This window comes from Bacillus sp. PAMC28748 (genome assembly GCF_014250415.1).
GTDB classification, from domain to species: Bacteria; Bacillota; Bacilli; order Bacillales; family Bacillaceae; genus Bacillus; species Bacillus licheniformis.
The window spans coordinates 401470-632155 of the sequence record NZ_CP060192.1 but is presented as its reverse complement, the minus strand read 5'-3'; the positions used below and the strand labels follow the sequence as shown (position 1 = coordinate 632155).

Sequence of the window (230686 nt, the reverse complement as noted above, 5' to 3'; positions counted from 1 at the left end):
GCATATTCACCACAGGCTGATGGCCTTCGGCCTGTCCCATCGGAAAGCCGTTATCGTCATTTATTTAATCGGCGTCGTCTTCAGCCTGAGCGCCATTCTTTTAAAAACCGCAACCCTATGGGTGTCCATCTTCATCATCTTCGGCTTAATACTGTTCATGCAGATCATCGCAGAGGTGACAGGCCTTGTAAATGAGCAGTACAAGCCTTTTACGAAGTTTTACAGGCGGATGGTGAAGAGGAATTAATGAACGCAAAAAACCCCTGGTTTCCAGGGGTTTTATTTTTACCGCATTTCCGGAAGTATCATAAGCGGGTTTTTAATAATGGCTGAATAACTAAAACTTTATGAAAAGGAGGGTTATTTATGGATGATCATTACCTTGGACAAATCGAACAAATAGTGAAAGCATTGTATAAATCCTGGTCTTCAGATTCAAGTTCAAAATGGAGTAAGGATAACCCTGCCAAGGGACAATGCGGCGTAACCGCGCTAGTCGTAAATGATATATTAGGTGGAGAAATAAAGAAAACAAAGCTGCCTGAAGGGTGGCATTTTTATAATTTTGTCAATGGTAAAAGATATGATTTAACGGTTTCTCAATTCAAAGAAGACATCCTGTATATGGATATTCCCTCAAATAGAGACGAGGCATTCTCAGATACCAGCGAAAAACAGTATAATTATTTAAAGCATAGTATGATCAATCATTTGCCTTGTTCAAATAGTAAGTTACGCTAGCTTAAAAAGAAAGGGGAACCCTAAATATATAAAGAGTTCCCCTTCAATTTATTCATTTATGAATTTAACATTCAACAGAGCCGATCAATAAGAAGCAGCAGACGATTCAGCTGAGCTGTCCGCACCGTCAGCGGTTGCGGAAGATTCAGACGATGTTCCGCTCGAATCGGCAGCTGAGTCCGGGTACAAATGATGGGTCAATTCATTTTGCACGTTTTCCAGGTTTTGCTGGTCAGGCTCAAAGTAGTAAACATTTGCAATCGTAAGATCCTGTCCTGTGATGTTTAATGTTTTGATATCATCGCCGGCAAAGCCGCTGTAAATTTGTTGAAGCGCCAGCGCCTGCGTGATTCTAAAATTCGTCTGAATGTTTTTGCTTGCTTTTTGGGCAATTGTATCAATTTTAGCGAGGTTTTGCGGTTTTGAGATTTGATCAAGAGCGGCTTTTAAAATTTGCTTCTGTCTGTCGTTTCTCCCGAAGTCTCCACGCTTATCCTGTTTTCTCATCCTTGCGTAGGCAAGAGCTTCCTCACCATTTAGATGCATATTTCCTTTTTTAAAATAGATTCTCTTCGATTTGGAGACATCGCTTTTTTCGCTAAAGTCAAACGGCACATCGACATCGATTCCGCCGATTTCATCGATGACATCTTTAAACCCGTCAAAATCGACCGTTGCATAGTAGTCGATCGGGATGCCGAGGAAATCCTCAACCGTCTCAATTGTTTCATCCTTGCCGCCTTTTGCATAGGCCGCATTAATTTTTGTTTTTGTGCCGGTTGTGTCGCTGGCCAAATGAACCCTTGTGTCCCGCGGAATGCTCAGCATTTTCATCGACTTCTTTTTAGGATCGAGCGTCACGACAATCAGGGAATCCGTCCGGCCGTGCTCGCCGTTTGTCGAATAATCTTCAACCCCCATAAAAAGAATCGAGAACGGCTTTTTTTGAATATCAACAACATCGTCCCTGAGCTTCGACTTCTCTCCGCGTTCAAGCTCATCATAAGTGCCGTCAGCCGCGGAAATCGTGTTTATAATTTTATATATGCCCACTCCGCCGACTGCGAGAAGTGCGAGCAGCATAAGGACTATAAACCGTTTAATCAGCCTTCTCTTTTTATTCTTTTTTTTCCGCACTTTCACTTTAATACGCTCAGCCATAAGATGATTCTCCTTTAATTATTAAAAGCTTCTTCCAAATAGACTTGAATGCCTTCTCTATTCTCACTCTTGCCATTTGTTAATTCGGTTATCCATTCCGTAAATGCCTGTTTTTCGCTTTCCTTGACATACGTTTCAAATTCGACATCGTCTGCATAGTGAACGTCTTTTATTTGATAAGGGGACTCGCGAAGCTCGTTTTCAAGCTTGCCGATCCATGTATAGTTCACAGTGGTGTGCATGACCCGCATCAGCTTTCGTTCGACAACGCCGACATGGTTCAGCCCCTCTGACACGGATTTTCCGTAAGCCCTTATCAATCCTCCTGCGCCGAGTTTAATGCCGCCGAAATATCTCGTCACAACGGCGCATGTATCTTTAAGGTTGCGTTTCTTCAAAACTTCAAGCATCGGTACGCCCGCTGTCCCGCTCGGTTCTCCGTCGTCATTCGCTTTTTGAATTTGATCATTTTCTCCTATGACGTAAGCCGAGCAATTATGCGTCGCATTCCAATGCTGCTTTTTTATGTGGTTGATAAAGTTCTGTGCTTCTTCTTCAGTACTGACGCGGCTCAAGTGGCATATAAACCGGGATTTTTCAATCACGATTTCATGGGTCCCTTCACCTGCAACAGTCAGATAGCTTTGCAGCATGCCTGCTTACCTCCTGACAAGCCTGCGGCTGTTCTCCTAAAAATCGAACAGACTTAGAATTTTGGCGCGTATTTTGTTATGATTAAATAGAAATGGATCGGTAACCATAAAAAAACCAGAATACGCATTCTTTCATTATAATTCGACACGAATTTCAGTTCAATGAAATTTATGATAAAACTAAATGACAATGCTGTTACGGAGGGAAAATGGGTGAGCGTTTCCAAAATGGACTCCAAAGTTTTAGATTCAATCATTATGAAGATGTTAAAAACGGTTGACGGGAGCAAGGATGAAGTCTTTCAAATCGGAGAGCAGTCCCGCCAGCAATACGAAGGCTTGGTAGAAGAGCTGAAACAGATTAAACAGCAGGTCAACGAAGTCATCGATCTTGGAGACAGGCTGGAAGTGCATGCCCGCCATGCGCGGAACCGCTTGTCAGAGGTCAGCAGAAACTTTCATAAATTCAGTGAAGAAGAGATTCGCGAAGCTTATGAAAAAGCCCACAAACTGCAGGTTGAACTGACAATGATCCAGCAGCGGGAAAAGCAGCTGAGAGAGAAGCGTGATGATCTGGAACGGCGCCTTTTGGGGCTTCAGGAAATCATCGAGCGTTCAGAAGGGCTTGTCAGTCAGATTACCGTCGTCTTAAACTACTTAAATCAGGATCTGCGCCAGGTCGGCGTTCTCCTTGAAGATGCGCAGGCCAAGCAGGATTTCGGACTGCGGATTATCGAAGCCCAGGAGGAAGAAAGAAAAAGGGTCTCAAGGGAAATTCACGACGGTCCTGCGCAAATGCTGGCCAACGTTATGATGAGATCTGAACTGATCGAACGCATCTTCAGAGACAAAGGAACAGAAGAAGGCTTTCAGGAAATTAAAAACCTCCGGCAAAACGTCAGAAATGCTCTTTATGAAGTCAGAAGAATCATTTATGATTTAAGGCCGATGGCTTTAGACGATTTGGGATTGATACCGACGCTCAGAAAATACTTGAACACGATCGAAGATTATCATGGAAAAGCAAAGATTCATTTCCAATGCATCGGAGAATCCGAAGAAAGAAGAATAGCACCGCGGTTTGAGGTTGCACTATTCCGGCTTGCACAGGAAGCGGTGACAAACGCCTTAAAACACTCCGAATCAACTGAAATTCATGTTAAAGTAGAAGTGACAAAAGATTTTGTGACGCTGATTATCAAAGACAATGGAAACGGCTTTGACTTAAAAGAAGTAAAAGGCAAGAAGAACAAATCTTTCGGTCTGCTAGGTATGAAAGAAAGAGTCGATTTGCTCGAAGGCTCAATGACAATCGATTCGAAAATAGGTCTTGGGACATTTATATTGATTAAAGTTCCACTGTCTTTGTAAAGATAATTGTAAAATAGAGACAAAAGACATATTGACCATAAAAGCGGTGTGTTTAACAATGAGAATGGGGAGGCGTAGCTTGTGACTAAAGTAAATATTGTAATTATTGACGATCATCAGTTATTCCGTGAAGGTGTCAAACGGATTTTGGATTTCGAACCTACCTTTGAGGTAGTGGCCGAAGGAGACGACGGAGATGAAGCGGCTCGCATTGTCGAGCACTACCATCCTGATGTTGTTATCATGGATATTAATATGCCGAATGTGAACGGAGTAGAAGCGACAAAACAACTGGTCGACTTGTATCCGGAATCAAAGGTTATTATTTTATCCATCCATGATGACGAAAACTATGTTACACATGCATTAAAAACAGGAGCCCGGGGCTATCTGCTGAAAGAAATGGATGCCGATACGCTGATCGAAGCCGTGAAAGTAGTAGCTGAAGGCGGATCTTATCTGCATCCTAAGGTTACACACAATCTTGTGAATGAATTCCGCCGTCTTGCAACAAGCGGTGTATCATCTCACGCTCAGCATGAGGTGTATCCGGAAATCCGGAGACCTCTTCACATTCTCACAAGAAGGGAATGCGAGGTACTGCAGATGCTGGCGGATGGAAAAAGCAACCGCGGAATCGGCGAATCATTATTTATCAGTGAAAAAACGGTTAAAAACCATGTCAGCAACATCCTTCAAAAAATGAATGTAAACGACAGAACGCAGGCTGTTGTTGTAGCCATTAAAAACGGCTGGGTAGAAATGAGATAAAGATGGACTTGCCATAAGGCAGGTCTTTTCTTTTGGCAGAAAATTAAACTTTATAATGAAAAAAGCTGCTTTTTCTTTTAGAATAGAAAAGAGTATCTTTCATAAGGAAGGTTTATTTCATGAAAACAGCAGTAGTAACAGACAGTACGGCATATATACCTAAAGACCTGCGTGACCGCTACAATATTCATATGATACCTCTCAATGTGATCTTTGGAGAGACTTCATACAGGGAAGAGATCGATATGAGCTGGAAGGACTATTACAAAGAAGTAAAAGCCCACGAAAATCTCCCGACGACTTCCCAGCCCGCCTACGGCGAGTTGATTTCTCTCTATGAAAAACTCGGTGAAACATATGACGCGGTCATCAGCATCCACCTTTCCAGCGGCATCAGCGGAACATTCAACAGCGCTGTATCAGCAAGCGGTATGCTTGAAGGAATTAAAGTGTATCCGTTTGATTCGGAAATCAGCTGCATGGCTCAGGGTTTTTATGCGATCGAGGCGGCTGAGATGGCGGAAAAAGGAGCGGCTCCTGAGGAAATCATCCGCCACTTGGATCATATGAAAACCTCGATGAGGGCTTATTTTATGGTTGACGACCTTTCACATTTGCAAAGGGGAGGACGTCTGAGCGGCGCCCAGGCTTTTGTCGGAAGCCTTTTAAAAGTAAAGCCGATCTTGCATTTTGAGAACAAGCTGATCGTTCCCTACGAGAAAATCCGGACGAGAAAAAAAGCGATGAACCGTTTATTTGAGCTTTTTGGCGAAGATGCCGAGAAAGGAAAGCCGCTGAGAGCGGTTGTGATTCATGCCAACCGTGAAGAAGAAGCCGATCAAATAATCGAAGAATTGTCGAAGCAATATGCACATGTCGAATTTTATAAAAGCTATTTCGGGCCTGTGATCGGCACTCACCTTGGTGAAGGAGCGATGGGTATCGCCTGGTATACAGTATAAAAGCCAATCTCCGTTTTGCAAAACGGAGATTTTTTTTTCAACTGTTTTGAAGGGAGATTTTTAGATTTTGACTGTTTTACAAGAAACCATGGATGATAGATACTAAATGGCAGATTGGAGGTGATTCACATCGAACAACCGGCATTCTATACCCGTGAATTGCGGTCATGTTTGGAGCAGCGCCACCTTCTGAAAAGCGAACTTCCTTTTCGTGAATCCGTCGTTGATTGGCATATCCAAGAAGGCTTGATAAAAACGGAGGAAGGTATTAAAAAAACGAAGAAAGGCTTTATTTGTTTGAGGTGCGGCCAGCACGAACGCTCATTTTTCGCCCGGTATCCTTGCTATCGGTGCAGTAAATGCTGCGTGTACTGCCGATCCTGCGTCATGATGGGCAGGGTGAGCGATTGTACGCCTCTGTTGACTTGGCACATGCATGTCAGCCATAAATGGGCGCCTGTTCATACGGAGTGGAAAGGCGCGCTTTCAGCAGGTCAGGAGAAAGCGGCCAAATCCATTATCAATGCTATACGAAGAAAAGAAGAACTGTTGGTCTGGGCGGTTTGCGGGTCGGGGAAAACAGAACTTCTCTTTCAAGGGATCGAATTCGCGCTGAACAACGGCTTGACAGTATGTATCGCTACTCCGAGAACCGATGTCGTACTCGAGCTTGCTCCGCGGTTTCGCCAAGCCTTTCCAGGGGTGGAAATTGCCGCTTTGTACGGAGGAAGCTCAGACGTTGGGAATCTCTCGCCGCTTATCATTTCAACTACCCACCAGCTGCTCCGCTATAAAGAAGCATTTGACGTGATCATCATAGATGAGGTGGATGCTTTTCCGTATTCTATTGATAACACGCTGCAATACGCTGTTAAAAAATCGGCAAAACGGCAAAGCGCTCACATCTATTTAACTGCCACGCCTTCAGCAGATATGAAAAAAAGGGCTGAGAGCGGAAAGCTGGACACCGTCCGTATTCCCGCGAGATTCCACCGCAGCCCCTTGCCTGAACCTACATTGATTTGGTGCGGAAATTGGAAAAAGAGTTTGAAACGAAGAAAAGTTCCTTTTCGCCTCAAAAAATGGCTTTTTAAGCACCAAGAACTGCAGCAACCGGTTTTTTTATTCGTTCCCTCTGTCCCTGTTCTTAAATCTGTGGTCAGTGTGCTGAAAAAGGAAACATTTCGCGCTGAAGGAGTTTATGCCGATGACCCTGACAGAAATGAAAAAGTGAACCGGTTTAGGGAAAGTAAGCTTGAGGTGCTCGTGACAACAACGATTTTGGAAAGAGGAGTGACCGTCAAAAAAGCGCAGGTTGGAGTATTGGGGGCAGAGTCGGCGGTTTTTACCGAAAGCGCCCTCGTCCAAATGGCGGGAAGAGCCGGCAGGCATCCCGAGCACACAGATGGAGACGTCTGTTTCTTTCATTACGGCAGGACAAAGTCGATGAATGCGGCACGACGTCATATTCAAAACATGAATAAAATGTCTAAAAAGGAAATGTTGATTGACTAGTCTGATATTCATGGTAAAGTATACCTATGAATATAAAATGAGGAGCGGTGCCGGATGCTAGTCAACGCCAAAGAAGCTGTTTTGGAAGAGTTGTTTGATCAGTATATCGATCAGCTGCACATGAGCTGTACGTGCAGCAGGTGCAGGGAGGATGTGCTCGCCTTGGCTTTAAATGCAGTAAAACCGCAATATGTAACAGATCAGTCGAAGCTGGCTTACATAAAAGCAGAGCTCGTTGACAAACAAAAGAATACATCAATGCTTGTCACCTTGGCTGAAGCTGCCAGAAAGGTGAATGAAAACCCGCTTTGCGCAAGCAATCGAAGAGGGAGGGAATAAACTGAATTGTTTAATTTGTGCAGCGCCTCTTTTACATTCTCTCTCATGGCATTCTTTTTTCTTTTTACGATCAGAAGAGAAAATATGCAGGGAATGTAAAGAGAACTTTATCGAGATCAAAGGAACCGTATGCCCTAAGTGCGGACGGCCACAGGGGAGCGAAGAGCTGTGCGGTGACTGCGCAAAATGGGAGGCCAATCCGTTAACCCGCTCTCTTTTGAGGCAAAACCGCTCTGTTTATCTCTACAATACTTTCATGAAAGAAGTCCTTGCCCGTTTTAAGTTCAGAGGTGATGCTGAACTGGTCTTCGCTTTTGCCCCTTCATTTATCAGCGCTTTTCAACAATACTTCCGCCGCAGCCCGTCTGTTTTAGTTCCGATACCTCTCAGTGAAGAACGTAAAGCGGAGAGGGGATTTAATCAGGCGGAGCGTCTTGCTTCCTTATTACAAATACCCGTTATTCATCCCTTGATCAGAATCGAAAATGAAAAACAATCCAAAAAAAGCAGGAAAGAGCGAATTAAGCCAAAAACCGTTTTTAGAACCGAAAAGGGGTCAGTAAAGAATCTGGATGTCATATTGATTGACGACTTGTATACGACAGGAGCGACCCTTCATCATGCCGCTGATTGCCTGATGACATCCGGAGAAGCAAAATCTGTATCATCATATACATTAATTAGAAGCTAAATCATTTTTCTTCCCTGCCGATATAAAAAATAGAATTTAAGGATAGGGGTCAAAGTTTATGAGTCAATTGGCGAATTGTCCAAGATGTAACGCATTGTTTATGAAAAGCAGTTTTCAAACCGTTTGCGCTTCATGCTTGAAAGAAGAAGAGCGCGCGTATGAAATTGTTTATAAATTTCTGAAAAAACAGGAAAACCGGCAGTCCACGATGTTTCAGATCGTAGAAAAAACAGGTGTCGAAGAAGAGTTAATATTGAAGTTTATTAGACAGAAACGCATTCAAATCTCTAATTTCCCGAATCTCGGCTATCCGTGCGAAAGGTGCGGCACGCTTATTCGGGAAGGACGTTATTGCATGTCATGCGAGCAGGATTTGGCATCGCAAATGAGTCAATTAGACCAGCTGGAGCAGCTTGAAAGAGAGAGAAATAATAGTTCTAAAGGCACGTACTATACCTTTAAGCCCAAAAATGACTGATTCCCTAAACTAACTTGAAGCTCAGACGATAAAATGAGTATGATCATAGATAACTATGGCGGAAAGTGAGAGGAATCCCATGAAGATCAACCAATATGGAACACAACCTGTTAATCCTTATCATAAATCATTTGAAAAACAAACAGCTTCTTCACAGGGAGCAGCCCAGCCGGAAGACAAAGTTGAGATTTCCGCGAAAGCAAAGGAGCTGCAAAAAGGCCCTGATTTAATGAAGGAGCGTCAGGAGAAAATTGCCCAGCTGAAAGCAGCCGTGGAGAATGGAACGTACAAAGTTGACGGCAAAGGCATAGCTGAAAAAATGGTCAATTTTTATAAACAGCAATAAAAGGAGGAAGTCAGTTCAGTGAAACGGGTGATTGAAGAGCTGGAGCGCTTATGCGTGCTGCATGAACATCTGCTGTCTCTGTCGGAACAAAAAACGGAGGCGCTGAAGACGAACGAAATAAAGGCACTTTCAGAAATCGTGACGAAAGAACAAAAGTATGTGCAGGCCATTGAACAAACGGAGCAGTCCCGCATTGAAGCAACTAAAAGCTGTATCGGCAGCTCGGACGCGACGATCAGCGCATGTATCAGCAAAGCTGCGGGCGGCGAGAAAAAGGTGCTGGAACAGCTGTATGCCAAGCTCTCACAGCTCGTCACCCGTTTGAAGGATGTGAACGATTTGAACAAGCAGCTGACTTTTCAGTCGCTTCAATTTATCTCGCTTACATTTGATATGCTCCTTCCGAATGAAGGCGGTTCGAATTACGGAAAAGAGCAGCAGCCAAACCAGACAGGCGGGGTGAAACGGCTTTCTTTATTCGATTCAAAAGCTTAGAACGGAGTGAAAAAGATGACAAATCCAACTTTTTTAGGGCTGGAAATCGCAAAAAGAGGCTTGTCCGCGCAGCAATCAGCTCTGAGCGTGACAGCAAACAATATATCCAACGCCAATACCGAAGGGTATTCAAGACAGCGTGTTACATTTAAAGCATCAACCCCTTATCCGTCCGTATCAAGAGACTCTGTCGGACTTGCAGGCCAGATGGGTACAGGCGTTGAAATCGGTTCGGTTGAAAGGGTTAGGGACAGCTTTCTGGACTATCAATACAGGACGCAGAATACAAAGGCCGGCTATTACAATGCAAAAGTGGACGCTTTTAACCAAATGGAAGGGATTATGAATGAACTGAACGACACCGGACTAAACAAAGTTCTGAATTCATTCTGGAATTCCATTCAGGAATTGACGAACAACGCCCACGAACCGAGCGCTGCTTCTGTTGTTGCGCAAAAAGGGCAGGCGGTCGCCGATACATTTAACACTCTGTATGAATCGCTGACAACCGTTCAATCAAATTTAGGCGACCAGATTGATCAAAATGTGATGACGATTAACTCGCTTTTGTCCCAGCTGAACAGCTTGAACGAGCAAATCGCCAAAGTCGAGCCGAACGGCTATCTCCCGAACGATTTGTACGATAAGCGTGATCAGCTCCTTGATGAACTGTCTTCAATGGTTAATATCAAAGTCAGCTATGCGAAAACCGGCGGCAATCCACTCGCAACCGCTGAAGGCATTGTGTCAATAGAAGTCCTTGACGTAAACGGCCAGTCTCTGGGCAAGGTTCTTGACGGGCCAAACTTCACGACTGAAACTGTCAAAGTGAATTACGACAACGATACAGGCCTTGTGACGGGCGTTTCCCTCGGCGGGACGGATATCGGCATCGATTCGTTTACTAGCAAAGGGTCCCTGCTCGGTTTAATCGAATCTTACGGATATATGTCAAACGGTGAAGAAAAAGGTTTGTATCCCGAAATGCTCGCAGATCTGGATACGATGGCGCTTGCTTTTGCGAAAGAGTTTAATGCAGTCCATCAAAGCGGGTTTACTTCATCGGGAGAACCGGGAGGCATTTTCTTTGAATTTACCGGAGGAGAGGCTGAGCCTGCAAAGGGAGCCGCCGGCAAAATCAAAGTAGCCGATGAGATCATGAATTCAAAAGGCGATAAAGTCGCCGCATCGCTGAATGGTGAAGCGAGCGACAACGCCAACGCGACAAATCTCGCTAATGTCTTCACCAAGAAAATTCAAATCGGTGACAAAACGACGACCGTTTTAGACTATTACGCAGGCATCATCGGTGAAATGGGCGTAAAAGCTCAGGAAACAAACAGACTGGCCAAAAATACAGAAACGCTTGTAAACACTGCTGAATTGAACAGACAGTCTGTTAGCGCCGTATCATTAGACGAAGAAATGTCGAACATGATCCAATTCCAGCATGCTTATAACGCGGCTGCGAGAATGATTACGCTGCAGGACGAAGTCCTCGATAAGATTATTAACGGCATGGGTGTCGTGGGAAGGTAGGTAGAGATTCATGCGGGTAACCCAAGGGATGATTGCAAAAAATTCTTTGCGCTACATCAATTCAAGCTATGGAAAACTGGATAAGCTTCAATCCCAGATTTCTTCGGGAAAAAAGATCACAAAGGCATCCGACGATCCCGTCGTCGCGATGAAAAGCCTGAAGTACAATACACAGCTGTCCCAGGTTAAACAATATCAAAGCAATGCCTCGCAAGCTTTTACATGGCTTGAAAACACGGAAACGAACATTACAGAAGGCATTGATATCATGGCGAAAATCAGGGAGCTGACCGTTAAGGCTCAAAACAGTACAAACGGCAAGGATGAATTAAATGCGATCGGGGTCGAAATCGGCCAACTGAAAGACCAGCTGATTCAGATCGCCAATACGCAGGTCAACGGCCGCTACCTTTTTAACGGAACGAACTCTGACGTCGCTCCGATCACAAAAAACGCCGATGGTACTTACACATACAATTTTGAAAACTATACAAGCAGCTCTGACGTTCTCATCAATGTTTCGCCAAACGCAACCTTAAATGTAAACTCAAATCCGATTTCGGCTTTCGGCGGACAATCAAGCAGCGGACAAAACGTCTTTGAAATGATTGAGTCTCTCGAAAATGCCTTAAAAGCGGGAACAATGGAAGGAATGGAAAACGCCCTTTCAGACATTGACCAGTTCTCCAATCAGATGAGCAATGAGCGGTCTGATATCGGAGCGCGCTACAACCGGCTCGAATTGATCAATGCGCGGCTGAGCGAACAGGAAGAGACGGCGACAAAGGTATTGTCAGACAACGAAGATGTTGAGCTTGAGGAGATCATTACTGAATTTATTACACAGCAATCGGTTCACAGAGCTGCACTTGCCGTAAATGCGAAAATCGTTCAGCCGACACTGGTTGACTTTTTAAGATAAAAGCAACTCTATCCGAGTTGCTTTTTTTCAGCAAAAGGAGGATATCATAATGGAGATGCCTAGGCTGATCATGCAAAATATCCCCGGCCGCATCGGTTTAACAACGACGCCGCCAGATTTGAAAATGGAACAGCCGCGCGCTGACTTGAAAATCGAGCAGCCGCCGGCCGAACTGAAGATTACAACCACCCCTTCAAAGCTCACGATTGACCAGACAAAAGCTTGGGAAGACTTAGAAAGAAAGCATATATTTAAAAGGATTGAAGAAGGGGCGCAGCAGGGCTATCAGGATTGGCTCGCCGGAATGGCACGGACCGCTGAAGAAGGAGACGAAATGATGCGGATCGAAATCGAAGGCAATCCGCTTGCAGACCAGGCGAGGCGGAACAGCGAGCCTGAACCGATTCAAATCGGCGTTCATTTTACGCCGTCATTTGACAGGGTGAAAATCGCATACGAACCGGCTAAAGTGATCATTGAAGCGACGCCGCGCAAGCCTATCATCGAAGCAACGCCGAATAAACCGGTTGTTAACTATACGCCGGGCAGTGTGAAGGTTGACATGCTCCAATATCCGGAGGTAAAAATAGATGTGGAATACCCAAAACAAAAGTAATTCAGCAAAGGATCGTGAATGATGATCATTAAAACAAAGTATCACGGAGAAACGCAAATTCAAGAAGACCAGACAATCGTGTTTAAAAACGGCCTGCCTGGATTTACAGGGGAAAAGAAGTTCGTCATCCTGCCGCTTTCCGAGGATTCGCCGTTCGTCGTCCTTCAGTCGGTGCAGTCGGAAGAGCTGGCATTCATTGTCGCCAGTCCGTTCGTCTTTTTCAAAGATTATGGCTTTGATCTTGATGAAACGACGGTTGAACTTCTTGAAATCGAATCTGCCGAAGACGTTGAAGTAATGGCGATTTTAACGATCGAAGAGCCATTCGAGAAATCAACGGCCAATTTGATGGCGCCGATAGTGGTGAACCGCAGAAAGATGCTTGCCAAGCAAGTGATTTTGCATGACTCTTCTTATCTGACAAAGCAGCCGATAGGAGGGGAAGCATGCTAGTCTTATCCCGCAAGCTCAATGAAGCGATTCAAATCGGAGACGATATCGAAGTGAAAATCATATCCGTTGACGGAGATCAGGTGAAAATCGGCATCGACGCGCCGAAGCATATCGAAATTCACCGCAAGGAAATCTATTTGGCGATCCAGGAAGAAAACAGCCGGGCCGCTTCCATCTCAAACGATTTGCTTGCGAAATTATCCTCACAAAAAAAGTGAGGATTTTTTTATTTTTGCTATAAACAATTTCAAGGCACCTCCGATATAAAGTATGTAGCAGGAGGGACAGCCTGAATGCTTCAAACATGCACATGGACGTGCAATCAAACACATTTCAAGGAGGAAATACACAATGAGAATCAACCACAACATTGCAGCGCTTAACACGCTGAACCGTCTGTCTTCAAACAACAGCGCAAGCCAAAAGAACATGGAGAAGCTTTCTTCTGGTCTTCGCATCAACCGTGCCGGAGATGACGCAGCAGGTCTTGCAATCTCTGAAAAAATGAGAGGACAAATCCGCGGTCTTGAAATGGCTTCTAAGAACGCTCAAGACGGCATCTCTCTTATCCAAACAGCTGAAGGTGCATTGACTGAAACTCATGCAATCCTTCAACGTATGCGTGAACTTACTGTTCAAGCAGGTAACACTGGAACACAACAACCTGAAGATTTAACTGCAATTAAAGATGAAATGAGTGCGTTAGAAGAAGAAATTAATGGCATCTCTCAACGTACTGAATTTAACGGAAAAAAACTCTTAAATGGTAGTGTGACAGCTGGATTCACATTCCAAATCGGCGCCAATGCTAACCAAAGTATTAACGTTCAAATTGGAAGCATGGATGCAACAACATTAGGGGTAAATGGTATCGATGTTTCAGATGCTGCTTTTGACTTTAACACTGAGATCGCTAAAATTGATACTGCAATTACAACTGTTTCAAGCCAACGTTCTAAACTTGGTGCGGTACAAAACCGTCTAGAGCACACAATCAACAACCTTGGTGCTTCTTCTGAGAACTTAACTGCTGCTGAGTCTCGTATCCGTGACGTAGACATGGCTAAAGAAATGAGCGAGTTCACTAAGAACAACATTCTTTCTCAAGCTTCTCAAGCGATGCTTGCTCAAGCGAACCAACAGCCGCAAAACGTACTTCAATTGCTTCGTTAATTTTAAAAAGATCTTGGCCTTTGCCAAGGTCTTTTTTTACATTTGTCCAAGAATCCTTTGCAGGGATTCCTTTTTTATTTAAACCTCTATGTCTTTTCTCATAATTTTTTTCCATAAAGATATTTAATCTCATTCGCCCTTAGCCGATATAAGTTTTAGATCATAGCATAGGGGATGGTAAAAATTGTCGATCAATAGATTGTCATCTTTAGAACCCATTATTGATGCTTACAAAACACATATGTTGAATAAACAGTACGAAGCTGTTGAACGCCCGCAGCAGACGGACGCTGCAGAATTTACATTTGCTCAGCTTGAAAAAACCGTACAAGGCGCAAACAACCTTTTGGAGCCGTCGCAGGTGCACCTACAGTTTGTGCTTCACGAAAAATTGGGAGAGTATTATGTGAAAGTCGTGGACAATCGGACAGAGGAAGTCGTCCGCGAGATCCCGCCAAAGGAGTGGCTCGATTTTTATGCGGCGATGGCGGAATTTATGGGGTTAATTGTCGATAAAACTACATAGAACAGGAGTGTTAAAGATATGGCGATCAGAATATCAGGATTAGCTTCAGGTATGGATATAGATGAAATTGTCAGCAAATTAATGAAGACGGAGCGTGTCCCGCTTGATAAGCTTACTCAAAAGAAACAGACTTTGGAGTGGCAGCGCGACAGCTATCGTGAAATCAATACGAAAATTAAAGATTTGCAGGAATCCATCAACCTTATGCTCCGTCCCAGCACGTACGGCGCGAAAAAGGTGACAAGCTCTGACGAGTCGGCGGTTACGGCAACAGGCACCACGAATGCGGCGTCAGGCACGATCCAAGTCAACAAGCTGGCGACTGCGGCCACCTATAAATCTTCCAGCCTTTCAGGGTATACCGGGAGCGATCAAACGCTAACTTTCCAAGTGACAGCACCTGGAGAAACGACTGCGAAAAAAGTTGAAATCAGCGTCAGCAGCACGGATACGCTGGATGACATCGTTTCCAAAGTCAACAAATCAAATTTGGGCGTAACCGCTATGAAAGAAAAGATTTATAACGGTTCTGAATATGTAGAAACGATCGCTTTCACATCAAAAGCAACCGGCGCAGGGGGCAGCATACAGGCAGCTGATGATGCGACGGCGAGCTTTATGTCCAATCAGCTCGGATTTGCGCTTGATGCCGACAACAAGCTGACAGCCAGCCAAGCCGGCCAAAACGCCGAAGTTGTCATCAACGGATTGCAGATTGAGAAGACAACGAACAACTTTACCGTTAATAATGTGACATATCAGTTGAAGAATACGACAAACAGCCCCGTTTCGCTTGATGTAGCGACTGATGTTGACGGGATTTATGAAAAGATTAAAGACTTTGTCACACAGTACAACGAACTGATCGATATGGTCAACGGCAAGCTCACGGAAAAGAAATACCGCGACTATACGCCGCTGACAGAAGAACAGAAAAAAGATATGACGGAAAAGCAAATTGAGCTGTGGGAAGAAAAAGCGAAAAGCGGATTGTTAAGGGGCGACACGATTTTAAGCGGCGCCACCAATCAAATGAGGACAGATTTTTATTCGAATGTCTCTGTGAACGGCGAATCGCTGCAGCTCACTCAGTTTGGAATTACGACATCAAGCGTATACAGTCAGCGCGGTCATTTAGAGATCAACGAAGAAAAGCTGAAAGCGAAAATTAAAGAAGACCCTGACAGTGTGGCAAACCTCTTTATGGCGGGAACGAGCAGCACGGAAAATTACAATGAAAAAGGCATCATGAGACGCCTTCAGACGGTTTTGACCGATACGAAGAAGCAGATTGAAGATAAAGCCGGAAATTCAGCAATGGCAAACAATCAATTTACAATCGGGAAAAACTTGAATACAGTTGAATCTGATATTTCGTCCATGAATAACCGCCTGACACAAATCGAAAATCGCTATTATACAAAGTTCACGGCGATGGAAAAAGCGATTCAAAAAATGAATGAACAATCGACATACTTGGCGCAATTGCTTGGACAATAATTGTAATTTGGAGGATCAACAATGGCTTTAAACAATCCGTATGCAGCTTATCAGCAAAATTCAATCAACATGGCGACTCCTGGAGAATTGACGCTTATGCTATTTGACGGCTGCCTTAAATTTATGAAGCTGGCGAAACAGGCGATTGAACAAGAGGATATGGAAACGAAAAATACGAACCTTGTCAAAGCTCAAAACATTATACAGGAGCTCAATATCACCCTTGATCGGAAAGTCGAATTGGCCGCTTCGATGGGGGCGATGTACGAGTATATCCACCGCCGCCTGATTGAAGCAAACATTAACAATGACAAAGATATCGTGGCGGAAGTCGAAGGGTATGTCAAAGATTTACGCGATGCCTGGAAGCAGGCGCTTCAAATTGAACGGCAGGGCCGGTTCGGATCGGGCGGACTGGCATAATGGAAAAGATTGAGCTGCTCTACAGCGAAACAAAACATATGCTCGCTCAAATAAAAGGCGCCCCGGAAAGCGACGAGCTGGTTCAGGCAATTGAAGATTTTCTTAAAAAACGCGATGGCTTGATCCGCGAGATCAAGCCGCCTCTTTCTGAGACGGAAAAGCGGCAGCTGCAGCAGGTGACGGATATGGAGCCATTGATCATGGCCGAACTGAAAAGGCTGCAGCAGGCTGTCAAGCAGGAGCTGCTTCAGGCGAAGCAGAAGCGTGCCATGCATCATTCCTATATCAATCCGTACGCCAACATGACGATTGACGGCACATATTATGACAAGCGCAAATAGGTGATCGCTTTGACAAGCACCGACGATTACATGCTCTTAACGACTTATTATCAGCTTTTGTTTACGATTGAAGAGGGGTTTTGCTATTTAATAGAAGCGAATCAAGATTTGGCGAAGACAGAAGGAGAGCGGATTTTTAACGATTTAATCTATGCTTTTTTTCAGTTGGATTCGTCGCACGCTGTTTTGCTGTCGATTTTGGAGACAAGCTGTGCCAAATCTTCGATTCGTTTTTTTGACAGAGTCTTCCGTGAGTTTGACAGCTTGATCTACTACAATTATCCGTCTGCTGAATTTCAGCATGACTTGATCCATCACTTTTTACCGCTTTATCGGGAATGGATGAAAACGATCCACCAATGCATGAAACCTTATGTCATCCATTAATGGCATACATCTGTCAGGATTCTGCAGGTGTATGCCGTTATTTTTTGTTCTTATTTTATCCGCATGTGAATATATTTAAGATTTAATAAAGGGGCTCAGATGGCAGGAGACAAACTTCGTCAAAATTCACGGATTTTTCACATAATTTTTACGTTTATGCAGGAATTCAGCAGGGAAAAGACGAAATATATTTACATATCCTTAATATAAAGGAGGCGTTCTTTTGATGGAGTTCAACGTCAGAGGAGAAAATATTGAGGTAACACCAGCGTTAAGAGAACACGTCGAGAAGAAGATTGGAAAGCTTGAGCGTTATTTTGAAAATAACGTTGATGCGATTGTTCACGTCAACTTAAAATTCTACAATGATCAGGAATCAAAGGTGGAAGTGACAATTCCAATGACAGACCTCTCTCTCCGTGCGGAAGTTCACCACGAAGATATGTACAATGCAATCGATCTCGCAACGAACAAACTGGAACGTCAAATACGCAAGCATAAAACAAAAGTTAACCGGAAATTCCGCGAAAAAGGTTCTTCGAAGCATGTTTTTGCAGAAGGAAACGGCATCGGAACGGCCGTGCAGGAAGACATTGAGGATGAACAGCCGCAGGTTGTCCGTCAAAAGCGCTTTAATTTAAAGCCGATGGATAATGAAGAAGCGATTTTACAAATGAATATGCTTGGACACAGCTTCTTTGTATTCACGAACGCCGAAACCAATCTGACCAATGTGGTCTACCGAAGAAACGATGGAAAATACGGTTTGATCGAGCCGAACGAATAAATATATCGAGTCCCCTCCCGGATCTTCCGCAGAGGGGATTTTTTCCGTTCCCCCGCGGTAAATTGTTTGGAAATGACAAAAGGTATGATATGATATTGCATATATAAAAATTACTGTTTACTCATGCTTAAACAAGGAAATTAAAGAGGAGCGTTATTCTATGCTTGGAATTTTAAATAAAGTGTTTGATCCGACAAAACGCACGCTCAGCCGTTATGAAAAGAAAGCGAACGAGATTGATGCGCTCAAGGCAGATATAGAGAAGCTTTCAGACGAAGCTTTGAAGCAAAAGACGATCGAGTTCAAAGAGCGCCTTGAAAAAGGCGAAACGGTTGACGATCTTTTGGTTGAAGCGTTTGCCGTTGTCAGGGAAGCTTCCCGGCGCGTGACAGGCATGTTTCCGTTTAAGGTTCAGCTGATGGGGGGCGTCGCCCTTCATGAAGGGAATATCGCCGAAATGAAAACGGGGGAAGGTAAAACGCTGACTTCCACAATGCCCGTTTACTTGAACGCTCTGTCAGGGAAAGGCGTTCACGTCGTGACGGTCAACGAATACCTGGCGAGCCGCGACGCTGAAGAGATGGGGAAAATCTTTGAGTTTCTCGGGCTGACGGTCGGCCTAAACCTGAACAGCCTGTCAAAAGACGAGAAGCGTGAAGCCTATGCAGCAGATATTACGTATTCTACGAATAATGAGCTTGGCTTTGACTACTTGCGCGACAACATGGTGCTTTATAAAGAGCAGATGGTTCAGCGCCCGCTTCATTTTGCGGTCATCGATGAAGTCGACTCCATTTTGATCGATGAAGCAAGAACGCCGCTCATCATTTCTGGACAAGCGGCCAAATCCACCAAGCTTTATGTTCAGGCCAATGCGTTTGTCCGCACGCTAAAAGCGGATCAGGACTACACATACGATGTGAAAACAAAAGGCGTTCAGCTGACTGAAGAGGGGATGACAAAAGCTGAAAAGGCATTTGGCATCGAAAACTTGTTTGACGTCCGCCATGTCGCCTTAAACCATCATATTGCCCAGGCGCTGAAAGCCCATGCGGCGATGCATAAAGACGTCGACTACGTCGTCGAAGACGGTCAGGTCGTTATCGTCGACTCTTTTACAGGCCGTTTGATGAAAGGCCGCCGCTACAGCGACGGACTTCACCAGGCCATTGAAGCGAAGGAAGGCCTTGAGATCCAAAATGAGAGCATGACGCTCGCGACGATCACCTTCCAGAACTATTTCCGAATGTATGAAAAATTGGCTGGAATGACGGGTACCGCAAAAACGGAAGAAGAAGAATTCCGCAACATCTACAACATGCAGGTTGTTACGATTCCGACCAACAAGCCGATTGCCCGCGATGACCGACCGGATTTAATTTACCGGACCATGGAAGGAAAATTTAAAGCTGTTGCAGAGGATGTCGCCCAGCGCTATATGGTCGGACAGCCGGTACTTGTCGGTACGGTTGCGGTTGAAACATCTGAATTGATATCAAGGCTCCTTAAAAATAAAGGAATCCCGCATCAAGTGTTGAACGCGAAAAACCATGAGCGGGAAGCTCAGATTATCGAAGATGCCGGGCAAAAAGGCGCGGTCACCATCGCGACCAACATGGCGGGCCGCGGAACGGACATCAAGCTTGGCGAAGGTGTAAAAGAGCTTGGCGGACTGGCCGTCATCGGTACGGAACGCCATGAATCAAGGCGGATTGACAACCAGCTGCGCGGACGTTCAGGCCGTCAGGGGGACCCTGGTATCACCCAATTTTATCTGTCCATGGAAGATGAATTAATGAAACGCTTCGGCGCAGAGCGGACGATGGCGATGCTTGACCGCTTCGGAATGGACGATTCGACGCCGATACAGAGCAAGATGGTTTCAAGAGCGGTCGAATCTTCACAGAAGCGTGTGGAAGGCAACAACTTTGATGCCCGTAAGCAGCTTCTGCAATACGATGACGTGCTCCGCCAGCAGCGCGAAGTCATCTATAAACAGCGCTTTGAGGTCATCGATTCCGATAACCTCCGCTCCATCGTCGAAAATATGATTAAAGCTTCACTCGAGCGGGCTGTTGCTTCATATACGCCGAAGGAAGATCTGCCTGAAGAGTGGAATCTTGACGGCCTTGTGGAGCTTGTAAATGCGAATTTCCTTGATGAAGGTGGAGTGGAGAAAAGCGACATTTTCGGAAAAGAGCCCGAGGAGATTACAGAGCTCATTTACGACCGCATCAAAACGAAATACGATGAGAAAGAAGAGCGGTACGGCTCTGAACAAATGCGCGAATTTGAGAAAGTCATCGTTCTCCGCGAAGTGGATACGAAATGGATGGATCACATCGATGCGATGGATCAGCTGCGGCAAGGAATTCATCTGCGCGCTTATGCTCAGACAAACCCGCTCCGCGAGTATCAGATGGAAGGCTTTGCAATGTTTGAAAACATGATCGCGGCGATTGAAGATGATGTAGCCAAATTCGTCATGAAGGCTGAAATCGAAAACAACCTTGAGCGCGAAGAGGTCATTCAAGGACAGACGACAGCCCATCAGCCGAAAGAAGGCGATGAGGAAAAACAAGCGAAGAAAAAACCGGTCCGCAAAGCGGTGGATATCGGACGCAATGATCCTTGCTACTGCGGAAGCGGAAAAAAATATAAAAACTGCTGCGGAAGAACAGAATAAAAAGAGGTGCACGCCTCTTTTTATTTTGAACCGGCTGAAATATATGATGAGGTGAAAGAATAATGGAATTGGCAGAAATCAGACAGGAACTTGAAAATATGGCTACTCGGTTAGCGGACTTCAGGGGGTCTCTTTGACCTCGAAACAAAGGAAGCAAGAATCAGCGAATTAGACGAGCAGATGGCTGACCCCGACTTTTGGGGAGATCAGCAGAAAGCGCAGACGATCATTAATGAAGCGAATGCGTTAAAAGACTATGTCAACACGTACAAAAGTTTAAGCGAGTCTCATGAAGAACTGCAAATGACACATGATCTTTTAAAAGAAGATCCTGACCAGGACCTGCAAAATGAACTGGTCAACGAGCTGAAAAGCTTAACAAAGCAGTTTAATGAATTTGAGCTCCAGCTATTGTTAAGCGAGCCTTATGATAAAAACAATGCGATCCTTGAGCTTCACCCGGGAGCCGGCGGCACCGAATCACAGGATTGGGGTTCAATGCTTCTCAGAATGTACACCAGGTGGGCAGAGCGCCGCGGATTCAAGGTGGAAACCCTTGATTACCTTCCAGGAGATGAGGCGGGAATCAAGTCTGTCACTCTCCTGATTAAAGGCCACAATGCCTACGGTTATTTAAAAGCCGAAAAAGGCGTGCACAGGCTCGTCAGAATTTCTCCGTTTGACTCTTCAGGGCGCAGGCACACGTCGTTTGTGTCTTGTGATGTCATGCCTGAATTCAACGAAGAAATCGACATTGAGATCCGTACGGAAGATATTAAAGTCGATACGTACAGGGCAAGCGGCGCCGGCGGCCAGCACGTCAATACGACAGACTCCGCCGTCAGGATCACCCACTTGCCGACAGGCGTCATCGTCACTTGTCAGACAGAGCGATCACAAATTAAAAACCGCGAACGTGCCATGAAAATGCTGAAATCGAAGCTGTATCAGCGCAGAATCGAGGAGCAGCAGGCACAGCTGGACGAAATTCGCGGCGAACAAAAAGAAATCGGCTGGGGAAGCCAGATCCGCTCATACGTTTTCCACCCGTATTCTCTAGTGAAGGATCATCGAACCAACACGGAAATGGGGAACGTGCAGGCGGTTATGGACGGAGACATTGACTCTTTCATTGACGCATATTTGCGTTCCAAGCTTTCCTAAATTGAAGAAAGGCGCATCCACATTGTGAGGATGTGCCTTTTTTGCGGGGAAAATTGCCTGAATCTGGGCAGCTTAAGCCGTAAGAAGCTTTGTCCCTCTGCCGCTTTATTCAATTAATACGTTATTTGGCTGTTATTTACTTACAGTATGCTAAATGCTATACTCTCGATTGGTAATGAATCGTGCGGAGGATGACAGACATGAATATGGACAAAACGAGATATCAATTGTTTACGGTGCTGCGTGACTACGGCTATATCCTGTTTGGATCAGCCGTCGTCGCTGTGACATTTAATATGTTTTTGCTTCCCAACCGGATTGCAGCCGGCGGAGTCAGCGGCATCAGCACCATTTTGCAATCGTTCGGCTTTGAAGCCGCCTATGTGCAATGGGCATTTAATATTCCTTTATTTATTGCCGGGGTTCTGGTACTCGGAGGAAAATTCGGCATCAAGACGCTTGTCGGGTCTGTTTTTCTCCCGTTTGTCGTATACGTGACGCGGGACATTGCTCCGGCGACAGAGAATCCGCTCTTGGCCGCCATTTTCGGCGGTGTCGGCATCGGAGTCGGGATCGGGATGGTCTTTCTCGGAAGGGGCTCGACAGGCGGCACTGCGCTGGCCGCGCAAATCATTCATAAGTACACCGGGCTGTCGCAAGGCAAATGTTTGGCGCTGATTGACGGAACGATCGTCCTGTCCGCGATGTTTGTTTTTAACATCGAACAGGGACTTTATGCTATGCTTGGCGTTTATATATCAAGCAAAACCATCGATGTCATCCAGGTCGGATTGAACCGTTCCAAAATGGCGATGATCATTACGAACCGGGAAGAGGAAGTTCGACATGCGGTACTGAATAAAATCGACAGGGGGATTACGAAAATATCAGCGGTCGGAGGCTATACAGATGATGAGCGGCCTATTTTGATGTGCGTGGTCGGCCAGACCGAGTTCACAAAGCTGAAACAACTCGTAAAACACATTGATGAGTCTGCATTTGTCATTGCGATGGATGCTTCAGAGGTGCTTGGCGAGGGTTTTAAACGCGCATAATCGAGGTTATAATAAAGGTTGACTTGTTAAAGGAGCTGACTTGAAAAAATGAAAATGAAGCTGTTTACTCTGTTTATGGCTGTTTCTTTTGTGCTGGCTGCCTGCGGCGGCAATAACAACGAAAGCAAAGAGAAAAATACAGGCGGGCAAGCAACTGCAACCGACGGGGAAGAGATTTACCAGCAAAACTGCACAGGCTGCCATGGTAAGGATTTGGCCGGCGGTTCCGCTCCGAGTTTGAAGGAAGTTGGCGGCAAGTATAAGGAAAGCGAAATTAAGGACATTGTAGTCAACGGCCGCGGCGGAATGCCTGGCAATCTTGTAGACGAAAAAGAAGCTGAAGCGGTCGCGAAGTGGCTTTCAGAGAAAAAGTAAGCATGCCTTGCCAGTCAGGAGGCGAAAAGAACCTTCTTCACGTTCAGGTGAAAAAGGTTCTTTTTTTGTTGAAAAGGTCTTTTTGCCTATTGGGAAAACGGAATTAACGGGTTCTTTTGTCTTAAATAAGGCCCAAAGTACAAATTTTTTGGCTGATTTTGCGTTTTTCCTATAACTTAGGTCGGCATTGAAACAAAACTGTAATATCATTTTGTCTAATCTTGACGTATAATGGGTGTTGTTGAAAAAGGGCTTGAATTAATACCATTTATCGTGAAATTGGCAGGGGACACAAAACGACAGGCCCTTTCGAAGAGTATGACCGTATAAACATAAAAGATTAGGTGATTACATGATCGAAATAAAAGATGTATATAAGACTTATTCCAACGGGGTCTCGGCGCTGAACGGAATAAGCATCTCTATATATCCCGGGGAATTTGTTTATGTTGTAGGACCGAGCGGAGCAGGAAAATCAACCTTCATTAAAATGATTTACCGCGAAGAAAAGCCTTCCAAAGGGAAGATTGTCATAAACAATAAAAATTTGGCGCAGCTCAAAGAAAAAGAGATTCCTTTTATCAGAAGGAAAATCGGCGTTGTATTCCAAGACTTTAAACTGCTGCCGAAGCTGACGGTGTTTGAAAATGTTGCATTTGCTTTAGAGGTCATCGGGGAGCGCCCAGAGGTGATCAGAAAAAAAGTGCTTGAAGTGCTTGATCTTGTCCAGCTGAAGCACAAAGCAAGGCAATTTCCTGATCAGCTGTCCGGAGGAGAACAGCAACGGGTTTCAATTGCGCGGTCAATCGTCAACGACCCTGATGTCGTGATCGCTGACGAGCCGACGGGAAACCTTGACCCTGAGACGTCTTGGGAAATCATGAAGACGCTCGAAGAGATCAACAACCGCGGAACAACAGTCGTTATGGCGACTCATAACAAAGAAATCGTAAACACCATGAAGAAACGGGTCATCGCAATCGAAGACGGGGTCATTGTGCGTGATGAAGCTAGAGGGGAGTATGGTTCTTATGATTAGAACTCTCGGACGGCATTTGCGCGAGAGCTTAAAATCTCTCGGGAGAAACGCGTGGATGACTTTCGCATCCATCAGTGCTGTAACAGTTACACTTATCTTGGTCGGCGTGTTCATGGTCATCATGCTGAACGTATACAATATGACATTAAAAGCCGAACAAGAAGTCGAAGTCAAAGTGCTGGTTGACTTAACGGCCAACCAGGATCAAAAAAATACATTGGAAAAAGAAATAAAGAAAATACCGGAAATCAGCAGTGTCAAATACTCATCTAAAGATGAAGAACTCAAAAACCTGAAAGACAGCTTTGGGGAAGACGGGAAATTCTTTGCGATGTTCGAGCAGGAAAACCCGCTGAACGATGCATTTGTCGTAAAAACAAAAGACCCTCAAGACACACCGAAAGCTGCCAAGAAGCTTGAGAAGCTGACCAATGTCTATAAGGTGACATACGGACAGGAGCAGGTAGACCGCTTGTTTAAAATCAGCAATGTCGCCAAAGTCATCGGGATTGCATTGGTCATCGGCCTGCTGTTTACGGCGATGTTTTTAATTTCTAATACGATCAAAATTACGATTTTTGCGAGACGCAAAGAAATCGAGATTATGAAACTTGTAGGTGCGACAAACTGGTTCATTCGCTGGCCATTTTTCATTGAAGGTTTGCTCTTGGGTGTATGCGGTTCTATCATTCCGATCGCTATTTTGCTCGGAACGTATCATCATGCCGTTCAGTGGATCGCTCCGAAAGTTCAAGGCACTTTCATACAGCTCTTGCCGTACAATCCGTTCGTCTTCCAGATTTCAGCGATCCTGGTGCTGATCGGAGCCGTTATCGGTGTATGGGGAAGCTTGATGTCGATTCGCAAATTCTTAAAAGTTTAAACCGGCGCTTTCGCCGGTTGTATCATGTTTAAAGCTGGGATGCCTGCAAAGCGCCGGGCTCCCTTGATTCTGAAGGCAAGGAGGAACCAAGGTTGAAAAGAAAGCTTATGACGCTGGGGCTGACCGCTGTGCTCGGATCGTCGGCAGTGCTGATCCCCTTAAAAAGCAACCATGCTTTAGCTTATGAAGACTTGGAGAAAAAAAAGAGCGACGTTCAAAGCAAAAAATCTGAAAACGAGTCAAAACTCGAAAAAACGAAACAGGAGCTTTCAGAGCTTGAATCAAAGGAAGCAAGCCTGAGAAGCGAGATCGAGAAAATCGACCGTAAGATGACGGACACGAATGAAAAGCTGGAAAAGAAAAATGAAGAAATCGATAAAACAAAGAAAAGCATCGAAGAGCTGAAAAAGCAAATAAAAAAGCTTAAAGAAAAGATTGAGAAACGCAATAAAATATTGAAAGACCGTGTTCGCTCAATGCAGGAAAACGGCGGTTCTGTTCAATACATAGATGTGCTTCTCGGCTCGAAAAGCTTCGGGGATTTCATCAGCCGCGCGGGTGCGGTTTCGACAATTGTAGAAGCTGATAAAGACCTGATGGAAGAGCAAAAACGCGATCTTCAGCTTGTCGAGGAAAAGGAAACTAAGCTGAGCAAGGACCTTGAAAGCCTTGAAAAAGCGCTCAAAGACCTGGAAGATTTAAAAAAGACGCTCGACAAACAGCAAAAAGAGAAAGCAAATGTCATGAAAAAAGTGAAGCAAGATAAAGATCATGCACATGAAGAACTTGGTTCACTCGAAAATGAAGCAGAAATTTTAAAGCGCCAGGATGAAGCGATCAAAGCCGAAGAGGCGCATCGCAAAAAGCAGGAAGCTGAAGCGAGCCGCCAGGCTTCAAGCGGCCAATCGGAAGCTTCCTCATCTAAACCGTCGGCACCAAGCAGCTCAGGCTTTATCCGCCCTGCTTCCGGCACATTTACTTCCGGGTTCGGAAAGCGTTCGCTCGGAAATCACTTCGGCGTAGACATCGCCAAGCGCGGTTCAGGCGTTCCGATTTATGCGGCCGCCGCCGGAACGGTCTATAACGCCCATTACTCGTCCAGCTACGGCAATGTTGTGTTTATTACCCATAACATCAACGGGCAAACATATCAGACGGTCTACGCTCACATGTCTTCAATTAAAGTGCAGACAGGCCAGCGTGTTGAACAGGGACAAGTGATCGGAACGATGGGAAATACAGGCCAATCCTACGGGCAGCATCTTCACTTTGAAATTCATAAAGGCCTTTGGAACAACGCGAAATCCAATGCTGTTGATCCGGCCAATTATATACCGCTTTAAAATGAAAGCCGATTCGTCCGGAGATGGACTGAATCGGCTTTTTGTTATTCAAACTGGGTTTTTCTCAAAATTTATTCTTGTCAGAAAATAACACAAGGTATAGAATGAAAGTGACAACTGTCGACAGTCGACAATTTGAAATAGGGGATGATCCAATGAAAGTATTCAACATTGCCAGCATACCCGGTGACGGGGTAGGGAAAGAAGTCGTACCTGCTGCACAACGAGTTTTGAAAGCGGTTTCGGATGTTCACGGGGGACTCTCATTTCGGTTTACGGAGTTTCCATACAGCTGTGAGTATTATTTGGAACACGGGGAAATGATGCCTGATGACGGCTTGGAGCAGCTGAAAGAGTTCGACAGCATCTTTCTTGGGGCTGTAGGAAACAGCAAGCTTGTCCCCGACCATATTTCCCTGTGGGGGCTGCTCATTAAAATCCGCCGCGAATTTGAACAGGTCATCAACATTAGACCTGCGAAATATTTGCAAGGAATCAAGTCTCCGCTGGCCAACCCAAAAGATTTCGATCTGCTTGTCGTCAGGGAAAACAGTGAAGGGGAATACAGCTCGATCGGAGGCAGAATCTTCAGGGATGAAGATGAAATCGCCATTCAAAATGCCGTTTTTTCAAGAAAAGGGGCGGAGAGGGCGATGCGCTTTGCTTTTGAGTTGGCGGCTAAGCGGAAAAAGCATGTCACAAGCGCAACAAAGTCGAACGGAATCGTTTATTCAATGCCTTTTTGGGATGAAGTCTTTGAGAACACGGCAAAAGACTACCCCGATATTACCGCAGATTCGCAGCACATTGACGCGCTGTCGGCCTTTTTTGTAACGAGGCCAGAGAAGCTTGACGTCATTGTTGCCAGCAATTTATTCGGCGATATTTTGACCGATATCGGGGCGGCGATTATGGGAAGCATAGGTGTGGCGCCGGCCGCCAACATTAATGTAAACGGCAAATATCCATCTATGTTTGAGCCTGTGCACGGCTCTGCTCCGGACATCATCGGAAAAGGAATCGCCAATCCGATCGGCCAAATTTGGACGGCAAAAATGATGCTCGATCATTTCGGGGAAGAAGAACTCGGTGCAAGATTGCTTGACGTGATTGAAGACGTTCTAAAGAGCGGCTACTTAACGCCTGATATCGGCGGTTCAAGTACGACGGATGATGTGACAGAAGAAATCATCAAGCGCGTGAGGACCATATAAGCGAAAGCTGCCAGCACTCCGGCAGCTTTTTTTGCTGTGGAATGGAAAATCGATTACATGATACGGGCGGTTTTGGCGCATACTACATCAAGCAACAAAACATAGTGCAGGCAGAAGAGGAGGTATAGGATGAATCAGAAGATTGTGCGGCTCATCATTGCGCTCAGCCTGTTATGCGGCTTGGTAACAGGCGCCGGCCCGATTCCGTTACATGATGTCGTTTCAAAAGCATCAGCGGCTGAAGAAGCTGCAGCCAAAAGCACCGCTAGAAACGAATTGGAGAAAATTGAGAAAGCATATGACCTGATTTCAAATGAATATGTGGAGCAGGTCGACAGGGAAAAACTGTTGGAAGGAGCCATACAGGGCATGCTTTCAACATTGAATGACCCATACTCGGTCTATATGGATAAACAGACGGCAAAGCGGTTTTCAGATTCCCTTGATTCCTCTTTTGAAGGAATCGGTGCAGAAATCGGAATGGAAGACAGAAAAATCATTATCGTTTCTCCTTTTAAACAGTCTCCGGCAGAGAAAGCCGGATTAAAGCCGAACGATGAAATCATCAGCATCGACGGCGATTCCATGAGCGGAATGGATTTGAATGACGCCGTATTAAAGATCAGAGGCAAAAAGGGATCGACGGTTACACTGAAAGTTCACCGACCCGGAATGAAAGACCAGCTGACATTTACGATTAAGCGCGATGAAATCCCGCTGGAAACGGTGTTTGCTTCCATAAAGAAAGTACAGGATAAACCTGTCGGCTATATCGCAATATCTTCCTTTTCCGAACATACGGCAAAAGATTTTACTGCTGAACTGAAAAAGCTTGAGAAAAAGGGAATAAAAGGGCTCGTTTTGGATGTAAGAGGAAATCCGGGCGGGTACTTGCAAAGCGTGGAAGACATTTTAAAACATTTTGTGACAAAAGATCATCCGTATATACAAATCGCCGAAAGAAACGGAAATAAAAAACAATACTTCTCAAAATTAAAAGAGAAAAAACCATACCCTGTGAGCGTGATCACGGACAAGGGCAGCGCTTCGGCTTCGGAAATTCTTGCAGGCGCATTAAAAGAAGCCGAGGGCTACGACGTGGTTGGCGATCCTTCCTTTGGAAAGGGAACCGTCCAGCAGGCGGTGCCGATGGGAGACGGTAGCAATATTAAGCTGACGCTGTACAAATGGCTGACACCTAAAGGAAATTGGATCCATAAGCAGGGCATTCAGCCGACCGTTCCAGTCACGCAGCCTGCATATTTCTCGGCGGGGCCTTTACAGCTGAAAGAACCCCTCAAGCCGGATATGAACAACAATGAAATTAAGCGGGCGCAGTTCCTGCTGAAAGGACTCGGGTTTGTCCCCGGCCGGGAAGACGGCTATTACAATGAAAGCACAAAAAAAGCCGTCATGGCGTTTCAGGCAGCAAACAAGCTGAAGCAAACAGGGATCATTGACCAAAAAACGGCAAATACAATGAACCTGCGGATTGAGGAGAAAAAGATGGATGAAAAGAACGATCTTCAGCTGCAAGCCGCATTAAAAGTGCTGTTTAACAAAAAGTGAGGGCACGGGATGTCCTCACTTTTTTTATTCTCAGAAAGTAAATTCTCAATCTTTTTACCTAAAATTTTTGCTTTTTCATAAAAAAAACATTCATAATGAATAGAATTGACCCGATAACATAAGTATATGGGAGACTTTATAAGGATGTAAAGATGCAGTAAAAATGTAACTTTTGCAAGTTGTATAACATAGGAAAACTTTTTAAAATAGAACCAAAGCTTTTTCAAGAATTATAATGTGTGTGCATTTTTTTTGCGGAGAATGTTAGCGCTGTTTGCGTTCTTCGTCTCTGTTGGTGGAGTCGTCTGACGCTTGCGCTTTTCTTATATATAAATAATAAATGGGGGTACACGATTGAAAAGGGCAAGTATTGTGAGAGAGAAAAAATACTATGAATTAGTGGAGCAGTTAAAAGTTCGATCACAAGACGTTACGTTTTCCGCTACAAAGGCAGTAGGATTGCTTATGCTGTTCAGCAGATACCTCGTGAACTACACTTCGGTCGAAAGTGTGGAAGATATTAATGAGGATTGCGCGGAACTTTATTTCAACTACTTGATGGACAACCACAAGCGGCTCGGCATCAATCTGACCGACATCAAGCGGTCAATGCAGCTGATAGGAGATATTCTTGATGTCGAGGTCAATCATTACCTGAAAGATTTTTCTTTGTCGAATGTGACGCTTTGGATGAGCCAGGAGAAATAAACCTCACGTTTACCATACCCAAGCATTTTATTATTTGTTAGAATAATAATAAAATGCACCAGCTTGCCTAAAGGTGCCAGCATTTGTCGTCACGAATGCGCATGAAAAGCACCGGCGTTTAAGCATCATGACGAAAGTTTCTGCGGCTGACGGCTCAGGCATCCCGCCTGAACGGCCGCCCGTCATTTCCTCGTGCCGACGCTTTAGACAAGCTGGGTTTCCTTAAAATATCCAACGTTAAAAAGCTGCCGTGTTGAAGGCGGCCTGAAATGCTTGGCTGAGGCGGTGAACGTTCCCTTGTCAGTTGAAGAAAGCTTAATTGAACTTTTAAAAGGAGCAGGATTGTTCTTTTTGCACCCGCTCTTCTATTTTATGATGATTATGAGTCTTGCTTACGGCTATGCCCGGATCAAACGTGAAAGAAAGACGTTCCATACGCGTATTGAAGATATTTATGACGAGTTCAAATTTACATATTCCAAGGGACTTCTGGCAGGACTTGTACTGTCCATTGTTTCGTTCGGCTTGGGGCTGTATCTCCCGATGGGCATGCTGGTTTTAATAGCGGCGGTCAGCGTTGCCGCAGCTTTAACTTTCAGACAGAGTCTGCTGTCAGCGGCATATACGCTTGGCGTGAGCATCGTCGTTGGTTTATGTATTGAATACACCGGTTTCGGAGCGCTTGACGCGTTTCTGCCGCAGCTGTCCCTCGCGAATTGGTCGGCTGCTGCCGTCTTGCTCGGACTTCTGTTGGTGGCGGAAGGAGTGCTTGTCTATAAAACGGCACATATCAAAACGTCCCCTGCGATTGTCATGAGCACAAGGGGTCTCCCGATCGGACAGCAGATTGCGGGCAGAACCTGGCTTCTGCCGTTGTTTATTCTTATTCCGGGACATGCGATCGAATCATCTGTTCCGTGGTGGCCTGTTTTGTCATTTAACGGCGGCTTTGAGCTCTTGTGGATTCCGTATTTCATCGGCTTCGGCCAAAGGGTTCAAGGATCGCTTCCGATTGAAAGCATTAAAATTACAGCGAAGCGCATCAGCGTGCTTGGCATCATCATTCTGCTGATCGCGGCCGGAAGCATATGGTGGACTCCGCTTGCCGCCCTTGCCGCCGGAGCAGCGATCGCAGGAAGGGCCTTTTTATCCTGGAAGCAGCGGATGAACGACAATTCCGCCCCTTTCCATTTTTCAAAGAGAGACCAGGGCTTGATGGTGCTCGGGATTATTCCGAACACGCCGGCAGCCGATCTCGGTCTCAAGATCGGCGAAATCATCACGAAGGTCAACGGGATTGAAGTGAAAAATGCGGCGGACTTCTACGAAGCGCTCCAAAAGAACAGGGCTTTCTTCAAGCTTGAAGTCGTCGGTTTAAACAATGAGATTCGTTTTGAACAAAGAGCTTCTTATGAAGGGGAGCATCATGAGCTCGGCATCATCTTTGTAAAAGAAGAGGATGCGGTGATGAAGCATGCCGAGGCAGCAGCCTCAGCAGAAACAGAATAACCGATGTTAAAAAAGCGCCGCTTTCAGGCGCTTTTGCTTTTGCCTTGTTTCGAAACTTTTTGGTTGTCTTTTACAAAACGTTCCGCTAGGATGATGGATAGAACTCATTGAAGGAGAATGATTGATGAAAAGGGCTTTTCTCGCAGGTGCTTTCGTTTGTTTAATAGCTGTATTGGTTTCGGCTGCGGCCGGGGATTGGACGCTGATTTTCAAAGTTTCGGGAGCAGCCGGCCTAGGCGCGATTCTGTTGTCTGCTTTATGTTCGGGCGTATTTGTCAGCGGTGACCGGTTCAGGGGAAATCACGATGCAGAAACGAAAGAGCACGGGGAGTGGAACAGCAAGCTGGCAAACGCTCTCGCCATTTTCGCCATGCCAAACCTCCTGGCCGCCGGAATATCGTTCTTTTTCGCCTTTTAACGTCCGATTCCGAATAACGCGGCAAGATGATGGACAAAATGAATGAGTGTCCATGTTTGTCCGTTTCTTTGTTCTTTAATATAATCGAATAAGATCAAGAAACGTGAGGAGGGTTTTTGTGTTTACAAAAGCCGTTTTTGCACTGATATTTCCTTTTATTCTTGTCTTGTTTTTTACAAGGGTGACCTATAACCATTACGTCGGAATTGCGCTCACTGCAGCGCTGTTGTTCGCTTCATATTTAAAAGGTTATACGGAAACCTTTTTTATTGTAGGACTTGATATCGCCTCGCTCGTCGCCGGTTCGCTCTATGCGGCAAAAAAGGCGGGCGAAAAGAAGGAAGACTCATAGAAACCGTAAGATTGATTGCCGTGAAGCCCTGCTTTTGATGACAAAAAGGAGGGGTTTTTTGATAGATCAGAAATCGCCGGCTTTTGTGGGAAAACACAAAAACCGAACTTTAGTTCGTATTTTTGCTTCGGGTGTGTTAAAATAATAAACAGGAAGATTTCGTAAAGAAACGGAGGCTTTTATGTGAAAGACCGCTTTGAATTAGTCTCGAATTATCAGCCCCAGGGGGATCAGCCGAAAGCGATTGATCAGCTTGTCAAAGGAATCAATGAAGGCAGAAAGCATCAGACGCTTTTGGGGGCAACCGGTACTGGAAAGACGTTTACGATGTCGAACGTGATTAAAGAGGTCAACAAACCGACTCTCGTCATCGCCCACAACAAAACGTTAGCCGGGCAGCTTTACAGCGAGTTTAAAGAATTTTTCCCCAACAACGCAGTCGAATATTTTGTCAGCTATTATGACTATTACCAGCCTGAGGCCTACGTGCCCCAGACTGATACATTTATCGAAAAAGATGCCAGCATTAACGATGAGATTGATAAATTAAGGCACTCTGCCACGTCTGCTCTTTTTGAACGCAAAGATGTCATCATTGTGGCGAGTGTCTCTTGTATTTACGGCTTGGGTTCTCCTGAGGAATACAGGGAAATGGTGCTCTCGCTCAGAACGGAAATGGAAATCGAGCGGAATGAGCTGCTCAGAAAGCTCGTTGACATCCAATATGCGCGGAATGACATCGATTTTCAGCGCGGAACATTCAGGGTGCGCGGCGATGTCGTCGAGATCTTTCCGGCTTCAAGGGATGAGCACTGCGTCCGAGTTGAATTTTTCGGGGACGAAATCGAACGGATCAGGGAAGTGGATGCCCTGACTGGCGAAATTTTAGGGGAGAGGGAACACGTCGCGATCTTCCCGGCTTCCCACTTCGTCACCCGGGAAGAAAAGATGAAGAAAGCGATCATAAACATTGAAGAGGAGCTGGAAGAGCGCCTCAAAGCGCTTCGTGAAGAAGGCAAGCTCCTTGAAGCGCAGCGTCTGGAACAGCGGACGAGATACGATTTGGAAATGATGCGCGAAATGGGCTTTTGCTCGGGCATCGAAAACTATTCAAGACATTTGACGCTTCGTCCGGCAGGTTCGACTCCATATACGCTGCTCGATTACTTTCCGGATGATTTCCTGATGGTCATAGATGAGTCGCATGTCACCATACCGCAGATCAGAGGAATGTACAACGGAGACCAGGCGAGAAAACAGGTTCTCGTCGATCATGGATTCAGGCTGCCTTCCGCTTTGGATAACCGTCCGCTCAGGTTTGAAGAGTTTGAAAAGCACATTCACAACATCGTGTATGTGTCGGCTACGCCGGGGCCTTATGAACTTGAGCATACGCCTGAAATGGTAGAGCAGATCATCCGGCCGACAGGGCTGCTCGATCCGATTATTGAGGTAAGGCCGATTGAAGGGCAGATCGATGATCTGATCGGTGAAATCCAGCAGAGAATCGAGCGGAATGAACGCGTCCTCGTCACGACGCTGACGAAAAAAATGTCCGAGGATTTGACGGATTATCTGAAGGAAATCGGTATCAAGGTCACGTACCTGCATTCAGAGATTAAAACGCTGGAGCGGATCGAGATCATACGCGACCTTCGCCTCGGCAAGCATGACGTTCTCGTCGGCATCAACCTGCTGAGGGAAGGACTCGATATTCCTGAGGTTTCACTCGTCGCCATTCTTGACGCAGACAAAGAAGGCTTTTTGCGGTCCGAACGCTCGCTCATCCAAACGATCGGCCGCGCCGCCAGAAATGCCGAAGGCCGCGTAATCATGTATGCCGACAAAATCACCAACTCGATGGAAATCGCAATCAATGAAACGAAGCGCCGCCGCGAACAGCAGGAGGCTTATAATGAGAAACACGGCATTACGCCGAAAACGATCAACAAAAAGATCAGGGACGTCATCCGGGCAACTCATGCTGCTGAAGACCAGGAAGAATATCAAGTGAAAGAGGAGCCGAAGCTTTCGAAGATGACGAAGAAAGAGCGGGAAAAAGTGATCGCTCAAATGGAAAGCGACATGAAGGAAGCGGCAAAAGCGCTTGACTTTGAACGCGCCGCCGAGCTTCGCGACTTGCTCCTAGAGTTAAAATCGGAAGGATGAATAGAAAATGGCAACGAAACGAATTGAGGTGAAAGGTGCAAGGGCCCATAACCTGAAAAATATCGATGTCTCTATTCCGAGGGATCAGCTTGTCGTTTTGACAGGTCTTTCGGGATCAGGGAAATCATCCCTTGCGTTCGATACGATATATGCAGAGGGGCAGCGGCGCTATGTCGAGTCTCTCTCCGCATATGCCCGCCAGTTTTTAGGACAGATGGACAAACCCGACGTCGATGCGATTGAAGGCCTGTCGCCGGCGATCAGCATCGATCAGAAAACAACGAGCCGGAACCCCCGGTCGACAGTCGGAACGGTGACGGAAATCTACGATTATCTCCGGCTGCTGTTTGCCAGAATCGGAAAGCCGGTTTGCCCTGTTCACGGCATTGAAATTACCTCGCAAACGATCGAACAGATGACGGACAGAATTTTGGATTATCCCGAGCGGACGAAGATCCAGGTGCTTGCGCCGATCGTCTCGGGAAGAAAAGGATCGCACGTGAAAGTGCTCGAACAAATCAGAAAACAAGGCTATGTGAGAGTCCGGATCGACGGCGAAATGAACGACCTCTCAGAGGACATCGAGCTCGAAAAGAATAAAAAGCATTCGATCGAAGTCGTCGTCGACCGCATCGTCATAAAAGAAGGCGTAACCGCCCGTCTCACAGACTCGCTCGAAACGGCGCTCCGCCTCGGCGAAGGCCGTGTGATCATCGACGTGATCGGGCAGGAAGAGCTGCTGTTCAGCGAGCACCATGCCTGTCCGCACTGCGGTTTTTCAATTGGGGAACTGGAGCCGAGGATGTTTTCTTTCAACAGCCCGTTCGGCGCATGTCCGAGCTGCGACGGCCTCGGGTCCAAGCTGGAAGTCGATGTAGAGCTCGTCATTCCAAACGATGAGTTGTCTCTAAAGGAGAATGCGATTGCACCTTGGGAACCGCAGAGCTCCCAATATTATCCGAAGCTGCTTGAAGCGGTATGCAGCCACTATGGAATCGATATGGATATTCCGGTCAGAGACCTGCCGAAGCACCACCTTGAGAAAATCCTCTACGGCAGCGGAGGCGAGCAGATTTATTTCAGATATGAAAACGACTTCGGACAAGTCCGGGAAAACTACATTGAGTTCGAAGGCGTCATCCGCAATATCGAAAGGCGCTATAAAGAAACCAGCTCGGATTATGTTCGTGAACTGATGGAAAAATATATGGCTAATCAGCCGTGCCCTTCATGCAAAGGCTACCGTCTGAAAAAGGAATCCCTCGCCGTGCTGATTAACGGCCTTCACATCGGTAAGATAACCGAAATGTCGGTAGCTAACGCCCTTCAATTTTTCCGTGAACTTGATCTTTCGGAAAAAGACATGAAGATCGCCAACCTCATTTTGCGGGAGATTGAAGAAAGGCTCGGATTCTTGAACAATGTCGGGCTTGACTATTTGACGCTCAGCCGCGCAGCCGGCACTCTGTCGGGGGGAGAAGCGCAGCGGATCAGGCTTGCAACGCAAATCGGCTCAAGGCTGACCGGTGTCCTTTACATCCTTGATGAGCCGTCAATCGGTCTTCATCAACGCGATAACGACCGCCTGATTGAGACGCTCAAAAACATGAGGGATATCGGAAACACATTGATCGTCGTCGAGCATGACGAGGATACAATGCTTGCCGCCGATTATTTAATCGATATCGGGCCCGGCGCGGGTGTACACGGGGGAGAAGTAATCTCCGCCGGAACGCCGGAAGAAGTGATGAACGATGATCAATCTCTGACAGGGCAATATCTTTCAGGGAAAAAATTCATTCCTCTTCCTGCCGAGAGAAGAAAGCCTGACAACCGCTTTATCGAGGTAAAAGGGGCAAAGGAAAACAACTTGAAAAATGTTTCCGTGAAATTTCCGCTCGGCGTGTTCACAGCTGTTACCGGGGTATCGGGATCAGGGAAAAGCACGCTCGTTAATGAAATTCTCCACAAAACGCTGGCTCAGAAGCTGCATCGGGCTAAGACGAAACCGGGAGAATACAAAGAAATAAAAGGAATCGAGCACCTCGATAAAGTGATCGATATTGACCAGTCTCCGATCGGCCGGACGCCGAGGTCAAATCCGGCCACATATACCGGCGTGTTCGATGACATCCGCGACGTGTTTGCCCAGACGAATGAAGCGAAAGTCAGAGGATACAAGAAAGGGCGCTTCAGCTTTAACGTCAAAGGCGGACGCTGTGAGGCCTGCAAAGGCGACGGAATCATTAAAATCGAGATGCACTTCCTGCCCGATGTATACGTTCCTTGTGAGGTTTGCCACGGAAAGAGATACAACCGTGAAACGCTTCAGGTTACGTACAAAGGCAAAAATATCTCTGACGTGCTTGAGATGACGGTCGAGAATGCCGTTCAATTTTTTGAGAACATCCCGAAAATCAAGCGCAAGCTGCAGACCCTCTATGATGTCGGTCTTGGCTATATTACGCTCGGACAGCCGGCTACAACGCTTTCCGGGGGAGAAGCGCAGCGGGTCAAATTGGCATCTGAACTTCACCGCCGTTCAACGGGAAGATCCCTTTATATTTTGGACGAGCCGACGACAGGACTGCACGTCGATGATATCGCAAGGCTTTTGGCCGTTCTGCAGCGCCTGGTCGACAATGGAGATACAGTGCTTGTAATCGAACACAATCTAGATATTATAAAAGCGGCTGATTATTTGATCGACTTGGGTCCTGAAGGCGGAGACGGCGGGGGAATGATCGTGGCTGCCGGACCTCCCGAAGAAGTCGTGAAAGTCGAAGGGTCATATACCGGCCGTTATTTAAAACCGATCATTGAACGCGACAAAAACAGAATGAAGAAGCGGCTTCAAGAAAAAGAAGCTGTCAGACCGTAAAGAAAAAGCTGCCGATGTCACGTCGGCAGCTTTTTCAATGGCCGAATGATCCGCGGCAAGCTTTGTTCAAAAAGATTTTCATTGCTCTTTTATTCAATAGCTGTTATAACGTAAAAAAACAAACAATAAAGGGGGATGGGGTGATGAAGATCGATCGCATGGATCATTTGGTACTGACTGTAAAAGACATTGATGCGACATGTGATTTTTACAGCCGTGTGCCGGGGTTGAATGCGGTCACTTTTCGAGAAGGAAGAAAAGCGCGACATTCGGCAGGCAAAAAATAAACCTCCACGAAGCCGGAAAATAGTTTGAGCCGAAGGCACAGCACCCGATGCCCGGCTCCGCAGACCTGTGTTTCATACAAATGCCGGCATTGATGATGTGATTCGTCATCTGGAGGGGCTGTCCATTAAAATTGAAGAAGGCCCCGCAGAGCGAATGGGCGCTGAAGGGCCGGTCGTTTCGGTTTATATCAGAGATCCCGACGGAAATCTGGTTAAAATATCATGAAAACGGTTAACGTTCAGTCCGGCTGATGTGTTTGGTCGCTTCACTCATACTGTTTAAAATATGGGTGCTGCTGCTGTTCAGCAGAACCTTTAAATAGCGGATTTCGCTGGAAAGCGGAGGAGCGGAATTGATCGATTCCAATCGGTTCACGATCTCCTGATTCATCCTTTTTTGTTCCTGAATCAGACTAAGAAGCTGGGAGGCGGATGAGGCGTATACTTCCGATTTCTGTTTCATAACGCTCGCTCCTTTTCATTGGCTTTGCCACATATTTTAAAGGGTTATAAAAAAAGAATCTATTCATAAAATCTAAAAAAATCAATTTGCGAAGTTTGACGCACGCCGATCGAATGAAAATGAAACCTAAAGGCCATGATACACGTAAACTAAGTATAAGGTCACTGTACATTAGACTCACAAAGAACGGTTTACATCATAAGGAGTGTTATGTATGACGAGAAACAACGCGCTGATTTCTTCAATTTGTTATTTTAGTGTTTTTTTTGCCCCGCTTATTTTGCCAATCGCAGCGTATTTTATAACAGATGATCAAGAAACGAAAAAGCATGCGATGCGTTCGCTTATTTCGCATATTATTCCGTTTATAAGCGTAGTCATATTGGCAGCAGGCGCGATAAGCGGTACGCTTATCTTTGGTGACGGCGGTTATTTGGCGGTCATTTTCATGATCGGAGGTTTCGTTTTTTTCGGGATCATCAGTTTGATTATTGTGGTCTGGAACGTAGTTCAAGGGATTAAAATGCTGACTCAGGCCTAAAAGAAGGAGAACGGGGGAGCTTTTCATGAAGCATGAGAAAGAACGAATTTTAAAATTGGTCGAGGAAGGAAAGCTGTCTGCAAAAGAGGCGCTGATCCTGATCGAAAAACTTGAAGAAGACTACAAGGAAACCGAGAGCAAGGTGACAGCCCTGTCTGAGGATGTCATTGATTCGGAGGACTTCTACAGCGAAAAGAAAAAAGAACCGAAGCCTTCGATCGGTTCAAAACTGTTCGAATGGATTGATACCGCTGTAAAAAAAGTAAAAGAAGCAGACTTGGATTTGAATTTCGGGCACTCGTACGATGTCCAGCATATATTCCAGTTTAAAGACACTGATTTTTCGACTCTGGATATTCAGCTTGCCAACGGCAGCGTCAACCTTGTACCATGGAGCGATTCCGACATCAGAGTCGAATGCCAGGCAAAAGTGTACCGGGCTGAAAATCAGGATGAAGCAAGGCAGGCTTTTCTCCAGCATATCGACTGCGGTGTGGAAGGCGATAAGTTCATGATCCGTACCGAGAAAAAAACGATGAAGACCAACCTTACCGTCTATATACCGGACAAAGAGTACGGCAAAATCCGCTTTAAACTGTTTAACGGCCCGGTCAGAGGGGAACATTTAAACGTAAAAGAGCTGTCCGCCAAAACGACGAACGGCGTGCTGTCGTTCTCTGCTCTCACGGCAGGAAAAGCTTCATTGGAAACTGCAAATGGACAAATCAAACTAGCCGACCATACTTGCGGAGAGATTGAAGCGGAAACCATCAATGGATTGATCGACCTTAAAGGTTCATGCGAGGCGCTTGACCTGCAGAGCTTTAACGGCAATATCGCGGCAACAGTCAAAAATCCGCACTGCCGGACGGCATATGTGAAAACAACGACTGGAAGCGTAGAGTTGAATGTTCCCCGGGACTGCGCTGTTACAGCGGAGCTGAAAAGCAATCTCGGTTCTCTGTCTCATGATCTTTCAGATGCAGAAATTTTAAAGGAAAAAAACGAGACAATCCAGAAGGAAATGTACCTAAAAGCAAATCAAAATCATGATCATAGCATGACCGTGTTTTTGGAATCGAAGACAGGATCGATCCATTTAAACCATACACAGGAGTGATACAATGAAAAGGCTATTTCGATCCGAAACAGACAGAAAGATTGCCGGGGTCGTCGGAGGTCTTGCTGAATATTTAAATATGGATGCGTCATTGCTGAGAATCATTACGGTTCTATTATTTATATTTTCGACCGGAGTTCCCGTCCTGCTGATTTATATTGTCTGGGTATTCCTTGTGCCGAATGAAGGAGACGTCAACAGATGATGAGATGGATTATAAACGTTCTTGTCAATGCCTTATTATTAATTGTCATTGCCGGTTACTTTGATGCGGTTCACGTCAGAAGCATCGGAGCAGCCATTACGGCAAGCTTGATTTTATCCATCTTAAATATGTTTGTGAAGCCCGTGCTGGTGATTTTGACGCTGCCCGTCACAGTAATTACGCTAGGTTTATTTTTGTTTATCATCAATGCGATCACTCTTTATATGACCGCGTCCATTATGGGGGACAGTTTTGACCTGGACGGCTTTGGGACAGCCATTTTTGCGTCGATCGTCCTGTCGGTTTTTCACTTGCTCATTCAAAAAGCAATTATCGAACCGATGTCCAGAAAATAAGTTGAAGTCTGATGAATCATCAGGCTTCTTTTTTTTGCCCGGATGTCTCTTTCATAAAAATGATCTGTAAAGGCAAAATACGAAAGGGAGGTAGACGATGAAAAAGTACAGAAATCGCCAAACCCTTTTATTGTTGGCCGCAGTTTTACTTTTTGCCTTGCAGATCCCGATTTCGTCCGCATCGGGTGAAGAGCATATTCAGCCTGGTTCACCGGTTATCAGGCATACTCCTGTTGAACAAGTTCAAAAAGGAGATGACATATATTTTTCCGCGCAGGCGGCCGCCGACACGGTCATTTTATATTACAAGCAGCATGACGAATTGCCGTATCGGGCGATTCCGATGGAAGTTGAGCCGGGCAGACAGAACGCCTATATTGCCAAATTGGAAAGCGAATCCATAGCATCCGGCAAAGTCCAGTACTACATTGAAGCTCAAGTCGGCGACTCCTCTGTGAAGACGGATGTGTATACTGTCGCCCTGAAAGGCATGCGTACAGATACACAAAAGCTTCCGGAGCTGTTGATCACGGAAATGGTAGTCGACACGTCAAACACCGGTGGAAAGGACGGCTATGAATTTATTGAAGTTTATAACAATACCAATAAAGCTGTTCATCTGAACAGCTACAAAATCAAGTACAGACATCCTGAAAAGGGCAAGGAATCAGACGTCATCTGGCCTTTTGAGCACGATGATGTGGCGATTCCTTCCGGTCAAACACACGTGTTTTGGGTGAAAAACCGCTCAAACGGTCATCTGACGGAAAGTGATTTCAATCGGTATTACGGTGTTCACCTTCGTGAAGGCAAAACGCTTACTGCTCTCAAAGGGGGCGGCATGGAGAATACGGCGCCGAGAGAGGTGATCATCTGCACAAACAGCGGAGAAGAGGTCGCATCCGCCCGTTATCAAAGCGAGCCGGATAAAACCGATGTCGCCAAAAATAAAGCGCTTCTGTATCGATATCCGCTGGACGGAACGAAGCATATGAAAATCATATCGGCCGGGGAAGAAAAACCGTCGCCTGGTTCGCTTCTGAAGACGCAGGCACCTTCACAGACGGTGACGGTTATGCCGGACAGAGAAAAGCCGGAGATCCATGATATGACGGATCATCAAGCTGTAAAACCGGGTGAAACGATCCAGCTCTTAGCTGATATGAAAGACAATCGGCAAGTGAAGCAGGCGCAGTTTTTCTACCGCATGAATGATGATGAGCCGTTTACCGAAGTCCGTGTTGAAAAAAGCCGCAATGACGGCCTGTACCGCCACAATATCTATTTTGCCGAACTCATTGGCAAAGAAAAAGTGGAGTACTATATGCGGGCCGGTGATGGATCAAATGTTTCGTCGACTGAAAAGAAAACGATACCGCTCGAACAGCGCATTTTGAAGGGACTCAGGCTGAATGTAAGCGAAGGCGGAACCGTTTCCGGAAAAATGCTGTTGAAAGCCACATCAGAAAAGCCGCCTTCTGAAACGACAATTCGTATTGACGGGATTGAACAAAAAGAAGGTGAACCGGCGCTTGAAAAAAAAGCCTACTTTGCTTTCGATGTCAATCAAACGAATCTGTATTTTAAAAATGCTGTAACGATCGGCAGGAGAGTTCAAAAAGTTTTTGACGATTCGCGCCGCCGGTATGCGACAATTACGGTCCCGGTTTCTCCGGATGAATTTAAAAAAGGAAAGCCGTTTTCGATTAAAGTTCGTTCAGGTACGAAATCAACACCATTTGAACAAACTGCAGAAGAAAACAGGGATGATTTTGTCCTCAAGAACCCCCGCCTCATACTCGCGGATGGGACCATCATCCGCGATGAGCGATACGACGATCCGAAAGCCGAGCTTCCGGCCGGTGACGGCCCTGGGGCGCATGAATGGTATGAATTCCGTTTTACGATTCCGGAAGCCAAGTTTGCATCGCTTGCGAGTCAATGGCATACACGCGCCTGGAACGAAGGGCAGCACATCGTTGAAGCGGAGAATGGCGAAGAAAGGCTCATCCGCAGGGTAACGGTCGATAACACAGGTCCTGAGATCAAAACGTCATTAAAAGACGGCAGGACGTATAAAGGGTCGTTTGAGATCAATGCGGCCGCACACGATAAATGGAGCGGGATGAAAAGCATAAAAGCCTTTCTTGACGGCAAAAAGATTGCGCTTCCCTATCTCGTATCTTCTGCCCGCCTGGATGCGGGAAAGCACGAGTTGAAAATAAAAGCGGAGGACAGCGCCGGCAACCTGTCAATCGTAAAAAAGGCATTTTACATTAAAGAGGAAAAGCCGGACAAGCCCGCTCGGGTCAAAAATACACCCGGCAGCACACATGCTAAGCTCGCCGTCCGCGTCAAGGACCCGACAAAAGATAAGATGAAAGTGTCATTCCATCAGGGATTTCAGTACACAGTAAAAGACGAAGAGCATGTTGATGTGTCAGCGAACGAAAGCGGGACGGAACCTCCGCAAAGCTTTGCGGTCAGGGGGGAAAAGGCGCTGACAAAAGAAGAGCGCAGCGGCATGTCCGCACTTGACGGAAAAGGTTTTGAAACCTCATCAACAACAAAGTTTCCGTACCATCGCTTTGATGTAAAAGTGGATGAAAATACGGGGCCGAACGACAAGGTGGAAGTGCTGTGGCGCGGGAGTTCGCTTCCCGGCAGAAAAGTCTCCATGTTCGCCTGGAACTGGGCCAGCAAGAGGTGGGAGACGCTTGCATTCCATGTTGCAAAGGATGGCAAACCTTTTACCCTCAAAGGAAGCATAAAAGCCGCCGATTATATCCGCCAATCCAAGGCGAGCATCATCATTCAGGATCAAATTCAGCTTTCGCAAAATGACTATACATTTGTGTGGATGTCTGATACGCAATATTATTCGGAAAGCTATCCGCACATTTTTGAACGTCAGGTCAAGTGGATCGCGGAACAAAAGGACAAGCTGAACATTCAGTACGTCTTTCATACGGGGGATCTTGTGGATGAAGCGGATCAGCCGCTGCAATGGAAGCGCGCCGACCAGTTCATGAAAGTTCTCGACGACAATCAAGTTCCATACGGCGTGCTGGCGGGCAATCACGATGTCAGCCATAAAGACCGGTCATATTTGAAATTCGGCAGGTACTTCGGGGAGAGGCGTTTTAAACAAAAACCGCATTACGGCGGGTCTTATCAGAATAACAAAGGGCATTACGACCTCATTTCCAGCGGGGGCAACGACTATATCATGGTGTCGATGGGGTGGGGAATCGGAAAAAAAGAACTGCAGTGGATAGATGATGTTCTGAAACGCCATCCCGATCGAAAAGCGATTTTGGCATTTCACGAGTTTTTGCTTGTCAGCGGAAGCAGAAGTCCAATCGGGGAGAAAATATTTGAACAGATCATCAAGCGGAATCCGAATGTGATTGCCGTATTGAGCGGTCACTATCACAGCTCCAACTTAAAAGTCGACAAGCTTGATGATAACGGGGACGGCAAGCCGGATCGCAAGGTTTATCAAATGCTTGCCGACTATCAGGGCGGTCCTGAAGGAGGCCAAGGTTATTTAAGAATTCTCCATGTGGATCCGAAGCATGACACGATCCATGTCAAAACGTATTCGCCATATCTTGATGACTATAACTTTTATGATCCGCACCAATTTGGCCCGAAGGACGAGTTCAACATTAAAACGGATCTGAAACCGAGGAAGAAAAAGGTTAAAACTGATTATTTTGAGCTGAATGTCTTTTCGAACAAGGAAATTGGGAAAGCAAAAACGGTGAAAAGCGGAAAGACGGCTTCCGTGACGTGGAAAGATTTGCAGCCGAATACAACCTATTTCTGGTACGCCGCAGCTTCAGATCAATACGGCGGCAACAGCAGGTCTCAAATGTGGAGATTGACGACAAAAGACGATGGCATAAAATCCTTTTTAATAGATCAAACAGCCGGGGCGGGCTCGGCCCTGAGGCAATTGTCGGGGAGCCCCCCGCCGGCCGGGATGATTTTAAAGAAAGGGACAAACCTCCCAATTGCTGAAATCAGCTTGTGGCTGGCGGCGGTTTTCCTTTGCGAACGCAAAAAGCATTTGTTTTCCTAAGAGGGAGCAAATGCTTTTTAGTTTGTCACGTCTTTTTTTAGACGGCTTGCCGTGTCGGTTTGTTTTTTCCTATAAAGCGATAAAACGCTGACAGAAGCAATGACTGCAAGTGAAAGGACGGCGGCTGTGAAGTAGAGGTTAAAAAACCCCGCTCCCACACTTTCATGGATCGCTTCGCTTATGATGTCTTTTACTTTTGGGTCGGGAATTTGGCTGAGGGATTCGCTCAGCCGCGATACGTCCGTCTCACCGCCTGCAAACCCCTTCAGAGTGATCCCTGCATCATTCAGCTTATGTTTGATATGTGTGCCGATATTTTCGTAGCCGGCCGTTATATATCCTGCATACAGCGCGGGCGCCAAGGTCATCCCCATCTGCCTGACGAGCGATAATGTACCGAGCGCTGTCCCGTAATCCTGTTTTGCCGCCTCGGATACAAGCATATTTAACGGCGCGCCTAACAGAAAGCCAAAACCGACCCCTGCGATGATGCTTGCCAAAACAAATTCCCACTTCTCTGTCACCCAGGAGGACAAGAGCAAAAACCCGGCGAACGAAATGACGCCAGAGAGCCGGGCCGCCTTTACCGGTCCTTTTCGATCGGCGAGCATTCCGCCGAGCCCGGCTCCTATCCCTGAAGCCAGCGCAAGAGGCGTCATCCAATACCCCGCTTTTTCAGGAGCGACGTGCAAATATTGTTCCGCATATGCAGGAATAAAAATAACGGCTGCCAAGAGTCCGCCGGATAAAAATCCGATAAAAAGCGTCCATTGAAACACCTTGTTTTTTAATAAACTGTAGGCAAGGATCGGGTCGCCTCCCTTCAGCTCTACGCGCTTTTCGTAAAAAATGAGTCCCGCAAACAGCGCGCAGCCGATCAGGAGAAAAAAGTAAACCTTTGGATCGGACAAGACGGCAGACAGGCGCTGTCCGTTTATATTCGTTATTCCGTACATCACAGCTAAAATCGCAAGAGACAATATCACAGTTCCGGCCAGATCTAGGGGTTTTCGTGTTCCGCCTTTTGTCTCCTTCATCAATGGAACGCTGAGGATGATCAGTGCTGCGGCAATCGGAAGGTTGATCAAAAACAGCCAGTGCCAGCTTCCGGTCATATCCAAAATAAAGCTGCCGATATTCGGACCGAGCACTGCCGCGATTCCGTTCATCGCACCTAAAAGCCCCAAGGCGGTTCCCTGTTTTTCTTTAGGCAGCGCAGTGAGAATATGCGAGCTCCCGATAATAAAGATTCCGCCTCCGCCAAGCGATTGAATCAGCCTCGCCAACAAGAACATCGGGAAGTTTTGGCTCAATGCAACGAGCAGCGAACCGGCGCCAAACAGCAAGACTTCGATGATAAACAGCTTTTTGCGTCCATACCGGTCAGACAGCTTTCCGACGATCGGAACGCTGACTGCCAAACCGAGCGTATAAAGCGTGATGCCCCATGCTCCCCATGAGGGGGATACTTGAAAAGAATCATTGATTGTCGTCAGTGCCGCTGAAATGATGCCGTTGTCTAAAGCAGCCATAAACACGCCGATCGTAAACAATAATACAGCCCACTTTTGGTTCACGCCACGTATCCTCCTTTTTCATTAACTTCGAATGAATAATTCACTTTGAATGAATTATTTTTATCATCCTTAAAAAAGCACGTTTTGTCAAAAGAAATTTTTCAACAAAAAAAGCTGCACCGGTTTCCGGGCAGCTTGTCTATTCATCATCGGCTTTTAACGCTTTTTCAAGAATTGTAAGGCCTTCATTCACTTTGTTTTTTTCCTGTTCATTCAGCTTCTGAAGCGCTCTTTTGAGCTTTTCATGCCCTTTTTTGTAAAGGCTCCGAAAAATCCCCTTCGCATCTTCGGTTAATTCAACCACAATCGTTCGCCGGTCTTGCTCGGAATGTGTTCTTTTGATAAAGTTCGCCTGTTCAAGGCGGCTGAGCAGTCCGGTCATATTCGAAAGGGAAGCTCCCATTTTTTCGGCGATTTCTGAGACTTTCAGTGTGCCGTGGTTGTTCAGAAGCATTAAAACCTTCATTTGCGGCATGCTGAGATCGAGCTTCATCCATTCGGAGACATCCCCCAAGCCGGCAGCAGTCAGTACTTTCATATAAAGAACCCATGTCTCTTTTTCTTCCGGTGTCAAAATGTCTTCGTTCAGCACGGTTGTATCATGAATATTGTATTTCAACGGTTCTTCACTTCCTTTTCGCGTTCCTCTTTACATACTACTGATTTTTCGCTTTGAAAGAAAGCACTTCATCGAAGTGTCAAGGGGGCCATTATCAAAAAATGTTTTAGGTTCATTTTGAAAGTGATAGAATAAAGCTGAATGTCTAGTTCTTCATCTGAGAAGAGGAGGGTGCATCAATCGTGCCGAAAGTTCGAACAAAAGATGTGATGGATAAATTTAAGCTTGAGCTCATCAGCGGAGAAGAAGGGATCAACCGCCCGATTACGATGAGCGATTTATCAAGACCGGGCCTTGAAATGGCTGGTTATTTTACATACTATCCAAAAGAGAGGGTTCAGCTGCTGGGGAAGACTGAGATTACCTTTTTTGAAAAGCTTCCAGAGGAGGAAAAAAAGCAGCGGATGCTGTCGTTATGCACGGAAATTACACCGGCTATCATCCTTTCCCGTGATTTGCCGATTCCGCCTGAACTCGTGGAGGCATCCGAAGAAAACGGCGTGCCTGTGCTTCGTTCCCCATTAAAGACGACGCGCCTGACGAGCCGTCTGACGAATTTTCTTGAAAGCCAGCTGGCTCCGACAACTGCGATTCACGGCGTCCTCGTCGACGTTTACGGCGTCGGGGTGCTCATTATCGGAAAGAGCGGCGTTGGAAAAAGCGAAACGGCTTTGGAGCTTGTCAAAAGAGGCCATCGCCTTGTGGCGGATGACTGCGTTGAGATCAGACAGGAAGACCAGGATACATTGATCGGAAGCGCGCCTGAATTAATTGAGCATCTCCTGGAAATCAGAGGTCTTGGCATTATCAATGTCATGACGTTATTTGGCGCGGGGGCGGTCAGAAGCTTTAAACGAATTACCCTTGTCATGAGCTTGGAGCTTTGGGAGCAAGGAAAGCAGTACGACCGCTTAGGGCTTGAAGAAGAAACAATGAAAATTATTGATACAGACGTTCCAAAGCTGACAATTCCGGTTCGTCCGGGAAGAAACCTTGCCGTCATCATCGAAGTGGCCGCAATGAACTTCAGACTGAAGAGAATGGGGCTGAATGCCGCGGAGCAATTTACCCATAAGCTTGCGGATGTAATTGAAGATGGTGAGCTTGAAGAATAGGAGCTGACAATATGAATGAAACGATTGAACCATTAAATCCGATTGCTTTTCAACTGGGGCCGATCGCTGTCCATTGGTACGGTATTATCATCGGCCTTGGCGCTTTGCTCGGTTTGTGGCTGGCAGTCAGGGAAGGCGAACGGAGGGGACTGCATAAAGACACCTTTGTCGATTTGGTGCTTTTTGCGATTCCGATTGCCATTTTATGTGCAAGAGCATATTATGTCATTTTTCAATGGGGTTATTACAGTGAACATCCTGACCAGATTATTCAAATATGGAACGGCGGCCTTGCGATTCATGGCGGACTGATCGGCGCCGTGCTGACGGGAATCATTTATGCGAAAGTCAAGGGGCTTTCGTTTTGGAAGCTGGCTGATATCGCTGCTCCAAGCATTCTGCTTGGTCAGGCGATCGGACGCTGGGGAAACTTTATGAACCAGGAAGCGCACGGTGAGGCGGTCTCAAGAGCGTTTTTAGAAAACCTCCACCTGCCTGATTTTATCATCAATCAAATGTATATTGACGGACAATACTACCAGCCTACCTTTTTGTATGAATCGCTGTGGAGCTTTACGGGAGTCGTTGTTCTGCTTCTTTTAAGAAAAGCGAATTTAAAGAGAGGCGAACTGTTCTTAATCTACGTTATTTGGTATTCGATGGGACGCTACTTTATCGAAGGCCTTAGAACGGACAGTCTGATGCTGACGGAGAATCTTCGCATCGCACAGGTTATTTCGATCGTACTGATCCTCTGTGCAGCTGCGCTGATAGCCTACAGACGTTTCAAAGGCAGAGAGATTAAACGGTATCAGGAGATGTAGCGACTTTACTAAGGGGAGGACAACAATGAAGGGAACTTTAAAAGCCGGCGCTGTGGCGGGGCTGAAAACAACGTGGACGCTTGGAAAAGTGATTTTTCCTGTCACGCTGATTGTCAGCCTTCTTCAGCATACACCGGTGATGGACTGGTTGATCAAACTGATCACGCCGGCGATGGGGATTTTCGGGTTGTCAGGGGAAGCGGCGATACCGCTTGTGCTCGGCAACATGCTGAACTTGTATGCCGGAATTGCGGGAATTTTAACGCTTGATTTGACCGTTAAAGAAGTGTTTATTTTAGCGGTTATGCTGTCGTTTTGCCACAACTTGATTATCGAGTCGACTGTTGCTTCAAGGGTCGGAATCAAAATATGGCTGATTTTGCTCGTGCGCATCGGTCTCGCTGTTTTTTCGGCCATTATCATCAACCTTGTCTGGCATGGCGGGCAGGATGCGGCCAAATACGGCTTAATCTCAGCGAAAAGCGCCGCTCCTTCCGGCTGGTTTGACATTGCGCTAGAAGCCGTGACCAAGGCGGGTCTTGGTGTCCTTCAGCTTGCAGCCATCGTAATACCGCTGATGATCATCATTCAATATATGAGAGACCTCGGCTGGCTGAATGCTTTTTCAAAGTGGTTTGCACCGATAACGAGAATGCTTGGAATGAAAGAGAACACCTCAATGACAATGGTTGCCGGGCTGACGATCGGCCTTGCATACGGGGCCGGCGTTATGATCAAAGCGGTCGAAGAAGACGGCGTCAGCAAAAGGGATGTCACGCTTGCTTTTATTTTTCTCGTCGCCTGCCACGCGGTTGTTGAAGATACATTGGTATTTATCCCGCTCGGCATTCCGGTCTGGCCTCTTTTGTTGATCAGGCTTGCGACCGCGGTTCTGCTGACGATCGCGATTTCGCGCTTCTGGAGAAAGCCGGGTTATTCCGTTCGCAGAAAGGAAGCTTTGTATGAAAGTTAATACGGTTTTATTTGATTTGGATGGAACGCTCATCAATACAAATGAGCTGATTATCGCCTCATTTTTGCATACGCTCGATCATTATGCACCGGGACGCTATAAACGGGAGGATGTTCTTGCTTTCATCGGACCTTCCCTTTATGAAACGTTCTCAAGCATTCAAAAGGATAAGGCTGAAGAAATGATCACCATGTACCGGACATTTAATCATCAGATGCATGATGAACTGGTAACCGAGTATGAGACGGTTTACGAGACGCTTGAACGCCTTGCGGAAGAAGGCTATAAGCTCGGCATCGTCACGACAAAGCTGCGGGACACCGTCATCATGGGGCTTAAACTGACTGGGCTTGATGCCTTTTTCGAGACGGTTGTGACGCTGGATGACGTCGAGCGGCCGAAGCCTGACCCCGAGCCTGTTTTGCTCGCCCTTTCCAAGCTTGGCAGCCGTCCGGAAGAAGCCATTATGATCGGTGATAATTACCACGATATTTTAGCCGGGAAGAATGCTGGAACGAAAACAGCAGGCGTTGCATGGACGATTAAGGGAGAAGAAAGCCTGGCCAAACACGAGCCTGATTTTATGCTTCAGCAAATGAGCGACCTCCTTCACATTCTTGGGGTGGAGAAAGTTTGAGAAAAACGAAGCGCTACCCGGTGTCCGGCGCCAATTCCTTATGGCACATCTATCAGACGGTTCCGTTTTTTAAAGTAGTCAAAAACTTTATTGTCATTCAGGCGGCGCGCTATACGCCGTTTCTTGGAATGAAAAACTGGATGTACCGGACGTTTTTGCGGATGAAAATCGGAGAGAAATGCTCGTTTGCTTTAATGGTCATGCCGGATATCATGTTTCCCGAAAAAATCTCAGTCGGGCGAAACACCGTAATCGGCTATAATACGACCATTTTGGCGCACGAGTATTTAATAAAAGAATATCGGCTCGGTGAGGTGATCATCGGCGATGAAGTCATGATCGGAGCCAATACGACGATCCTCCCGGGCGTCGAGATCGGAGACGGCGCCGTCATTTCCGCCGGTACGCTCGTTCATAAAGATGTGCCTCCGGGCGCTTTTGTCGGCGGCAATCCGATGCGGCTGATCTATACAAAAGAAGAAATGGAAAAAAGATTGGAGACCCCCGCTGAATAAAGAGCGGGGGCCTTTATTTGCAATCAGTGTTAAAATTCATGATTGTTTCTTTCCGTAACATGCTTCACACCGATCCATTTCTGACCGACTTTTGAGTATCTTGTATTTATCATTGTAACGGAACTTGTACTGCTGTCGGTTCGGAAGATCGCCTCTTTCATGTTTGTAATCGTACAGTTATCAATATTGACCACGGCTTTAAATGTCGAGCCTCCGAGCTGGCGAATGAATTTGCCTCCTTGATCGGCAGTAAAATTTTTCACGGTAAATGTGCTCGCTTTATTAATCTGAAAGATTTTGTCCGCGGCAAGCCGGGCCGATCCTCCGTTTATCGTGACACTTCCTTCGCTTTTGACAGTCAAGGCATCTTCGCCGACATCTTCCCAAACAACGTTGTTTATGGAAGCGTTTCCATATGTGTGAACACCATCAGCAGCAGGAGCGCCAAGCACGACATTTTTGAGCGTTGCACCATCCTCCACTTTGAAAATCGGTTTTTGATCCTCGCGTTGGCTGCCGTCCCCGAGCTCCGGACCTGCAATCAGCCGCTTGCCTTTTCCGTCATACGTTTGGCCTTTCTCGACTACGATCGTTTTGTGAACGACCTCGGCGGCCAAAGCTTTTTCAGGCAGAGCCTGTCCAAACCCGCATACGAGCAAACCTGACAAAATAACCGTACCTGCTAATCTCTTCATCATTTCCATCCTCCTCAAGAAATATTTTTGAAACAGGTGTGTGTCTCCCTTAAATGAAAGTGATTTCTGGTCATTATGTAATAAAATGAGACACCTATTTCGGTACTATCATATATGCGAGCTTGCTGAATGTAAACAAGTATTTTGAATATTATGAAAAAACAGTAAATTAAACATGTGCAGAAAGGTTGTTTTCTGTATTTTGGATTTATCAAAAGGGTAAAGCGGCTTAATTTAATAAGGGCTGAAAGAACTAAAAAAAGGCAGGGATTAATCTGCCTTTTTAGGCGGCGATCACGATCGCCTGACTGCCCATCTGTTTCCATGATTTTTCAAAATTTTCTCTGTCTGTTTTTCTGTTTTTATATCCGTACGGATCATTCACATAAACGTAATACTCATCATAGCCTGTCACGGCAACACTGTGAACGCTGTACGTCACATCGACTTTGCCTGACGGTGTATTCCATGTTTCCATATCGTTGACTGGGGTGAAATGTACAGTGGTGATGACCCAAACCGGTCTGCCCTGATTCAGCTGTTCATAAATTTTTCCCGGCTCACTTCCCGTCAGATCGACCGCTTTATTACCTGCGTATGAATGGGCCAAATCGTAAATCGGGCCATGGTAGACACTCAGTCCGGGTCCGTTTTCCATATCGCCGACAAAGCCGTCGTTAGGATTTCCCTTTAAGCCGTTTTCATATTGCAGAGGCACTCTTTTCACCTCATTGGCAAGTTCAGTTTTTGTGACACTATATCCGCTGTAGTTTAAGATCATCGCCAGGCTGGCGACTTCACAGCCGTTATAAAGCTTCGGCGGGTCCATTTGGTTGATCAGCGGAACGTCAAGCGGCTGACGCTCTCCTTTATTATTCGCATTGTCAGCAGCAGTTTTATGGCTGCTGTGCAACATTTCGGCTAACGGGCTTAACGCATCTTTAGAAAACAGTATAAGAACGGCGGTCATAAGAACTGCTACGAAAAAAATAAAAAAAAGAGTTTTGAAAAATTTCATTCTGAGTCTCCTGTCTTCCCGTTGCTGGTTTGGTTAAGGCAAAGATTTGCGATCGTATATATATTATAACATCAAGATGTTCATTACATAAAAGTTATCATTTCCCATACGGTGCAGGCGTCTATTTTATGAGCGGCTGTTGATTTTGATTCTTTTATCTGTTAGCATATTATCATATTAGCGAACTAAAGGATTCGGAATTTTCCTTCAAACGGTTATGGGGGTGCAAGTGTAAATGTTTATGTTTGAAAAACCGCATGGCATGCGGGATACGCTGCCTATGCTTTACGAAACAAAGAAAAAGGTGCGCTCTTCATTAACAGAGGTGATGGCTTTGTGGGGGTATCAGTTCATGGAGACGCCTGCCCTTGAATTTTATGATACGGTCGGTGTGCAGTCGGCCATATTGGATCAGCAGTTGTTTAAACTCCTTGATCAGGAGGGGCAGACGCTCGTGTTAAGGCCTGATATGACGGCTCCAATCGCCAGGGTGGCGGCCTCAAAGCTTCATAAAGACGATCATCCGCTCAGAGTAGGCTATGCTGCAAATGTGTTCCGGGCACAGGAGCGTGAAGGAGGACGCCCCGCCGAATTTGAGCAAGTCGGCGTTGAACTGATCGGCGATGGATCGACAAGCGCTGACGCAGAAGTGATTGCGCTCGTCATTTTTTCGCTTAAAAATGCCGGCCTGACTTCATTTAAAATCTCGATCGGCCATGTCGGTATTTTAGACGCCTTGTTTGTGGAAGTTTTAGGGAATGAAGAAAGGGCTCATGTCCTGCGGCGCTATTTATACGAAAAGAACTATGTCGGCTATCGGGAGCATGTAAAATCCCTCAATTTATCCTCAATTGATAAAAGCAGGCTGCTGGAGCTTTTGGAGCTGAGGGGCGGTATTGAAACGTGCAGCAGGGCGGCATCCATCGTCGATTCTGAAAAAGGAAAACGTGCGGTTTTAGAACTTGAAACGCTATGGGAGACGCTCGGCGATTATGGTTGCACAGACGACATTAAGCTCGATTTAGGCATGGTCAGCCATATGAGCTACTATACCGGTGTTTTGTTTGAAATCTATGCTGAAAACGTCGGCTTTCCGATCGGAAACGGCGGCAGATATGATCAGCTTCTCGGCCGCTTCGACTCACCCGCACCGGCAACCGGTTTCGGCATCAGGACTGACAGGCTGCTGGAAGCATTGAAGCCGGCGGAAGAACAAGAAAAGATCGATGTCGTCATCTTCAGCACAGAACAGAGAAAAGAGGCAATCAGATTTGCCGAAGAAGAACGAAGAAAAGGCAAAAAAGTCGTCATGCAGGACTTAGCGGGAATCGGAGATATTGATCAAATGACAAAGTCTTTTCAAAACGTGACCTATTTTATCGGAGCCAGAAAGGAAGAGAAGCATGGGTAAGGAATTGACGATTGCGATGCCGAAAGGGCGGATATTTGAGGAAGCGGCCGATATGCTTCGAAAAGCAGGGTATCAGCTCCCGGAAGAATTCGACGATTCGAGAAAGCTGATCATTCAAGTGCCTGAAGAAAACCTTCGCTTTATCCTCGCTAAGCCGATGGATGTCACAACATATGTCGAGCACGGGGTGGCCGATGTCGGAATCGCAGGCAAAGATGTCTTGCTAGAAGAAGAACGAGATGTCTATGAGGTTCTTGATTTAAACATCAGCAAATGCCGTCTTGCCGTAGCCGGCCTGCCCGAGACGGCGGCAGACACCGTTGCGCCCCGGGTTGCGACCAAGTACCCGAATGTAGCATCAAGCTACTTCAGAGAACAGGGAGAACAAGTGGAAATCATCAAGCTCAACGGGTCGATTGAACTCGCTCCGCTGATCGGGCTTGCCGGCCGAATCGTTGATATCGTATCAACAGGGCAGACTTTGCGTGAAAACGGGCTAGTTGAAACTGAAAAAATTTGCGACATCACATCCCGCTTAATCGTAAATCCTGTCAGCTATCGAATGAAAGACGCAGTCATCGATGAAATGGCTTCAAGACTTTCTCTTATTGTGGAAGGGGAAAAAGCAAAATGAAGATCAAATCCATCAGCGGAAATACGTCGGTTTCACTAAAACGCTCTATTGACGCCGGAACGGAGGAACAAAGAAAAGCAGTCCGCGGCATTATCGAAGAAGTGAAAAAGAACGGAAATGCAGCTGTTTCCGCATTCACAAGACAATTTGACGGAGCGGATGTGGCCGGCTTTCGCGTTTCCGAAGAGGAAATCAAGGAAGCATACAGCGCGCTCGAAGAACGTGATCTCGAGATTATTCAGGCGGCGATTTTCAACATTAAAGAATATCATGAGCGTCAGCTCGCAACATCTTGGTTTTACCACCGCAAGGACGGAACGATGCTCGGCCAAAAAATTACGCCGCTTGATTCAGCGGGGGTGTATGTGCCCGGCGGAACGGCTGCTTACCCATCATCCGTTCTGATGAATGTCATTCCGGCGCTTGTTGCAGGCGTCGACCGCATTGTCCTTGCCTCACCTCCGGGAAAAGACGGTAAATTGTCGGCGGGAGTGCTGGCTGCTGCTGCGGAGCTTGGCGTCACAGAGATTTACAAAATGGGCGGTGCCCAAGCGATTGCCGCATTGGCTTACGGAACGGAAACGATTACCCCCGTCGATAAAATTACGGGACCCGGAAATATTTACGTCGCCTTGGCTAAACGGGAAGTATTCGGCCAGGTTGATATCGATATGATCGCGGGTCCAAGTGAAATCGCCATACTCGCTGACAGTACGGCAAACTACCGGGAAATCGCCGCAGATCTACTTTCACAGGCTGAACACGATGCGATGGCATCGAGCATTCTTGTCACCGATTCAGAGACGCTTGCCGAATCCGTTTTAAAAGAGGTTTACAGACAGCTCGAACATCTTCCGAGAAAAGAGATTGCACGGCAGTCGATTGACAACTATGGCCTGATCTATGTTACAGAGACGATGAATGAAGCAGTTTCCGTCATCAATGAGCTCGCTCCTGAACATTTGGAAATTTTAACAGTTCAACCCGATGCGCTGCTGGGACAGATCAAACATGCGGGCGCCATTTTCCTGGGCCGCTACAGTTCAGAGCCGGTGGGCGATTATTTTGCAGGCCCTAATCATGTCCTGCCGACTAACGGTACAGCCAGATTTTCAAGCCCGCTAAATGTGACAGACTTCCAAAAGCGCTCCAGCATCATTTCCTACAGCAGGGAAGCTTTCCGCGCGAATGCTGAGAAAATTGCGGCCTTTGCCAGATTGGAAGGGCTTGAAGCACATGCAAGAGCAATTGAATCCAGAAACCGGGAGGAAGACTGATGAGAAAAGCCGAACGGGCAAGAAAAACCAATGAAACTGATATTAAATTATCCTTTCATATTGACGGAGAAGGAAAAGCGGATATTCAAACGGATGTCCCGTTTATGACACATATGCTTGATTTATTTACAAAACACGGGCAGTTTGACCTTTCAATTGAAGCGAAAGGCGATGTTGAAATAGACGACCACCATACGACGGAAGATATCGGAATTTGTCTCGGACAGGCGCTTTTGGAAGCGCTCGGAGATAAACAAGGAATCAAACGCTACGGTTCGAGCATGGTGCCGATGGATGAAGCGCTCGCCCAGGTTGCGATTGATCTGAGCAACAGGCCGCACCTCGAGTTCAGAGCTGAATTCCCAAGCAGGAAAATCGGAACATTTGATACAGAGCTTGTCCATGAATTTTTGTGGAAGTTTGCACTGGAAGCGCGAATGAATCTGCATGTCATCGTTCATTACGGTACGAACACACACCATATGATCGAGGCCATTTTTAAAGCGCTGGGACGTGCGCTTGATGAAGCGGCATTGATCGATCCGCGGGTCAAGGGAATTCCATCAACGAAAGGAATGCTGTAAATGATCGGTGTCATAGATTACGGAATGGGAAACCTGTACAGCGTTTCTAAAGCGCTTGAACGGATTGATGCCCCTTATTTTGTGTCCGAGCATCCGGATGAACTGAAGAGAGCGGACAGCTATATCCTTCCGGGAGTCGGCGCTTTTCGGGATGCAATGGAGATTTTAACCGAGACCGGCCTGAAAACATTTATTCAAGCTGCCGCAAACGAAGGAAAACCTCTTCTCGGCATATGCCTCGGCATGCAGCTTTTGTTTGAAGAAAGCGAAGAACACGGGGCGTCAGAAGGGCTCGGCCTGTTGAAAGGAAAAGTCGTTAAACTGAAAGACTGTGATCAAGCGGGAAATCGCTTAAAAGTGCCTCACATGGGCTGGAATCTTCTCAAAGTCCACCGCGACTCGCCGCTTTTGCCAAAAGCGAAAGAAGGATTCGCGTATTTCGTTCATTCGTATTATGTCAGCGGAATCGAAGAGGAAGCTTTGCTTGCAAGCGCCGAATACGGTGTGTGTGTACCCGCTGTCGTCGGTCTTGGCAATGTATACGGGGCCCAGTTCCATCCGGAAAAGAGCAGTACGGTCGGCATGTTGATCTTAGAGCGGTTCAAGCAGTTTACACAAGAACAGAAGGTGAAAAAATGAGCGAGTTTACTGTATATCCTGCCATTGACATAAGAAACGGCAAGTGCGTCAGGCTCATCCAGGGAGATTACGAAAAAGAAACGATTTACGGTCATTCCCCTCTGGAGATGGCCTCACGGTTTGCTGAAGAGGGGGCAAGCTGGATTCATCTTGTCGATTTGGACGGCGCAAGAGAAGGCAAAAAAGTGAACGGCGGCCACGTCATAAGCATTGCTGATAAGCTTGACGTTAAAGTGCAAGTCGGCGGCGGCATCAGGACCGAAAAAGACGTGTATGACTACTTGTCGCAAGGCGTTGAGAGGGTGGTCCTAGGCAGCTCTGCCGTATCAAATACCGAGTTTGTCAAAAAAATGCTGAAGGCCTACGGAGGGCACATCGCAATCGGTCTTGACGCAAGAGACGGATTTGTTTCGACTGAAGGGTGGCTTGAGACCTCTTCCGTTAGAGCGGAAGAGCTTGGCCGCGAGCTTGCAAATGAAGGTGCAGAAGTTTTTATCTTCACTGACATTGCGACTGACGGTATGCTGTCAGGACCTAATATCAACAGTACAGTGGAGCTTGCCAGGGCAACCGGCAAACAAGTCATTGCCTCCGGCGGCGTCAGTTCTCTCGCCGATCTTGAGGCGCTCGCTTCCCGCGCTTCGGAAGGCGTCTCTGGCGCTATTGTCGGAAAAGCTCTTTATACCAACCAATTTACCGTGGCTGAAGCGCTTGAAAGGGTGGCGGCAAAGTGATCACAAAACGAATCATCCCGTGTTTGGACGTAAAAGATGGACGCGTTGTCAAAGGTGTACAATTTGTTGAATTGAAAGATGCCGGCGACCCGGTTGAACTGGCTGAAGTATATGATCATGAAGGCGCAGATGAGCTTGTTTTTCTCGATATCTCGGCTTCCCACGAGGGGAGAAAAACGATGGTTGATGTCGTTGAAAGAGTGGCGGCCAAGCTGGCGATCCCGTTTACCGTCGGCGGCGGCATCAATCGTTTGGATGATATGAAAACGATACTGCGGGCCGGAGCCGACAAAGTTTCCGTCAATACGGCTGCCGTTCTCCGGCCGGAACTGATAACGGAAGGCGCCGACTTTTTCGGCTCTCAATGCATTGTCGTCGCGATTGATGCAAAATACGATCCAGAAGCTGATCTGTACTATGTTTATACACACGGCGGTCGGAAAAAAACGAACCTTGAGGCCGTTTCCTGGGCGAAGGAAGCCGTTCGGCGGGGAGCAGGTGAAATCCTGCTGACAAGCATGGATTCAGACGGAGAAAAGAACGGATTTGACTGCAGGCTGACAAAGCTTGTGTCAGAAGCCGTTTCAGTCCCGGTCATTGCATCCGGAGGCGCAGGGCGTGCGGACCACATGTATGATGCGTTTGCAGAAGGCCGGGCGGACGCGGCTCTTGCCGCATCTATCTTTCATTACAAAGAAACATCTGTAAAAGAAGTAAAAGCTTATTTAAAAGAGCGCGGGGTGAATGTAAGATGATCAAGGCAGACGAGTTGACATTTAATGAAGCCGGCTTGATCCCGGCGATTGTCCAGGATGCAGCGAGCAAAGAAGTGCTGACACTAGCTTATATGAATAAAGAATCGTTTGAAAAAACGCTGGAAACGAAGGAGACATGGTTTTTCAGCAGATCGCGCGGAGAGCTCTGGCATAAGGGAGCGACGTCGGGTAACATTCAGCGTGTGAAAGACATCAGGCTTGACTGTGATCAAGATGCGCTCATCGTGCTTGTTGAACCGGCGGGGCCGGCCTGTCATAAAGGAAGCTACAGCTGTTTCTCGCCCGGCGAACATATCAGACAGACTGATGGCGGCCGCTTTGACATCATCAATGAACTTGAAACCGTCATTGCCAAACGGCAGGCTGAAATGCCTGAAGGCGCATATACAACATATTTGTTCCGTGAAGGCGTTGATAAGATTTTGAAGAAAGTTGGCGAAGAAGCGGCGGAAGTCATCATCGCTGCAAAAAACCGTGATCCTGAAGAACTGAAATGGGAGGCGGCTGACCTTCTTTACCATCTGCTCGTTTTGCTGAGGGAGCAGTCCCTTCCGCTTGATGATGTGCTTGGCGTCTTGAAAGAGCGCCATGAAGGATCTGAATCATAAGCACACTGCATACAACCAAAAGGCGGTTGGCCTTTTGGTTGTTTTCCCGGTAGGGGAGCTATTTGATGTTCAATTTCATCACGATTTGCTCTCCGATCGGCCCTGTTTTTCTTTCCCCTGTGCCGGCAAACCCGGCTTTAACATACAGGTGCTGGGCCGCGGTGTTTTTCACGTTCACAACCAGCACGACTTCATGACAATGGGTGAACTCCTTGGAGACAAACTCTGGAAGTTTGAGCATTCCTTCTTTTGCAAAACCTTTTCCCTGGTGCTTTCTGTCGACGGATAGCGCCGTTAACAGCATGGCGTCCGGGTTGTCCGAATAGTCTTTTACCCTCTCGGTCGCATGGAGGATAAAAAATCCGACAGGCTCGCCTTCGCTTAAAATTACGATTGGAAACTGGCCGTCCGTCCGTTTTAAAGCCTCTTTCGGAAGAGCGGTAAATCGATGCTGTTCTTCAGGAAGCTCAAATTCGAGAAGCGCAGCTGAATGTTCTTCTGAGTAATGCGTCAATTCTATTGATCCGCCTTTTTTCACTTCGTGAACCCCCTTTCTATTATCATACAATGGGAACGTACATTCGTCATCATTAAGTGCTAAAAAAAGATTTTGCCCGGGTTAAGATGAAAAGCGTACTTCCGATATAAAAAGTATCTTCATCCTTCTGAAAGCCCTATCCGGCCTGGTGCTCCAAACGTCCGGAATAAAATGGTGAAAAAACCATATGTGGAAAATGAAGAGAATTTTCTCGAAACTTGTTTTTGGCCTGTTAAGCCTGCTGGAAACTATGTTATACTACTCACGGTATATAGTTTGAAATGGAGGGTATCTGTGGGAAAGTACACTTCTGAACATCATAAAGATTTGAGAATTGTCCAGCTGTTCCAAGATGGGCAATATTTTTATCATAAAGGGCTCAAAGCATACAGAGAGCGAAATTTATCCCGCGCGAGCAAGCTCATACAGAGAGCGATTTTTCTTGAACCTGAAAACACGGGAATGCTGTCCCAACTTGCGGTTATTTATACGGAAATGGGCTTTTATCAGCAATCAAACGAACTTTTGGACTTTATCCTGAAGAACATCAACGAAAAAATGACTGAATGCTACTATTTTAAAGCGAACAACTATGCGCACCTCGGTCTTTTTCAAGAGGCCTATAAAGCGGCGGAGACTTATTTAAAGGAAGATCCGGACGGCGAGTTCAGCGAGGAAAATGCGGAGCTGCTTGATTTATTGGATATGGGAGAGGAAGATCAGGGCTATTCGCAGTTCGATCAGGACGACCTGATTCTGAAACAGGATCGGGCCAAATCACTGCTGGAAAATGGACAGCTTCAGGAATCGATCGCGATGCTTGAAGAAATTATTTCCGATTACCCTGAGTTTTGGTCGGCTTATAACAATCTTGCACTCGCATACTTTTATGCCGGGGACGTTCAGAAAGCCAAAACGACGGTTTTTACGGTCTTGGAAAAAAGTCATGGAAACCTGCATGCGCTTTGCAATCTTCTTATTTTTTATCACTATGAACGACGGGACGATAAGGTCGAGGCGCTTTCCGAACAGCTTTCAAATATTTATCCGATGCTTTTTGAGCAAAGGTATAAGCTCGGTGCCACGCTAGCCCTTGTCGGCCGATACGATCTCGGGTTTAAATGGCTGAAATCACTCTACCGCATGGGATTTGAAGGGGATGAGACCTTTTATTACTGGCTCGCCTGCTCGGCTTATTACACGGGCCGCGTTCAATTTGCCCGGTCTGTATGGAAAAAGATGCAGGAAGAGTATCCGGATGACGCCCGCATGGAGCCGTGGAAAGAACGGAAGGAAAAGAGACCTGTCCAGCGACCGCTCGAGGAGCGCCTTGCCGCATATTATATCAGCGGAAGAAAAGGGGAAAAAGCCCAGCTGAAAGCGGTGCTTGATTCACAGATGGCAAAAACGCCGTTTGAAGATCAGTTTGTCAGACTTGTGCTTTACGGGGAAAGCGGTGCAGCCGTTGATTCAAAAGACGCGCTACTTGCTTACAGGACTGCAAAAGCGATTGAACAAGCGGATCAGTCGGCGATGGAGCAGGAGGCCATGTGCTTTTGGATTTTCCATGTCATTCAGCAGATCAGGGCTTACGGGCTTCAGCTGAAAAATGCCGGCGGGCTTGCGGCAGCGATCTATTACATTTGGAAGACGGAGCATCAGGAGCGTTTGACAAAAGCCGAAACCGCTAAAATTTTCCAAATATCGCCCAGAACGCTTTCAAAGTATGAACGTACATTAAAAGAGCATCTATAGAAACAGGTGTGAACTTCATTGTTCAGCCTGTTTTATTATGTGAGCAAAAAAATAGCGATTATTCATGATATTTTATAGGATATGGGTAAGGAAGTTATAAGAAGGGAATCTTATTTAACAGGAATGCACTGCTTGCAAGCATAAGATTCATGAAGGAGTGAACATTGTGTCAGAAGAAAAAATGTATGACGTCATTATTATAGGAGCAGGTCCTGCGGGAATGACGGCAGCCGTTTATACGTCAAGGGCGAACCTGTCGACTTTGATGGTTGAAAGAGGCGTTCCGGGCGGACAGATGGCCAATACGGAGGATGTTGAAAACTATCCGGGATTTGAAAGCATTCTGGGACCCGAGCTTTCAAATAAAATGTTTGAACATGCGAAAAAGTTCGGCGCTGAGTATGCGTACGGCGATATTAAAGAAGTCGTCGATGAAGGAGACTATAAGATCGTCAAAGCGGGATCAAAAGAATTTAAAGCGCGCGCGGTCATCATCACAGCAGGCGCCGAATATAAGAAGCTCGGCGTACCTGGCGAAAAAGAGCTTGGCGGCCGCGGCGTTTCTTATTGTGCGGTTTGTGACGGCGCCTTCTTTAAAAACAAAGAGCTGGTCGTTGTCGGAGGAGGAGACTCCGCTGTTGAAGAAGGCGTGTACTTAACCCGTTTCGCTTCGAAAGTAACAATCGTCCATCGCCGCGATAAGCTGAGAGCGCAAAGCATTCTTCAGGCGCGCGCGTTTGACAACGAAAAAGTCGACTTTCTCTGGAATAAGACGGTCAAGGAAATTCATGAACAAGACGGAAAAGTCGGCAAAGTGACACTGGTCGATACGGTCACAGGCGAAGAAGAAGAGTTCCGGACTGACGGCGTCTTTATCTACATCGGTATGCTCCCGCTTTCAGAGCCTTTCAAAAACCTCGGCATTACAAATGAAGAGGGCTACATCGTGACAAATGAACAGATGGAAACAAAAGTCGAAGGCATTTTTGCTGCGGGAGACATTCGCGAGAAAACCCTTCGCCAAATCGTAACGGCAACAGGGGACGGAAGCATTGCCGCACAGAGCGTTCAGCACTATATCGAAGAGCTGAAAGAGAAAGAAAAGGCTGTAAAATAACGCATTTTAATCGTCATCATGATTTAACCGGCCTGTAACACCAGTGAAACAATTATTCGTTATGATTGGTATAGTAATTGACCCCCTTTTATAATGAATTTTATTGGCACGGATGATCTTATCCGTGTCCTTTTTTTGTCTTATTTTCCTGCAAAGAGAATTTTTTACAAATTTCACAAGTTGTTCAAATTTCAATATTGAAACAGTCGTTTTTGCTGTAAAATAGAATAAAAGAACGGTTTTCGCAAGCGCTTCCATTTGCTGAAAAAGCCGTTTCATTAAGTTTTTACCCGGAAAAAGCCTAAAACAGCCCGGGAAAAGGCGATTTTCGCGGCGGAACTGCATGTTCATTGTGAGCGGGGACAGGAAACGGTATAATAGAAAAAAGAATTGAAGGAATAAAAGGATGGGTGACAGACTTTGCAAAGAGTGACGAATTGTGTGCTGACTTCAGGTGATAAAGTCCTGTTGCTGCAAAAGCCCAGACGAGGCTGGTGGGTGGCCCCCGGCGGCAAAATGGAAAGCGGGGAAACCGTCAGGGACGCCGTTATCAGGGAATACCGCGAAGAGACGGGCCTGTATGTGCTGAACCCGCAGCTGAAAGGAATATTCACCTTTATCATAAAGGAAAATGATCAGGTTGTATCTGAATGGATGATGTTCACATTCGTCGCCGATCATTATACAGGCAAGCATGTAGAAGAATCAGAAGAAGGCATCATCAGGTGGCATCAGGCGGGGGACGTCGGTAGCTTGCCGATGGCGCCGGGCGACGTCCATATTCTTGATTTTATGCTGAAAGGCAAAGGACTGCTTCACGGCACCTTTACGTATACGCCTGACTTTGAATTGCTGTCCTATCGCCTCGACCCGCAAGGCGAATAAACATAAGAGGGGGAGAGAAGCATGAACGCGAATGGAGGCCATGATATACAGCTTGTGATCATAACCGGAATGTCAGGGGCAGGAAAAACAGTGGCGATTCAAAGCTTTGAAGATCTCGGTTTTTTCTGTGTCGATAATCTGCCGCCATCTTTGCTGCCGAAATTTTTGGAGCTGATGAAGGAATCAAGTTCAAAAATGAGCAAAGTCGCCCTTGTTATGGATTTGCGCGGCCGCGAGTTTTTTGACAGCCTGATTGAAGCGCTTGATGAAATTGGGGAAACATCCTGGATTACCCCGCGAATTTTATTTTTAGATGCCAAGGATTCGGTTCTCGTTTCAAGATATAAAGAGACAAGAAGATCCCATCCCCTTGCGACAACGGGCCTGCCGCTTGAGGGCATCCAAACGGAGCGGGAGCTTCTCGAAGAGCTGAAAGGCCGTTCTCAAATCATCTATGATACATCCGATATGAAGCCGAAAGACCTGCGCGAAAAAATCGTCCAGCATTTTGCGGCAGATCACGGACATACCTTTACTGTGAATGTGATGTCATTCGGGTTTAAATACGGATTGCCGATCGACGCTGATCTAGTGTTCGACGTAAGGTTCCTTCCCAATCCGTACTATATCGACAGCATGAGGCCGCTGACGGGGAAAGACCAGGAAGTATCTTCATATGTGATGAAATGGAACGAAACGCAAAAGTTTCTTGAAAAATTGACCGAGCTGCTGAGCTTTATGCTTCCGTCATACAAGCGAGAAGGAAAAAGCCAGCTTGTCATCGCGATTGGCTGCACCGGCGGACAGCATCGTTCTGTGACGCTGGCTGAATACCTTGCCGATTATTTTAAAAAGGACTACTATACTCATGTTACTCACCGGGACATCGAGAAGAAAAGCAGAAAATAGCATGGCAGATCAGAAAAAAATCGCAATCTTTGGCGGAGGAACTGGCCTTTCGGTACTGCTCAGAGGATTGAAGCAGCAGCCGGTAGACATCACGGCGATTGTGACAGTCGCAGATGACGGCGGAAGCTCGGGGAGGCTGCGCGACGAGCTGAAAATTCCCCCGCCGGGGGACGTCAGAAATGTCCTCGCTGCACTGTCTGACGTCGAACCGCTTGTTGAAGACCTGTTCCAGCACCGCTTCTCTAAAGGCGGCGATTTAATCGGCCATTCATTGGGAAATTTGATTTTGGCGGCGATGACGAATATAACCGGTGATTTCTTTCACGCCGTCACTGAAATGAGCAAAGTCTTAAATGTGAGAGGAAGGGTTCTGCCCGCGGCCAATACCAGCGTTGTCCTTCATGCGGAAATGGATGACGGACAGATCATATCAGGGGAATCGACGATTCCGTCTTACGGGAAGCGGATTAAACGGGTGTTTTTAACCCCTGAAAAAATCGAACCCGTTCCGGAAACGATTGACGTGATCCGCGGCGCCGACCTGATTATTCTCGGCCCCGGAAGCCTGTATACGAGCATCTTGCCGAACCTTCTCGTTCCGAAGATAAGGGAAGAGATATTAAACGCCCCGGCAAAAAAAGTTTATATTTGCAATGTAATGACCCAGCCGGGAGAAACGCTGTACTACAGTGCGGCAGACCATGTAAAAGCGCTTAACCAGCATATGGGCGGTCCGTTTATCGATACGATCCTCGTCAACAATGAGGAAATCCCGGACGACATTCGGGAACGCTATGCGAAGGAGCAGGCACAGCCCGTCCAGTTTAATATTGATGATCTGTCTGCGATGGGGCTTGAGGTCATCAAAGATCAGATTGTGACATACGAGAATGGCGTGATCCGTCATGATACACATAAAGTCGCTTCGCTACTTGTTGATTTGTTAAAAGAATAGCAGGCCTTGGAATGGGGGTGTCTATAATATGTCATTTGCATCGGAAACGAAAAAAGAACTTACAAACCTTGAAGTAAAGGATTGCTGCGCGAAAGCAGAGCTCTCTGCCCTCATTCGGATGAACGGTTCATTGTCTTTCTCAAACCGAAAAGTGGTTCTCGACGTCCAGACCGAGAACGCGGCCATCGCCAGAAGAATTTACACATTGCTGAAGAAACAATACGATGTTTCCGTTGAACTGCTCGTTCGAAAGAAAATGAGACTGAAAAAAAACAATGTCTACATCGTACGCCTGATCGAAAATGCCAAGCCGATTCTCGAGGACTTGAAAATACTCGGAGACAACTTTGTCATTGCCAGAAACATCTCCGAAGACTTAGTCAAAAAACGATGCTGCAAACGGTCTTATATGAGAGGGGCATTTTTAGCCGGGGGTTCTGTCAACAATCCCGAGACATCTTCTTACCACCTCGAGATTTTTTCGCTGTACAAAGAGCATAATGATTCATTGTGCAGGCTCATGAATCAGTTCCATTTAAACAGCAAAACGCTTGAGCGGAAAAAGGGATACATCACGTATCTGAAGGAAGCCGAAAAAATCACCGAGTTTTTGAATGTGATCGGCGCGCATAATTCGCTGCTCCGCTTTGAAGACGTCCGGATCGTGCGCGATATGAGAAACTCGGTCAACCGGCTCGTCAATTGCGAGACCGCCAATTTAAACAAAACGATCGGCGCTTCTCTGCGGCAGGTGGAAAACATCAAGCTGATCGACGAAAGAATCGGGCTTGATGCGCTGCCGGAAAAGCTGAGGGAAATCGCTCAGCTCCGCATTGATTATCAGGAAGTAACATTAAAGGAACTCGGGGAAATGGTGTCGAGCGGAAAAATCAGCAAATCGGGCATCAACCACCGACTTAGGAAACTGGATGAAATAGCTGAGCAGCTGCGTTCAGGACAATCTGTCTCTTTAAAATAGGGAATGGGGGAGATCGTATGGTTCAACAAAAAGTGGAAGTTCTTTTAAAAACAGGGCTTCAAGCGCGCCCAGCGGCATTGTTTGTTCAAGAAGCCAACCGTTTTCAATCAGATATTTTTCTGGAAAAGGGAGATAAAAAAGTGAATGCCAAAAGCATCATGGGGCTGATGAGCCTTGCTGTCAGCTCCGGATCGGAAGTCACGCTGATCGCTGACGGATCCGATGAACAAGATGCCCTTGATGCACTGACTGCATATGTTCAAGAGAAAGAAGCTAAACCTTTATGAGGTTTGGCTTTTTCTCATTGATAAGCGGAAGGAGAATTACCGATGACGACGATGCTCGATTCGCTGTTTAAGAGGATTGGATACAAGCCAGGTCAGCAGGTGACATTTGCCGACTTGCCCGAGTTTTTATCGCTGCTGGCTTTGCAGTTTCCATTTGAAAATGGCGCGGTTTTAAGAAACGAACGGATTTCGATGACGAAAACAGAGCTGACGGAAGCCTTGCTGAACAATAAAAGGGGCGGTTTATGCTATGATTTGAACGCTTTTCTTTACTATGTGCTGACAGAGCTCGGCTTTTCCGTTCACATGGTCCGCGGAACGGTATTTAATGCAAAAGAGCAGGCGTGGGCGCTGACGGGAACGCATGTCGCCGTAATTCTGCGGGAAGGTGATGAAACCTATCTGCTGGACACTGGATTCGGCATCAACCTGCCGCTTGCACCCGTTCCGTTCTCAGGTGAACCTGTCCCCTCAAAAACAGGAGCTTACCGTATCAGGGAAACAAAGACGGATAAAGGGGATTACCTTCTTGAAATGGATAAGGGAGATGGGTGGCAGATCGGCTATGCATTTTCGCTGACGCCAATCGATGAAGCTGTGCTTACATGCGTGCGGGATGCAATTTTCGATGAGAAGGCGTCGCCTTTTAATAAAAACCCGCTCGCTTCCAAGCTGATAAAGGACGGAAAGTTAATTTTGACGAAGGATCACTTCACAAAGCAGACAGGGGGCGGTTTGACGAAAGAGGATGTGAATGCAGGAGATTTCCAAACCATTTTCGTTCATTCATTTTTTGACTGAAGAACCGATTTTCTGCATCAATTAATATAAGCGGACGCCTGTCTGAAGCGCCCGCTCGTTTTCTGTTTCATCCTTCTGTTTTCAGCTGAAAGCCGTCCAGTGTTTCTTCGGCTTCGCGAAAAAGCTGCAAATATGCCTCGGCTTGATCGCCCAAGTAAATCCGGCTTTTCTCGACATTCTTCCACTCTATCAGCAAAGGCATGCCGACCCAGCCGGTCAGACAATCCCACAGCGCATCAAGATTTTCGCCATAGTAGTCAGGAAGCTCCAGCTGTTCTTTTAATTCTTTGTGAAGATCTGATACACTTCTGATCTTTTCTCCTTTTAAAGTGACTTGTTTCATATGATCATCTCATTCTCGTAAACGTTTTATAGTGGTCAGTCGTTTTATAAACCAGTCTGTCGTTAGAATAGACGATCCGGTCTGACCCCCGGAATCCCGATGTATAGTTGATGTCGGCTTCTCTCCATACGCGTCCGGATGCATCTGGAAGCAGCTTTTCCCTGTTTTGAAAGATATCGCCGCCGATGCTTTTTCCAGGCGCTACTTCTGCCAGATTGCCTTTTTGCGGATCCCAGCCTAATTTTGACGCCTCGGCTTTTGTGATGAAGTTGTCAGGCAGCCTGCCGTATTTCACAATATAGTCGGCAACACCTTCAAATGTATTGATGACTTCATTTGACTGAACGGTGCCGCCTTTTTCTGCCTGCGGCCCTTCAGCTGAGCTTGTAAAAAGGTTCCCCGCCAGAAAGCCCAGCGCGAGAACAAACCCAAGCGCAAGAGTTGATAATATTTTTTTCACGGATAAAGTCCTCCCTGTCTTTAGACTTTATAACATAAACATGAAGAATGTGCCTTCATGGGGTTGAACAGCCGCATTTCTTCATTTCCATATTCCGTCTGCAATCATCTTGAATTGTACCTTAAAACATGCCCAAAAATCATTATATTATTGTAAATTTTCCATGAAAGCCGAGGACGTGAACGGCTTGCCGCAGGTTCCTAACCGCATGCTATTTGGTCTCCCGGAATGCCGGAAAACGATCGAGAACTATTTCTTCAGTTCTTTTCAATGGAAATATGAAATAGGCGGTAAAGTTCCTTTGCGCCGGCGGGCGTGACTGCAACGGCCCGTGTATGCGGGCGCCGCTCGATCCAGCCCATGCGGATGAAGGCATCGAGCAATGCGGAGCCTAAGGCGCCGGCAATGTGATGCCGTCTTTCACTCCAATCCAGGCATTTATGGCAAAAAGAGCGCCGTTTCTTTTTGACTTCCCTGACATCGATGCCAAGCTCTTTCAAAAATGCTTCCCCTTCTTCAGTCACTGTAAAAGCCGTCTCTTCTTCTTTCAATACGCCCATCTCCACGAGCCGATCCGCAAGTGTGACGCCGAGCGATCCAGCCAGGTGATCATAGCATGTGCGCGCTTTTCTGACCGCCCGATCTTCAGCTGACTGCCGGAAAGAGCGAATTTCCGCAGGGGGCGCTATGTTAAGCAGGGTCTCCAGCGATTGTGCAATCTTTCCGTTTTTGAGCCTGTAATAGCGGTGGCGTCCTTGCTTCCTGCATGTCAGCATCTCGGCGTCAAGCAGCTTGGAAAGGTGAAAGCTTGCTGTCTGCTGCTTGATTCCCGCATATCCGGCCAGCTCGGTAGCCGTATAATACCGGTCATCAAGCAATGCGGTTAAAATCGCCGCCCGCGACGGATCGGTGACAAGCTTGGCGACCTCGGCGATATTTGGATTCACGTTCATTACACTTCCTCCTAAAATGCAATCGATACTTCGATGTTAATTGAAATATTGAAGAATTACAATAAAAGCATAAAAGGAGGAGACGCATATGGAACAAAACAGCAAAATTATTCAGCCAAGCATTTTATATTACGGAACACCAGTCATTTTACTCAGCACAATGAACGAAGACGGTTCCACGAATCTCAGCCCGCTGTCATCTTCTTGGGCGCTCGGGGATTCGATCGTACTCGGTATTGGAACCGAAGGTAAAGCATTGGAAAATTTAGAGAGGCATGCTGGATGCGTTATCAATGTGCCGGATTCATCTTTATGGAGAAATGTAGAACGGCTGGCTTCCTATACCGGCAAACGATTCGTTCCGGAAGAAAAAAAGCGGCTCGGCTTTACTTACCTTAAGGAGAAATTTGAAGCCGGCGGATTTACGGCCGCGGATTCCTTGGCAGTGAAACCTGAAAGAGTCGCCGATTGCCCGCTTCAAATTGAAGCGGAAGCTGTCAACATTCGCATTCCGGAACATTCCCCGTATTTTGCCGTCATTGAAACAAAAGTGCTTCATGTGCACGCACATGAAGCGATTTTAAAAGGGGAACACCACATCGATCCTCAAAAATGGGAACCTTTGATTTATCTTTTCAGACACTATTTTGGCTTAGGAGGAGAGCTTGGCAAAACGTTCCGCGCCTGAAAGATGCGCGTTATCTCAGTTCTTTGACTATATCTTTTGGCCGTTTGCCCTGAAGACCGTCAATCAGGTTTTGAACGGCGCTTTTCAGCATGTTGACGTGTGTGACATGGGTGGATGATCCAATGTGGGGAACAAGGGTTACATTGGAAAGGCTTAGGAGCGGATTGTCTTTTTCAATCGGCTCTTTTTCAAATACATCAAGTCCGGCTCCTTTAATCCATCCTTCTTTCAGCGCTTGAATCAACGCTTGTTCGTCAACTGTTTTACCGCGGGAGATGTTGATGAAAATGGACGACGGTTTCATTTTTTTGAATTCTGCTTCGCCGATGAGGCGGTATGTCTCATCCGTGAGCGGTGTGACCAGAACAATGAAATCCGAGCGCTCCAACAGCTCATGAAAGCCCGTATAAACCGCGCCGGTTTTTTTCTCTGTATCGGGTTTGCGGCTGCGGCTGTAATAGAGCACTTCCATATCAAAACCCAAGGCCGCCCGTTTGGCGACTTGTTCGCCGATTCGTCCCATTCCGATGATGCCGAGCGTCCGGTGATGGACATCAGATCCGAACAAGCTTTCATCGTCCTCTGATTTGGTCCATTTTCCCTCGCGGACGTAGCGGTCGAGCTCGGCGATTCGCCGAGCTGAGGAAAGGATCAGACCGAAAGCAAGGTCTGCGACTGTGTCGTCAAGAATATATGGCGTATGGGTGCCGATGACCGATTTTTCTTTCATTGCTTCAATATCAAAGTTGTCATAGCCGACGGAATTGTTGCTGACGATTTTTAACTTCAGTGCATTGGATAATAATTCACGGTCAATTTTTGTTCCTGAGGTCAAAAGGCCGTCCGCTTCCTTGATTTTCTCGAGCAGGGTCGTTCTGGGAATACGCTCGCGCGAAGTCCAAATTTCATATTCGCAATGTTCAGCGAGCATCTCTTCGATTTCTTTTGGGACCGGTTTTGTGACATATACAAACGGTTTCATCTGCATTCTCCTTCCGCGTATCATCTGCTTCCATTATAGAGGAAAAACGGTTTCTGTAAAAATCAAAGATTGTTCCAGCTAGCGCAGGACTATCAGCTCAATTATCGTTATTTAGAAAATCATAGAATCTTATTTCAGTTTTTTAATTTATTTTAATGCATTTTTATAACTATAAATCCAAATATTTGATATTCCATTTTGCTTCCAGTTATTTTTTTATAGGTGAAGAACAGCGTACATTTTATTATTTTAGAAAGATATAAAATTAGATTTTTAAAAATATTCAGTACATTTTTAGTGAATTTTTTGATTCGAATCCAAAGCGGAAATCCATGTGCTATAATTCGGCTGTAACAATATCAAGGTCATATGACTATGAAAAGGAGTGAGAGAAAAATGGCGATTTTAACTTCCATTTTGAAGCACAATCAGTCTTTTGTAGAGGAAAAGGGGTACGAGTTTTACGAAACGACGAAATTTCCTGAGAAAAAACTTGTGATTTTGACATGCATGGACACGCGTTTATTAGAACTGCTCCATCATGCAATGGGTTTAAAAAATGGAGACGCAAAAATCATTAAGAATGCGGGAGCCGTTGTTTCTCACCCTTTTGGAAGCGTCATGCGCAGCATTCTTGTGGCTGTCTATGAGCTGCAGGCTGAAGAAGTCTGCGTGATCGGCCACCATGAGTGCGGAATGGCAAGCCTGAACGCTTCATCTATCCTTCAAAAGGCCAAACAGCGGGGTGTCGATGATGGCTGTCTCGAACTCCTGCAGCATTCGGGCATCGATTTGGACACATGGATGACGGGCTTTGACAGCGTTGAAGACAGCGTCAGCCACAGTGTGAACATGATCCGGAAACATCCGCTCTTGTCTTCAGACGTTCCAGTGCACGGATTGGTGATTGATCCAAAGACCGGCCGTTTGGATGTTGTTGAAGATGGTTATTCACGTGAAGACGTTTCGCTTTCGGAAGTGCGATGATCAAATGGGGGGATAGATTGAATGTTACGATTTTCAGGCAGATTTGAAGGATACAGCCTTAAGCGGTTTCAAAAAGATATTGTAGCAGGAATGGTCGTTGGAGTCGTCGCGATTCCGCTTGGCATGGCTTTTGCTATAGCCTCGGGGGTGAAACCGGAACACGGTCTTTACACAGTGATTGTCGCCGGTATTTTGATTTCGCTTCTCGGCGGGTCGAAATACCAGATTGGCGGACCGACAGGGGCCTTTGTCCCGATCCTGTTCGCTATTGTGCTCCAATACGGATTTGAGAATCTGCTGATTGCCGGTTTTATGGCCGGAGTGATTCTGGTCATATTAGGGCTGCTAAAACTCGGCAAGATCATCAAATTTATTCCGCGGCCGGTGATCATCGGATTTACGGCCGGAATCGCGGTGATTATTTTCACCGGAGAAATCGCCAAGTTTTTAGGCTTGAGAAATGTCGAGAAGCATGAGAGTTTTTATATGAATATGAGAGAGGTTGTCATCAACCTGAATACGCTCAGCTTTTACAGCATTTTGACGGCTGTCGTATCGCTCTTCTTTGTGCTGTTTACGCCAAAGGTTCTGCCGAAAGTGCCGGGAGCGCTCGCAGGCTTGCTTGTATCAACGGTCATGGCCACGATGCTGTTTCCCGAACAGGTGGTGACGATCGGATCAGCTTACGGCGAAATTCCGCGCAGCTTGCCGAGCTTTCAATTTCCTGAGTTGTCATTGGAAAAAATCATTTACCTGATGCCTCCCGCTCTTGCGATTGCAATGCTCGGAGGAATCGAATCGCTGCTTTCCGCGATGGTGGCAGACAATATGAAGGGGACAAGGCATGACAGCAATAAAGAACTTGTCGGCCAAGGAATTGCGAACATCGCCGCACCGCTGTTCGGCGGTATTCCGGCGACAGGTGCGATTGCCCGTACGGCGACCAATATTAAAACGGGCGCTGCTTCTCCGATTTCAGGTATCGTACACGGTGTGTTCGTTTTATTGGTTCTGCTTTTGTTTGCGCCATACGCTTCCCTTATCCCGCTTGCAAGCATGTCGCCGATTTTGATGGTGGTTGCTTGGAATATGAGTGAGCGGAAAGAGTTTATAAATATTTTGAAAATTAGAAATTCGGACTCTGCCGTGCTTGTCGTCACATTTCTTTTAACCGTTTGGCAGGATCTTGTGTTTGGGGTGGCGGCCGGGATCCTGCTGGCGATCATCACCTTTATCGCCAGAATGAGCAAGTCGTTCCGCATTAAAAAAGATGTGTCTGAATCGATCGTCCAGTCGGCAGCTGCAGCGGAAGAAAAGCATTTTCAACGCTCTGTCAGCATCTATTCGGTTGAAGGCCCGCTGTTTTTCGGCTCATCGAATTCATTGGAGGATTCAATTTTGGACAAAGGCCACCCGCCAAAACTCCTCATCCTGCTGATGAATAAAGTAGACTACATGGACTCTTCCGCAGAAGGCAGCCTGATGACGATCGTCAACCGTGTCCACCAGCAAAACGGGAAAGTGATGATCGTGGGTCTTCAGCAGCAGCCGCGTGAGCTTCTTCATAAAACAGGGCTGTTTCATAAGATCGGCAAAAAGCATTTTGTCGACAGGCCTGAACAAATATTTGACGTGACATAACCAAGAAAACCGCCTGTTTCGGCCGGACTGAAGCAGGCGGTTTCTTTTATTGGGCTGCTTTTACATATGCGCCTTTTTTCATGGCGGCTATTGCCGTTTCTTTCATCAGAAGGACGTCTTTGAAAGTGTGGAGGCGGGGATTTTTCTTCCGTTAACAGCGACTTTTGGATCGATCCATCTCACCTTTAATGTTTGATGAAAAGTAAAATCGCCTTCGTCGCCTTGTTTAACGCGCTTGCTCGCTGTGCTGAGCTTTACCAGCGTTTCCCGGAAGCGCGCTTTTTGCTTTAGCATCGCAAGCAGTTCCGTGTCGGTTTTGAAAAAATCGCGCCCCGCAATAACACGCATGTCAAGCGCCTCTTTCAGCATTTGGCTGAGGGTACAGAGCGCATATATATTGAGGGGATTCATAAAGAAGTCAATCACTTCTTGATAGTAAAGGCGGGCGAACCATTCGGCATGCTCTGCCGAAGTGCAGCAGATTTCGCCTTCAGCAACGGTCAATCCAGTTTCTAAAAATCGTCCAATCTCTACCGGATCGCCAAATCCATAGGCTAAAGAGTCGCGAAGCGTGTAATCGATGCGATCCGCACATAATGAAGGAGCCGGCTGCTCCAGCAGCGTCCATTTTTGCTCGTCATATAAGATGTCTTCATCATGGAATCCGTATGTATGCAGAATCCCGGAGATATCAGATTGCTTGACCCATTGCCGAAACATCTGTTCATGGTAATCTTCGTTTTCCATGTTAAATACATCATCAGCCGCATGGGAAAATGCCGTATGGGAAACATCGTGGAGCAAACCTGCAATTTGCTCTTCCAGGCTTCCGCCAAGCCTGCGGATCAAAAGCATAACTCCGATGCTGTGCTCACAGCGGCTGATGTTCCATGCGGGATTGACGAGAAAAGAGGCCCCGCCCTGATGAATCCCTTTCAGACGCTGAACGGCTTTTGAACGAATGAGGTCTGTCAGCACAGGCTCCAAATCTGCCTCCCCGTAAAGGCGGTCATTGATCTTCATGATGCTCTCCTGCAAATCGTTCCGTCAGTTTGCAGCGATGGGCATCCATCATGTCTTCCAATGAAACACCGTATATGCCGGCAAGCATGATCAAATTCCCCATTACATCGCCCATTTCTTCGATCAGTTCTTTTTTCAGTTCAGCAGCCGGCCGTTTTGCTTCGTCAGGACGGTCCCTTCCGATTTCGTATGCTCTAACCGCTCTCGCCAGTTCGCCAGCCTCTTCCATTAAAAATCCCATCCTGATGAAAGGTCCGTATTCGCTCCATCCTCTTTCCCTGTAAAATGCCTTTGTCCATTGCTCCGCGTCTGTGATTGTCATAAGTTATACACTCCCGTTTAGAAATTCAATTATATTGTCGCACACGGAACAAACAATATATAGTACAATGTTAATTGCTTTTATCAATATATGGAGTTGGAGTGAGCGAAAGTGAAAACGGTATGCGTATATTCAGGATCAAATATGGGGGCGGACCCGGAGTACAAGAAGAAAGCTGCAGAGCTTGGCGTTTATATTGCCGAGAAGGGGCTTCGCCTTGTTTACGGAGGATCGAGAATGGGATTGATGGGCGTGATTGCGGATACCGTATTGGAAAACGGCGGGGAAGTCGTCGGCGTTATGCCGAAAGGCCTTTTTACAGGGGAAATCGTTCATCAGCAGTTGACGGAGCTGATCGAAGTGAGCGGCATGCATGAGCGCAAAGCGAAAATGAGTGAATTAGCTGACGGCTTTATCGCGATGCCCGGAGGCTTCGGCACGTTTGAAGAGCTGTTTGAAGTGCTCTGCTGGGCGCAGATCGGCATCCATCAAAAGCCGATCGGACTTTACAATGTGAACGGCTATTTTGAACCCCTTCTTAAAATGCTCGAATACAGCGTTCAAGAAGGCTTTTCGAACAAATCGCACCTTGAGCTGATTCATGCTTCGGCAAGCCCTGCGGAGTTGATCGGGAACATGAATGATTATCGCTACCCTGTCCTCGAGAAAAAGTGGAAGGATTTATAGAAGCTTTACATATAGCGAATGGGACAACCCATTTGGAGTAAAAAAAAGCTGCCGGTGACTCCGGCAGCTTTTTGGCTGTTTACTTCTGTGCGTCGATATTGCGTGTAAGCACTTTATCAATCAGGCCGTATTCTTTTGCTTCTTCAGCCGTTTTGAAGTTGTCGCGGTCTGTATCGCGCTCGATTACTTCAAGCGGCTGCCCAGTGCGCTCTGCAAGGATTTTGTTCAGCTTGTCGCGCAATGAAAGAATGCGTTTCGCGGCAATTTCAATTTCAGTCGCCTGACCCTGCGCTCCGCCAAGCGGCTGGTGGATCATGACTTCACTGTTTGGAAGAGCGTAGCGCTTCCCTTTCTCGCCGGCTGCAAGAAGGAACGCACCCATGGATGCCGCCATTCCCGTACAAATCGTGGAGACTTGCGGTTTAATAAACTGCATGGTGTCATAAATCGCCATACCGGCTGTGATGGAGCCGCCAGGGCTGTTGATATAGATGCTGATATCTTTTTCTGGATCTTCGGCTTCAAGGAATAGAAGCTGAGATACGATGGAGTTCGCAACATTGTCATCGATTGCTGATCCCAGCATAATGATACGGTCTTTCAACAAGCGTGAGTAAATGTCATACGCTCTTTCCCCGCGGTTCGTCTGTTCAATGACTGTAGGTATTAAATTCATAATGCTCCTCCTTCACCTTAAAAGGTAAGTATGTAGTTTAATCATACATTTTTGGTCAATAAAGGTCAAACAAAAAGCCGCCTTCATCCAAAAGACATACTGGGTTTATTTTTCCCATTTTGAAGGAAACTCAAACAAAATATCAACTTTATAGAGAAAAGTATAGAAAATTTAGGTCCAATAGTCTAAGATTAGTCCATTGGTCTTCATTTTATTTTATAGGAAAGAAGGAAATCAATTATGGGTTATGTGAACTTGGACAAGAGTAACCTGACAGATCAGCAGAGGCTTGTCGTGGCTTCAGAGCTGCAAAATAAGAAGAAATCGAAGCTGATTGTATTTCTTTTATGGTGGTTTCTCGGAGGCGTTGCCGCTCACAGATTTTATCTGGACGAGAGAAAAGGCTACGCTGTAGCCATGTTGCTTCTCGGCTGGATTACATTATTCATTTGGCCTTTTATTGACGGCATTATCTGCCTTGTCAAAACAACGGACGAAGTAAATGAAGAAATCGAACAAAAGATTATAGCTTCCGTATTATCTAAACCTGCATCATGATGATGCGGGTTTTTTGTTTCGAGCAGGAGATTGTGATTGACTTTTTAAAGAACAGCCCTTATAATATGAATTGCTGACGTTAAAAAATCATATTGTGCGCTCGTAGCTCAGCTGGATAGAGCGGTGGTTTCCGGTACCACGTCTGCCGGGGGTTCGAATCCCTCCGAGCGCGTTTTCAAGACAAGGGTTTGGCATTTGCCGCCCTTGTTTTTTTGTGAACACTTTAGTCGTATTCGGAGAGTGAGCGTAATGATTCGCTTTCACAAAAAAAGGCGGCCGCTTGGCCGCCCGTGTTGTTTAATCGCGGATTGAACGCAAATGTTTGATCTTAAGATTTTCAAAGACGGCCGTTCCATTTTCGCTAAAGAGTGTGATGCCTGTATCATTCATGTCGGGAAATGCAAGGTTTGAATGCGTCGTTTCGCCGTCATCAATAAATGCTTCGACAGTGTTTTGATCTACGATAATTGTGAAATGGACCCGTTTTTTTTCCGGATCAAACGGTGCTTTGCTTTCCAAATAGGTGCGGGTGCTGTCAGGCTGTCCCGTAAATCCTCTGTTCACATAAGAATATCCGCCTTCAGCCGAAATTCCAACATCGATATGGCGTTTTCGGTCCGCGGATTCTCTGAGCCTGAAACCCGCATTTTTAAGGTCGTCCCAAGAGATATCTGCCTCAAGCTGATAGGTATTCCCCTTAATCTGCAGCGTTTTTGATCCGTTCACTTCGATGCGATCCAATTCATCGGCAGATTCGGTTAATTCATCCAATTGATCGATTGGATGAGAGGCGAGGCTGTATCGATCTCCGCCTTTATGTTTAAGCCGAATTTGCCGGACGATCGAATCGGTTCCGTTAAAACCGTCTTTCCATGTTGGCGTCCGGTTTGCATAATCCCAGTTATTCATCCACGCCAAAGCATAGCGTTTCTCGTACGGATCGTTCGTTTCGCCGTCCTCAAATGTCACGCCCGCATACCAGTCAAATCCGTAATCAAGCCACTGGGGTTCTGCTTCGTCTGCCGTAAATTCGTTGCCGTTGAAGCTGCCTGTCCAGTATGCATAAGTATTCGGCTTGCCGGTCCCTTTCCCGTTGGCGCTTGCTCCAAGAACCCATTTATATGTTCCGTCATCCGCCCGCATCTTATACAGATCCGGACATTCGATGATGCCGATATTTTCTGTTTGAAAACTACCTGTATAACGCCATTCCTTAAGGTTTTGCGATTCGTAAAAGCCGACTTTCGTTCCTTCAGCCAGCGCCATCACCCATTTATCATCCTGTTCATCCCAGATCACTTTCGGATCTCTGAAATCGACGGTGCCCGGATTAGGCAAGACCGGCTCTTCACCGTAAGGTTTAAATGTTTTTCCTCCATTTTGGCTGTACCATAAAAATTGCTCTTCCTTCCCGTCATTGGCCGACGGCTGCGTCATAACCGCCACGATCGTCCCTTTGCCGAAGCCGGCTGTGTTTTTTGAGTCGACAACGACAGAACCGGACCAGGGATCGCCATTTTTATTCGTATATTTCGGAATGGCAACCCCTTTATCCTGCCAGTGGACGAGATCATCTGATACTGCGTGGCGCCACTCTGTTCCATTGCCGTCCGGATAGTCTCGGTTATAGAGGTAGTAGTAATGATATTCTCCATTGAAATAGACGGGTTTTTGAGGGTCGTTTTTCCATTTGTCAGGGGTTGTCAAATGGAAAGCTGCACGATATTCCGGTGTATCCGGAGATTCTCCCTTTTTTTCTGTTTCCCGGACTGAAAGAAATATCATGATGAAGATTCCAAGACAAACAGTTAAAATGCTGATCCGCTTATATACTGCCTTCTTCAAGAAAATTCCCCGCTTTATTCTAAGATGACATACGAAAGAAAATGCCGATGTTCACCGGCATTTTCCTTCGTTCGTTTTATTTGTTTACCGTTAGTTGTCCCTGTTCAAGGATGCTGTTTTTGACAACGGATGTTTTTGATCCTTTGATCTTCAGCAAAAAGCTTGGTGCAAACGTGGCGTGATGCTCGTTCGAAATCCCTCTGTTTGTGATGTAGCTTGTAATGACGACTTCGTCGCCTTTTTTCTGCGGTACGGCAAAGTGTGAATAAGTAAACGTGATGTCATTGTAATCCTGGTCCATATGCAAAACAAGTCCGGATTTGTTTAAAGGCTTGAATGGTCCGGTTAATGAACCTGATACATAGCCGAGCATATAAATGTCTTTTGAACCGATGCCGTCAATTGTCATTTTTGATCCTCTTGAATCTGTGAACAGATACCATTTTCCATTCATTTTGAAGAGGTTGGCCCGTTCGATTTCATCTGTCACCGTATTGGAGGCGATCAAAGGCTTCATGACTTTTTTCAGTGTATAATCGTTATTTAATTCGATGATTCCGAGAGCGCCGTTAGCCAGCGAAGCGTTCTTTTTGTTCGCACCTTGCAGCAGCTTGCTGCTTTCTTCTTTAAAGAACTTCTTGCTGCCCCCGTAGTAGGCTCTGTTGAATAGGGAGTCTTCTCCTTGGTAGCCGGTTTTTGTTCCCGTATTGGCTTCAAATACGAGATATTTATGGCCGCGGTCTTCCACATAATGCGGGTCTCTCATCGTATGGTTGTCGCCGGAGCTGTAGTTTCCTTCGTCAATGAATTGCTGAACGTTTTGGTATACCGTGCCGTCGGCGCCGTCAAAGACCGATTTATGATCTTCTACACCGTCAATTTTGAGCGTGTCCGAATCCGGCTGAGAGAAATTGACCTGAGCTGTTGTCAGCGTCTGCTTGCCGTATTGCGTGCCGGAAAAAGCTGTGTAAAACAGTCGGACTTTTCCGTCTTTTGTCAGCGTGGCAGAACCTGACCATTCCTGTGTTTGATGTTTGAGGTACGGATCGTCTGGAACAAATTTGTCGCTGTCTTTAAACACTCTGCCGGCGTTTTTCCAGCTGTCGATAGAAGTTTCGCCTTTCTTTTGATAGAACAAATAGATGGATGTGTCATCGACGTCTTTCGGATCGCCCGCCAGCGCGAAAACAAGATTGTAGCCGTGGTATGTAGCAACCGTCCCGTCGGCATTTTGCAGCGGCCAGCTGTCCCATACGTCTAAATCGATCAGCTCTCCATTTTTGTTATACCCTTTTGCAGAAGGGATGTTTTTGATTGTTTTCGGATCGAATTGAGGAACTTTAAATTGTTCGCTCTTTTGCTGCTCGGGAATTTTCAGCATGTCATGTCTTGTGATATGAGAAAATCCGTAGCTTTTCTTGTAATCCTGCGTTTCTTTTGCAAAGGTTTGCGGCGCACCTCCGGCCAGCAGTGCCGCAGCAACGGTTAAGGCTGACGCTTTTTTAGCAATGTTTTTGATGTTCATCAATATTTCCTCCCTTTTTCAATATGTAATAGATTGCTTCTGACAACATGAACGTTCCCAATCATCCCTCCTAACTGCGGCATTGTCCTGAAGAACAGAAAAAAGACCTAAAATGTGCAAGTTCATATAGGCAAAAGATAGATTTCGCCCTTCACACATTTTAGGTCTTGCCTGCTTAGACAGTAACAATCCCGACGATATTGAATTACCATCATTCTAATATACTCATCTCTGGGACTCAACTGGTCTAAGTTCCTCTTTTCCTATACATTTTTATGCAAATGACACCGATTTTAAGCGGAAAGACACCTTTTTTATATGAATCTATAGTCTGTATAAGCGGGAATCGTCAATCGCTGAAATCAATATACATCGGTATACTTTCCCAAAAGGCATCTGGAATTGCGAGCTTCCGCTGATCATGTCTTGACAGGGTTGTTTGAATATCGTCCTCTTTTCCGGCTCGAACTTTTTGTAGCCACTCCGGATCCATCAGGAGACCCCGCCCGATTCCGATGAGATCGGCTCCTGTTTCCAGCGCTTGAAGGGCGTCTTCCGGTGTGTGTACTTGCCCGGCTCCGATCAGTGGGAGACGGTCTTGGACGGCTTCTTTGATCAGTTCCATCCTTGCGCGGGATCTGTCTGCACCCCTGCGCGGCAAGGACCGGAAATCAACCAGTGATACGTGCAGGTAATCCAATCCTTGCTCCCGCAGTACATTGACGAAAGACAACGTTTCATCCATTGTGATTCCAGGTGTTTCCGGCTCTTCGGGCGAAAACTTGTAGCCGATGATAAAGGACGGCTTATGGCAGCTATCCGCTACGCGTCTGATTTCTTCTATAATCTGAAGCGGAAATCTCATCCGTTTCTCTAAAGTGCCGCCCCAGCCGTCATTGCGCCGGTTGTAATAAGGAGAGAAGAACTGATGGATGAGAAACCCGTTTGCGCCGTGAATTTCGACTCCGTCAAACCCGGCTTCTATCGCTCTTCGCGCCGTCTGGCCGAAAGAATGGATAAGGTCTTGAATTTCTTGCTCAGACAGCGCCCTCGGCACCGGTGCATTCGGTTGATTCGGAGCGACGGCGCTGGCGCTGACCGTCCGCTCTATACCTTTGGCTCCAGGATGGAAGAGCTGGAGGATTGCTTTTGCTCCGTGTTTCTTTAAAGTGGCTGCAAGCCGGGTTAGTCCAGGGATTTGATCATCGTTCTCAGCTCCGGGGATGCCTGGAAATCCGGTTCCGGGCTGTACGGTTGTCGCAGATGTGATGACCATCCCGACTTCTGTCGCCCGCGCGGCATAATAGACCAGTTCGTCGTCAGAAATGAATCCTCCCGGCAATGAGGATGAATGCCCCATTGGCGGCATGATGATCCTATTTTTCAATTGGATTCCGTTTTTAAAAGTAAACGGGGTGAATAAAGACTCGTATTGTTTTTTCATGTTTTTCCTCCTTTTGATATAACCATAGCAACCGCCGGAAGGCTCCACAAGAACGCAATTTTTTTATACATGCTTTATAAAAATAAACCGTAAGATCGTTTTCTTGAATGCTCTGATGTCCATATGGTAGGATCAAGTCAAAATTGGCTATGAGGCAATGGAGGAATTGCTATGAATTCAGCTGTCGATCATAAAGAATGCTCTTCTTTAATTCAGGATGTATTGAAAATTTTCTCTGGTAAATGGTCATTTTTAGTTCTCGCCGAACTCATTCAGGGCAAGCGGCGATTCAACGAGCTCAGAAGGAACTTGGGAAACGTCAACACGAAAGGATTAACTGACACATTAAGACATCTTGAAGAAAGCGGCATGATTTCCCGGAAGGTGTTCCCAACGGTTCCTGTTACTGTAGAATATAAATTAACAGAAAAAGGTAAAGAGTTCCACAGCATTTTTAAAGAGATGGCCGCATGGGGGGGGAAATGGCTTCCGTAATGGAGCCTTTTTATTTTGCCTTCGTTTTGCGGTTCCAAATATTTCTGACTTTTGGTATAGTGATAATGTGTTTAAATTTGCAACAAAAGGTGATCGAATATGAAAGTGATGGCAATTGCTCCATATGAAGGACTGAAAGAGCTGATGGTTCAAGTGGCAGGCGGCGAGAATTTTGAATTCGAGGCGGCTTCCGGAGATTTAGAGAAGGGCGTGGAGCTGGCGAAACAAGCGGAAGCAAACGGGACTGATTTGATTATCAGCAGAGGTGGAACCGCTGAGCTGATCCAGCAAGAAGTTTCCATTCCGGTTGTGGATATCGAAGTGTCGGGATACGATATGCTGCGTGTGCTTACGCTTGCCAAGGGCTATCCCGGCAAGGCGGCAATTGTCGGATTTCCGATGATTGCCGACGGCGCATCGGCGGTGTGCGAAATTTTGGATATTCGGATCGACGCCTGCACCGTATCAGACGAACGCGATGTTGAACCGGTGCTTCTTCAGCTCAAAGAACAGGGCTATCAGATCATTATCGGCGATGTGATCACAATTGAGAAAGCAGAGCAGCTCGGTTTAAACGGACTGCTTTTGACATCCGGAAAAGAAAGCATTGCCAAAGCTTTTGCATACGCTAAAAAACTGTATTCCTTTTTAGAGAGCATCAAGCAGAAGTACGCTGTGCCGTATCACATTTTACAAAAGGCCGAGACCGGTTATGCAGTATACAACAAGACATTGCGGCCGGTTTTTCAAAACGGCGTATTTGCCGAACATATCGGCTTGCTGGATAATCTGGAAGAGCTGATCGGGGAAGCGGAAAAGAAGGGAGTCATCCATTTTAGACTCCGAAAGCATGGGCGGACATGGAATATCACGGGGCGCAGGTTTTTCGTATCAGACGAGGCATTGACCGTATTTACCGCGGAAAATGCAAAAGATGTTCGCGTTTCTTCTTTGCCCGGGGCAACGATTCTTTCTCCTTTGCGGATGAGTTATATGGAAACATCAAGGAACGAAACGATGCAGAAGGTGCTGAAAAAAGCAGAGTTGTTCTCGGCAAGGCGGGAACCCGTATGGATCAATGGAGCGCCCGGCTCAGGGAAAGAGAGCTTGGCCGGGCTGATCCATATGAAGGGGGAGGACAAGCATGAGCCGTTTCGAAAAATCGATGCCGGTTTGCTGTCTGAAGCAGAATGGGAACAGGCTTGTGAAAGCGAAGAATTCTTTTCAGGGAGAGGAACGCTATACATCAAACAAGTCGATCGCATGCCGCCGTCCTCGCAACGGCTTTTACTCAGGCGGATCAGCGAACCGTATGATGGGCCGAGGCTGATCGTTTCTTCTTCCCGCAGGCGCGCCGAGGAATTTTCAAGCGATTTATATGATGCGCTTTGTCATTTGGAACTGGACGTTCCCCCTCTTTCCGAAAGAAAAGAGGATATTTTGCATCTGGCTTATCTGTTTATTGCGGAAAGCAATGAGGCATTCGGCAAACAAATCGTCGGCTTTCGAAACGAAGCTGGTGTTCTGCTTGAAGAAGCGAAATGGCCGGGCAACCTCAGCCAATTGAGAAAAACGGTCCAAAACTGTGTCCTTGAAGCGCAGGGCGTATATATCGAGAAGACTGACGCCGAACGGGTCCTGAGCCGCTTGAACGAGGAAGAAAGAGAAGACATCGATTTATCCGGAACGCTTGAAGAGATCGAAAAAAGGATCATTCAAAAGATCTATGCCGAAGAAGGGAACAATCAAACAAGAACAGCGGAAAGGCTCGGCATCAACAGAACGACGCTTTGGAGAAAATTGAAATCGTCAGATTGATAAGACACCGGCTAAACCGGTGTCTTATTTTTTGTTTTAATATGCAACAACAAATAAAAATATTTAGATAAATACCGTTGATTATTGAAACATTTATGTATATAATCATTTTTGAAAACGCTTTATAGGAAGGGGAGGCAATAATGGGATTCGTACCAAAGGGGATTTATCCTGCTATGCTGACACCGCTCACAAAAGATCAAAGCATTGATGAATCGGCATTGAAACAGCTGACAAACCATTTGATCGATGCTCATGTACACGGGCTTTTTGCGTTGGGTACCAACGGGGAATTTCATATGTTCAACATCGAAGACAAGCTGAAAGTTGCAGAAATCATCATTCAAGAAACGGCCGAACGCGTTCCCGTCATGGTAGGGAGCGGAGGAAACAGCACAGAAGAAGCGATCTGGCTTTCTAAGGAAATAGAGAGGCTTGGAGCAGATGCGCTGTCGGTCATCACGCCATTCTTTATTCCACCGACACAGGAAGAAGCGGCGGTGCATTATAAAACAATCGCGGCATCCGTTTCACTTCCGATCCTTTTGTACAATATCCCTTCAAAAACAGGTTTCCATTTAGAACCAGAAACAGTGGCAGAGCTTGCAAAAGTGGACAATATCGTTGGAATTAAGGACAGCAGCGGAAACTTTGAAAACATACAACAGTATATCGAGCAGACGAAAAATGACGACTTTTCCGTTTTTGCAGGCACCGATTCGCTCATATTGAAAACGCTTCAAGCGGGAGGAGCGGGAGCAGTCGCAGCAACAGCAAATATGCTTCCGGATATCGTAACGTCTATTTACCACCATTGGGCAGAGGGTGAGACTGAAAAGGCGGAGGCTGCCCAGATGGAGCTTCAGCCGCTTCGCGATACGTTTCGTTTAGGTACGATCCCGGCGGCACTGAAAAAAGCGGTTGAGCTTTATTCGATCCCTGTAGGCCCGCCGAAAGCGCCCGTCAAAGAACTGACCGGTCCGGCGCTTTTGGAGGTCGAAAAAATGGTTGCTTCCTATCAATCAAAATAGGGAGGTTTCAAGAATGCCAGCGAATTATCAATTTCGGACAGCCGGTCATATCGTTGCAGGTGAACATTCCATCCGCCGGCTGAAAGATCATGTGCGAACGATTGTACCGAAGGCGGACAGGGCGCTGATTATTACCCAGCCGTCGATCGTCAAGCTCGGCGCGATCGGAGAGGTACAGGCTCAGCTTACAGAGATCGGCATTCAGTCAGATGTTTGCACAGCCATATTGCCGGAACCGACCGTACAAAATATTGAAGACGTATTTAGAGGCATCCGTGAGAAACGATACGACATTCTCATCGGAATCGGCGGAGGCAGCGTTTTGGACGGAACGAAAATATTGTCCGTGCTGCAAACGAATTCAAAAAAGGTCGAGGAGCTGCTCGGGACAGATTTGGTCGAAAAGCCGGGAATCCCGACCGTGCTGATTCCGAGTACTTCGGGGACGGGCGCAGAGGTGACGCCGAACGCGATCGTTACGCTTCCAGAAGAGGAATTGAAAGTCGGCATCGTCAGTCCGCTTCTTTTGCCGAAACTTGTCATTCTTGACCCGGTCATCACCCTTGGATTGCCAAAACCGATTACGGCGGCTACCGGAATGGATGCATTCACTCATTCGCTTGAATCGTTCATTTCGACGAAAGCAAACCCGATCAGCGATATGTTCGCTTTAGAATCCATCAGATTGATTTCGGCAAGTATTGTGGAAGCATATGAAAACGGTTCATCGATACAAGCGAGAGAAAACATGCTGCTCGGTTCGACGTATGGCGGAATGGCGCTGACGGCTGCCGGTACTGCTGCCGTTCACGCCCTCGCCTATCCGCTTGGGGGGAAATACCGAATTTCCCACGGTGTCGCCAATTCGATGCTCCTTCCGCATGTGATGGAGTTTAATATGGATGCCATTACAGAACGGCTGTCTCTTGCGGCAGAAACAATGGGAATCGTTGCATCTGATTTGACCGCCGAACAAGCGGCTGAGGCCGTTGTGCAGAAAATAAGAGAGTGGACGGAGCGGCTGAATATTCCTCAGGATTTAAAAGCGTTCGGCGTAACCGCAAGCGACGTGGACGATTTAGCCGACTCAGCTTCAAAAGTGACGCGCCTGCTTCATAACAATCCGAAACCGCTCAGTCTGGAAAATATAAAAGACATCTATCGAAAACTAATCAACTAAAGGATGAAGACATTTGAAAATTGCAATCATCGCGGATGATTTGACGGGAGCGAACGACTGCGGCGGTCAGCTTGTTCATTACGGGATGGATGTTTCCGTCAAACTCGACGCCGAATTCACCAGACGGGAAACGGAAGGCGTCGTTATTTTCAATACGGACAGCAGATCGCTGCCAGCCGCAGAGGCGAAGGCGACTGTGAAAAACATCAGTGAACACATCTCCCGGCAATCGTTTGATATCGTCTACAAAAAAATCGACAGCACGATGAGAGGAAATATCGGAGCCGAGCTTCAAGCGATGTACGAAGTGTTTCAGCCGGACTTTGTGCTGATCGCTCCCGGCTACCCTCAAAACGGACGCCAGGTTATCGGCGGCATCCATTATGTGAACGGCGTAAAGCTTGAAGAAACCGAAGCGGCAAACGATCCGAAAACGCCTGTAGCCGAGTCGAATATTCAAAGATTAATAGAAAAGCAGACTCGAAATAAGAGCGGGCATTTATCATATGAAGACATCCGCCGCGGACACGGGCATGTCCGCAACAAGCTGGAACGCTTTCGGGCGGAGGGGATTTCATATGTGACGGCCGATTCGGTTCACGAATCCGATCTGCAGGGGCTGGCGCTTATTCTGGAGAGTTTGCCGTATTCTATCATTTTGGCCGGTTCGGCAGGCTTGATGAGCTGTCTGCCCAAAGCGTTCAATCTGAAAGAAAGGGAGCTCGGTCAAACCGTTCCGTCTTCCGACCAGCCGATCATGTTTGTCGTCGGAAGCATGAGTCGGACGGGGAGGGAACAGCTTCACGAACTATTCGCCGGACGTGCGGCTGAAAAAATTGAAATGAGATCAGAGCGCGTGCTGTGCGGCGGAGCTGAGAAAAGAAACGAGTTCGAACGGCTGAAGGAAAGGGCGGCGGACGTCCAGCGCCGTTCGAAACACATCGTCCTCTGCACCTCAGACAATGCGGCAGAGACACAGAAGATTGGTGAAAGCCGCGGACTCACCCCAGTTCAAACGAGCAATGCGGTGTCCGGTGCACTTGGCGAATTTGCGGGCGAGCTGATTCAAGCTTTTCATGTGAAACGGCTGTTCTTAACCGGAGGTGACACGGCATATCAAGTGCTGCATCAGCTTCGGATTCATGAGATACGATTGCTGGACGAAGTAGAGCCCGGCATTCCGCTGGGAGCAGCCGGTGAAGAATTGTACATTGTGACAAAGGCCGGAAATTTTGGCTCGCGTTCGGTGATGGCAAGTGCGGCAATCAAGCTACAAGGAGGATAAACAATGAAGAAACCGGTTATCGGCATTACAATGGGCGACGCGGCAGGCGTCGGTCCGGAAATTATCGTAAAAGCCCTCACGTCCCGCGAAGTGTATGATATGTGCAGGCCGCTCGTCATCGGCGATATGAAAATGCTGAAAAAAGCCGCCTTCCAAATCGGATCAGAGGTTGTTATTAACAAGGTCGGGCATCCGGACGAGGGCGGTTTTGTACATGGAAAGATCGATTGTCTCGATATTGAACTGCTGCCTGAAAACCTGCCTGTCGGAAAGGTGTCGGCTGAAGCTGGAAACGCCGCTTTCCATTTCGTGAAAAAAGCGGTTGAGCTCGCTAAAAAAGGCTGTATTCAAGCGATTTGCACAGCGCCGTTAAATAAGGAGGCGCTGCATAAAGGCGGACACCGATACCCGGGGCATACGGAAATTCTCGCTCATTTAACGAATACAACAGACTACAGCATGATGCTGGCTTCGCCAAAGCTGAAGGTGATTCACCTGACAACGCATCAAGGGCTGATCGAGGCGATTCAGTCGATTACGCCGGAGCGGACCTATAAAGTCATCCGTCTCGCACATGATACATTGACAAGAGCCGGATTCGAACAGCCGAAAATTGCTGTTTGCGGAATCAACCCCCATGCAGGGGAAAACGGCCTGTTTGGAAGCGGCGAGGAAGAACGGCAATTGCTTCCGGGGATTGAGCAGGCGGCAGCTGAGGGAATCGATGCCGGCGGCCCATACCCCGCAGACACGCTGTTTTACAAAGCTGTCAGAGGAGATGTTGACCTTGTCGTAGCCTGCTACCACGACCAGGGGCATATACCGGTCAAAGTCCTCGGGTTGGAAGAGGGCGTCAACATTACAGTCGGATTAAACGGCGGGATCATACGCACCTCTGTCGACCACGGAACCGCATTTGACATTGCGGGGCAGAACAAAGCCGATGAAAGAAGCATGCTCGCTGCTTTGCGGTCAGCCGCTGAGCTGGCGCCCAAATCGTAGAAAAATGAAAGAAGGTTGGTGCATCTTATGAAAGTCGTATGTACATCACCGTCATTTGCGAAATACTCAGACGATCCCGTCTTGTTTTTGGAAAAAAAGGGCATGTCGCTGGAACGCCTTCCTGCAGATATAACCGAGGAGCAGTTTATTGAAGCAGCAGAAGGAGCGGATGCCGCGATCGTGGCGTTTAACCAGATTACGCCGTATGTCCTGGATCGTCTCCCTTCTTTAAAAATTGTCTGCAAACATGGCGTCGGTGTCGACAATATCGATCTGCACGCTGCGAAAGAGCGCAACGTCTGGGTGACGAATGCCCCCAACGCCAACAAGCATGCAGTCGCCGATTTTGTATTCGGTCTCATGCTGTCGGCTGCAAGACAGATTCCTGCAGCCGACAGGGAGACAAAGCTGGGAAAATGGCCGAGGATTTTTGGATCTGACGTTTACGGCAAAACACTCGGCATCGTCGGACTTGGCATGATCGGAAAAGAAGTCGCCAAACGGGCGCAAGGCTTCAATATGACTGTTTTAGCCTATGATGTGTTTCCTGATCGTGCATTCGCAGCCGATCATCACATCCATTTTACAGAGCTTGATCAGCTCTTGAAAGAATGCGACTTTATCACTCTTCATATGCCGCTCACAGCCGAAACGGAAAACATGATCGGTGAAAAAGAATTAGCCGCTATGAAAGAAACGGCTTATCTGATCAATGCTTCAAGGGGAGGCATCGTGTCCGAGTGTGCGTTATATGATGCCTTGGCGAGCGGGGGCATCGCTGGAGCTGCGCTTGACGTGTATCAAACCGAACCGCTGAAGCAGCACCCTCTCTTTGAGCTGGACCGTTTTATCGCCGTGCCGCATATCGCGGGGTATACCCGAGATGCCGTACAGAACCTTGGCATGATATGCGTCAAAAACATCGCTAGTGTACTGATCGACAAACAAAAACCGGAGTTTGTCGTCAACGGGTTGTGAATGTGTTTTCATTCATGCCCTGCATCATGATTTGAAAGCGTTTTCTACAAATGGGATGAGGTGGATAACATGTTGAATCACCCGATTCAAAAAAAGTCAAATGTACGCTGGGTTGTCGCGTTTATGATGTGGGCTGCGATTGCCATCAATTATATTGACCGGACAGTTCTTTCGGCTGCCGCTCCCTATATTACCGAGGAGTTCAACTTGACACCCGGCCAAATGGGAATCATCATGTCCGGTTTCTTCTGGTCGTACGCTTTGCTGCAGCTGCCTTCAGGCTGGGCGGCCGACAAGTACGGTCAGAAAAAAACGCTCGGTTTTGCGGTTGTTTGGTGGTCTGTTGCTACGGCGCTGACGGGTCTTGCGACAGGCTTCAAATCCCTGCTCGGGCTGCGGGTCGCACTGGGAGTCGGAGAGGCTGCTGCATATCCGAGCAATGCGGGGATTGCCGCCAAATGGTTTCCGAAAAAAGAAAGGGCGACAGTAGCCGGAATTTTTGACAGCGGGTCAAAGTTTGGCGGAGCTGTTGCAATGCCTTTGATCGCCTGGATGATAGCGGTCTTTGACTGGAAACTGACGTTTCTTTTGATCGGACTTGTCGGTGTCGCGTGGGGAATTGTCTGGATGATTTTCTTTAAGGAGAATCCCGCAGATCATAAGCGCGTCAATGAGGCGGAACTGGCCCATATTCGGGAAGGGCAGGCTCACATGGAAGAAACGGGCGGCGGCCAGCCGCTGAAGTGGTATCAGCTATTCAAATATCGCAACATATGGGCGATGTGCATTGGATTTTTCATGATCAATTATAATTCTTACTTCTTTATCACATGGCTGCCGACATACCTTGTTAAAGAAAGGGGCATGGATTTAATCGAGATGGGGATTATGGCGTCTCTCCCGCTTTTGACTGCAATGGTCGTCGAAGTCGGAGCCGGATGGATGTCCGACCGGATATATGCAAAGGGAAAACTGTCGCTGACAGCCGTCCGGAAACTGTTTTTAATTATCGGGCTTGTCATGGCTTCGTGCATCGGTTTTGCCGCTTTTGCAGATTCCGCTATCCTGGCTGTCATCCTTCTTTGTGTAGCGAAATCGGGAACGACTGTCGCCGCGTCCCAAGTCTGGGCGCTTCCGGGGGATGTGGCTCCGAAAAATATGACGTCGATGGTTGCCGGTATTCAAAATACAGTCTCTAATATGGGCGGAGTGGTCGGACCCATCATTACCGGCTTCATCGTTGGCGCAACGGGTTCTTTCGTGCCGGCGCTCCTTTTTTCGGCTGCTTTGATCATCATTGCCATTTTAAATTATCTATTCCTATTGGGAAAAGTGAAACAGATTCAAGTATAAGGAACAAGCCCGGCTCATAAGCCGGGCTTTTCTCATTTAAAATGACTTCAGCACATGCTCCCTGTATTGTGTCGCACCTTCAGCAAGCTCGCTTTTTCCGGCCGTGCCCGCTTGATAGAAGACGTAAGGCGGAAGGTATGTAGTACCGATGAAGTTGCTTGTCGCCTGAAAAGGGCGTAACAGTTCGCTGATCGCATAATGATTTGACCCGCCGGCCTGATAGGCTTCTTCGGGAGCGCCCGCCGATACAGCGACCATGAATTCTTTGCCGCGAAGCGCTGTGCCGTTTGTTCCGTATGCCCAGCCGTAGAGAAGAACGTGGTCCAGCCATTTTTTTAAGAGAGGCGGCGAGCTGTACCAATAAAGCGGAAACTGGAAGACGATCCGATCGTGTTCTTCACAAAGTTTTTGTTCTTTTTCCACATCAATGGCCTCGTCAGGATATTCCTGATAAAGGTCGCGCAATGTAATGCCCGGTGCGTCTTTCAATGTGTCTGCAAATGCTCTGTTCACAACTGACTGCTCCATATTCGGATGAAATGCGAGCACTAATACTTTCATGATTTCATCTCCTTCTTCCATTTTATTCATCTTAACGAACAGCCAGCGCGGATTCAACAAAAACGCTCCGTCCCCATTCAAGGAATCGGGCCGTGACAAAGGTCTTGATATAAGCCGCAAGACACAGACTTTGCATGCATTGGAGGATGATGCGAAAGGTCAAAATCCGAGTTTCTTCATTTATATATAAACATAAGCAAAAAGTCTCTTAAAGACTGCCATGAAAAAATAAGGCAAACAGGTGAAAACGGAGCTATAGACATGGATCATCATGATCGGGCGATATCTATTAATGCGATTATTCCGAATTTTCGGCAAGTTTAAATGGAAATGTGGATTTATATCCGGATGAATGGTTCAAGTCAAAAGCACCCGTTTTCTTCTAAAAAAAATATGAATGCAGGATAAATTAATGATTTTTTGTCCTCATCAAAAACGCTTCTACTTCTTTGACGGTCAGTCCCATTTCTTTGGCCTCCAGCATAAGGGCTCTCCATTCGTCGATATTCGCCCGGGTCAGCTCTCTGTTTCGATAAAGCGCCCGTTCTTTCTTTTTCTGCTTGAGGCGATGTGTGAATTGAAACAGTTCTTCCTGGTTCATCCCGGCCTGCACGGCCTGTACAAGATGGGTTCTCCACTCATCTTCCTGCTCAGTCCGGCGATAAAGGATCACTTCGGTATCAAACAATTCCTTTAATTCGACTTTCAGCGCCCGGGAGATTTTTTTCAGGAATTCGACTGACGGATTTCTGTGAACGCCGCGTTCAATTTTGCTTAAATATGATTTTGATACGCCTGCTATATCAGCAAGCTGGTTAATGGAGTAGCCTTTTCTCTTTCTGTACATTCGGATGACTCTTCCGATCATACTGAATCCTCCCCTTCCCCTTGCCATTCATATAAAACGCTTTCCTGTTCATTATAAGAAATAATTTGTTCTTTATAAAATTCAAAAATTTAAGATATCGACAGAAAATAAAAGAAAACGAACGAATTTGTTCTCTAAAAAGAACTATATAGCTAAATTCAGCATTTTTCAATTCAAATTTTTTCTTTTATAATCCAATCATTAACAAACGGCATTCCTGAGGAGGCAGTCAAGCATGAAAGAAAATATTGATTTTAGAGAACTGATTGCAATCTTGCGAAAAAGAACGGTTCTTATTCTCGTTTTGACAATAGGTGTAACATTGACGACCGGAATCATTCAGTTCTATGTGCTGACACCTGTCTATCAGGCATCGACGCAGATCTTGGTGCATCAAGTAGGGGAGAAAAAGGGGAGCGCCACATACAGCGATATTCAAATCAATCTTCAATACACACGGACATTCCAAGCGCTTTTGAAAAACCCGGTGATTTTGGAGCAAGTCAAGAGAGAGCTTGATTTACCTTACTCTGCGGGCCGGTTGGGTGAAAAAATTGCAACGAGCAGTGAAAGCGAATCTGAGATTATAAATATTTCGGTCCAAGATGAAAATCAGAAACGGGCGGCCGATATAGCGAACACTTTAACTGCGGTGCTCAAAAAAGAGATTAAGCAAATTATGAACACCGATCGGGTAACCGTCCTGTCAAAAGCCGAAATAGTCGATTCGCCGACACCTGTCAGACCGAATTACAAAATGAATATTTTGCTGGCATTCGGCGCCGCATTAATGACCGGAATCGCTTTGGCGTTCTTTTTGGACTTTATCGATGATACGGTTGCAAGACCGTCTCAAGTCGAAAAGGAAGCGGGATTCATTTATTTGGGAAGTATTGAGCAAATGAAGCATAAAAAAAGTCTGTTTCGCGGGGACCCCGATATGAATATCCGCGTAAAAGCAGGAAGGAGTGAGCCGCTTGGGTATTAGAAAAAAACGCTCTCGCAAATATCAATCGGCGCTTGTCGCATTGCATCAGCCGAACACGCCGATCGTCGAACAGTATCGGACGATCAGGACGAACATTGAGTTTTCATCATTTGAGAAGCCGTTCAAGTCATTGCTCATTACATCGGGCCTGCCGGGAGAAGGCAAATCATTCTCGGCTTCAAACTTGGCGATCGTATTTTCGCAACAGGAAAAAAAGGTCCTTTTGATCGACGCAGATTTAAGAAAGCCGACGATCCATAAAATTTTTGAGCTCGATAACCATTCAGGCGTCACAAATGTATTAATGAAAAAATCGACGCTGGAAAATGTCGTCCAGCAAAGCCAGGCGGAAAATCTCCATGTGCTGACAAGCGGTCCGATTCCTCCGAATCCGTCCGAGCTTTTGTCGTCGCAGGCGATGGAGGACCTGCTTGCGGAAGCGTACGACCAATACGATTTAGTCATCCTTGATTCGCCGCCGCTTTTGCCGGTCGCAGACGCGCAAATATTGGCGAATCAGGTGGATGGAAGCATTCTTGTCATCCTCAGCGGAAAAACAAAGCTTGATAACGCGATCAAGTCTCGGGACGCGCTGAATTCTTCCAAAAGCGAACTGCTCGGCGCCGTGCTGAACGGGCGGAAAGTGAAGAAAGCGCGCCAATATAATTACGCAACCATGTAATCTTATGAAGCGGCTGCAGCCGCTTTAGGTGATGTCTCCTTGCCTTTACCGATGGAGGCACTCGGCTCTACCGTGGGCAGACTACCTGTCTGCCTTAGACGCAAGTCGTCGATGGCGGGGCGTGAGGACGGGTTAAATGCCCATCTTTATTTAATTTACGTGCTCGGTTTAAATTTGAAAATCGCCCGTATCTTTTTAGCTCATGGGATTTTGCCCTGAAAGATCCTATCAGCTAGAAAGATACATTAGGAGGTAGGAAATTGACATATCGGAGAAGGCTTTCCATTATTACCGCACTCGATTCGTACTTGGTTTTGCTGTCCATCTTTATCGGATATCAGCTGATTTTGCCATCATATGATTTATACCCTTCGGAAATGCTGCTGATGACTTCACTGATACTGCTTGGCGCTCAGCATTTATTCGCCCATTGCTTCCACCTTTATAAAAAAGTATGGGAGTATGCAAGCATCGGTGAATTGTATGTGCTGCTTAAATCGATTACATTGTCCCATCTTGTGACGGCGGCCCTCGAGCTGTTTTTCTTTCAAAACGTTCCGGTTCGTCTTTTATGTTTAAGCTGGCTGTTCCAGCTCATTTTGATCGGCGGATCGCGGATGATGTGGCGCATCATCAGGGAACAGGTGAACAAAGAAAGCAAAGGATCTCTAAGGGCGCTTATCATCGGAGCGGGCTCTGCCGGCAGTTTGATTGCAAAACAGCTTGTGCAGAAGCCGGAATTGAACATTAAGCCCGTCGCCTTTATCGACGATGACAAAACGAAATACCGGCTTGAAATCATGGGTCTGCCCGTCTTAGGCGGGAAAGAGCAGATTATGCAGGCGGTCCGGCAATGGAATATCGACCGGATCATCATCGCCATTCCATCTTTGAGCGTCACTCAGATGCAGGAAATGTACAAGGCGTGTGCGCAAACAGGTGTCAAAACGCAAATCATGCCGAAAATAGACGAAATTTTGCTTGGCAGACATCCTGTCGGCCAGCTTCGCGATGTCAAAGCAGAAGATTTGCTTGGAAGGGAGCCTGTCCAGCTCGATACGAGCGAAATCTCCAATACGGTCAAGGACCGCGTCGTACTTGTGACTGGGGCCGGAGGTTCAATCGGCTCGGAAATCTGCCGGCAAATCAGCAAATTTAAACCGAAATCGATCATTTTAGTCGGGCACGGAGAAAACAGCATCCATTCGATCCTGCTTGAACTGAAGGAGAAATTCGGAAAGCATGTCGCCTATTATCCCGAAATCGCGGACATACAGGACAGAGAAAAAATGTTTTTGCTGATGGAACGCTACAAACCGAATGTCATTTATCATGCAGCTGCCCACAAGCATGTACCGCTGATGGAAAAATGCCCGAAAGAAGCTGTCAAAAACAATATCCTCGGCACGAAAAACGTCGCTGAGGCCGCCGACGAAACCGAAGTGGAGACATTTGTCCTGATATCGTCAGACAAAGCGGTCAACCCTGCCAATATCATGGGGGCAACGAAGCGGTTCGCGGAAATGCTGATCATGAATCTCGGCAAAACGAGCAAAACCAAATTTGTCGCCGTCCGCTTCGGAAATGTTCTCGGCAGCAGGGGAAGCGTCATTCCGATTTTCAAAAAACAAATCGCTAAAGGCGGCCCGGTCACTGTCACACACCAGGACATGACGAGGTACTTCATGACGATTCCGGAAGCTTCAAGGCTCGTTATTCAAGCGGGGGCGCTTGCCAAAGGAAGACAGATATTCGTGCTCGATATGGGCGAACCGGTCAAAATCGTCGACCTCGCCAAAAATCTTATCCAGCTTTCCGGCTATACGACAGAACAGATCAAAATCGAATTTACAGGCATCCGGCCGGGAGAAAAAATGTACGAAGAGCTGCTGAATCAAAATGAAGTGCTGGCAGAGCAGGTTTTTCCGAAGATTCATATCGGCAAGGCGGTCGACGTCGAATGGACGGTGCTGAAGTCATTTATGGATGAATTTATGTATTTGTCAGACCGCGAGCTGAGAGAACGCTTGTTCAAAGCGATCGGCCAGCACGAGAAAAAGCTGGTGACAGCGCACTAGGGGGAAGAACATGACAAGAACGGTTTTGTTTTGCGCTACTGTGGATTACCATTTCAAGGCCTTCCACCTCCCGTATTTAAAATGGTTTAAAGAGCAGGGGTGGAATGTTCATATCGCCGCAAAAGGAGATATGACACTGCCCTATACAGATAAAAAATTTGATATCGATATCAGGCGTTCTCCTTTGAATGCAAGCAATATCGCTGCCTATCGGGAGCTGGCGCGAATCATTGACGAACACCGGTACAGCATCATTCATTGCCACACGCCGATGGGAGGCGTGCTGGCAAGGCTTGCGGCCCGGAAACAGAGAAAAGAGGGGACGAAAGTGATCTATACCGCTCACGGTTTCCACTTTTGCCAAGGTGCTCCTTTAAAAAATTGGCTGCTGTATTATCCGATTGAAAAAGGGCTGTCCGCTTTGACCGATTGCCTGATTACGATCAATGAAGAAGATTTCGTCCTTGCAAAAGGCTTGCGAAAAGCGCTGCGCACGGAAAAAATCCACGGGATCGGCGTCGATACGGAGCGGTTTCATCCTGTCAGTGAAACAGAGAAAATGCTGCTCAGGAAAACATACGGTTTCAAAGAAGACGACTTTATCCTCATATATCCCGCGGAGCTGAACGCGAATAAAAACCAGGCCTTGCTCATCGAAACGGCGGCTGCTTTAAAAGACAGAGCCCCGAACTTAAAGGTCGTGTTTGCAGGAAAAGGGCAGATGGAGCAAAAATACCGAAATCACGCTGAACAAAAAGGCGTTTCTTCGCTCGTCATGTTTGCCGGTTTTCAAAAAAACATCCACGAATGGATTCAGCTTGCAGACGTGTCTGTCGCCTCAAGCATCAGGGAAGGGCTCGGCATGAACCTCCTAGAAGGAATGGCGTCAGGAAAGCCCGCCGTTGCAGCGGACAACCGCGGACACCGGGAAGTCATTCAAGAGGGCGTGAACGGATTTTTGGTTCCGCAGGGAGACGCCGGAACGTTCAGCGACCGGATATTGCAGCTGTACCGTCTGCCTTCTTTGCGAAAAAAGATGGGAGACGCGGGGAGACGAACAGCCGCCGCTTTTTCCCAGCAGCGCACCGTCAAAGAAATGGCGGGCATTTACTCTTCCTTTATGGATAACGAAACAGTTGAAAGGAGGCTGAAAGGATGATAGGGGGTCAAAAGCCGAAAGTTTCTGTCATTATGGGAGTCTACAATTGTGAGAACACGATCGCAGAGAGCATCGAGTCAATTTTAAATCAAACCTATAAAAATTGGGAACTGATTATATGCGACGATGCTTCGACAGACGGGACATATGCTGTTGCCAGGCGGTATGCCGATCATTACGCAGATAAGATTAAGCTGATCAAAAACGAGAAGAATCAGCGGCTGGCTGCCTCGTTAAACCACTGTCTCCAATACGCCGGCGGGAAATATATCGCGCGCCAGGACGGAGATGACATCTCTTTGCCGAGGCGGTTTGAAAAGCAGGTCGCGTTTTTGGAATCGCAATCTCATTATCATGTCGTCGGAAGCGGCATGATGGCCTTCGACGAAAACGGGATTAGAGGCGTCAGAATGCTTCCTTCCTCTCCAGAACCGAGAATCATGGCGAAAGGGACGCCGTTTTGCCATGCGACGATCATGATGAGAGCCGACGTCTACGAGGCGCTGGACGGCTATCGGGTCGGCCGGAGAACAAGAAGGATGGAAGATGTCGATTTGTGGCTTCGTTTTTTTGAGGCGGGCTTCACGGGCTACAACCTTCAGGAAGCCTTATACAAAGTAAGGGAAGACGAATCGGCGTTTAAAAGGAGAAAGCTCAGCTACTCGATTGATAATGCGTTTATCGTCTTTGCCGCCTGCAGACGGCTGAAGCTGCCGCTATCGGACTATATTTATACAATGAAACCCATCATCAGGGGGCTTATGCCTCCTTTTATCATGAACAGATATCATAAAAGAAGATTGATGAATGAAGGCGGAGGGGTCGTAAAACATGAATGACGGAAGCGTGAGACCAAAACGGGTGCTTCACATCGTAAGCGGAATGAACCGCGGCGGCGCGGAGACGATGATTATGAATATATACCGCCACACAGACAGGCGGCATATTCAATTTGATTTTATTTCCCACCGGGAAGAAACGTGCGATTACGACCCGGAGATCATCACGCGCGGCGGCCGGGTGTTTTATGTACCGAGCATCGGTCGGTCGGGTCCTGTCGCCTACATCAAAAACATCAGAAGGATTTTGGTTGAGAAAGGGCCTTATGCCGCCGTACACGCTCATACGGATTTTCAGACGGGCTTTGCCGCATTGGCGGCCAGGCTCGCCGGCGTTCCGGTCAGGGTCTGCCATTCCCACAACACGGCCTGGAAGCCTAACCCCCGGTTTTGGGATACATGGCAGCTTCTTGCATTCCGCCGCTTGATTTTCTCCAGTGCTACGGCTCTGTGCGCTTGCGGCAAAGATGCCGGGCGTTTTTTATTCGGCGCAAAGAAGATGGGTGAAAACGCGGTCCATCTTTTGCAAAACGGGATTGAACTTGACCGGTTCAAAGAAGCGAACGGCGTTTCAAAAACGAATGCGAAAAAGAGCTTCGGTATCAAAGAAGACGCCCTGGTGATCGGGCATGTCGGCCGTTTTTTTGAACAGAAAAACCACGCGTTTCTGCTCGGGCTTGCCGCTTATTGCAAGAAATCGGGCATACCTTTTCAAGCGGTGTTCGCAGGTGACGGTCCGCTGCGCAGACAGATGGAAGAAAAAGCCGCTGCTCTCGGTGTAAAAGACGACATTCTGTTTCTCGGCGTCGTCGAAGATATCCCGGCTCTCATGCAGGCATTTGATGTATTTGTCATGCCGTCTTTGTTTGAAGGGCTACCCCTCGTACTGGTCGAAGCGCAAGCGTCAGGGCTCCCCTGCATTGTATCAGACAACATTACGGAAGAAACCGATTTGGGACTTGGCCTGCTGCAACGTCTCAGCTTAAATGCCGGTTTTGAACGGTGGGCTGAGGATATCAGCCGTGCTGCTCAGCCGAAAAAGCCTGCATGGCCGGAAATAGAGAGAAGCCTTGCTGAGAGAGGCTATGATGCAAAAGCAAATTTGGCGAGACTGATGGACATCTATTCAATCTCCGCAGCAGAAGGACAGTGAGTGTATGGCTGTCTACATGTTGAATATGGGGATTGTTTTCGTCTGGTCATGGTTTGCGAAAATGTACGGCAGGGAAGATCACAGGCTGCCGACGGGCTACCTTCCGAATGCGATCCTCACCGTCGTTCCGCTCGCGTCTTTGATTATCGTTGCCGGCTTAAGATACAAGGTCGGAACGGATTACCACACATATATGCTGCTTTACGAATTAGCCGGAAAATACAACAGCATTTGGGAGATATTCGGTTTCGGAACAGGCAAGTCGTCGACGGACCCGGGATTTACCGCACTCTTATGGATTTTAAATCAGATTTCAGCCGATCCGGCGCTCATGTTTGCCGTCGTTGCCGCGATTACCTATATCTATATCGTCAAGACGCTTTATGTGTATGGAAGGCCGTTTGAATTGAGCATGTTTCTGTTTATCGGCATGTTTCACTATTATGCTTCGTTTAACGGCATTCGCCAATACATGGCGGCGGCCATTCTGTTTTGGGCGGTGCGGTATCTGATCGATGGGAAGCTGGTGCGCTATATGATCGTTGTACTGATCTGTTCGCTTTTTCATTCTTCGGCTTTGATCATGATTCCGGTTTATTTCATCGTCAGAAGAAAAGCGTGGTCGCCTGTCCTCTGGTGCCTGATGCTCGTCTTTTTGGCGGGGACTTTTCTGTATCAAAAATTTCTGTCCGTATTCCTTGTCGTGCTTGAAAACAGTCAATACGGACATTATGAAGAATGGCTGATGAAGAATACAAACGGCATGAACGTTATTAAAATCATCGTTCTTCTTCTCCCGCTCGCACTTGCCTTTTGCTTCAGGGAGCAGCTCAGAAAGCGCTGGCCCGAAGTCGATTATATCGTAAACCTTTGTCTGATCGGTTTCCTGTTCGGAATTTTGGCGACAAAGGATGTCATTTTTGCGAGGTTCAACATTTATTTCGGGCTCTATCAGCTGATTCTCGTTCCTTATTTTGTACGGATTTTTGAACCGAAATCAAACGCGCTTCTTTATGTTTTGATTTTGATCTGTTACTTCTTATACAGCTTTATGCTCATGCCGTTCGACTCGTCGGTATTGCCGTACAGAACGATTTTTGAACGTTGAATAGCGGAAAGACCGGACATTTTAGGTCTTGTAAAAATTTCGTCAAAGGAGTCATCACATTGGAAAATCCAGCAGTTAGTCTACTGGTCGCTGTTTATAATACAGAAGCTTTTTTGCCGAATTGTTTGCAGTCGCTGATCAGCCAGACCTTGAAAAATATTGAAATCATTATCGTCAATGACGGTTCAACAGACGGAAGCCAGAAGATCATTGATCATTACGCCCGAAAGGACGGGCGCATTAAAACGATTCAGCAGGACAATCAGGGCCTCGGCGCTGTCCGCAATAAAGGCATCGAAGCGGCGTCAGGCGAGTACTTGGCATTCATCGACTCCGACGACTGGATTGAGCCGGACTATTGCCAGTCTATGTATGAAAAAGCGAAGGATGAGGATGCCGATCTTGTCATCTGTGATTATGCCGTTGAAATTCAGGATACCGAAAAAACGGTCTGCCCGGACATCGGGAAGAACTATGAAGGAAAGCCGAAAGAGGCATTTATGAAGGATTTGTTAAAGGGTAAAGTAAGCGGCTTTTCCTGGAACAAGCTCTACAGGCGGAGTCTGATTGAGCGGCATAAGCTCGTTTTCCCGCTCCGCGACGAGCTGGAAAACATCGAAGATCAATATTTCAGCTTCAGATGCCTTCTATATGCGAATACCGCGGCGTTCGTGACTAAGCCGCTTTATCATTACAGGGTCCACCTGTCGTCCATCGTCCAAAAGTATCAGGCAGGGCTGTTTGAAGACGGTCTCGCTCTTTATGAAGCAAACCTGGACTGCCTGACAAAGCACGGAGAGCTCCCGGCTTTAAAGGAGGCGCTGCACGTCTTTATCGTCAACCACGGCTGCATCAGTATTTTAAATGAATGCAAGAGCCGAAACAAAAACCCTTCAATAGAAAAATATAAAAATATCCGCAGCATATGCGCCTGTCCGGAATTCAGGGGGAAAATCTCCGCAGTGGACATGTCGGCATTCGATTCTAAGAAGAAGCTTTTGCTTATGCTGATTCGCTTGCGGTTGATGCCGGCAGTGTATGGATTTGCGGCCATTTACCAGAAAATGATCGAGCACAGAATGAAGAAATAGGCGGTGAGGAAATGACCTTTCAGGAACTGAAGATCAATCTTGCAGAATGGCTTTTGCTCAAGGTGAAATATCCTTCTGAATATGTGATGGGAACGCCGGGTTTAAGGCGCTTTGAACAATATAAAGGCAAGAAAAAAATCATTCTGACTTTAATTCCGTCCCATGATAATTTGGGAGATCATGCGATTGCCCTGGCAAGCCGCACATTCATAGAAAACGAGTTTCCCGATTTTGAGTTAATTGAAATCGGCATTAACGATATTTACAAACATGCAAAAGCGCTCATGCGCATCCGCCACCCCGAGGATATGGTATTCATCATCGGCGGAGGAAACATGGGGGATTTGTACCGCAATGAGGAATGGACGAGGCGCTTCATTATCAAAACATTCAAGCATTATAAAATCGTCCAGCTCCCGGCAACTGCGCACTTTTCCGCGACGCTCCGCGGCAAAAAAGAGCTGAAAAGGGCGAAAAAAATCTACAACTCCCATCGCCGGCTGTTCATGATGGCGCGCGATGATACAACCTATCAATTTATGAAACAGCACTTCTCAAACCAAACGATTGTAAAGCAGCCTGATATGGTGCTTTATTTAAAGAAAGAACAGCAGTCTGAAAGAGAAGGTGTGTTGGTTTGTTTAAGGGAGGATAAAGAAAGCTTTCTCAGGCCGGAAGAGCGTAAAAAGCTGCTGAAGGCTGTCGGCGACGAGTATGGCGGTGCAAAAACTTTTACAACGACGATCGGCAGGAGGGTCAGCCGCGTGTCCCGCGAGAAGGAGCTGAATCGGCTTTGGGATCAGCTGAGAGGCGCGGAGGTCGTCGTGACAGACAGGCTGCACGGCATGATTTTTTGTGCGATAACAGGAACGCCGTGCGTCGTGATCCGCTCTTTTGATCATAAGGTGCTTGAAGGCTTTCGCTGGCTGAAAGACGTTCCTTCGATGAAGCTTGTGGAAAATCCCGATGCGGCAGAGGTTCTCGGCGCAATCGAAGAGCTGATCAAGACCGGTGACTCGCATCGTGAGACCCCGGCAAGGGATCATTATTTCGCAGATTTAAGACGGAAAATTATGGGTGATGTCCAATGAAGCCATTTATCAGTATCATTGTTCCGATGTACAATGTCGAAGATTATATAGAAGAATGCGTCGATTCGCTGCGCAGGCAGACGCTGAAAAATATTGAAATCATCCTTGTTGATGACGGCTCTCCCGACAGATCCGGGGAGATAGCCAGAACGTACTGCAGCCTGGATGCCAGAGTGAAAGTGATTCATAAAAAAAACGGCGGGCTGAGCTCGGCGAGAAATGCCGGTCTTCAAGCCGCGACAGGAGATTATGTCGGGTTTGTCGACGGTGATGATTTTGTATTGCCTGCCATGTTTGAAAACATGTACGCCGCTGCCAAAAAAGACGACCTCGATATCGTCATGTGCGGGTATCATAAACATTCCGATACGGAAGACGCCTACTTCCCGCCGCCGCTGCCGACCGATCGCCTCTTGTTGAGCTGGGATATTAAACGCGAGCTCAAAAAGGCGCACGAAACCCGCTTCATCTGGTATGTGTGGCGGAATTTGTACAGGCGCGACCTGCTGAAGAAAAACCAGCTGTACTTTTTTGAAGACATTCGTTTTGCAGAGGATTCGCCGTTTAATTTGTACGCCTTTTATGCAGCGAAACGAGTGAGAGCGATCGATGAAGGCTACTACATGTACAGGTGCAACCCGGACAGCCTGACAGAGGCGCCGTTTAAACCGTACATGGATGAAAGCCTGAAAAGGCAGTACCGGGCGAAAAGGAGATTCTATGAGACGTTTCAGCTTTTGGATGAATGTGCGGACGATTTGGAAACGTACACATGCAAACATCAAATTCCGATGCTTTTAGCCAATGCCTGTGCGGAACCGAAGCCTTCAAAGCAGGTGAGGCGGCACATTAAAGACATTTTGTCTTACCGGATGGTGCAGTCGTGCGTCAAAGCCACGTCTCTCCGCAACCGCAACCTGTTAATCGGCCAGCGGCTCGTTTTATTGCTATGCAAGCTGAATATTCCGATTCTGCTCGAATTGTTTTTTAAACGAAATCTGCCCAGTAAGGGATGAGCCTTTTGAATAAGACATTTGTTTTGAATCTCGGCGCCAATATGGCGTCTTTTTTATTATCGGTGCTGTTTTCGATGTGGCTGACGCCTTACGTCATCAAGACCCTCGGTGTTGAGGCGTTTGGATTTGTCCATCTTACACAGAATATGATCAATTACTTTTCGATAATTACGGTCGCCCTGAGCGCGGTCGTTGTCCGGTTTTTTTCTGTTTCCGCCCACAGGGGAGCGCTTGATGAAGCGAGAGGTTATATGAATACCTATATCGTTTCATCACTGGTGCTTTCAGTCATCTTGTTTTTTCCGCTCGGCGGCACGGTGTTTTTTATCGATCAGATCATTCGCGTTCCCGCCGGTCTTTTGGGGGATGTGCAGGTCGCGCTTTTGATCGGCAGCCTGCTGTTTTTATTGACCTTTGTGATGTCGGGGTTTGCCGCCGGTCCGTTTTTCGCCAATAAAATCTATATTACGAGCACGATCCAAGCCATCCAAATGCTGATTCGCGTTCTGAGCGTATTGTTGATTTTCGCGTGGTTTGCACCGAAGATCTGGCACATTCAGCTCGCCGCTCTCATCGCAACCGCTTCGGCGTGCATCCTGTCGATCTTTTTCTTTAAGAGATTGATTCCATGGTTTACGTTCCGGGTGAGGGATATGTCGTTTGCAAAGTGCAAAAAACTGCTTCAGGCGGGAGGATGGAGCTCCGTCAGCCAAGTCGGCATCCTGCTGTTTCTGCAAATCGATTTAATGGTGGCGAATGTGATGCTGGGGGTTTCCGAATCCGGCATGTACGCGGCGATCATTCAGTTTCCGCTGTTGTTGCGGACGCTTTCGGGAACGCTAGCGGCCGTATTTTCACCTACGATTACACTCTATTATTCAAAAGGCGACAAAGAAGGGCTCGTCCGTTATGCCAATCAGGCCGTCAGGTTTAACGGCATCCTGCTCGCTTTGCCGGCGGCGTTTCTGGGGGGGCTTGCCGGCCCGTTTCTGTCGCTTTGGCTCGGCCCTTCATTCGAACATTTGAAATGGCTCTTACTGATACATGCGGGCTATTTGGTTGTTTCATTAAGCCCGGCGCCGCTGTTTTACATCTTTACCGCCTATAACAAGCTGAGAACACCGGCGCTGACCACGGTTGCCTTCGGCGTTGTCAATTTGCTGCTTGCCATCGTGCTGAGCGGCCCGGCGGGACTCGGCCTTTACGGAATTGCGCTGGCCGGTGCGGCAGCTTTAACGCTGAAAAACGTCGTCTTCACTCCGATTTATGCATCAAAGATTACGGGTGAAAGAAAAAGGGTCTTTTATAAAGGCATATACGGGCCGGTTGCCGGCGCTTCATTTACTTTGGCTGTCTGTTACGCTCTTCAATACTTATTTTCGATCGTCAGCCTGCTGTCTTTGTTTGTCACGGCACTGGCTGCGACGTTGGCTTACGGCCTGTTTGCCTATTTCGTCATGTTGACGAAAGCGGAACGGCGCATTGTCACAACGAAGCTGCAAGCATACCGGTGTTCTCTATCCTTCCCGTTTCAAAAGGGATTTTTTAAATAAAAGAAAGGGGTGCGTTTTTCGTGCTAGCGAAACGGTTTTTCGATCTTGCATTGTCAGTTATTTTGCTGGTCGCGCTCAGTCCGGCCATGATTCTGACGGCTTGTCTCATCAGATGGAAAATCGGCTCGCCTGTTTTATTTCGCCAAACCCGTCCGGGGCTGAATGGCGAGCCTTTTACATTATATAAATTCAGAACGATGACTGATGAAAGAGATGCAGCAGGCAATCTGCTAAGCGATGAAAAGCGGCTGACAAAGACGGGGCGGCTGATCAGAAAAACGAGCCTTGACGAATTGCCGCAGCTGATCAACGTTATCAAAGGAGACCTCAGCCTCGTCGGGCCGCGCCCGCTTTTGATGGAGTATATCCCCCTTTATACGAAGCGGCAGTGGAGACGCCACGAAGTCAAGCCGGGCATCACGGGCTGGGCGCAGATCAACGGGAGAAATAAAGTGACATGGGAGGAAAAATTTGAACTCGATGTCTGGTATGTGGATCATCGTTCTTTTTTGCTTGATCTCAAAATCCTTTTGTTGACTGTCGTAAAGGTTTTGAAGTCGGAAGGCGTCAGCCAGGACCGGCATGTGACAGCAGAAAAATTTACAGGGAGAAGGAATGCCTGATGCAAAACGTGGTGATCATCGGAGCCGGCGGCCATGGGAAAGTCGTTCGGGAACTTGTAAAAGAGCGGCCGGATACGGAGCTTGCCGGTATTCTTGATGACCGGTATGCGGAGCTTCATGTTGAGAACGGTCTGTATCGAGGGCCTTCAGCTGCCGCAGAAGAACTTGCGCGGCTTCATCCGGACGCGAAGTTCGTCCTGGCTGTCGGCCAAAACAGCATCAGACAGCAGCTGTATGAACGCATTGGTCTTCCGCTTGACCGGTATGCGGTTTTGATTCATCCCTCTGCTGTTGTCAGCGGTTCGGCCCGGATTCAAAACGGCGCCGTTGTTATGGCATCGAGCGTCATCCAAGCGGATGCAGACGTCGGCATCCACGCGATTGTCAACACAGGTGCGATCGTCGAACACGACAATCGGATCGGCGATTACGTTCATCTTTCGCCCGGAACGGTGTTAACCGGCGGCGTGACAGTTATGGAAGGCGCTCATCTCGGCGCGGGAACGGCGGTCATTCCCGGAAAGACAGTCGGACGCTGGAGCGTGACGGGAGCGGGGGCAGCCGTGATTCACGACATTCCTGATAATTGCACCGCAGTCGGAGTCCCTGCAAGAATGATCAAATAACAGCAGTAAAAAGGGTGAAAAACATGAGTCAGAATAAGCGAATTTATTTATCACCGCCGCACATGAGCGGAGACGAGGAGCGCTATGTAGCCGAAGCGTTTCGGACAAACTGGATCGCGCCCCTCGGTCCTCTTGTCGACACATTTGAAGAAAAGCTTGCCGCCTATGCGGGGACGTCCGGAGCCGCGGCAGTCAGCTCAGGAACAGCTGCGATCCACCTGGCCTTGAAATTGCTCGGCGTCGGCAAAGGCGATACGGTCTTCTGCTCTTCTTTTACGTTTGTAGCGAGCGCCAATCCGATCATATATGAGCAGGCTGAACCGGTTTTCATTGATTCTGAACGGGATACATGGAACATGTCGCCCGAGGCGCTTGAACGGGCGCTTGACGAAGCGGAGCGGGCCAGGAATCTCCCGAAAGCCGTCATCGTCGTCAACTTGTACGGCCAAAGCGCGAAAATGGACGAGATTATGGCCATTTGCGATCGATTTGCCGTGCCTGTCATTGAAGATGCAGCCGAATCGCTCGGTTCTGTTTATAAAGGCAGAAAAAGCGGGACCTTCGGACGCTTCGGCATTTATTCGTTCAACGGTAACAAAATCATCACCACATCGGGCGGAGGAATGCTGGTCAGCGATGATGAAGACGCGTTGAAGAAGGCGCGCTTTTTAGCCACTCAGGCGCGCGAGCCAGCCATTCATTATCAGCACGAAAAAGCGGGCTACAATTACCGGATGAGCAATGTTCTGGCCGGAATCGGCATCGCACAGCTCGCCGTTCTGGATGACCGGGTACATGCCAGACGGGCGGTTTTCGAGCGCTATAAGGAGGCGCTTTCCGGTATCGAAGGTATAGAATTCATGCCTGAGGCCGGCATGTCAAACCGCTGGCTCACGACATTAACGTTAGACTCAGCAAAGATTCAAACAACACCGGCGGACATCATCGAACAGCTCGCAAATGAAAACATTGAGGCCCGCCCGTTATGGAAGCCTTTGCACAGACAGCCCCTTTTTAAAGGCGCGGCTTTTTATCCGCACGATGACCAGGGCTCTGTCTGCTGCGACTTATTTCAGCGCGGGCTCTGCCTGCCGTCAGGATCAAGTATGACGCGAAAAGAGCAGGACCGGGTAATTCAAATCGTTGCCGACCGGATTAAATATAAATGAGGTGCTAAACATGGCGATTACATATTCCATGGACAGCTTAAAGCATAAGCTGGCAGAAATTTTGGATGTCATTCCAAGGCATTCATCAGTCGTTTACTTGGACTACCCGCTATACGGAAACGTCGGGGATCTATTGATCATGAAAGGAACGGAAGCTTTTTTTGAAGCATACGGCATCAAGGTGCGCGAAAGATGGAATGCGGAGAATTTCATTCCGGGCCGCCGCATTCCAAAGGACGCCATCATTGTTTGTCAGGGGGGCGGCAATTTCGGCGACTTGTACCCTCACTTCCAGCAGTTCAGAGAACGGGTGGTCGAACATTACCCGGACAACCGGATCGTCATTCTGCCGCAGTCGATTTATTATGAGCATGAAGAAAATATAATAAAAACGCGCGGCATTTTGGCGGCTCACCCGGATCTGCACTTATTCACGCGGGAAAAGGCATCATTCGATTTTGCCGTCAAGCGTTTCGAAGAGGTGAAAAACATCAAAATGATGCCCGATATGGCTCACCAGCTCTGGCCGATCGCGGCACCTGCCGAAAAGCCGTCCGAGTCCGTTCTGCGGTTGATCAGGACCGACAAAGAAGCCAACAGCAGCCTGCAGAAAGCAGGGGAGCCGGACACGTACGATTGGAACGTCATCTTATCAGAAGGCGACAAACGCGGAATCAAACGCCTGCAGACGATCAATGTCCTCAACAAAAAAGCGGGCAATCCGCTGCCGATCGCTTCTTATTGGAAACGCTTTTCGGACAGCCTCGTCGACAAATCAATCCGTTTCTTCAGCCGCTATGAATCAGTCGTTACTTCAAGGCTGCACGGCCACATCTTATCGTGCCTGCTCGGAAAAGAAAACGTAGTGATTGACAACTCCTACGGAAAAAACGCGAATTACTACAATACATGGATGAAAGACATCCCGAATACGAAACTGATTCAAAACCATCAGACAGAAGCAGAAAAACCGCCTGTTCACGTATGACAGGCGGTTTTTTTGCTATGCTTCTTCACGCTTTACTTTGTTGTAGGCTTCATCCAAATGCTGAATCCGTTTTAAAACGACGGCGTTTTTTGTCAGCTGGTCTTGCACAAGCGTTGAAACGACTGAACGGTAGTAGCTGTTCATCGCGTGGATTTTATCCTCATTTGGATGCATTTCAATATGGGTTTTAAAATTTTCTATGAAATAGGGCACGGAGAAAAGCTCTGTCAATGGTAACACTCCTTTTTTAAGTCTATACGGTTCGGAACCGATCGTGTAAACTAATAGTGGGAGGGGAGATATGATGAACTTGCATGTACAGCAGCAGCAAACGGCAAAACTTCACTTGACGCAAGGGCTTGCCCAAGCCATTCATATGCTTCAGTATTCGTCGGCCGAGCTGAACAGCCGGATTGATGAACTCTCATTGGAAAACCCCCTGATCGAACGAAAAGACTCCGATATTCCCCGATCATTTTACCATAAAACGAATCGTCATTTGCAAAATGAAGGAATAAGCCGCTCTGAGACGGCCCATTCCCGTGAAGATGTTAAAAGCGCTTTGAAACGGCAGGCGCTCGATCTCCAGCTGTCAAGCCGCGAAAAGCGGGTTTTCAGCTATTTGGTCGAATCACTTGATCCAAACGGATATGTGACAGAAGACATCGCCTTTATCGCTTCCGAGCTGGCTGTCACCAGAGAAGAAGCTGAAGAAGTCTTGGGCAAGCTGCAGACTCTTGATCCGGCAGGCATCGGGGCGCGGTCGCTACAGGAATGCATCCTGATCCAATTAAAGCGTCTGCCCAAGGAGACGGCAAAAGCGGAAAAAGTCATTTCCTCATACTTTGACCTGTTTGCCAAAAAGGGATGGAAAGAGCTGTCAGAGAGAGCGGGGCTTTCGCTTTCAGAGCTTCAGGACATTCAAGACCTTGTCGCAGAACTGTCGCCGCGTCCCGGATTGATATATGGCACAGATGATGGCGAAGTCTATGTCGAGCCTGATTTAATCATTTCAGCAGAGGATGGAAAATTGGTGCTTGAGCTCAGCAGCCGTTCTTTTCCCGACATCCAGCTTAACGCGTTTTACGAGCCGTTTTTAGAGCGTCAGTCAAAAGACGAGGCGACCGCTTATATCTCTGATAAGTTCAAGCAGTGGAAATGGCTCGACAATGCCCTCAGGCAAAGACGGGAAACGATGCGGAGGGTGATGGCGGAAATCATGGTGCGGCAAAAAGATTATTTTTTAAAAGGGAAAGACGAACTGAAGCCGCTCACATTAAAAGAGATCGCTGATGCCCTCGGCGTTCACGAATCAACGGTAAGCCGCGCAGTCAAAGGGAAAATCGTGCAGACGCCTTTTGAGCTTTGCGAGCTTAAACGGTTTTTTTCGGCGAAGGTAAAGGACGCCGCTGACGGGCATGCGTCAAGTCACACAGTCAAAGCGCATCTGCGCCGGCTGATCGATGAAGAAGATAAAATGAAACCGCTTTCAGATCAGAAACTGGCCGACCTTTTAAACGAAAAGCACGGCGTTGTCATATCGAGGCGGACCGTCGCCAAATACCGTGATCAGCTCAATATACTGCCTTCGTCTGTAAGAAAGAGATATCAATAAAGAAGCCGTCCGGCACGAGCGCCGGCGGCTTTTTTACGGGATCATCCACGAAAACAGATGATGCTGCAGGAAAGTGATCATGCAAACGAGGAAAAGAAGAAACAGACTGTGTTTCAGTGTAAAGCGAAGCAAGTCGGATTCCTTTCCTGCCAGTCCGACGGCTGCGCAGGCGACCGCAATCGACTGCGGAGAGATCATTTTTCCTGTGACGCCGCCTGAAGAGTTGGCCGCCACAGACAGCACCGGCTCCATTCCGACTGACTGTGCCGTCATTTTTTGCAGGCTTCCGAACAGCAAATTGGCCGACGTATCTGAACCGGTTATAAACACACCGAGCCAGCCGAGAACGGGAGAAAAGAATGCGAACATTGAACCGGTCATCGCAAGGGACATGCCCAGTGTTGTGCTCATGCCCGAAGAATTGGTGACATAGGCAAAACCGACGACGGAAGCGATCGTTAATATCGGCTTGCCGAGTTCCTTCAGCGAATCTGTAAATACGGCGCCCCATTCTTTCCAAGGCATGCCTGTGACAAACTTTGTCAGTACGGCGGCAATCAGGATCGCCGTACCTGCCGATCCAGCGAGATCAAGTTTGTAAAGAGCCTCAAGCGGTTTTCCGGAACCATCGAGAATTTGATTGTGCAAAAAAGGCACGCCGGGTGCAAACGTCAGCCTGCCGCCGATATCATTTATGAACAGCAGCAATGGATTTGAACCTTCATAATGGCCCGTCAAGGCCTGTTTGACAGATGGAATTCCCCAGATGGAGACCATTGCCGTGAGCAGCAAAAACGGTGTCCATGCCTTGAAAATCTGCCCCGCCGAGTATGAGGCCTTTTGATGTTCAAGCTGCTGCGCCTCCGCTGCAGCGGCCATTTCCTTTTCTTGTGAGAATCTGAATGTCGTTTTCGGTTTCCAAAATTTTAAGAATACAGCGAGAGCGATAAGTGATACGATAGCTGACAAAATATCCGGGAGCTCAGGCCCCAGGAAGTTTGAGCTTACATACTGTGTAACGGCAAAAGAGACGCCCGACACGAGAATGGCCGGCAGCACTTCCAAAGCCCTTTTGAAACCGCTCATGATGATGATCAAATAAAACGGAATAAATACAGATAAAAACGGCAGCTGGCGTCCGACCATTTTTGAAATGTCCATCGCAGGAATCCCAGTCGGCCCTTCAACCGCGATAATCGGGATGCCGATCGCTCCGAAAGCGACAGGCGCCGTGTTGGCGATCAGGCATATGCCCGCCGCATACAACGGATTAAAGCCGAGGCCGACAAGCAATGCAGCCGATATCGCGACAGGGGCGCCGAAGCCTGCCGCACCTTCCAAAAATGCCCCGAATGAAAACGCTATCAAAAGTGCTTGCAAACGGCGGTCATCTGTGATCGACAATACCGAACTCCTGATGATTTCAAATTGGCCGGTTTTCACCGTAAGCTTGTACAAAAAAACTGAAGTCACGATAATCCAGCCGATCGGCAGCAGCCCGTAAACCGCGCCTTGCGAAGCCGACATCACAGCCTGCTGAGCGGGCATGCCGTATACGAAAACGGCCAGCACGAGTGCGATCAGCAAAGTCGTCAAGCCTGCTGTATGCCCTTTCATTCTTTTGATTGCCAGAGCCCAGAAAAAATACAAAATCGGTATAAGCGCTGCAAGCGAAGAGAGCAGCAAACTGTTCCCCAGCGGAGTATAATCTTGCGTCCATCCCATCTCCAATTCCCCCTTTGTTCGTCAAAAAAGCCTCATCTAGTCATCTGATGACATGATGATAAGACTGATCATTTAGCATTATATTTCTCAATGTCATAAATTACAATCTTTTTTTGCATGGAGCCGAAGTCTATATGTTCCAGACGGAAAGAACGGTATAATAAAAAATAGCGCATCATGCCCAGTCTGGTTACGAGGTGAAAAAAGTTGAAATACAAACAAATCAAGACGAAAAAAATATATGAAGAAGTCGCGGAAGCGCTTCTTGAATCGATTAAAAGCGGAGAGCTTGAGCCCGGCGACAAGCTTGACTCCGTCCAAGCGCTCGCCGACAGCTTTCAGGTCAGCCGTTCGGCCGTCAGGGAAGCGCTGTCCGCGTTAAAAGCGATGGGGATGGTCGAAATGAAGCAGGGGGAAGGGACGTATGTGAAAAGGTTTGAGCCTGAGCAAATTTCCATCCCCCTTTCGGCTGCACTTTTGATGAAAAAGAAAGATGTCGCTGAACTGCTCGAAGTCCGTAAAATACTTGAAATCGGGGCAGTTTCCAGTGCGGCTCAAAAACGCACGGAGGATGATCTCGGACGCATGCAGGAAGCACTTGAGGATATGAAGCTGGCGGACGGGAACGGCGAACTTGGCGAAAAAGCCGACCTCGCGTTTCACCTTGCGCTTGCCGGCGCTTCGCAGAACGATCTGCTGAAAGGCTTGATGAATCATGTGTCATCTCTCTTAATTGAGACGATGAGGGAGACGCGCAAAATTTGGCTGTTCTCGAAGAATACAACTGTTAAGCGCCTTTATGAGGAACACGAAGCCATCTATCAGGCTGTGAAGGAAAAAGACGGCCAAAAAGCGGAGCAAGCGATGCACAATCATCTGACAAATGTGGAAAATGTGCTGGCCTCATATTTTGAAGAAACGAAACAAGCCGACGAGCCGGCTATTTAAGCAGCAGTCAGCTGCACGGCCTGAGTGAAAACGAAAAAGAAACCCCTTTCAAAAAATTTTGCCAAGGTGTAAGATGGAGAAAGAGGGTTTTCTAACCAAGTCATCAGATGACCTGATTAATCGGGTTGGAGAGGGGATCAAGATGAAAGTATCACTGTTTATCACGTGTTTGGTTGACATGTTTCAGTCAAATGTCGGAAAAGCGACTGTTGAACTGCTGGAGCGGCTCGGATGTGAAGTGGATTTTCCCGAAGGGCAGATCTGCTGCGGCCAGCCTGCGTACAACAGCGGCTATGTCAAAGATTCCAAAAAAGCGATGAGACGGATGATTGAGACGTTTGAATCAGCTGAATACGTCGTCAGCCCTTCAGGATCGTGCGCTTTTATGTTCAAAGAGTACCCGCACCTTTTCCGGGATGAACCGGCCTGGGCGGAAAAAGCGCAGCGGCTGGCTGACAAAACGTATGAGCTGACCGATTTTATCGTCAACGTATTGAAGATTGAGGACGTCGGGGCGACACTCGAGAAAAAGGCGACTTATCATACGTCATGCCATATGACAAGGCTTTTGGGAGTCACGGACGCGCCGATGAAGCTGCTTCGGCATGTGAAGGGACTGGAGTTCACGCCGCTGCCGCGCAAACACGACTGCTGCGGATTCGGGGGCACTTTCTCGGTGAAGATGTCGCAAATATCCGAACAGATGGTCGATGAGAAAGTGGCGTGTGTCGAAGAAACAGCCGCCGACGTGTTAATCGGGGCGGACTGCGGCTGCTTGATGAATATCGGCGGGCGGATCGGGAGAAAGAACAAGCCGATTGAAGTCATGCATATCGCAGAAGTGCTGAACAGCAGATAAACAGACAATCCGGTCATTTCACAGATAGAGGGGGACATTCGTTATGGCAATGAAGATCGGAACGCAGAAATTTAAAGAGCGCGTGTCAGACGGGCTCGACAACGAGTTTATGAGGGGGGCCGTTTCAAGCGCGCAGGAGCGCTTGAGAGCGCGCCGTCTTGAGGCGGCAAAAGAGCTCGGGAACTGGGAAGAATGGCGGTCTCTGGCCGAAGAAATCAGGCAGCACGTGCTGGAAAATCTGGATTACTATCTAGAACAGCTTGCCGAAAATGTCGCCAAAAAAGGCGGGCACGTTTTCTTTGCGCAGACGGCTGAAGAAGCGACAGGCTACATCCGCGATGTCGTGAAAAAGAAAAACGGCAAAAAAATCGTCAAATCAAAATCAATGGTGACCGAAGAAATCAACATGAACGAGGCACTTGAAAGCGACGGCTGCGAAGTGGTCGAAACCGATTTGGGCGAATACATCCTCCAAATCGATGATCATGATCCGCCGTCACATATCGTCGCACCTGCTTTGCATAAAAACAAAGAGCAAATCCGCGACGTCTTCAAAGAGCGGATCGGCTACCGCAACACCGAAAAGCCGGAAGAGCTTGTCATGCACGCGCGCGCCGTGCTTAGAAAGAAATTTCTCGAAGCTGATATCGGCATTACGGGCTGCAATTTTGCAATTGCCGATACGGGATCTGTCAGCCTTGTCACAAACGAGGGAAACGGGCGTCTCGTCACGACTATTCCGAAGACGCAGATTACCGTGATGGGGATGGAGCGGATCGTCCCATCATTCGACGAGTTTGAAGTTCTCGTCGGCATGCTCACAAGAAGCGCGGTCGGACAGAGGCTGACGAGCTATATCACGGCGCTGACAGGGCCGAGGCTGCCCGGTGAAGCGGACGGCCCGGAGGAGTTTCACCTCGTCATCGTTGACAACGGGCGTTCCAACATTCTCGGAACGGAGTTTCAGTCCGTCCTTCAATGCATCCGCTGTGCGGCCTGCATCAATGTCTGCCCCGTTTACCGTCATGTCGGCGGGCATTCTTACGGTTCGATCTATTCAGGTCCGATCGGGGCTGTATTGTCGCCGCTGCTCGGCGGATATGACGATTATAAAGAACTGCCGTACGCATCTTCGTTATGTGCGGCTTGCTCTGAAGCATGTCCGGTGAAAATCCCGCTTCATGAGCTGCTTCTAAAGCACAGGCAGCGCATCGTTGAAAAAGAAGGGCGCGCGCCGATATCCGAAAAGCTGGCGATGAAAGCGTTCGGCTTGGGAACTTCTGCGCCATCCCTTTACAAAATGGGCTCCAAATGGGCGCCGGCAGCCATGAAGCCGTTTAAAGAAGACGGCAAGATTACGAAGGGACCGGGTCCGTTAAAACAGTGGACCCAGATACGCGACTTCCCCGCGCCGAACAAGTCAAGGTTCCGCGACTGGTTTGAGGACAGACGGAAAGAGAAGGGGGAAGACAAATGACAAACGGAACAATCCACAACAAAGACGGCTTTTTAAACCGGATTGCTGAAAGGCTCGGCCGCAACAGGCGTTCTGCAGGCGTCACCGTTCCCGATTATATCCACCAGCCGCAGCACAGGGTATATCAAGGCTATACACAGGATGAGCTTGTCGGCGTCTTAAAGGACCACTGCCGGAAAATTCACACGGAGCTGATTGAAACAGATGTCATCGGCTTGCATGATGCCTTGTATGAACAAGCAGCGCGATTTGGAGGCGGGCCTGTCATGATCCCGAAAGATGACCGTTTTAAAGAGTACGGACTGTCAGGCCTGTTAACGGACAAGTGGCCGAATGAAGGGACGAAAGTGTGGGAATGGGATGCAGCGGCCGGAGATGAGAACATCCAGCGAGCCGAACAGGCTAACATCGGCGTGACATTCAGCGAGATCACGCTTGCTGAATCCGGAACGGTCGTCCTCTTCAGCTCAAAAGACAAAGGACGTTCCGTCAGCTTGCTGCCGACGACATATATCGCGATCGTCCCGAAAAGCACCATCGTCCCGCGGATGACACAAGCAAGCGCAATCATCAAACAAAAGATTGCAGACGGCGACGTCATCCCGTCCTGCATCAACTATGTCACTGGACCGAGCAATTCAGCCGATATCGAAATGGACCTTGTAGTCGGCGTCCACGGCCCCGTAAAGGCGGCATATATAGTCGTGGAGGACCGGTAATTATCGATAGCAAAAAGATTAGCTTCATACTGAGCTAATCTTTTTTATTATGCGATATGACAATTCCGGCGCATACAGATTGAACGCATCGTTCTGCTTTTTTTGCCGATTATAAATAGTATATTAAAATGGTATTTTTATCGGATCGCCGGCTCTGCATACACATTTCTGCCGCAGGTCCAAGCCGCTTGCGAGATTTTTTATCTCATTTATAATCCACAGAAGCACCCCTGATAGAAAGAGTCTATTAAAATTTAAGGTAATGTTAAGGATAAGATTATTTCCCGATAATGTTCACTCACTATAATGGAGAATAGTGAAGGAGTGACTCATATGCGGGCAGTGTGTCTGAACGAATTTATCAGTCTTTTTAAAAGCATCAAGTCGATTATTGTCATTATTATTATGTTTTGGGTGAGCTATAAGACTGCGGGATTGATTGAACAGGCGCCTGCGGATGTCGTGCGGGAATTGGATTTAGGAAGCGATGCAGGCGCGATCGGAACGGCCGTTATCGTGTTTGCTCTCGGTTTCCTGTTTATCGCGGGGCTTTCCCATGACATGATCAACCGCGAAGTCCATACCCGGACGGTCAGATTTCTCGTGACGAAAACGTCGCGGATCAAGATCATTCTGGGAAAGTTTCTTGGCGTCTGGCTGTTTTGGTTTTTCTGCATGCTCGTTTCTTATGCCTTGGTGATGATCGCCTCAAAAGAGTTTTTATGGCTGAGTTATGCAGACAGCATGGCTTTTCTTACAGCTGCGATCTCTTTGAACCTTTTATTTTCGATCGTGATTTCAAGGCCCGCCGTGTCAATGTTTTTCGGAATCGTGTTTGCTCTCGTTTTTCCAGCGGTCAGTTTATGGGCTGTTTATTCAGAGAACGGCATGATCACCTGGTTTAAATATATAACGCCGTACTATTACTCCGTACTGGGCGGTTCTTTTATTTTCATCAACTTTGTCTACGCCGCCATCGTTCTTTGCGGTGCGATCGTTTTGTTTAAAAGGAGAGATTTATAATGAATGTGGTGATCGAGGCAAAAGGGCTGATGAAAAGCTACGGCGCCAAAACCGTCGTCAACCATGTCGACCTTCAAGTTGAAAAAGGAGAGATTTACGGATTCCTCGGCCGCAACGGTGCGGGGAAATCTACGTTTATGAATATGATCACAGGCATTATCCAGCCGACAGCCGGCAGTTTTCTGCTGTTAAATGAAGCTTCGATTGAAAGCGTCAAGCACCGCATCGGCGTTTTACCCGATTATTTGACCCTCTATGATTCAATGACAGCGGTCGGGCATTTGAAGTATTTTGCAAAGCTGAACGGACGGACCGTATCGACTGAGCGTTGCGAAGAAGTCTTAGAGAGGGTAGGGTTCACTGAGCATACTGAAAAAAAAGCGGGCGCGTATTCATTCGGTATGAAAAAAAAGCTCGGCATCGCCCAAGCGATCATCCATGATCCCGAGCTCATCTTTTTGGATGAACCGACATCAGGTGTTGATGCCGAATCGGCACTCCACATTCAAAAGCTGATTATGGATTTGCAAAAAGAAGGTAAGACGGTATTTATGACGTCACACAACCTGCATGAAATCGAGAAAATCTGTACACGAATCGCGATCATGAAAAACGGCCGCATTTTAATGGAAGGCACGCTCGATGAGTTAAGAAGGCATTTCATGTCGAACATAAGCGTTCACATCCGCCATTCGAATATTCCCGAGCAGCATTTCGGCCTGATCGACCGATTTCTTGAGTCAGCTGGTGAAAACGTTCAATTTAAGCACCATGAGATTTCGATCATCGTCAATTCAGAAGAAAAAATTCCTGCCATCGTCAGAGTATTAACGAACTGCAAGGTGGGAATCTACAGAATCCACGTCGATGAACCGTCGCTTGAAGACATCTTTATCGACAGCTCGGAGGAACGCGTTGTGTCTTGACACTATGGTGGGCTAATATTCCAGAAAGATTTTGACAGGCATGAGTTCGGCATTGTTCGGGCCTCATGTCTTTAATCTTGCTGACCCGTATGGCGCCACCGGATAGATCCATTAAATATACGACCAAAAAAAACGCCTTTGAATAAAGGCGTTTTCCATAAGGGGCGGCTCGGTTTCTAGTATTTCCACAAAATCGACATGTCGCCGGTTGTTGCTTCATCAATGACATTTCCGTCTTGATCCATTTTGACGAAGTACCTGCCTCCGTTTGTTACGTTTTTGTACTCGGTTTCTGATGTACCGTCATCGTTTTGCGTGAATTCAAATTGAACATCAGCAATGAGTGTGCCGCTGTTGAGGTCGACATAGTAAGAATGGAAGCTGACATGGCTCCAGTCATCTTTTTCGGCAGGAATGTCCGATATGACGCCGACCTTTTCAGCAGGATCATTGACGATCACACCGTAATCCTTCTGCAAATTGCCGGTTTCGACATCAGCCTCGTTTAAAATCTCTTTAATCTGGCTAAATTCAGCATCTGTAGGTGTTGTATACCTGTCTTCAGGAATGTCCTTCGCAAAGCTTACGGACGATGAACCAAAGACGAGCGTCAATACGGACAAGATCACCATAAACAAGAGTTTTTTCATGTTCTCTTCCTCCTTTAGCTGATGTTATGATTCGGTTCACACTCTATCATCGTTAAAATATTTTGTAAAGTTTGAATAATATTTCAATTTAACTATTTTTTTCGGGGGATATCTGCCGATTTTTACATTTTCCTTTTTTGGTTCATGCTCTATCATTATGAAAGTTGTGCATATCTCCCCTTGCATTTTCCAATAGAAAAGGCGATCTTCCTTGAAAAAAGAGAAAAATTTTAATTTTTATTTTTTGGCATCGGATTTGATGTTGACAAAGTGAAGATCGGCACGTATATTATATGAATATATTTCAGGCAGAAGAAAACACAATGAACGGGAGCAGTAAAAGATCGGCATTGGCAAAGAGAGCTGCGGGTAGGTGCGACGCAGACCAATGAACCTTTGAACTCGCCCGGGAGTGGACTGGCTAAAGGACGGACATCAATTCCTGAGGACTTTACGATTAACCTTCGTTAACAGGTTTGCACAGCATGGCTGTGCTTCGCAAAGCTGGATTCTTGGTATAGGGTCAAAAAGAGTGGTACCGCGGTAAGCTTCAAAGCTCATCGTCTCTTTATCTTCAAATTGAAGAGGGAGACGGTGAGCTTTTTTATTTTAATAGAGGAAGTGAACATAGATGGAGAAAGACATGCAGAAGCTCGAGCGCACGATGACATCGCGGCATATTATGATGATGGCATTGGGCGGAGCAATTGGGGCAGGATTATTTAAAGGAAGCAGCAAAGCGATCGATTTGGCGGGGCCTTCGGTCATGATCGCCTACTTGATCGGCGGCGTGATTTTGCTGTTTATTATGCAGGGGCTGGCCGAGATGGCTGTCCGAAACAGCGAAGCCAGAACATTCAGGGATCTAGTTCAATCGATATTAGGGCCGTATGCCGCTTATTTTTTGGACTGGATATACTGGAAAATGTGGGTTCTCAATATTGCGGCTGAGGCTGTTGTCGCCGCGATATTTTTGCAGTACTGGCTGCCGGGGCTGCCGATTTGGGTGCTGGCGCTGTTCGTTTCACTCGTCATTACGAGCGTGAATTTGCTTTCTGTCAAAAGCTTTGCCGAGACGGAATACTGGCTTGCTCTCATTAAAATCACAGTGATTGTCGTCTTTATTATATCCGGATTTATCTTGTTATTTTTCTCTTTTGGACAACATTCGGCTGTCGGCTTTACTCATTTGACAGACCATGGCGGCTTCTTCCCGAATGGCGCCGGAGGGCTGATTACAGCCATGCTTGTCGTGATCTATTCCTACGGCGGAACAGAAATTATCGGGGTGACCCTGGCGGAAACCAAAAATCCTGAGAAGGTTGTGCCTAAAGCCGTGCGGGGAACGTTAACGCGCATTATTGCTTTTTATCTTCTGCCGTTTTTCGTGATCGTCAGCTTGATTCCATGGAATCAAGTGAACGGGGTGTCGGAGAGTCCCTTTGTCATGGTCTTTAAGATGATCGGCGTTCCCGGAGCGGATCATTTGATGAATGCGGTCATTTTACTGGCGGTCATTTCTTCTATGAACTCAGGGCTTTACGGCGCCTCCCGTATTTTGTATACACAGGCGTCAGACGGAAGAATGCCGAAAATCTTTTCGAGGCTTTCTGCGAGAAAGGTGCCGGTTTATTCGATTCTATTATGCACTTCGTTTTTATACTTGGGCGTATTGTTTTCACTATTTGCCGGCAGCCAAACGTTTGAATATTTGATGGGGTCTCTCGGCTATACCGTCCTTGTGATCTGGATGCTGATTGCCGCCGCCCATTTAAAATCGAGGAAACGGAATCAAACAGCTGGAAACGGCTACTATGTCAAATGGTTCCCTTATACGACTTGGGTGGCAATCATTTCGCTGACAGCCATACTGATCGGTGTCATCCTGACCACGTCGATTGTCATTACATTGGTGACGGCGGGGATCTATTTGCTCATTAGCGCTGCTTATTTCTTTAAAGGAAGAAACCAGACAGCCGGCCAAACGGCCGCTTCTTAAAAAAGGGCTTGCCTCCCAGCGGAGGCAAGCTTTTTATACATTAGTTCGATTTTTTTCGAACTAATTTCTTTTATTCACCGGGACGATTATGTTATCGTCTAATTACATGACCACTACACTTCAGGAAGAAGGAAAGACAATGTCAGAACAGCATTTCAAAAATACGAAGTATTCCGTATTAAATCTGTCTCCTATCGTACAAGGCGGAAATGCGGAACAATCTTTTAAACAATCTATGGATTTGGCGCAGCATGCCGAAAAATGGGGGTACCACAGGTTCTGGCTGGCTGAGCACCATAATATCGAAGGTGTTGCAAGCTCGGCCACCTCTGTTTTGATCGGCTATATCGCCGGAGGTACTAAGAAAATGCGCATCGGCTCGGGAGGGATTATGCTGCCGAACCATTCCCCGCTCGTCATCGCCGAACAGTTCGGAACGCTTGAATCCCTTTATCCCGGCAGAATCGATTTAGGACTTGGACGCGCTCCGGGCACTGATCAATTAACAGCGCGCGCATTAAGAAGAAACATAAGCAGCGGGGAGGATTTTCCCGAGCAGCTTGAAGAACTGCGGCAATATTTTAAGCCGTCGGGCAATGTAAGAAATCATGTGCGCGCCATACCGGGAGAAGGGCTTGATGTGCCGATTTGGCTTCTCGGTTCAAGTGGATTCAGCGCCCGGCTTGCCGGGGAGCTCGGTTTGCCGTTTGCATTTGCGGCTCATTTTTCGCCCGCCAATACGCTGCCTGCCTTGGAACTGTATCGGAGTTCGTTTAAGCCCGGCGTCTTGAAGGAGCCTTATGCGATGGTCGGGGTTACCGTTATCGCAGCCGATACGGATGCGAAAGCGCAGCGCCTGGCAACGTCGCACTATCAGAAGTTTTTGGATCTTGTCCGCGGCGCTCCGACACAGCTTAAGCCGCCTGTAGATGATATGGAACAGATTTGGACGCCGCGCGAAAAAGCGATGGTGAACGAGCAGCTCAGCTCAACGATCATCGGCGGGCCGGACAGTGTGAAAGAAAAGCTTGAAGAGTTCATCCGGACGACTCAGGCGAACGAGATCATGATCAATTCAGAAACATTTGACCATGCTGACAGACTTCGCTCGTTCGAAATCATTGCAGATGTATGGAAAAACGGATAAACGCAAAAAAGCAACGGAACGGAAAAACCGCCCGTTGCTTTTTTGCTGGTAAGTACGTATTTTAGCAATATATTTATTTTTGAAATAGCTACAATATAATCTAGAAAAATGCCTGGAAGAAATCGAACAGCTTTGAATGAAATAAAAGAGCTAATTTTCATTGAGGCACGTTTTTATGAAATATGTATAATATAGAAATTATCAGGAACAATAATTAAAACAGAAGTGTGAACGTTCGCGCGAATGTTGTCGATGAATTGTTTCTTAACAGTTGAATAAACATTTTAACCCTGTTACAATAAGGAATGTAAGCAGGAGTAATTTTTTTTGGCTGAGGTGGGACGTTTTCAGTCACTGCGGGACATTATTCGTCCAGGATGAGATGAAAGGAACGTTTTGGCATGAATCAACTAATACAGGCTCAGAAAAAATTATTGCCGGATCTTCTCGATGTCATGCAGAAAAGGTACAAAATTTTGCAGTACATAAGGCTGACTGAACCGATCGGCAGAAGAAGCCTTGCTGCCAGCCTCGGCATCAGCGAGCGGATTTTAAGGGCGGAGGTTCAGTTTTTAAAAGAACAAAATCTACTAGAGATTAAAACAACCGGCATGATATTGACACCTGAAGGATCCGACCTGCTGAAAGTTCTCGAAGATACGATGAAGGACGTTTTAGGTTTAACTCATTTGGAAAATACATTAAAAGAGAGGTTGAACCTCGACGAAGTCATCATTGTATCGGGAGACAGCGACCAGTCCCCATGGGTCAAAAAAGAGATGGGGAGAGCGGCCGTCGCATGCATGAAAAATAGGTTTACGGGGGAAAATATCGTCGCCGTAACCGGAGGTACGACACTTGAGGCCGTGGCAGAAATGATGACGCCTGACTCGAAAAACCGCAAGCTGCTTTTTGTTCCGGCAAGAGGCGGACTGGGCGAAAACGTCAGGAATCAGGCCAATACGATTTGCGCCCATATGGCCGAGAAAGCTTCCGGTACATACAAACTGTTATTTGTGCCGGGGCAGCTGAGCAAAGAAGCATATTCTTCTATCATTGAGGAACCTTCTATTAAAGAAGTGCTTCAGACGATTCAATCATCCAGTATGGTGATTCATGGAATCGGGGATGCTAAAACAATGGCAGAACGAAGAAATACGCCAAAGGAAGATTTGAAGAAAATAGAAGAAAATGAGGCAGTTGCAGAAGCGTTCGGCTACTATTTCGACCGCCACGGGGAAGTCATTCACAAAGTGCACAGCGTAGGCATCCAGCTTGAGGATCTCGATTCGATCCCGAACATCATTGCGGTGGCGGGAGGCTCGTCAAAAGCTGACGCCATAGAGGCATACTTCAAAAAACCGCGCAATACGGTTTTGATCACTGATGAAGGAGCCGCAAAACAGTTATTAAGGGAAGCTTCTTCCCTCAATATAAATTAAATATCTCTTATTTACTTAAAGGAGGAAATCATCATGGCAGTAAAAGTCGGTATTAATGGTTTTGGTCGTATTGGACGCAATGTATTCCGCGCAGCATTAAATAATCCTGAAGTTGAGGTTGTGGCAGTTAACGATTTGACAGACGCTAACATGCTTGCTCACCTATTACAATATGATTCAGTACATGGAAAATTGGACGCAGAGGTTTCTGTTGACGGAAGCAACCTTGTTGTTAACGGTCAAACAATCCAAGTTACAGCAGAGCGCGATCCTTCTAAACTAAGCTGGGGAGAGCAAGGTGTTGAAATCGTTGTTGAATCAACTGGTTTCTTCACAAAACGCGCAGATGCGGCGAAACATTTGGAAGCCGGCGCGAAAAAAGTTATCATCTCAGCTCCTGCGAGTGAAGAAGATATTACAATCGTTATGGGTGTTAACGAAGATAAATACGATGCGGCTAACCACCATGTTATCTCTAACGCATCTTGCACAACAAACTGCCTTGCGCCGTTTGCAAAAGTTCTGAACGACAAATTCGGCATCAAACGCGGTATGATGACAACTGTTCACTCTTACACAAACGATCAGCAAATCCTGGATCTTCCGCACAAAGACTACCGTCGTGCGCGTGCGGCAGCTGAAAGCATCATTCCTACAACAACTGGTGCTGCGAAAGCCGTTTCCCTTGTACTTCCTGAACTGAAAGGAAAACTGAACGGCGGAGCAATGCGTGTTCCAACACCAAACGTATCACTTGTTGACCTGGTTGCTGAACTTGACAAAGAAGTAACAGCAGAAGAAGTAAACGCAGCGCTTAAAGAAGCAGCAGAAGGCGAACTTCAAGGCGTTCTTGGCTACAGCGAAGAGCCGCTTGTATCTAAAGACTACAACGGCAATACAAACTCTTCTACAATCGATGCTCTTTCTACAATGGTTATGGAAGGCAGCATGGTTAAAGTTATTTCTTGGTATGACAACGAAAGCGGATATTCTCACCGTGTTGTTGACCTTGCCGCTTACATCGCAAAACAAGGTCTTTAATCCGGAAACCAGAATCAGACTTGGTTCTTGATGAGAGAAGCGCTATAATGAAAGCGGACAAGGGAAGGGGACACACACTCCCTTTCCCTTTTTCCATATCGGCGCCTTTAAGCCGCCCGGGGATTTCCGTTTTCAGGCTTGTAAAACATTAAAAGGAGGATCTCCTAAAAGCCATGAACAAAAAATCAGTAAAAGACATTGATGTAAAAGGCCGCGTTGTTTTCTGCCGTGTTGACTTTAACGTTCCGATGAAGGACGGAAAAGTGACGGATGATACGAGAATCCGCGCCGCACTTCCGACGATTCAATACTTAACAGAGCAGGGAGCGAAAGTTCTTCTTGCAAGCCACTTGGGCCGTCCGAAAGGCCAGGTGTCAGAAGAGCTTCGCTTAACGCCGGTAGCCGCACGCCTCGGCGAACTGATCGGCAAAGAAGTGAAAAAAGCGGATGAAGCTTACGGCGACGCCGTCAAAGCGCAAATTTCCGAAATGAAAGACGGAGATATTCTCGTATTGGAAAATGTCCGCTTCTATCCGGGAGAAGAAAAGAATGATCCTGAGCTTTCTAAAGCGTTTGCCGACCTGGCTGACGTTTATGTCAATGATGCATTCGGAGCGGCTCACCGCGCCCATGCTTCAACAGCAGGCATCGCTGAACACCTTCCGGCTGTTGCAGGCTTCCTCATGGAAAAAGAGCTTGAAGTGCTGGGCAAAGCGCTGTCAAACCCTGAACGTCCGTTTACAGCGATCATCGGCGGCGCAAAAGTAAAAGACAAAATCGGCGTGATTGAAAGTCTTCTTGAGAAAGTAGACAACCTGATCATCGGCGGCGGTCTTGCTTACACGTTCGTCAAAGCGCTCGGCCATGAAGTGGGAAAATCCCTGCTGGAAGAAGATAAAATTGAATTGGCTAAATCTTTCATGGACCGCGCCAAAGAAAAAGGCGTGAACTTCTACATGCCTACAGACGTGCTTGTTGCTGACGATTTCTCAAACGACGCCAACACGAAAATCGTGCCGGTAAGCGAAATCCCTAGCGACTGGGAAGCGCTTGACATCGGCGAGGAAACAAGAAAAACATATGCCGACGTCATCAAAAACAGCAAGCTTGTCGTTTGGAACGGACCGATGGGCGTATTCGAAATCGACGCGTTCGCTAAAGGAACAAGAGCTGTCGCTGAAGCATTAGCAGAGGCAAATGATACATACTCTGTCATCGGCGGCGGAGACTCTGCAGCTGCTGTAGAAAAGTTCGGCTTGGCTGACAAAATGAGCCACATTTCAACAGGCGGCGGAGCTTCCCTTGAGTTTATGGAAGGAAAAGAACTTCCTGGCGTCAAAGCATTGAACGACAAGTAAGCAAAATATACAGCATAAGGAGTGGAGCACATGAGAAAACCAATTATAGCCGGTAACTGGAAGATGAATAAAGTGCTTTCAGAAGCTGTCAGCTTCGTTGAAGAAGTGAAATCTTCCATTCCCGCAGCAGATAAAGCAGAAGCTGTTGTCTGTGCGCCTGCACTGTTCCTTGAAAAGCTCACATCAGCTGTAAAAGGCACAGATCTGAAAGTCGGCGCGCAAAACATGCATTTTGAAGAAAGCGGAGCTTTCACGGGTGAAATCAGCCCTGCGGCTTTGAAAGACCTTGGAGTTGAATACTGCGTCATCGGCCACTCCGAGCGCCGCGAAATGTTTGCTGAAACGGATGAAACGGTCAACAAAAAAGCGCATGCTGCATTTAAATACGGCATCGTTCCGATCATCTGCGTAGGTGAAACGCTTGAAGAGCGCGAAGCAAACAAAACAAACGAGCTTGTTGCAGACCAAGTGAAAAAAGCACTTGCAGGTTTAACAACTGAACAGGTAGCTGCTTCCGTGATCGCTTATGAGCCGATCTGGGCGATTGGAACCGGCAAGTCTTCAACTGCACAAGATGCAAACGAAGTATGCGCGCACATCCGCAAAACCGTGGCATCAGAGTTCGGACAAACTGCAGCAGACAGCGTCCGCATTCAGTACGGCGGAAGCGTAAAACCTGCGAACATTAAAGAATATATGGCCGAATCCGATATCGACGGCGCTCTTGTTGGCGGAGCAAGCCTTGAGCCGCAGTCTTTCGTGCAATTATTGGAGGCAGGTCAATATGAGTAACAAGTTAGCCGCGCTCATCATTTTAGATGGGTTTGGACTAAGGGACGAAACCGTCGGAAACGCCGTAGCCCAAGCGAAAAAACCGAACTTTGACCGCTATTGGAACAAGTATCCGCACCAGACGCTGACAGCTTCAGGAGAAGCGGTAGGTCTTCCAGACGGCCAGATGGGCAACTCGGAAGTCGGCCATCTGAATATCGGCGCAGGCCGGATCGTTTACCAAAGTCTGACGCGCGTGAACGTTGCGATTCGCGAGGGAGAATTCGAACAGAACGAAACATTCCTTGCAGCGATGAAGCACGTGAAAGAAAAAGGCACAAACCTCCACTTGTTCGGACTGCTGTCTGACGGCGGAGTGCACAGCCACATTCACCATTTATATGCACTCTTGAAACTTGCCAAAAAAGAAGGCGTTGAAAACGTCTATATTCACGGCTTCCTTGACGGCCGCGATGTAGGCCCGCAAACAGCTGAGAAGTACATCAAAGAGCTTCAGGATCAAATCGAAGAAATCGGCGTCGGCGAGATCGCAACATTGTCAGGCCGCTACTATTCAATGGACCGAGACAAGCGCTGGGACCGCGTCGAAAAAGCGTACCGCGCCATGGCATACGGAGAGGGACCGAAATATCAAAATCCGCTCGATGTCGTGAAAGATTCTTATGAAAACGGAATTTACGATGAATTCGTGATTCCTTCCGTCATTACGAAAGAAAACGGCGAACCTGTTGCGACAATCAAGGACAACGATGCGGTCATTTTCTACAACTTCAGACCCGACCGTGCGATCCAGATTTCCAACACGTTCACCAATGACGACTTCCGCGACTTCGACCGCGGAGACAAGCATCCGAAAAACCTTCATTTCGTTTGCTTGACACATTTCAGTGAAACGGTTGACGGATACGTGGCATTCAAACCGGTCAATCTCGACAACACAGTCGGCGAAGTTTTATCCCAAAACGGGCTGAAGCAGCTTCGCATCGCTGAAACTGAAAAATATCCGCACGTCACATTCTTTATGAGCGGCGGACGCGAAGAAAAGTTCCCGGGCGAAGAGCGAATCTTAATCGACTCGCCTAAAGTCGCAACATATGACTTGAAACCTGAAATGAGCGCATATGAAGTAAAAGATGCGCTTGTCAAAGAAATTGAGGCTGAAAAGCATAACGCGATCATCCTCAACTTTGCCAACCCTGACATGGTTGGACATTCAGGAAAAGTCGAGCCGACGGTCAAAGCAATCGAAGCGGTTGACGAGTGCCTCGGCGAAGTCGTTGATGCGATTCTTGCAAAAGGCGGCTACGCGATTATTACGGCCGACCACGGTAACGCAGACGTGCTGATTACCGAAGAAGGCAAGCCGCACACCGCACATACGACAAACCCGGTTCCTGTCATCGTCACAAAAGAAGGCGTGACATTAAGAGAAGGCGGAATCCTCGGGGATCTGGCGCCAACTCTTTTAGACTTGCTGGGTGTTGAAAAACCGAAAGAAATGACAGGATCGTCATTAATTCAAAAATAAGCATTAAAGGAGAGAAACAAACATGCCATACATTGTTGATGTTTATGCACGTGAAGTATTAGACTCCCGCGGTAACCCGACGGTTGAAGTTGAAGTATACACTGAATCAGGAGCTTTTGGACGCGCGCTGGTTCCAAGCGGAGCTTCCACTGGCGAATACGAAGCTGTTGAGCTTCGCGACGGCGACAAAGACCGCTACCTTGGAAAAGGCGTTTTAACAGCCGTTAACAACGTGAACGAAATCATCGCACCCGAGCTTATCGGCTTTGATGTGACTGAGCAAGTATCAATCGACAAATTGCTGATCGAACTTGACGGAACTGAAAATAAAGGCAAGCTCGGCGCCAACGCCATCCTTGGTGTATCAATGGCCGTTGCCCGCGCAGCTGCGGATTTCTTGCAGATTCCTCTATACCAATACCTTGGAGGATTCAACTCTAAAACGCTTCCTGTACCGATGATGAACATCGTAAACGGCGGAGAGCATGCGGACAACAACGTTGACATTCAAGAATTCATGATCATGCCTGTCGGTGCGGAAAACTTCCGCGAAGCACTTCGCATGGGAGCACAAATTTTCCACAGCCTGAAATCAGTCTTGAAAGAAAAAGGCTTGAACACAGCTGTAGGTGATGAAGGCGGATTCGCTCCAAACCTTGGATCTAACGAAGAAGCGCTTCAAACAATCGTTGAAGCGATCGAAAAAGCAGGATTCAAACCTGGCGAAGAAGTGAAATTGGCAATGGATGCTGCATCTTCTGAGTTCTACAACAAAGAAGACGGCAAATACCATCTTGCAGGCGAAGGCGTTGTAAAAACGTCAGCTGAAATGGTTGACTGGTACGAGGAGCTGACTTCTAAGTACCCAATCATCTCAATCGAAGACGGCCTTGACGAAAACGACTGGGAAGGCCACAAACTTCTGACTGAGCGTCTTGGCTCAAAAGTTCAGCTTGTCGGTGACGACCTTTTCGTAACAAACACGAAAAAGCTTGCTGAAGGAATCAAAAACGGCGTCGGCAACTCTATCCTGATCAAAGTAAACCAAATCGGTACATTGACTGAAACTTTCGATGCGATCGAAATGGCGAAACGCGCAGGCTACACTGCCGTTATCTCTCACCGCTCCGGTGAAACTGAAGACAGCACAATCGCTGACATCGCTGTGGCAACAAACGCAGGACAAATCAAAACAGGTGCTCCGTCTCGTACGGACCGTGTTGCGAAATACAACCAGCTTCTTCGCATCGAAGATCAATTGGCTGAAACTGCGCAATACCACGGTATTCAATCTTTCTACAACTTGAATAAGTAAGCATAAAAAAGAGGTTGGCTGCAGATGCGGCCAACCTCTTTTAAATGTGAAAGCTGAATTTCCTTTACCCTGACAAAAGCTGTCAGGGTTTTTGATTATAATAGGCTGTATCAATTGCGATTGGAGTGTTACTGGATGCAGTCGAAAACAGTATATCTTTATGCATTCCATACAATGTCAGATTGGGAATATGGATATTTAATGGCCGAACTGAACTCGGGAAGATATTTCAAAAAAGATGCGGCACCTTTAAAAGTCATGACAATAGGAGTGAATAAAGAAATGGTGACGACGATGGGTGGACTGCGCATAAAACCGGATATCTCCCTTGATGAGTGGACGCCCGAGAGTGCGGATCTAATCATTTTACCCGGAGGGAATACTTGGGGAGAAAAGATTCATCAGCCGATCTTGAAAAAGGCCGGCGAAGCTTTAGAGCTTGGCGCGATGGTTGCCGCAATATGCGGTGCAACTGCGGGACTGGCGAATAGCGGATATCTGGATTCAAGAAAGCATACAAGCAATGACTTGGCCTATATGAAAATGGTCTGTCCTCATTATAAAGGAGAACCGTTTTATGAGATGGGACCCGCGGTATCAGATGGGAATCTGGTTACTGCATCAGGAGCGGCTCCTCTCGAATTCGCAAGGGAAGTGCTGAAAAAATTAGACGTGTTTGCACCGGATACATTGGATTCATGGTATCAACTCAATAAGACCGGTCAACGTGAATACTTCTTCAAGCTAATGAATTCAATCAATAAATGAGCTGAAAGACCAAGAATTTAGTCGATGTCGAAGCAATTCGGCGGAAAAGCTAGATTTCATGAGTGAAAAAGGTTTTTTCCCTAATTTTATGTTCTCCTTGATATGGTATAATCTACCTCGTATAAAAAGCTTTGCTCACTCAAGGGAAGTCTTGCTCATCCCCTTCTGAAAGGGGGTGATAAAAATGACAGCATATGAAACAATCTCTTTAATGATTGCTTTTGGCATGCTGATTGCCATGTTGTCAGAGAACAAAGAAAAATAGACCGCCCCTTGAGCCTAGAAAGTGATAGGGAGTGGTCTATTTTAGGTCAATCTGAGCAAGCCCCTTCGAAGGGCCGGCTTTTTGTACAAGCCGAAGTGTTGGAGCACTTCGGTCTTTTTAGTATATGCAACATGTTTACTTAGATATCTATATCATAAAGAATTTTCATTAATTTGTAAATGGCGAAAGCAAATGTTGTTTTTTAAAAAATCAATCGTCAGATTACGCATTGGCAAGTGATTTTCTCAGAGCACCATATTGTCCAGCGCCGTTTATAGAAACCACTGAGTTCGACCTTGGCTCCAACACCCCGTCAGCCTAAGAAAAACCCACCCGTTTATCGCAGATTTTTCGCAGGCTTCAGAAACCAGGCGGGAAGAAAACCGCTGATGCCAACGATCAAAAAACCAATGATCGACAACAGCGCAATCGCGATGGGAGAGAGGGCTTGCTGAAGGCTGTAAGCCGAACAGGAAAGCAGCACGCCTAATCCTAAGGTGATGAGGAAGACCTTTTGATTTGTAAAAAACAACGTTTCAGATCTAGTGAATTTGGCATAAATCAAAGGAAGACCTGTATAGCACCCGATGATAAACGTAAAAAGCACCGCTTCCGATAATTGAAAAACGGCTGAATTGCCGGCTCCAAATATTTCACCAAAAGAAATCGACCAATTGCTCAGCATGACAAGTCCGAAAAGGTAGAAACCACTCAATAAAAACTTAGTCAAATCACCCCTCCTTACTATGGTAAAAAAAACATATTCATACAAGATTATGTTAACCTAATGAATTCAAAGTGTCTAGAAGGAGGATCATCCCGGTTTTCGTAAGAAGACGATAGCTCATTGTACAGTGTCTGCCGAGCAGGGTTTTCTTTATCCGGATGCAGCTCAAAAGCGGTTTTTAGCACAATCCAAAACAGATATATAGGAATTTCATATTGACTTTAGGTTGATTCATTATATAATCTAATTGATAATGAAAATCACTTGAGAAAAGGGGATCCTACATATCATGAAACGTTTTAAATGGTTTGCACTGTTCGCTGCGCTTATCCTTTTATTAGCCGCCTGCGGAAATCAAGATAAAGATCAATCTGCGGAGAAGAACGGCAGCAAAGATTCCTATACTGTAAAGCACGCAATGGGAACAGCGACAATTGACGGCACTCCGAAAAAAGTCGTCGTACTCACGAATGAAGCGACAGAAGCAGTGCTCGCACTTGGCGTAAAACCTGTCGGCGCCGTTCAATCCTGGCTGGGAGATCCATGGTATGACCATATTAAAGATAAAATGAAAGGCGTAGAGAACGTCGGAACGGAGGCTGCGCCGAATATTGAAAAAATCGCGAGCCTGAAGCCTGACTTAATCATCGGCAACAAAATCCGCCAAGAAGAAGTATACGACAAGCTGAAAGCAATCGCGCCGACCGTATTTGCCGAGACATTGTCAGGGGAATGGAAAAACAACTTTAAGCTTACTGCCGAAGCGCTCAATAAAAAAGCTGAAGGCGAAAAAGTCATCGCTGACTTTGACAAGCGCGTTGAAGACATTCATGAAAAACTAGGCGATAAAGTGAAACAAAAAGTCTCTCTCGTCCGCTTTACAGATGCTGATACCCGCATCTATCACAAAGGATCATTTGCCGGAACGATTTTGGATCAGCTCGGTTTTGCAAGGCCTAAAGGCCAGGAAGCCAACGATCTCGGACAAATGGAAGTGACAAAGGAACAAATTCCTGATATGGACGGGGACGTGCTTTTTTATTACACGTATGAGACAGGCGATGACAAAGCAAGCGCCATTGAGAAAGACTATGTCAATGATCCGCTCTTTAAAAACTTAAACGTCTCCAAAAAAGGAAACGTCCATAAAGTGAGCGATGCCATCTGGAATACAGCAGGGGGCGTCCTTGCAGCAAACCTGATGCTTGATGATATTGAAAAATACTTTTTAAAATGATCAAAAAAGCCAAACGGATCAGCGCATTCGTTTGGCTTTTTTTGATGCGGCCTTAATATTAAATCCCTTCTTACGATAAATATAGTATAAAATGACTAATGGTGTTTTTGTTTGATGGGAGGAAAGTCATGGATTTTTGCAAGGAATGTGGAAGGGAACGAACAAAAAATGCGCTGTATTGCAAGCATTGCGGCGCGCGGGCGGACGAGGAACGAGCTTCCGACCCGGCGGCAAGGTATCAGCGTGCGATGACACGAAAAAGAATCATCATCATGGCGGCAATCGCGGCCTGCTTGATTTTATTGTTTGCCGGCTATAAAACCGGTGAAGCACTCACATCAAAGGAAAAACTGATTTCCGATTTTGAAGCCGCCCTCGATCAGAAAGATGCCAAGAAAGCAGCAAAACTGCTTCAATCATCAGACGTGGATCTGGCTGTCACGGAGAAAAACGTCAAGCCGCTCTTGGATTACTTGAAAGAACACCCGGATCAAGAAAAAGAATTGATCACATCCTTAAAAAGCGGTGCCGGCCATCCATTGATGACGATCGAAAAAAAGGGCAGGCGTTTTTGGATCTATGACCGCTATGTCTTGAACACGGAGCCTGTCTACTTAACGGTTAAGACAAACTATAAAGATACCGGCCTGTTTGTTAACGGCAAAAAGGTCATCACAACAGAAAAAGAAAACTTCGAGAAAAAAATCGGCCCGTTTGTCCCCGGTACTTACGAGGTGAAGGCAAAGCTGAAAAGCGGAATCGCCGATCTTGAAAAAAAGGTAAAGGTCACCGCCCTCCAAGGTGATGTGAAGGTTAATGCGGACCTTAACGGGCACATGGCAAAGCTTGTCTTTGAAGAAGGCTATGAAAACTTGAAAGGAACGCTCTGGATCAATGATCAGGAGATGAAGATCAATCCATTCAAAGGAACTGAATTCGGACCTGTGCTGACTGACGGTTCAATGTCTGCTCAGGTTGAGGCGCAATTTCCGTGGGGGAAGCTGAAAAGCGAAAAAACGCCGATTGAAGGTGAAGAAATCGAAGTCAATCTTGCATCAGACAAAGGGTTTATGGATGACATGATGACCGCTGTCGTCAACCATACAAAGGAAGCAGCAAAGGCCTTTGCAAGCGGCAATGTCAGCGGCATGACAATGGCCGCCCCGTCTTATCAAAACCGCCTGAAAGAGGTCACGGACGGGCTGAAAAGCAGCAGCACCTACTATAAAGGCACCTACTTATCTACTGTATTTGATCTTGATTCGTTCCGGCTATACAAAGAAGACGGGCAATGGAAAACAGAGCTCAAAGGGATTGAAAAGCACAAATCGGCCTATTATGACGACTACATTGCGCCTAAACTGGAAGAAAACGATAGCGGATATACGTACACATTGGTCTATTCCGAAGGCAAGAAAAAGTGGCTCATCGAAAAAAGCGATCCTGAAGCCGTTATCGATATCGAGCATCAAAAAGAAATCAAAAATGACAATCCGAAGGAATACACATCGGCATGGGCCTCAGCGAAAGGGGCCATGAACAATGCATCAGCAGGCGAAGAGCTCACCGACCAAAAGGTTGCTTTCGCCATTGAAGCGTATTTATACAGGCTACAAGACGCCATCAACACAAACGATTTCGGCCTCGTCCGCGACAGCTTGAAAGAAGGAAGTCCGCTGTACAACGATCAAAAGAAACTGGTCACTAAACTGTACAACAGCGGGACAGAGGAGGAAGTCGTCCAATTCAGCGTAAACAGCTGGAAGCAAAACGGGCGGGAGGCAACGATTAAGACAACGGAGAAAATTAATATTATCAAAGGCGGAAAAGAACAGTTAAAAACGTATCATTGGACATATCACGCCGCCATCGAGGACGGCAGATTGCTCTTAACGTCAATAGAATAAAAAAAAAGCCCTTTTCCTCAATGGAAAAAGGCTTTTCAATTCACTAAAACAGCCGCCCTAATATAGAGCCTCCGATCCTTCCGATATATTCAAGAAACAAATCTCCCATGATCCGCACCGACATAAATGTCAGCAAATAGACGATCAGCGTCGCGTAAATCGTATCAACAACGCCTTCCGCTTTTTCGTGATAGCTCGAGATGACAGCCGGCGGAATTAAAAAGGCGATGCCGCAAAGGGCAAAGAAAAGAACATATATAAACAAACCCGTTTGCATGAATGATAAAAGCAAAGCGGCGAGCAGAAGGGCGACGAAAGGAATAAGCACCGCTCCGAACCGCCCGAGCACTTCCTTAAATGCCGCTTGCACACCCCGAATGCGCACGCCTGCGTATGTAAAAACAAATAATAAGAAAATATAAATAGCAAAGGTAACAGCGGGCTTTACGACGATATCAAAAAATGTCGGCATTGCGTAGGAGCGGCCGAATACTCCGGAATAGTCCCCCATGGCGTCAAAGAAGCCTTTGAGGCCGAAATAAAACATCAGCGGCACCGAAAGCGCAAATATCACCATTGTGGTGATGCTGTTGAGGACGTGCTGTTCTCCGGCGTTTTTCATTTCGATAAACGGTCGTTTCAGCACTTAAACAATAGGAAAAATACATGGAAGACGCTTGTTTCGCCGCCTCCGCATATCTAGCTGCCTGCGGCGTTTCAGCTGCTCCTTTTCCGCCATCACTGCCGCCGGCCAAACTTGACCCGCACTGCTCGCAAAATTTTACCGCCATCTGTTTGATGGCCGCACTTTGAACATGTCATGAAAATAAAATCTCCTTTAAAATAGTTATTTTGGCCTATAAAGGTTCATTATAAATGAAAGTGCAGGAAGGTGTCATTGTTTTTTGAAAGTTTAAGCGGTCAGCGTCGGAGGTAAAAATGATTACCCGTATTTTTACACAGAGGAAGGAGTGGCTTTAACCGTGTTTGCTTTTATCATCCACGTTTTTGTATCATTGTTCGCCGTCACAAATCCGATCGGCAATGTTCCGATCTTTTTAGCGCTCACAGAAGGCTACGAAGCGAAAGAACGCACCGCATTGGCGAGAAAGGCCGCGGTTTTATCGTTTCTGATCCTGATCGCGTTTCTCATATTCGGAGAGTTTATCTTCAGGCTTTTTGACATCAACATCCATGCGCTGCGAATTGCCGGCGGCATATTTATATTCGGAATTGCCTACAACCTGCTGAATGCAAAGCAGTCCCATGTTCAGTCGCTGCATCATGCTGAGCATCGCGAGAGCAAGGAAAAGGAGGATATATCGGTGACGCCGCTCAGCATTCCGATCATTTCGGGGCCAGGAACGATTGCGACGGTGATGAGCCTTTCGGCCGGCAGCCGCAGTCTGGTGCATTTTGGCGGAATGATCATCGGCATCGCCGCCGTCCTCCTGCTGACGTTTGCGGCCTTTCATTATTCTACGCTGATCAGCAACAAATTGGGCCAGACGGAGATGAACGTGATCACCCGGCTGATGGGCCTGATTTTGGCTGTCGTGGCGGTCGGCATGATCGGAACGGGATTGAAAGGGATGTTTCCGGTGTTGGCGGGATAATTGAGGAAATGCAAAAAAGCTGCTTAGTCTTCGCAGCTTTTTTTGTTTATGAAGGTTTTGGCACATGCTTGAAGATCTCTTCGCTTTCCAAAAACGCGATCAGATTGTCAAGCCACTCGCAGTAATCGATCCATTGTTTTGTTTCAGCCAGCAGCTCGTTGATTTTAGCTTCGGTTTCAGGCGTAAGGCCTTCTTCCTCGAGCGCCTCCAACAGCTCTTTTCTGATTTTTTTCCCAATCATCCTGTTCTTTTTGGCGACTTTGCTCCAGTTGGCCGTAAACAATGAAATAAACGTTTGATAATAGTCTTGTTCGACATCGTACAGATCTTTGCGGACGCCTTTTTCAAAAACTTTTTCAGCTATATTTAAATCGATCATTTCGCGGACGACCTGGCTCATTCTCGTTTTGCTCATGCCCGTTTCTTCTGACAGTTCATTTAAGGTCATCGGCTTTCTGTTCATATAGATGATCCCGAGCACGCGGCCGACAGTTGATGATAGACCGTATGTATTCATATTTTCGGCGATTTTTTCTATGAAATGTTCTTCCGCTTGTTCAATCACTTTTAAAGCGTTTTCCTCCAAAGCTCATCATCCCTTCGGGCAGCCAATTTTATTGTCAATATATCATAATTTTGTTAGCGGTTGAAAACACTAAAACGACAGAAAAACAAAGAAATCAGCCGCAATTTTAAGAATAACCGGCAAATTGATGCCATGAATATATTTTTTTATGTCTTATATATATAATTTGAACACTTTGTAAACTTTTTATTTTACAAAGTGTATCTTATAATGAATGAGATGTTGAAATTTTTAAAAAACAGTTGGAGGTGTGCGTTTTGCTGAAGCTAGAGAATGTATCAAAGGTTTATAAAGGCGGAAAAAAAGCGGTCAAAAACATTAACCTTGATATAGCAAAAGGTGAATTTATCGTCTTTATCGGACCGAGCGGCTGCGGGAAAACAACGACGATGAAAATGATCAACCGCTTGATTGAACCGACTTCAGGAAGCATTTACATCGACGGAGAAAACATAATGGATCAGGACCCGGTGGAGCTGCGCCGGAAAATCGGCTATGTCATTCAGCAAATCGGACTCTTTCCCCATATGACGATTCAGCAGAATATCACGCTCGTTCCGAGGCTTTTGAAATGGCCGGAAGAAAAGCGAAAGAAGCGGGCGGAGGAACTGCTGCAGCTCGTTGATATGGGGCCGGAATATTTGAACCGCTACCCTCATGAACTAAGCGGCGGACAGCAGCAGAGAATCGGCGTGCTGCGGGCGCTTGCGGCAGAGCCGCCCCTCATTTTAATGGATGAACCGTTCGGAGCGCTGGACCCGATTACCCGTGATTCGCTTCAGGAAGAGTTCAAAAAGCTTCAGAAATCGCTGGACAAAACGATTGTCTTTGTAACCCACGATATGGATGAAGCGATTAAGCTTGCTGACAGAATCGTCATCCTTCGCGCCGGCGAGATCGTGCAAGTCGGATCGCCTGACGACATTTTGCGGAAACCGGCGGATGAATTCGTTGAGGAATTTATCGGAAAAGAGAGGCTTCTTCAGTCCCGTCCTGACATCGAGCATGTCGAACAAGTAATGAACCCGAATCCGGTCACGATTACGAGCGAAAAAAACCTGACTGAAGCAATTCAAGTGATGAGGGAACGCCGCGTCGATTCACTGCTCGTCGTGGACGAACACAATGTCTTAAAAGGATATATCGATGTTGAAATCATCGATCAGAACCGGAAAAAATCCGTCACAGTCGGGGAGGTTGTCAATGAGAATGTTTACTCCGTTCAAAAAGGAACGCTCATCAGGGATACCGTCCGGAAAATTTTGAAAAGGGGATTCAAATATGTTCCCGTTCTTGATGAAGAGGGCCGCCTTGTCGGGATTGTCACAAGGGCAAACCTTGTCGATATCGTGTACGACTCGATTTGGGGAGATGAAGAAACCCTTGTTCAACGTTAAATGCAGGGAGGTGCATCAATCATGAATCAGCTTGTCCAATTTCTTCAGCACAACGGCGGGGAAATGCTTTATAAAACATGGGAGCACTTATATATATCCATTTTCGCGGTTCTGCTCGGCATCATTTTCGCGGTTCCGCTCGGTGTCGTTTTAACGAGAATGAAAAAAGGAGCCGGCGTCGTGATCGGCGTTGTCAACATCATTCAGACGCTGCCGAGTTTGGCGATCCTGGCGTTTTTTATCCCGCTTCTCGGAGTGGGAAAGATTCCGGCGATTGTCGCGCTGTTTTTCTATTCAGTCCTACCGATTCTGAGAAACACTTACACGGGCGTAAAAGGCGTCAATCAAAATTTGCTTGAGTCAGGAAAGGGAATCGGTATGACTGCATGGGAACAAATCCGCCTGGTCGAGCTGCCGCTATCGGTGCCGGTGATCATGGCAGGCATCCGGACGTCCACCGTTTACTTAATCGGCTGGGCGACGCTTTCGGCTTTTATCGGCGGCGGCGGTCTCGGCGACTATATTTTTATCGGGCTCAACCTGTACCAGCCTGAGTACATTATCGCCGGAGCGGTGCCGGTTACGATACTGGCCATCGTGATCGACTATATTCTGTCGAAAACCGAAGACAAAGTCACGCCTCAAGGATTAAAAGGGATGAAGGAAGTATCATAAGGAGTTGGCTCTTATGCAAACAAAAAAACTGAGACGGCTCGGCGCCGTCATGCTGGTCCTCTCGCTTTTGATCAGCGGCTGTGCGCTGCCGGGCCTTGGCGGGGCTTCCGATAAAACGATCAAAATCGGAGCGCAAAACCTGACCGAATCCGAAATTCTTGCCAATATGATCTCGCTTTTGATCGAGCATGATACGGATCTCAATACGGTGCTGGTCAAAAACCTCGGCTCAAACTATGTGCAGCACCAGGCCATGCTCGGCGGAGACATCGACATTTCTGCGACGCGCTATTCGGGAACTGACCTGACAAGCACGCTTGGAAGGGAAGCGGAGAAAGACCCGAAAAAAGCGCTCCGCATCGTACAGCAGGACTTTCAAAAGAAATTCAACTACAAATGGTTCGATTCTTACGGATTTGACAATACGTACGCTTTTACAGTCACGAAAGAACTCGCTGAAAAAGGGAACTATGAAACCATATCCGATCTGAAAAAAGACGCGGATCAACTGAAGCTTGGCGTTGACAATGCATGGCTGAAACGAAAAGGCGACGGATATCCGGGATTTAAACAGGAATACGGGTTTTCATTTGGCTCGACCTTTCCAATGCAGATCGGACTCGTTTATGACGCCGTCAAAAACGGCAAAATGGATATCGTTCTTGCCTATTCAACAGACGGCAGGATCAAAGCCTATGATTTAAAGCTGTTAAAAGACGATAAACGCTTTTTCCCGCCGTATGACTGTTCGCCGGTCGTGCCGGAAAAAGTGCTGAAGGAGCATCCGGAGCTTGAAGAGACCATCAATAAACTGATTGGAAAAATCGACACCGAAACGATGCAGGAGCTCAATTACGAAGTCGATGGAAAGCTGAAAGAGCCTTCTGTCGTCGCGGCCGAGTTTTTAAAGAAGCACAATTATTTTGAGTAAAAGGAGGGGATGACAAATGGAAGTGCTGCAGCAGCTTTGGACGTATTACGCGCAAAACGGCGGCTATGTGCTGGGGGAATTTTACCGCCACTTTTTAATGTCGGCATACGGCGTATTGTTCGCCGCCGTCGTCGGCATCCCGGCCGGCATTTTCATCGCCAGATACCGTAAAATCAGCAAATGGGTCTTTTCCATCACTAATGTCATTCAAACGGTTCCGGCGCTGGCGATGCTCGCCGTCTTGATGCTTGTCATGGGGCTCGGCGCAAACACGGTGATTCTTTCATTGTTTTTGTATTCGCTGTTGCCGATCATTCGAAACACATATACGGGAATCGCCAGCATCGAGCATGCCTATCTTGAATCAGGGAAGGCGATGGGCATGACGAAATTTCAAGTGCTCCGGATGGTGGAGCTTCCCCTCGCCTTGTCGGTCATTATGGCGGGGCTCAGAACCGCGCTCGTCATCGCGATCGGCATTACGGCCATCGGCACGTTTGTCGGCGCAGGCGGCCTCGGGGATATCATTGTCAGGGGATCAAACGCGACCAACGGAACAGCGATCATTCTAGCAGGCGCGATCCCGACGGCGCTGATGGCGATCATCGCCGATCTGTTCATGGGATGGCTCGAGCGTGCGCTGAGCCCCGTTAAGCATCATAAAGGCAAGACGCCGAATCCGGATGCCGCTTAAGGCAGCCGAAAAAAGCCGAACTTCTCCTAAAAGGGAAATTCGGCTTTTTATGATTGGCGCTTCTTCGCTTCATTAACCAAAAAATGAAAATACTGTTCGAGGTTGAGCAGGTCTTCGCGGGACAAACAGTCCCATTTCTCGGGTTTAAACAGCCACAGGTCTTCGACGCCGTGCTTGGCCGCGATCTCCTGCATCGTGACATAGCCGCGCGGCTGTTCGCGAATCTCGTCAGCTCTCATATAACCGGCAATATCCATGAGCTGCTCGTACGGCATTTTCAGAGCCTCGGCCAATTTTCTGATCGTCGCGGGCTTGGGAACGCCGCGGTGGCCGTTTTCGATTCTGGAAATGGCTGCGGCGCTCACACCGGCATACATGGCAAGCTGATTAACCGACAGGCTTCTTTGTTCCCTCAGCTCTTTGAGCCGCTCGCCGAACCTTGTCATCGCCATCCCCCCCGCAAATTCATGATATGAACATTTTAATACAAATGTTGACTATAGGAAATACTTAGACAGGAAAAATATTGACAAAAGTTAACATAAGGGATAAAATAACAGCAGGATCGTAAACAGACGAAAATGATAGAGAGGAGAGTGTGCCGCGGAGAAGTATTCAGTTTTTGTTTCGGCTGCTTGCTTCCTGCACGAGAAAGTCGAAATATTTGTCCAGGTTTTCGATGTCTTTTTTTGAAAGCACCTTCCACTTTTCGCTGTCAAACAGAGAAAGGTCCTCTAAATCGTACTGTGACACGATGTCGTAAATGGAATCATAGCTGCTTCTTGCTTCCTGGACTGTAGACGCGCTGATATAGCCTGCAGATGCCATCAGTTCCTCATACGGGACTTTCAAAGCGTCCGCCAGTTTTCTGATCGTCTCCGGCTTCGGCACGCCGCGCTTTCCGTTTTCGATTCGCGAAATGCCTGCCGAACTGACGCCGGAATACATCGCCAGTTGATTGACGGTCAGTTTTTTCCGTTCCCTTAATTGTCGTAAATGGTGTCCAAAGTTCGTCATGGCCAAAACCTCGCAATCTCTTATTATAAAATATTTTAGTACGAATATTGCCTATAGGAAACATATGGATGGTAAAAGTATTGACAAAAGTTAACAAATCGTATATGTTCAATGTAGATAAAAAGAAACATAAGAGATTAGAAAGGGGAGTAATCATGGTAAAAAAGATTCATATCAAAAGAGATTTTGTTCTCCAGTACATGATTGAACACAATCTCTCCTTAAATCAGCTTGCCATTGAAATCGGCGTATCCCCGGCGACACTCAGCAGAGTTTTAAATGGCGAAAGGAGGCCCGGACAACTTGTGATCGGAAAGATGATTCAGTATTTCAACAAAAAATTTGAAGATCTCTTTTATTATAAAGATGTTGACAAAAGTCAATAAAGAAAGGAGAAAAGGAGGCTTTTCAAACGTGAAAAATACCGGGATTGTCCGGAGAATCGATGAGCTCGGCAGAGTCGTTCTCCCGGTCGAAATGCGCAGGGTGCTGAATATCAATGAAAAGGACCCGCTCGAAATATATACCGACGGCGAAAACATCATTTTGACAAAATACGCCGCAAACATGGCATGTTTGATGACCGGCGACATCACCACGAAAAATAAAACGTATGCGGGCGGCAAAATCGTACTCAGCCCGCGCGGAGCGGAAATGCTCCTGGAAGATATGATGGCGGCACTGTCAGAAAAGAAATAAATGTGATTACATATTCCGCAGGAAAGGGAGCAGAGCCGCTCTCTTTTTTTGTATACCTTATTCCGGCGCTGGGAAAAAATAAAAAAAGCTGTTCGAAACGCTCGTGACATGCGCTTGCTTTTCATGTAAAATAAAACTATTGTCAGCCAGTTTGTCTGGAGGTGTAGGTTATGGCCGCATTTTTAACGGTCTTATTAGTGATTGTAAGTATCGTATTAATCGTTGTCGTTTTACTGCAATCCGGCAAAAGCGCCGGATTATCAGGCGCGATTTCCGGCGGAGCCGAGCAGCTTTTCGGAAAGCAGAAAGCAAGAGGACTTGATTTGATTCTTCACCGGATGACGGTCGTTTTAACCGTGCTTTTCTTTTTCTTAACGATTGCGCTTGCTTACTTTGTATAAGACAATGAAGCATGAGGTCTGATGTTCAAGTCAGGCCTTTTTCCTATTTGCCGGTCTTTGTCTGAAGGGGCCGGCCGATTGATAAAGTTTGTTTCAAGACTAAACGTGGAAGAATACATATGAAAAGGAGACAGTGAATCATGAAAATTGTCAAACCACAACCTTTCACATTTAAAGGCGGAAAAAAAGCCGTCCTGCTGCTGCACGGATTTACGGGCAACACGGCGGACGTCAGAATGCTCGGAAGATATTTGAATGAAAAAGGCTACACATGCCATGCGCCCCAATATAAAGGCCACGGCGTGCCTCCGGAAGAACTTCTCTCCACAGGACCGGAAGACTGGTGGAAAGACGTCATGGACGGATATGAATATCTGAAATCGGAAGGATATGAACAAATCGCCGCTTGCGGACTGTCTCTCGGAGGGGTTTTTTCATTGAAATTGGGTTACACTGTACCCATAAAGGGAATTGTTCCAATGTGCGCGCCGATGTACATCAAAAGCGAAGAGACGATGTACGAGGGTGTGCTTGATTATGCCCGCAATTATAAGAAATTTGAAGGCAAGACAGCGGAGCAGATTGACGCTGAGATGGAAGAATTCAAAAAAACGCCGATGAACACGTTGAAAGCACTGCAGGATTTGATTGCCGATGTCAGAGAGCATGTGGACATGATCTATTCGCCTACATTTGTCGTGCAGGCGCGCCACGATCATATGATTAATACGGACAGCGCAAACATCATCTACAATGAAGTTGAAACGGATGATAAGCAGCTGAAATGGTATGAAGAATCAGGTCATGCCATCACATTGGATAAAGAACGCGAAACACTGCACAAGGATGTGTATCAATTTTTAGAAACGTTGGATTGGCAGACATAAGGAGGTCTGATTAGTGGAAAAAGAAGAATTTATGGATAAGCTTCTCTCCTTTATGAAAGAAGAAGCATATAAACCTCTTACAGTTCAGGAACTGGAAGAGATGCTGGAAATCACCGATTCGGACGAATACAAAGAGCTCGTCAAAGCTCTTGTAACCCTTGAAGAAAAAGGGCTTGTCGTCAGAACGAGAAGCAACCGCTACGGTTTGCCCGAAAAAATGAATCTGATCAAAGGGAAGGTGTCGGCGCACGCGAAAGGCTTCGCGTTTGTCCTTCCCGAAGACTCCTCGCTTGACGATGTCTTCATTCCGCCGTCTGAGCTGAACACAGCAATGAACGGAGATACCGTGCTCGTCCGCCTGAGCACAGAATCCGGCGGTACAAAAAAAGAAGGGGCCATCATCCGCATCATCGAGCGCAACATTCAGAAGATTGTCGGCACATACACAGAGACGAAAAACTTCGGCTTCGTCATTCCCGACGATAAAAAAATCACGAATGACATCTTTATTCCGAAGCACGCCAAAAACGGCGCCGTCGAGGGTCATAAAGTCGTCGTCCGCCTGACAAGCTATCCTGAAGGCCGGATGAGTGCAGAAGGAGAAGTCATCGAGATTCTCGGTCATAAAAACGATCCCGGCATCGACATTCTTTCGATTATTCATAAGCACGGCCTCCCGGGAGACTTTCCAGCTGAGGCGATGGAACAGGCCGGCAATACGCCTGATACAATCGATGAGAAAGATCTTGAAGGCAGACGGGATCTGCGCGATCAAACGATCGTCACGATCGACGGCGCAGATGCCAAAGACTTGGACGATGCCGTTACCGTCACAAAACTCAAAAACGGCCATTATAAACTCGGCGTCCACATTGCCGACGTCAGCCATTATGTAACGGAAGGATCTCCGATTGACCAGGAAGCGTATGAACGCGGCACGAGCGTCTACCTTGTCGACCGGGTGATTCCGATGATCCCGCACAGGCTGTCAAATGGAATCTGCTCCTTGAATCCGAAGGTCGACAGGCTGACAATGTCATGCGAAATGCTCATTAATCCTCAAGGGCAAGTCGTCGAGCACGAAATTTTTCAAAGCGTCATTAAAACGACCGAGCGGATGACTTATTCTGATGTGAACAAAATTTTAGTCGATGATGATGAAGAGCTGAAACAGAAGTATGAGGCCCTTGTCCCGATGTTTAAAGACATGGAAGACTTGGCTGCGATTCTGCGCGGCAAGCGGATGGAACGCGGAGCCGTCGACTTTGACTTTAAGGAAGCGAAGGTTCTCGTCGACGAAGAAGGAAAAGCGAAGGACGTCGTCTTGAGAGAACGGTCGACTGCTGAAAAGCTGATTGAGGAATTTATGCTTGTCGCCAATGAAACGGTCGCTGAGCACTTTCATTGGATGAATGTTCCGTTTATTTACCGGATTCACGAAGATCCAGATCAGGAAAAGCTGCAGAGATTTTTGGAGTTCGTTACGACATTCGGCTATGTCGTCAAAGGAACGGCGGGAAGTATCCATCCGAAAGCGCTGCAAAGCGTGCTTGAAGAAGTCAGGGATCGTCCTGAAGAAGCCGTAATTTCAACGGTTATGCTCAGGTCGATGAAACAGGCGAAATACGATCCGCAAAGCCTGGGGCACTTCGGCTTGTCGACTGAATTCTACACGCATTTCACGTCTCCGATTCGCCGCTATCCTGACTTAATCGTCCACAGACTGATCAGGACCTATTTGATTCAGGGCAAGACAGACGAAGCGACAAGGGAAAAATGGGCCGAGAAACTGCCTGAGATCGCCGAGCATACGTCAAATATGGAACGCAATGCCGTAGATGCGGAGCGGGAAACGGACGATCTGAAAAAAACCGAATTTATGCTGGATAAGATCGGTGAAGAATTTGACGGCGTCATCAGCTCCGTCACGAACTTCGGCATGTTCGTCGAGCTGCCGAACACGATCGAAGGGCTTGTCCACGTCAGCTTTATGACGGATGATTTCTACCGTTATGATGAACAGCACTACGCGATGATCGGCGAGCGCACGGGCAACGTGTACCGGATCGGCGATGAGATTACGGTCCGCGTCGTTGACGTCAATAAAGACGAGCGGAACATCGATTTTGAAATCGTCGGCATGAAAGGCTCCCGCCGCCGGCAGAAGCCGGAGCCAAAGCAGAAAAAGGCTTCAAAAAGAGAGGCTCCATCGGCTGACAAAGGGGAATGGTTCACCAAGCCGAAAAAGAAAAAAGTAAAGAAAAAACGCGGTTTTCAAAACGCGCCGAAACAAAAACGCAAGAAAAAGAAAAAATAGACGGCACACGTCAAAAAAAGGGCGGCGAAATTGTAACACGAACGTTCATTTGATAGAATAATACGTATTGGCCGCCCTTTAGTGAGATTGAAGGCGGGAGGAGGTTGCCGTATGCCAAAGGGAGAAGGGAAGGTTGTTTCCCAAAATAAAAAAGCAAATCACGATTATTTCATAGAAGAAACATACGAAACAGGCATCGTGCTTCAAGGAACGGAAATCAAGTCCATTCGCGCCGGTCGGGTGAATTTAAAGGACGCGTTTGCCAAAATTGAACGCGGAGAAGTGTTCCTCCACAATATGCACATCAGCCCGTATGAGCAGGGGAACCGCTACAACCATGATCCGTTGCGAACGAGAAAGCTTTTGATGCACCGCAAGCAGATCAACAAATTGATCGGTTTGACGAAAGAGCAGGGATATTCGCTCGTACCGCTCAAGATTTATTTGAAGAACGGCTTCGCAAAAGTGCTGCTCGGTCTCGGAAAAGGGAAGAAGAAGTTCGACAAACGCGAAGACTTGAAGCGCAAAGACGCCAAACGCGAAATCGAAAGAGCGTTCCGCGACAGGCAAAAAGGCTTGATCTAAAGCCAGAACTCATGTTATCTTATATGAACGTGATCACAGACATTACCATTTGGAATTGACGCGTGATCTTGTTATAATAGTGATGCAGCCAGTTATCCGGCTTCCTTTTCATCCAAGGGGACGTTACGGATTCGACAGGGACGGATCGAGCTTGAGCTGCGAGCCGAGAGGCGATCTCGTAAAAACGCACCTAAATATAACTGGCAAATCTAACCAGAACTTAGCACTAGCTGCCTAATTAGCGCAGCGAGCTCTTGCCCGCATCGCCTATGTGCCGGTTAAGAGCCCATAACGAAGTAGGCTACGCTTGCGCCCCCGTCTGAGGGCGCAGGAAGAGACTCATCAGACTAGCTCTCCGAGGGCCCGCCCGCAGGCACGAAGATGAGCGAAACTAAATATGCAGGGCTACGCTCGTAGACGCTGAAGCAATCGACGTTTCTGGACGTGGGTTCGACTCCCACCGTCTCCATACATATTAAAAAACCTCAGTGTTATCAAGGCATTGGAGGTTTTATTTTTGTTATTGGTAACACTATGGTAACATTTTAATCAAATTTGTCATTATCCATGATTGCTACAATTTCACTCTGTTGGGACGGATAAAGATGGCTGTATGTGTTTAATGTTTCAGCAACATCCTTATGTCCCAACCTTTGAGATATTATCAATGGGTTGCAATTTTTGTTTATAAGGTATGAAGCATGCGAATGGCGGAACTCGTGAAGAACGATTCTTTTTACCCCCGATGCTTTAATGTATTTTTCGTATCTTCTGTCTATAGTGCTTGTTGACAAACTGCTATAAAACGAACCGAAAACCCTATAATCTGGTTTTAATGGCGCTTTCTTTTCAGCGTCATTTTTGAGTTGTTTTAATAGTTCCATTACATGACCGGGCATCAGAATATACCGAATAGATGACTTGGATTTAGGCTTGGTGACTTCTCGGTTATATTCTGTTTTTGTAATGTGAATAGAATTCTTCTCAAAGTTAACATCACTCCATTGAAGTGCAAGGAGCTCCCCTTTTCTTGCACCCGAGAAATACAGAGTTGTAAAAAAAGCTTTATACATTTCGTCATCTACAACAGATATAAACTGTTTGAATTCTTTAAAGTCCCAATAATTAAGGCGTTTATTAGCTTCTACCTCAAAATTGCCAGCTATTCTTGCAGGATTATTTTTTATTCCGTAAAACTTGATTGAAAAGTTAAAAACGGCCGATAATGTTGTGTGAATCTTCATTAAGAAATCCGGAGAGTATTTGTTTATAATTTTGTTTTGATATTCCATTATGTTTTTTGGAGTTATCAAATTCATTTTCGTTATTCCAAATTCAGGGATTAGATGGTTATATAGAATGTTTTTAATCACTTGTATTGATGACTTTTTTCTTCTTGCTTTGTACCACTCAAAATAGCTGTCAGCTGCTTGTTTAAATGTTATATTAGAGCTTGTTTCCGTGTTGATAAGCGCCTTTGCTTCAGCTTCTTTTGCCTCTTTTTTGGTTTTAAATCCGCGTCTTTTAATCTGTTTTGTACTACCATCATTTTGCTTTACTCTGACTACAAAAAAATAAGTTTTTCTTTGTTCATCTTTGTATACCGGCATTGTTTGTTACCCCCCCTATGGAATATATGTTCGTATTGAAGGTAAAAAAATTTATGAGATGAAAGATGACAAATCCTTTAAATGGCATACTTCTATAGGAACGTTATTCATTTTTGCTGCATCATGCAATGTGATATCGGAGTTTTTATATTCTTTTAATTTTTCGTCTGGCAGCAATAATTCCACTGCATAAGTGTTAGCCTCAACTTCTAACTTATCAACAGAATAAAGGGTTTTTTCACGCATGAATGGGGTGTTTGCTCTTGGATGTTCCTGCGAGTGTCCCAGTTCGTGTGCACAAGTAAAAATTTGCTCAGGTTTTGCTAAATTTGAATTGATAACTATGAATTTATTTTTTCTTGAATATTTGTAGAAGCCTTTTACTTCTTTATGTAAATTCCAAAACAGCACGTTAACATTTAGTTTTGAAGCTAATTCAAACGGATTGTTTGTTTTATATTTTTTGATGACAGATTCCACATGTTTCTTAATCATTGAATTGCCCCCCTAAAGCCTTTAATCTTTCTCTCTATATTTTTTAGGAGTGAATTTTTTATTTATTATTTTTGTTTGTCTTTCTATATACTCCATAGCTTCAAGTAAGGATTCAATAGCTTCCGGGCTCATTGGTTCTCCAGAAAAGCTTAAACCGTCAGTGTTTGTCAAATCATTTCTTATTTGCTCCATTCGCTTGGCAATGTCTTTTTCATCTTTTTCAGACAGCTCACTTTTTACTTGGTTTCCAAGTAATTCATCGACACTAACATCATACAGTTCAGCCATTTTTTTTAATATTTCTGTGTCAGGATCTCGATAATCCCTCTCATAACCAGATAGGGTTCCGTTAGAAATCCCTAGTTTTTGAGCAGCTTCAATCTGTTTTAGACCTTTTTTCTTTCTTGCTTCTCTTAATTTAATACCTAATTTTTTCATATTTTTCGCACCTCGCATAAATAATTTAACATTTTTAAGCGTTACGTTAAATATTTTATGCGAAAAGCGCAAAAAAATACACAAAAATATTGACTTGAGCGTTTCGCTTAATTTATAATAGGTTTCAGTTAAGCGTAACGCTTATTGAAAGGGATGATGCAGGTGTCTTTATATCAAGAAATAGAAAAAATTCGAAAAGATAAAGGAATTACTAAAATTCATATCTCCAGATCATTTAATAAAACTCCTGCATGGTATTCTGCAATATCAAAGGGAAAGAGGCAGCTTAAAGCAGATGATCTTGAAAAAATGGCAGAAATACTTGGAGTAGCTCCAAAAGATTTTTTTAAATAAAAATTAAGCGTTACGCTTAAAAAATAAGGAGGGTGTGAATATGTATTCAACTTTATTTATTGCTCGAAAAGAAAAAAGGAAATCTCAAAGAGATATTGCAAAGGTGCTCAATATTCATGCTCAAAGCTATCACTTAAAAGAGTCAGGAAAGAGAGAGTTTACAGTGTCCGAAGCCATTAAGCTTGCTCAATATTTTAATACCTCACTTGATAATCTTTTTGGGAAAAGGGGAGTCCAATAAAAGTGGAAACCCTCACAAAAAAGGAGGAGCGATAATGTTTTTAGTCAGCTATGTATGGCTACATAACCAAATTCATGTCGTAATCAGCGAATCAACCCAAACACACAATCATGTATTGGAAAAGCTGATGCAACAGGGCGGCGCGATCATTGAAGATGAATGCAAAAGTAATGTTCTAGGCTCTGTGATCGTGAACGGAAAAAAATCTGTTTGGCCTCTGACCAAATCGGAAGGACTGAAAGCAAATGTCTGAGGTCAAGTGGATTAAGCTAAGTACGCAAATGTTTGAAGACGAGAAAATCAAACTGATCGAGCAGATGCCGGAGGCCGACACGATTTTAATTATATGGGTCAAGCTGCTGGCCCAGGCCGGTAAAACAAATGCGTCAGGTTACATCTACCTAAGTAAAAATATCCCGTATACAGACGAAATGCTGGCGACTGTTTTCAATCGGCCTTTACCGATCGTAAGAATGGCATTACAGACTTTTCAACGCTTCGGCATGGTGGAGATTGATGGAAATAGATTTATTTCAATCACAAATTGGGAAAAGCACCAAAACATTGATGCTATGGATAAAATCCGTGAGGATACACGAAAAAGAGTTGCTAAATATCGCGCAAAGCAGAAGGCTTTGAAACTGTCTGCCCCTAGTAACGTTACAGGTAACGATACAGTAACGGATGGTAACGAGATAGAAGAAGAAAAAGAAGAAGAAATAGAAAAAGAAAATAATATATTGTCGGGAAAGCCTGACGATGAGTCTTCTGAAAAAGGTGAAATTCCTTACAAACTGATCATTGACCTCTTAAACAAAGTCGCTGGAACAAAGTATCGTCATACTACAGCAAAAACCAGGTCTTTAATTAAGGCACGCTGGAATGAAGGCAATCGCTTTGATGACTTTAAGCATGTCATTTTAGTCAAATGGGAAGAATGGCGCGGCTCTGATATGGACAAGTATTTAAGACCTGAAACGCTGTTCGGTACTAAGTTTGAGAACTATCGTAATCAAAAACCAAAAGGGGGAAAACGTAGTGATCCAGCAACAGACGACCAATACGCGGGCCTCTTTTAAAACGATCAGCCCTAAGTTTAAGAGCCTGGCTCATTTAATTCCCGAGAAGATCGGCACGCGCATATGCCCTAATTGCGGGACCGAAGTTCCTATTTACCGCAAGGGGGAAAAAGAAATCAGCCATTGTTTGACCTGTGATAACAAAGGGCTGGAAAAAGAAATGAATGAATTCAAACGGCAATCCGAGGCAGAAGCTTTCTTCTGGAACAACAGCCTTATACCGCCGGACACAAGAGATAAAACATTCGAAAATTACCCTTTGAAAACTGCCACGGAATCACAAACTGATGCTTTTTCAAAAATCAAATGGTACGCGGAGAATTTTGGACAATGGGAGGGCTTTGATTCTCTCATGCTTCAAGGAGCTTACGGAGTCGGCAAAAGCCATTTAGCCCACAGTGCGGCTATGTATATAAAATCTCTCGGTAAGAAGGTGGCATTCATCAATACAAAAATGCTGCTGCGCCGGATAAGAAACGCTTACGGCGAACGATCAAAAGAAACAGAGGAAGGCATTTTGCAAAACATTGAAAAATCGGATTTTCTCGTCATTGATGATTTGGGTGCTGAGTATGTCAAAAAGGACAAAGGCGGTGAGGAATCCTGGGGTGCTGATCTGATGCTGTCCATTGTGGAATCACGGGAACACGCGCCGACGATCATCACAACCAACTACAACAGCCAGGATTTAAAAAATAAGTACGGGCAGCACGGCGGGCGAATTGTATCACGCTCTTTAACCGGCGCCAAAGTCATTAAAATTCAAGGATCAGATAATCGTTTGGAGGTGGCGACAAGTGGATGGTAAGGAATTAAAACCGATCATGCCGGGTGTGTGGGGGCATCTTGAAACCAATAAAACACCCGAGGAACTCAAACAAGGATTGAAGGAGCTTGAAACAAAGCTCGAAAACTTGCTGGCCTATTGGTCAAATGTACGGAGGGATAACGCATGAAACACGGAAAGCGGCCAACACGCTCGCAAAAGAAAATCATCAAAAAGAACGGTTTAAACCCTGAGAACTGGCTTATATCAAAGAATCTACAGCATGAACAAAGATTAGTAGTTGTTCATCGTCATACCGGGACCGTGCCGGAGTGTTGGGCATGAAAAAGACTGTCCGCGCTGATCGTTTAGAAATTGCCCTAGATAGCTTGAATTATGAATGGTCATTTGTTCAACTGTGTAAATTGATAGATTACTGGTATGATGGTAAATCACTTTATGACACTGCTGAACTTCTGAAAAGAAGCCCTGATGAAGTGCTGATTCTAATTGTGGATTTTGCGAAAAGAAGGATTCTGCCTCACAGGCCTTACGGTATAGCCGCGAATCCGAGAATATGGATCAGTCCACAAAGGATGATTACTAAAAAGAACGGAGTAAGGCAGCTATTCTGTGAAAACCCTGTTTATATTCCGTTCCTTGAAAATAATTTTATCTGGTATGACCAAGAGCTTTATAGGTTTAGAGATTTGTGGAATCGTGGTCAGTCCATTATCAAAATAGCAAAATCCTTCAAAAGAGAAATAGAAGAATTATTGTTCCTCGTCATTGATCAGGGGAACAAGGGAATGATTCAGCCGCGAAATGGGGGGCTTTTAGGTGAGGAAGCATCTGAACAAGAAAAAAGGCGGTTCAAGATTATCGTTTGAAAAAGCATCCTTACAGCAACTTTTAGTGATCATCAGGTTTGAACATTGTCCAAAGCGTTACAAAAATGCCGCTTTGAAAAATCTTTTAAAGAGGTGAAGTCTTTATGACAGAACAGGAGCGTATGGAAAAAATCGAATGGATCAATTTGATCGAAAGGTACGGAAAGGAATCGCTTAAACAGAAAAGCGATGAGGAAATTGAAAAGCTTTATAACCTGGCTATGCTCAGGCAGACGGATGAAATCTTTGCATAAAAAAACCAGAGCTATTAAAAGCCCCGGAAAATAAAAACTCGACACTTTTATTTTAACACGGGGGTGCGGCTGGTGAACAGTCCTAAAGAGATCAACGTCAATCAAGATTTATCAAGCAAAATTCAAGACGGGAAGGTCACTGTCATTGTTTTAGATGGCTTGAACGGAAAGGCTTATGAAGCACAGGCACCGGAACACGGCAGAACGATCATCGAAACATTTAAAGGTGACTTTTCCCGGATTAATCTTGAATCATCACACAAATTCAATTAATTTGCAGGGGCTTTCCCCTGCGGGGGAGGAACATAATGAACAAGGATATTCAATTTTTAAAAGAGCTGCAGGAAGAGTTAAAAACACAAGATACAGACTGCCAGGCTGCACCACGTTTTTGGGCTTTGATGGATTACAGATGGAGAGAAACCACAGAGGGAGAACATGAAAGGGTAAGCATTTATTCTTCTGATGCTGCTGAATGTTATGAGTTAAATGAATATGTTGAAAACATTCTGGAAGATGAATACAACATATACACAGAAGAAATGTTGGAAGAGCTTAGAGAAATCTATGAATTGGACGATGAAAGCGAAATGTTGGAATGGATAAATGAAAATGTTAATGACGACACTTACCCAATATTTGAAATAGAAGAACCATTCATTGTGCCTAATACTATGTTTCTGACAAAAAAAGAAGCAAAGGAGCATATCAAACAAAATTATTACCATTACACCAAAAAGGTACACACATACGCAATGACAGCTTGGAGAGCACCACAAGTTCAACGGCTGCTAACAATTCTTGAGACGTTTGATTGGGATTTTATTGAGAAAGAAGGTGCCGTAAAATGACACTTTTACAATCTTCTTTACTGCATACGATTAAGGCGGAGCCGGACAACATGATGACCATTGAAGAGCTGGCAGAGAAGTACGAACTTCATCCGGATTACGTGAAATCGATTATTGAACGTACGGACGGGCTGGCGATTAAGGGTAACGTCGCCTATGTTCCAAAACAATCTTATTTGTTGCCAATGCTGGGGGTTGCCTGGTTGTTCTTTGCAATTGTTATTCTGCCGCAACTTATTGGAGGATGACAAAATGAAAAGTATTGAATTATTCGCTGGTATAGGAGGGATTGCTCTGGCTGCTGAATGGGCTGGTATAGAAACAGTGGCGTTTTGCGAGCGAGAGGCATTCTGTCAGAAGGTATTACAAAAGAATTTCCCCGGTGTCCCTATCTTTGATGATGTGTGCACCTTAAATAGACAGCTTTTAGAGGAAAAAGGAGTGATCGAACCTGGTGGAACAGTTGACATTATTTCCGGAGGATTCCCTTGCCAGCCTTACAGTATTGCCGGGAAGCGAAAAGGCAAGGAAGATGACCGCGACCTCTGGCCGGAAATGTTTAGGATCATCAAGGAACTTAGACCCACTTGGATCGTTGGTGAAAACGTTGCTAACTTCGCCAATATGGAACTCGACCGCACGTTATTTGACTTGGAAAGTGCAGGCTACAAAGTCCAATCGTTTATTATACCGGCTTGTGCCGTCGATGCCAAACATCCGGAAAAGATTCAACAATCCAAACAGCAAGAGTTACAACGAAAAGAAAGCTGTGAATCCATCGTGTCAGAACCTTCACACAGCTGTAACGAAACTCTGGCCGACTCCGAGAGCAAACGATGCGGAGAAGAGGGGGAACATAAATCCACACGACAAGAGAAATGGACTTCCTGCAGCTGTACAACTTTTTCCGACCCCGACAGCACGGGATTGGAAGGGGAGAACCGGTCCGAATTGGAATCATCAAACCTTGCCGGATGCCGTTCTATGGCCTACACCGAGAACCAAGGGGATGTGCGGCGGTACTGGGTCATTTCAGACAATGATCGATCTTCAGGAACAAGGAGTTATCACCGAAGAGGAACGGAAACAGATGACGGCGGGCAACGGTGGCCAGCTGAACCCGACGTGGGTCGAGTGGCTCATGGGATTCCCAATCGGGTGGACAGAATTAAAGGTTTAGGAAACGCTGTGGTGCCTCAGCAGATTTTCCCGATCTTTAAAGCGATTATGGAACAGGAGGCGGCAAGATGCCAAGATCACCTTTAATCTGGTTCGGCGGCAAGGCCAAATATGCCGAACACATCATAAACAAAATGCCCGCCCATAAGGTTTATGTTGAGCCTTTTGGCGGCACGGCTCATGTTATAGCAAACAAGCCGAAAATTTCGCATGAAGTGTACAACGATATTGACGGAAATGTGGTCAATTTCCTAATGCAAGTCAGAAAGGATCCGAAGAAGATGCAGAAGGCTTGCGAGTCCATCCCGTACAGCAGAGCGCTCTATGAAAAGTGGAAATCTGAGAATTATCCAATAGACGATTTTGACCGGGCTGTCCGGTGGTTCTATATGAATCGCTCTGGGATCAGTAAGGGAAACGCGGATAACGTGCCGCAAACTGGATGGCGACACAGTACAAAAAGCGGGCAGAATCCGGCGGGCGGCTACATAAGTGCCTGTACAGCATTCCAATCATTTGCCAATCGTATGAAGGGTGTCATGATTGAATGTCAGGATTTCCGCAAGATTATTGAAAAATACGATAGCTCGGAAACTCTCTTTTACGTTGATCCTCCGTATGTTGGCCGAGAAAAGTTTTATGCCGGCGGATTTACGGAGCAGGATCACCGGGATCTGGCTCGGTTGCTGATTCAGGCGAAAGGAAAAGTGGTTCTCTCCTATTATGATGATCCTTTGATACTCGAACTCTATCCGAATTGGGAGAGAGAAATATTTTCAGCATACAAGCAGGTTGTCGGTGGATCCGGGAAAGGGAATTGGGCCGAAGAAATGCTGCTGTTTAATTATAAAATAACACAGCTCAGCCTTTTTGATTAAAAGGGGAGTCGGAAGGTGAGGAAATGAGCCAGTTAAATGATATTAAGAAAATATTTTCAGATCAGGTTTATAGCATGAATGGTACGGTTTGCCTTGATAGAGAACATGTTGATTGGCTTATCAAACAGGCTGAAAAAGGACTGACGGAGCGAGAGAAGAGCTCCCGCGATGACCGCCTTTTCTTTGAATGCGTGAAAGTCATGCAGGAAATCAAATTCATATGCCAAAGGGCAAAGCGTTACTATATGGATGAAAAGGACATAGACGACATTTTGAAATTGCTTGAAGGAAAAGTGTGAGCGGCAGGAGCCGGTAAGGGGGAAACGCTATGAAACAGGATTACAAGGCCGTTTTGCAGCAAGCCATCGATATTTTTGACCGAAAGTATGGGGAGAACGGCAGATTATACCTCATGTTCTTGCTGCAAGACAATTTGATGAAAACCGTCGGCGGACGGAAATAAAGAAAGGGGAATAAACCATGAAATACTTTGAAATCGATGAACCTTATTACGCGTTGATTGCGGCGGAGGATGAAGAGGCTGCTATTGAAATTTACGAAAATAATGTTGCTTATGGTGACGAAGGGACATTGAAGGACAACACAAAAGAGGTCGGCCGAAATTATGCCCTTGGACGTTATGGAAATTCTATTCGTCAAACTCTTCCTGGATATCGCGCATCGGAAATAAAAAAAGAATTTGAGGAAAGAAAAAATGATTGCTTATTGATTGATGGATGCTTGGCATGATCATAGCAGTCGGTAAGGAAAATAACTGAATATGTCCTAGATGGAATGCCTGCGGACACTGAACTTACAGCTTTTACGCTGTTTGTTTGGTGTCCGTTTTTTATTTATCCCGGCTGTAGTCTAGCGAAAGGAGAAATAGACATGAAACCCACTAAAAGAAAACACCGTGAAAAAGCGCAGGGGCGCTCTGAGCGCTTTTGGCGAGAGATCATGGGGCAAAACAAGCAAATTCTTAAAAGAGGCAAAGGCGGCGCTTATAAGCGTAAATAAAAGGGAGGAATTAATCAATGTTATTTCAATTACCCGAAATCGATAGAGAAGCAACCAAAAAGAAGGTTGAAGCCTTACTTGATAATTACAGGGTGGTTCTTCTGCAAGTCCCGGATGATCTGCTGCCAAAGGTCACGGCAGGATTTAACCTCGTCCCGCCGTCAAATACAAACGCGTTTCATTCATCTACCGAAGATACCGCCATTAAAAGGACCGAAATGGAAGAGAAACGAAATGCCTTTCTCGCAAAAGTACAAAAGGCCGTAAATCGCTTGCCGGCCAATGAACGGCAAATCATCATCATGCGATATATGTCCCAAGATCACCGTTTTGATTATGAGGTATACAACGAAATCGGATTAAGTTCGCGCACATACTTCCGGATAAAATCACGCGCTTTTTACAACCTGGCTTTTGCATTGAAAGAGGAAGTGTACGTGAAGGGAAGTGCTTCATAATGAATTTTGTGCAGCCTATCCGGGATATGGACCAGATTTATTATATAAAGAAATTCCTGAGAGAACGGAGTGAAAGAAACTATCTGCTATTCGTCACCGGCATAAACTCAGGCTTGCGTATTTCCGATTTACTTCGTTTAAGAGTCCGCGACGCCAAACGAATGTACATCGATTTACGCGAGAAGAAAACCGGCAAGCAGAAACGGATCAAAATAAATAAGGCACTAAAAAAGGCCTTGGTCGATTACATTAAAGACAAGGATGATCAGGAATTTTTGTTTAAGAGCCGTGAAGGGCTTAACAAACCAATCAGCAGAAGCACGGCATACAACATATTGAAAGAGGCGGCGGAATACGTCGGGCTTGATGGCATCGGCACCCACACCATGAGGAAAACGTTTGGTTACTGGCACTATAAAAAATTCAAAGACGTTGCCCTGCTGCAGGAGATATTCAACCATTCCAGCCCGGACGTCACGCTTCGATATATCGGGATTACTCAAGACACAATGGACCAAACAATGGACTCATTCAGCTTGTAAGCTCATCTGTCTTCAAAACGGATGAGTTTTTTTCTGCCTATTTTAACGAACTAACCATAATGAGAAAGTGTCCAACTCATTTTGACAAAATCTCTTGAAACTATGCAGGGCAAAGGGTTCAGCGGTTATGTGAATTGGACACAATATAAGATATGGCTAATTCGTGGATAATGTGGATAAATGTAGGCGTATAGTTCTAATTGTGGTACTATTTACTTAAAAAGGGTGATGACTGTGAAGGAAGAGAATAAACGTATTTCAGATCTGAACGACGAAATATCTGAAGAACTTGAGGCCGAGGAAATATCTGAATCTGAAGGGCCTGAGATTGATGAAGAAAAGGAAAAAGAAATAAGAGAGAAGGCAGATGCATTATGGGCCTCAATCCAAGCAGGCGAAATTAAAACACTCCCACAAAAAGTAGGAACAATATTGAATAGGTACGAAGAAACAAGGAGTTCAGATATAACTTTACTTATTCGTTATTGGAGAACCTATCATAACTTTACAGGAGATACATTAAGTATAGAAAATTTATACGAGTATGAAAGACTAACTTCTATTGCAAGGGCTCGGGCAAAAATTCAAAATGAGTATAAATTGTTTTTGCCCAATGAGAAAGTACGACAGTACAGAAGGAAATTAGAAGAGCAACATAAAGAGTTTGAGTTATTAAATAAGCCTCAGCTTCCTTTAATGCATATTTATGCTGATGAAACTGGCAAAACTGATGATTATTTAATTGTCGGTAGCTTATGGATATTGGATGATAAAAGGAACGGCGAAATTAAGAATAAATTGGTGCAATGGGTCAGTGAGAACGAAGGTAATTTTCCAATACCTAAAGAGTTTCATTTCAAAAAATTCCCTTCAAATGGAAATGAAATGGAGGCATATAAAGGATTTTTTGAAAAAGTAGTAGGTATGGGGGATTTCATTAGTTTTAAAGCCATCGGAGTTAACCAAAAGAAATTAAAAGGTGTATCCAAACAAGATATAATAAATACTCTTTATTACCAGCTTTTAAGATTAGGCAGCCAACATGAAATCAAGAGGGGAAGGATAGAGTTACCTAAACAAATCAACTACATAAAAGATAAGGATGGAGACGAAAATAGACTGTTAATAGAAGAGACTACTCAACAAATCCGTGATCGTCTTAAAAGTGTATATGGAGATAATTTGAAACTTAATTCTTACGTACCAATAGATTCTAAGATGGAGCGATTCGTACAAGTTGCAGATATTTTTTCTGGAAGCTTAAATAGGATATACAATTATCAACCTAAAAAGAAAGATAGAAATGCCAAAGATAAACTAGCAGAGTATGTTATGAAGGTTTTACAAACCCATGTACAGAAATACAGTGTAGATCAGTATAAAGAGCTTTTCGAAGAGAAAGAAAATAATGATATGTCAGTATTTTATTTGTTTGATTAAAAGTATGAACTAAATGGTTTGGCACAATTCTGGCACAACGTTGGCACACTATTTTAGATTTCATGAGGTAATATGATATTAGTGAATAATTGGATAAAAAGTTATGAACATTGCTTTCTGTTTTCGTCAAGAAAGGGGATTAAAATATGAGTCTGGTTTCAATAGTAGCAAGGGAAAACTTTATCACAGTGATGACAGATGGTAGGGTTACTAGTGATGGGAAAATAGTTCAAGAAGATTACAAGAAATTTATTCATTTAAATAAAGACATGTTTTTTGCTTTTGCAGGAGAAAAAGAACCTTGTGAATTTATAGCGCAATGGGCTAAAGAATATTGTAAGAATTACGGTTTAGAAAAAATGGCTTTATCGATTAACGATTTTGTTTTAAATAACAAGTTAGATAGATTCAAAGTATTAACTAGCTTTGGAGGAGTTGATTCAAATAGAATCAAGCTTTATACTTACTGCACTATTGAAAAAACAACTGAACAATATATTCCAGAGGGGGACAAATTAGAAAACACTCTTTACGCTTTTTTGTATAATTCAAGTGCTGAAGATAATGATTTCAAGCTTAAAGAAATTTTAGGACATAATCTAAATAAATACGGTTTCAATACTCCTAATAAATGTTTGAAAGCGCAGAAAGATTTAAATGATATTGTAGCTTCAAAATCATTTGGAGTGAATAAAGTTACATTTGACTTAACTATAAAAAAATAGGCCTTTCTATATAAACCTTTCTATATGAAAGGTTTTTTTGTTTAAGGAGGGAAACAATTTGTGTATTGAAAAACCAAGACTTTCGAAAGACGTAAAGTTATTTAAAGAAAAACCGCCATTATTGCGGATCGAACTTGAGGGCATTGATTCGATACCGAGTGGTTCCTACAAAGGTGAGAAGGCGTATGAATAGGGAACGTAAGCAGCGCTATAGATTCCTACGAGAGCAACGCAAAGAACGTGATTATGAGCTCGGCTTAGTACAACTTGCCAATCGTCCGTTCTGTAAGCCTAGGTTAATACGCCTGGGTCCAGCGTTAACCTTAACGCGATTCATGGCTGGTGCGAAACGATGAATAAACCTTTAAAGCCCTGCAATGAACCAGGCTGCCCGACTCTTACCCGGGAAGGTTACTGCAAACAGCACAAGAGGGACAAGCCAGTTTATGATCAATACCGTGAGTCAGCCGCCCGCCGGGGGTATGACAGCAAATGGCGGAAGGCAAGACAGGGTTATCTGTCCAAGCATCCTTTCTGTGTTTCCTGCATGAAGGAAGGCAGGCGGGTTCCCGCGACAGTCGTTGACCATATCACACCGCATAAAGGAGATAAAAAACTATTTTGGGACTCTTCCAACTGGCAGCCGCTGTGTGCGCCCTGCCACAGCAGGAAGACCGCAAAGGAGGATGGAGGCTTTGGCAACAGAACATCAAACCTGCGTATGTGATCACTGTGGAACCAAGTTTCATATCAAAGGATGTTTAAAGGTTAGGAAGCATGACAACGAGGTGCGGCAGCATTACATCAAGTGTCCGCGGTGTCAGACTGAATACACGTCCTACTATACAAACGAGACGATCAGGCGCATGCAACAGAAGGTAAAGAAGCTGACTGTACTACGTCTTAAAGCACAAGCTCAAAAGGGAATTGATGTATACAAGCAGAAATACACGCAAGCTCGAGAGGAATTAGAAACGGCCATGCTGCAGCTGCGGGAGGAAATGGAGACCCCCCGCCCTTAAATCTCTGGAAAGAATTCGCCGGAGACCGCGCTCCCCTCCACATTTTGAAAAATTCCCTAAATGAAATTTCGGAAGGAGGTGAGGGAATGGCAAGACCAAGGCAACCGGTTGACTTATTGCTTGTGAAAGGTAAGAAAAACCTGACAAAACAGGAGATTGAGGAACGAAGAAAGCAGGAGATCAAGGCGCCAAGCGACAAAGTAAAGGCGCCTTCTTATTTACCGAAAGACTTAAAAAGGGAGTTCAAAAAAATAGCGGACGAGCTGAAAAACATCGGAATTATGACGAATTTAGATGTTGATGCGCTCGCCCGTTTTTTATATTCGCGAAAGCTTTACCTTCAGGTAACGGACCAGCTGCTTGAGCAGGGGCCAATGAAAACAATAGTCGTCAGAGATGTGGACGAACAGGGAAATATCGTGGGGGAAAAAGAAAAAACGGTAGTCAATGAAGCGTATTCGGACTTGCTTATCAATCAAGATAAACTATTCAAACAATGCCGGCAGGCTTCCAGTGATTTGGGCTTAACCATTTCCTCGCGCTGCAAGCTCGTTATTCCTAAAAAGGATGACGATAAGCCGAAATCAAAAGAGGAAGAGCGGTTCGGGGGCCGGATGTAATGCAAGAGGTCACCGCTGAAATTCTGATAGAGCGTGTATGGGCCTATTGCGAGAAAATACTTTCCGGTGAGATAAAGGCTTGTCAAAAGCATAAATGGGCTGTGCAGCGATTTTTTAAAGATGTTGATGCGTTAGCGGACCCGAATTGCCCCTTTTACTATGACGCTGAAGCAGTGTTAGATTTTTACGAATGGGCGCGGCAGTTCAGACATGTTGAGGGGATACTTGCGGGGGAGCCGATTGAGCTGACGGACTTTCAGCTTTTTATTGCGGCCAATGTATACGGCTTTTTTAAAAAGGAAAACGGTGCCCGCCGGTTTCGAAAAGTTTATATCCAGTTGGCTCGTAAGAATGCGAAATCGCAATTTCTCGCCCTCATGGCTTCTTATGAAGTGTTCCCGACAACCGAAAAACATCGGGTGTTTATTGCTGGATGGTCCCGGGAGCAGTCAGACGAAGTGTACCAGGCGATTCTTGAACAGCTGCAGCATGCTCCGATCCTCGAAGGAAAATATTCCTCCGCAAACGGCCGGGTAAAAAAGTATAAAACGAACTCAATAATTCAGCCTCTTTCCCGGGAGGCGCGGAAGCTCGGTGACGGTAAAAACCCGTCATTGGGAATTGTGGATGAATACCATGCACATGAAACCAGCGAGATTTATGATGTGCTTGACAGTGGTATGGTGGCCCGGCGCAGCCCGTTAATGGCAATCATCACGACAGCCGGGTTTAACATGGAGCGGCCATGTTTTAAGGAATACCAATATACAAGCAAGATTCTCGATCCTGATGCCGACACAGAAAACGATGACTATTTTGTTATGATCTGCGAACTTGATCCAGATGACGACATAAAAGACGAATCAAATTGGATCAAAGCCAACCCTATTGTTGCAACGTATCCAGAAGGTATGGAGTCACTACGCTCTGCCTTAAAGGTTGCACTCGAAGTTCCAGAAAAAATGCGAAGCTTCCTTACCAAGAATATGAACCGATGGGTTGATCAAAAGGATAACGGCTATATGAAAATGTCAAAATGGCGCGTGTGCAGCGGTGAAATTCCTGATCTGGAAAACATGGCCGTATATCTTGGGCTGGATTTGTCCATGACTACCGACTTAACATCAGTCGGCTGGGTTGGTGTTTTTGATGGAATCTATTATGTCGGACAACATTCCTTCATGCCTGAAGGGCGCGCAAAAGAAAAAATGGCGACGGATAAAGTGCCTTATGACCTGTGGAAAGAGATGGGCTACATTACGTATACGCCTGGCGACGCTGTTGATTATCAAATAGTTGAAAAATGGATCATTGAGTTTATTTACAAGCATCGGTTCCGGCCACAGGAAACCGCATATGACAAATGGAATGCCTTGCATTTGGCTCAACGGCTTGAATCTAAAGGCCATACCATGGTGGAGATTCCGCAAAGAATCAATCATCTATCTTTGCCGACAAAAGACTTTCGTCAAAAAGTATATGACGGCAAAGTTGTTCACGGGGATGACCCGGTTTTAAATTGGGCAATCAATAACGCGATCATGAAAATTGATCCTCAGGAGAATATCATGCTGGATAAAGCAAAATCTCCGCAAAGAATCGACCCGGCTGCAGCTGTCATTAATGCATACGCCAGGGCGATGTATCACGAAACAAACCAAAAAGTAGACCTGAATGCACATTTCATGTCTGATAATTTCAGCTTTTAGGATGTGAGAGAATGAAAAAATTCCTGGCCTTTCTGCTTTTAATTTTAAATGATCTGCTGTTTGTGGTGGGGGCCGCCTTCATCCTTGCAGCTGCATATAGATTCAATACGAACATCGGTCTGATTCTGACGGGTGTATTTTTTATGTTTTATGCCTATCTCCTGACCAAGAAAGGGAGGTGAAATAATTGCTAATTGATCGGGTGTTTGAAAAACGATCAGATTCCTCTGAGGCCAGTGGCTTCAATGAATTGATAAATTTGTTCGGCGGCAGACAGACCGCAAGCGGCGAGAAAGTGAATGAAAGAAATTCGCTTGTGCAGCCGGATGTTTTTGCCTGTGTGAATGTATTATCTGATGACATCGCAAAGCTGCCTGTTCATACCTATCAAAAGTTAGACAACGGGATTGAACGTAGGCCCAAGCATCCTGTGGCGTATATGATCTATGCTCGCCCTAATCCCTATATGACCGCGTTTACCTGGAAAAAACTCATGATGACTCACGTTTTGACTTGGGGGAATGGCTACTCATACATTGAATTTGATTCCAGTGGGTTTCCAAAAGGATTATATCCATTGCGGCCAGACGCTACGAATGCTTATATCAATCCGAAAACGGGAATGCTTTGGTATCAAACAGTTCTCAATGACAAAGCGGTCGAGTTATATGATCACCAGGTGCTACATTTCAAAGGGCTTTCTACTGACGGCATACAGGGTAAGTCACCTGTCGGCGTTGTCCGCGAACACATTGGAGCCCAGGCAGCCGCAACAAAATATAATGCGAAGCTGTATAAAAATGATGCAACACCTCGGGGGATTTTAAAGGTTCCTGCTTTTTTAGATGAGAAGCCGAAAGAAAATGTTCGTAAAGAATGGAAACGTGTAAACCAAGGTGAAAACATTGCGATCATAGACAACGGGCTTGAATATCAATCCATCTCAATGCCGTTACAAGAGGCCCAATTCGTTGAATCAATGAAATTCAATAAGGCGCAAATAGCGATGATCTACAAGGTGCCTTTGCACAAACTGAATGAGCTGGACAAGGCCACATTCTCGAATATTGAACACCAATCCATTGAATATGTGAGAAACACTCTTCAGCCGTGGATTGTTAATTTTGAGCAAGAACTAAATGTTAAGCTCTTCACAGATCATGAAACAGCCGAAGGCCACTATGTGAAATTTAATATTGATAGTGAGCTACGTGGAGACAGCAAGACCCAGGCAGAATACCTGAAAATACTTCAAGAAATTGGGGCCTTAAATAGAAATGAGATTAGGTCATTAATAGAACGCAACCCGATTGAATACGGGGACAAGTTCATGTCCAGCTTAAACTATGTTTTCCTGGACTTTATGGAAGAATATCAGCGCCTTAAAGCCGGCGGCGCCCTGAAGGGAGGTGACAAAAAGGATGAAGGATAAAGAGATTCGGCAGTTAACCACACCTATTGAAGTTCGTTCAGAGGGTGAAGGCGAAAGCGAATTTGTGGAAGGATATGCACTGAAATTTGAAAAGTGGTCTGAACGGCTTGGGGGATGGTTTAAGGAAATTATTAGCCGGAACGCTTTGGATTCGGCTGATCTTTCAAATGTTATTGCATTATTTAATCATCGGCAAGATTACCCATTGGCCCGAAATACCGTCTCAGGGGACGTAGGGCGGCTCGAATTAGAAGCGGACAACATAGGTCTCAAATTCCGTTTTAAGCCGTCAGAAACGTCATACGCGCGTGATTTGATGGCGAATATAAGAAGCGGCGTCATAAATCAGTGTTCTTTTGCCTTTTCCTTAAATCACAATGAGACGGATGCTGATGAATGGCGGTTTAATGATGAGGAAGATATTTATGAAAGGCGGATTAATAAAATCCATCGTATATATGATATTTCGCTTGTCACCACCCCGGCATATAACGACACGGAGGCAGTCGTTGGTTCGCGGAGTTTGGAGAAGGTAGAGCAGTTGAAAGAGTCCCGGAAACTGCCGGATGACAATTTAAAAATGGAATTAGAACTTTTAGACCTTATTCTCCCGGAATAGAGGTCTTTTTTTGTGTCTAAAAACAAGGAGGAAATCATTTATGCCAATGCAAATGAGCAAAAAAGAAATTGAATTGAGACAACAATTTACGGAAAAGAAAAATGCGGCAGATCAAAAGCTGCAAGAGGGAAATACAGAAGAGGCACGTACGCTGCTTGACGAGGCCAAGACCTTGAAAAATCAAATTGAATTAATGGCGGAGGGGCGTTCTCTTGATGTGTCGGATGTAACGGAACGGAACAATTTTGTACCGACGCTGGACGACGGAGAGGGTCGCAGTTTAGGCGCCCAGAATGAAACAGAGTCCCGAACCATTCTAACAGCTACAAAAGAGTATCGGGAAGCGTGGTTCAAAGTGTTGACTGGCCGTGAAGCTGATTTGAATTCTGAAGAAAGAAATATGATGGAACGGGTTTTAAAAGAAAATCGTTCTCTTTCTAGCGGAAGTGATAAGGATGGTGGCTATACCGTACCGGATGATATCTCAAAAGAGATTTTGAAATCTATCCAGGAATTAAACTCTGTCCGTAATTTGGTCCGCGTTGTTCCTAAAACTGCCCCTTCTGGCAGTTATACAGTCCGAAAAGGAGTGGCCGGAAAACTCTACAACACGGCTGAAAAAGAACAGATTCAAGAACTTAAAAATATGGAGTTTGATCAAATCTGGTACAACGTCAAGAAGTTTGCTGGATTTATGCCGGCTCCAAGTGAGCTTTTAGACGATTCATTTGAGAATTTTGTAAGAGAAATTGTGGAATGGCTTTCTGAATCAGCTATCGTCACAGAAAATGATGAAATCCTTTATGGAGCAGGCGGAGAGAAAAACGTTGAAGGGATCATCTCAAGCGAAAAATTTAAGACCCTCAAAGCACCATCAGTAATTACAATTAAGTTTTTAAGGAAAGTGAAAAATCAGATTAAACGTGGTTATCGGAAAAACGCAAAATGGGTGATGAATACTGAAGCCTTTGAAACTCTGGCAAACATTGAAGATAAAAACGGCAGAGGGATATTGGCTGAAGACCCTAGAGATGAAGACAACTTCCTTCTGTTCGGGCGTCCGGTTGAAATCTATGACGAAATTGTTACTGATGAGAAGACGCAAAAAACACACATTCTTTTTGGCGATTTCAAACGTGGATATTTTATGTTTGACCGTCAGAAATTCGAAATTAAATCAACAGATGTTGGCGGCGATGCTTTCTTGACTGATCAGACTTACTTCCGCGGAATCGAGCGTTTTGACGGGAAAGTTGTTGATCCTGAAGCTGCTGTGATTGTGACTGATCTAGTTGTTGGTGAAAATGCTCAAGTAGAAACCCCAAGAGAAGAAAAATCCGTTGATGTTGGAAAATAAAAATAACAGAAAAGGATGATGAAAAATGGCAGATCAATTTTTAAACCAAAGTAATGGTGTTTACACTTCCGCAGAGGATGACGGGACAGGAAAGCCTGTAACAGCTGTTTATTTGAAAAATAACAGTGAAGACAACCCTTTGTATATTAAAGGAATGCAGGGGGAACCAGGGCCCCAGGGACCACAAGGACCAAAAGGGGAAAAAGGAGATACCGGCCCACAAGGTCCACAGGGAGAGCCAGGACCCAAAGGTGAGAAAGGTGATCCGGCTGTCATTGAAGACGGGAGCATCACCCACGAAATGCTTGGTGAAAATGTTGTCAGAAGCAAAAACATTGGTACCGGCAGCGTCATGCCGGATAACTTAAACAGCGAAGTAAAGGCCATGTTTGATAGTCTTCAATCTCAAATTGATGAGTTGAGAGAAAAAGTGGCAGGCTCTGACGATTCCGCGAACAATGAGCCACAAGAATAAGGCGGGTGAACCATCATGAATTTGGTGGATATGAAAAACTATCTCCGTCTGGACCATTCTGAAGATGATGAAATGTTATCGCAATTTATTGCGGCAGCGAAAAGCTATATTGTCAATGCTATTGGGCGGTTTGTTGATGGGAACCCACAGTTTGAAATTGTGGCCAAAATGCTTGTCCAGCATTGGTATGAAAACAGAGGAATGTATGAGTCAGGGACAAACGGCTCGTCCATCCCTTTTACTGTTGAAAATCTAATGACGCAGCTGCGTTATACGGATGATGAGGTGCAGGAAGATGAAGAGAAAGAGGACCAGCGATCTGCGGCACCGCCTGACCTTTCAAAAGAAAACCAAGATTCAAGATGAAGAACTGAATTGGATTGACGCTTATGTTGATGTATTCACTGTATGGGGAGCTGTGGAGGGGTTTAGCTCTCTCGGAAACAATGAATCTATGATTGCGGGGGCATGGGGCGTTAAATCGCCTAAAAAGATCACCATTCGGTTTCGGCAAGATATTCAACGCGATATGAAAATTGTTGAACAGATCGGCACAAATGAAAAGGGTGAACCGATTTTCCGAGCCTTTGACATCCTTGACTTTAACGATCCTGAAGATTCAAAAAAGTGGTTTGAAATTATGTGCCAGGAGGTGGGGCTCAATGGCTGAAATGAACTTTGAAGGGCTGGCCGACCTAGATCGATATTTTGAAAGAATCGGTGAAGACGTGGAAAAGGCGGAAGATGTGGCTTTGCAAGCCGGCGGGGAAATTATCGCGCAGCACCAGCGACAAAATGTTAATCGAAGCGATAAAAATCAGCCCCATATAGCTGATAACATTACGGTTTCAAAGGCCAGGGAATCAAAAGGCGCAGAAAAATTCGTGTCAATTGGGCCTAATAAAAAAGTCGCTTACCGGGCGAGATTCTTGGAGTATGGGACATCAAAAATGCCACCTTATCCTTTTATCGAAAAAGGCAGGGATGAAGGGGAGGCGTCAGCTGTGGAAGTAATGGCCCGCATTCTAACAGCGCCAATCAAATGAGTTTTGATGCAAAAGCAGAATTGAGCGCTGCCCTGGTCAACGATTTCTCATTAAAAGAACTGGTGACAGGCGGCTTTCATAATAGAGTCGCTTCAGACGTTAACGCATACCCAAGAATCATGTATACCGAATTGAAAAATGCTGATGATTCATATGCCGATAATCAGGCCCAATCTTCGGAGGTTCGCTTTCAGATCAGCATTTTTACCAATTCATATACAGTCAGTCAAGAAACCAAAATCGCAAAAGAAATTGACCGGCTCATGAAGTCAATCGGTTACGGCCGGTACGATTCTCAAGATTTATACGAAGAGACGGACAAGGTTTTTCACAAAGCTATGCGATATAAGAAAGCTTTTTTTAAGGAGGAAAAGTAATGGGACAAACAATTTATGGTTTAGATATGTTTCACTGTGCGGAAGTCATCCAAGACGATGAAGAGAGTTTGAAATTCGGTACACCTATAAAAATCCCGGGTGCTGTAAGCATAAAGGTTGACCCAAAATCAGAGCAAACAAAATTCTGGGCTGATAATGGTGTGTATGACATTTTTAATAGTATGGGTGACATTGATTTAGAAGCTGAAATGGCTGATCTCCCTTTAAAATTGCAGAATAAAATTTACGGCCACACAGAAGAGAATGGTGTTTCCTTTGCAAGTGCTGAAGACAAGGCAATTCATCTGGCTTTCGGCTTCAGAGCGAAGAAATCAACCGGCGGGTACCGGTATTATTGGTTTCTTAAAGGGCTGCCTGAATTAATGGCTATTGAATCGAAAACGACAGAAGACAAGGCTGACCCAGAAAGTGCAAAGTTTAAGGTTGGTTTTATGCCGTTGCAAAATCCAAAAGGAAAAAGACGCTGGAAAGCTCAAGCAGAAGACAGTGACACTTTTAACGGCGATGGTTGGTTTAATCAAGTTGTATATGATGGTTCTGCTTTTGCAACAGATACAAAAACCGAAGCAATTGGCTTAGGTAAATAAAGAATTTTGGAGCGCTTATAGGCGCTCTTTTTTATTGTCCAAAAACAGGGAGGAATCAAGATGGAACCTATTTCAATCAATCTCAGAATCAATGGTAAACACAAAAAGTTTGTCACACCAAATTTCATTTCAGGAAAGCTGTTCCGGGACGCGGCCGAGATCGCAGAAGATATTGAGTCAACTGACCCTGAACGCATCTACACAGAAAAGCAAATTGAATTTATCTGTGCTGCGTTTGGAAACAAATTCTCAGCTGACGAATTTGAAAATGGCATTGATGCGAGGCTGGTCACGAGAACAATTTACGGCACAGCAAACTACGTTTTAGGAAATATCGCAGAAGCCAGCCGAATTTTAAACCCTGATCCAAACGACGGTGAAGAGCCGGGGAAGTAAATTTATCTGACGCTGTCATTGACATGTACAACGCGTTAGAAGAAATCGGTTATACGCAAAACCAGATTGATGAAATGGACATTGTTTACCACCTGCGGCGCCTGGCCCGCCGAAAAGAAGCCGGCGGAAAGCTAGCAGCAGGGAAAGAAGAAAAGCGCCTTTATATTGACCAGGTGCTCGGGTAAGGGGGTGACCGATTGGCTAAGGACATAAAAGTCAGACTGTATTCAAACTCGAACCAATTCAGAACGGAAATGCGTGCAGTTGCTCTGCAAATGAAAAACGTCAAATCTGAATTTGAAAAGAACCGTACAGCTGTAGGCGTATGGGGCAACGAGTTAAGAACGTCTCAAGAAAAGGCGAAAACACTCAACCAGCAGCTGGATATTCATAAGCGGAAAGTAAAAGCTCTTGAACGGGCTTATGCTGATTCAGCTATAAAAAAGGGCAAAGATGCTCAAGAAACTCAGACACTGGCTCGACGGCTTAACTATGCCACAGCTGAAATGAATAAAACGCAAAATGCTTTGACGCAGACCACGCAGAGGATCAAAAAGCTGGAGGATGAATCTAGGCGCGCTTCTTCTACAATCCACAGAATGGGCCAAAGAATGAATGCAGTCGGCAGCACAATGAGGAATGTCGGTGCATCTGTCGCCATGACATCGGGTATTGCCTTTGGTGGTTTGGTCCTTCCTTTAAAAGATGCGGTTCAAGTCGGCATCGACTTTGAAAAGCAAATGAGTAAAGTGCAAGCCATTTCCGGCGGAACAGCGGGAGACCTTGCAAAATTAACGGCACAGGCGAAAGAACTTGGTGCCACTACAGTTTTTACTGCCAGCCAGGCCGCGGACGCTCAAAGCTTTCTTGCGATGGCCGGATTTAAAACCAATGAGATTTACGGGGCTATGCCTGGCATGTTAAGCCTTGCAGCGGCCGGACAGCTTGAACTTGGAACAGCTGCAGATATTACATCAAACATCATGTCTGCCTTTGCATTAAAGGCCGAAGAATCGGCGCATGCCGCCGATGTGATAGCCTATGCAGCATCCAACGCCAATACCAATGTTGAACAAATGGGCGAGGCAATGAAATTTCTTGCTCCAAATGCGAACTCACTCGGCTGGGGCATGGAGGAATCGGCTGCCGCTATCATGGCGTTTGGTGATGCCGGTTTACAGGGTACTATTGCAGGTCAGGCTTTCGGTACGTCCCTGATCCGTCTCGCAACTCCTGCCAGGAAGGCACAAAAAGAAATTGATCGACTTGGTTTTGAATTTTTTGATGCTGCCGGCAATATGAAAAGCATGCCTGAAGTCATCGCAGAAATGGAAAAGGGCATGAAAGGCATGACCAAAGAGCAGCAGGCGGCAACCCTGAAAACGATTGTTGGTGCTGAAGCATACAAGCATTGGGCGGTCCTTCTTCAAAAAGGCTCGAAAGCGCTCGGAGAAAACACGAAAAAGCTGAAAGAATCCGACGGCGCGGCCAAAAAAATGGCGGATACCATGCTTGATAATGCTCACGGAAGTATCATTCAATTCGAATCTGCCTTGGAAGGTGCAAAAATAGCGTTAACAGAGGGACTTCTTCCTTCAATCGGTGACCTTGCGGATAAAGGCTCCGCCCTTCTTACCATGTTTAACAACCTGGATAAAGGCACACAAGCAACCATTGGAAAAACTGCGGTTCTTACTGCGGGAGTATTAGGCGTGACGACGGCTGTCGCTACACTGACGGCAGGAGTCGGCGCTCTGTTAGCTTTTACTGGTCCTGTGGGCTTGGCTATTGTCGGAGGAACGGCTTTATTGGGCGCTTTAGGAGTTGCCATGTATGCCGTTTCCGAACAAACCGAAAACATGAAAAAGAAGCAGGAAGAGGCCAGGGAAAAGGCTTTGCTTTTTGGTGAAGGAGTTTCAAAGGCGACTCAGAAAGCAGCCGGCTCCTATGTGGATTTGAGAGAAAAAGCAGAGGTCCAACTTTTTGAACTCACCCGCGTTTCCGGGGAGCAGGCTGATAAGATGGCCGCGAAATTGGTTCAAACGTATTCTGAGATGCGGGATAAACTGATTCAACAACTTGAGACGCTTAGAAAAGACGCTTTGGTCGTTATTAACGGTTTAATGGAGGATACGGATAAGAACACTCAAAAGGCTGGGGAGAAGATCGTTGATAAGATGGTTGGTAATATCAATGAGGATATCCAGGAGGCCAGAGAAAAAGTAAAGGAACTGGAAAAACTCCAAAAAGAAACGGGCCTTGTCTCATCGAAAATGAATGATACTCAAAAACGAAGATTTAATGAGATCATTTCTTATTTTGAAGAATCTACCAGCAAATTTGCGGCCAATCAAAAAGAAGCTCTTGCCATGCAAAAAGCGGTGACAGAGCAGCAAGGAAAGCTCTCTTTCAAGCAAGCAAAAGAATACAACGACAAGATTAAAAAAGTCTACGATGATGGAAAAAAAGCCGCGAAAGAAGATTATGAATACCGGAACAAAGTCTTGAATCAGTTGTATGCACAGGGCTATATAGATGCTCAACAAAAGGAAGCTCTCTTGAAAAAAAGTACAGCAGACTTCCAAAAGACCCTTGCTAAAAATACAGCAAGTTACGAGGAAAATTCTCGTGCACTTTTCTCAAAAATGTCTAAGAATGGTGAGCTGCTTGATTTAGAGACTGGCAAGGCACTTGAAAAACAGAAGAAGTTCATTTCCAATTCTATGGGAATGGCACACATGTATGAAGAAAACCAAGCCGAATATGAAGAGCGCTGGGCCCAAAAGCAAATTGAATATTTGAATAAACTTGGTACAAGCAAAGAGGAAGCCATTAAAGCCACTAAACAGGCACTTGAGGATTTTTATATTGGTCTTGGCAATTCAGAACAGGAAGCCCAGGCAAAAGCAGACGAAGCGATCCAAAACGTCCTTGAAAAAATGAACGGCGGCAATGAAAAAGCTGAACAGGCTGGACGAGAAAAAGGATCGGCATTCACTCTTGGTTTGAGCAGTACATTAGGACAGGCCCAAGAAACTGGGAGTCTTATTGGTAAAGGAGCTAATCAGGGATTAAGCCAAGGAAAGACGCAGCCGAAGCAGTTTGGAATGGAAAAAGGAAATGCCTTTGCTCTCGGTTTAAGAAACACGCTCGGGATTAATAAACAATCCAGCAGCGTGCTCCGTCAATCTGTCAACAGCGAACTGTCTAAAAATAGCGGCCAAGCCCGTACAGCCGGTAAAGAAAAAGGTGATCAACACAATGCCGGTTTAAGTTCCACAAAGCCTAAAAACAATAATACTGCAGCAAGCCTTTCAAAAAACGTGTCCGGTCGTCTCGGTCAGACAACTGACGGCGGGGGCGGTAAGAAAGCCGGTATGGACTTGACCAAAGGATTGATGAGTCAGCAAACCGCGTCTTACAATGCCGGTTCGAAGGTATCAAACAAGGCGAAATCCGGGTTGAAAAGTGTGAAAACCAGCAGTGTGGGATCTGATTTTGTCTCTGGATTCGTCAGAGGAATTGAGGGCGGCATCGGCAGCAACTCGCTGTTTAGTGCAGCTTGGAAACTTGGTAAGTCTGCATTATCAGCATTGAAAAAGTCTATTGACTCCCATTCGCCAGCGAAAAAGAGCATGGCTGAAGGTAACAACTTTACAGATGGATTCGCGATAGGAATAAGCAAATCAGTCGCGCGCGCAAAACGAAGCGCCCAGGCGTTAGGGCAAGGAGCCAACCTGTCACTCAAACAGGAGATCAACAAAATGGCTTACAACATAAAAGGCGCGGCCGATGAGCTGCTTTCCTTGCGTTCGGAGTTAGTCGTCCGAAATGAAGTTGACACACCTTCTTTGAATCAGAAGCTGGATGCTCTCATTACGCTCCTTTCAAATGGATTATCGTTTGGAGGACAACCAGAGCCGGCGGCCGCGGGCGGGCCAATTAGAATTTATCCGGCGCCTGTTAATATTGATGGAAAACAAGTGGCGGAAATCGTTTTTGAACAAGGTGACGGCAGGATTTTGGATAGGAAGAGTTTAGACCGATATGATCAAAATGCTTATCAGAGTGGGGTGAGACGAACCTGATGAACCTTTATTTAGATTTTAATAATGGCCTGGGGGAACAGAGCTTATCAAGTTTGCTCCCCCATTTTAAGTTGCTGAGCTTTACGCCTGATTCACCGGCCATTGAACGGGAAACAGTGAAGATACCGAGGATCAACGGCCTTGTCTTGCCGCAGCATCCCCGCGATGTTGTTTTTAAAGAGCGATCTATCAAGGTAGAAATTCTATTAAACTCGATCATCGCAGAAAATTTTTATCAGTACAGGCGAGAACTTTATGCGCTTTTGGTGAAGCCGTTGCCTTATTATATTTCAACCGATCTATTGCCTAACCTCCGTTTTCTCGTTACGTGTGACGGTAATTTCAGCATACAGAAAGAGAAACAGAAAAACCAAACTTCTTTTACTGTGGAATTTAATAACGTCACCGGCCTGGCTGAATCAAAATTTACATCTTTGACAAAACAGAATTTTCACGGGGAATACTGGAGCCCAGGCATGAACATTCAAATGCGAGATGATCTGGAATACAGGTTCAAAAATCGAAAGAGGTTTCAGGTTTATAACACTGGGGACGCCTATATCAATCCTCTTGAACATGACTACAATGTGACCTTATGGGCGGCCGGAAAAAATGTGTCGATCATCAACCATACAAATGGTGAGAAACTGAAAATTGAACAGGAATTAAAAAAATCACAGCGCGTTTCTTTTATTAAGCAATACACGGTGATCAATAAAACACCTATCAAAACATCCGGCAGGCTCCCGGGACTCGATATAGGAATGAATGATTTTGAAATCCAGAATACCAATGATTTTGAAATCATATTCGATACCCGTTTCTACTACGCGTAAGGAGCATGCAAAATGGCAAACACAGATTTTATAAAGGAAATTGCACCAGACGCCCAAAGAGTCTATAAAAAGTATGATATTCTCGCGTCTCTCATTATTGCTCAAGCCTGTTTAGAGAGCGGATGGGGTACAAGTGAGCTGGCCCAAAAAGCGAAAAACCTATTCGGCATCAAGGGTACTTATAACGGTCAATATGTTCTCATGTGGACGACTGAATATGATAAGAGCGGAAATGCTACCCGTGTGCAAGCCAAGTTCCGTAAGTATCCGTCTTGGTATGAATCTATTCAGGATTTAGCCAAGCTGTACATAAACGGAACGAGCTGGGACCCGAACCATTATAAAGCGGTAGTCGGGGAAAAAGATTACCAGAAGGCGACAGCTGCGCTTGTAAAAGCCGGTTATGCGACTGATCCCAATTATGCCACCAAATTGAACAGTCTTATTTTCACTTATAAACTCACACAATATGATTCTGTGGATGAGATACCGGATGAACCTGAAGAACCCGAAACGCCGATACCGACCCCGGAGGTACCAAGCAAAGAATATGATGGAAAAGACGTTCCGCTTAATCAAAACTTGCCTTCGGATGTTGATTTTCCACAGCTGCATGTACTAGCGGGGGATGGAAAGAATGTGGTTGAAATAACGGGCGTCTCGCTCGATCTGACGGACGATACGACGGGGAAGAAGAGCTTTACATTTACCATCACCAAAACGCAGGAAAACGCTATTGAATTTGATCTGTTGGTGATTGATAACATTCTTTTTCTGGATGAACGGAAATTTAATCATCAAAAGTATTACATTACAAACGTTGAAGTACGGCAGGAAAATAATGTGTTGAGAAAAACTGTTTCGGCCAGCCATATTTTTTCGGTCCTGCTGATCAACAATTATGTGACTGAAACGGCGTCTAAAAAAATGACGATCAAAGAGGCTTTTGATATCGCATTAAAAGAGACGCCATTCAAATATGTATTAAAAGCTTCGGCAAGTGATTTTCCGAGCATTGAACAAGAAAACTTTGGTGACGGAAATTCCACGGAATTGGTGGATAAAATCATTTCGGATTACGGTCCTGAGCTGGATGTTGATAACTATAAAATCCTTGTTTATAAGAAAATTGGACAAAAAATCAATTTCACCTTAGATTCGCGCTATAATATGCCAGGTATTTCTATTAAGACAAACTCGCAAAATTGTACAACGCGCGCCTGGGGTTACGGGGCGTTGAAGAAGAGCAGCACGGACAGTAAAAACCCACAATATGAATTTGAGCCGATCTTATACGTACATCCGGATGAGAAAAAGTTTTTACTCGAAGGCCTGCCGCGCTGGGCCGATCCGATTAAAGATGAAACCATAAAAAAAGCCAGCAGCATGGTTTCAGTTTTAAAAAAACATGTGAATCCATACCCTGAATTGACAATTGAAGCAGATTTCCAAAAAATCTATGAACCCAAGCTTTTAAAGATCGAACAGGATTTTTGGAAAGGTGACACGATTCACGTCCTTGCTGATACGGCATCAGGGATCACGTTTGAAGACGATGTTCGGCTGATTTCAATTCAGTATAACCCGTTGAACCCATACAGCAGCCCAAAATTAACGTTCGCGAATTTCAGAAAAGATATTCAGGATATTGCAGTCAATCAGGCCAAGAAACTAAGGGATCAAAAACGATATATTGACCAGCTTTTCAAAACGCTCAGATAGGCGTTTTTAATTTTGCCAAAAAAGGAGTGAGTAGCATTGATTCGGCTAATAAAAGACTATGATCATACAAGAAATTCCCGTCATCAAGCACAGTTAAGATCAGATATCCAGAGCATAGAAAATACGTTGAATGAACACGATTATAATTTAAAGCGTCATGAAGCTTCAAAAAACGCCCACACATCGGAGCAAATTAGACATAACGGCGAGCTTTCAGTCTTTCAGGAGATTGAGATATCAAAGAAACGGCTAAATAATCTCATTTTAAATGCCGATGGGTCCAATGTTAAAGAGGTCGTCGACCTCCGGGTCAATCATAAAGGTGAGGTTTTCAATACAGCAAATGATCGGCTATTTCATACAGAGAAGAACATCGACGGACTGTATAGGGAGTTAGCAAAAAGGAATTTGATGTTTGAGGAGTATCTCAATTATCAAAAAATTATTTTTTCGGTGCCAGCAAGGGATCATACACGCCCATTCCCTCAGGCGCTTTCAATAAATCAAGATGATGATGAGTTATATATAGCACGACAGGAAAACGGAGGAACCGTCTGTATAATATCAAGATATCAATTGTCTAGTGCCAAATTTAAAGATTCGAAGCAATTTGCAATCACAAATTCTACCTACAACGAGGGGCTTCCTTGGTTCAAGAATTCAAGCGGCGATCTATGCTTTCTCGTTAGACAAAAATTCGAAAACGAGTTGTCTATTTTCAATTATACATCTGGGGAAATTGTACAAACGATGCAAGTTCTTGGTTCGTACAAAACCGGTAATGATATCGACAAAAAATACTTTATTTCTGGTAATTCAACGAATGAGAAGATGGATCGAATATACATTTATGATTTCCAAAGTATAGTTGCGGGTAGTCCGAATTTATTGATGGAAGTCATGGTAAACAACAAAGAAATTATGTTCGAAAAAGTTCAAGGGATTACGTTTCATGAGAACAAAATCATTTTAGGACAGGGGAAAGGAGCTCCTGCGATTACAGTCATTAATCTAGATGGAAGCATCGCTAAAGCATATTCTTTTTCGAGAGATTCTTTTGCGGACTTAATACAAGAGAATTATGATTTTGATCGCAATAACTATGACTTTGAAAATGAAGGCATCTGTATGTTTAACCATAACGGCTATGTCATTCCGGCTTTGCTACAAGTCACAGTTGAACGGAGCGGGAAAGAAACAATATTTGTGACATTGGCCGGTGCACAAGATGGGACGTTAATATCTACACAGCCCGTACAGAGGCCGAATATTACTGAAATAACTTATGACAAAGTTGCCTTGCATATGCCGAATAGAAACTTTGTGACAAACGGCGCCTTTGATGTATGGCAGCGCGGAACAAGTTTTACTAACGACGGTGTATTTACAGCCGATAGGTGGCTCGTTAATGCTGTTGGTACAAATGAGAGTGGGATCAATCGGACCGAGAGAGTGAAAAAGCCGATGAGTGCGCCATTCTCAAATAAGTACGGGTTGAGAATAACGAAATTGAAAAATGTTTCGAATATGTCGCGTACTGATCTAATTCAACGGATCGAAAATCCAACTCAGTTTAAAAGCGGCGAAGATTATACTTTAGCTTTATGGGCGAGGACCAATAAATCCTCTCACAGAATGAAACTTCATCTTGATATGACACATGATGGAAAACACGACAATCTTGCAATCCGTTCTTGTCAAGTAACAACCAGGCTCACATTCTTTGTATTGAACATAAAGATGCCTGATATGTCAGCTTATAAACTTAAGGAAGAAGACTACGTTGAAGTTCAAATAGATGTCGACACAACAAACAGTTCTTCCTATGATAGTTTGGCTCCCGGCGAATGGGTAGAATTTTACCTAGTCAAATTAGAAAAAGGAAGGCTTGCTACGCCGTATGTCGCAAGACCGTTGACTGAAGAAATAGCTGAATGCCAGAGATATTATCAGATATACAGCACAAATACCGTTAAGCAAGTTGATCTCAGACCTACAATGCGTAAAGCTCCAAAGATATCGAAAAGACCTGACGGAAATTACGGGTATGATGCGGAGCTGCCTGAAACTCCAACATACTAAAAGAAAGGGAGGTAATACTGTTGGCTATTTATAAAACCGGCTCTTACGCGTTCGATATAAACGCGAAAACAGAAGGGGTTTATCATTCGACTTTTATATTTTCAACGCAAGATATTAATACAGCAAAGTTAATATTTTATTTGCGCAAGGATGGCATCCCTTTGCCACTGTCAGCTGTAACCGGAAAAGTGGTCCTCATTCCTTCAAGCGGTAAGCAAAGAATAAGGGATGTTACGATAGTTGATCCGTTTGAAGGTATCGCAGAGTACGTTTTAGACGAGGACGAAATTAAAATGTATGGCAAATTCAACTGTCAGCTCATTCTGAAATATACGAACGGCCAATCACTCTCTGCTCACAAATTCGGGTTTGAAGTATCGCAAAGTCTTGTGGACCAGAACATGGCACCTCTCGCGGAATATTACGTCGATGATTTCGAATCGTTAAAGGCGTTAATCATAGCGATGTATGACGAAGAAACAGTAATGCTTGACGAGTTAAAAGCGAAGTTCTCGGACCTCGGACGGATTGAGACGAAAGAGGGAGCGCAGGAAAAGGCAGATGCTGCGGAAGCTCATGCAAAGGCCTATACGGATGCACACGCAGCCAAGACGAACAATCCGCATAAGGTCACAAAATCCCAGGTCGGACTAGATAAAGTTGATAACGTCAAGCAGGCGGCAAAAACGGATTTTGATGCACATACTGCGGATAATGTGCGCCATATTACCGCTGATGAGCGGACTAAGTGGAATAAGGGGCAACTGTATAAATTGACACAAGATAATGGTGTGCGAATCCTTATTCCTGATGGTACTGATTTATTAACTTTGCCGCCTGGTTTTTATTACGGTATCAATAATAGACTGCTTAATAACCCCGACCCTAATGATGCTGGATGGTTCAATTATGACATTATGGATGGAAACTCTGGAAGAAAAACAATTATAGCCACAGCAAGTTACCACAATAAGATGTGGTTCGCGACCATCCATACAAATGGTGACTTTAGGGGTTGGAAAAGAATATTAACTTCCACTGACTTTGAACCTGTCTGGACTGAAGTTCCTTTAAAAAACGGTGCGAAACATGGGGCTAGAAAAGTTATGTGTGCGGTGGTTGGCGGTTTTCTGTGTTTAAAAGGCGAGATCATTACCAATAGAGGCGTGATCTTTGGGACGCTACCAGCTTCTTATAGACCTGACCAGCTCCGCAGCAGACTTGTTCCTATATTCGGTACAACAGGGATGACCAAATTGTATATCGAAACAAACGGAAATATGAGGCTGGAGGGGCAAATCGCTGATAAGTCCGACAACATAACTTCTTATGGTTTGGACGAAATTATTCCCCTGTAGGAGAGATAAGTCATGAAAAACATTTTTAAATATGACAAAGAGACATTCTTGTTGATTGATAATGATATCATTCAGCCTGATGATCAAGGGAACTATGAAATTCCGGATGGATGGACAGACATTCCATTTGACCCTGGTTTATATCTTCCGAAGTTTTATCCGGACGAAAAGGTGTGGAAGGAGACGGCTACAAAAGAGTATATTGAAAGCTTGCTGCCTCCGGAGCCTGAAGCGAGTGAAATTGAGCTGCTAAAAAAGCAAAACGCTTTACTCTCTTATCAATTGGCCCGTCTCCAAAAAGAAGTTGCATCATTGAAAGGTGATGGTTCCTCATGATGTATCCAGACTTTGCGGCTATTAAGCAGTTTTATGATTGGGGTTGTTATGATGATGACTCAATCATGAGAGATTACGTAGATTGGGGGCATATTACTCCGGCAGAATATGAAGAAATAACAGGCCAGAGCTATGACAAACCCGCCGTCTGTGTGGATTTAGGAATGACAAGCACCCAATAAGGGTGTTTTTATTTTGCCTCAAAGGAGGTGAAAACGATGTGAGAACAGGAGGATTTCAGGACATGCCACAACCCAATGATTATGATGTTTTACAAAAAGAAATCGCAGAGATTAAAGCAGATCAAAAAACACAAGATCAGCGGATCACTACCCTCGAAAGAACGACTGACCGTCATGATCAACAGATCATTTCAATTAATGAAAAGCTGAACAAAATCGAGGAAAACACAACTTGGATCAAGCGCAGCATCACTGGCGCGATCATTACAGCGATAAGCACCGGCATCATCGGCGGCGCAATCGCTGTTTTTTATAATCTACTGCAGAAATAAGGAGGAAAACAATATGAAAAACTTAGACAAAGGCACGGTCGTCCGGACGGTGCTTCTTTTTATTGCATTGGTAAACCAGACGTTGATCATGTTTGGAAAGGCAGCTTTGCCGATCAGTGAGGACCAGGTCAGTACGCTGGCCGACGCTTTGTATTTGGCTGGCTCTACGATTTTTACTATCGTCACGACGTTGGTCGCTTGGTATAAAAACAACTATGTCACCGGTAAAGGTAAGCAGCAAAAAGAAGTTCTAAAACAAAAAGGATTAACAAAATGAGGTTGCCGGCTGGCAGCCTTTTTTATTTAAAACAAAATTGGAGGGGTTCAAATGGTTAAAGTTGTGAAGAATTATGTGAAAGTCAATCAGTATACCCGGCCGGGTCTGAAAATGTCGGGAGTTAAAGGCATTGTCATGCACTGGACGGCTACTCCTGGCGCGTCGGCACTGAATGAGCGTAATTATTTCAATGGCACTTGTATTGCGGACAAACGATATGCGTCATCCCATTATTTTGTGGATCGAAAAGAAGCGCAATTGATTATTCCTGAAAATGAAGTCGCCTATCACGCCCATGATAAAAACCGTTGCTATGTCAGTTTTTTAAAGCCGAACGCTAATACAAAGGCAATCGGGGTTGAAATGTGTGTTGAAAAAAACGGGCAGATTCACAGCGAAACCGTTCAAAATGCTGCTGAATTGGTCGCTGATCTGTGCAAGCGTTACGGCCTTTCTACAGATAAGATTGTGCGGCATTATGATGTGACAAATAAAAGCTGTCCGACTCCCTGGGTGAGGGATGCAAGCCAGCTGGCAGCATTCAGGAAAAAAGTTGATGCTCTGCTTGGAAATAAAACTGTGTCAAAGACAACATCATCCACGAGCCAGTCAAGCAAATCCACAGGGACCATCCTGAAAAAAGGGTCGTCCGGTTCGAAGGTCAAGGCGCTACAGAAACGTTTGAATGCCGCTGGCTTCTCTCTGCCGAAGTATGGGGCCGATGGCTCGTATGGCAATGAGACGGTGCAGGCCGTCAAATCTCTGCAAAAGAAAGCGGGTATCGCGGTGGATGGAATTTACGGACCGGCTACCGAAAAGGCGCTCGCAGCTATTGAAGCGAAAAAGAAAAAGCCTTCCTCAAACGGCAAAAAATCATCCTACCCGCTGCCGTCTGGCATCTATAAGGTAAAAAGCCCGCTGATGAAAGGGACGGCCGTCCGGCAGATTCAGGAGGCTTTAGCTGCCCTCTATTTCTATCCAGACAAAGGGGCAAAGAATAACGGCATAGATGGCTATTATGGGCCGAAAACAGCGAACGCGGTCAAACGGTTCCAACTGATGTACGGGCTGTCTGCTGATGGTATTTACGGTCCTAAAACGAAGGCGAAACTTGAAGCTCTGTTGAAGTGATGAAGAAATGCTGAAAAAAATCCAAGAAATTGATGAAAAAATAGTTGTTATTGAAGAGCGAACTAAAAAAATAGACAGCTTGCCAACAAAAAATGAAATGCAAAGTTGTATTTCTGAAACATTAAAAAACCTTTTGAAAAAGCCCTGTCCTTAAACCGTTCCAGCTTATGCACGGGCTTTCTGCCGACGGTATTTACGGACCAAAAACTAAAGCGAAAGTTGAAACTTTATTGAAGTAGAAAAAGGCCCTTTCTTGTGTAAAGGGCCACATACTTTTTTTGCTTATTCTTTTTCTAAAGCTCCATTAATATAACCATTAATTGATTGAATGAGTCCTGCATCTGCTTTTATTTTTGCAGTAAACTCTCCTGTGATATTGATTTCGATTAAACCTTGGTCATCCTTATTTATTTCAATGTTTCCTCTATATGTATCTGATAATGTCTTCATTTCTAAAGAATGGATATCGAAAATATCCACTTCAAGAGCAATTGAATTATATCCTAAGTTAGCCCACTTTTTCGGTGGCTTTTCCGCATAAAACGGCATATCAAAATGCAGAGTTACTTTTCTACCTTCTTCTTTAATATAAATGCCTTCAATACGTATATTTTCTAATTTAGGAATCTCATTATATAGACTTTTTAAAAAATAATTTTCCTCTAAATTTTCGTACCACATAATATCACCTCAAATTATTTTTTGAATGGATAATGATCTTTTGTCCCTGGGACTTTTCCTGTTCGAGGATTATCAAATGGCCTTACATTAAAATGAGGCCCTTGTCCACCTTTTTCATGACCCGCGCTATGGTCTTGTATTATGATTTTCTGACCCTTGTTATTTGTATAGATATATTCTTTGGTCCAAATAATTTTACCATTTTCGTCTTTTATTACATGGCCACCTTCATGGGGAGCGGCTCGCATCTCTACACGACGAATTGATTCGGGGTGTTGAGATCTAGTAATGCCCGCATCCTTTTTAGCTTCATTAAGAGCACCATTTCTGCCTGGAAGATGAACCCTACTCTTAGAGCCGTTACCAACCTTTGAAGCTTTCTTTCCCGCCTCTTCACCTTTAAATAACTTGAAGCCGCGCTTTCCGTACTTAAATGCCTTTCCAAAAGGTGTGACACTCAATCCGGCCATCAAACGATCACCATTATCTTTAACGATTTCGCCTGTCGCAAGGTCGTATCCAAACGCTGCTCTTACTGCATCATATACACCTGTAAATTCCATCGCTGTATCGAAATATTTAGCAAAGTCGCTTTTTTCCACATTCTCTGGAAGGGTGTAGGCGGGTTCTATCTTGACGATTGTATCACCATCTATGTATGCCCGGTAAAGCGTATCGTTAAATACTCTATAATCTTTTTTCAGTTCATTCAATTCCTCTTGGGTGTACTCTTTCTTGGAAACCTTTTGTGTCGCCAATTTTTTTAATCGATCTGGATCGGCGAGAGTGTTAATGTCCGCATCTTCTTTGTCTCCGACTTTTTTCAGCATGGCACCCATCGCTGTTTCTTGATTTCCACTCAAGGTATCCATCTCATCCGGCTTTAAAATCGCGCCTTTTTGGTAACCGGTGATTTCAATTTTTGGGCCGGTATACATCTTTTCGAGCCGCGCCATGTATCTCTGCATCGTCTCAAGATCGTTTTCAGCCGTTTTGAGGGCGTTGGTTTGCTCGCGGTCAAACGCATGCAGCTTTTCAAGAGTCGTGCTGATTTCCTTTAACGCTTTCTGATTTTGTTCATGAAAACCGCTGTCGTTCAAATCCGGTAAATCAACAATATGGCTGACTTTTGCGATTGTGGCGTTGGTCTTGGAAACCAAATGTTTTGTTGTGCGATCAGCAGCATTTAATCCATTCTCCAGCTCGTGTTCAAGAAAGGACTGTGAAATAAATCCGTTATGGTTGGGTTCCAGGGAATTCAGCGCGCTTTTCATTTTCTTCAGCGTGGAACGGTATTCCTCTATAAAGGTATCATAGAACTGTAGAAAAGGGGTGTGACATTCCTCGTAAAAGGCGCGGATCGCGTCGCCGCCTTTTCCTTTTAAAGCATCATCAAGTGATGTGATGCCTTCAACGGCTTTTTTGACTTTCGCGAATTCATCTGATTGTTGTTTTAACTGTTCCAGCGTTTGATCTATTGCATTGTGCAGCGCTTGAACATCCAGCGTCTTCATGGCATTCTCCTCTAATCCTTTTGGTTACAATCAGTATAGAGTTTACCACTTTACGGAAACCAATTGGGGAATAAACCCTGTTCATCCATGAAAATGAATCGATTTACATAGATAATTAAACCTATGTTTTTCTGTAAATCTATTGACGATCGTAAATAGGTTTGGTATAATTAAATATAGAAAGGAGGTGCTTAAGTGGACGAGGTGAGAAACTGGATTCTTGCCACTGCTGGAGTGGTGACCATATTCAAACACATTTATGACATATGGCAAAACGAAAGCAAAAAAAGAGGCAAGAAAAAGAAAAAGCGCTCCCGCCGGGTAAGCAAGAAGCGCTAAACATAGTGAGCGAGAGAAGGGGAGAAATCCCCTTGCTCTCCAATTCATTATATCACGTCCACAAATTATGAAACAATATTTTAAGCATTACAGCTCATTAGACATGGCAACTATGCTCATCCTAATAGCGGGCATTTTTGCAATTGATTTTGAAAAAGTCGGTACTCTGGGGAAAATCACAGGCATCATTTTATACCTGGCTGTGATTGTTACACTGTTAAAAGGATTAATTATGATTTGGAGCGAAAAAAGGCATGAAAGAAAATGAAAAAATTAAATTTATCCAGGATGAAGTTTTGACAGCTGCAGAAGCCGGGGAGCTCCTCGGGGTTACAAGGCAGCGTTTAAGTGCATTAGTGACTTCCGGGAAGCTAAATCCTGTGAAGAAGGTCGGTACAGTTAGCTTGTTTCTCCGTGATCATGTGGAGGCTCAAAAAAAAGAACTTGAAGCTGGTCGAAAAAAATACCGGCCATACGATGAGTAGGGCCCTTCCATTTGTGAGAAGGGCTTACTTTATTTCTACGCCGACGACATCCTCAAATTTAATGAGATTGGTGTCTCCTTTTGAATCCACAACATGGAACAGCTTCCGCAGCTGGTTTATGTAATGGATATGGCCCTCTATTTGAACGATCTCCCCGATTTCCGGTCCGTTAAGCATTGGTAGCGGCTTAAATACAGAAAACTGAACTGGATTATTAAACTCCATTGCTTCACTTATGATCATTTCCATATCCTCGATCTGAGACATGTCAAGAACCGGCCTTTTTACTTTGTCCTGGTTGCTTTCTAACTCGCGAAGCAGGCCGACATGCTCGGGCAGCATCATGGCCGTCCATTTGATTGATCCCCGATCTTTTAAGTTGTCATCTTTCATGGTGTTCATCTCCTTGAGATGATTATAAGGGAACATTCGTTCTGTTCTCAACAAGAAAAATACTCCATCAAAAAACCCTTTTCTTAGAGAAGGGCCAATTTTTATTTGGGTGGACGAATTTCGATAATAAACATTTTAAAATTAGGACGAATTTTGAGTGTCAGATCGCAGATATCATTTGAAAGTGAATAATCAGGATCTGCTTCTTTTAAAGCTTTGTTTAAATCATCCTGACTAAATCCCAAAGTTACAAATAAAATATAAGCAGCTCCCATCCCTTTTTGAGAAGCTTTAGAATAGTCATCACTTTGAGAAACAAAATTTATCCCTGTTAAAACATTATCTTTATTGTACATTCCTGATATTATGTAGTCCCGGTCAGGATTAGCGTTATCTTCTTCTTTAGCTAAAACCTGAACAAAATTATCATCTGTCTCATTAATTTCACGGTTACTATCAAGTCTGGATAGAGGTTCTTCAATAACACTCATGTCAATACTATCTATATTCGTATTGTACTCATCAATAAATTCATTTAGTGTAAACCCGAATTCACTCTTTGCTTCGACTGATTCTTTTTTTTCTTCAGCCGCTGTGCTGTTGGTGTCCGTTTTATTTTGTGGTGCACTGCTACATCCAGCCAACACCAAAAATAAAACCAGTAATATCTTTTTCATAATGATCCCCCTCTTGTTTAAAACGACCATTTACATTTTAAAACAAATGAGGAGGGGAATCCATTAAACTCAATAACTATAAAACTGAAGGTGATTTTTCGCCTTATTTGTGGTAACAATTTGGTCACAAAAATCTAAAATTATTGTTTTAAGCCCATCTTTATGAAACCCTCAAAACGTTGATTTATCAGTGCTTTGGTTTACTTTTCAATCTATTGATTTTAAGGTTAATAGACTCCCACCGTCTCCACCATACATATGATGGTGGTTTTTTTGTTTTTTGGGGAGTTTTTGTTGTTTGTGCAAGAGCGGGGAATCGCTTAATGAACATATGAATGATACTGCGGAATATGTCGGGTCATCGGTCCTCATATCATGAGAAAAACGTTTGGTTACTGGCATAATAATTCAAGGACGTTCCCATATTGCAAGCTCTTGCAGCGGAATAGAAAAAGCCTTCTTCAAGCGGCAAAAAATCATCCTGCACGCTGCGGTCTGGCATCTATAAGGTAAAAAGCCCACTGATGAAAGGGACGGCCGTCCGGCAGATTCAGGAGGCTTTAGCTGCCCTCTATTTCTATCCAGACAAAGGGGCGAAGAATAACGGCATAGGTGGCTATTACGGGCCGAAAACGGCGAACGCGGTCAAACGGTTCCAGCTTATGCACAGGCTTTCTGCCGACGGTATTTACGGACCGAAAACGAAAGCAAAACTCGAATCCTTACTGAAGTAATAAAAAAAGGCCTCTAAAAAGGGGCCTTCTTATCTCCATCTCCAATTTATTTCATTATCATTTTCGTAAATCCCTGGAAGGGATATACCTACCTTTTTTTGCTTTTCATCAATAATAAACCAATTTTCATCATCTAACCATTCTTCACTATACTGTTCAATGGCAAAAGGGTCATCCTCGTTTACTACAGCCTTAAAGAAATCTTTGAACTTTTCCATGTTTTAATTAGGAATGATTGTTCCATACATCCAGACACCTTCAACAGTAGCGCCTTTTATTTCACCCAAGCATTCATTTTTATAATATAGAAGCATATCTATCACTCCTTCGGATGTAGTTTGATAAATTGTTTTGGAACCTCACCTTTTACAAAGTATTCAGTGTCTCTTTGAGTCCATTTTAAAGCTTTGTTTTTCCAGTGTTCAGACTGGCGAGTATCATTTTTGATTAAACCTTTCGATTTGTTTAGGAGATAAAATTACAATATCCTTCACTTCACCAGACCTGATGGCTTTACGGAGAGCAGATATGTCGAGTTCTATTGTATTTTTACCGTAGCCCTTTGCAACCTTTTGATTTATTGTAAAACTTGTATATGGGCTGTTGGATTTCCCGCCTTTTCTATATCCTCCAAGGACGTGCTCTGTTACAGTAACCTGACGACCTTGGTACATACCAGTTTTGTTGGCAGGTACAAGATTACCACCGGTTTCTTTTAAATGCTTGTTGAAAAATCCAAAACGTACCGGTTCACGATATCCGCGCTTCGTTCGCCGTCGATGTCGCCCGTCATGCCGAGCTGCTTCAAAAGTTTTGAATAAAGCTGCAAGTCCGCCAACACGCCAATACTCACAAATCCGGCTGCCGCCGCAAGCTTTCCCGGCATTTTTTGCTGAAACAGCATGACAAAAGACAGGAGTGTCAACACTTCGAAAGTTCTCATGAGTTTCTCCCTTATGTAAGATATTGGTCTTATACATAAACGAATGTGTGGTTTGATTGGTTGCAAAAATTCCTTGGCTGCATTTAGTGTAAATAAAAAAACCGCTGGAATACCCAGCGGCTGCAGCTTATGACTTTGTGGGTCGAAATAAGCTAGTTCTCCTTTATCTGTTTTATGTGAGCAACAATTCGGTCTCTCTCCGTTTCTTCCAACGTGTAAATCCGCGGGGAGAGGGGGACATCAAATCCGGCGTGAGAGTGATAAAAGTCAAAGAGCAGCGTCCCGGCCGGCTGTTTTTGCTGATCGGAGATGACAACCCAAAACACACGTGAGCGGCAGTTGTCAGCTCCCCATTTTTCCATGGACTGTCTAAAGTTCAAGCCCTTTCCGATAAAAAAATCGCCTTTTCCCGCATTTTGAATCGTTGTAAAGCCGGACTGTTCGAGACTTTCAAATACAGGAGGCAGCAGGTGGTCCAGGTAGACCCCGTAAGTCGCGTCTTCCAATTCGGGAAACACCTTTAAAAGAGCTTCGCGATGATCGTCAAGCGTTTGTTTCCAATTTGCGGCGATATAGCCTTGCAACTGTTCGCCAATTTCTTTGATCGACATGCCGGGTCTGAAAAGAACCTTATTCATGAACAAAACCTCCTTTTAATCACTGCAAATCCAGTATATAACATTGTTGCAAATCATTGAGTCCTGCAATGAAAAAATTCGGTTTAAAATGGATCGTCAATATAAGAGCGAACCGGACCTCTGCCGCGGATAAAGGATTTTATCAATTGTAAAAAACGAAACGGCAATCATGATTTCCGCCGAGGTTGTCAGCAGAACGTCGTCCAGCAATTCGTCCGCGGTATAAATGGCGGCCCATAAACATCCGATCGTGATCATTTCAGCGGCAAAAACCGTGATCCGCCGATTGATGCCCAGCAGTTTCATACTGTGGATGAGCACCTTTTCAGCCGGTTCCAGGACAAAGGTCAGTCCGGTATAACAAAGCGTAAACAGCAGCAATGATCCGACTGTTTGGTAAAACGCGCCCGACAGATGAAACAGTATCGAAATGCCGAGAAAGTGGGCGAAAAAAACGAATATAACCGATATGCAGCAAATAATGAAATGTTTCATGACACAACTCCTTTAAAATATGTACACAAGCGCCAAAGGCCTGCAGGATATGTCTCCTGCAAGCCTGGCTGGTTATTTCTTATCAAATTTGACGACAGGATGCTTTTCTTTAGAGAGCATTTTTGTAAATTCGCTGCCGACGTCAAGGTGCTGGCGGACAAGCTCTTCCGGAACAAGCGCGAGCCATTGGTTTAACGAAACGTCAGCATAGTGGTCGTCTTTGAAAATTTCGAGGAACCGAAGCGGCTCATCTCCTGTATTTTGGACGTAGTGTCCCATTGCGAACGGCACATAGCCGACATCTCCGGCCTGGTAATTAAATGTTCTGGCATGCCCGTCGGCAGCGAAAACCGTCATTTTCGCTTGTCCGGAAATGTAATACTGCCATTCGTCTGTATTCGGATGCCAGTGCAGCTCCCGGATGCCTCCAGGTTCGACTTCCACTAACGCAGAAGCGATCGTTTTCGATGCTTTGAAGTTCGTGGAATCGGCAATCCATACTTTCCCTCCGCTGGATACAATCGGTTCCTGTTCAAGCAAATTGTAGCTGAAAGATAGAGGTACCGTTCCGTTCGGGCTTTCAACTTTGTCTTTCTCAAGACAGCCAGGGATCGCTTCTTGGAAAATATACTTTTCTTCAACTGGAAGAGAGGCGACGACGTCTTTTGAAATGCCGAAGTTTGCGGCAATCACCTCATCAGGCGTATGGGCCAGCCAATCTGTCACCTGGAAGGTGCTGTTTTCAGAGAAGGAGCCGTCATCGAAGACAAGCAGGAATTCGCATCCGTCTTCAAGTGCTTGAATTGAATGCGGCAGACCTGACGGGAAGTACCAGAGATCTCCTTCTTTCACATCTTCAATAAAGTTTCTGCCGTCTTGGTCAACAGACGTAATCCGTGCTTTTCCGTACAGCATATACGCCCATTCGGCTTCCTTATGCCAGTGCAGCTCCCTGATGGCCCCAGGTTTCAGCCTCATGTTGACAGAAGCAAGCTTGTCTGAAATCGGCAGCTCGCGAACTGTGACTTCCCGTGCATATCCGCCTTTTTCAAGACGGTTGTGGACATCGGAAAATGAAAATTTCATGTTTGGCACCGTTCCGTGGTCGGTTTCAGGCGGTACGAGCATGTCCGGGTTTTGGCGGTCGCGCTCAACGTTGTGCGGAATTTTCGTTTCCGCTCCTTTTTCTCCTCTGATCGGCTGTGGAATTTGTTTGTTTTTTTCCATGTGATATCCCCTCTTTCTAAAAATGTAAAGGAGAGCTGAAAGGCCTTTCGTTTTCCCCTTCTGTCATGTTAAGTGAAAAAAGTGAGGCCGATGTCAATCATCGGTTTCATTTTTTTCTTTGATCAGCTCGATCAGTTCATCGATTTTCTTTTCAAAACGAGTGAGCAAGTAAATTGCCAATACAGCTGGAAAGCCGACATTGCCGATTTGTTTCGCTGCTTCCTCAATGAATGCGCTGTCCATTCTTACCACCTCCTATGTTAAGAAGTGACGAAAGTTTGAAAAATGTAAGCAAAGAACTATTTTCTCTGAATGGGAACTTATGTTTGCATGTTAATAGAAGAGATGTGTTTACTTTTTTTTCATTTCTTTCATCTAAATAAATAGGAGGCGGTTTTTATGATTGATCAAACGTTACTGCGTGCGAAAATCAAGGAGATCACAAGGCATCCGCTTGTGAAGCATTTTTTGAGCAACCCAAGGTATGAGCGGCTTTTCAACCACGTGTTGGAACATCCGGATTCTGAAGAGGCAGAGTGTCTCGATCGTGAATTTAAGCGATTTTACAAAAACATCCGCATGATTAAATACATCAACTCGATGATCCGGATTTTCTCCGTCGACTTTGATAAAAGAGTCCGGAAAAACCGAGAGCGTTTTCCATTGATGATCGACGAAAGTCCGAATCTGCCCGAGCCGCCCCGAGGGGATCTGTTAGACGATGTCTTGGAACAGGAAGAGGAATTAAGCGAACACCTGCAAGACCCGATGCTTTATGAAGCGTTTTTGCAATTGACGGACAAGCAGAAAAAAGTGCTTGCACAAATTTATATTCATGGGGTATCCATGCAGGAAATTGCTGACTCTTTGGGAGAATCAAGGCAAAATATTTCAAAAATTCATAAAAGGGCACTCGAAAAGATAAGAGAGCTGCTGAATTCTAAAGCAGAGGGGAATGATAACAGTGAGTCTGCACGATGAAAAAGAGATTGAGAAATTGCTGGAAAATTTCACACCGATGATCAAAAGCAAATTAAACAACACATCCTATCAAGAGAGGGAGGATCTTGAACAGGAGCTGAAGATGAAGATTTGCGAAAAAGCGGAGATGCTTTTATGCCAAGAGGTGCCTGGTTTTTGGGAGTTTATAACAGAATTACTGAAAGTCCTTTAATCTAAGCTGTTTTGCTTGCGTAAAGCCGCCGGAAGTGTTAAAATTTCTAACATTTGATTAATGGAATGTTCAAGCTGCTTCATTGAAATCATGGTGATGGTTTGTTTTAATATGAATGATGGTTTGATTATGTAAATGGACGGATATTCCATTTTCATCTTATAAAAACATGCATCAGATAGGTGGTAAAGTATCATGAAGAATCAATACCGAGTATTGTTGTATTATAAATATGTTCATATCGATAACCCTGAGCAATTTGCCGAAGATCACCTCAAGTTCTGCAAAGATTTGGGGCTGAAGGGGCGCATCCTTGTGGCGGGTGAAGGAATAAACGGAACCGTGTCAGGAACCATAGAGCAGACAGACCGCTATATGAGTGAAATGAAAAGCGATCCCCGCTTTGAAGATATGGTATTTAAAATCGATGAATCAGAAGGGCACGCTTTCAAAAAAATGCATGTCCGCCATCGCGATGAGCTGGTGACGCTCCGCCTGGAAGATGATATCGATCCGAACGAATTAACAGGAAAATACCTGGAGCCAAAAGAATTTTATGAGGCGATGCAGCAGGAAGATACGATTGTCGTCGACGCACGGAACGACTATGAGTACGATTTGGGGCACTTCCGCGGCGCGATCAGACCGGACATTAAAGCGTTCCGCGAATTACCTGAGTGGATCCGCGATAACAAAGAAAAGCTCGAAGGCAAGAAAATATTGACTTACTGCACGGGCGGAATCCGCTGCGAAAAATTTTCAGGATGGCTGAAAAAAGAAGGATTTGAAGACGTGTCCCAGCTTCACGGCGGTATTGTAACGTACGGAAAAGACCCTGAAGTTCAAGGTGAACTGTGGGACGGGAAATGCTATGTTTTCGATGAAAGAATCAGCGTTCCGGTCAATCAGAAAGAGCACGTCATTGTCGGAAAAGATTATTTCACCGGCGAGCCTTGCGAGCGCTATGTCAACTGCGCAAACCCGGAATGCAACAAGCAGATCATCTGCTCTGAAGAAAATGAGCACCGCTATTTGCGGGGCTGCACGCACGAGTGCCGGGTTCATCCGCGCAACCTGTATGTCAAAGAGCACGGCCTTTCAGAAGAAGAGGTGCAAGAGAGACTCGAAAAGCTGAAAGAAGAGGAACATGCAGCGCAGTCATAAAAGCTGTAAACAAAAGTAACATATAAAAATCGAAGTTGCATTTGCTCCTGCAAGGGAGTCGGCTTTCGGATTGAATGGAGGAACGCCTTGACCTGAAAAATCGGGGCGTTCCTTTTTTATTCTGAAATGAAAGCAGAGTGAAAATATAGCAGGTGATCATGATGCCGAACAAAAGCCTTATCGGACATCAGATTAAAAAGCATCTGCACTTTATGCGAAAGCTCCGGCTTTTCCAGAATATTTGCCTGAAAACGTCCCATACTAAGCAATATCAATACAAAAAGGCAGGTAGCAAAAGAAATGACAAAAACCCTTTACATTACCGCTCACCCGCATGACGAAAGGGCATCCTACAGCATGGCGGCAGGAAAAGCGTTTATCGAATCTTACAAAGAAGCTCATCCGGATGACGAAGTCATACACCTTGATCTTTATCGGGAAAACATTCCGCAGATTGATGCGGATGTTTTCAGCGGCTGGGGAAAATTGCAGTCGGGGTCGGGCTTTGAACAGCTTTCTGAACACGAAAAAGCTAAAGTCGGCCGTTTGAATGAGCTGAGCGAGCAATTTATCGCGGGAGACAAATACGTGTTTGTCACGCCGCTTTGGAATTTCTCTTTTCCGCCGGTGATGAAAGCGTACTTCGATGCGGTCGCTGTAGCGGGAAAGACGTTTAAATATACCGAACAGGGACCGATCGGGCTGTTAACCGATAAAAAAGCGCTGCACATCCAGGCGAGAGGCGGCTACTATTCAGAAGGGCAGGCTGCGGAACTTGAGATGGGGCACCGCTATATCAGCATCATGATGCAGTTTTTCGGGGTTCCGGAATTTGAAGGTTTATTTATAGAAGGGCATAATGCTGAGCCTGATAAAGCTGAAGAAATAAAACAAAATGCGATTGTCCGAGCCAAAGAATTGGGCAGGACTTTTTGAAAAAACCGCGGATCATATCCGCGGTTTTGTTTTATTTGTTTAAGAACACCGTTTGATTCGTTTCGCTGCTTTTTTGCGCAGCTTCGATGATTCGGATGACGTCGCGTCCTTCTTCCGCCGTGACAGGCAAGCTGCCGCCTTCTAGAATACTTGAAGCAAGCTGCTTGTAATAAGTTAAGTATGAACCCGGGAGCGTTTCCACGGTTTCCTTCCTGATCTCGTCGCCTTCGACTGTGGCCAGTTCCCCGTAATATTCGGGTTGATCGGCTCCCCACTCATCGCCTGCAGGTTTATGACCCGCTCTGAGTGCATCCTCCTGGCCGTCGATTCCGTATTTAATAAAGCTTCCTTTTGAGCCGTGGATTTGGTAGCGGGGGCCGTTGGCCGGAACAATCGAGCCCGAGTGGAGAATCACTTGGCGCTGATCATAGTGAAGGATGACATGGAAGTAATCGTCTGTTTCCGCATTGGCTCTCTGAGCGGTCACTTGAGCGGTGACGCCGTTCGGCATGCCGAATAAATGAAGCGCCTGATCGATCAAGTGTGAACCTAAATCGTACAGTGCACCTGACCCCGGTCCTTTCTGTTCTCTCCAGCGCTGTCTGACATTCGGCCGGAACCGGTCGTAGGAGGCGTGGAATGTGTTGACCTCTCCAAGGCGCCCCTCTTTGATGAGCTGTTTGATCGTCAAAAAGTCGTTATCCCATCTTCGGTTGTGATACACGCTGAGAAGCACGCCTTTTTCTTTCGCGGCATTAATGAGCTCTTCCGCTTCTTCCGCTGTTGCTGTCATCGGCTTTTCAAGAACGACATGCTTTCCGGCGCGGATGCACTCTTTCGCCATTTCGTAATGAAGGCCGCTCGGCGTGGTCACGATGACGAGATCAATGTCCGGATCTTTTGTGATGTCTTCGATCGTACTGACCGCTTCTGCTTCGGGGAGGTCCTGTTTGACTTGTTCTTTCCTTGAAGTCATAACCTTTCGAATCTCATAATCTTCTAACGCTGATAATAAAGGCGCATGAAACACCGAACCGGACAAACCGTATCCTAATATCCCTGTGCGAACCTTGTCCACCATTTCATTCTCCTCTCCCATGTTTGTTTTTAATATGTAATCAACACCCCTTTATTTTACCCTGTTTGCCTACAGGAACAAACCTAAAGGCCTTTTTAAATTAAGGAACGGAAGATTTTGTCACAACTTTGTTCATTTTGAAGAGGCGTCCGGTTATCGTTAGAAGCAAAAGTTGATGGAGGGATTTTGAAAATGGAGCATGATTGGGGCGCTTTTATGAACCGGGATCTGACGGTCGAGCCGGCATCATCTGAAGGAAGCTTGAAAAAACTTTCGTTTGCGGTAAAGGATGTGTTTGCTGTAGAGGGCCATGCTAATGCGGCGGGAAACCCTGATTGGCTGAGGACGCACGAACCTGCCGAAAAAAACGCGGAAGCCGTTGACTTGCTGCTGCGGGAAGGTGCAAGGCTTAAGGGTGCTGCGCACACAGATGAGCTGATGTACAGCCTCGACGGAGAAAATGTCCATTATGGTACACCCGTCAATCCTTGTGCCATGGACAAAATTCCGGGAGGGTCTTCAAGCGGATCGGCTGTGGCGGCAGCCTCTGGGATGACCGATTTCGCTCTCGGGACAGACACCGGGGGATCTGTCAGAATCCCTTCTTCATACTGCGGAATTTTCGGGTTTCGGCCGACGCACGGCGAGGTGTCGGTTGATGGTGTCATACCGCTGGCAAAGAGTTTTGACACCGTCGGATGGATGTCAAAAGATATTGGAGTCCTTCATGCGGCGGGCCGCGTCCTGCTTAGCGGGCAGGAGGAGGCAGGGGCATGTTTCAACCGGGTTTATTTTGAAAAAGAGGCGTGGAGCCTGCTTGAAGAAAGCGACCGGACACAAGTATACGCTTATGCATTAGGCCTGATTGACGGCGAATTCGACTGGTGCGTTGCCGCTGACGGCGGCCTCGCGGAATGGGCGGAGACGTTCAGGGTGCTGCAGGGACTGGAGATTTGGGAGGAGCACGGAGCTTGGATCGAGCGCACAAATCCGGTGTTCGGCCCTGGAATCGCAGAAAGGTTTGAATGGGCGTCAAGCCTTGTGATAAGCGATCATGTGCAAGCGTTTATGAAAAGAGAGGCGGCGAGAAAAAGACTGTCGGAATGGCTCGGAGAAGACGGCTTGCTCGTTATTCCGACTGCCCCCGGCCCGCCGCCGCTCCGTGGTCTGCCGGAAAACGAATTAAATGAGAGAAGGGCGCGCACGATGAAACTGACGTGTATTGCCGGGCTCGGCGGGCTTCCGCAGATCACCGTCCCGTTGCCGGCAAAAAACGGCGAGCCTTTGGGGCTTTCATTTATCGCCGGCTGCAAACAGGATCTGAAGCTTCTGGCTTGGACTGAAAAGCACGTGCTATCTCCTCAAGTATGAGGGCAAGCATATGCTGCGGATCTTTCTGCATCATATGCTTTTTTTTGCTTGCTTTAATTATTGTTAACTGGTAAACTATTTAATAGTTAACCGGTTAATGATTGTGAAAAGGAATGATGACAGTGGAAAACAAGACGTATGAGCAGGCATTTCAAGCCGTTCAGGATTTTATTCTCAAAAGAGAAAAGCGGGCTCAGCATGAACAGCAGGCGTTCGCAGAGGAAGCCTTTCAAGAAGAAGAAAGCATGCGTAAGCATTGGACCCTGACCCAGCTTCACATTATCTCGCTTATCAGCGAAAGCGAAGCAGACGTCAACAACGCTTTCCTGGCAGCAAAACTCCAAATTTCAAAAGCGGCAGTGACAAAAGCGGTCAATGTGCTCACAAAGCACGGAATGATCGAATCGCACAAAAAACCGAACAACAACAAAGAATTGTATTACACATTAACCGATGAGGGGAAAAAACTGGCCGACATTCATGACAGGATGCATGAAATTGCAAAACAGCGCTACATCGAGCTGTTTGATCGGTTTTCCGAATCCGAGCTGCAAACCGTCATCCGCTTTTTAAACGAATGGTCAAAACACATTTAATCAAGAGGAGCAGCGAATGAATAAAAGTGAAGCCCAACAGTTTTTAAGCAACATGTATCAGGACATCGTGTCGGAAATGAATACTGAAAAAATTGCCGATTATTTCAGCGAGGATTATGTTCAAGTCACGGACGGCAGTCACATTGACCTTGTGCAGTTTAAAGATCACATACGGACGCTGAAAAACGTTGCACGCACCATAACGGTGTCGCCCTTTCATGAATTTTTGTTTGACGAGCGCCTCGAAAGCGCAGCAGTCAGATATACGGTCAAGGTTGTCAAAAAGAATGGAGACCGGGGGAGAATTGATATCATCGCGATTTTTAAAATGAACGGTTTTAAAATCGTTCAATGTCACGAGCTTTCACACGCGAGCGAAGGTACGAAGGGTATTGAAGAGCTGGCGAAGATCAGTGAGGCAGCAATTGAAAAAGCCTCCTCCCGGGAGGAGAAGGCTTTTTCACAAGATTAATGTTTGGCATCAAACCGGATGTTGAGCGAGACGGGTCCGCGTGTGTAAAGCCCTGTCTCGCGGTAAATGAAGTCTTCCTCCAGCCGGATATTTTTCAGCTGATCAAGGACGATATTTGCGACAAGCTCGATTTCGGTCTTCGCAAACCCCGCTCCTACACAGTTGTGGACGCCTGAACCGAATGCGAGATGCCTGGCTGCGCCGCTGAATGCGCTTTTGACTTCCAGGTCGCTGCGGTGAATGTTGAACTTGTCGGGATCCTCGAACGCTTCAGGATCGCGATTTGCCGCGCCTATCATGCAAAATACAGTCGTCCCTTCTTTTAGCTCGACTCCGCCAATCTCCGCGTCTTGTGAAAGCTGGCGCGGGATGAGCTGCACCGGCGGCTTGTAGCGCAGCGTCTCTGCGATTGCCTGAGGGAGAAGCGTGCGGTCTTCCAGCACATCATTCATCTGATCGGGATGATGAAGCAAATGATAAATCATTAATGCGAGCGTCTTGTCCGCCGGTTCTGTGGCGGCAAGCAATATATTGAGAATCAGCGCGCGTATGTCCCGGTCAGACATCGCCACTCCCTCGTATTCGGAAGTGCAAAGGATGGATATTAAATCATGTCCGGGATTTTTGCGCCTTTCCTCGATAATCGGATTCAAATACTCAGCGAGCTGTTCACTGCATTTGAGGGAATGCTCCCGGTCCTCAGGCGCCTGATTCAAACTGGTAATGAAATCGGCGACGCCGCTGTGCCAGTTTCTCACCGTTTGGTGGTCGTTCTTGTCCAAACCTAAAATGTCCATCGTCACGCAAACGGCGAATGTTTTGCCGAAATCATTGACAAGGTCGATCCGCCCTTTCTCCACGTGCGGGGCCAAAAGCCTTTGTGCATTTTCTTTGATGAGCGGTGTGAGGTGATCAAGGGATTCCCCGATAAAGCGGCGCAGAACGATTCTCCTTTTTGCCGTGTGCTCTTTGCCTTTCATTTGGGCGAGCACAGGTCCGCGCATGACGGGCTCGGCCCGTTTGGCAAGCGATTTCGTTGTAAAGACGTCCTGATTCTGGAGCACGCGGCGCACATCCTGGTAGCGGCTGATAAAATAGCTGTCCAGCGATTCTTCATAATGGACGGGATCAGATTCCCGAAGGTATGAGAAATACTGATACGGATTTTCGTGATATTGTTCTGACAACACGCTGAATGTTTTTAGCGATTGATTCATACTCGTTCCTCCTGCATGCTTTTAGATTCCACCCTTTCGTCCGCTTCGGAAACCATGAGATATCCTTGATTCGGCCGCATTTTGACGGCAAATTCATTACGGGAGATCTGTTCGCCGAGCTTCCATGGCCGGTGATAAGCAAGAAGCGTCTCTTCGACGCCTAAAATATCAGGGGCGGCGATGAAAAACGGAAGTTCAGCGATGACGTATTCAACAGCCAGCTCCAGCATGTCTGCGCTGACTTCCACGACATCCATCCGAGTGCCCCGGGCCCGTCCGAGGATAGCCGCATGCGACATCTCCAGGCAGGCATTGCGAAAATGCGTCTGGTCGAAAAAGGCAGCTTCGACTTCCATCCGCAAATTCCGGTATGCGGTCTGGTTCGCGAAATCGGAAAATGTATGGATGGCCTCGGGATTTCCGCCATGCGCTTCCAACGCCTTTTCAGCGAATCTCCGGTTCCGCGAGACTTCTTTCCTGACTTTCCGTTCGGCCTTCCCATGTGGGGTGCCGAGCGCTTCGAGAAGGTTGGCAGCTTCCTTTCCCGCCAAAAGCACGGATACACTCTGAAACTCACGGACGGCCCAGCCGATAAGCCGATGAATATAATCTTCCGAAATCGGCTGTTAAACGGGCTGATGCCAACGAGAACATGGCGTCTGCGTTTTAGTATTTCATTGCAGTTTTGGGTAAGAGTTTCGGTTTTAAATAGCTGGCGTTTGCTCTCCATTATAAGCTCTGTCATTGATTTCCTCCTTAACGGACATAGAATGACTTCTTTTGCAATCAATGATGGATACGTGCGGCTTATCGAACTGGGAATAGGCTGGTTTCACTTCGGTATGAATCGAGAAGAAAACAGCGATGGTGCGGGTCATGATGAGGGGTGTAGCATTTGTTCAATCATAAAAGCAGGGCAAGGGTTTAAGCTCAAAATCAGGCAAGGTACAGCATAAAAGTTTACTAGTAAACAATAGTCATTTTATCCCTAACTTTTCCAACTGTCAACACAATTCAAATTCAAAATATGAAAATATTCGTAACGTTTTTTGTGAATCTGAGGAATTGTAATCAGAATTGAAAGTATAAAAACCTTTATTTAAGGCGCTTTTTGAGTCAAGGAACTCGATAAGTAAAAAATATGTAAAAAACTTTAAAGCTGCAATAAGAAATGTTCATTGACAATGATAAAGGAGTCATCTACAATTAATATTGTTAACCAGTAAACGATATTAGACAAATTGTTAACGAATAAACAAAAACAAGGCAGGCGGTTTGAAATGAGACCAATGAAATCAAATGCTTCTTTCATTATGTATTTTGTGTGTATCAGCGCTTTTTTCGCATCGTTGAATCAAAATATTTATTCACCTATCATTCCTTTAATCAGAGACTCGTTTCACGTTTCTGTTTCGATGGTAAACCTGTCCGTCTCGCTGTTCATCTTCATTACAGCTGCGATGCAGATCATTGTCGGCTCGATTGTTGATTTTAAAGGAGCGAGATTTGTAATGATGGCGAGCATGATCGTAACGGTCATCGCCACAATCGGCTGCGCAGCCTCCCGGGACTTTGGCCTGTTTCTTTTTTTCAGGGTGCTGCAGGCTTTGGGGACTGCTGCGCTTCCATTAATTGCGGCAACCACAATCGGATCTCTGTTTAAGGGAACGAAGCGGGGCAGTGCGATGGGAACTTATCAAATGCTGCTTTCCCTTGCACCGGCAGCGGCGCCTATTCTCGGCGGTTTTATCGGGGAGCGCTATAATTATCCGGGTATTTTTTGGTTTTTGACAGTATTGTCTGTTCTTTTGCTTTTCGGCAATTTGTTTTGCTTTCCGCGCAGCCATTCGGAGAAAAAGACCAATCTCAGCGCGGGCAGCCTGCTGTCGCATTATAAGGACATATTCAAAAACAGGGCGGGCAATGCCGTTTTAATATTAAGCTACCTTATTTTCTTTATTTATTTTTCAATGATCGTGTATTTGCCGATTTTGCTGACCGATCACTATCACCTTGATCTGCAGATCGTCGGCTTGCTGTATTTGCCGATAGCGGTCAGCACGATTGCCGGCAGCGTGCTGTTTAAGTGGATACAAAAGAGATTATCGCTCAGACGCCTGTTTTTGATCGGCAATCTGACCGCCGCAGGGAGCGTCGTCTGTTTTGCCTTTTCCCATTTGTTTTCGCTTTTCGCCATGTCGGCGGCTCTGGTTCTTTTCGGCGTTACGATGGGGCTGATTCCGCCGCTCTTCTCTACGATGATGGCGAATGAATTTGAGGAGAACCGCGGCAGTGCGATGGGCATGTTTAATTTTATCAGGTATACGGGAATGGCCTGCGGTCCTGTTATATCAGGCATGTTATTGGGGATGTCATCTTCTGTTTTCGTTTTCGGCTGTTTCGGTATCGTTTATGCCGCAGCCGCCCTTTTGATGACCGCGGTCATGCGGAAAGCAGCTCACACAAAGACGCTGCAAGAACCAAACAAAAAAGCTGCCAGGTCTTAAGCCGGGCAGCTTTTTGATTACAGGTCCGTTCCCCACATGTCTTCTTTCACTTGTCTTTTCTCAGACATATAGGCGAACATCGTAAGCGTCAGCCCGCACATGGTCATAAGCGCACCGCCTGTGGCAAGGTATGTGTAGGACTCTGATGCATTAAGAATGAGTCCGCCGATCCAAGCCCCGAGCGCGTTGGCCAAGTTAAATGCAGCGATGCTGACGGAGGTGGCGATCGTTGTTCCGTGTTCAGACGCAGCCACGACCTTTGTTTGCAAAAGGGGCACCGTTCCGAACGCGCCGGCTCCGAATAAAAACGTCACGATGATGGCGCCGGCAGGATGTCCGCTGACAAAAGGAAAGGCCGCAAGGATCGCCATGAGCGCGATCATCACCCCGATCATGGAGCGGGTTAACAGGTGAAACGGCACCTTTCCGGCGTAGAAAATGCCGACGACCCCGCCAAACCCGTAGGCGAAAAGGGCGGCTGTAATGCCGAGACTGTCGAAACCGGCAGAATGCCGCAGCATCGGTTCAATAAACGTGTAGGCGATGAATACGCCCGAATAGCCAAAGATCGTGATAGCAAAAGAAAAAAGGACTTGTTTATTTTTAAACACATCCCATTCATGGATCAATTTAGGGACAACTTTCGGTTTTCTGTGCGGCACCGTCAGCCAAATGCCGGCGAGGCCGATCAATCCGAGGCATGCGATCATCAGAAAAACGATCCGCCAGTTGAAAAGATCGCCTAAATAAGAACCAAACGGGACGCCGAGCATCAGGGCGATGGTCAAGCCGCCGTTCATTGAAGCGGCAGCGGCGGCCCGTTTTTCGGGCGGTGCCATTTCGCTGACGAACACCATTGTCGTTGCAAAAAATGCACCATGAATGGATGCGGATAGGATTCTTGAGACCAACAAAACGGTGAAGTTAGGCGCCAGGAAACTGAGCGCATTCGACAGTACAAACACACTCATCAAGCCGATCAATACCGGTTTGCGCGGCATTTTTACCGAAAATATGGTGACGATCGGCCCCGTCAGACAGACGCTTCCCGCATATGCCGTTACCAATAGGCCGGTAGACGAAATCGGAACAGAGAGATCCTTTGAAATGGAAGTCAATATACCCATAACGACGTACTCTGTAAAGCCGATGGAAAATGTACAAATCATAAAAATTGCGATGATCAGTTTGACTGGAGCGTGCAGTGTTTTTTTCATCCTGACCCCTCCTTTTAAAAAACATGAGTTTATATATTAAAAGATCAAAAGACGAATTTCAACCGTTTTTTGCGCATCAATATGTTCCCCCAAACGGTATGTCAGCGGCACAAAAAGCGCCGGCAACAAGATGCCAGCGCTTTCTTAAAACCTGACATTTTATTTTAAAATCAAAGATTAAACATTCCTACATTCTTAACCCCGACGGCCGCCTGCTGTTGGCGTTTTTTATTTATCGACTGATTGAAGAGATTCTGTCCTAAAATGGTTTCGGAAAAAAGCGCTTACAAAGAAAATCAAAATATGTTACTCTTGAAACAAACATATTCAAAAATAAACAAACAAAAACGGAGTGATACGCATGGTGAAATATTTATGGTCAGAGTCTGAGGCTGCATCGCTGCGTCCGGGTCTTGCCGAGCTCGTCTACCGTTCCAATCTGATCGGCGCTGACCGTTCGGTCTGCAACTGTGGCGGGGGAAACACATCGATGAAAACGACAGAAAAGGATTTCAGAGGCAGGGACATCGAGGTGATGTGGGTGAAAGGCAGCGGCTCGGACTTGGCGACGATGTCAGCGGGCCAATTTACCGGACTGAGGCTGGATGATATTCGTCCGCTGATGGAACGGAGCAGCATGACCGATGAAGAAATGACGGCATATTTGTCCCATTGCATGATGGACGGAAAGCATCCGCGGCCGTCGATCGAAACGCTTCTTCATGCTTTTTTGCCGTTTCCGCATGTCGATCACACCCACCCCGATGCAATCATCAGCATCTGCTGCTGCGATAATGGAAAAGAGATCGCAGAGGAGATATACGGCAGCCGATTTGTATGGGTGCCTTATGTCAGACCGGGCTTTGCTTTATCGAAGATGATAGCAGAAGGTGTGAAAAACAACCCGAATGCAAAGCTTGTTTTAATGGAGAAGCACGGGCTCGTCACTTGGGGGGAAACGTCGAAAGAAAGCTATGATCAGACGATTGCCGTGATTCGCGAAGCGGAAGCATATATTAAAAGCCGTTCGGAAGATCATCAGCCGTTTGGCGGACAGATGGTCGAGCCGCTTGCACCGGAGGAGCGGAAACGGATTTTAGCCGATATCTTGCCGGTCATCCGCGGCGCTGTCAGCGGGGAAAAACGCATGCTCGTCACCTGGTGCGATGCTGACGATGTGCTCGAATTCGCGAACAGCAGGCGCGCACCGTCGCTTTCACAGGTCGGCGCCGCTTGTCCGGATCACCTCGTTCATACAAAGCGGGTGCCTGCCTATATTCCGTGGAATCCCGCTGAACAGGACACAGAAGCGCTGGTCGACCGGATCAAAACCGAGATTGCTGGATTTAAAGAGTCGTATGCCGCCTATTTTCAACGAAACCGGCACGAAGGAGACGAGATGTTTGAACCGGCGCCTCGCGTGATGCTGATCCCGGGAATCGGCATGGTGACAGCAGGGAAAAGCCTGGCGATGGCGAAGGTCAGCCGAGATTTATACCGCCGGGCGATTGCCGTCATGAAGGGAACGGAAGTCCTTGGAAACTTTGTATCTCTCAATGAGGAAGAATCCTACAATGTTGAATATTGGCCGCTTGAGCTTTATAAATTAACGCTTGCTCCGCCGGAAGCCGAATTTTCGCGCAAGATCGCATTTGTGACGGGGGGAGCGGGCGGAATCGGCAGCGAGGCCTGCCGCCGCCTTGCTCTAGAAGGCGCGCATGTTGTGGTCGCTGACATTAATATTGAAGGCGCAGAAAAAACAGCGGCCGAGATTAATGATCAATACGGTGCAGAACGAGCTTACGCCGTCCGCATGGATGTGACGAAAGAAGAGGAGGTTCAGACGGCCTTCGAGGAAATCGCCCTCAAATACGGCGGGATTGACATCCTTGTCAACAATGCGGGCCTTGCGACATCAAGCCCGCTTGATGAAACGACGCTCGAAGAATGGAACCTGAATATGAATGTACTCGGAACAGGATATTTCCTCGTGGCCAGAGAAGCTTTTAAGCAAATGAAAAAACAAGGTTCAGGCGGCAGCATGGTGTTTGTCGGTTCGAAAAATTCCGTTTATGCAGGCAAAAACGCATCAGCATACAGCTCTGCAAAAGCGCTTGAGGTTCATTTGGCGAGATGCATCGCGGCTGAAGGCGGACCGTACGGAATCCGTGCGAATTCAGTTCTTCCGGATGCGGTGCTTCAAGGGTCGGCCATCTGGGACTCCAAATGGCGCGAAGAAAGAGCCGCCGCCTACGGGATTGAACCCGACCGGCTTGAAGAGCATTACCGCAAACGTACGGCTCTTTCCGTCAACATTTATCCCGCCGACATTGCCGAGGCGATCGCTTATTTCGCTTCAGAAAAAACGGCAAAAACGACGGGATGCATGCTGACGGTTGACGGGGGAGTGCCAGCCGCATTTTCAAGGTAATTGATAAGGAGCGGCTTCGGCCGCCCTTTCAGAATACAAAGGGGGAAAAGGGAGATGAAGGGCGAGACCCATTGGATCATACCGGACGGTTTTATTCCTCCGGAAAGTTCCGGAAGCTTGACGAGCCATGAAGCCATTTGTGTTTTAAATTGCCATGAAGAAAACGCAAACCTTGCGATCACCGTATACTTCGAAGACCGTCCGCCGCTCGAAGGCATTTCCGAGACGGTTCATGGCAAGAGAACGAAGCATATCCGCACAAGTTCTTTGCACCGATCAGGAGAACGCATTCCTGAAAATGTTCCTTATGCGATCGAGATCGCAAGCGATGTACCTGTGATCGTCCAGTACAGCCGGCTGGACACGACCCAGCCGGAACTTGCGTTAATGTCAACCATGGCATATCCGTTAAAAACAAGGGGGATGGGCGTACATGATGAATGACCGGGCCTACGCTTTATTTGAAGAACAGCAGAAAGACAGGGGAATCAGCCTTTCTGAAGCAAAGGAAAAATTGAAAGCGCTTAAAATCGAGACGCCTTCATGGGGATACGGGGACTCGGGCACGCGCTTCAAAGTGTTTCAGCAAGAGGGTGTGCCAAGAGATCCGTTTGAAAAAATGGAAGATGCATCAGTCGTTCACAAATTAACCGGAATTTGTCCTTCCGTCGCCATCCATATTCCTTGGGATCGAGTTGATGATTACGGAAAGCTGAAAGCGCACGCCGAGCAGCTTGGCCTTGCTATCGGCGCCGTGAATCCGAACTTGTTCCAGGACGATGACTACAAATTCGGCAGCGTCACAAACGTGAAAGCGGCCATTCGCCAAAAAGCGACTGAGCAATTGCTCGAATGCGTCGATATTGCAAAACAAACAGGCTCCAAGGAAATCAGCCTCTGGCTTGCCGACGGAACCAACTATCCCGGTCAGGGCGACATCAGAAAACGGAAAAACTGGATGTATGAGTGTCTGGCTGAAGTTTACGAAGCTCTTGACGATGATATGCGGCTCTTGATTGAATACAAATTTTTTGAGCCGGCTTTTTATCATACCGATCTGGCGGATTGGGGCATGGCTTACAATTTGGCGCAAAAGCTCGGCCCGAAGGCTGAGGTGCTCGTCGACACCGGCCACCATGCCCAGGGGACGAACATCGAGCACATTGTCGCTTATTTGCTTGACGAAAAACGTCTCGGAGGCTTTCATTTCAACAGCCGCAAATACGCTGATGACGATTTGATCGCGGGCGCTCACAACCCGTACGAACTGTTTCTCATTTTTTCTCAAATTTTGGACGCCTGCCGTGATTCTGACCCGAACGTCCGGAAGACGGCCGAACATATTTCGTATATGCTTGATCAATGCCATAATCTTGAACCGAAAATACCCGCTGTGCTGCGCTCGGTCATGAATGTGCAGACTCAATTTGCAAAAGCGCTTTTGATCAACTTCGATGAAGTGAAGAAAGCGCAGGAAGATCATGACGTGCTTGCCGCAGAGGCTGCGATCCGCGAGGCATTTGAAATCGACGTCAAGCCGCTCCTCTGCGCCGTGCGGGAGGAAATGAACGTTCCGCCTGATCCGCTCAAGGCTTATGCGGAAAGCGGATATGCGGAAAAAATCCTGGCACGCGGGAAAGGCGGTGCAAGCTGGTGACGATTCTCGCCTTTGATCTTGGTGCGTCGAGCGGCAGAGCTTATGCAGGTCATGTGGACGGCGGTCTGATCAAAGCGGAGGAAATTCACCGTTTTCCAAATCAGCCCGTTCAGGCGGGAAAACACCTTTATTGGGACATTCTCAGGCTTTATCATGAAATTAAACAGGGCATTTTAAAGGCGAAAAACGGCTGTGGACGAATCAGCTGCATCGGAATCGATTCATGGGCGGTTGACGTCGGTTTTCTCGATCGGAACGGAGAGCTGATGGGGAACCCTTATCATTACCGCGACCCTTACACGGACGGAATAATGACGGAGGTGTTGAATGAAATCGGAAAAGAAGAGCTGTTTTCCAGAACCGGTATTCAGCTTTTGCCGTTCAACACCATCTTTCAGCTCCGGGCGCTGAAAAAAGCGAATTCTCCGCTGTTGGATTACGCGGACACACTATTAATGATTCCTGATTTGCTGCGCTATTTTTTAACGGGCGAGAAAAAAAGCGAATTTACAAATGCGACGACAACCCAGCTGTTCAACCCGAAAACGTCTGACTGGGATTGGGAGCTCATCAGCCTTCTGGGGATCCCGGCCAAGATTTTTCCAAAAGATATAGCAAAGCCCGGAAGCGAAGCGGGGAGGCTGTCGCAATCAGTGTGCGGCGAATTGTCTGTGCCCGCCGTACCGGTGATTGCCGTCGGCGAACATGACACGGCTTCTGCAGTTGTCGGCATCCCCGCTGAAACGGATGACTTTGCATATTTGATTTGCGGCACCTGGTCGCTGATCGGAACCGAACTTGACGCTCCGCTGATGACAAAACAGGCGCTCGATTGGAATTTTACAAATGAGGGTGGTGCCGGCGGCACATTCCGTTTTTTAAAAAACATTATGGGATTGTGGCTGTTCCAGCGCTGTCAGGCGGATTGGGAAAAAGATGGGATCAGCTATTCGAGCGCCGAGCTTGTCAAACTTGCCGGACAGTCAGAAGCATTCAGGTCGGCGGTTGACCCGGATGACCCGGTGTTTCTCAATCCCGTCCATATGCCTGAGGCGATCAGAGAGTACTGCCGTGCAGCAGGGCAGCACGTGCCGGAAACGCCCGGACAGATCATCCGCTGCGTGCTGGAAAGCCTTGCGTTTAAATACCGGTTCACCTTTGAACGGATTGAAACCTTGACAGGAAAAGAATATGACGGACTTCACATGGCGGGCGGAGGGATTCGAAATGAACTGCTCTGCCAATACACGGCGAATGTACTGTCCAGAAATGTATGGGCTGGACCGTCAGAGGCAAGCGCCATCGGCAACATTGCCGTACAGGCCGTCGCGCTCGACATGTTTTGGGATATTCAGAGCGCCCGGAAAGCGATCAAGGCTTCCTTTCCTCAAAAAACGTATGTACCGGAAGATACAGAAGCGTGGGAGCGGGCATACCGCCGCTATACAAGTCAGATTCTCGGCGCCGCTTCCCGCTGAAAACCTTTCCTGTATCGGAGCCGATGCGCTATCATGAATGTAACAGTGACTTTTACCAAAAAAGGAAGGAAGTAAACGGATGCTTGTAGCTGAAAGACACCAAAAAATCGTCGAGCTTGTCAATCTGCGCTCGAGCGTACGCGTCACAGAACTGAGCGAGCTTTTTTCCGTCACGGAAGAAACGATCAGGCGCGATTTGGAAAAGCTTGAGAAGGAAAATAAGCTGAAAAGAAGCCATGGCGGCGCAGTCAGCGTGCAGACTGAAGAAAGAGAGGTGCATTTTCGCGAGCGCGAAATTACAAACGTAAACGAAAAAAAGATGATTGCATTTGAAGCCGTCAAGCATGTGAAAAGCGGGGAACGGATTATTCTTGATGCAAGCACGACGGCATGGTACATGGCAAAAGCGCTTGAAAACATCCCGCTGACCGTCATTACGAATTCAGTCAGAGTCGCGATTGAACTCAGCAAAAAAGAAAAGGTGACGGTCATTTCAACCGGCGGGATGCTGCTGCCGCAATCGATGTCATATGTCGGCCCTTTGGCTGAGCGCTCCCTTGACATGTATCACGTCAACAAAACATTTCTGTCTTGCAAAGGCGTCGACCCTGCGAGCGGCTTGAGCGATTCAAACGAAATGCAGGCGCTGTTGAAAAAACGAATGATCGAAATTGCGGACGAAACGATTTTGATGGCGGACAGCAGCAAATTCGGAACCCGTGCTTTCTCGCAAATCGACCGCCTTCATGACCGATACAGGGTCATCACAGATTCAGGAATTGACAAAGCAAATCTTGCCCGCTTGAAAGACATAACAGAGAACATCACGATCGTCGGCTGAAACAAAACTTCTCAAGCACTTGATTTTAAAAACAGGCGCAAATGGGATAAAATAGAAGAGTAAAAAAGGAAAGGAGATGTTTTTGATGGCGAAAAAGATTTTAATCGTAACGGGCGATGCAGTTGAAGCGCTGGAAGTGTATTACCCTTATTACCGCTGTCTTGAAGAGGGCTATGAAACGACGATTGCCGCACCGAAAAAGAAAAAGATTCATACGGTTGTTCATGACTTCCTGGATTGGGATACATACACCGAAAAGCCGGGCTATTTAATTGACGCGCATGCTTCATTTGATGAGATTGACCCGTCCGAATACGACGGCATCATCATTCCTGGCGGACGCGCACCGGAATTTATCCGGATGTACGATTCCCTGCTGAAAATCGTTGCTCATTTCTTTGAGGAAAATAAACCGGTCGGCGCGATTTGTCATGCGAGCCTGATTTTCACAAGCCTGAGAGAACATCTGAAAGGCCGGGAGCTGACGGCTTACATCGCCTGCAAACCGGAAGTCGAAGCCGCGGGCGCGACTTATGTCGAGGAGAAGCTTCATGTGGACGCCAACCTGGTCTCAGGTCATGACTGGTCCAATCTGCCGGAGTTTATGAGAGAATTTTTTAAAGCGTTAAACAAATAATATGCAGGGATGACCCCGCAGCAGTTCGGGGTTGTCTCTTTTTTTAGACATGTTCCGCTTCGCATTTTATAATGGTACCAATGGGGATCTTGGACAAAATATAAAGGAAAGAGAGGTGTTCCGATGGCAGATCATCATGAACACGCGTTAAATCCCAAAAGCTCTAAAGGAAAAGAACAAATCACAAACCGCTTAAAGCGGATTGAAGGACAGGTCAGAGGCATTCAAAAGATGATTGAAAATGACCGCTACTGCGTCGATATTCTCGTTCAAATCTCAGCTGTGCAAGCCGCGATGCAAAAGGTTGCTTTCAGCCTGCTTGAGGATCATACCCACCATTGCGTCGCAAACGCGATTAAAAGCGGTGAGGGAGAAGAAGCCATCGAGGAACTGCTTGATGTGTTTAAACGGTTTTCAAAATCATGAACGAAAAAAGAGAAAATCGTTTTCTTGAAATACCCTACAGGGGTATGGTAATATAAAACCGATCAATATCATCAAACCACAGGAGGTTTTCAATATGGAACAAAAAACACTGAAAGTCGAAGGCATGTCTTGCAACCACTGTGTTCAGGCAGTAGAAGGAAACGTCGGAAAGCTTGGCGGAGTGGAGTCTGTCAAAGTGAATTTAAACGAGGGCAAAGTCGAAGTATCGTTTGATTCAGGCAAAGTCTCGCTGAAGGAGATCATCGATACGATCGAAGACCAGGGGTATGATGTTGCAGGCTGATGTATACCTACAAGGGGTATATAAGGAGTGAAGGATATGGACGGACAAAAAGAAGCCACCCTCCAAATCTCTGGCATGACCTGCGCCGCCTGTGCGGCGCGGATCGAGAAAGGGTTGAAAAGGCTTGACGGCGTTCAGGACGCAAATGTGAACTTGGCGCTGGAAAAATCAAAAATCGTTTATGATCCGGGGCAAATCGAAGTCGGACAGCTGGCTGAGAAAGTCGAATCGCTCGGCTATCAAGTTCCTGCGGAAAAAGCCGAATTTGCGGTTTCCGGCATGACGTGTGCGGCTTGCGCCAACCGGGTTGAAAAGCGCCTCAACAAGCTGTCTGGCGTCAAAAGCGCCGCCGTCAACTTTGCCATTGAGACTGCGACAGTCGACTATCATGCTGGCGCGGTTTCGCCGGAGGAGATGATCGAAGCCGTTGAAAAGCTCGGCTACAAGCTCGAGCTGAAAAAAGACCGAACTGCGGACGGTCGGGCGGAACAAAGAGAAAAAGATATTCAGCGTCAAACCGGCAAATTTATTTTTTCAGCCATTTTGTCTTTTCCGCTGCTCTGGGCAATGGTCAGCCATTTCAAATTCACGTCATTTATATGGCTGCCGGGGATGTTCATGGATCCCTGGGTTCAGTTCGCGTTGGCCACACCGGTTCAGTTTATCGTCGGGAAGCAGTTTTACACTGGGGCTTATAAAGCGCTGCGGAACAAAAGTGCCAACATGGATGTGCTGGTCGCTCTCGGCACGTCTGCCGCCTATTTCTACAGCTTGTATTTAAGCATTGAAAGCCTCGGTACAAACCGGCATCCGGACGGCCTTTACTATGAAACAAGCGCCATCCTCTTAACTTTGATCATTTTAGGAAAGCTGTTTGAAGCGAAAGCGAAAGGGCGTTCATCCGAAGCGATCAAAAAGCTGATGGGGCTGCAGGCAAAGACAGCGACCGTCGTCAGGAACGGCGAAGAGATGACCGTGCCGATTGAAAACGTTTTGGCAGGCGACATCATGTATGTGAAGCCCGGTGAAAAAGTACCGGCAGACGGGGAGATTGTCGAAGGTCGTTCAGCGCTGGATGAATCGATGATCACCGGTGAAAGCATCCCTGTTGACAAAACGGTTGGAGATCCGGTTATCGGCGCTACAATCAATAAAAATGGATTTTTAAAAGTCAGAGCAGAAAAAGTAGGCAAAGATACTGCGCTGGCGCAGATTATAAAAGTTGTGGAAGAGGCGCAAGGTTCAAAGGCGCCGATTCAACGGCTCGCAGACCGGATTTCCGGGGTTTTTGTGCCGATTGTCGTGGCGATCGCGGCCATCACATTTTTCATCTGGTATTTGGCGGTCAGCCCCGGCGAATTCGGCACGGCGCTGGAGAAGCTGATTGCGGTGCTTGTGATCGCATGTCCGTGTGCGCTCGGCTTGGCAACGCCGACATCGATCATGGCCGGATCTGGCCGCGCGGCTGAATTCGGAATCTTATTCAAAGGCGGCGAACATTTGGAGACGGCTCACCGCTTGGAGACGATCGTGCTTGACAAGACGGGGACGGTCACAAATGGGAAGCCTCAGCTGACAGATGTGCGCCCTGAACCATGGATCGATGAAACATCGTTTCTCAAGCTTATCGGTGCTGCAGAAAAAAGCTCTGAACACCCGCTTGCTGAAGCCATTGTCGAAGGCATCAAAGAGAAAGGGATAGAACCCGCCTCAGCAGACAGCTTTGAAGCGATACCCGGCTATGGTATCGAAGCCGCAGTCAATGAAAAGCGGATTTTGATCGGTACAAGACGTCTGATGGAAAACCGTGATATTGACATTCAAGATGCGAACGGCGAAATGGAAGAGCTCGAAACACAAGGAAAGACGGCGATGCTTGCCGCCGTCGACGGTCGGTTTGCCGGGCTGATCGCCGTCGCCGATACGATTAAAGACACGTCGAAGGCAGCGGTGAAAAGGCTGCATGATATGGGGCTGGAAGTCGTCATGATCACCGGGGACAATCGGCGGACGGCAGAAGCGATTGCTGCTGAAGCCGGCATTCACCACGTCATCGCCGAAGTTCTGCCGGAAGGAAAAGCGGATGAGGTGAAGAAAATCCAGGCAAAAGGCAAAAAAGTCGCGATGGTCGGCGACGGCATCAACGATGCGCCGGCATTGGCGGCGGCCGATACAGGTATGGCGATCGGAACAGGGACTGACGTCGCCATGGAAGCCGCCGACGTCACCTTGATCCGCGGCGATTTAAACAGCATCGCCGATGCGATCCTCATGAGCAGATTGACCATCAAAAACATTAAACAAAATCTTTTCTGGGCGTTTGCCTACAACAGCATCGGCATTCCGTTCGCGGCTGTCGGGCTTTTGGCTCCGTGGATCGCAGGTGCCGCGATGGCGTTCAGTTCGGTCTCAGTCGTTCTGAATGCACTCAGGCTGCAAAAGGTGAAGCTTGATTGGAGGAATCCGTCTTGAAGGATAAGACAGTGCTCGTTTGGACGGTTTCAGCGGTTGTTTATGTAGGAATTGTCATGCTTGTATACAGCATATTGGCCGGTCGGGAACCGATACCCGATGAAAAGCCCCATGACGGTCATGCTTTAGAAGAGCATGTCAAATGAATTGCTGAGAAAGCCGGATGTTAAAGAACATCCGGCTTTTTGTATTAGTATCTGTCATTGCTCATGCACATCAAAATCTTTTCTTGGACGATTTTTTTCATGGCTTCTTTGGCGGGGGCCATATATTTTCTTGGATCGCTTGCATCGGCGTGTTCATGCAAATATCGGCGCAGTTTATCTGAAAAAGGAATTTTTAATTCAGTCGCGATATTTACTTTTGCACAGCCTAGCTTGATGCACTTTCTAACATCTTGCTCTGAAATTCCTGAGGCGCCGTGCAGGACGAGCGGGACTGAAACCCGTTTTTGAATCGCGGCCAGCCTCTCAAAATCGATATTGGGCTCTTTTGAGTAAAGACCGTGGGCTGTACCGATTGCCACCGCCAGCGAATCGATTCCGGTTTTCTCGACGAACTCTTTTGCTGCATCCGGATCGGTATAATAAGCGTCGGCTTCATCCACGATCAAATCGTCTTCCTGTCCGCCGAGCCTTCCAAGCTCGGCTTCTACAGTGGCATCTTTTTGCCGGGCATATTGAACGACACTCGCCGTAATTGCGGTATTCTCGGCAAATGGATGGTGCGAAGCATCAATCATGACAGATTTCGTCCCCAATGATAAAGACTCGCGAATATCATCAATTTCTTCATGATGATCTAGATGGAGGGCGACCGGGATCGAGCAGCGCGCCGCGGCCGTTTCTGCAATGGCTTGAATATAGTCGCGCCCTGCATAGCTGAAGGTTCCTGGAGTAGCCGCAAGAATCACGGGGGACCTTAAGGCTTCAGCCGCTTCTGTCACGGCCTGCACGGTTTCAAGGTTATGAATGTTAAAGGCCGGCACCGCATAGCCGTTTGCCTGTGCGTCCAGCAGCATTTTTTTCGTATTTGTCAGCATATCGATTCCTTCTTTCTGATCAAAGTTAAGATAAATAGCTTGAGAAGGTGCTCAGAATGTCGTCAGGACTCGAGGCTTCAAGCAGCTGCTGCCTCGCATCTTCGTGAACAAGCATGCGAGACACCGATGATAATAGATTGAGATGTGTGCTGCCTGCCTCGGCATCGGGTATCAATAATGCAATGATGAACGTGACAGGCGTCTGATCAAGCGCGTTCCATTCGATTCCTGCCTTGTTTTGAATGATGATGACAGTTGCTTCTGTGATGTCCTTCAGTTTTGCATGGGGAATGGCGAAGCCGTCGATAAAGCCGGTCGTGCTTTCAGCCTCTCTTTGCGCCAATCCGTCAATGACCGCTTGTTTTGTTTTGGCTGCTCCTGATTCATATGCGATCTGAGCCAGCCGGTCAAAAGCTTCCGCTTGGGAAGATAGCGTTTCTTGTAGATAGATGTGCTCTTTTTTGATTAAAGCTGCTGTTTTCATGTTTGATCAGCCTTTCTCTTTTTCATATGTCCGTTTTTGGTAAAAGCCGTATAAGAAGGCACCGATAAGCGATCCGATGATAATCGACAGCACCCATTGAAAGGCTCCTGTTACAACGGGAAGTACAAGGAATCCGCCGTGCGGGGCAGGTACTTGAACTGCGAATGAATATGTTAATATTGCCGAAACCGAAGAGCCGATCATCAAAATCGGAATGACAGGGATTGGTTTCTTTGCGGCGAACGGGATAGCGCCTTCAGTAATATGAGTGGCGCCGAGAATAAAATTGACAAGTCCTGCATTTCGGTCCTGCTGGCTGAAATATTTGCGGAAAAGCAATGTGGCAAACGCAATAACGAGCGGCGGTGTGATGCACGCGGCGGAGACGCCTGCCATGAAATATTGGTTCCCTTCAGCGAGAAGAGCAGTACCGGTGACATAAGCGGCTTTATTGACCGGGCCGCCCATGTCAAATGCGCTCATACAGCCGATGATCAAGCCGAGAATGATTGGGTTCGCCCCTTGAAAGTCGGCTAAAAAGCCCTTCATCCCCTCATTAATGGCCGTCATCGGTTCGACGAGGAAAAACATGACCGCACCGATCAGAAAAATGCCGATAACCGGATAAAGAAAAATTGCTTTTAGTCCTTCAAGTGACTGAGGCATTTTTTTAAGTGCATGCGAGAGGCCGTAAATGATCAGTCCCGCCAAAAAACCGGATACGATGCCGCCCAGAAAACCCGCTCCGCCCGTGCTGGCGATCATGCCGCCGATAAAACCGACAATCAGGCCGGGGCGTTTTGCCATTGAATCGGCGATATAGGCGGATAAAATCGGAACCATCAGCTGGAATCCGAATGCGCCCGTTTTATTCAGCAATTCGGCAAAAGCGTTGTAGCTTGGATGTTCAGGATCCGCTGAATGGATGCCGAATAAAAAGGAAAGTGCAATCAAAACCCCTCCGCCGACGACAAATGGGAGCATGTGGGAAACCCCGTTCATCAAATGTTTATATATTTTACGGCCGATGGAAGCGGATTCGCCTGTTTTTGGTTCATCCTCTGTTTTTGCCGCAGTTTGTCCGCGGTAAATCGGCGCTTCGCCGTTCATCAGCGTCCGAATTAAAGATTCCGCATCCCGGATGCCCCGCGCAACCGGGACGTCAAGGACACGTTTGCCTGCAAAACGCTCTGCGCCTACATCTTTGTCTGCCGCGACAATGACCCCGTCGGCTTGTTTAATGTCCTCTGGCGATAGTTCGTTTTGAACGCCGATTTGCCCGTGTGTTTCGACTTTGATTTCCACACCCAGTTTGGCGGCAGCCTGTTTTAAGGCCTCTTCAGCCATAAATGTATGGGCAATCCCTGTTGGACAGCCGGTTGCCGCGATGATTTTGAACTTTTTCATAAGAAAACCCCCTTTATAAATGAGTGATTTGAATTTGTGAAGCTGTTTGATCGAGTTTGGACACATCACCGAGTCCTTTCGAGAATGCCGTCAAGGAACCGGCGGCAGAGGCGTGCCTGAGTGCTTCAGGAACGGAACAGCCGAGCTCCTGTTTTCCGACGAATACGGCAAGCATGGCATCGCCGGCACATGCTGTATTGACAACTTTGCCTTTAGCGGCGGTCGCTTTTAATGTTCTTTGGCGGTCCAAATAAAGGGCTCCGTCTTTGCCGCGGGAGATGAGAACCCTTTCAGCGCCGCGGTCGAGAAGTTCCTTTCCGTAATGGATGATTTCTTCTTCGGACAGCGCTTTCTTCCGGCTGAAAAATGCGGCAAGCTCCTGTTCATTCGGCTTAATCAGGTAAGGATGGTATGAAAGACAATCTAATAGGACGGGAGAACTGATATCCAAGATCAATTTCAGTTTGTTTTCGGCGGCAATCTCGGAAAGCGAAAGGTACATGTCATCAGGGACTCCTCTCGGAAGACTGCCTGAAATAAATAAGAAACGGCCCGGCGGGATTTGACGGATTTTGTTGATCAGCTCCTGTTTTCGGGCTTCAGATATGAGCGGTCCTTTGTTTACAATCTTGAATTCCCGGGTTGAATTGATAAAAATATTGATCCGTGAGATGCCTTCCACTTCGACAAAGTCTGTGACGATTTTTTCATTCAGCAGTTCATTTTCAATAAAACGCCCGGTGAATCCGCCTGTAAAGCCAAGCGCGGTATTGTCAAGACCAAGGCGCTTGAGCATAAATGAAATATTGACGCCTTTTCCGTTTGGCTGATAATCTTCATCTTTAGTACGGTTGACAACATCGGGAAGCAGCTCGTCGGTTTCAACGAATAAGTCGACTGCGGTGTTCATCGTGCATGTATAGATCATGCTGTATCCCCCCTTTATCTGTGGCTTCACAGACATTATGTCACAGATGAAAGGGGGGATGTTTACAGGTTGTGTAAAGGTTTTCAGCTATGAGCGGTGCGGATGACATATGAGTCCAGCATGATGCGGGAGAGGACTTGCAGAGGGAGGCGAGAGCGGACTTCATAATCGGGAAAAAATGATTGTTCCCCTTTAAACCCGACCAGTACGATCTCTGATAATTTCGCAAGACGCGAATCGATCCTTGTCGTTAATGTAATGGTGGAAATGGCTTGCAATTTGAAGTTTTGAGCGGCTTCAACAAGCTCTTCTGTCTCGCCGTTCAAGGAAACAAAAAGGCCGAGGTCTTTTTTGGCCAGTGTTTTTGACTTTCCTCTGATAATATTCGGGTCGCTGTGCATCTCGCAGTTTTTGCCGAGCAGCTGAAGCTTGATCGTCATCTCGGTTCCAATCATTTCAGACAATCCTCTTGCGAAGATGTAAACTTTTTCGGCATTGCTGATTTTTTGAATGGCATCTTCGATCAACCCGATATCAAGCATCTTAATCGTATCCAGAACTTCTCTTTCATTCTTTAGCACGGCCTGTTTAATTTGGCTGTCGATATCATCCATCAGCGGAGCGTGTCCGAGGTGGTGTTTTTCTTTTAATGCATACTTAAAAGAAGTGTAGCCGTCATATCCGAGTTTTTTCATTAACCTGACAATCGTGGCTGTTGAAACATTTGCATCCTCGCTTAATTTTACAATCGATAAAGTGGCGATGACGTCTAAGTGCTGATAAATGTACTCGAGCAAATGCCGTTCTGAATCGCTGAGAGATTGATATGTGTCAGAAGTCATTTGAAACACGCTGTCTTTCATGATAAAACCCCCTTTTATAGTCATATTGTATCAGTTTAGAAAGGGGGAAGGAGAAAAAATAAACATTTCCTACATAAGAATATCCGGCTCGAGGGCCGGATGTTTCAAGTTAAGAAGCCATTTTTCTGCACGCTTCCGCGCATGCAAAGCAGCTTTCAGCGCAAAATTGGCAGTGGTCATGCTTGTGCTGGCTGCATTCATTGCCGCAAGCTTCGCAAACCTTTGCGCAAAGCTGGCAAATATCTTCGGCATACGGGCTGTTGCGCGTCATGGCTTGAATTGCGTAACCGCACATCTCCGCGCATTCCCGGTCAAGACGGATGCATTCGGCCATCATCCCAGCCTCTTCTTCCATCAGACATTTGTCAAAGCAGTGGTTGCAGGCTTCAAGACATTCTCGGCAGGCTTTGATGCATTCCTCATATCCAGATTTCACGAAACACACTCCTTTTTCCTCGTTTTCCCTTCGTTGTACCCTGCTTTAAAATCGGAAAAACATAAGAAAAAAACTGCTGTACATCCTGTACAGCAGTTCATTGGTTATTCGGCGAGGCCTTGATGGATCCGGTCAAGGTTTTCTTTCATCATCTTATAATAGGAATCTCCCGCTTCACCGGGCTTTCCGATCGAATCGGTGAAGACTTTTGCTTTAATCGGCACGCCCGTTTCGGCTGAAAGGCTTTCCATGCTCCGCGGGTCAACGCTTGTCTCCACGAATAAGGCCGGGACGTCCTTTTTCTTCACTGTGTCGACGATTTTTTTCATCTGACCGGGAGTTCCTTCATTTTCGGTGTTGATTTCCCAAATATACTGCGCGTCGACGCCGTAGGCCGAAGCGAAATATTTAAAAGCCCCTTCGCTTGTCACAAGGACGCGGCGCTCTTTCGGTATATCTTTAAAGCGGTTCACCGCTTCATCATGAAGCTTTTGCAGCTTGCCGATATAGGCTTCCGCGTTTTTCTCGTAGTCTTCTTTATGGTCGGGATCGTTTTTGATCAGCGCGTCTCTTGCGTTCTTTGCATATTGAATCCCGTTTTCAATGTCGAGCCATGCATGGGGATCTTCTTCCGTTTCTTTTCCCTTAGCGGTGAGATGCTTTGGCTTGACCCCTTTGCTCAGCTTGTAGACAGGGGCGTCATCACCGTCTTTTTCAGCTGTTTCCAGCAGCTTGTTAAACCAGCCGTTCCCTGTCTCCAAATTCAATCCGTTGTAAAAGACGACATCGGCGTCCGTCGTTTTTTGCACGTCTTTAGGAAGCGGATCGTATTCATGCGGGTCTGTTCCGACAGGTACAATGCTGTATAAATCGATGTGATCCCCTCCGACTTGTTTGACGATGTCATAAAGAATGGAGTAGGTGGTGACGACCTTCAGCTTTCCGTTTTCTTCGCTGCTGCTTTTCGAGGAGCAGCCGGCGGCGAGAATCAGAATCAATGCCGCCGCAATTGCTAATGTTTGCTTCCATTTCATGTTTTGTTTTCCCCCTTTATTTTGCGGTTATTGTTGAAGCGCTGCCCGTTTTCTTCTTGATTTCACAGCTCTCCAAAGCACGCCTTGTTTCGGTGAAAACGTAAAGGAAAGTCCGAACAAAATCGTAGCCACGAGCACGATTGCCGCTCCTGAGGAGAGGTTGTACGTATAGCTTAATCCAAGGCCGATGACCGCTGACAAAGCGCCGAGGAAAGCGGACAAATAGATCATCACCCACAGCCGGTCCGTCAATAGATAAGCGGTTGCGGCAGGCGTGATCAGCATCGCGACGACGAGGATGATGCCGACGGTCTGAAGCGATGCGACCGTGACCATTGTTAAAAGCGTCATTAAAAAGTAGTGGATCAGCCGGTTCGGCAAGCCGTAGACAGCCGCCATCGTCGGGTCGAAAGAGGTGATGAGCAGCTCTTTGTAAAATAAAAAGACAGCGGTAAGAATAATGACTCCGATGACGAGCGTGATCCACATGTCTGATGAACGAACGGCCAGCACATTTCCGAATAAGATATGGTACAGATCGCTTGAGCTTTTGACAAGCGTGATCAATATGATTCCGACGGCGAAAAAGGCCGTAAATACGATGCCGATGGCCGAATCGTTTTTAATCCGGCTGTTTTGGCTGACATAGCCGATTCCGAGAGCCGTCAGGATGCCCGTAAAGACGGCGCCGAAGAAAAAATTGACGCCGAGCATATAAGAGATGGCGACGCCGGGAAGAACCGCGTGTGAAATCGCATCTCCCATCAGCGCCATTCCCCTGAGAATGATAAAGCAGCCGATGACGCCGCAAATGATGCCCACCATAATCGAGGTGAACAGCGATTTTTGCAGAAACGAATATTCCATCAAACCATGGATAAACTCCATCAGATCGCACCTCTTTTCGATTGCAGGAACGGAAGCTGAGATTCGTAGGCTTTCATCATCACGTCGGGATTGAGGATGTCGGAGACAGGGCCTTTTTGAATCAGCTCTTTGTTCAGCAAAATTAATTCATTGAAGTAGCTGTCCGCTTTGCTCAAATCGTGATGGACGACAAGAACGGTCTTTCCTTCATCACGAAGTTCTTTTAAGATGCTGACGATCATTTCTTCACTTGTCACATCAATACCGACGAACGGTTCGTCAAGACAGAACAGCTCTGCTTTTTGGGCGAGCGCCCTGGCGAGAAAAACGCGCTGCTGCTGTCCGCCTGACAGTTCGCCGATCTGACGCTTGGCATATGCAGCCATCCCGACTTTCTCAAGACAGTGATACGCCCAGTCTTTATCGCGTTTTTTCGGACGTCTGAAAAGGCCGAGTTCAGGATACGTGCCGAGGATGACGGTGTCGAGGACATTGATCGGGAACGTCCAATCCATATCATTTCGCTGCGGAACATAGGCGATTTGCTTGCGTACATCTTTGAGCGGTTTTCCCAGCAGACGGACGTCGCCTTTATCTTTTGGAATCAATTGGAGCATGGATTTTAACAGCGTTGATTTTCCTGCGCCGTTCGGTCCGATAATGCCCGCCATCATTCCTTGATCGAGTGAGAAATTAATATTGCGGAGCGCTTCTGCGCCGTGATAAGAAACATATAAATCTTTTACGGTAATTGCGGGTTTCATAGCGTTCATTAACCCCTTTCTATGTCTATATGAAAGTTAACCTGCATACAATATTTTTGTTTCGGCAATTTTTTATTGCCTAAAGACATTTTTTTTACCTAATGCAACTTTTGATTGAATTCTAATATATCATTCCTAAATTGTAAAGCGCTAAAATTGCTGAAAAACGGTAAAAGCCATGCAGATCAAGCTGCATGGCTTTAAAAAATTTCTTGTTTGCCGGTTTATCTTTCAAATTGAAACGAATCGATTGCAACTTTCCCTTTGAAGACAAAAAAGACGCGGTGGGTGCCTGTCGATTTTCGGACGGAAGCTTTTACCGTTTTCCAGTTTTGCAATCCGGATGTGTCAGGCACTTTTAACGAACCGATTTGCTTTCCTTTTTGAGGATGGTCGAGGAAGATGCCGATTTCGCCGGCGCCGCTGCTTGCAACCTTTGCTTCTATCCTTTTTTCGCCTTTGAAGCGGACATCATGGTAGGCGATCCACGCGTTTGTTGTACTGCTTTTTACCGCATCGCCGCCGTATTTGGATTCTTCGGTGATGAGCACGCCTTTGTAGTCGTCGTAGTCTTCAGCGTTTGTCTTTCGGCGCAAGTTCCGTTCCCGAATTGTTTCGCCTTGGACGAAGATCCGCTTTGTCTTGCGGATGTCCGCCGCCGAGCTGCCGACGGATATTCTGTAAGGGCCTCTTTCAACGGCAAATGTTTCTCTCGTCACATCCCAAAAGGCAAGGTCTGTCTGTTTCAGCTTGAATGTCACGGTTTTCGTTTCTTTCGGTGCCAGTTCAACCCGCTGAAAATCTTTCAGGTCCAGGTTCGGCTGTTTAACCCGTGTTTTAAACAGGGGAGAGGTATAGAGCTGAACGACTTCATCTCCTTTTCTTCCGCCTGTATTGGTGACGTTGACGCGAATCGTGACAGATCCGTCTTTTTTGATGCTGTCAGAGGAAAGGCTTAAATCGCTGTAGCGAAACGCTGTATAGGATAACCCGTGGCCGAACGGAAACAGCGGCTTGCCTACGAAATATTTATAGGTTCTTTTCCCTTTGATGATATCGTAATTCATCATATCCGGCAGTTCTTTGACTGAGGTGTGCCAAGTTTGCGTCAGCCGTCCGCCCGGATTTACATCTCCATAGAGAATGTCCGCCAATGCGCTTCCCGCCTCCTGGCCTCCGTGAGCGGAATATATGATCGCAGGAATGTGCGCTTTTGCCCAGTTGAGAGCAAACGGATAGCTGCTCGTTACGACAAGCACCGTATTGGTATTGGCTTTAGAAACAGCTTTCAGCAGATTTTCCTGGGCCGGAGGGAGTGTAATATCTTTCCGGTCTTCGGTTTCCCGGCCGTTGATGTAAGGATTGTTGCCGACAAACACGATGGCTTTGTCCGCGGATTTTGCCAGCTGAACCGCTTCATCCGTACCGCTCTTGATGATCGTCTTTGAAAACTTTTCCGCTGCTGTTGCCGGCTTTTCGGCGGCGGCTGTTAATGTGCCGTCTTTACCGGCAGTGAGATATTTGCCGTTTGCCGTATTTTTGATGGCAAATGTCCCGTCAGACTGCTGTTCGAACTGAAATGTTTCTTTAACGGTCCGGCCGTTCGGCTGTTTCTGATCAGCGATCAGCCGGCCGTCATCCTGAAGCGAGACATAGAGGCCGTTCGCTTGGGCGCGGAGGGTGAAGATGCTTTCTCCCCAATCCGCCGCATCGAATGCCGTGCTTTTCTCAAGCTTATCAGCCGCTGCTGTGAGCGGTTGTTTGCCGTCCCGGCCTGCAGTTACAAACTTTCCGGTCGGCGCGGATTTGAAGCCGCTTTGTTCCAGACCTTCAGCAAAGGAGACGCGGTCTTTGCCGATTTTGTCCGCGATTTCGTCAAGCGGGGTTTTCCGATACGGCATCGTTCCGCTGTACCAATCTTCGTAAAGCGCATTTCCGAACGGGCCGATGACTGCAATGCTTTCATTCTTCCGGGCATTGAAAGGAAGCAGATCCTGGTCGTTTTTCAGTAAAACAATGGCTTTTTCAGCCGCTTTTTTCGCCAGCAGCTGATGCTTTGGACTGTTGATGACGTCATCTGTCAGGCGGCTGTACGGATTGAGTTCGTCCGGATCAAATTCGCCCGTGCGAAAACGGATGCTGAACGTATTGGCCAAGGCTTGATCGAGGTCTTTTTCAGAAATAAGGCCTTGCTTTAAGGCACCGGTTAAGGCGTTTCTCGTCAGCTCGGGATTTTCCCCCTGATCCGTAAAGTTGTCAATGCCGGCTTTTACGGCGTGGGCATGGGCTTTTTCGTGGCTGTCATAATACTTGTGGTCATTGACGATTCCGGAAGGATCAAAGGCATCGCTGACGATGAAGAAATCGTCTCCGGCCCATCTACGTTTGACTGTACTGTCGAGCAGCGGGCTCAAAATGGCCGGTTTATCGTTGACAGAATTGTAGGCCGGCATCAGTCCATACGCAGCTTTTTTGGAAATTGCTGTTTCGAAGGGCTTCAAATAATACTCGTGCATGTTCCTGGGATCGATGCTTGAGGAGCTGAATCCCCGGTCTGTTTCGTTGTTATAGGCAAGAAAATGCTTTAAGGTTGGAACTGTTTTCAAATAGAAGGGATGATCGCCCCTTAACCCGGAGGCATAGGCGGTTGCTATTTCCCCGGTTAAAAAGGGGTCTTCGGAATAGCCTTCTTCATTTCTTCCCCACCTTGGATCACGCAGCAGATCGACGACCGGCGCCCAGACGTTGACTCCGTTTGCCGCGGGATCAAGGTGGTGGAAGCCGCGGACTTCATCACCGACCGCCGAGCCGATTTGTTTGATTAAATAGCGGTCCCATGTGTGCGCGAGCCCGAAAGCCTGCGGGAAAACGGTTGCTTCCCCGAGCCAGGCGACGCCGTGAAGCGCTTCTGTGCCCGTTTTAAAAGCGGGAATGCCCAGCCGGGGAACGGCGGGCTGATATTGATGCATCAGTGACACTTTTTCCTCAAGGGTCAGCCGTGAAAGCAAGTCGCTGACTCTTTTTTGTACAGGGAGACTGGGATCTTGAAAGGGATACTCATATTCATCAGCCTGGCTTTTAGCGGCTGCGGGCTGCGGCGGATCGAAACCGGCGGCGGAAAGGATCGTGCACATTGCGCCCAATATGATGATGCGGACCGTTTTCAGCATCCTGATCACTCCTTTTTAGAAATAAATGAAGACATCCCGTTCTTTTTCTTTTGGCTGAACCGCTGTTCCCTCCTGAAGCGCTTCCGCAGCTCCGTTAATAACAGAGGTGACAGAAAGACCGCGGAGGAGCAGCTTCCAGTTCTTTTGGACGCCCGTTGTTTTCACGGCAATCGTATTTTGATGCCGTGAAGCTCTGAGTGTCATTGCTTCGCCCTTTTCATTGTAAATCGTCTGTTCGGCTGTACAGCCGTCTTTTAAATGATAGAGGCAGAACGTCACATCGTCGAGATAATCATAATCAGGTCGCCCGGATTCCTGCCCCAGCGGCAGCAGTGTGTTTTCCCTGACGAACAGGGGAAGCCCCATATAGCCGTACCGTTCTTCTTTCCATTCTCCGCCTTCCGTCTCTTTTCCCGTCAAAAGGTGTGTCCACGTGCCTTTTGGCAAATAATAACGGACAGCGCCGTCTTCCTGAAAAACGGGAGCGACGAGCAGCCTTCCGCCGAGCATGTACTGTCTGTCAAGCCAGTGGCAGGTGTTGTCTCCGGGAAATTCGAGGAGCATCGCCCGCATCATCGGAATGCCTTCAGCGTGCGCTTCATGTGCAGCGGCGTACAAATAAGGCATCAGCCTGTGCTTCAGTTTGACAAAATACCGCATGACATCGGCCGCTTCTTCGTCAAACAGCCACGGAACGCGGTATGACTCGCTCCCGTGCAGGCGGCTGTGCGTCGACAAGAGGCCGAATGCGGTCCAGCGCTTATACAAATCGGCTGTTGCCGTGCTTTCAAATCCGCCGATATCATGGCTCCAGAAGCCGAAGCCTGAAAGAGAAAGCGACAGGCCGCCGCGCAGGCTTTCAGCCATTGAATCATAGCTGGCAAAACAATCCCCGCCCCAGTGTACGGGAAATTGCTGGCCGCCGGCCGTCGCAGACCTTGCAAACACGACCGCTTCCCGTTCGCCGCGCTTTTGCCTCAACAAGTCAAATACGGTCTTGTTGTATAAATAAGAATAATAATTGTGCATTCTTTCGGGATCTGATCCGTCAAAGTAAACAGCGTCACTCGGAATCCGTTCTCCGAAATCGGTCTTAAAGCAGTCGACCCCCATGTCGAGCAGGCTTTCAAGCTTTGAACAATACCAGTCACGCGCTTTTTCATTTGTGAAGTCGACGATGGCCATTCCGGCCTGCCACCGGTCCCACTGCCATACATCCCCCCGGCTGTTTTTCAAGAAGTAGCCGTTTTCCTTTCCTTCCTGAAAAAGCTTTGATTTTTGCGCGATGTAAGGGTTGATCCAGACGCATATTTTCAGGCCCTTTTCTTTCAGGCGGCTGAGCATGGCTTCAGGCTGCTTAAAATATCGTTCATCCCATTCGAAATTGCACCATTCAAATTCTTTCATCCAGAAGCAGTCAAAATGAAACACGCTGAGCGGGATGCCGCGTTCGGTCATCCCGTCGATGAAGCGGGTCACGGTCTCCTCGGAATAGTCGGTTGTGAACGATGTTGACAGCCAGAGGCCGAAAGACCAGGCCGGGGGAAGCGCCGGTTTTCCCGTTAACGCGGCATAGCGTTTCAAAACATCCTTTGGTTCGGCGCCGCTGATGACAAAATAGTCGAGCGATTCTCCTTCGACCGAAAACTGCGCTTTGGATACGACTTCAGAACCGATTTCATACGAGACGAGCTCGGGATGATTGACAAAAACACCGTACCCTTTGTTTGACAAATAGAACGGCACATTTTTATATGCCTGCTCTGTGCTTGTTCCGCCGTCCTGATTCCAGATGTCGACGGTTTGGCCGTTTTTCACGAATGCCGTAAAACGCTCGCCAAGGCCGTAGAGCAATTCGCCGACGCCGATGTTGAGCTGTTCCCTCATAAAGGTGCGCCCGTCATCGCTTGTGATATAGGCGAGGCTGTTCGATTCGCTTGCGGTCAGGCTCTGTCCATCACGTGAAAATTGGTAGCCCCAACCGTTTTTGCTCACTTCGACGCACAGGCTGCCGCTTTGGAAGGTCAACGCATCATCGTGTTCGGTGATGACCGGTTCAACATCTGCCGTATGCAGTTGAAAGTCGGGTTTCCGAGGCGTTTCCCCTTGAAAATGGAACACTTGCACACGGATCATGTCTTCAAGGGGACTCGAAAATCTGACGGTGAGCATGCGGGTGTCGAGCGTGTCCCCGCGCTTTTGAACCGCTTTGACAGGCCCGTACACGGTCAATGATTGCTGATCAATCATTCGGTCGTAGGCTTCTTTCGGCGTGTTGATGTGATATCCTTCGCGCGTCAGCCAGTAGCCGTCTGAAAATTTCATGATCGAAAACACCCTTTCTTTTTACTTGATAGATCCATTGATAAGTCCTTTAACAAGCTGCTTTTGAAGCAGCATAAAAATGATGATGACAGGCAGAACCGATAAAACGGCAAATGCCATCAGATCATTCCACTGGATTCCGTATTGGCTGATCACATTGTAAATGCCGGCCGTCAGCGGCCACAGCTCCTGATTTCGGTTGAATGTCATGCTGTAAATCAAATCTCCCCATGTGAAAAAGAAAGAAACCGCTCCGCTGACGGCAATCCCGGGTACGCTGATAGGCAAAATGATGCGGATGAACGCGGTAAAACGGCTGCAGCCGTCGATTTTGGCCGCATCCTCAAGGTCCTTGGGAATCCCAAGAAAAAAGGTTCTGAGCATTAAAACAGAAAAAGGAACGCCGAGCGTTGCCCCCGTCAAAATCGGTCCGATATACGTATTTAATATGTTCAGTTGATTAAAGGCGATAAACAGCGGAGTCAAAACAACGGTGGCAGGCAGCATTTGCGTGATGAGAAACAGTAAAATGAACATTTTTTTGCCCTTGATCCGAAAGCGCGCCAAGCCGTAGGCGGAAGGAACGGCCAATATGAGAACGATGACGGCAGCCGCCCCGGAAATCAGGAGGCTGTTCAAAAAGTATCCGGCGACGCCAGAAGTGAACACAGCTTCAAAGCCGGCCGTGCGGAATGTCTCGGGCCACAATAAAGGCGGTGTTTTAAACAATTCGGCATCGCTTTTGAAAGCCGTAGCAATCATCCAGTAAACGGGGAATAAAAAGCCGGCCGTAACGAGGACGCCAATAATGTTAAAGAGCCATTCCTTTTGGTTCGTTTTCACGACATCACCTCATCTTTTTTGATCAGCCGCAAATAGACGAGACTGACCAAAAGAAGAATAAGAAACAGGACATTGGCGCTTGCCGCGCCCATGCTGAATTGAAATTCGTCAAAGGAGTAGCGGTAGCTGACGGTTGACAGGACTTCAGTTGCGTCCACGGGACCGCCTCCAGTCATCACAAACACAAGATCGAACACTTTGAACGTATAAATGAAGCCGAGCATCATGACGACAGTGATCACCGGCCGCAATAAAGGCAGTGTCAGATGGATGAATTTCTGAAAAGCATTGGCGCCGTCAAGGCTTGCGCTTTCATAGACGTCTTCCGGAAGGGAGCTGAGTCCAGCGGATATGAGCAGCATATTAAAAGGAATGCCGACCCAGATGTTGGCGATGATAACGGACCAGATGGCCATATTCGGGTCTGACAGCCAGGGGATCGGGGTGTCGATCATTCCCCATGATAGGAGCAGCTGATTGAACACTCCTTCGTTTGAAGCCATCATAAACTTGAATAAAAGCGCCGTAACCGTCAGCGGGATGAGCCAGCTCACCATCATCAATCCCCTGAGAAACGGGGCAAGCCTGAACTTCATGCTGAAAAACAAAGCGAGCAAAAAGCCGATTGCAAACTGAAATACAACGCTTCCGGCCGTGTAAAGCAGCGTGTTTTTTAAAGATGCCCAAAATACTTTATCCTGGGCAAGCCGCTGATAATTTTCGATTCCGATAAAGCTGATATCGTGTGAGGCTATATTTGCAAGCGATACGTTTTGAAAGCTGAGAATCATGTTGTAGATGAGAGGATAACCGATAAGAGCAAGCATAAAAAGAACTGCCGGAAACAAATAAAAGTACCCTTCCCATTTACGGACAATGGCTCTGATCATGACAAAACTCCTTCGTGCGCTTAAAGCTAGTTTAAGGCGCTGATTTTTTGCGCGGCCTCATCCAGCGCTTCTTTCGGCGTTTTGCTTTCGCTCAATGCTTCCTGCAGGGCAGTCTGCAAAGCTTCCGAAATCTTCGGCCAGTCTTTCGAAGGGCCGCGGGCTGATGCGATCTCTATGATTGGAATGAAGGCTTTTAAATTATCATCTGTTTTCCAATGGCTCGATGATTCGAGCAAATCTTTGCGCGGCGGAAACACGCCTGTTTCTGCTGTCAGCGTTTCGAGCCGCTCCGGATCGATCAGCCAACTGATAAAATCCCAGGCGCCGGCGGTGTTTTTTCCTTTAACGACGGCAATATTTTCGCCGCCGAGGGCAGAAGCGAATGTTTGATCTTTCGGGATATAGGTAATCCCGTAATTTAAGTCTTCGGCTTCTTCCAGCCGTTCAATATTCCAGGAGCCGTTGATCATCATGGCGAGCTGACCTGCTGCAAACTGTCTGGCCAGATCATCCTGGGTGGCGTTTAACACTTCCTTGCTCATTGCGCCTTTCTTGATCAGATCTGTTAAAAACTGAAGAGAAGAGGCTGCTTCTTTTGAATTCAGCTGTTTTAGATCTGCTCCGGAAGACAAAAGAAACGGATAAAATTGAAAAGCGCTTTCCTCTGATTTTACGGCTGACAGGGCAAATCCTTTCGTTTGGCCTTTGCTCGTTTTTTCCGCCGCTTTTTTCAGATCGCTCCACGTTTCAGGCGGTTTGGAGATCCCTGCATTCTTCAAGAGGTCTTTGTTGTAAAACAAGGCAAGCGCATTGCTTGCGAAAGGGATGCCGTAGTACTTCTCTTCATATCCGGCTGATGATAGAGGCCCCTCATAAAACTGGTCAGCCTGCCCCCATTGTTCGATTTTCTCCGTCAAATCTTCGAGCACGCCCATAGCGGCGAATGAAGCATTGTCGACATTGTCAAGGAATACGGCGTCAGGCATGGCATTGCCGGCTGTACCGACAGACAGCTGCTTTTTCACTTCATTAAAAGGAATGTACTCCGTTACGACCTTGTACCGGTCCTGGGACCGATTGTACTGTTCGACAAGCTCATGATAAAGATCCTGCTGCTTGCCGGTAAAGTAATCCCAGACTTTTATTTCTTCCGTATGCTTTGTGCCGGTGCTGCTTTTGCAGCCTGCGGAAAAAGCAAGAAGAAAGGCGAGGCAGACGATCATCAGACACGATTTTTTCAAAAGCGCTCACTCCTTATGAAAAAAGCTTGTTAGTTTAATAGCTAAACTAAGTATATTTGGGCATTGCTTCCAATATGCCAGCAGAGTTTTCGCAGACGCGGATCAGGGTAAACACGGAAACAGCCGGTGCGTATGATAACAAAGATCGATTGACACATTTTTCGGATGAAGCATATAATAAGGGTAGATAATATATGCGTATATGCTCATATATAAAATAAAGCCCGGCGCTGAAAAAGAAAGGTGAGAGAGATGGAAAAGGTGAAACAGGAGTACACGCTAAACGGCCTTGACTGCAGCAATTGCGCACAAAAAATTGAGCATGAGATAGCCGGTATGAAGGGGATTGAAGCGTGTTCGGTCAATTTTGCAACAAGCACGCTGACTGTCCAAGTCGACCAAAACAGCGGCGAAGACATTTCTTTAATAATAAAGAAAAAAGTAACCGAGATCGAACCGCACGTCAACGCGACGCTGAAGGAAGGGACAAAACAGGCCCCACCAGAAAGCGACGGACGGTTTAAAAAAACGGTTGCAAGGCTTGCTGCAGGAACCGTTCTCGGTGCGGCGGGCTTTCTGCTTCCCGGCGGCACCGCAGCCGAGTGGCTTCTTTTTTTCCTAGCTTACCTCATCATCGGCGGCGATGTCGTATTAAGGGCCGTCAAAAACATCTTTCGCGGCCGGGTTTTTGATGAGCACTTTTTAATGACGATCGCCACTCTGGGGGCATTTATTATTCAGCAGTATCCCGAGGGTGTGGCGGTTATGCTGTTCTATCAAATAGGCGAGCTGTTCCAGGGAGCCGCGGTCACCCGCTCCCGGAAGTCGATCAGCGATTTGATGGACATCCGTCCCGACTATGCCAATCTTCAAACCGAAGGCGGAACGGTCAAAGTGTCTCCCGATGAGGTCAAAGACGGCGATATCATCATCGTCAAGCCGGGAGAGAAAGTGCCGCTTGACGGCAAAGTGCGGGCAGGCAAATCGCTTGTCGATACGTCCGCATTAACCGGAGAATCCGTTCCGAGAGAAGCCGCTCCCGGAACAGAGGTGCTGAGCGGATTTGTCAACAAAAACGGCGTGCTTGAAGTGGAAGTGGACAAAGAATACAGTGAATCAACCGTTTCAAAGATTCTTGACCTCGTTCAGAATGCCAGCAGCAGAAAAGCGAAAACAGAGAATTTTATCACCAAATTCGCCAAGTATTACACGCCTTTCGTTGTGATAATCGCGCTTCTTCTCGCTTTTGTCCCGCCGCTGATTATTTCAGGCGCCCTGCTGTCAGATTGGGTGTACCGCGCCCTTGTCTTTTTGGTCATTTCTTGTCCGTGCGCGCTCGTCGTTTCCATTCCGCTCGGCTTTTTCGGCGGCATCGGAGCGGCGTCAAAAGCAGGTATACTCGTGAAAGGCGGCAATTATTTAGAAGCGCTGAATGATGTCAAATACGCCGTTTTTGACAAAACAGGCACTTTAACAAAAGGGGAATTTGCCGTTGTCAAGCTGTCGCCTGCAAGCCATGTCAAAGAAGATGAACTGCTTGAATATGCGGCGCTTGCCGAACATTTCTCCGGCCATCCGATCGCCGAGTCGATCCGTGAAGCATACGGGAAGGAAGTACAAGCGGACCGCATCAAAGATTACAGCGAGACGGCCGGCTTCGGCGTCAGAGCGGTTGTAGACGGAGCCGTCATTTTAGCCGGGAATGCCAAGCTTATGAAGAAAGCCGGCATACAGTATCAAAAGGAAAGTGAAATCGGAACTGTTGTTTATGTAGCCGCCGGCGATACGTTTATCGGCTCGATTGTCATCGCTGACGAAATCAAAGAGGATGCCAAGCGTGCGATCTCCGCTTTGAAAAAAGCGGGTATTAAAAAAACGGTGATGCTGACGGGCGACGCGAAAGACACCGGTGAGGCGGTCGGCGAACAGCTGTCCATTGATGAAGTGCATGCGGAGCTACTTCCGCAGCACAAGGTGGACCGTATTGAAACATTAGATAAGCAAAAACTTCCAAAAGAAAAGCTGCTTTTTGCAGGAGACGGCATCAACGATACGCCGGTCTTGGCGAGAGCGGATATCGGGGTTGCCATGGGAGGCCTCGGTTCTGATGCGGCAGTCGAAGCGGCTGATATTGTGATCATGACGGATCAGCCTTCAAAAATTGCGGAAGCCATCAGCATTGCCAAGCGGACGAGGACGATTGTCTGGCAGAATATTATTTTTGCACTCGGCGTTAAAGGAGTTTTTCTCATCCTGGGTGCTTTTGGCATCGCGACGATGTGGGAAGCCGTCTTTTCAGACGTCGGTGTTACCCTTCTGGCTGTTTTAAATGCGATGAGGGTATTAAAAGTGAAAGAAATGTAACTTTTTTACCACCTAATGAACTGGAAATTCCTTTTTTAGCATCTTCACGAATGCGGCTTGTCTTGTTAAAATGAAAGAGGTTATCAAACTGGCATACTAAAAAATAAGAATAATGAGGTGTCTAAGTGAAGAAGAAACAGCAGTCACCGATGAAATTTGCAGTGATTATGACAGTCGTGGTCGTTTTTCTGATCGGCGCACTTGTCGTAATCAACAATCAAACCCAAAATGCTTCGCAAACCTTTGATGACAAGCCTTCAACTGAAGGACAGCCGCTTCTAGGCAACAAAGATGCGGCTGTAACGATCACGGAATTCGGAGATTACAAATGTCCCAGCTGCAAACAGTGGACTGAGACCGTCTTTCCGGATTTGAAAAAGGATTACATCGATAAAGATCAAGTTAATTTTTCATATATTAACTTCGTCAATGAACAGCACGGCAGAGGCTCTGAATTGAGCGCCCTCGCTTCCGAGCAGGTATGGAAGGAAGATCCGGATTCATTCTGGAAGTTCCATGAGGCGTTGTACAAGGCGCAGCCTGACAATGACACGATGGAAAACGAGTGGGCGACGCCGGCAAAATTGGCGGACATCACGGAAGCCAATACGAAAATCAAACGCGATAAGCTTGTCAGCAGCTTAAATGACAAAACGTTCGCTGAGCAATTAAAAACGGACAATTCGCTCATCAACAAATACGGTGTAGACTCGACGCCGACGATCTTTGTCAACGGCGTAAAAATCGACAAACCGTTTGATTATGACAAAATCAAAGAAACGATCGAGAAAGAGCTGAAAGGCCAGTCTGATGAAAAATAAACTGCTTTTTCTGTACGGCGCCTGGATCGTCTCATTAACGGCGACGCTAGGCAGCTTGTACTTCAGCGAAATCCGCAAATTTATTCCTTGCGAACTGTGCTGGTATCAGCGGATTATGATGTATCCGCTCGTGCTGATTCTCGGAATTGCGACATTTCAGGGCGATGCCCGCGTGAAAAAATACGTGCTGCCGATGGCGGTGATCGGCGCAGGCATTTCCCTGATGCACTACATGGAACAAAAAATTCCCGGATTCAACG

The 230686-nt window shown here is 46.4% G+C and carries 248 protein-coding genes, 1 tRNA gene, 1 other RNA gene, 7 pseudogenes and 1 other annotated feature (2 of these 258 running past the window's edge); of the genes and pseudogenes, 198 read left to right on the top strand and 59 right to left on the bottom strand.

Annotated elements, in window-relative coordinates; all coding sequences use genetic code 11:
- Both H7F26_RS03400 and H7F26_RS03395 read left to right on the top strand, forming a co-directional pair.
- Positions 1-247: the final stretch of a glycosyltransferase family 4 protein gene (locus H7F26_RS03400; RefSeq protein WP_003185739.1), read on the top strand. It extends 818 nt beyond the left edge of the window; only the last 247 of its 1065 coding nucleotides appear in the window; its start codon lies off the left edge, out of view; its stop codon occupies positions 245-247.
- Between the two features lie 119 nt (positions 248-366).
- Positions 367-741, top strand: a complete 375-nt coding sequence (locus H7F26_RS03395; protein WP_003185738.1) for a YunG family protein — start codon at positions 367-369, stop codon at positions 739-741.
- An 84-nt stretch (positions 742-825) separates the two neighbouring features.
- Here H7F26_RS03395 and H7F26_RS03390 read toward each other — a convergent pair whose 3' ends face one another.
- Both H7F26_RS03390 and H7F26_RS03385 read right to left on the bottom strand, forming a co-directional pair.
- Positions 826-1902: an LCP family protein gene (locus H7F26_RS03390; protein ID WP_003185737.1), complete on the bottom strand. Its 1077-nt coding sequence runs from the start codon at positions 1900-1902 to the stop codon at positions 826-828.
- A gap of 14 nt (positions 1903-1916) precedes the next feature.
- The gene (locus tag H7F26_RS03385; protein WP_003185736.1) at positions 1917-2555 is read right to left on the bottom strand and encodes a YigZ family protein; all 639 of its coding nucleotides are present in this window, start codon (positions 2553-2555) and stop codon (positions 1917-1919) included.
- Between the two features lie 213 nt (positions 2556-2768).
- Between H7F26_RS03385 and H7F26_RS03380 the strand changes: the two genes are divergently transcribed.
- From H7F26_RS03380 to H7F26_RS22185, 37 genes and pseudogenes are all read left to right on the top strand, one after another.
- Positions 2769-3926 carry a two-component sensor histidine kinase DegS gene (locus tag H7F26_RS03380; RefSeq protein ID WP_003185733.1) on the top strand — a complete coding sequence of 386 codons (1158 nt, stop codon included), beginning with the start codon at positions 2769-2771 and terminating at the stop codon, positions 3924-3926.
- Between the two features lie 81 nt (positions 3927-4007).
- The gene (gene degU, locus H7F26_RS03375) at positions 4008-4697 is read left to right on the top strand and encodes a two-component system response regulator DegU (RefSeq protein ID WP_003185730.1); all 690 of its coding nucleotides are present in this window, start codon (positions 4008-4010) and stop codon (positions 4695-4697) included.
- A 119-nt stretch (positions 4698-4816) separates the two neighbouring features.
- Positions 4817-5659 (top strand): DegV family protein, encoded by an 843-nt coding sequence (locus H7F26_RS03370; protein ID WP_003185726.1) that lies wholly within the window; start codon positions 4817-4819, stop codon positions 5657-5659.
- Positions 5660-5779: 120 nt separating this feature from the next.
- Positions 5780-7174, top strand: coding sequence for an ATP-dependent helicase ComFA (locus tag H7F26_RS03365; RefSeq protein WP_003185720.1), 1395 nt, complete (start codon positions 5780-5782; stop codon positions 7172-7174).
- A 54-nt stretch (positions 7175-7228) separates the two neighbouring features.
- On the top strand, positions 7229-7513 hold the full coding sequence (locus H7F26_RS03360) for a late competence protein ComFB (protein WP_003185718.1): 285 nt from the start codon (positions 7229-7231) through the stop codon (positions 7511-7513).
- A complete protein-coding gene (locus H7F26_RS03355) occupies positions 7470-8204 on the top strand; it encodes an amidophosphoribosyltransferase (RefSeq protein ID WP_011198352.1) in 735 nt (244 codons plus the stop codon). The genes H7F26_RS03360 and H7F26_RS03355 overlap by 44 nt, the downstream gene beginning before the upstream one ends.
- A gap of 58 nt (positions 8205-8262) precedes the next feature.
- Entirely contained in the window at positions 8263-8682 is a 420-nt protein-coding gene (locus tag H7F26_RS03350) for a TIGR03826 family flagellar region protein (RefSeq protein WP_003185715.1), read from the top strand.
- A 79-nt stretch (positions 8683-8761) separates the two neighbouring features.
- Positions 8762-9028 (top strand): flagellar biosynthesis anti-sigma factor FlgM, encoded by a 267-nt coding sequence (gene flgM, locus H7F26_RS03345; protein ID WP_003185713.1) that lies wholly within the window; start codon positions 8762-8764, stop codon positions 9026-9028.
- Positions 9029-9046: 18 nt separating this feature from the next.
- A complete protein-coding gene (locus H7F26_RS03340) occupies positions 9047-9523 on the top strand; it encodes a flagellar protein FlgN (RefSeq protein WP_003185711.1) in 477 nt (158 codons plus the stop codon).
- A 15-nt stretch (positions 9524-9538) separates the two neighbouring features.
- Complete coding sequence (gene flgK / locus H7F26_RS03335) at positions 9539-11062, top strand: flagellar hook-associated protein FlgK (RefSeq protein WP_003185709.1); 1524 nt, start codon at positions 9539-9541, stop codon at positions 11060-11062.
- Between the two features lie 10 nt (positions 11063-11072).
- Positions 11073-11984, top strand: a complete 912-nt coding sequence (gene flgL, locus H7F26_RS03330; RefSeq protein ID WP_003185705.1) for a flagellar hook-associated protein FlgL — start codon at positions 11073-11075, stop codon at positions 11982-11984.
- 49 nt (positions 11985-12033) lie between these two features.
- On the top strand, positions 12034-12600 hold the full coding sequence (locus H7F26_RS03325) for a DUF6470 family protein (RefSeq protein WP_003185702.1): 567 nt from the start codon (positions 12034-12036) through the stop codon (positions 12598-12600).
- 21 nt (positions 12601-12621) lie between these two features.
- Complete coding sequence (fliW, locus tag H7F26_RS03320) at positions 12622-13053, top strand: flagellar assembly protein FliW (RefSeq protein WP_011198351.1); 432 nt, start codon at positions 12622-12624, stop codon at positions 13051-13053.
- Complete coding sequence (csrA, locus tag H7F26_RS03315; RefSeq protein ID WP_003185697.1) at positions 13047-13271, top strand: carbon storage regulator CsrA; 225 nt, start codon at positions 13047-13049, stop codon at positions 13269-13271. The genes fliW and csrA overlap by 7 nt, the downstream gene beginning before the upstream one ends.
- Before the next feature lie 133 nt (positions 13272-13404).
- Complete coding sequence (gene hag, locus H7F26_RS03310; RefSeq protein WP_003185695.1) at positions 13405-14226, top strand: flagellin Hag; 822 nt, start codon at positions 13405-13407, stop codon at positions 14224-14226.
- A gap of 184 nt (positions 14227-14410) precedes the next feature.
- Complete coding sequence (flaG, locus tag H7F26_RS03305; protein ID WP_025806161.1) at positions 14411-14752, top strand: flagellar protein FlaG; 342 nt, start codon at positions 14411-14413, stop codon at positions 14750-14752.
- An 18-nt stretch (positions 14753-14770) separates the two neighbouring features.
- Positions 14771-16252, top strand: coding sequence for a flagellar hook-associated protein 2 (locus H7F26_RS03300; RefSeq protein WP_003185690.1), 1482 nt, complete (start codon positions 14771-14773; stop codon positions 16250-16252).
- A 21-nt stretch (positions 16253-16273) separates the two neighbouring features.
- Positions 16274-16675: a flagellar export chaperone FliS gene (gene fliS, locus H7F26_RS03295; RefSeq protein ID WP_003185688.1), complete on the top strand. Its 402-nt coding sequence runs from the start codon at positions 16274-16276 to the stop codon at positions 16673-16675.
- Positions 16675-17016, top strand: coding sequence for a flagella biosynthesis regulatory protein FliT (gene fliT / locus H7F26_RS03290; protein WP_003185686.1), 342 nt, complete (start codon positions 16675-16677; stop codon positions 17014-17016). The genes fliS and fliT overlap by 1 nt, the downstream gene beginning before the upstream one ends.
- Positions 17017-17025: 9 nt before the next feature.
- Complete coding sequence (locus tag H7F26_RS03285; RefSeq protein WP_003185684.1) at positions 17026-17403, top strand: DUF8042 domain-containing protein; 378 nt, start codon at positions 17026-17028, stop codon at positions 17401-17403.
- 226 nt (positions 17404-17629) lie between these two features.
- Positions 17630-18190, top strand: coding sequence for a ribosome hibernation-promoting factor, HPF/YfiA family (hpf, locus tag H7F26_RS03280; RefSeq protein WP_009329664.1), 561 nt, complete (start codon positions 17630-17632; stop codon positions 18188-18190).
- Positions 18191-18350: 160 nt separating this feature from the next.
- Positions 18351-20876 carry a preprotein translocase subunit SecA gene (gene secA, locus H7F26_RS03275; protein WP_003185681.1) on the top strand — a complete coding sequence of 842 codons (2526 nt, stop codon included), beginning with the start codon at positions 18351-18353 and terminating at the stop codon, positions 20874-20876.
- A gap of 62 nt (positions 20877-20938) precedes the next feature.
- Positions 20939-22040 (top strand): peptide chain release factor 2 gene (gene prfB, locus H7F26_RS03270; protein WP_097366454.1). Its coding sequence is split into 2 segments (ribosomal slippage): positions 20939-21010 and positions 21012-22040, totalling 1101 coding nucleotides; the frame shifts between segments, so codons are not numbered across the junction.
- 200 nt (positions 22041-22240) lie between these two features.
- A complete protein-coding gene (locus tag H7F26_RS03265; RefSeq protein WP_003185675.1) occupies positions 22241-23095 on the top strand; it encodes a YitT family protein in 855 nt (284 codons plus the stop codon).
- Positions 23096-23143: 48 nt separating this feature from the next.
- Entirely contained in the window at positions 23144-23470 is a 327-nt protein-coding gene (cccB, locus tag H7F26_RS03260) for a cytochrome c551 (RefSeq protein WP_003185673.1), read from the top strand.
- A 352-nt stretch (positions 23471-23822) separates the two neighbouring features.
- Positions 23823-24509 carry a cell division ATP-binding protein FtsE gene (ftsE, locus tag H7F26_RS03255; protein ID WP_003185670.1) on the top strand — a complete coding sequence of 229 codons (687 nt, stop codon included), beginning with the start codon at positions 23823-23825 and terminating at the stop codon, positions 24507-24509.
- On the top strand, positions 24502-25392 hold the full coding sequence (gene ftsX / locus H7F26_RS03250) for a permease-like cell division protein FtsX (RefSeq protein WP_011198348.1): 891 nt from the start codon (positions 24502-24504) through the stop codon (positions 25390-25392). Before ftsE ends, ftsX begins: the two co-directional genes overlap by 8 nt.
- A gap of 92 nt (positions 25393-25484) precedes the next feature.
- Positions 25485-26735 carry a murein hydrolase activator EnvC family protein gene (locus H7F26_RS03245; protein WP_003185665.1) on the top strand — a complete coding sequence of 417 codons (1251 nt, stop codon included), beginning with the start codon at positions 25485-25487 and terminating at the stop codon, positions 26733-26735.
- A 155-nt stretch (positions 26736-26890) separates the two neighbouring features.
- A complete protein-coding gene (locus H7F26_RS03240; protein WP_003185664.1) occupies positions 26891-27949 on the top strand; it encodes a tartrate dehydrogenase in 1059 nt (352 codons plus the stop codon).
- Between the two features lie 129 nt (positions 27950-28078).
- Positions 28079-29518: a carboxy-terminal processing protease CtpB gene (locus H7F26_RS03235; protein WP_009329656.1), complete on the top strand. Its 1440-nt coding sequence runs from the start codon at positions 28079-28081 to the stop codon at positions 29516-29518.
- A 354-nt stretch (positions 29519-29872) separates the two neighbouring features.
- On the top strand, positions 29873-30226 hold the full coding sequence (gene swrA, locus H7F26_RS03230; protein WP_003185659.1) for a swarming motility protein SwrAA: 354 nt from the start codon (positions 29873-29875) through the stop codon (positions 30224-30226).
- 297 nt (positions 30227-30523) lie between these two features.
- On the top strand, positions 30524-31735 hold the full coding sequence (locus tag H7F26_RS03225) for a PDZ domain-containing protein (protein WP_011198347.1): 1212 nt from the start codon (positions 30524-30526) through the stop codon (positions 31733-31735).
- Between the two features lie 124 nt (positions 31736-31859).
- A complete protein-coding gene (locus tag H7F26_RS03220; protein WP_003185656.1) occupies positions 31860-32153 on the top strand; it encodes a DUF5316 domain-containing protein in 294 nt (97 codons plus the stop codon).
- Between the two features lie 118 nt (positions 32154-32271).
- Positions 32272-32505: a CsbA family protein gene (locus H7F26_RS03215; RefSeq protein ID WP_003185654.1), complete on the top strand. Its 234-nt coding sequence runs from the start codon at positions 32272-32274 to the stop codon at positions 32503-32505.
- 183 nt (positions 32506-32688) lie between these two features.
- Positions 32689-34674 carry an excinuclease ABC subunit UvrB gene (uvrB, locus tag H7F26_RS03210; RefSeq protein ID WP_003185651.1) on the top strand — a complete coding sequence of 662 codons (1986 nt, stop codon included), beginning with the start codon at positions 32689-32691 and terminating at the stop codon, positions 34672-34674.
- A gap of 7 nt (positions 34675-34681) precedes the next feature.
- Complete coding sequence (gene uvrA, locus H7F26_RS03205; RefSeq protein WP_003185648.1) at positions 34682-37555, top strand: excinuclease ABC subunit UvrA; 2874 nt, start codon at positions 34682-34684, stop codon at positions 37553-37555.
- A gap of 143 nt (positions 37556-37698) precedes the next feature.
- Positions 37699-38068, top strand: a pseudogene (locus tag H7F26_RS22185) (VOC family protein).
- 6 nt (positions 38069-38074) lie between these two features.
- Here the strand turns inward: H7F26_RS22185 and H7F26_RS03195 are convergent.
- Positions 38075-38305, bottom strand: a complete 231-nt coding sequence (locus H7F26_RS03195; RefSeq protein WP_003185639.1) for a hypothetical protein — start codon at positions 38303-38305, stop codon at positions 38075-38077.
- 214 nt (positions 38306-38519) lie between these two features.
- Here H7F26_RS03195 and H7F26_RS03190 point away from each other — a divergent pair, with 214 nt between their 5' ends.
- From H7F26_RS03190 to H7F26_RS03170, 5 genes are all read left to right on the top strand, one after another.
- Positions 38520-38846, top strand: a complete 327-nt coding sequence (locus tag H7F26_RS03190) for a DUF4870 domain-containing protein (RefSeq protein ID WP_003185637.1) — start codon at positions 38520-38522, stop codon at positions 38844-38846.
- 25 nt (positions 38847-38871) lie between these two features.
- Positions 38872-39966 (top strand): DUF4097 family beta strand repeat-containing protein, encoded by a 1095-nt coding sequence (locus H7F26_RS03185; protein WP_003185635.1) that lies wholly within the window; start codon positions 38872-38874, stop codon positions 39964-39966.
- A 4-nt stretch (positions 39967-39970) separates the two neighbouring features.
- Positions 39971-40171, top strand: a complete 201-nt coding sequence (locus H7F26_RS03180) for a PspC domain-containing protein (RefSeq protein ID WP_003185633.1) — start codon at positions 39971-39973, stop codon at positions 40169-40171.
- The gene (locus tag H7F26_RS03175; RefSeq protein WP_003185632.1) at positions 40168-40527 is read left to right on the top strand and encodes a phage holin family protein; all 360 of its coding nucleotides are present in this window, start codon (positions 40168-40170) and stop codon (positions 40525-40527) included. Before H7F26_RS03180 ends, H7F26_RS03175 begins: the two co-directional genes overlap by 4 nt.
- Before the next feature lie 97 nt (positions 40528-40624).
- Positions 40625-44614 (top strand): lamin tail domain-containing metallophosphoesterase family protein, encoded by a 3990-nt coding sequence (locus H7F26_RS03170; RefSeq protein ID WP_185855235.1) that lies wholly within the window; start codon positions 40625-40627, stop codon positions 44612-44614.
- A 17-nt stretch (positions 44615-44631) separates the two neighbouring features.
- On the opposite strand, the gene H7F26_RS03165 is transcribed toward H7F26_RS03170, so the two are convergent.
- Positions 44632-46191: an MFS transporter gene (locus H7F26_RS03165; RefSeq protein ID WP_009329650.1), complete on the bottom strand. Its 1560-nt coding sequence runs from the start codon at positions 46189-46191 to the stop codon at positions 44632-44634.
- Between the two features lie 139 nt (positions 46192-46330).
- Positions 46331-46810, bottom strand: a complete 480-nt coding sequence (locus H7F26_RS03160; RefSeq protein ID WP_003185625.1) for a MarR family transcriptional regulator — start codon at positions 46808-46810, stop codon at positions 46331-46333.
- Between the two features lie 182 nt (positions 46811-46992).
- Between H7F26_RS03160 and hprK the strand changes: the two genes are divergently transcribed.
- Genes hprK through H7F26_RS03135 form a run of 5 tightly spaced genes read left to right on the top strand, consistent with a single transcriptional unit; the run spans position 46993 to position 50874 of the window.
- Positions 46993-47925, top strand: a complete 933-nt coding sequence (hprK, locus tag H7F26_RS03155) for an HPr(Ser) kinase/phosphatase (RefSeq protein WP_003185623.1) — start codon at positions 46993-46995, stop codon at positions 47923-47925.
- 11 nt (positions 47926-47936) lie between these two features.
- Positions 47937-48749 carry a prolipoprotein diacylglyceryl transferase gene (gene lgt, locus H7F26_RS03150; RefSeq protein WP_003185621.1) on the top strand — a complete coding sequence of 271 codons (813 nt, stop codon included), beginning with the start codon at positions 47937-47939 and terminating at the stop codon, positions 48747-48749.
- A gap of 25 nt (positions 48750-48774) precedes the next feature.
- On the top strand, positions 48775-49722 hold the full coding sequence (locus H7F26_RS03145) for a nucleoside recognition domain-containing protein (protein ID WP_003185619.1): 948 nt from the start codon (positions 48775-48777) through the stop codon (positions 49720-49722).
- Positions 49712-50359: a pyrophosphatase PpaX gene (ppaX, locus tag H7F26_RS03140; protein WP_003185617.1), complete on the top strand. Its 648-nt coding sequence runs from the start codon at positions 49712-49714 to the stop codon at positions 50357-50359. Before H7F26_RS03145 ends, ppaX begins: the two co-directional genes overlap by 11 nt.
- A complete protein-coding gene (locus tag H7F26_RS03135; RefSeq protein WP_003185615.1) occupies positions 50356-50874 on the top strand; it encodes an acyltransferase in 519 nt (172 codons plus the stop codon). The genes ppaX and H7F26_RS03135 overlap by 4 nt, the downstream gene beginning before the upstream one ends.
- A 29-nt stretch (positions 50875-50903) precedes the next feature.
- Here the strand turns inward: H7F26_RS03135 and H7F26_RS03130 are convergent, their stop codons facing one another.
- Together H7F26_RS03130 and H7F26_RS03125 are read right to left on the bottom strand one after the other, a co-directional pair.
- Positions 50904-51572: a pectate lyase gene (locus H7F26_RS03130; RefSeq protein WP_003185613.1), complete on the bottom strand. Its 669-nt coding sequence runs from the start codon at positions 51570-51572 to the stop codon at positions 50904-50906.
- A gap of 280 nt (positions 51573-51852) precedes the next feature.
- Positions 51853-52587 (bottom strand): C39 family peptidase, encoded by a 735-nt coding sequence (locus tag H7F26_RS03125; protein ID WP_017473900.1) that lies wholly within the window; start codon positions 52585-52587, stop codon positions 51853-51855.
- A 235-nt stretch (positions 52588-52822) separates the two neighbouring features.
- On the opposite strand from H7F26_RS03125, the gene H7F26_RS03120 reads away from it, so the two are divergent.
- Genes H7F26_RS03120 through hisIE form a run of 8 tightly spaced genes read left to right on the top strand, consistent with a single transcriptional unit; the run spans position 52823 to position 59250 of the window.
- Positions 52823-53998: an ATP phosphoribosyltransferase regulatory subunit gene (locus tag H7F26_RS03120; RefSeq protein WP_009329644.1), complete on the top strand. Its 1176-nt coding sequence runs from the start codon at positions 52823-52825 to the stop codon at positions 53996-53998.
- Positions 53991-54632 (top strand): ATP phosphoribosyltransferase, encoded by a 642-nt coding sequence (gene hisG, locus H7F26_RS03115; RefSeq protein WP_003185607.1) that lies wholly within the window; start codon positions 53991-53993, stop codon positions 54630-54632. The genes H7F26_RS03120 and hisG overlap by 8 nt, the downstream gene beginning before the upstream one ends.
- Positions 54629-55909 (top strand): histidinol dehydrogenase, encoded by a 1281-nt coding sequence (gene hisD / locus H7F26_RS03110; protein WP_003185605.1) that lies wholly within the window; start codon positions 54629-54631, stop codon positions 55907-55909. Before hisG ends, hisD begins: the two co-directional genes overlap by 4 nt.
- Complete coding sequence (hisB, locus tag H7F26_RS03105; protein WP_003185604.1) at positions 55909-56493, top strand: imidazoleglycerol-phosphate dehydratase HisB; 585 nt, start codon at positions 55909-55911, stop codon at positions 56491-56493. Before hisD ends, hisB begins: the two co-directional genes overlap by 1 nt.
- Positions 56494-57132, top strand: a complete 639-nt coding sequence (gene hisH / locus H7F26_RS03100) for an imidazole glycerol phosphate synthase subunit HisH (protein WP_003185601.1) — start codon at positions 56494-56496, stop codon at positions 57130-57132.
- Entirely contained in the window at positions 57129-57866 is a 738-nt protein-coding gene (hisA, locus tag H7F26_RS03095) for a 1-(5-phosphoribosyl)-5-[(5-phosphoribosylamino)methylideneamino]imidazole-4-carboxamide isomerase (RefSeq protein ID WP_003185599.1), read from the top strand. The genes hisH and hisA overlap by 4 nt, the downstream gene beginning before the upstream one ends.
- Positions 57863-58621, top strand: coding sequence for an imidazole glycerol phosphate synthase subunit HisF (hisF, locus tag H7F26_RS03090; protein WP_003185597.1), 759 nt, complete (start codon positions 57863-57865; stop codon positions 58619-58621). Before hisA ends, hisF begins: the two co-directional genes overlap by 4 nt.
- Positions 58618-59250: a bifunctional phosphoribosyl-AMP cyclohydrolase/phosphoribosyl-ATP diphosphatase HisIE gene (gene hisIE, locus H7F26_RS03085; protein ID WP_003185594.1), complete on the top strand. Its 633-nt coding sequence runs from the start codon at positions 58618-58620 to the stop codon at positions 59248-59250. The genes hisF and hisIE overlap by 4 nt, the downstream gene beginning before the upstream one ends.
- A 58-nt stretch (positions 59251-59308) precedes the next feature.
- Here the strand turns inward: hisIE and H7F26_RS03080 are convergent, their stop codons facing one another.
- Complete coding sequence (locus H7F26_RS03080; protein WP_003185592.1) at positions 59309-59788, bottom strand: GNAT family N-acetyltransferase; 480 nt, start codon at positions 59786-59788, stop codon at positions 59309-59311.
- A gap of 294 nt (positions 59789-60082) precedes the next feature.
- Between H7F26_RS03080 and H7F26_RS03075 the strand changes: the two genes are divergently transcribed.
- The 8 genes from H7F26_RS03075 to H7F26_RS03040 all read left to right on the top strand — a co-directional run bounded on the left by H7F26_RS03075 (position 60083) and on the right by H7F26_RS03040 (position 67476).
- On the top strand, positions 60083-61543 hold the full coding sequence (locus H7F26_RS03075; RefSeq protein WP_003185590.1) for a tetratricopeptide repeat protein: 1461 nt from the start codon (positions 60083-60085) through the stop codon (positions 61541-61543).
- Between the two features lie 166 nt (positions 61544-61709).
- A complete protein-coding gene (gene trxB / locus H7F26_RS03070; RefSeq protein WP_003185588.1) occupies positions 61710-62660 on the top strand; it encodes a thioredoxin-disulfide reductase in 951 nt (316 codons plus the stop codon).
- 420 nt (positions 62661-63080) lie between these two features.
- Complete coding sequence (locus H7F26_RS03065; RefSeq protein ID WP_003185583.1) at positions 63081-63545, top strand: 8-oxo-dGTP diphosphatase; 465 nt, start codon at positions 63081-63083, stop codon at positions 63543-63545.
- A 21-nt stretch (positions 63546-63566) separates the two neighbouring features.
- Complete coding sequence (rapZ, locus tag H7F26_RS03060) at positions 63567-64454, top strand: RNase adapter RapZ (protein ID WP_003185581.1); 888 nt, start codon at positions 63567-63569, stop codon at positions 64452-64454.
- Position 64455: 1 nt separating this feature from the next.
- The gene (yvcK, locus tag H7F26_RS03055) at positions 64456-65409 is read left to right on the top strand and encodes a gluconeogenesis factor YvcK family protein (protein ID WP_003185579.1); all 954 of its coding nucleotides are present in this window, start codon (positions 64456-64458) and stop codon (positions 65407-65409) included.
- 28 nt (positions 65410-65437) lie between these two features.
- Positions 65438-66388 carry a DNA-binding protein WhiA gene (gene whiA, locus H7F26_RS03050; protein WP_003185576.1) on the top strand — a complete coding sequence of 317 codons (951 nt, stop codon included), beginning with the start codon at positions 65438-65440 and terminating at the stop codon, positions 66386-66388.
- A 17-nt stretch (positions 66389-66405) separates the two neighbouring features.
- Positions 66406-66675 carry an HPr family phosphocarrier protein gene (locus H7F26_RS03045; RefSeq protein WP_003185574.1) on the top strand — a complete coding sequence of 90 codons (270 nt, stop codon included), beginning with the start codon at positions 66406-66408 and terminating at the stop codon, positions 66673-66675.
- Between the two features lie 42 nt (positions 66676-66717).
- A complete protein-coding gene (locus H7F26_RS03040) occupies positions 66718-67476 on the top strand; it encodes an arylamine N-acetyltransferase family protein (RefSeq protein ID WP_009329638.1) in 759 nt (252 codons plus the stop codon).
- Positions 67477-67543: 67 nt separating this feature from the next.
- Here the strand turns inward: H7F26_RS03040 and H7F26_RS03035 are convergent, their stop codons facing one another.
- The 3 genes from H7F26_RS03035 to H7F26_RS03025 form a co-directional block, all read right to left on the bottom strand.
- Positions 67544-67819, bottom strand: a complete 276-nt coding sequence (locus H7F26_RS03035; RefSeq protein WP_003185570.1) for a barstar family protein — start codon at positions 67817-67819, stop codon at positions 67544-67546.
- A gap of 4 nt (positions 67820-67823) precedes the next feature.
- Positions 67824-68279: a ribonuclease gene (locus tag H7F26_RS03030; RefSeq protein ID WP_003185568.1), complete on the bottom strand. Its 456-nt coding sequence runs from the start codon at positions 68277-68279 to the stop codon at positions 67824-67826.
- Between the two features lie 257 nt (positions 68280-68536).
- Positions 68537-69232 (bottom strand): ArsR/SmtB family transcription factor, encoded by a 696-nt coding sequence (locus H7F26_RS03025; RefSeq protein ID WP_009329637.1) that lies wholly within the window; start codon positions 69230-69232, stop codon positions 68537-68539.
- A gap of 88 nt (positions 69233-69320) precedes the next feature.
- Between H7F26_RS03025 and H7F26_RS03020 the strand changes: the two genes are divergently transcribed.
- The gene (locus H7F26_RS03020; protein WP_003185564.1) at positions 69321-69920 is read left to right on the top strand and encodes a flavin reductase family protein; all 600 of its coding nucleotides are present in this window, start codon (positions 69321-69323) and stop codon (positions 69918-69920) included.
- Positions 69921-69930: 10 nt separating this feature from the next.
- Here H7F26_RS03020 and H7F26_RS03015 read toward each other — a convergent pair whose 3' ends face one another.
- The gene (locus tag H7F26_RS03015; protein ID WP_009329636.1) at positions 69931-70902 is read right to left on the bottom strand and encodes a 2-hydroxyacid dehydrogenase; all 972 of its coding nucleotides are present in this window, start codon (positions 70900-70902) and stop codon (positions 69931-69933) included.
- A 396-nt stretch (positions 70903-71298) separates the two neighbouring features.
- Here H7F26_RS03015 and H7F26_RS03010 point away from each other — a divergent pair, with 396 nt between their 5' ends.
- Complete coding sequence (locus H7F26_RS03010; protein WP_003185560.1) at positions 71299-71889, top strand: beta-class carbonic anhydrase; 591 nt, start codon at positions 71299-71301, stop codon at positions 71887-71889.
- A gap of 21 nt (positions 71890-71910) precedes the next feature.
- A complete protein-coding gene (locus H7F26_RS03005; protein ID WP_009329635.1) occupies positions 71911-73530 on the top strand; it encodes a SulP family inorganic anion transporter in 1620 nt (539 codons plus the stop codon).
- 46 nt (positions 73531-73576) lie between these two features.
- Here the strand turns inward: H7F26_RS03005 and H7F26_RS03000 are convergent.
- Together H7F26_RS03000 and H7F26_RS02995 are read right to left on the bottom strand one after the other, a co-directional pair.
- A pseudogene (locus H7F26_RS03000) lies at positions 73577-74553 on the bottom strand (HD domain-containing protein).
- The gene (locus H7F26_RS02995) at positions 74540-74875 is read right to left on the bottom strand and encodes a MazG nucleotide pyrophosphohydrolase domain-containing protein (RefSeq protein WP_003185554.1); all 336 of its coding nucleotides are present in this window, start codon (positions 74873-74875) and stop codon (positions 74540-74542) included. The pseudogene H7F26_RS03000 and the gene H7F26_RS02995 overlap by 14 nt, the downstream one beginning before the upstream one ends.
- A 111-nt stretch (positions 74876-74986) precedes the next feature.
- Between H7F26_RS02995 and H7F26_RS02990 the strand changes: the two genes are divergently transcribed.
- Entirely contained in the window at positions 74987-75562 is a 576-nt protein-coding gene (locus H7F26_RS02990; protein ID WP_003185552.1) for an LOG family protein, read from the top strand.
- Between the two features lie 79 nt (positions 75563-75641).
- Here H7F26_RS02990 and clpP read toward each other — a convergent pair whose 3' ends face one another.
- Positions 75642-76238 (bottom strand): ATP-dependent Clp endopeptidase proteolytic subunit ClpP, encoded by a 597-nt coding sequence (clpP, locus tag H7F26_RS02985; RefSeq protein ID WP_003185550.1) that lies wholly within the window; start codon positions 76236-76238, stop codon positions 75642-75644.
- A 240-nt stretch (positions 76239-76478) separates the two neighbouring features.
- On the opposite strand from clpP, the gene H7F26_RS02980 reads away from it, so the two are divergent.
- Both H7F26_RS02980 and H7F26_RS02975 read left to right on the top strand, forming a co-directional pair.
- The gene (locus H7F26_RS02980) at positions 76479-76796 is read left to right on the top strand and encodes a TM2 domain-containing protein (RefSeq protein ID WP_009329632.1); all 318 of its coding nucleotides are present in this window, start codon (positions 76479-76481) and stop codon (positions 76794-76796) included.
- A gap of 96 nt (positions 76797-76892) precedes the next feature.
- Positions 76893-76968 (top strand) — tRNA-Arg (locus tag H7F26_RS02975).
- Positions 76969-77093: 125 nt separating this feature from the next.
- On the opposite strand, the gene H7F26_RS02970 is transcribed toward H7F26_RS02975, so the two are convergent.
- From H7F26_RS02970 to H7F26_RS02960, 3 genes are all read right to left on the bottom strand, one after another.
- Positions 77094-78641, bottom strand: a complete 1548-nt coding sequence (locus tag H7F26_RS02970) for a glycoside hydrolase family 32 protein (protein ID WP_003185547.1) — start codon at positions 78639-78641, stop codon at positions 77094-77096.
- Positions 78642-78717: 76 nt separating this feature from the next.
- Complete coding sequence (locus H7F26_RS02965) at positions 78718-80166, bottom strand: glycoside hydrolase family 68 protein (RefSeq protein ID WP_003185545.1); 1449 nt, start codon at positions 80164-80166, stop codon at positions 78718-78720.
- A gap of 349 nt (positions 80167-80515) precedes the next feature.
- The gene (locus H7F26_RS02960; RefSeq protein ID WP_003185542.1) at positions 80516-81610 is read right to left on the bottom strand and encodes an NADH-dependent flavin oxidoreductase; all 1095 of its coding nucleotides are present in this window, start codon (positions 81608-81610) and stop codon (positions 80516-80518) included.
- A 171-nt stretch (positions 81611-81781) separates the two neighbouring features.
- On the opposite strand from H7F26_RS02960, the gene H7F26_RS02955 reads away from it, so the two are divergent.
- From H7F26_RS02955 to H7F26_RS02920, 8 genes are all read left to right on the top strand, one after another.
- A complete protein-coding gene (locus H7F26_RS02955) occupies positions 81782-82105 on the top strand; it encodes a winged helix-turn-helix transcriptional regulator (RefSeq protein ID WP_011198338.1) in 324 nt (107 codons plus the stop codon).
- A 99-nt stretch (positions 82106-82204) separates the two neighbouring features.
- Positions 82205-83923 (top strand): PrpR N-terminal domain-containing protein, encoded by a 1719-nt coding sequence (locus H7F26_RS02950; RefSeq protein WP_003185539.1) that lies wholly within the window; start codon positions 82205-82207, stop codon positions 83921-83923.
- Between the two features lie 143 nt (positions 83924-84066).
- On the top strand, positions 84067-84954 hold the full coding sequence (gene dapA / locus H7F26_RS02945; RefSeq protein WP_003185537.1) for a 4-hydroxy-tetrahydrodipicolinate synthase: 888 nt from the start codon (positions 84067-84069) through the stop codon (positions 84952-84954).
- Between the two features lie 13 nt (positions 84955-84967).
- Positions 84968-86134, top strand: a complete 1167-nt coding sequence (locus H7F26_RS02940; protein ID WP_003185536.1) for an iron-containing alcohol dehydrogenase — start codon at positions 84968-84970, stop codon at positions 86132-86134.
- 13 nt (positions 86135-86147) lie between these two features.
- Positions 86148-87419 (top strand): four-carbon acid sugar kinase family protein, encoded by a 1272-nt coding sequence (locus H7F26_RS02935; RefSeq protein ID WP_003185534.1) that lies wholly within the window; start codon positions 86148-86150, stop codon positions 87417-87419.
- Between the two features lie 3 nt (positions 87420-87422).
- The gene (pdxA, locus tag H7F26_RS02930) at positions 87423-88421 is read left to right on the top strand and encodes a 4-hydroxythreonine-4-phosphate dehydrogenase PdxA (protein WP_003185532.1); all 999 of its coding nucleotides are present in this window, start codon (positions 87423-87425) and stop codon (positions 88419-88421) included.
- A gap of 27 nt (positions 88422-88448) precedes the next feature.
- Positions 88449-89399, top strand: coding sequence for a phosphoglycerate dehydrogenase (locus H7F26_RS02925; RefSeq protein WP_003185530.1), 951 nt, complete (start codon positions 88449-88451; stop codon positions 89397-89399).
- A 69-nt stretch (positions 89400-89468) separates the two neighbouring features.
- Positions 89469-90752 (top strand): MFS transporter, encoded by a 1284-nt coding sequence (locus tag H7F26_RS02920; RefSeq protein WP_009329627.1) that lies wholly within the window; start codon positions 89469-89471, stop codon positions 90750-90752.
- Positions 90753-90788: 36 nt separating this feature from the next.
- Here H7F26_RS02920 and H7F26_RS02915 read toward each other — a convergent pair whose 3' ends face one another.
- Together H7F26_RS02915 and slrR are read right to left on the bottom strand one after the other, a co-directional pair.
- Positions 90789-91313: an NAD(P)H-dependent oxidoreductase gene (locus H7F26_RS02915; protein ID WP_011198337.1), complete on the bottom strand. Its 525-nt coding sequence runs from the start codon at positions 91311-91313 to the stop codon at positions 90789-90791.
- 409 nt (positions 91314-91722) lie between these two features.
- The gene (gene slrR, locus H7F26_RS02910; RefSeq protein WP_003185523.1) at positions 91723-92181 is read right to left on the bottom strand and encodes an HTH-type transcriptional regulator SlrR; all 459 of its coding nucleotides are present in this window, start codon (positions 92179-92181) and stop codon (positions 91723-91725) included.
- A gap of 235 nt (positions 92182-92416) precedes the next feature.
- Here slrR and H7F26_RS02905 point away from each other — a divergent pair, with 235 nt between their 5' ends.
- From H7F26_RS02905 to H7F26_RS02835, 15 genes are all read left to right on the top strand, one after another.
- Complete coding sequence (locus tag H7F26_RS02905; RefSeq protein ID WP_003185522.1) at positions 92417-93169, top strand: YveK family protein; 753 nt, start codon at positions 92417-92419, stop codon at positions 93167-93169.
- Positions 93159-93851, top strand: coding sequence for a CpsD/CapB family tyrosine-protein kinase (locus H7F26_RS02900; RefSeq protein WP_003185520.1), 693 nt, complete (start codon positions 93159-93161; stop codon positions 93849-93851). The genes H7F26_RS02905 and H7F26_RS02900 overlap by 11 nt, the downstream gene beginning before the upstream one ends.
- Positions 93852-94111: 260 nt before the next feature.
- A complete protein-coding gene (locus H7F26_RS02895; RefSeq protein WP_003185518.1) occupies positions 94112-95929 on the top strand; it encodes a polysaccharide biosynthesis protein in 1818 nt (605 codons plus the stop codon).
- A gap of 10 nt (positions 95930-95939) precedes the next feature.
- Positions 95940-97088 carry a glycosyltransferase family 4 protein gene (locus H7F26_RS02890; protein WP_003185515.1) on the top strand — a complete coding sequence of 383 codons (1149 nt, stop codon included), beginning with the start codon at positions 95940-95942 and terminating at the stop codon, positions 97086-97088.
- A complete protein-coding gene (locus H7F26_RS02885) occupies positions 97085-97927 on the top strand; it encodes a glycosyltransferase EpsE (protein WP_003185513.1) in 843 nt (280 codons plus the stop codon). The genes H7F26_RS02890 and H7F26_RS02885 overlap by 4 nt, the downstream gene beginning before the upstream one ends.
- Positions 97920-99080 carry a glycosyltransferase family 1 protein gene (locus H7F26_RS02880; protein ID WP_003185511.1) on the top strand — a complete coding sequence of 387 codons (1161 nt, stop codon included), beginning with the start codon at positions 97920-97922 and terminating at the stop codon, positions 99078-99080. The genes H7F26_RS02885 and H7F26_RS02880 overlap by 8 nt, the downstream gene beginning before the upstream one ends.
- 4 nt (positions 99081-99084) lie before the next feature.
- A complete protein-coding gene (locus tag H7F26_RS02875; RefSeq protein WP_185855234.1) occupies positions 99085-100188 on the top strand; it encodes a biofilm exopolysaccharide biosynthesis protein EpsG in 1104 nt (367 codons plus the stop codon).
- Positions 100189-100247: 59 nt separating this feature from the next.
- Positions 100248-101279: a glycosyltransferase family 2 protein gene (locus H7F26_RS02870; protein ID WP_003185507.1), complete on the top strand. Its 1032-nt coding sequence runs from the start codon at positions 100248-100250 to the stop codon at positions 101277-101279.
- A gap of 11 nt (positions 101280-101290) precedes the next feature.
- Positions 101291-102370, top strand: coding sequence for a polysaccharide pyruvyl transferase family protein (locus H7F26_RS02865; protein ID WP_044821716.1), 1080 nt, complete (start codon positions 101291-101293; stop codon positions 102368-102370).
- Positions 102367-103386, top strand: coding sequence for a glycosyltransferase (locus H7F26_RS02860; RefSeq protein ID WP_009329620.1), 1020 nt, complete (start codon positions 102367-102369; stop codon positions 103384-103386). The genes H7F26_RS02865 and H7F26_RS02860 overlap by 4 nt, the downstream gene beginning before the upstream one ends.
- Complete coding sequence (locus H7F26_RS02855; RefSeq protein ID WP_235598615.1) at positions 103383-104939, top strand: MATE family efflux transporter; 1557 nt, start codon at positions 103383-103385, stop codon at positions 104937-104939. The genes H7F26_RS02860 and H7F26_RS02855 overlap by 4 nt, the downstream gene beginning before the upstream one ends.
- A 20-nt stretch (positions 104940-104959) precedes the next feature.
- Positions 104960-105562, top strand: coding sequence for a sugar transferase (locus H7F26_RS02850; RefSeq protein WP_003185499.1), 603 nt, complete (start codon positions 104960-104962; stop codon positions 105560-105562).
- Positions 105562-106188 carry an acetyltransferase gene (locus tag H7F26_RS02845; protein WP_003185497.1) on the top strand — a complete coding sequence of 209 codons (627 nt, stop codon included), beginning with the start codon at positions 105562-105564 and terminating at the stop codon, positions 106186-106188. Before H7F26_RS02850 ends, H7F26_RS02845 begins: the two co-directional genes overlap by 1 nt.
- A gap of 23 nt (positions 106189-106211) precedes the next feature.
- Positions 106212-107357, top strand: a complete 1146-nt coding sequence (locus H7F26_RS02840; RefSeq protein WP_044789387.1) for a DegT/DnrJ/EryC1/StrS family aminotransferase — start codon at positions 106212-106214, stop codon at positions 107355-107357.
- A 10-nt stretch (positions 107358-107367) separates the two neighbouring features.
- Positions 107368-108345 carry a polysaccharide pyruvyl transferase family protein gene (locus H7F26_RS02835; protein ID WP_003185493.1) on the top strand — a complete coding sequence of 326 codons (978 nt, stop codon included), beginning with the start codon at positions 107368-107370 and terminating at the stop codon, positions 108343-108345.
- Positions 108346-108360: 15 nt separating this feature from the next.
- On the opposite strand, the gene yvfG is transcribed toward H7F26_RS02835, so the two are convergent.
- Positions 108361-108576, bottom strand: a complete 216-nt coding sequence (yvfG, locus tag H7F26_RS02830; protein WP_003185491.1) for a protein YvfG — start codon at positions 108574-108576, stop codon at positions 108361-108363.
- A 70-nt stretch (positions 108577-108646) separates the two neighbouring features.
- Here yvfG and rpoN point away from each other — a divergent pair, with 70 nt between their 5' ends.
- Positions 108647-109960, top strand: coding sequence for an RNA polymerase factor sigma-54 (gene rpoN, locus H7F26_RS02825; RefSeq protein ID WP_003185489.1), 1314 nt, complete (start codon positions 108647-108649; stop codon positions 109958-109960).
- Positions 109961-109993: 33 nt separating this feature from the next.
- Here rpoN and lutP read toward each other — a convergent pair whose 3' ends face one another.
- Entirely contained in the window at positions 109994-111685 is a 1692-nt protein-coding gene (gene lutP / locus H7F26_RS02820; RefSeq protein WP_003185487.1) for an L-lactate permease LutP, read from the bottom strand.
- Between the two features lie 207 nt (positions 111686-111892).
- Between lutP and H7F26_RS02815 the strand changes: the two genes are divergently transcribed.
- The 6 genes from H7F26_RS02815 to H7F26_RS02790 all read left to right on the top strand — a co-directional run bounded on the left by H7F26_RS02815 (position 111893) and on the right by H7F26_RS02790 (position 117637).
- A complete protein-coding gene (locus H7F26_RS02815) occupies positions 111893-112633 on the top strand; it encodes an L-lactate utilization/bacilysin biosynthesis transcriptional regulator LutR (RefSeq protein ID WP_003185485.1) in 741 nt (246 codons plus the stop codon).
- Positions 112634-112775: 142 nt separating this feature from the next.
- On the top strand, positions 112776-113492 hold the full coding sequence (locus H7F26_RS02810; RefSeq protein WP_011198333.1) for a (Fe-S)-binding protein: 717 nt from the start codon (positions 112776-112778) through the stop codon (positions 113490-113492).
- A gap of 43 nt (positions 113493-113535) precedes the next feature.
- Positions 113536-114969 carry a LutB/LldF family L-lactate oxidation iron-sulfur protein gene (locus H7F26_RS02805; RefSeq protein WP_003185481.1) on the top strand — a complete coding sequence of 478 codons (1434 nt, stop codon included), beginning with the start codon at positions 113536-113538 and terminating at the stop codon, positions 114967-114969.
- Complete coding sequence (locus H7F26_RS02800; protein ID WP_003185480.1) at positions 114966-115688, top strand: LutC/YkgG family protein; 723 nt, start codon at positions 114966-114968, stop codon at positions 115686-115688. The genes H7F26_RS02805 and H7F26_RS02800 overlap by 4 nt, the downstream gene beginning before the upstream one ends.
- 333 nt (positions 115689-116021) lie before the next feature.
- The gene (locus H7F26_RS02795) at positions 116022-116711 is read left to right on the top strand and encodes an ABC transporter permease subunit (protein ID WP_003185478.1); all 690 of its coding nucleotides are present in this window, start codon (positions 116022-116024) and stop codon (positions 116709-116711) included.
- The gene (locus H7F26_RS02790; protein ID WP_003185476.1) at positions 116711-117637 is read left to right on the top strand and encodes an ABC transporter ATP-binding protein; all 927 of its coding nucleotides are present in this window, start codon (positions 116711-116713) and stop codon (positions 117635-117637) included. The genes H7F26_RS02795 and H7F26_RS02790 overlap by 1 nt, the downstream gene beginning before the upstream one ends.
- Before the next feature lie 176 nt (positions 117638-117813).
- On the opposite strand, the gene H7F26_RS02785 is transcribed toward H7F26_RS02790, so the two are convergent.
- Positions 117814-118287 carry a hypothetical protein gene (locus H7F26_RS02785; protein ID WP_003185474.1) on the bottom strand — a complete coding sequence of 158 codons (474 nt, stop codon included), beginning with the start codon at positions 118285-118287 and terminating at the stop codon, positions 117814-117816.
- A gap of 314 nt (positions 118288-118601) precedes the next feature.
- Positions 118602-118858, top strand: a binding site (T-box leader).
- Between the two features lie 60 nt (positions 118859-118918).
- Here H7F26_RS02785 and H7F26_RS02780 point away from each other — a divergent pair.
- The 10 genes from H7F26_RS02780 to H7F26_RS22180 all read left to right on the top strand — a co-directional run bounded on the left by H7F26_RS02780 (position 118919) and on the right by H7F26_RS22180 (position 129942).
- Positions 118919-120286, top strand: a complete 1368-nt coding sequence (locus H7F26_RS02780) for an amino acid permease (RefSeq protein WP_009329615.1) — start codon at positions 118919-118921, stop codon at positions 120284-120286.
- Between the two features lie 139 nt (positions 120287-120425).
- Entirely contained in the window at positions 120426-121433 is a 1008-nt protein-coding gene (locus H7F26_RS02775; RefSeq protein ID WP_003185470.1) for an LLM class flavin-dependent oxidoreductase, read from the top strand.
- Between the two features lie 401 nt (positions 121434-121834).
- Positions 121835-122875: a sugar-binding transcriptional regulator gene (locus tag H7F26_RS02770; protein WP_003185468.1), complete on the top strand. Its 1041-nt coding sequence runs from the start codon at positions 121835-121837 to the stop codon at positions 122873-122875.
- 33 nt (positions 122876-122908) lie between these two features.
- Positions 122909-123916, top strand: a complete 1008-nt coding sequence (gene gap, locus H7F26_RS02765) for a type I glyceraldehyde-3-phosphate dehydrogenase (RefSeq protein ID WP_003185466.1) — start codon at positions 122909-122911, stop codon at positions 123914-123916.
- Between the two features lie 173 nt (positions 123917-124089).
- A complete protein-coding gene (locus H7F26_RS02760; protein WP_003185465.1) occupies positions 124090-125274 on the top strand; it encodes a phosphoglycerate kinase in 1185 nt (394 codons plus the stop codon).
- Positions 125275-125304: 30 nt separating this feature from the next.
- Complete coding sequence (gene tpiA / locus H7F26_RS02755) at positions 125305-126066, top strand: triose-phosphate isomerase (protein ID WP_003185464.1); 762 nt, start codon at positions 125305-125307, stop codon at positions 126064-126066.
- On the top strand, positions 126059-127594 hold the full coding sequence (gene gpmI / locus H7F26_RS02750; RefSeq protein WP_003185462.1) for a 2,3-bisphosphoglycerate-independent phosphoglycerate mutase: 1536 nt from the start codon (positions 126059-126061) through the stop codon (positions 127592-127594). Before tpiA ends, gpmI begins: the two co-directional genes overlap by 8 nt.
- 22 nt (positions 127595-127616) lie before the next feature.
- On the top strand, positions 127617-128909 hold the full coding sequence (eno, locus tag H7F26_RS02745; RefSeq protein WP_003185460.1) for a phosphopyruvate hydratase: 1293 nt from the start codon (positions 127617-127619) through the stop codon (positions 128907-128909).
- 135 nt (positions 128910-129044) lie between these two features.
- Positions 129045-129677 (top strand): type 1 glutamine amidotransferase family protein, encoded by a 633-nt coding sequence (locus H7F26_RS02740; RefSeq protein ID WP_017474710.1) that lies wholly within the window; start codon positions 129045-129047, stop codon positions 129675-129677.
- 184 nt (positions 129678-129861) lie between these two features.
- Positions 129862-129942, top strand: a complete 81-nt coding sequence (locus tag H7F26_RS22180) for a putative holin-like toxin (RefSeq protein WP_003185456.1) — start codon at positions 129862-129864, stop codon at positions 129940-129942.
- Between the two features lie 337 nt (positions 129943-130279).
- Here the strand turns inward: H7F26_RS22180 and H7F26_RS02735 are convergent, their stop codons facing one another.
- Complete coding sequence (locus H7F26_RS02735) at positions 130280-130672, bottom strand: hypothetical protein (RefSeq protein WP_003185454.1); 393 nt, start codon at positions 130670-130672, stop codon at positions 130280-130282.
- Between the two features lie 286 nt (positions 130673-130958).
- Here H7F26_RS02735 and H7F26_RS02730 point away from each other — a divergent pair, with 286 nt between their 5' ends.
- On the top strand, positions 130959-131906 hold the full coding sequence (locus H7F26_RS02730) for an ABC transporter substrate-binding protein (protein WP_011198331.1): 948 nt from the start codon (positions 130959-130961) through the stop codon (positions 131904-131906).
- Positions 131907-132034: 128 nt separating this feature from the next.
- A complete protein-coding gene (locus H7F26_RS02725) occupies positions 132035-133813 on the top strand; it encodes a zinc ribbon domain-containing protein (protein ID WP_017474709.1) in 1779 nt (592 codons plus the stop codon).
- 43 nt (positions 133814-133856) lie between these two features.
- On the opposite strand, the gene H7F26_RS02720 is transcribed toward H7F26_RS02725, so the two are convergent.
- A complete protein-coding gene (locus tag H7F26_RS02720; RefSeq protein ID WP_017474708.1) occupies positions 133857-134435 on the bottom strand; it encodes a hypothetical protein in 579 nt (192 codons plus the stop codon).
- A 361-nt stretch (positions 134436-134796) separates the two neighbouring features.
- Between H7F26_RS02720 and H7F26_RS02715 the strand changes: the two genes are divergently transcribed.
- Positions 134797-135429 (top strand): NAAT family transporter, encoded by a 633-nt coding sequence (locus tag H7F26_RS02715; protein WP_003185444.1) that lies wholly within the window; start codon positions 134797-134799, stop codon positions 135427-135429.
- Positions 135430-135475: 46 nt separating this feature from the next.
- Here the strand turns inward: H7F26_RS02715 and H7F26_RS02710 are convergent, their stop codons facing one another.
- Positions 135476-136015 carry a GbsR/MarR family transcriptional regulator gene (locus tag H7F26_RS02710; RefSeq protein ID WP_003185442.1) on the bottom strand — a complete coding sequence of 180 codons (540 nt, stop codon included), beginning with the start codon at positions 136013-136015 and terminating at the stop codon, positions 135476-135478.
- A gap of 257 nt (positions 136016-136272) precedes the next feature.
- Here H7F26_RS02710 and H7F26_RS02705 point away from each other — a divergent pair, with 257 nt between their 5' ends.
- From H7F26_RS02705 to H7F26_RS02690, 4 genes are read left to right on the top strand one after another with little or no spacing between them, the layout of a single operon-like run.
- Positions 136273-137412, top strand: coding sequence for a betaine/proline/choline family ABC transporter ATP-binding protein (locus H7F26_RS02705; RefSeq protein ID WP_003185439.1), 1140 nt, complete (start codon positions 136273-136275; stop codon positions 137410-137412).
- 21 nt (positions 137413-137433) lie between these two features.
- Positions 137434-138087: an ABC transporter permease gene (locus tag H7F26_RS02700; protein WP_009329612.1), complete on the top strand. Its 654-nt coding sequence runs from the start codon at positions 137434-137436 to the stop codon at positions 138085-138087.
- 13 nt (positions 138088-138100) lie between these two features.
- Positions 138101-139018, top strand: a complete 918-nt coding sequence (gene opuCC, locus H7F26_RS02695) for an osmoprotectant ABC transporter substrate-binding lipoprotein OpuCC (RefSeq protein ID WP_009329611.1) — start codon at positions 138101-138103, stop codon at positions 139016-139018.
- 16 nt (positions 139019-139034) lie between these two features.
- Positions 139035-139712 carry an ABC transporter permease gene (locus H7F26_RS02690; RefSeq protein ID WP_003185432.1) on the top strand — a complete coding sequence of 226 codons (678 nt, stop codon included), beginning with the start codon at positions 139035-139037 and terminating at the stop codon, positions 139710-139712.
- 47 nt (positions 139713-139759) lie between these two features.
- Here the strand turns inward: H7F26_RS02690 and H7F26_RS02685 are convergent, their stop codons facing one another.
- On the bottom strand, positions 139760-140158 hold the full coding sequence (locus H7F26_RS02685) for a helix-turn-helix domain-containing protein (RefSeq protein WP_009329610.1): 399 nt from the start codon (positions 140156-140158) through the stop codon (positions 139760-139762).
- Between the two features lie 169 nt (positions 140159-140327).
- Positions 140328-140729 (bottom strand): transcriptional regulator, encoded by a 402-nt coding sequence (locus H7F26_RS02680; protein WP_026080846.1) that lies wholly within the window; start codon positions 140727-140729, stop codon positions 140328-140330.
- Between the two features lie 152 nt (positions 140730-140881).
- Here H7F26_RS02680 and H7F26_RS02675 point away from each other — a divergent pair, with 152 nt between their 5' ends.
- The 7 genes from H7F26_RS02675 (at position 140882) to ssrA (ending at position 146090) form a co-directional block, all read left to right on the top strand.
- The gene (locus H7F26_RS02675; protein ID WP_085959538.1) at positions 140882-141115 is read left to right on the top strand and encodes a helix-turn-helix domain-containing protein; all 234 of its coding nucleotides are present in this window, start codon (positions 140882-140884) and stop codon (positions 141113-141115) included.
- Positions 141116-141143: 28 nt separating this feature from the next.
- Positions 141144-141428, top strand: coding sequence for an AbrB/MazE/SpoVT family DNA-binding domain-containing protein (locus H7F26_RS02670; RefSeq protein WP_003185421.1), 285 nt, complete (start codon positions 141144-141146; stop codon positions 141426-141428).
- A 170-nt stretch (positions 141429-141598) separates the two neighbouring features.
- Complete coding sequence (gene secG, locus H7F26_RS02665; RefSeq protein ID WP_003185418.1) at positions 141599-141829, top strand: preprotein translocase subunit SecG; 231 nt, start codon at positions 141599-141601, stop codon at positions 141827-141829.
- A 140-nt stretch (positions 141830-141969) separates the two neighbouring features.
- Entirely contained in the window at positions 141970-142716 is a 747-nt protein-coding gene (locus H7F26_RS02660; protein ID WP_003185416.1) for an alpha/beta hydrolase, read from the top strand.
- A gap of 13 nt (positions 142717-142729) precedes the next feature.
- Positions 142730-145033, top strand: a complete 2304-nt coding sequence (gene rnr / locus H7F26_RS02655) for a ribonuclease R (RefSeq protein WP_003185414.1) — start codon at positions 142730-142732, stop codon at positions 145031-145033.
- Positions 145034-145144: 111 nt separating this feature from the next.
- Complete coding sequence (smpB, locus tag H7F26_RS02650) at positions 145145-145618, top strand: SsrA-binding protein SmpB (RefSeq protein ID WP_009329604.1); 474 nt, start codon at positions 145145-145147, stop codon at positions 145616-145618.
- Positions 145619-145734: 116 nt separating this feature from the next.
- Positions 145735-146090: a transfer-messenger RNA gene (gene ssrA, locus H7F26_RS02645) on the top strand.
- 73 nt (positions 146091-146163) lie between these two features.
- On the opposite strand, the gene H7F26_RS02640 is transcribed toward ssrA, so the two are convergent.
- From H7F26_RS02640 to H7F26_RS02630, 3 genes are read right to left on the bottom strand one after another with little or no spacing between them, the layout of a single operon-like run.
- A complete protein-coding gene (locus tag H7F26_RS02640) occupies positions 146164-147228 on the bottom strand; it encodes a tyrosine-type recombinase/integrase (protein ID WP_185855233.1) in 1065 nt (354 codons plus the stop codon).
- A 51-nt stretch (positions 147229-147279) separates the two neighbouring features.
- The gene (locus H7F26_RS02635) at positions 147280-147723 is read right to left on the bottom strand and encodes an ImmA/IrrE family metallo-endopeptidase (RefSeq protein ID WP_185855232.1); all 444 of its coding nucleotides are present in this window, start codon (positions 147721-147723) and stop codon (positions 147280-147282) included.
- Between the two features lie 21 nt (positions 147724-147744).
- Positions 147745-148161, bottom strand: a complete 417-nt coding sequence (locus H7F26_RS02630; RefSeq protein WP_221899250.1) for a helix-turn-helix domain-containing protein — start codon at positions 148159-148161, stop codon at positions 147745-147747.
- Between the two features lie 162 nt (positions 148162-148323).
- On the opposite strand from H7F26_RS02630, the gene H7F26_RS02625 reads away from it, so the two are divergent.
- The 49 genes and pseudogenes from H7F26_RS02625 to H7F26_RS02405 all read left to right on the top strand — a co-directional run bounded on the left by H7F26_RS02625 (position 148324) and on the right by H7F26_RS02405 (position 180997).
- The gene (locus tag H7F26_RS02625; RefSeq protein ID WP_185855230.1) at positions 148324-148515 is read left to right on the top strand and encodes a helix-turn-helix domain-containing protein; all 192 of its coding nucleotides are present in this window, start codon (positions 148324-148326) and stop codon (positions 148513-148515) included.
- 40 nt (positions 148516-148555) lie between these two features.
- Positions 148556-148756: a helix-turn-helix transcriptional regulator gene (locus tag H7F26_RS02620; RefSeq protein WP_185855229.1), complete on the top strand. Its 201-nt coding sequence runs from the start codon at positions 148556-148558 to the stop codon at positions 148754-148756.
- Positions 148757-148790: 34 nt separating this feature from the next.
- Positions 148791-149009, top strand: coding sequence for a hypothetical protein (locus tag H7F26_RS02615; RefSeq protein ID WP_185855228.1), 219 nt, complete (start codon positions 148791-148793; stop codon positions 149007-149009).
- On the top strand, positions 149002-149835 hold the full coding sequence (locus H7F26_RS02610) for a phage replisome organizer N-terminal domain-containing protein (RefSeq protein ID WP_185855227.1): 834 nt from the start codon (positions 149002-149004) through the stop codon (positions 149833-149835). Before H7F26_RS02615 ends, H7F26_RS02610 begins: the two co-directional genes overlap by 8 nt.
- Entirely contained in the window at positions 149795-150643 is an 849-nt protein-coding gene (locus tag H7F26_RS02605) for an ATP-binding protein (protein ID WP_185855226.1), read from the top strand. Before H7F26_RS02610 ends, H7F26_RS02605 begins: the two co-directional genes overlap by 41 nt.
- Positions 150633-150791, top strand: coding sequence for a hypothetical protein (locus H7F26_RS02600; RefSeq protein ID WP_155266209.1), 159 nt, complete (start codon positions 150633-150635; stop codon positions 150789-150791). Before H7F26_RS02605 ends, H7F26_RS02600 begins: the two co-directional genes overlap by 11 nt.
- On the top strand, positions 150788-150946 hold the full coding sequence (locus tag H7F26_RS22175) for a DUF6906 family protein (RefSeq protein WP_395958521.1): 159 nt from the start codon (positions 150788-150790) through the stop codon (positions 150944-150946). Before H7F26_RS02600 ends, H7F26_RS22175 begins: the two co-directional genes overlap by 4 nt.
- Positions 150943-151491: a hypothetical protein gene (locus H7F26_RS02595; protein WP_185855225.1), complete on the top strand. Its 549-nt coding sequence runs from the start codon at positions 150943-150945 to the stop codon at positions 151489-151491. Before H7F26_RS22175 ends, H7F26_RS02595 begins: the two co-directional genes overlap by 4 nt.
- Positions 151492-151595: 104 nt before the next feature.
- Positions 151596-151745: a BH0509 family protein gene (locus H7F26_RS02590; protein ID WP_142237344.1), complete on the top strand. Its 150-nt coding sequence runs from the start codon at positions 151596-151598 to the stop codon at positions 151743-151745.
- A 72-nt stretch (positions 151746-151817) separates the two neighbouring features.
- Positions 151818-152018: an XtrA/YqaO family protein gene (locus H7F26_RS02585; RefSeq protein ID WP_065643950.1), complete on the top strand. Its 201-nt coding sequence runs from the start codon at positions 151818-151820 to the stop codon at positions 152016-152018.
- A 35-nt stretch (positions 152019-152053) separates the two neighbouring features.
- Positions 152054-152596, top strand: a complete 543-nt coding sequence (locus tag H7F26_RS02580; RefSeq protein WP_185855224.1) for a hypothetical protein — start codon at positions 152054-152056, stop codon at positions 152594-152596.
- Positions 152593-152844, top strand: coding sequence for a hypothetical protein (locus H7F26_RS02575; RefSeq protein WP_065643952.1), 252 nt, complete (start codon positions 152593-152595; stop codon positions 152842-152844). The genes H7F26_RS02580 and H7F26_RS02575 overlap by 4 nt, the downstream gene beginning before the upstream one ends.
- 4 nt (positions 152845-152848) lie before the next feature.
- Complete coding sequence (locus H7F26_RS02570) at positions 152849-153862, top strand: DNA cytosine methyltransferase (protein WP_185855223.1); 1014 nt, start codon at positions 152849-152851, stop codon at positions 153860-153862.
- Positions 153844-154653 carry a DNA adenine methylase gene (locus H7F26_RS02565; protein ID WP_185855222.1) on the top strand — a complete coding sequence of 270 codons (810 nt, stop codon included), beginning with the start codon at positions 153844-153846 and terminating at the stop codon, positions 154651-154653. The genes H7F26_RS02570 and H7F26_RS02565 overlap by 19 nt, the downstream gene beginning before the upstream one ends.
- A 23-nt stretch (positions 154654-154676) precedes the next feature.
- A complete protein-coding gene (locus H7F26_RS02560; protein ID WP_065643955.1) occupies positions 154677-154952 on the top strand; it encodes a hypothetical protein in 276 nt (91 codons plus the stop codon).
- 29 nt (positions 154953-154981) lie between these two features.
- The gene (locus H7F26_RS21845) at positions 154982-155116 is read left to right on the top strand and encodes a hypothetical protein (protein ID WP_256700694.1); all 135 of its coding nucleotides are present in this window, start codon (positions 154982-154984) and stop codon (positions 155114-155116) included.
- 17 nt (positions 155117-155133) lie between these two features.
- Entirely contained in the window at positions 155134-155403 is a 270-nt protein-coding gene (locus H7F26_RS02555; RefSeq protein ID WP_075753501.1) for a hypothetical protein, read from the top strand.
- Positions 155404-155544: 141 nt separating this feature from the next.
- Positions 155545-155673: a hypothetical protein gene (locus H7F26_RS21840; RefSeq protein WP_260627244.1), complete on the top strand. Its 129-nt coding sequence runs from the start codon at positions 155545-155547 to the stop codon at positions 155671-155673.
- Between the two features lie 17 nt (positions 155674-155690).
- Positions 155691-156131 (top strand): ArpU family phage packaging/lysis transcriptional regulator, encoded by a 441-nt coding sequence (locus tag H7F26_RS02550; protein WP_185855221.1) that lies wholly within the window; start codon positions 155691-155693, stop codon positions 156129-156131.
- Positions 156131-156673: a site-specific integrase gene (locus tag H7F26_RS02545; protein ID WP_185855220.1), complete on the top strand. Its 543-nt coding sequence runs from the start codon at positions 156131-156133 to the stop codon at positions 156671-156673. Before H7F26_RS02550 ends, H7F26_RS02545 begins: the two co-directional genes overlap by 1 nt.
- Before the next feature lie 234 nt (positions 156674-156907).
- The gene (locus H7F26_RS02540) at positions 156908-158113 is read left to right on the top strand and encodes a DUF3800 domain-containing protein (protein ID WP_185855219.1); all 1206 of its coding nucleotides are present in this window, start codon (positions 156908-156910) and stop codon (positions 158111-158113) included.
- A 146-nt stretch (positions 158114-158259) separates the two neighbouring features.
- Entirely contained in the window at positions 158260-158838 is a 579-nt protein-coding gene (locus tag H7F26_RS02535) for an Ntn hydrolase family protein (RefSeq protein ID WP_185855218.1), read from the top strand.
- 352 nt (positions 158839-159190) lie between these two features.
- Complete coding sequence (locus H7F26_RS02530; protein ID WP_185855217.1) at positions 159191-159565, top strand: HNH endonuclease signature motif containing protein; 375 nt, start codon at positions 159191-159193, stop codon at positions 159563-159565.
- Positions 159566-159946: 381 nt separating this feature from the next.
- The gene (locus tag H7F26_RS02525) at positions 159947-160480 is read left to right on the top strand and encodes a phage terminase small subunit P27 family (RefSeq protein ID WP_009330377.1); all 534 of its coding nucleotides are present in this window, start codon (positions 159947-159949) and stop codon (positions 160478-160480) included.
- Positions 160480-162189 (top strand): terminase large subunit, encoded by a 1710-nt coding sequence (locus tag H7F26_RS02520; RefSeq protein WP_009330378.1) that lies wholly within the window; start codon positions 160480-160482, stop codon positions 162187-162189. The genes H7F26_RS02525 and H7F26_RS02520 overlap by 1 nt, the downstream gene beginning before the upstream one ends.
- Positions 162190-162200: 11 nt before the next feature.
- The gene (locus H7F26_RS02515; RefSeq protein ID WP_009330391.1) at positions 162201-162371 is read left to right on the top strand and encodes a hypothetical protein; all 171 of its coding nucleotides are present in this window, start codon (positions 162201-162203) and stop codon (positions 162369-162371) included.
- A gap of 5 nt (positions 162372-162376) precedes the next feature.
- A complete protein-coding gene (locus H7F26_RS02510) occupies positions 162377-163621 on the top strand; it encodes a phage portal protein (RefSeq protein WP_009330392.1) in 1245 nt (414 codons plus the stop codon).
- Positions 163611-164240: an HK97 family phage prohead protease gene (locus H7F26_RS02505; RefSeq protein WP_025807960.1), complete on the top strand. Its 630-nt coding sequence runs from the start codon at positions 163611-163613 to the stop codon at positions 164238-164240. Before H7F26_RS02510 ends, H7F26_RS02505 begins: the two co-directional genes overlap by 11 nt.
- 40 nt (positions 164241-164280) lie before the next feature.
- The gene (locus H7F26_RS02500) at positions 164281-165597 is read left to right on the top strand and encodes a phage major capsid protein (RefSeq protein WP_017475036.1); all 1317 of its coding nucleotides are present in this window, start codon (positions 164281-164283) and stop codon (positions 165595-165597) included.
- Between the two features lie 25 nt (positions 165598-165622).
- The gene (locus tag H7F26_RS02495; protein ID WP_009329208.1) at positions 165623-166072 is read left to right on the top strand and encodes a collagen-like protein; all 450 of its coding nucleotides are present in this window, start codon (positions 165623-165625) and stop codon (positions 166070-166072) included.
- A 15-nt stretch (positions 166073-166087) separates the two neighbouring features.
- Complete coding sequence (locus tag H7F26_RS02490; protein ID WP_009329207.1) at positions 166088-166438, top strand: head-tail connector protein; 351 nt, start codon at positions 166088-166090, stop codon at positions 166436-166438.
- Positions 166368-166742 (top strand): phage head closure protein, encoded by a 375-nt coding sequence (locus tag H7F26_RS02485; RefSeq protein WP_009329206.1) that lies wholly within the window; start codon positions 166368-166370, stop codon positions 166740-166742. Before H7F26_RS02490 ends, H7F26_RS02485 begins: the two co-directional genes overlap by 71 nt.
- On the top strand, positions 166735-167118 hold the full coding sequence (locus H7F26_RS02480) for an HK97-gp10 family putative phage morphogenesis protein (protein ID WP_009329205.1): 384 nt from the start codon (positions 166735-166737) through the stop codon (positions 167116-167118). The genes H7F26_RS02485 and H7F26_RS02480 overlap by 8 nt, the downstream gene beginning before the upstream one ends.
- Complete coding sequence (locus H7F26_RS02475) at positions 167115-167495, top strand: tail completion protein gp17 (protein ID WP_009329204.1); 381 nt, start codon at positions 167115-167117, stop codon at positions 167493-167495. Before H7F26_RS02480 ends, H7F26_RS02475 begins: the two co-directional genes overlap by 4 nt.
- Entirely contained in the window at positions 167495-168103 is a 609-nt protein-coding gene (locus H7F26_RS02470; RefSeq protein ID WP_009329203.1) for a major tail protein, read from the top strand. Before H7F26_RS02475 ends, H7F26_RS02470 begins: the two co-directional genes overlap by 1 nt.
- A 60-nt stretch (positions 168104-168163) precedes the next feature.
- Positions 168164-168499 (top strand): phage tail assembly chaperone G, encoded by a 336-nt coding sequence (gene gpG / locus H7F26_RS02465; RefSeq protein ID WP_009329202.1) that lies wholly within the window; start codon positions 168164-168166, stop codon positions 168497-168499.
- 23 nt (positions 168500-168522) lie between these two features.
- Entirely contained in the window at positions 168523-168684 is a 162-nt protein-coding gene (locus H7F26_RS02460; RefSeq protein ID WP_009329201.1) for a hypothetical protein, read from the top strand.
- Positions 168685-168696: 12 nt separating this feature from the next.
- Positions 168697-172587: a phage tail tape measure protein gene (locus H7F26_RS02455; RefSeq protein ID WP_025807965.1), complete on the top strand. Its 3891-nt coding sequence runs from the start codon at positions 168697-168699 to the stop codon at positions 172585-172587.
- Complete coding sequence (locus H7F26_RS02450; RefSeq protein ID WP_009330398.1) at positions 172587-173423, top strand: phage tail family protein; 837 nt, start codon at positions 172587-172589, stop codon at positions 173421-173423. The genes H7F26_RS02455 and H7F26_RS02450 overlap by 1 nt, the downstream gene beginning before the upstream one ends.
- Positions 173424-173435: 12 nt before the next feature.
- On the top strand, positions 173436-175145 hold the full coding sequence (locus tag H7F26_RS02445; protein ID WP_069500674.1) for a phage tail spike protein: 1710 nt from the start codon (positions 173436-173438) through the stop codon (positions 175143-175145).
- Between the two features lie 36 nt (positions 175146-175181).
- On the top strand, positions 175182-177227 hold the full coding sequence (locus H7F26_RS21835; RefSeq protein ID WP_139308922.1) for a hypothetical protein: 2046 nt from the start codon (positions 175182-175184) through the stop codon (positions 177225-177227).
- A 20-nt stretch (positions 177228-177247) separates the two neighbouring features.
- Positions 177248-178585 carry a BppU family phage baseplate upper protein gene (locus H7F26_RS02435; protein WP_003185328.1) on the top strand — a complete coding sequence of 446 codons (1338 nt, stop codon included), beginning with the start codon at positions 177248-177250 and terminating at the stop codon, positions 178583-178585.
- A gap of 12 nt (positions 178586-178597) precedes the next feature.
- Positions 178598-178921, top strand: coding sequence for a hypothetical protein (locus tag H7F26_RS02430; protein ID WP_044789345.1), 324 nt, complete (start codon positions 178598-178600; stop codon positions 178919-178921).
- Positions 178918-179103, top strand: coding sequence for an XkdX family protein (locus tag H7F26_RS02425; protein ID WP_185855216.1), 186 nt, complete (start codon positions 178918-178920; stop codon positions 179101-179103). The genes H7F26_RS02430 and H7F26_RS02425 overlap by 4 nt, the downstream gene beginning before the upstream one ends.
- 62 nt (positions 179104-179165) lie before the next feature.
- Positions 179166-179435, top strand: coding sequence for a hemolysin XhlA family protein (locus H7F26_RS02420; protein ID WP_185855215.1), 270 nt, complete (start codon positions 179166-179168; stop codon positions 179433-179435).
- A gap of 13 nt (positions 179436-179448) precedes the next feature.
- Positions 179449-179712 carry a phage holin gene (locus H7F26_RS02415; protein ID WP_185855214.1) on the top strand — a complete coding sequence of 88 codons (264 nt, stop codon included), beginning with the start codon at positions 179449-179451 and terminating at the stop codon, positions 179710-179712.
- 51 nt (positions 179713-179763) lie between these two features.
- Positions 179764-180477, top strand: a pseudogene (locus H7F26_RS21830) (N-acetylmuramoyl-L-alanine amidase); the annotation flags it as partial.
- Between the two features lie 105 nt (positions 180478-180582).
- A pseudogene (locus tag H7F26_RS21825) lies at positions 180583-180843 on the top strand (peptidoglycan-binding protein); the annotation flags it as partial.
- A gap of 7 nt (positions 180844-180850) precedes the next feature.
- Positions 180851-180997 carry a hypothetical protein gene (locus H7F26_RS02405; protein ID WP_185855212.1) on the top strand — a complete coding sequence of 49 codons (147 nt, stop codon included), beginning with the start codon at positions 180851-180853 and terminating at the stop codon, positions 180995-180997.
- Positions 180998-181125: 128 nt separating this feature from the next.
- Here the strand turns inward: H7F26_RS02405 and H7F26_RS02395 are convergent, their stop codons facing one another.
- A complete protein-coding gene (locus H7F26_RS02395) occupies positions 181126-181524 on the bottom strand; it encodes an Imm50 family immunity protein (RefSeq protein ID WP_185855211.1) in 399 nt (132 codons plus the stop codon).
- Between the two features lie 14 nt (positions 181525-181538).
- Complete coding sequence (locus tag H7F26_RS02390) at positions 181539-183038, bottom strand: T7SS effector LXG polymorphic toxin (RefSeq protein WP_185855210.1); 1500 nt, start codon at positions 183036-183038, stop codon at positions 181539-181541.
- A 195-nt stretch (positions 183039-183233) separates the two neighbouring features.
- Here H7F26_RS02390 and H7F26_RS02385 point away from each other — a divergent pair, with 195 nt between their 5' ends.
- The gene (locus H7F26_RS02385; protein ID WP_021837703.1) at positions 183234-183377 is read left to right on the top strand and encodes a hypothetical protein; all 144 of its coding nucleotides are present in this window, start codon (positions 183234-183236) and stop codon (positions 183375-183377) included.
- A gap of 254 nt (positions 183378-183631) precedes the next feature.
- Positions 183632-183862 (top strand): helix-turn-helix domain-containing protein, encoded by a 231-nt coding sequence (locus H7F26_RS02380; RefSeq protein ID WP_080626998.1) that lies wholly within the window; start codon positions 183632-183634, stop codon positions 183860-183862.
- 24 nt (positions 183863-183886) lie between these two features.
- On the opposite strand, the gene H7F26_RS02375 is transcribed toward H7F26_RS02380, so the two are convergent.
- Together H7F26_RS02375 and H7F26_RS02370 are read right to left on the bottom strand one after the other, a co-directional pair.
- Entirely contained in the window at positions 183887-184255 is a 369-nt protein-coding gene (locus H7F26_RS02375; RefSeq protein ID WP_185855209.1) for a YolD-like family protein, read from the bottom strand.
- Positions 184256-184356: 101 nt separating this feature from the next.
- Positions 184357-184932, bottom strand: coding sequence for a putative periplasmic lipoprotein (locus H7F26_RS02370; RefSeq protein WP_185855208.1), 576 nt, complete (start codon positions 184930-184932; stop codon positions 184357-184359).
- A gap of 449 nt (positions 184933-185381) precedes the next feature.
- Here H7F26_RS02370 and H7F26_RS02365 point away from each other — a divergent pair.
- Positions 185382-185666 (top strand): annotated as a pseudogene (locus H7F26_RS02365) (peptidoglycan-binding protein); the annotation flags it as partial.
- Positions 185667-185695: 29 nt separating this feature from the next.
- On the opposite strand, the pseudogene H7F26_RS02360 reads toward H7F26_RS02365, so the two are convergent.
- The 6 genes and pseudogenes from H7F26_RS02360 to H7F26_RS02335 all read right to left on the bottom strand — a co-directional run bounded on the left by H7F26_RS02360 (position 185696) and on the right by H7F26_RS02335 (position 189212).
- Positions 185696-185980, bottom strand: a pseudogene (locus tag H7F26_RS02360) (hypothetical protein).
- 401 nt (positions 185981-186381) lie between these two features.
- On the bottom strand, positions 186382-186609 hold the full coding sequence (locus tag H7F26_RS02355) for a hypothetical protein (protein WP_003185298.1): 228 nt from the start codon (positions 186607-186609) through the stop codon (positions 186382-186384).
- A gap of 152 nt (positions 186610-186761) precedes the next feature.
- Entirely contained in the window at positions 186762-187247 is a 486-nt protein-coding gene (locus tag H7F26_RS02350; RefSeq protein ID WP_003185296.1) for a DUF6022 family protein, read from the bottom strand.
- Between the two features lie 96 nt (positions 187248-187343).
- Positions 187344-187742 carry a YrvL family regulatory protein gene (locus tag H7F26_RS02345; RefSeq protein ID WP_003185294.1) on the bottom strand — a complete coding sequence of 133 codons (399 nt, stop codon included), beginning with the start codon at positions 187740-187742 and terminating at the stop codon, positions 187344-187346.
- A gap of 72 nt (positions 187743-187814) precedes the next feature.
- Positions 187815-188969: an oxalate decarboxylase family bicupin gene (locus H7F26_RS02340; RefSeq protein WP_003185292.1), complete on the bottom strand. Its 1155-nt coding sequence runs from the start codon at positions 188967-188969 to the stop codon at positions 187815-187817.
- Positions 188970-189062: 93 nt separating this feature from the next.
- Positions 189063-189212 (bottom strand): YvrJ family protein, encoded by a 150-nt coding sequence (locus tag H7F26_RS02335; protein ID WP_003185290.1) that lies wholly within the window; start codon positions 189210-189212, stop codon positions 189063-189065.
- Between the two features lie 156 nt (positions 189213-189368).
- Between H7F26_RS02335 and H7F26_RS02330 the strand changes: the two genes are divergently transcribed.
- From H7F26_RS02330 to H7F26_RS02315, 4 genes are all read left to right on the top strand, one after another.
- Positions 189369-189950: a sigma-70 family RNA polymerase sigma factor gene (locus tag H7F26_RS02330; protein ID WP_003185288.1), complete on the top strand. Its 582-nt coding sequence runs from the start codon at positions 189369-189371 to the stop codon at positions 189948-189950.
- A gap of 37 nt (positions 189951-189987) precedes the next feature.
- Complete coding sequence (locus H7F26_RS02325; RefSeq protein WP_228767692.1) at positions 189988-190143, top strand: hypothetical protein; 156 nt, start codon at positions 189988-189990, stop codon at positions 190141-190143.
- 195 nt (positions 190144-190338) lie between these two features.
- On the top strand, positions 190339-191307 hold the full coding sequence (locus H7F26_RS02320; RefSeq protein WP_003185283.1) for an oxygen-dependent tRNA uridine(34) hydroxylase TrhO: 969 nt from the start codon (positions 190339-190341) through the stop codon (positions 191305-191307).
- Between the two features lie 300 nt (positions 191308-191607).
- Positions 191608-192243: an FMN-dependent NADH-azoreductase gene (locus H7F26_RS02315; RefSeq protein WP_003185281.1), complete on the top strand. Its 636-nt coding sequence runs from the start codon at positions 191608-191610 to the stop codon at positions 192241-192243.
- A gap of 31 nt (positions 192244-192274) precedes the next feature.
- Here the strand turns inward: H7F26_RS02315 and H7F26_RS02310 are convergent, their stop codons facing one another.
- Complete coding sequence (locus tag H7F26_RS02310; protein ID WP_017474573.1) at positions 192275-193324, bottom strand: oxidoreductase; 1050 nt, start codon at positions 193322-193324, stop codon at positions 192275-192277.
- Positions 193325-193513: 189 nt separating this feature from the next.
- Here H7F26_RS02310 and H7F26_RS02305 point away from each other — a divergent pair, with 189 nt between their 5' ends.
- The 3 genes from H7F26_RS02305 to H7F26_RS02295 all read left to right on the top strand — a co-directional run bounded on the left by H7F26_RS02305 (position 193514) and on the right by H7F26_RS02295 (position 195760).
- Positions 193514-194692, top strand: coding sequence for an amidase (locus H7F26_RS02305; protein WP_017474574.1), 1179 nt, complete (start codon positions 193514-193516; stop codon positions 194690-194692).
- 122 nt (positions 194693-194814) lie between these two features.
- Positions 194815-195288, top strand: coding sequence for a MarR family transcriptional regulator (locus H7F26_RS02300; RefSeq protein ID WP_003185275.1), 474 nt, complete (start codon positions 194815-194817; stop codon positions 195286-195288).
- 16 nt (positions 195289-195304) lie between these two features.
- The gene (locus H7F26_RS02295; protein WP_003185273.1) at positions 195305-195760 is read left to right on the top strand and encodes a nuclear transport factor 2 family protein; all 456 of its coding nucleotides are present in this window, start codon (positions 195305-195307) and stop codon (positions 195758-195760) included.
- On the opposite strand, the gene H7F26_RS02290 is transcribed toward H7F26_RS02295, so the two are convergent.
- The gene (locus H7F26_RS02290) at positions 195757-196977 is read right to left on the bottom strand and encodes a pulcherriminic acid synthase (RefSeq protein WP_003185271.1); all 1221 of its coding nucleotides are present in this window, start codon (positions 196975-196977) and stop codon (positions 195757-195759) included. The genes H7F26_RS02295 and H7F26_RS02290 overlap by 4 nt on opposite strands.
- Positions 196974-197722: pseudogene (locus H7F26_RS02285) on the bottom strand (tRNA-dependent cyclodipeptide synthase). Before H7F26_RS02285 ends, H7F26_RS02290 begins: the two are co-directional and overlap by 4 nt.
- Positions 197723-198257: 535 nt before the next feature.
- Here H7F26_RS02285 and H7F26_RS02280 point away from each other — a divergent pair.
- Positions 198258-199484: an MFS transporter gene (locus H7F26_RS02280; protein ID WP_003185267.1), complete on the top strand. Its 1227-nt coding sequence runs from the start codon at positions 198258-198260 to the stop codon at positions 199482-199484.
- A 17-nt stretch (positions 199485-199501) separates the two neighbouring features.
- Here H7F26_RS02280 and H7F26_RS02275 read toward each other — a convergent pair whose 3' ends face one another.
- Entirely contained in the window at positions 199502-200701 is a 1200-nt protein-coding gene (locus tag H7F26_RS02275) for an MFS transporter (protein ID WP_026699400.1), read from the bottom strand.
- Between the two features lie 361 nt (positions 200702-201062).
- On the opposite strand from H7F26_RS02275, the gene H7F26_RS02270 reads away from it, so the two are divergent.
- The 10 genes from H7F26_RS02270 to H7F26_RS02225 all read left to right on the top strand — a co-directional run bounded on the left by H7F26_RS02270 (position 201063) and on the right by H7F26_RS02225 (position 211093).
- Positions 201063-203132: a bifunctional aldolase/short-chain dehydrogenase gene (locus H7F26_RS02270; RefSeq protein WP_185855207.1), complete on the top strand. Its 2070-nt coding sequence runs from the start codon at positions 201063-201065 to the stop codon at positions 203130-203132.
- Positions 203133-203186: 54 nt separating this feature from the next.
- Positions 203187-203576, top strand: a complete 390-nt coding sequence (locus tag H7F26_RS02265; protein ID WP_003185262.1) for a sensory rhodopsin transducer — start codon at positions 203187-203189, stop codon at positions 203574-203576.
- Positions 203569-204789, top strand: coding sequence for an L-rhamnose isomerase (gene rhaI / locus H7F26_RS02260; RefSeq protein ID WP_025806052.1), 1221 nt, complete (start codon positions 203569-203571; stop codon positions 204787-204789). The genes H7F26_RS02265 and rhaI overlap by 8 nt, the downstream gene beginning before the upstream one ends.
- Positions 204786-206267 (top strand): rhamnulokinase, encoded by a 1482-nt coding sequence (locus H7F26_RS02255; protein WP_003185259.1) that lies wholly within the window; start codon positions 204786-204788, stop codon positions 206265-206267. Before rhaI ends, H7F26_RS02255 begins: the two co-directional genes overlap by 4 nt.
- A 79-nt stretch (positions 206268-206346) precedes the next feature.
- The gene (locus H7F26_RS02250; protein WP_003185257.1) at positions 206347-207108 is read left to right on the top strand and encodes a DeoR/GlpR family DNA-binding transcription regulator; all 762 of its coding nucleotides are present in this window, start codon (positions 206347-206349) and stop codon (positions 207106-207108) included.
- An 85-nt stretch (positions 207109-207193) separates the two neighbouring features.
- On the top strand, positions 207194-207745 hold the full coding sequence (locus H7F26_RS02245) for a DJ-1/PfpI family protein (RefSeq protein ID WP_003185255.1): 552 nt from the start codon (positions 207194-207196) through the stop codon (positions 207743-207745).
- 123 nt (positions 207746-207868) lie between these two features.
- Entirely contained in the window at positions 207869-208171 is a 303-nt protein-coding gene (gene csoR / locus H7F26_RS02240; RefSeq protein WP_003185252.1) for a copper-sensing transcriptional repressor CsoR, read from the top strand.
- Positions 208172-208265: 94 nt separating this feature from the next.
- Complete coding sequence (copZ, locus tag H7F26_RS02235) at positions 208266-208475, top strand: copper chaperone CopZ (RefSeq protein ID WP_003185250.1); 210 nt, start codon at positions 208266-208268, stop codon at positions 208473-208475.
- A gap of 36 nt (positions 208476-208511) precedes the next feature.
- Positions 208512-210947 (top strand): heavy metal translocating P-type ATPase, encoded by a 2436-nt coding sequence (locus tag H7F26_RS02230; protein ID WP_003185248.1) that lies wholly within the window; start codon positions 208512-208514, stop codon positions 210945-210947.
- The gene (locus H7F26_RS02225; protein ID WP_003185246.1) at positions 210944-211093 is read left to right on the top strand and encodes a hypothetical protein; all 150 of its coding nucleotides are present in this window, start codon (positions 210944-210946) and stop codon (positions 211091-211093) included. The genes H7F26_RS02230 and H7F26_RS02225 overlap by 4 nt, the downstream gene beginning before the upstream one ends.
- Before the next feature lie 44 nt (positions 211094-211137).
- On the opposite strand, the gene H7F26_RS02220 is transcribed toward H7F26_RS02225, so the two are convergent.
- The 14 genes from H7F26_RS02220 to H7F26_RS02155 form a co-directional block, all read right to left on the bottom strand.
- Positions 211138-211989: a tagatose bisphosphate family class II aldolase gene (locus H7F26_RS02220; protein ID WP_003185244.1), complete on the bottom strand. Its 852-nt coding sequence runs from the start codon at positions 211987-211989 to the stop codon at positions 211138-211140.
- Positions 211990-212014: 25 nt separating this feature from the next.
- Positions 212015-212473 carry a PTS sugar transporter subunit IIA gene (locus H7F26_RS02215; protein WP_003185242.1) on the bottom strand — a complete coding sequence of 153 codons (459 nt, stop codon included), beginning with the start codon at positions 212471-212473 and terminating at the stop codon, positions 212015-212017.
- 6 nt (positions 212474-212479) lie between these two features.
- A complete protein-coding gene (locus H7F26_RS02210; RefSeq protein WP_003185239.1) occupies positions 212480-213880 on the bottom strand; it encodes a PTS fructose transporter subunit IIC in 1401 nt (466 codons plus the stop codon).
- Between the two features lie 13 nt (positions 213881-213893).
- Positions 213894-214808, bottom strand: a complete 915-nt coding sequence (gene pfkB / locus H7F26_RS02205) for a 1-phosphofructokinase (RefSeq protein ID WP_003185235.1) — start codon at positions 214806-214808, stop codon at positions 213894-213896.
- Between the two features lie 83 nt (positions 214809-214891).
- Complete coding sequence (locus tag H7F26_RS02200) at positions 214892-215671, bottom strand: MurR/RpiR family transcriptional regulator (RefSeq protein WP_003185233.1); 780 nt, start codon at positions 215669-215671, stop codon at positions 214892-214894.
- 109 nt (positions 215672-215780) lie between these two features.
- Complete coding sequence (locus H7F26_RS02195) at positions 215781-216107, bottom strand: four-helix bundle copper-binding protein (RefSeq protein WP_003185231.1); 327 nt, start codon at positions 216105-216107, stop codon at positions 215781-215783.
- A 104-nt stretch (positions 216108-216211) separates the two neighbouring features.
- Positions 216212-217141: a metal ABC transporter substrate-binding protein gene (locus H7F26_RS02190; RefSeq protein WP_003185228.1), complete on the bottom strand. Its 930-nt coding sequence runs from the start codon at positions 217139-217141 to the stop codon at positions 216212-216214.
- A 27-nt stretch (positions 217142-217168) separates the two neighbouring features.
- Positions 217169-218029: a metal ABC transporter permease gene (locus H7F26_RS02185; RefSeq protein WP_003185227.1), complete on the bottom strand. Its 861-nt coding sequence runs from the start codon at positions 218027-218029 to the stop codon at positions 217169-217171.
- Positions 218029-218772, bottom strand: a complete 744-nt coding sequence (locus H7F26_RS02180; RefSeq protein WP_003185226.1) for a metal ABC transporter ATP-binding protein — start codon at positions 218770-218772, stop codon at positions 218029-218031. The genes H7F26_RS02185 and H7F26_RS02180 overlap by 1 nt, the downstream gene beginning before the upstream one ends.
- 224 nt (positions 218773-218996) lie before the next feature.
- Entirely contained in the window at positions 218997-221942 is a 2946-nt protein-coding gene (locus tag H7F26_RS02175; protein ID WP_003185224.1) for a glycoside hydrolase family 3 protein, read from the bottom strand.
- A 15-nt stretch (positions 221943-221957) separates the two neighbouring features.
- Positions 221958-224267, bottom strand: a complete 2310-nt coding sequence (yicI, locus tag H7F26_RS02170; RefSeq protein ID WP_003185222.1) for an alpha-xylosidase — start codon at positions 224265-224267, stop codon at positions 221958-221960.
- A 21-nt stretch (positions 224268-224288) separates the two neighbouring features.
- A complete protein-coding gene (locus tag H7F26_RS02165) occupies positions 224289-225110 on the bottom strand; it encodes a carbohydrate ABC transporter permease (RefSeq protein WP_003185219.1) in 822 nt (273 codons plus the stop codon).
- Positions 225107-226000, bottom strand: a complete 894-nt coding sequence (locus H7F26_RS02160; protein WP_003185218.1) for a carbohydrate ABC transporter permease — start codon at positions 225998-226000, stop codon at positions 225107-225109. Before H7F26_RS02160 ends, H7F26_RS02165 begins: the two co-directional genes overlap by 4 nt.
- Before the next feature lie 26 nt (positions 226001-226026).
- Positions 226027-227241, bottom strand: coding sequence for an ABC transporter substrate-binding protein (locus H7F26_RS02155; protein WP_009329583.1), 1215 nt, complete (start codon positions 227239-227241; stop codon positions 226027-226029).
- A 252-nt stretch (positions 227242-227493) separates the two neighbouring features.
- Here H7F26_RS02155 and H7F26_RS02150 point away from each other — a divergent pair, with 252 nt between their 5' ends.
- From H7F26_RS02150 to H7F26_RS02140, 3 genes are all read left to right on the top strand, one after another.
- A complete protein-coding gene (locus H7F26_RS02150) occupies positions 227494-229605 on the top strand; it encodes a heavy metal translocating P-type ATPase (RefSeq protein ID WP_145722051.1) in 2112 nt (703 codons plus the stop codon).
- Between the two features lie 125 nt (positions 229606-229730).
- Positions 229731-230426: a DsbA family protein gene (locus H7F26_RS02145; RefSeq protein ID WP_003185213.1), complete on the top strand. Its 696-nt coding sequence runs from the start codon at positions 229731-229733 to the stop codon at positions 230424-230426.
- A protein-coding gene (locus H7F26_RS02140; protein ID WP_003185211.1) for a disulfide oxidoreductase crosses the window boundary here: on the top strand, positions 230416-230686 show its 5' portion. The gene runs 143 nt beyond the window's last position; 271 of the gene's 414 nt are visible here — the first part of the coding sequence; its start codon is at positions 230416-230418; the stop codon falls past the right edge of the window. Before H7F26_RS02145 ends, H7F26_RS02140 begins: the two co-directional genes overlap by 11 nt.

Coding starts and splice junctions, on each gene's coding strand:
- H7F26_RS03170 (WP_185855235.1), top strand. CDS start 40,625: ATGAAAAAGTACAGAAATCGCCAAACCCTTTTATTGTTGGCCGCAGTT.
- csoR (WP_003185252.1), top strand. CDS start 207,869: ATGGCAGATCATCATGAACACGCGTTAAATCCCAAAAGCTCTAAAGGA.
- H7F26_RS03025 (WP_009329637.1), bottom strand. CDS start 69,232: ATGAACGTGAATCCAAATATCGCCGAGGTCGCCAAGCTTGTCACCGAT.
- H7F26_RS02495 (WP_009329208.1), top strand. CDS start 165,623: ATGGCAGATCAATTTTTAAACCAAAGTAATGGTGTTTACACTTCCGCA.
- H7F26_RS03045 (WP_003185574.1), top strand. CDS start 66,406: ATGGTTCAACAAAAAGTGGAAGTTCTTTTAAAAACAGGGCTTCAAGCG.
- lgt (WP_003185621.1), top strand. CDS start 47,937: ATGAATGAAACGATTGAACCATTAAATCCGATTGCTTTTCAACTGGGG.
- H7F26_RS03240 (WP_003185664.1), top strand. CDS start 26,891: ATGAAAGTATTCAACATTGCCAGCATACCCGGTGACGGGGTAGGGAAA.
- eno (WP_003185460.1), top strand. CDS start 127,617: ATGCCATACATTGTTGATGTTTATGCACGTGAAGTATTAGACTCCCGC.
- H7F26_RS03120 (WP_009329644.1), top strand. CDS start 52,823: ATGTTTATGTTTGAAAAACCGCATGGCATGCGGGATACGCTGCCTATG.
- H7F26_RS03325 (WP_003185702.1), top strand. CDS start 12,034: ATGGAGATGCCTAGGCTGATCATGCAAAATATCCCCGGCCGCATCGGT.
- H7F26_RS02390 (WP_185855210.1), bottom strand. CDS start 183,038: ATGAAGACGCTGGATGTTCAAGCGCTGCACAATGCAATAGATCAAACG.
- H7F26_RS02760 (WP_003185465.1), top strand. CDS start 124,090: ATGAACAAAAAATCAGTAAAAGACATTGATGTAAAAGGCCGCGTTGTT.
- H7F26_RS02190 (WP_003185228.1), bottom strand. CDS start 217,141: ATGAAATGGAAGCAAACATTAGCAATTGCGGCGGCATTGATTCTGATT.
- hpf (WP_009329664.1), top strand. CDS start 17,630: ATGGAGTTCAACGTCAGAGGAGAAAATATTGAGGTAACACCAGCGTTA.
- H7F26_RS02515 (WP_009330391.1), top strand. CDS start 162,201: ATGAAAAAATTCCTGGCCTTTCTGCTTTTAATTTTAAATGATCTGCTG.
- H7F26_RS02995 (WP_003185554.1), bottom strand. CDS start 74,875: ATGACAATCACAGACGCGGAGCAATGGACAAAGGCATTTTACAGGGAA.
- H7F26_RS02230 (WP_003185248.1), top strand. CDS start 208,512: ATGGACGGACAAAAAGAAGCCACCCTCCAAATCTCTGGCATGACCTGC.
- H7F26_RS02780 (WP_009329615.1), top strand. CDS start 118,919: ATGGAGAAAGACATGCAGAAGCTCGAGCGCACGATGACATCGCGGCAT.
- H7F26_RS02525 (WP_009330377.1), top strand. CDS start 159,947: ATGGCAAGACCAAGGCAACCGGTTGACTTATTGCTTGTGAAAGGTAAG.
- H7F26_RS02610 (WP_185855227.1), top strand. CDS start 149,002: ATGTCTGAGGTCAAGTGGATTAAGCTAAGTACGCAAATGTTTGAAGAC.
- H7F26_RS02310 (WP_017474573.1), bottom strand. CDS start 193,324: ATGGTGGACAAGGTTCGCACAGGGATATTAGGATACGGTTTGTCCGGT.
- yicI (WP_003185222.1), bottom strand. CDS start 224,267: ATGAAATTTTCAGACGGCTACTGGCTGACGCGCGAAGGATATCACATC.
- ftsE (WP_003185670.1), top strand. CDS start 23,823: ATGATCGAAATAAAAGATGTATATAAGACTTATTCCAACGGGGTCTCG.
- H7F26_RS02770 (WP_003185468.1), top strand. CDS start 121,835: ATGAATCAACTAATACAGGCTCAGAAAAAATTATTGCCGGATCTTCTC.
- H7F26_RS21845 (WP_256700694.1), top strand. CDS start 154,982: ATGAAACAGGATTACAAGGCCGTTTTGCAGCAAGCCATCGATATTTTT.
- H7F26_RS02200 (WP_003185233.1), bottom strand. CDS start 215,671: ATGAAAGACAGCGTGTTTCAAATGACTTCTGACACATATCAATCTCTC.
- H7F26_RS02280 (WP_003185267.1), top strand. CDS start 198,258: ATGAGACCAATGAAATCAAATGCTTCTTTCATTATGTATTTTGTGTGT.
- gpG (WP_009329202.1), top strand. CDS start 168,164: ATGGAACCTATTTCAATCAATCTCAGAATCAATGGTAAACACAAAAAG.
- H7F26_RS03190 (WP_003185637.1), top strand. CDS start 38,520: ATGACGAGAAACAACGCGCTGATTTCTTCAATTTGTTATTTTAGTGTT.
- H7F26_RS02845 (WP_003185497.1), top strand. CDS start 105,562: ATGCAAAACGTGGTGATCATCGGAGCCGGCGGCCATGGGAAAGTCGTT.
- H7F26_RS02315 (WP_003185281.1), top strand. CDS start 191,608: ATGACAAAAACCCTTTACATTACCGCTCACCCGCATGACGAAAGGGCA.
- H7F26_RS03385 (WP_003185736.1), bottom strand. CDS start 2,555: ATGCTGCAAAGCTATCTGACTGTTGCAGGTGAAGGGACCCATGAAATC.
- H7F26_RS02250 (WP_003185257.1), top strand. CDS start 206,347: ATGCTTGTAGCTGAAAGACACCAAAAAATCGTCGAGCTTGTCAATCTG.
- H7F26_RS02320 (WP_003185283.1), top strand. CDS start 190,339: ATGAAGAATCAATACCGAGTATTGTTGTATTATAAATATGTTCATATC.
- H7F26_RS02885 (WP_003185513.1), top strand. CDS start 97,085: ATGATAGGGGGTCAAAAGCCGAAAGTTTCTGTCATTATGGGAGTCTAC.
- H7F26_RS02685 (WP_009329610.1), bottom strand. CDS start 140,158: ATGACAAGGTTCGGCGAGCGGCTCAAAGAGCTGAGGGAACAAAGAAGC.
- H7F26_RS02180 (WP_003185226.1), bottom strand. CDS start 218,772: ATGAAACCCGCAATTACCGTAAAAGATTTATATGTTTCTTATCACGGC.
- H7F26_RS02960 (WP_003185542.1), bottom strand. CDS start 81,610: ATGAAAAAACAATACGAGTCTTTATTCACCCCGTTTACTTTTAAAAAC.
- H7F26_RS02550 (WP_185855221.1), top strand. CDS start 155,691: ATGTTATTTCAATTACCCGAAATCGATAGAGAAGCAACCAAAAAGAAG.
- H7F26_RS02295 (WP_003185273.1), top strand. CDS start 195,305: ATGAATAAAAGTGAAGCCCAACAGTTTTTAAGCAACATGTATCAGGAC.
- H7F26_RS02640 (WP_185855233.1), bottom strand. CDS start 147,228: ATGCCGGTATACAAAGATGAACAAAGAAAAACTTATTTTTTTGTAGTC.
- H7F26_RS02485 (WP_009329206.1), top strand. CDS start 166,368: ATGAAGAGAAAGAGGACCAGCGATCTGCGGCACCGCCTGACCTTTCAA.
- lutP (WP_003185487.1), bottom strand. CDS start 111,685: ATGGGATGGACGCAAGATTATACTCCGCTGGGGAACAGTTTGCTGCTC.
- dapA (WP_003185537.1), top strand. CDS start 84,067: ATGGGATTCGTACCAAAGGGGATTTATCCTGCTATGCTGACACCGCTC.
- secG (WP_003185418.1), top strand. CDS start 141,599: ATGGCCGCATTTTTAACGGTCTTATTAGTGATTGTAAGTATCGTATTA.
- H7F26_RS02700 (WP_009329612.1), top strand. CDS start 137,434: ATGAATCAGCTTGTCCAATTTCTTCAGCACAACGGCGGGGAAATGCTT.
- H7F26_RS03020 (WP_003185564.1), top strand. CDS start 69,321: ATGGAACAAAACAGCAAAATTATTCAGCCAAGCATTTTATATTACGGA.
- rapZ (WP_003185581.1), top strand. CDS start 63,567: ATGAACGCGAATGGAGGCCATGATATACAGCTTGTGATCATAACCGGA.
- H7F26_RS02545 (WP_185855220.1), top strand. CDS start 156,131: ATGAATTTTGTGCAGCCTATCCGGGATATGGACCAGATTTATTATATA.
- pdxA (WP_003185532.1), top strand. CDS start 87,423: ATGAAGAAACCGGTTATCGGCATTACAATGGGCGACGCGGCAGGCGTC.
- H7F26_RS02805 (WP_003185481.1), top strand. CDS start 113,536: ATGGCAATGAAGATCGGAACGCAGAAATTTAAAGAGCGCGTGTCAGAC.
- H7F26_RS02175 (WP_003185224.1), bottom strand. CDS start 221,942: ATGCTGAAAACGGTCCGCATCATCATATTGGGCGCAATGTGCACGATC.
- H7F26_RS02245 (WP_003185255.1), top strand. CDS start 207,194: ATGGCGAAAAAGATTTTAATCGTAACGGGCGATGCAGTTGAAGCGCTG.
- pfkB (WP_003185235.1), bottom strand. CDS start 214,808: ATGATCTATACATGCACGATGAACACCGCAGTCGACTTATTCGTTGAA.
- H7F26_RS02445 (WP_069500674.1), top strand. CDS start 173,436: ATGGCAAACACAGATTTTATAAAGGAAATTGCACCAGACGCCCAAAGA.
- H7F26_RS02740 (WP_017474710.1), top strand. CDS start 129,045: ATGCAGTCGAAAACAGTATATCTTTATGCATTCCATACAATGTCAGAT.
- rhaI (WP_025806052.1), top strand. CDS start 203,569: ATGAATGACCGGGCCTACGCTTTATTTGAAGAACAGCAGAAAGACAGG.
- H7F26_RS02800 (WP_003185480.1), top strand. CDS start 114,966: ATGACAAACGGAACAATCCACAACAAAGACGGCTTTTTAAACCGGATT.
- gap (WP_003185466.1), top strand. CDS start 122,909: ATGGCAGTAAAAGTCGGTATTAATGGTTTTGGTCGTATTGGACGCAAT.
- H7F26_RS02220 (WP_003185244.1), bottom strand. CDS start 211,989: ATGCTGACAAATACGAAAAAAATGCTGCTGGACGCACAGGCAAACGGC.
- fliW (WP_011198351.1), top strand. CDS start 12,622: ATGATCATTAAAACAAAGTATCACGGAGAAACGCAAATTCAAGAAGAC.
- yvcK (WP_003185579.1), top strand. CDS start 64,456: ATGGCAGATCAGAAAAAAATCGCAATCTTTGGCGGAGGAACTGGCCTT.
- cccB (WP_003185673.1), top strand. CDS start 23,144: ATGAAAATGAAGCTGTTTACTCTGTTTATGGCTGTTTCTTTTGTGCTG.
- flgL (WP_003185705.1), top strand. CDS start 11,073: ATGCGGGTAACCCAAGGGATGATTGCAAAAAATTCTTTGCGCTACATC.
- H7F26_RS02150 (WP_145722051.1), top strand. CDS start 227,494: ATGGAAAAGGTGAAACAGGAGTACACGCTAAACGGCCTTGACTGCAGC.
- H7F26_RS02160 (WP_003185218.1), bottom strand. CDS start 226,000: ATGATCAGAGCCATTGTCCGTAAATGGGAAGGGTACTTTTATTTGTTT.
- H7F26_RS02425 (WP_185855216.1), top strand. CDS start 178,918: ATGATGTATCCAGACTTTGCGGCTATTAAGCAGTTTTATGATTGGGGT.
- H7F26_RS02875 (WP_185855234.1), top strand. CDS start 99,085: ATGGCTGTCTACATGTTGAATATGGGGATTGTTTTCGTCTGGTCATGG.
- H7F26_RS02920 (WP_009329627.1), top strand. CDS start 89,469: ATGTTGAATCACCCGATTCAAAAAAAGTCAAATGTACGCTGGGTTGTC.
- H7F26_RS02475 (WP_009329204.1), top strand. CDS start 167,115: ATGAGTTTTGATGCAAAAGCAGAATTGAGCGCTGCCCTGGTCAACGAT.
- H7F26_RS02520 (WP_009330378.1), top strand. CDS start 160,480: ATGCAAGAGGTCACCGCTGAAATTCTGATAGAGCGTGTATGGGCCTAT.
- H7F26_RS03265 (WP_003185675.1), top strand. CDS start 22,241: ATGAATATGGACAAAACGAGATATCAATTGTTTACGGTGCTGCGTGAC.
- whiA (WP_003185576.1), top strand. CDS start 65,438: ATGTCATTTGCATCGGAAACGAAAAAAGAACTTACAAACCTTGAAGTA.
- H7F26_RS02460 (WP_009329201.1), top strand. CDS start 168,523: ATGTACAACGCGTTAGAAGAAATCGGTTATACGCAAAACCAGATTGAT.
- H7F26_RS02340 (WP_003185292.1), bottom strand. CDS start 188,969: ATGGAAAAAAACAAACAAATTCCACAGCCGATCAGAGGAGAAAAAGGA.
- H7F26_RS02860 (WP_009329620.1), top strand. CDS start 102,367: ATGAAGCCATTTATCAGTATCATTGTTCCGATGTACAATGTCGAAGAT.
- H7F26_RS03145 (WP_003185619.1), top strand. CDS start 48,775: ATGAAGGGAACTTTAAAAGCCGGCGCTGTGGCGGGGCTGAAAACAACG.
- H7F26_RS03185 (WP_003185635.1), top strand. CDS start 38,872: ATGAAGCATGAGAAAGAACGAATTTTAAAATTGGTCGAGGAAGGAAAG.
- H7F26_RS02275 (WP_026699400.1), bottom strand. CDS start 200,701: ATGAAAAAAACACTGCACGCTCCAGTCAAACTGATCATCGCAATTTTT.
- hisIE (WP_003185594.1), top strand. CDS start 58,618: ATGATCAAGGCAGACGAGTTGACATTTAATGAAGCCGGCTTGATCCCG.
- gpmI (WP_003185462.1), top strand. CDS start 126,059: ATGAGTAACAAGTTAGCCGCGCTCATCATTTTAGATGGGTTTGGACTA.
- H7F26_RS02530 (WP_185855217.1), top strand. CDS start 159,191: ATGAATAAACCTTTAAAGCCCTGCAATGAACCAGGCTGCCCGACTCTT.
- fliT (WP_003185686.1), top strand. CDS start 16,675: ATGGAAAAGATTGAGCTGCTCTACAGCGAAACAAAACATATGCTCGCT.
- H7F26_RS02470 (WP_009329203.1), top strand. CDS start 167,495: ATGGGACAAACAATTTATGGTTTAGATATGTTTCACTGTGCGGAAGTC.
- H7F26_RS22175 (WP_395958521.1), top strand. CDS start 150,788: ATGAAACACGGAAAGCGGCCAACACGCTCGCAAAAGAAAATCATCAAA.
- H7F26_RS02905 (WP_003185522.1), top strand. CDS start 92,417: ATGAAAGAAAATATTGATTTTAGAGAACTGATTGCAATCTTGCGAAAA.
- H7F26_RS02290 (WP_003185271.1), bottom strand. CDS start 196,977: ATGAATCAATCGCTAAAAACATTCAGCGTGTTGTCAGAACAATATCAC.
- H7F26_RS02415 (WP_185855214.1), top strand. CDS start 179,449: ATGAAAAACTTAGACAAAGGCACGGTCGTCCGGACGGTGCTTCTTTTT.
- opuCC (WP_009329611.1), top strand. CDS start 138,101: ATGCAAACAAAAAAACTGAGACGGCTCGGCGCCGTCATGCTGGTCCTC.
- rpoN (WP_003185489.1), top strand. CDS start 108,647: ATGATGAACTTGCATGTACAGCAGCAGCAAACGGCAAAACTTCACTTG.
- H7F26_RS03300 (WP_003185690.1), top strand. CDS start 14,771: ATGGCGATCAGAATATCAGGATTAGCTTCAGGTATGGATATAGATGAA.
- H7F26_RS02955 (WP_011198338.1), top strand. CDS start 81,782: ATGAATTCAGCTGTCGATCATAAAGAATGCTCTTCTTTAATTCAGGAT.
- H7F26_RS02980 (WP_009329632.1), top strand. CDS start 76,479: ATGGGTTATGTGAACTTGGACAAGAGTAACCTGACAGATCAGCAGAGG.
- H7F26_RS02555 (WP_075753501.1), top strand. CDS start 155,134: ATGAAATACTTTGAAATCGATGAACCTTATTACGCGTTGATTGCGGCG.
- H7F26_RS03220 (WP_003185656.1), top strand. CDS start 31,860: ATGAAAAGGGCTTTTCTCGCAGGTGCTTTCGTTTGTTTAATAGCTGTA.
- H7F26_RS02265 (WP_003185262.1), top strand. CDS start 203,187: ATGAAGGGCGAGACCCATTGGATCATACCGGACGGTTTTATTCCTCCG.
- flgM (WP_003185713.1), top strand. CDS start 8,762: ATGAAGATCAACCAATATGGAACACAACCTGTTAATCCTTATCATAAA.
- H7F26_RS02505 (WP_025807960.1), top strand. CDS start 163,611: ATGAAGGATAAAGAGATTCGGCAGTTAACCACACCTATTGAAGTTCGT.
- hisD (WP_003185605.1), top strand. CDS start 54,629: ATGAAGATCAAATCCATCAGCGGAAATACGTCGGTTTCACTAAAACGC.
- H7F26_RS03175 (WP_003185632.1), top strand. CDS start 40,168: ATGATGAGATGGATTATAAACGTTCTTGTCAATGCCTTATTATTAATT.
- H7F26_RS02575 (WP_065643952.1), top strand. CDS start 152,593: ATGACACTTTTACAATCTTCTTTACTGCATACGATTAAGGCGGAGCCG.
- H7F26_RS02725 (WP_017474709.1), top strand. CDS start 132,035: ATGGATTTTTGCAAGGAATGTGGAAGGGAACGAACAAAAAATGCGCTG.
- H7F26_RS03390 (WP_003185737.1), bottom strand. CDS start 1,902: ATGGCTGAGCGTATTAAAGTGAAAGTGCGGAAAAAAAAGAATAAAAAG.
- hisB (WP_003185604.1), top strand. CDS start 55,909: ATGAGAAAAGCCGAACGGGCAAGAAAAACCAATGAAACTGATATTAAA.
- H7F26_RS02680 (WP_026080846.1), bottom strand. CDS start 140,729: ATGACGAACTTTGGACACCATTTACGACAATTAAGGGAACGGAAAAAA.
- H7F26_RS02330 (WP_003185288.1), top strand. CDS start 189,369: ATGATTGATCAAACGTTACTGCGTGCGAAAATCAAGGAGATCACAAGG.
- H7F26_RS03130 (WP_003185613.1), bottom strand. CDS start 51,572: ATGATGAAGAGATTAGCAGGTACGGTTATTTTGTCAGGTTTGCTCGTA.
- ppaX (WP_003185617.1), top strand. CDS start 49,712: ATGAAAGTTAATACGGTTTTATTTGATTTGGATGGAACGCTCATCAAT.
- H7F26_RS02270 (WP_185855207.1), top strand. CDS start 201,063: ATGGTGAAATATTTATGGTCAGAGTCTGAGGCTGCATCGCTGCGTCCG.
- H7F26_RS02490 (WP_009329207.1), top strand. CDS start 166,088: ATGAATTTGGTGGATATGAAAAACTATCTCCGTCTGGACCATTCTGAA.
- H7F26_RS02950 (WP_003185539.1), top strand. CDS start 82,205: ATGAAAGTGATGGCAATTGCTCCATATGAAGGACTGAAAGAGCTGATG.
- H7F26_RS02590 (WP_142237344.1), top strand. CDS start 151,596: ATGACAGAACAGGAGCGTATGGAAAAAATCGAATGGATCAATTTGATC.
- H7F26_RS02890 (WP_003185515.1), top strand. CDS start 95,940: ATGACAAGAACGGTTTTGTTTTGCGCTACTGTGGATTACCATTTCAAG.
- H7F26_RS02635 (WP_185855232.1), bottom strand. CDS start 147,723: ATGATTAAGAAACATGTGGAATCTGTCATCAAAAAATATAAAACAAAC.
- H7F26_RS21840 (WP_260627244.1), top strand. CDS start 155,545: ATGAAACCCACTAAAAGAAAACACCGTGAAAAAGCGCAGGGGCGCTCT.
- H7F26_RS03005 (WP_009329635.1), top strand. CDS start 71,911: ATGTTACGATTTTCAGGCAGATTTGAAGGATACAGCCTTAAGCGGTTT.
- H7F26_RS02450 (WP_009330398.1), top strand. CDS start 172,587: ATGAACCTTTATTTAGATTTTAATAATGGCCTGGGGGAACAGAGCTTA.
- smpB (WP_009329604.1), top strand. CDS start 145,145: ATGCCAAAGGGAGAAGGGAAGGTTGTTTCCCAAAATAAAAAAGCAAAT.
- H7F26_RS03180 (WP_003185633.1), top strand. CDS start 39,971: ATGAAAAGGCTATTTCGATCCGAAACAGACAGAAAGATTGCCGGGGTC.
- H7F26_RS02210 (WP_003185239.1), bottom strand. CDS start 213,880: ATGAAAAAGTTCAAAATCATCGCGGCAACCGGCTGTCCAACAGGGATT.
- slrR (WP_003185523.1), bottom strand. CDS start 92,181: ATGATCGGAAGAGTCATCCGAATGTACAGAAAGAGAAAAGGCTACTCC.
- H7F26_RS02965 (WP_003185545.1), bottom strand. CDS start 80,166: ATGAACATCAAAAACATTGCTAAAAAAGCGTCAGCCTTAACCGTTGCT.
- hag (WP_003185695.1), top strand. CDS start 13,405: ATGAGAATCAACCACAACATTGCAGCGCTTAACACGCTGAACCGTCTG.
- H7F26_RS02690 (WP_003185432.1), top strand. CDS start 139,035: ATGGAAGTGCTGCAGCAGCTTTGGACGTATTACGCGCAAAACGGCGGC.
- H7F26_RS02730 (WP_011198331.1), top strand. CDS start 130,959: ATGAAACGTTTTAAATGGTTTGCACTGTTCGCTGCGCTTATCCTTTTA.
- H7F26_RS03035 (WP_003185570.1), bottom strand. CDS start 67,819: ATGAAACAAGTCACTTTAAAAGGAGAAAAGATCAGAAGTGTATCAGAT.
- hisH (WP_003185601.1), top strand. CDS start 56,494: ATGATCGGTGTCATAGATTACGGAATGGGAAACCTGTACAGCGTTTCT.
- H7F26_RS02185 (WP_003185227.1), bottom strand. CDS start 218,029: ATGGAGTTTATCCATGGTTTGATGGAATATTCGTTTCTGCAAAAATCG.
- fliS (WP_003185688.1), top strand. CDS start 16,274: ATGGCTTTAAACAATCCGTATGCAGCTTATCAGCAAAATTCAATCAAC.
- copZ (WP_003185250.1), top strand. CDS start 208,266: ATGGAACAAAAAACACTGAAAGTCGAAGGCATGTCTTGCAACCACTGT.
- csrA (WP_003185697.1), top strand. CDS start 13,047: ATGCTAGTCTTATCCCGCAAGCTCAATGAAGCGATTCAAATCGGAGAC.
- H7F26_RS02785 (WP_003185474.1), bottom strand. CDS start 118,287: ATGAAAAAACTCTTGTTTATGGTGATCTTGTCCGTATTGACGCTCGTC.
- H7F26_RS02350 (WP_003185296.1), bottom strand. CDS start 187,247: ATGAATAAGGTTCTTTTCAGACCCGGCATGTCGATCAAAGAAATTGGC.
- H7F26_RS02430 (WP_044789345.1), top strand. CDS start 178,598: ATGAAAAACATTTTTAAATATGACAAAGAGACATTCTTGTTGATTGAT.
- H7F26_RS02630 (WP_221899250.1), bottom strand. CDS start 148,161: ATGAAAAAATTAGGTATTAAATTAAGAGAAGCAAGAAAGAAAAAAGGT.
- H7F26_RS02580 (WP_185855224.1), top strand. CDS start 152,054: ATGAACAAGGATATTCAATTTTTAAAAGAGCTGCAGGAAGAGTTAAAA.
- H7F26_RS02595 (WP_185855225.1), top strand. CDS start 150,943: ATGAAAAAGACTGTCCGCGCTGATCGTTTAGAAATTGCCCTAGATAGC.
- hisA (WP_003185599.1), top strand. CDS start 57,129: ATGAGCGAGTTTACTGTATATCCTGCCATTGACATAAGAAACGGCAAG.
- H7F26_RS02405 (WP_185855212.1), top strand. CDS start 180,851: ATGCTGAAAAAAATCCAAGAAATTGATGAAAAAATAGTTGTTATTGAA.
- H7F26_RS02535 (WP_185855218.1), top strand. CDS start 158,260: ATGAGTCTGGTTTCAATAGTAGCAAGGGAAAACTTTATCACAGTGATG.
- H7F26_RS02915 (WP_011198337.1), bottom strand. CDS start 91,313: ATGAAAGTATTAGTGCTCGCATTTCATCCGAATATGGAGCAGTCAGTT.
- H7F26_RS03370 (WP_003185726.1), top strand. CDS start 4,817: ATGAAAACAGCAGTAGTAACAGACAGTACGGCATATATACCTAAAGAC.
- H7F26_RS02395 (WP_185855211.1), bottom strand. CDS start 181,524: ATGTGGTACGAAAATTTAGAGGAAAATTATTTTTTAAAAAGTCTATAT.
- H7F26_RS02835 (WP_003185493.1), top strand. CDS start 107,368: ATGGCGATTACATATTCCATGGACAGCTTAAAGCATAAGCTGGCAGAA.
- H7F26_RS02570 (WP_185855223.1), top strand. CDS start 152,849: ATGAAAAGTATTGAATTATTCGCTGGTATAGGAGGGATTGCTCTGGCT.
- H7F26_RS02500 (WP_017475036.1), top strand. CDS start 164,281: ATGCCAATGCAAATGAGCAAAAAAGAAATTGAATTGAGACAACAATTT.
- H7F26_RS02925 (WP_003185530.1), top strand. CDS start 88,449: ATGAAAGTCGTATGTACATCACCGTCATTTGCGAAATACTCAGACGAT.
- H7F26_RS02810 (WP_011198333.1), top strand. CDS start 112,776: ATGAAAGTATCACTGTTTATCACGTGTTTGGTTGACATGTTTCAGTCA.
- H7F26_RS02420 (WP_185855215.1), top strand. CDS start 179,166: ATGCCACAACCCAATGATTATGATGTTTTACAAAAAGAAATCGCAGAG.
- H7F26_RS03015 (WP_009329636.1), bottom strand. CDS start 70,902: ATGAAACCGTTTGTATATGTCACAAAACCGGTCCCAAAAGAAATCGAA.
- H7F26_RS02480 (WP_009329205.1), top strand. CDS start 166,735: ATGGCTGAAATGAACTTTGAAGGGCTGGCCGACCTAGATCGATATTTT.
- secA (WP_003185681.1), top strand. CDS start 18,351: ATGCTTGGAATTTTAAATAAAGTGTTTGATCCGACAAAACGCACGCTC.
- H7F26_RS22180 (WP_003185456.1), top strand. CDS start 129,862: ATGACAGCATATGAAACAATCTCTTTAATGATTGCTTTTGGCATGCTG.
- clpP (WP_003185550.1), bottom strand. CDS start 76,238: ATGAATTTAATACCTACAGTCATTGAACAGACGAACCGCGGGGAAAGA.
- H7F26_RS02560 (WP_065643955.1), top strand. CDS start 154,677: ATGAGCCAGTTAAATGATATTAAGAAAATATTTTCAGATCAGGTTTAT.
- H7F26_RS02880 (WP_003185511.1), top strand. CDS start 97,920: ATGAATGACGGAAGCGTGAGACCAAAACGGGTGCTTCACATCGTAAGC.
- H7F26_RS02215 (WP_003185242.1), bottom strand. CDS start 212,473: ATGAAAACAGCAGCTTTAATCAAAAAAGAGCACATCTATCTACAAGAA.
- H7F26_RS03010 (WP_003185560.1), top strand. CDS start 71,299: ATGGCGATTTTAACTTCCATTTTGAAGCACAATCAGTCTTTTGTAGAG.
- H7F26_RS02380 (WP_080626998.1), top strand. CDS start 183,632: ATGAAAGAAAATGAAAAAATTAAATTTATCCAGGATGAAGTTTTGACA.
- H7F26_RS02840 (WP_044789387.1), top strand. CDS start 106,212: ATGAGTCAGAATAAGCGAATTTATTTATCACCGCCGCACATGAGCGGA.
- H7F26_RS02620 (WP_185855229.1), top strand. CDS start 148,556: ATGTATTCAACTTTATTTATTGCTCGAAAAGAAAAAAGGAAATCTCAA.
- H7F26_RS02720 (WP_017474708.1), bottom strand. CDS start 134,435: ATGAAAAACGCCGGAGAACAGCACGTCCTCAACAGCATCACCACAATG.
- tpiA (WP_003185464.1), top strand. CDS start 125,305: ATGAGAAAACCAATTATAGCCGGTAACTGGAAGATGAATAAAGTGCTT.
- H7F26_RS03395 (WP_003185738.1), top strand. CDS start 367: ATGGATGATCATTACCTTGGACAAATCGAACAAATAGTGAAAGCATTG.
- H7F26_RS02775 (WP_003185470.1), top strand. CDS start 120,426: ATGTCAGAACAGCATTTCAAAAATACGAAGTATTCCGTATTAAATCTG.
- uvrA (WP_003185648.1), top strand. CDS start 34,682: ATGGCAACGAAACGAATTGAGGTGAAAGGTGCAAGGGCCCATAACCTG.
- H7F26_RS02615 (WP_185855228.1), top strand. CDS start 148,791: ATGTTTTTAGTCAGCTATGTATGGCTACATAACCAAATTCATGTCGTA.
- H7F26_RS02790 (WP_003185476.1), top strand. CDS start 116,711: ATGAATGTGGTGATCGAGGCAAAAGGGCTGATGAAAAGCTACGGCGCC.
- H7F26_RS02355 (WP_003185298.1), bottom strand. CDS start 186,609: ATGAGAACTTTCGAAGTGTTGACACTCCTGTCTTTTGTCATGCTGTTT.
- H7F26_RS02335 (WP_003185290.1), bottom strand. CDS start 189,212: ATGGACAGCGCATTCATTGAGGAAGCAGCGAAACAAATCGGCAATGTC.
- H7F26_RS03235 (WP_009329656.1), top strand. CDS start 28,079: ATGAATCAGAAGATTGTGCGGCTCATCATTGCGCTCAGCCTGTTATGC.
- H7F26_RS02565 (WP_185855222.1), top strand. CDS start 153,844: ATGCCAAGATCACCTTTAATCTGGTTCGGCGGCAAGGCCAAATATGCC.
- H7F26_RS02370 (WP_185855208.1), bottom strand. CDS start 184,932: ATGAAAAAGATATTACTGGTTTTATTTTTGGTGTTGGCTGGATGTAGC.
- ftsX (WP_011198348.1), top strand. CDS start 24,502: ATGATTAGAACTCTCGGACGGCATTTGCGCGAGAGCTTAAAATCTCTC.
- flgK (WP_003185709.1), top strand. CDS start 9,539: ATGACAAATCCAACTTTTTTAGGGCTGGAAATCGCAAAAAGAGGCTTG.
- H7F26_RS02325 (WP_228767692.1), top strand. CDS start 189,988: ATGATCAAAAGCAAATTAAACAACACATCCTATCAAGAGAGGGAGGAT.
- H7F26_RS02865 (WP_044821716.1), top strand. CDS start 101,291: ATGACCTTTCAGGAACTGAAGATCAATCTTGCAGAATGGCTTTTGCTC.
- H7F26_RS02855 (WP_235598615.1), top strand. CDS start 103,383: ATGAGCCTTTTGAATAAGACATTTGTTTTGAATCTCGGCGCCAATATG.
- H7F26_RS02375 (WP_185855209.1), bottom strand. CDS start 184,255: ATGAAAGATGACAACTTAAAAGATCGGGGATCAATCAAATGGACGGCC.
- H7F26_RS02305 (WP_017474574.1), top strand. CDS start 193,514: ATGGAGCATGATTGGGGCGCTTTTATGAACCGGGATCTGACGGTCGAG.
- hisG (WP_003185607.1), top strand. CDS start 53,991: ATGGGTAAGGAATTGACGATTGCGATGCCGAAAGGGCGGATATTTGAG.
- H7F26_RS02660 (WP_003185416.1), top strand. CDS start 141,970: ATGAAAATTGTCAAACCACAACCTTTCACATTTAAAGGCGGAAAAAAA.
- H7F26_RS03125 (WP_017473900.1), bottom strand. CDS start 52,587: ATGAAATTTTTCAAAACTCTTTTTTTTATTTTTTTCGTAGCAGTTCTT.
- H7F26_RS03355 (WP_011198352.1), top strand. CDS start 7,470: ATGAAAACCCGCTTTGCGCAAGCAATCGAAGAGGGAGGGAATAAACTG.
- H7F26_RS02940 (WP_003185536.1), top strand. CDS start 84,968: ATGCCAGCGAATTATCAATTTCGGACAGCCGGTCATATCGTTGCAGGT.
- H7F26_RS02795 (WP_003185478.1), top strand. CDS start 116,022: ATGCGGGCAGTGTGTCTGAACGAATTTATCAGTCTTTTTAAAAGCATC.
- H7F26_RS03350 (WP_003185715.1), top strand. CDS start 8,263: ATGAGTCAATTGGCGAATTGTCCAAGATGTAACGCATTGTTTATGAAA.
- H7F26_RS03360 (WP_003185718.1), top strand. CDS start 7,229: ATGCTAGTCAACGCCAAAGAAGCTGTTTTGGAAGAGTTGTTTGATCAG.
- H7F26_RS02345 (WP_003185294.1), bottom strand. CDS start 187,742: ATGAAACATTTCATTATTTGCTGCATATCGGTTATATTCGTTTTTTTC.
- H7F26_RS03195 (WP_003185639.1), bottom strand. CDS start 38,305: ATGAAACAGAAATCGGAAGTATACGCCTCATCCGCCTCCCAGCTTCTT.
- H7F26_RS03040 (WP_009329638.1), top strand. CDS start 66,718: ATGACGACGATGCTCGATTCGCTGTTTAAGAGGATTGGATACAAGCCA.